The following is a 230,686-nucleotide window of genomic DNA, read 5'->3' as shown; positions in this document are numbered from 1 at the left end:
TAGTCCGTCAATTGTCTGTATAATACTTTCAACATTTCCTGTATAGTGATCTATTCGAATACGTTTATTAAAATAATCTAAAACGCCTTCTACTGTATGGCAATTTGTCTGCTCTCTAAAAGATTCATAGTATTTCATTTTTTCACCTCACACCAATCTAGTAATGTACATGCAATAATTTTTGCGGCAGCTATCATTTTATCAATTTCTATATATTCGTTTGGATAGTGTGCTACTTTCGTCTCTCCCGGACCAAATACTATCGTTGGTACACCTGAGATTTGTGTAAATAAACCTCCATCAGTCCCCCACGGAGATGCTTCAATCATTGGTTCCTTCCCTTCAATTTCAACAAAGTTATGCTGAAGTGTTGTAATTAACTCATGGTTTTCTTCTAGTTCACCAGGAACCCATCTCGCTCCAAACCATTCTACTTCTACTGGATTTTCAACAAACCAATTGTCCACATCATGTAATTCAGCGATCCAACTCTCAAACTCTTCTTTTGCTGCCTCTATAGTCTCATTCGGCGCAATACCATATCTTCCTTCTAAAATTAACGAATCAGGAACAGAACTTGGCCAGCTACCACCTTCAATTTTCCCAATATTAATTGGAATTGGAATCGGAATTCCTTTAAATAACGGATCAGTAATTCGACCATTTCTCTTCTCTTCTAATTTTCTCAAATGATCTATAACAAACATGCTTTTTTCAATTGCACTTACTCCTTCATAACGTGTACCACCGTGTGCAGCTTTCCCTTTTACATGTAGACGGAACCACATTGACCCTTGTTGCTTCGGGAAAAACTTCATATTTGTCGGTTCTGGAATAATGACACCATCTGCCTTATATCCTCGTAATATAGTCGCTAATGTCCCTGCCCCGCCACTTTCTTCTTCTATGACACTTTGAAAATAAATATCTCCTTTTAATTCAACACCAGATTCAATAATCGCTTCCATCGCAAGCATAAGTGCGACATTGCCGCCTTTCATATCCGTCGTTCCGCGGCCATATATACGATTCCCTATTTTCTCACCACTATATGGGTGATGGTCCCATTGATTCACATCGCCTTCTGGTACTACATCAATATGCCCATTTAATATCATAGATTTTCCATCGCCGCTTCCTTTTAAAGTTGCCACAATGTTCGGGCTGTCTGAAAAACTTGTACGTGGTGATACAAAATAAGGATGATCTTTCATTTTAGAAAAAGATGGTTCCCAAATATCAAGATCTAAACCTAGCTCACGTAATTTTTCAATCACAATTGCCTGCGCACCACTTTCATCACCAGATACGCTTTTTTCTTGAATTAACCGTGTTAAAAATTTCACACTTTCCTCTTCATGACTCTCAATATAATCACAAACTTGCTTTTTTAATTGCTTCATATATTATATCTCCCCTCATTCAATAACTAGTAAGTTAGAGCCAATTTGAAACTCAGCTTCCGTATGTCGCTTTATATCTTCTACTGTATACGGGCTCATTAATTCTTGTAAAATGAGTCCACTCGAAGTCACTTCCATAACCGCCATATCTGTAATAATTAAATCTACACATTTCTTTGACGTTAATGGCAATGTACACTCTGAAACAATTTTTGCATTTCCGTATTTATCAACATGATTCATCACAACAACGACACGCTTCGCTTTTTGTGCTAAATCCATCGCTCCCCCAATACCGGGCACACGTTTCCCTGGTACAATCCAGTTTGCTAAATCTCCATTCTCACTCACTTGTAATGACCCAAGAATCGTTATATCTAGTAAACCTTTTCGAATCATCCCAAACGCAGTGCAGCTATCAAAATAACTCGCTCCTGTAATAAGAGAAGTCGGTAAACCTGCTGCATTACATAAATTCTCGTCTTCATTCCCTTTACTTGGCGTTGGCCCCATACCGACGATTCCATTTTCTGCATGAAACATTACATTTATATCGTCAGGCAAATGATTCGGTATAAGCGATGGAATGCCAATACCTAAATTTACAATCATGCCATTTTGTATTTCTTTCGCCGCACGCCTAGCAATCTTATCTCTCACTTCTACGCCCATACCCATTTCCAATTCACTCCTTCCGACGGTACGATATAATTTACGAAAACACCTGGAACGACAATTTCCTCAGGATCTAAACTTCCAAGTGGAACAATTTCTTCTGCTTCTACAATCGTTATGTCCCCAGCCATAGCAACATGAGGATTCATATTCCGCGCACTTTTGTCGAATACAAGATTACCAAACGGATCAGCTTTTTTCGCATAAACAATCGCAACTTCAGCAGTTAATGCAGTTTCAACTAAGTATGTCTTGCCATTCATTTCGACTGTTCGTTTTCCATCTTCAACAATCGTATCAACACCAACATCAACTAAAACACCACCAAGCCCTACGCCTCCAGCGCGAATACGCTCTGCTAATGTTCCTTGCGGGGAAAACTCAATTTGTAATCGTCCTTCATTTAACTGTCTTCCTGCATTTGGATTTGAGCCAATATGGGAAGTAACTAAAGACTTAACCCGTTCATTTGTAACAAGACGACCGATTCCTACATCAGGAAAGCCAGTGTCATTTCCTATTAAATTTAAATTTGTAACTCCCTTTTCTAAAATAGCCTGTATTAAAGTTGGAGGGGATCCAATTCCCCCAAATCCCCCAAACATTAATGTCATATCATCATGGAACAAAGAAATTACTTCCTCTATCCCTTTTAATTTATTGAATGTATTTGTAATTGTTGTCATACGATACTATGCCCTCCTTTTTGCATCATCTCTTCTACACTTTTTGCAAAAATTGAAAGTAATTCATCTAACTCGGAATATGTAGTTGTCATTGGCGGTGCCACAAGCAGTGCGCTATCTTCTTTTCCTGCTTGCCCTGAAACAGCTTGGTATAAAAGGAGACCATTTTTAGCTGCAACCGAAATAAGCTCCGAAGCTTTTGTAAACGGTTGCAATTCTATTCCGATCAGCAACCCTTTTCCACGCACATCCGCAATAATTGTCGATTGTTGCTGAACTTTCTGTAGTCCCTTAATTAAATATTCTCCCTTTTCCGCTGTTTTTTCAGGTAGATTATGTTTCTCCATGTATTCAATAACAGCTAGAGCCGTTGCTGCAGATAATGGATTTGCACTTAGCGTATGACCACTCATAACAGAACGTGACCCACGTAAAATTGGCTCCATAACTCGGTCACTAACAATCGTCGCAGCCATTGGTGTATATCCCGCTCCTAATCCCTTACCAAGCGTCATAATATCCGGTTCTACACCCCAATGCTCCATCGCAAACCATGCACCAGTACGACCAAGCCCAGTCATTACTTCATCCGCAATGAATAAAATATCGTAATGACTACAAATATCTTTAATCACTTTATAATATTCTTTCGGCGGTACAACCGCACCGCCAGCTGCTCCGATAATCGGTTCAGCAATAAAAGCTGCAATATGCTCCGCACCAATTCTTTCAATTGATCTTTCTAGTTCAGTTGCACAAGCAAGCTGACAAGTTGGATATACCTTTTGTACAGGGCACCTGAAACAATATGGGGCTGGAATAGTTGGATAATCTTCCAAAATAGATACGAAACGTTGTCTGCGCAGCGGATGCCCAGACATTGACAAGGCTCCCATCGTAATACCGTGATAGCTCATCCAGCGTGATAAAATTTTATGTTTCCCTTGAATACCGCGCTCCTGAAAATGCTGAATTGCAATTTTCATAGCTGTTTCATTTGCTTCCGTACCACTATTTACGAAAAAGCTCCAGTTCAAATCTCCTACACTTAAATCACTTAACTTCTTTGCTAGTTTTTCAGCTGGTTCACTCGTAAACTGTGATCTATATACGAAAGCAATCTCCTCTGCTTGCTTTTTAATAACATCTGCAATCTCCTTTACGCCATGTCCAATACCTGCCGTAATTGCTCCTGACGAACCATCAAAATATTTATTTCCGTTCTGGTCATACAAATATACACCTTTTCCATGTGAAATCATTGGATACGGCTGACCAACAAGTGGTTTAATTAAGTAATCGCGCATAGCGCTCCCCCATTTCTTCAATTTGTATATGTATATGAAGAAAATTGACGTTTCTTTCATAAAAAAGAATCCTCTGCACAAGCAGTGAATTTATCAAAATACTATTATAAAATATACAAATGAGTGCTAATAAATGTTTCGAAAACAGAAAATTCAGAACTTAAAACGAAGACCAATCCTTATCTATACGCTCAAATAACCCTCCCTTATATAAAAGTAACGTATTACTAAATGTTTTCCTAACATAATGCCAGCTTCCCTCAAATGCCGACATTGTGTAAACTTCGACGGAACTCCCTTTAAACTCCTTCCTATTATCCTACTTTAAATTGCATATTTCCAAAAAAATTTCGACAATTATCTCGCCGCAATGATAACAATCTTTTTATAGAAACTAATTTTCCACATTTAATATTTTCAGTTTATACATAAAAAAAGAACCGATTAACCACATTAATCAGTTCGGCACGACGCTCTTTTATCAATATTACTGGGACTCGCTAAAATAAATCAAAAAACCATACGTTTTACGAATTCAACAGTCATATAACGATTTTTCACACAAATTCCTTCATAACTTCATTCACAATCATAATCGGGATATCCCCATCCCAAGGTGCCACTCCTTCCACCGAAGTTAAACTACCTTTCCTTTATAAATTATGTAGGACAATTATCCCTTTGTATGTGTGTTTGCCTATAAATTAAAAAATCCCTTTACTAAAAATTTTTTATACATGTATTCGATACGTTGATTGAAATGCCCTTATAATTTAGTCTTTTTATATTTTTATTACTCCTAGTAAATATAAGCTTCTATTCAACTTAACTAACTCCATATACATCTCTTTTAGCACCACTTTACTAGCCAATAATACTCAGACATACTTCTCCCAAAATATGTTTTTAATCTTTTACTTTTCCCATTCAGAAATACAAGTTTTTCGCATAACCTCTTTCTCACTTCGCATATAGTTTTAATGATGACAAAGGAGGAATGTGCATGTCTCAATCTGAAATCGAAAAATATGGACAAGAAGCTGTACGTTACGATCAGCTCGCCCGTTACTATCAATATAGCAATCCCAAAAAATATGTAGAACTATATATGAAGTATTACGATGCACTTACAAAACTTGTACAGGCATATGAAAAAAGAGATTCACAAGAAGCTGCTTTACCGTCACATATAAGAATTTTTCATTCTGCACCAAACACACCTGCGGTTGACATTTTAGTAAATGGACAAAAGGTAATCAAAAACATTTCATTTAAGCAATTTAGCCCCTATTTATCATTAGTGCAAGGTAAATATCGCATTGATATCGTCCCTGTCGGGAACGAAACTCCAATTTTTTCAGCTTTAGTACCGATAATGGGAAATCATACGTATACACTTGCCGCAATAAATAGTGATAATCACCTACAATTACAACCTATACTTGATAATACACATATACCATCTGGGCAAGCCAAAATTCGATTTATGCATTTTTCTCCAGATACCCCTGTTGTTAACGTAGATTTAAAAGGTGGAGATCATTTATTTGAAAATGTGCTCTTTAAACAAATAACAGATTTTTTACAAGTTAGCCCTGGTACAGCAGATATTGAAGTTTCACTCGCAGATAATAAAAAAATCCTGTTAACTTTACCTAAATTCGATGTTGAACCGAATATAATTTATACCATTTCAATAGTAGGTTATTCAACTAAAGACCCTAAATTAGAAGCCGTTATACTTACAAATTAAAACAGTCTACACCATTTATTTGGTGTAGACTGTTTACTTTTGAAATGCAATTTGAAATTCTGTCCAATCGCTATCTGAACGACACATAATGGACCCGTTATGTTTTTCTACAATTTGTTTACATACAAATAACCCAATACCAGTTCCTAATTTTTTAGTAGTTACAAATGGTTCAAAAATCGTTTCTACATTTTCAGCTGGAATCATCGGTCCATTATTTTTTATCACAATTCGAATAGCTTGCTCTTCTTCAAAAACATCAATGATAATTTTCCGCTCTTCTTTCATTGCTTCCATAGCGTCAATTGAGTTCATTAAAATATTTAAAAATACTTGCCTCACTTCACTCCGATAACCAACAAGTGGTATTGGATACGGCAAATTCTTTTCAATCGAAACATTTGCATTAACCAAACTCGGATATAAGAACTGTATAATATCTTGGAACAAGTCATTAAGCCAAAAACGTTCCGATTCATTCCACATTTCTTTTTTCGAAACGAGTAAAAATTGCGAGATTCGAAAATTTAATTGATCTAATTCATGCGAAATGATATCTAAATACGATAAACTCGGATGGTCTGCCTTTAATAATTTGACAAATCCCATAATTGAAGTAAGCGGATTACGAAATTCATGTACAAAACTAGCTGACATTTGGCCTAAAATCGTCAGCCTTTCTTTATGTGTTTCATTAATATATTGCTGTTTTTCCTCTAAATTCCTCGATATAATTTCCGAGTATTTTAAAACGGTATAATAAATTAATTTGTCAAAACAAGTATGTATTTTGGCCATAATTGGTTTCAATTCACGAGCGCTAACATCTAATTCACACATCGCTTCAAAAAGTTCATTTCTTCCCACATTTGCATTATAAACAAAGTCTCCAATATTCGCATCTGCTCCTGCTCGTTCAATTGCGATTTTCTCGCATAATGGTTGAAGATAATTTATATCTTTATCTTCCATAGTAAGTTCGATTATTAACTCTAATAAATCCTCTCCATTTTGAACTACTTCTAGTTTAAATGGATCTTTTTCGGAAATTATCATTTTGTTTTTCCAGTTCTCTACGAATTGGTGCCTATTGTTTTTCAAGTGTGAACAAAATACTTCTTTAATATCCTTATCGATTGGAAAAACCTCCATTCACTCCATTTCCATACGACGAATACCCTTTATATTTTGAATATTAACACAAAAAATATGTTTCGTTAATAGATTATTGTCACATTTTGTTAATTTCTGTTGATAAAATTATTTTTTTCTTTCTAATTTAATTATTTATATTCAAATCTCTCTTTTTCCTTCTCATTTTTTTAATTATTTCCGTATTCAAAACGACTTTTTTTGCATCATTTTTAATTCTTGCGTACAATAGGAAGTGAAAGGTGTGAAAAATATGGTAAATAAAAATGTGGAAGACTATCTCCAAGAAGGCATTTATGGCCAAAAGCAAAACAAACCAGAAGAACGTAATATGTATTTAACTACATTACGTGAGCGCGTAGAAATCGCTTTAACTATCGGTCAAGTAATGCAAAGTAATGTATATACTGAAGTAGCAAGTAGCATACGCTCTTCTCAATCATTACAAATCCTCCTAAACGGTGGCATTGCTTACCCACATTTATCAAAATACATTAAATTAGCAAACGAAAAAAATATTCCTTTTACAATTGTTCAAAATAAAGATACAGCAACACCAATCGGTTTAGTATTATCTCATAGCACAGCTGTAGATAAAGAACAAATTTATGTAGAAGATGCTATTTTCAAACAAGAAATGAAGTAAAATAAAAGGTACACTTAATTAAACAAGTGTACCTTTTGCTTTATTTTTTAATACACACTAATTTCATTTCTGTCATTTCTTCAATGGCATATTTAATTCCTTCACGACCCGTGCCACTTTCTTTCACACCACCGTAAGGCATATGATCTACTCTAAACGTTGGAATATCATTAATCATAACCCCACCAACCTCTAACTCATCAATTGCACGCATCGCTTTAAATAAGTTATTTGTAAATACGCCTGCTTGTAAACCGTAACGTGAATGATTTACTTTCTCTATCGCCTCATCAAATTCTTTAAATGTATTTACTGTCATAACTGGACCAAATACTTCTTGGCACTGTACAGATACATGCTCTGGAACATTTGTTAATACAGTTGGTTCGAAAATTCTTTCATCACGCTTCTTACCACCGTATAAAACAGTTGCTCCTTCCTTAATTGCTTCTTGCACCCACATTTCAATTCGCTTTACATCTTTTTTCGAAATTAAAGCTGATACATCCGTTTCCTCATTCATTGGATCACCAACAACAACAGTTTCCATCGCTTTCTTTAGCTTCGAAAGAAATTCATCCATTCTCTTTTCGTGTACAAACACACGTTGTACCGAAATACAAACTTGTCCATTATTAACAAATGCGCCCCATTTCACGCGTTCCATTATCTCATCAGTTAACTCTACATCTTCATCAATAATAACGGCAGCATTGGATCCTAATTCCAACGTAACTCGTTTTAATCCAGCCTTTTCCTTTATTCCGATTCCGACTTTCGGACTTCCGGTAAAAGTAATGGACGCAACATCATCATTTTTAACAATTGCCTCGCCAACAGTTGCACCAGGACCAGAAATGATATTCAAAGCTCCCTTTGGCAACCCTGCTTCTTCAAACAATTCAACTAATGCGTAAGAAGATAATGGCGTTTGATCAGCTGGTTTTAACACAACTGTGTTTCCGGCAGCAATTGCAGGGCCCACTTTATGCGCTACTAAATTTAACGGAAAGTTAAATGGCGTAATAGCTCCTATAACCCCAATTGGTTTGCGAATCGTATAGGCAATCCGCCCATCTGCACCAGGTGCTGCGTCAAGTGGCAATGTTTCACCATATATACGCTTCGCTTCTTCTGCTGCAAATTTATATGTTAGAACAGTACGATCTACTTCTCCCCTTGCAGCACGTATTGGTTTTGCAGCCTCTTTTGCAATAATTTCTGCAAACTCTTCTCTTCTTTCATCCATTATTTGCGCAACCTTCTCTAAAATAGTTGCCCGATCGTATGCTGTTAATGTATTCATTTTTTTCATTGCATTTTTTGCAGAAGTAACAGCCTCTTGAACATCTTCTTCCGTTCCTTGTGCAATTTCCGCTAACGTTTCTTCAGAGTATGGTGCATATAATGGTTTATACGTGTTTACTGACTTCCAATCTCCATTTATATATAAATGCTTTTTCATCTTTCTTCCCCTTCCAAAAATATGTATAAAATAATACTTCACCTAGTGAAAGGTCTGACTTATGTAATTGTATCATAGCCCGTATTCCTCCAAAAACATTATGCTCAAAAAAACTCTGCTATATAGCAGAGTTTACGAGCTAATTTGCTCTTGTAAAGAAATTTGTTTTTCATCTTCTAAAACGACAATCGATTCTACTGTTTTTGTAACTTCTAACCTTTTAATATAGCGCCCGTCTAATTCTTTCACACAAAACTTATAATTTTCAATTTCAATGGAATCCTCTTCAGCAATCTCTATATTCTTCGTTAATATCCAACCACCAATTGTATCAACACCATCATCATCAATCGCTAGACCAAATAACGTATTCACTTCACTAACGAGTACTTTTCCCTCTAGTATCGTCTTTGTTTCACTAACTTGTTGAATTTCTGGCTGTTCATCCGTATCAAACTCATCCTGAATATCTCCTACAATTTCCTCTAAAATATCTTCAACAGTAACAAGTCCAGATGTACCACCATATTCATCTATCAATATAGCAATATGTGTTCTTTCTTTTTGCATTTTTAAAAACAAATCATGAATTGGAATAGAATCAATAACTAAAATAATTGGTCTAACATATTGCTCTACTGTCTTTTTATTAACAGCTTTATGCTGTACAAACTCAGTAAAAATATCTTTAAAATTTACAAAACCTATTACGTGGTCTTTGTCGCCATCAACAACTGGATACCTTGTATATTTTTCACGAGACATTTTTTGCAAAGCTTCTTCAGCGGGCATTTCTTTACTTATAATATTCATTTCAGTTCGAGGTACCATTATTTCTTTTGCAATCCGATCATCAAATTCAAAAATTTTATTTACATATTTATATTCAGATTGATTAATTTCACCATTTTTGTAACTTTCTGAAACTAATAACCGTAATTCTTCTTCCGAATGAACCTCATCATGCCCTTTCGGCGGTTTCAGCCCTAGCAGCTTCGTAATGATTCGAGCTGAACCATTTAATAGCCAAATGAATGGGAATGCAATACGATAAAAGAAAATTAACGGCTTAGAAACAAGCAAACTCACTTGTTCAGATTTTTGAATTGCAACTGTTTTTGGGGCCAATTCCCCTATTACAACATGTAAAAAAGTAATTAACAAAAATACTAAAATTACAGCAAAAATATCTGCGAGCTGAGTAGATATGTTCCAATTTGCAAAAAGCGTGTCAAATATTTGCTTTAGCGCAGGTTTACCAAACCACCCAATTCCAAGAGCTGTAACTGTTATTCCTAACTGGCAAGCCGATAAATATTCGTCTAAGTTTGTAATGACTGTTTTGACAGAAGTTGCACGATTATTTCCCTCTGCAATTAAATTGTCAATTCGTGAACTCCTCACTTTAACAATTGCAAATTCTGCTGCAACGAAAAATGCCGTTAAGGCAATTAAAACAATCACTATACTTATACTATATATGTCCAAATACTTTTCCTTACTTACATTGTAAGCAAGGAAGCCACCTCCTACTTAATTTTATTCAAGTGAAGTAAGCATTCTAATACTCTAACAAAATTCTACATTAGCAACCACCTTTTTATATATTATATGCATACATAAAAAAGATATTTATCATTATGATAATCTAATTCATTTCCCCTCGTCAAATCAAATTATTCTAAATCTTAAGATGAATCATTTTTATATAAACGATATATTCTTCACAACTTAATTTCGTGAAAAAACACTTTCTTTGCCGATTCCACACTTCTTTTGTCATACCGGAAGGGAACTTACTTCATAGATCGAAATCATTCAACAGGATATATATAGGAGGGATTATTTTGGAATATAAAACACCATTTATCGCAAAAAAGTTAGGTGTTAGCCCCAAGGCTGTTGTCCGGATTGCACAACAATTAAATCTTACGATAGAAAAAAATAAATATGGTCACTTTATTTTCAAACAAGATGATGTAGATCAAATGTTAGAATACCATCGTTCTCAAATTGAGCATTCGCAAAACTCTCAACCTACTCAAAAAACATCATCAAATGATGTTGAAGAATTAAAAACTCAAGTAAACACAATTTTTCAAAACACATCATCAAATGACTTTGAACAATTAGCTACTCAATTACACACAATTACAAGAAGGCTAGATCGAATGGAGGAGCAAATGCAAGATAAGGCAAATGATGTCGTTACGTACCAACTTTTGCAACACCGTCGTGAAATGGAGGAAATGTTAGAACGAATCCAAAAGCTAGAAGCTTCCCTCAAAAAAGAAGAGCCCATATATATTACTCCTGATTCAAAACCAACATATGAAAGAGAAAAGAAACCGAAGCGCCGCAAAATGATTTTTAGTATATTTGGATTATGATTTTTAGACCCTTATTAAAACAATAAGGGTCATTTTTTCATGAAGGATACTGCCATATTAATATATCATTCTCTATATTATATATATTCACTTCTAATTATTTTGTTAACATAATATTCTTACTGTATTCCGCGATTAATGCCTGTGCATGAGCATTCCCTTGAATCACATCGCGAAATTCTTTTAAAGAATACAAATGCGTAACTCCTTTTCGAGCATGAATTCGCACTGGTACACCTTGTAAAGTATCATGAAACTGAAATGGATTGTCTATCGGCTCTATAGGAAAACCGAGTGTTAGTAGATACATATACATTCTTTTTGTAACTGCTGCAATATACCATTCCGCTTTCGTTTCTAACGCATGCACAAATAAAATAGCTGTTAGCCTTTTGAAATGCCCTCTCCCACGAGACGTTTTCGCAATACTTAGCTTGCCTATTTCATACACATTTTTCAAATCTTTCACTAAATCATTTTTAGAAAACGGATAGAAAAACTCAGAATTTGATTGTTCGGGTACCGTATACTTAATACACTCTACTGTACCTATATGATGCTCATCTTCTATTAATAAAAATCGTGTTGGATTTAAATTACGTTCTACGAACATTAAGTTTCTTTCTTCACAAAAATCTCCCCATAGTTGCTCGAACCAAAAATGTTCTTCCTTTGTTTGAACACGCTGGAACATATTTCCCCGCCTTTCCCATCGTCGCTCTGTTTTGATAACGCTTTCACTATCTATCATATAAGAACAAATCTTCGTATGCAACTAAAAATATTTATGACTTATTATATTCTGCAAAATGAATTAAATTCCAACTTCGTCGTCTTTTACCTCACATGTACAGTTATTCTAATAACTTATGTGTATCACTTTTCAAATTACATCCTACTTACTTCCATACAGCATATAATTCTTCTTAATCTAAAAGAAATCCTTTATGAAAAAGGATTTCTTTTACTTCTTATTATTTTTTAACCACTTCTCAAAGATTTGTACCATCCCATGTTTTCCTGCTAATTTTTCTTCTCCTTGTTTCGTCTTATATGGATATAATTGCAAAAAGACACCGCACCCAGATTCAATTTTTTTACTATGCATATGACTTCCTGGATATACACAAATAACTTCATAAATTGCCCGTCGATGAAAAACACGTTTTCCATTCTGTTCTTCTACATACTTTATAGACCAGTATTTATACATTTGCTCAGTCGCTTTCGTATTTCCAACGTGCTGAAAAATATTGTACATTGGGCTATACTTCACTTCAATAATAATAGAAGATTTATATACGTATTTCCCTTCTTCCTTTACATAACAGTCTAAGCGAATATCTGGTTTTTTTGTATCCTCGCCATTATAAAAGTTACTCCCTTTACTTAATGCAATAAGGGGGTGTGTTTCAATTAAGTCATTAAATGCAACGTGGACCTTCATATCATCTTGATGTAAAACTACTGTCGTCCCATCTTGTAACCCATCTACATAAAAATGCTCTTGTATTTGTTCACGAATGGGATTTCTAGCTTTAAAACCAATTTGCTCTAGCATGGAAATAACGATAAAAAAAGCGTAATATTCATACACTAAAAACGTTGGTTTATATACAAATAATAAAGATGGAGATTGATCTGTATATTGTGGAAGTAAGTTTAAATGCTGTAGTAATTGTTGATGTGGAATTGGTAAATCGTATGAGTTCATATTACCCGTTTCAGAAACTTCTCTCCAAAAGGGGGAATATATTAAAGTTTTAAAGTATTGTACACTTTCACGTACAATATGAGCTAATATTTTATATTCTTGTATTTTCACAGAGCTTTTACGTAAATCGGCTTCTTTTAGTAAATGTATATTTTTATATTTTTGCTTCTCTCTATCAGTCACAGATCCATTACGCTCAATTGTTTGCATAATCGTTTTTACAGCTTGAAACTCTTCTAATTTTTTCTTTTTTTCTCTTTCTAATATTTCAATTGTTTGACGTAAAAAACTTTCGGCTTCAAGTAAATAATGATAAAATTGCATCGCTTTAAATTTAAGAAATGCATTTTCCCTACTATTTTTTTGTTCAATAAACTTACGATTATAATATTTCGTATAGGACTTTCTTTCCGCCATTATTGTTCCTTTTCTCGTTGCCTTCCGTTCCTTCACTTCCCATTTATATTCATGTATAAATTTTAAACTTGATTCAATCTTTTTAAAAACTTGTTTTATCTTTTTCATTTTTTGCGGCAGCTTTCTAAGTAATACTAAATAAGAAGAATCCTCAATATCACTAAGGGCAGAGAAAGTCTTTTTATAATAACCTCTATCTAAAATCAACTCATTTAAAATTGACTTTACATAGTTTTGAATCATTTCAAATTGGTCATCAAAAAAATTTTTTGGAACGATTTGAAAAGCACCATAATACGTTGTGTCTTCTATGCGAACTTCAAAATGATATAAACCACATCGCCATGGATAAAAGAATTCCGTTTTTCCATGTTCATAAATTAGTACCTTTTGTTTTTTTTCATTTATTTCGTATTGTGACTCTTTTATATTTTTCTGGCCCTCATACACTTTATTCCATATGAAAGTAATATTCATTGGACTTTCATAATGGTAATGCAATCTTATCGGTTTTAATTCTTGTACTTTGTAAATACATTGAACTAATGCTGTAGTAGATGTGCAAAGACGATTTAATAAAATATACTCCCCTTTTGCCTCTGTTCCTATGATTAACTTTAATACAAAAGGGAGCGTTTCATTCGTATCAACGATTTCTGTTTCATACCGCTCTTCATTTCGCATATCCATACAACTCCAGTTCTCTACGTTTTTCTCTTATATATGCTAAAGAGTGTTCAAATGTAGAGACTCTGTTTGCAAGTGGCGATTGCAAAAGAGGTACTAAAGTCGCTCCCCTTTTTACTTCTTCAGAAAGTAATGACCCAACCATCATTTCAGTACCTCTTAATTTCGTCAGTACACGTTGCTTTATTTGTAAATCAAAACCTTCTTCTCTGCTAATCATATAAGAATGATTATTTTGAAACGGTATATTTTGCAAATACATAGCAATTGCATTTGCACATCGAAAAGAAATTCCCTTTGACGCATCATGTGATGACAATACAACATGCAACTTATCTAATAGCTCTAACTCTTCTTCAGAAAACACTTCAATCATAGATTTCTTTCTGATCCAATTTATCCGAAATTCTCCCGCTGTTACTTTCAGAGGTGGTTGTAATACACCTTTCTCTTGTACCATGCACATCTCACAAAACGGAATTTTTTGTAACGTAATTAAATTGGTTCGGTCTAATAATCGATCAGAGAGTTCTTTCGTTGTTTCATCAAAATTCACAGTACCTACAAAGATAATATTTTCTCCAATTTCAATTGTTGATGGAATTTGGTTTTCTAATTTCTGCGCACCCTCATACAAATTCAAAATACGATTTTCCTTTTCAAGTTGAAGAACAGATAGAAATGGAGTAAACCAATGTTCAATATGTGACATGTTCATTTCATCAAAAACGATTATATACAATTGATTTTGATTTTCTTTTGCCTTCATTAACGCTCTAACTAACTTTGTTTCACTTTCAATAAAAGTACCATTTGGGTGAAGATATCCAAGTAAATCATGTGGTTCTTGATACGATGGAGAAATCGGAATCCAAACCAATTCTTCTCCATACTGTAATCCAAGTGCCTCTGCATAAGCTTGCACAAAGCGTGATTTTCCAACTCCCGGTATACCACCAAGAATCGTTAACATATTGGTTTTTACACTTATATGAAAATTATAAATATCTGTTTCGTCCAAATACATCCCTTTATTACGCACCGTACTTTGTACATACTGTAAAAAGGATGATTCACGCTCATCCCATTCCCATACTTCCTTGTGTACTTTTATATCCTCTACTTCAACTAGCTTCCCTTCTTCCGTTATTCGTTTTTTTAATAGCTCATACACTTGATCACTTACGAAATACAATTGCTCTTCTACCGCGATTTCTACATGCTTCATCCAGTCACTTAAGTCTATATATTTACATTCTCGATTTTGTTCAAAATACGCGATTGAACTAATTGATGACTTTAACAATATATTTCCATATAACCTTCCATCATGCCACAGTAATTCAGGAGACTCAAAGTCTTTTGGATATTTCGGCATAAGAAATGATAAATAACCATTACAAAGCTTTCGTTCTAAAGACTCTCTTTTTTTATTATCTGCAACTTTAGGTGCTGGAATCATTTTATAGCCAGTTGCTATTTCTCTAGGTTCTTCTGTACATATTAACTCCACGTACACATTTCCTCTTTCATAATAAAGACGAAACATAACCAATTGCTTTTCTAATTTCTTCTTCTTTAATTCTGAAAAAATCTTTTCATTCTTTTTATTGCTACATAACCCTTCAAATATATAATGTTCATTTGTAAATTGCTCTTGTAAATTAGATGGTATTGGCGATAGACATTGTACAAAAAAATTCTCTCCATTCTTCTCTCTCTCCGCTTTTATAAATTTCCCGATAAACCTCATATAGTACATTCGTTTTATAAAACTTGGCTGAAGAGCTTTATGTAATTTCATCTTAATCACCTTCTTTTTTCATACTATTCTTAGTGTATGAGAGAAAAAAAAAACTAGAAATAAAAAACCTGACGTTATCCGCCAGGTTCAAAATTAAAACGTATATTAATGAGATGGAAATGCTTTTTTCTCTTGTAAAATAGCATTGTGAGCAATTTTCATTTTAGCCAGTACATATCGTAATCGATCCTCAGCGTTTTCATCTTTATTTTGCTGCAACTCCGCTAAATTCTCAACAGAACTCGCTAAATTTTCAATTACTCCCCTTAGTTCAGGATGATGATTAAAAAAAGATTCTTGTACTAATACTTTCCTTAACTCACTAGCTAAATCAATTATTCTAGACAACTGTTCTTTTTCTTCCATTTTCATCCCTCCTGAATATCTTATGTATTAAATATTCTCTACACAAAGAAAAAAGCCCTTTAAATGAAAAGGACTTTTACATTTTTATCGTTCCAGTTATCAACAGATAAAGTGATGTGATAGCTGCGACAACAATTGCCCACATCACATATCTCTCTATACCTACAAAACAACGATTCCCTTTTTCTTTTCGTGCAAACATGTAAACGATAATCCCAATTCCATATACGATTGAAACGAGTAATAAATTCTTTAAACCCGCTGCATAAATAAGCCATACAGAATAAATAGAGGCAATTAAAGCTAACGAGCCATTTTTTACTTTTGCATCTTTTAGTTCATTTGTAATTACTAATTTGAATTGGTATAGCGCTGATAATAAATATGGTAATAATATTGATGTTGACGCAATAAAATACATAATTTGATATGTCGATTCTGAAAACAGAACAATTATAAATATAATTTGAGCAACGATATTTGAAATCCATAATGCCATGTGTGGCGTTTGCTTTTTATTGGTTTTCGTAAAGACCTTCGGAAACACGCCATCTTTTCCTGCTACGTGAGAAATTTCCGAAACAAGTAAAAACCAGCCAATTAATGTACCTACAAGTGACGCAACTAATCCAATATTAATTGCCATTGCACCCCATGGCCCAACAACATGTTCTAATACATGTCCCATTGAAGGAGTTTCTAAAACGGAAAGTTCTCCTCGCGTCATTGCTCCCATTGACAGAACAGAAATTAAAATATAAATAGACATAACTAAAATTAATCCAAGTACTGTCGCTTTTCCAACGTCCCTACTATTTTTTGCTCTTCCTGATAATACAACTGCTCCTTCAACCCCAATGAACACCCATAGCGTTACAAGCATTGTATTTTTCACTTGACCAAGAATAGCGGAAAGTGAGATTGTTCCTTCTCCCCAAAAATCATGTGTAAATGTATCCCAGCGAAACGCTGTTACCATTACGACAATAAATAATAAGATCGGAACTAATTTCCCTACTGTTGCAATAACATTCATAATGGAAGCTTCACGAATTCCAAATAAAATTAGAAAATGCAATGTCCATAGTAAAAGTGATGCACCTACGATTGACGCAACATTATTTCCACCTTTAAAAATTGGGAAGAAGTAACCTAATGTACTAAACAGTAGCATAATTGTTGCAACATTTCCTAAAATCCCTGCCAGCCAGTATCCCCAAGCACTGTTAAAACCAATATATTCACCGAATCCAGCTCGTGCATAACTATAAATTCCGCCCTCAAGCTCCGGTTTTTGTCTTGCTAACGTTTGATATACGAGCGCAAGTGGAATCATTCCCATTGCTGTAATACACCAACCAATTATCGTTGCACCACTATTTGCTCCTACTGCTAAATCATGCGGTAAACTAAAAACACCGCCACCAACCATCGTTCCAACTACTAATGCGATTAACGGAAAAAATCCTAACTTCTTTTCTATTTGTACCACCCCATCTGTCATTCTAGGTGTTATGTTCGTTCAACTATTAAAGTCACCTTTTTCTCTAATAGACGTTTCTCTTATATTTTTTCAGGAAAACATTACTTATTCTAAAAGAAAATGAAGAAAAATGGAATACTTTTTTGAAAAAATGTATAAGTATGCACAAAAAAACCGCTCATTTTGTAATGAGCGGTCATTTTAAACATATAAAATTGTATATTTCTTGTAAAATTAACGAAGTAAATTCTCTTTTTGTAAAAATTGTTTCGCTACTTCTTCACTACTTTTACCATTCACATTTACTTCATAATTCATTTTTCGCATTTCTTCATCTGTAATCTTTCCAGCTAATTTATTTAATACTTTTTCAAGTTCAGGATATTTTTGTAATGTCTCTTTTCTTAATAACGGCGCACCTTGATAAGGTGGGAATAATCCTTTATCATCTTTTAGCACTTTAAGTCCGTATTGCTCCAATTCACTATCCGTTGAATATGCATCGATTACGTTCACATCACCAGATTGAATTGCACTATAACGCAGTTTCGGTTCCATCGTTTTAACATTTAAAAACTTATAGTTATATAACTTTTGCATTCCTTTATAACCATCTTCACGATCTGCAAATTCTAATGTAAATCCTACTTTAGCTTCCTGTGCAATATTTCCTAAATCAGAAATTGTATTTATATTCTTTTGATCTGCTATTTTTTTCGGCATCGCTAGTGCATATGTATTGTTATACTCCATTGGATTTAACATAACCATATTATATTTTTTTTCCATTCCAACGCGAGCTTGTTCATATACTTCCTCACGATTTGTGCTTTTCGGTTCTTCTTTCACGAAAGTAGATAAGGCTGTTCCTGAAAATTCTGGGTATATATCTACTTCACCTGATTTTAACGCTTCAAATACAAATGCTGTTTTCCCAAGACCCGGCTTTAATTCTACTTGTAAATCTGTATCCTGTTCAATAAGTTGTTTGTACATTTGAATTAAAATTTCTGGCTCCGATCCAAGTTTTCCAGCAATAACTATATCTTTCTTTTGTGTATTCCATAGAAATGGAGTAGCAATCATAACTACAACTATACATATCGTCAATATAACGCGCTTAGAAGAGCGTTTGGGACTCTCAAGTATGCGAAGTACTATATCAAAGAATAAAGCGAGTAACGCAGCTGGTACGGCCCCTAAAATGATAAGCGCATGGTCATTTCGATCGATCCCGAGTAGTATGAGCTTACCGAGCCCACCAGCACCTATTAAAGCAGCTAATGTAGCCGTTCCAACAATTAATACCATCGCTGTACGAATACCAGCCATAATAATTGGCAACGCGAGCGGAAGCTCTACCTTCCATAACCTTTTCCAGCTATTCATCCCCATAGCTCTCGCCGCTTCTATAAGTGATTCATCTAATTCCCGTATTCCTGTATATGTATTTCGTAAAATAGGTAATAGTGCATACACAACTAATGCGATTATAGCTGGCAGTTTTCCAATTCCTACTAACGGAATTAATAGTCCAAGTAAAGCAAGTGAGGGCACTGTCTGCATAACAGCAGAAGTCCCTATTATAAATTCAGCCATTCGTTCTTTTCTCGTTAATATAATGCCAAGTGGCACTGCAATAATTACTGCAAAAAATAGTGAAATAAGCGATATTTGTAAATGCTCACTTAATGCACTTAGCAATTCTATTTTTCTTTCTTGGAACGTTTGAATAAAATCAGTCACTGTTTAGCCTCTCTCCTTCATTTGTTCAACAATATAATTGACAATATGACGACTTGTTAACATACCAACATATTGACCATCTTTTTCAACCGGCACTGATTCTTCAGTTTGTAAACGGACTAGTGCTTCTTGTAAAGGAGCATGTAAAGATAAAGCAGCTCCTTCTATTCGTGTATGATCGTCTAGTGGCATTACATCTTCTATAATTATTCCCTCATACCATTGTCGCCCACGATTTCCAATGAACTCCTCAACAAACTCATTTTTCGGATTATGTATAATACCTTCAGGTGTATCTAATTGAACAACTTTTCCTGCTCTCATTACACAAATGCGATCACCAAGTGATAATGCCTCTTGCATATCGTGCGTTACAAACACGATCGTTTTTTGAATCTTTTTTTGCAGTTGTACGATATCCTTCTGAAGTTGCTCCCTGCTTAACGGATCTAACGCACTAAATGGTTCGTCCATAAGAACAATTTTCGGATTTGCGGCTAATGCCCGTACGACACCGACACGTTGTTTTTGCCCTCCTGACAATTCATCAGGCATACGATCACGATATACATCTGGATCGAGCCCAACCATCTGTAGCAAGTCATCGACACGTGCTTTTATTTCTTTTTTGCTCCATTTTCTCATTTCAGGAACAACTGCAATATTTTCAGCGATTGTCATATGTGGAAATAAAGCAATTTGCTGCAACACGTATCCTATATTCCAACGTAATTCATTTATATTATATTGTTGAATATCTTTTCCATCGATTAAAATTGAACCTTCTGTCGTTTCAATCAAACGATTAATCATCTTCATTGTCGTTGTTTTCCCGCAACCACTCGGACCAATGAGAACAAAAAATTCTCCTTTTTTAATTTCTAAATGCAATGAATCCACTGCTTTTGTGCCATCTTCATACGCTTTTGACACATGATTAAATTGAATCACAAATACAACTCCTTTATTATTGTTTCCTTTATTTTGATGGAATATGGAATTCATTTCAAATGATACGCATTATTTCTATATAAAAAAGAGCTCACATTTGAGCTCTAACGGTCGAACAATATTGTTTTCATAATAGCAGCATATTCACGCACATACATTTTTCTCTTAGAACGCATTGGCGTTTCTGCAGCTAATGCCTCCATCTTTATTCCTAAACGCCTTGCAATTATTTTTGTTCGATATAAATGATACGTATTACTGACAACTACCGCATGTTTTACATCAAATAAATCCATACTAAACTTCAAATTTTCATACGTATTTGTCGAACGGTCTTCCATTAAAATACGACTCTCATCTATACCGTGTACCATTAAATAGATTCTCATACTGTGAGCTTCCGGTATATCTTCATCTTCTCCTTGACCACCTGAAACAATTACTTTCGCTTCAGGATGGGAAAATAAATACTCCAACGCTACATCCAAACGATTTTGAAGAGATAAAGACGGTCTATCTCCAAATAACTTTGCACCCAGTATAAGAACGTACGGAGAGTGATAGCTCAACTTTTCACGAGCAACTTTGTTCATTCGAAACGTCATATAAATGATGTATAGTGGCGGTAATAATAAAATTATAAGAAAGATCCATTTGTTCATAAATAAGTATTCACTCCCTTTCTTTTTATTATATAGAAAAAGAAAGGGAGGCAGAAGTGTTTTTTCAAACGATTGATTTATTAGAAACATTCGCCGCTACTTTACGTTGTGATAGTACATAATAAATAGCGATTCCTAATGAGAAGATCAATATGCAGCTTAATACGTAAAACGGCAGCATGACTCCGGCTTTAGATACACCCGCTGTAAACAACATTAATAATACAATGCGTATTCCAGTACCAATTAGGCGAAATAAGCTGTCTACACGTCCCATTACTTCATTTGGAATTTCCTCCATCATCAATACATTTCTCGCCACTCTTGTCCCCGCATTTCCAATTGCATGAAAAATCGCTAGTCCATATAACAACATTACGGAAGGTTCAATACTCATTGCGGTAATTGAAATTACATAAATGAACATCGTCATAACGATTGAAACTTCTGTTTTGACATATTTCATTATGAGTGGAATACAGATTCCTGCAGCAACCGCTCCGACACCATACATCGTGCCCTCTATTGCGTATACAGAGGCATTGGCTTTGAGTATATCCGAAATATACACGGGTATTAAATAATTTGCCATCATGACACCTATAAACGGCATATAAGTAGCCAGTAAGAACCAAAAGAGCTTAGGACGTTTTTTCATAAAGTGAATTCCTTCAAACAATTGCTTCTTAAATGTTATTTTTCTTTTCACTTCTTTTTTCTTTACGTACGGTATACATAAGAAAAGAAAAAATGCTCCAGCAAAAGTTAACATGTCTACTAACAAAATCCACTTCAAAGATACAATTTCAATTAAGAAGCTCGCGGCCGCTCCAGAAATAACTTGTGTTAACTGTCCTTGTATTTCCATCGTTCCACTTAAACTTTTATAATGTTCCGCTTGAAATATCTCTTGGTTGAACGCAAATATTGTAGGATAAAATAATAAATAGTAGAATGATCCGGCTATATAAATAAGAATATAGTGAATAGAATGATAAGGTTGCCCCGCAAATCCCCATATAACCATTATTCCAATTACAGCAATTCCGATTCCTTCGTTACATAGCAATAAAGATTTTCTTGAAAAACGATCAATACTTTGCCCAATGAATGGTGTTAATAAAAACATAATGAGGGTTGCAATGATAGAAACATAACCAAACGTTGTCTCTCCTCCACTCTCTTTAATTAACAGCCACGGAATCGTTATCATAACAATCCCGGAACCAATAGCAGATAGACTATTGGCCCCTAGAATGTAATACAAGCGAGAATCATGATAAAGTGAGGACATATCACTCCACTCCTAGTTGCTTTTTCACCTCTTTATATACGCTCATATATGCTTTTAATTCTTTAACTACATCATGAATTAATGGTTTGGCATCTTCCCCAAGTTCACCATCTTGCACATGTAATCCATCAAGCACAACTTGTTTTGGAATGGCATTTGCATAAACACCTCTAGCGACCGTTCGCATGCTGTTTAATGCATTTATTCCACCTTTACCGCCACCAGCAACCGCTAACAACGCAACTGGTTTATGAATAAATTCACTACTACTTAAGTAATCTAAAGAGTTTTTCAGCGCACCGCTCATCGCATTATGATATTCTGGTGTACATAATACAACCCCATCCGCAGCTTTCACTAACGTTTTCAATTTTTTTACTGCCTCTAAATCACGTTGTGACTCTTCTCCATTGTATAAAGGTAACTCCTCAATTGCTAAATCATATAATTCCCCTTCAAATTGATCCGCAATATATTTTGCCACCACGCGAGTTCTACCAAATTTTCTTGGTGTACCGTTAATAACGACTAGTTTCATGATTATTTCTCCCCTTTGTTTTCAAGTTCTACTTATATATTATCAGAAATTTCTATACAAAACACAATATAAAGAGTTAACTTGTTTCATAAAATAGTATGATAAACAAAAAAGAACTCATACTTTCGTATGAGTTTCGCACAATTACTTCGTTTCATCTCTCAGACTCAATGTACCTAAACTTTCATTTGCTTCAAAATGATTATATGCTTTTCCCGCTAATTTTTTCCGTTCTTCTGGTAATTCTATATATTTCATTACGTTTTCAATTATTTTTTCGTACGGAGTAAATACAATTCCCGGCCACTCTACCTCATCTTCTGGATTACTATTTTCGGAAATAATAAATTTCTTATTTGCGACTGCATAAGACACGCGAGGTGTTTCAAGAATTCCTGATAAGTAAAAATGAATATTTAATATAATTTTAGCTCTAGCAATCAATTCATTTCTAACAATTCCCCACGCATTATTTTTAAAAACTATATTTAAATTTGGGGCAATCGCTTTTAGATGATCAAAAATAGCTTGCCGCCTCGGATTAAGAGCACCTATAAACAGAATATCAATATCTTCAGTAATGTCATCTTCAAATGCATCTTTTTTTATTTCCAAAGTTGGAGCATAGTTCATTTTTACATGTTTTATTTCTTTTCCTACCCCTTTTTGTTTTAGCCATTCTATATTTTGTTTACTATAATCCCAAATCACTCTATCTTTTAATAATATTAAATAAAGGGGGTGCGCATATGGACTTCCTTCGTATAGCTGTTCTAAATTATAAATAATTGCATCTTTCGGAAGAAGATTCGGGTTATATGCGTATGTATGTGCTCCAAAAACAACTGTATTCTTTACATTTTCCAGTATTGTTTCTGATATAATTACCGTATTTCCCTCCTGCTCCAACCGCCACTTTAAAGCTCGCGCAACATCTATGAAACTACCGTATGTCTTTGGGCATATAAAAAGACAATAATCATATTCTTTATTCAAATAAGCTTCCATTAATTTTAAATTATTTTTATATAAATCTACATCCGGATGTTTAAGTACTAACTCATTTGCATGTTTTCTTGCTACTTTATATAATCCAGCATAATAAGCAGCGATGCATCTTCTTAATTCGATTCTTTCACGATGTTCATCTAATACATCCATGTTTAAAAGAAGATTTGCGATACAATACGCTTTTAAATGATCACGATCATAATAATAGTCTAGTAGTGGCATCAATTCTTCATACGTATTTCCATGCACCGATTCTCCTAGTTCAATCGCCCATCGCATTAATTCCATGATTACTCCACTACTCCTTTAACCGAAAATGTATTTAATAAAATTTCGCATTATTCTCTACTACATTTGCTATATGAAATGGAATCTCTTCTTTAATCGATTCCAAATACTTTTGCGACACGGCCCCTAAATGTTTTTTATGAGGTATATAGAAAGCACTAATAGAAATTTCATAGTCAAATAAGTAATCATACACATGATAATCTACAAATAAAAGATCATCCTTTGGAAAAGGAATTTCCTTCCCTTGCAGAGCATACATCAAAGCAATATTGTTTTGAGATCGTAATCGATACAACCTTGCAAGTTGGTATAATGGTTCAGCCCGAGTTGGTCTATATTCCCACGCTTTTTGAAAATAAAAAACAGCTAATGCTAAATATTGCTCTTCTTGCCCTTTAACATTTTCTTTTTCATCAGCATCTGTCACTTCATTTTGTTTATTTGCTGAACGATTTGCTAACTGCTCATAACAAAATCCTATTCGCAATAACGAATAGAATACCTCTTCAACCCAACCCCCTGCTTCCACTCGTTTTTTATACCATTTAATCGAATCTTCAAATTGACTTAAATGAAAATAAGTTTGGGCTAAATAAAATAAATATCTTATATGCAAATCTGGCGTTGTTTCTGGGTCGTTTATTCCTTGTAACAACAACCTCTCATCTCTTTCAAATTTATCAGCTTTACTCCCGCCATCTCCGGGATCATTCACGACAAGAGTCTCTAACCGATCTACCCTCGTATTGTAATTCGCTCCAACTTTTGAACGATCTATATCCCAATACTCATGAGTAACACCGACAGATTTCCATGGTAAAGAAGCTTTTAATAGACGTGTAAGCCAATATTTAATATGAACATCATATTGCAATGTAAGATAATGATCTTCCGTTAAGCTCGTTTTATCGAAATTCGGATCAACCTCTAAAATCATATCCGCATCTAATATTAATAAATAATCCGCTTCTGGATATGTTTTTTGCGCTAATGAAACTGCTAAGCTTCTGTTATAACCAAAGTTTTTAAACGGCTCATGATGAACTGTCCCAGGTATCTCATTTTCCTTACACCAATTTTCTATAATTTCAGGCGTATTATCCGTCGATCCAGTATCACAAATAGAAACATAATCTACAATTGATTTTGTTGCATTTAAACATCTTTCCATAATTCTAGACTCATTTTTGACGATCATACAAAGACATAACTTTTTTTCTTCCCTAGTACTCTTCACTTGCTCATTTCCCATTTAACCACCTCATATTTTATTAACACGCTCTTCTCATATGTAACAACATTTTTTAGCTATACTGATGACATAAGCACCCTTTTACTATTTATGAAAACTTCATTTTATTTATTCTTACTTTTATGTTGGGACATATTTCATGCTTCGCTTTATATTTGATACAATCAATACAAAAAACATAATACGGGAATCCGTACATTTCAAAGTCTAAGAGGAGGTTATATTTTGTTGGATTACATTTGGCTAGATGACAAATCACCAATTTTAGAACAACTACCAAGAAACTTTAAATCTGCAGCTATATTGCTACATCCTTTTATCCAAATGCCTTTAGGATGGGAAAAGTCTGTGAGAAAAAGACCATATGAGCACATCTATCCTAGCGCTGAAGAAATCATTCATAATGGGAAATCCGTTTCTTGGAAGGAAATGATGTCTTCTAGTGGATTACATTCATACGCAGACCTAGCAATGGCCATGTTGACTTCCATTAGTGCCCTTTCAGAAGAATATAAAAGAGAGGATTTAGCTGAAAAGCTACATTCAAATTTTAAAAAAGATCTTTATTATCCAACAGAAGATTATACGTCTATATTTTTATTACACAAATTACTTAAACTCCTCGGTTCTAAAGGTGCAAAAAATCTATATTTCTCTGAACCAATTCTTGATACAAACGGATTATTACAGGTAAATAATACTACTCCATTAGATATTTGGGACATTAGCAATAATGAGTTAATTATTACTGGAGAAGACAATGAGTATGCGTTTATGAGTATATACGATTCCTTTACAACCTTATTATTAGCTAAAGAAGAAAATATAGAATATATTGTTCAATCAATGAATGTTGAAGCTGTCATTTGTGACAAAAAAACGATGATTGATTGGTATTTTTAAATTAGTAATTTCTTAAACTATAAAAAAGAAACTTGCGCTTATGCACAAGTTTCTTTTCAAAAACATCCTTATTTTTTTACAACTTCATGTCCACCGAACTGATTACGTAGTGCTGAAACTACTTTTCCATGGAATGTATCATCTTCCTGAGAACGATAGCGCATAAATAATGACATCGCGATTACTGGTGCCGCTGCTTGTAACTCAAGCGCAGTTTCAACAGTCCATTTCCCTTCTCCTGAAGAGTTCATTACACCTTTAATGCCATCAAGTTTAGGATCATCTGCAAATGCTTTTTCAGTTAAGTCCATTAACCAACCGCGGATTACTGATCCGTTCGCCCATACTTTTGCAACATCTTCATAATTGAAATCAAAGTCACTCTTATCTAGTACTTCAAATCCTTCAGCGATTGCTTGCATCATGCCGTACTCAATACCGTTATGAACCATTTTTAAGAAATGACCACTACCAACGCGGCCAGCATAAGAATAGCCATTTTCTACTGCTAAATCTTTAAATAAAGGTTCTAATTGGTCATAAATTTCTTTTTCTCCACCAACCATTAAACAAGCACCGTATCTAGCTCCTTCTACACCGCCAGATGTACCGATATCTACATAATGTAATCCGAAGCTTTTTGCTTCTTCAGCACGGCGTAACGTATCTTTATAGAATGAATTTCCACCTTCAATAACGATATCACCTTCATCTAATAACGGATACACATCTTTTAATACTGACTCTACAACTTCTCCTGCAGGCACCATTACCCAGATCGTACGAGGAGCTTCTAATTCAGCGATCATTTCTTTTAATGTATGACGTGCAGTAATTCCTAGTTTTCCTGCCTTTTCTACAAGCTCTTTATTTACATCGTATACAACTACTTCATGCTTGTCTTCATGTAAGTGTTCAGCTAATGGGAATCCCATTTTTCCTAATCCAATTAAACCTAGTTTCATATTAATCAATCTCCCATTCTATACAAATATATTTAATATCGAAATTAATCCAAGTGCTACAACTGATAGTATCGTCTCCATTGCGGTCCATGTTAATAATGTTTCTTTCACAGTCATTCCGAAATATTCTTTAATCATCCAAAATCCCGAATCATTCACGTGTGATAAAATTAATGAACCTGCGCCTGTTGCAAGTGCTAGTAGTTCAACATTTACCCCAGGTGTACTTGCTGCAATCGGTGCTACAATTCCAGCTGCTGTCATCATAGAAACAGTAGCTGATCCCGTTGCAACTCGGATAAGTGCTGCAATTCCCCATCCAAGTAATATTGGTGAAATATGTGATTCTTTCGCCATTTCAGCAATTGTAGTACCAATTCCAGAATCTAATAACACCTTATTAAACGCACCACCAGCACCAATTACTAACAGTATATTTGCAATTGGCCCTAAGCAATCATTTGTAAATTGTAATACTTTATCTTTAGAAAATCCTTTTGCATAACCAAGACTAAAGAAAGAATAAATCGTTGCAATTAATAAAGCGACTATTGGATCTCCAATAAAGTGTAACACTTGTGCAAGTTGACTCGTTTTATGTAACGCTACTTCAGCAATGGATGCACCAAGCATAAGAAATACTGGAAGTAAAATAGTAAACAATGTATTTCCGAAGCTAGGAAGTTCTTTCTTCTTATCTCTTTCAATAAATTGCTCCGCTATATCTAACGGCACTTCTTTATGTATACGAGCACCGATCCATTTTCCGTAAAGCGGCCCCGAAATAATTGCAGTTGGAAGTCCGACAATTAATGCATATAAAATTGTCTTCCCTACATCTGCTTTAAAAATACCTACCGCTGCCATCGCTGCTGGATGTGGTGGAACAAGTCCATGTACAACTGAAAGACCTGCTACAAGCGGAATACCGATTGTAATAAGTGATACCCCTGTTTCTATGGCGATTGTAAATACTAATGGAATTAATAGTACAAATCCAACTTGGAAAAACACCGGAATCCCTACTAAAAATGCAACAAACATCATTGCCCAGTGAACACGTTTCTTCCCAAAACGATCAATTAATGTGTTAGCAATTCGTTCAGCACCGCCAGATTCGGCCATCATTTTCCCAAGCATCGTTCCTAATGCTAAAACAATTGCTAAAAACCCTAACGTACTTCCAAGACCCGATTTAATAGAATCAATAATCCCTGGATGTTGTGGTGAAGTTGCAACCAAGGGCATCCCCATTGCTAGCCCAACTCCGATTGCTGTTAAAATTAATGCGACAAATGGATGCCATTTCACTACTGTAATAAGTAGAAGTAGTATGACAACTGCCGCTAGTACGATCCCAACTACCATTTCTCCCAATCCCCCTATTGTTTACGTTGGAAAGCAGCTATACAATCAAATTCTTCTTTCAAGCGATTGTAAAGTCGTTCATACATATAAAACATTTCTAAATAAATAGCCGTATTTTCTTTATTTGGTACATGGTGATGGACAATATCAATCCAATCCTTTACCTCTTCAAGAGAATCAATTTTTCCTACAGCATATAAAGCAACTGCCGCTGCCCCAAGCGCAGATGCTTCATGACTTTCAGGAACAAGCAATTCTTTTCCCATCATATCGGAGAGCATTTGTCTCCAAAATGCAGACTTCGCAAATCCTCCTGAAACACGTATTTCAGTAAGTGGTCCTGTACAATCACGGATTGCAAGTGCAACTGAATATACACTCATACAGACACCTTCCATAACTGCTCGTATAAAATGTTCTCGTTTGTGCTGAAGGTTTATCCCAAAGAATGTACCTCGAGCATTTGCATTCCAGTAGGGTGCACGTTCTCCAGATAGAAACGGTAAAAATAGTAATCCATCTGCTCCAGCTGGTACACTTTCCGCATACTTAATTAATAAATCATAAGGATCAATCCCAAGCTTCCTCGCTACCTCTTGTTCCGGGCTACCAAATTCATCACGTAACCACCTAAGTAATATTCCGCCGTTATTCGTTGGACCACCGATTACCCAGTGCTCATCTGTTAATGCGTAACAAAACGTTCTCCCTTTCTCATCTGTATTTATATTTGATGAGATTGTTCGAACCGCACCACTCGTTCCAATCGTAATTGCAGCCGCACCCGGTGATATCGCACCAACTCCTACATTTGCAAGAACCCCATCACTTGCTCCGATGACAATTGGTGTTTCTGCACTTATCCCCATCTTCTGTGCTAATTCTGGCTTCATACCTGATAAAATATATGTAGTTGGTACAGGGGTTGATAATTGTTCTGGTGACATATGTAACATAGTTAAAACATTTTCATCCCAGTTTAATGTTTCTAAATTAAATAACCCCGTAGCAGAAGCAATCGAATAATCAACTACGTAGCGTGAAAATAATTGGTAAATCACATACTCTTTAATGGAAATGAATTTATAGGCACTTGTATATAACTCTGGTTCCTCTTCTTTCATCCATAACAATTTAGAAAGTGGTGACATCGGATGAATCGGTGTACCTGTACGTCTATAAATTTCATGCCCATTCATTTGTTGTAATAATTTTTCTGATTGCTTCGTACTTCGATTATCTGCCCAAATGATAGAACGCGTTAATGGCGCACCATTTTCATCTACTGCAATTAATGCGTGCATAGCTGTACTAATACCGATTGAAGAAATATCTTCTGGTAATACATTACCTTTTTCAATGGCAACGCTTACACTTTTGTATACAGCGGCACATATTACATCAGGATCTTGCTCAGCCCATCCTACATTCGGTTGAATAATTGGGTAATCAATTGCATGTGATGCAACGACTTTACCATTTTCAGTGAATACAACCGTTTTCGTACTTGTGGTACCGATATCAATCCCGATTACTCTCCCCCTTGTTTCCATGCGAATCTTCCCTTCGTTTCTAGCAAAATACGATTTAGTAAACCGTTTACATGAATTAGTATATAAAATATTTTTTCATTTATCAAGTTTTAAAAAGAAAATTTTTTTCATAACGAAAAATAAATTCCCTCATTCCCTTTCATTTACATACTATATTTAGCTTTTCCGTGCGGTAAAATTGCTTCATATTTATTTCGCAACACACTCTTTTTCTAGTTTTTGGATAACTAGTTCTTTAGCTTGATGAATATGTGGTTCATTGTACAAAACCAACATTTTTAGTAAGATTTCGTAAGGTATTTTTGCATAAAAAGTTTTAAATTCCTTGAGCAAATTGTAATAATAGATCAAATACAAAAACGCCATCCTTTCCTATGATTCTATAGAAAGAATAGCGTATTTTTTCATTTTAGGTAGAATTTTATTTTGTTAACTTGATAATACTGTACTTCTATCCAACATCGTCTCTAATTTGAAAACAGTTATTCCATTTAATAATCCTTTAATGAAAATAACCTAACTGACATTTTTAAACAACTCTATTGACACTTAACACTACCATCAACACAACACTTCATTAAGGCACATTATTCTAAATTTATTGATGTAGTTGAGATGGACTCACTTTTTGAATTTGAACAAGTATATCAAACGCTTTACCTAATGATATATCAACAGTTTTTGGTATATCAGGCCCTTCGGTAGTTATTCCAGCGAAAATTGGATGTTGTTCGTTTAACCAAGTTTTTGTCACGCCGTTTGCCTTGCGTAAATCAATAAAAAATTGATCTTTTTTAACTTGTCCAAAGATGTAGTTATAACTGTTTGGATCATCCGATTTTAATATTCCATATGGGCCAAATTCACCATCGCTATTCTTGACATTGTATTGTCCTTCATAAACTGACGTTCCAATAGATACGTACCGTTTTCCGTAATATTCTGCTAAATGTTGCCCAGCTACTTTAGGGTATATAAAAGGAAGCATATTTGTTTTCGAAACGTGTCCATTATGTCCCCATACAATGGTTTTTCCTAAATGTTCTTCCGTCCACTTCGCATTTTCATACATTGCAATATCATGTTTCAAATAAAAATCCGATGGTTTATCAGGAGGTGACGCTAACATTGTAGTAAACTGTTCAATAATACGAGCATTTTGTTTTATCCATGCGAACTCTTTAGATTTCCCATTTAAATAACTTTTATTTTCTTCTAATAAAGCACTGATTTGTTTAGCATCTGAAATATACTTTTCTTTTTCTTCTTTCGTAAGACTCTCAAAAGTATTCATTTCCTTTGTTACAGGAATAAGCCCTCTTATCTTCTCTTCTACTCTAGGCAGAAGTTTTGAATTGTTTCTTTTAATATATTCTATTATATTATTATAAACATTCTCGTTTACTGATTGAATGTCCATCCCGATGATACGTATTTTAGATTTATGTTTTGGATTAGCATTATATTGCCGGATCCAATCAAGTAAATCTAACATTTCTTTCGTCTTAAATACAGGTGTTAGATGTTGGCTTGGGTTTCCCTTACCAGTAAGAACATATCGATCAAGTTCTAAAGCTCGGTCCCACCCCTCTTCTAAAACTAAGTTGATAAATCCCTTTTCAGACACTAAATACTTAACAATACGTTGTTTCATTGTAAAAACTTCATGAGCCCCATGCGTAGCTTCACCTAAACCTACAATTGAAGCTGAACCTACCATATTCTTAAGTGGTTTTAAATCATTAAAAGATGCATTTGGATTAGTAGTTTTTAAAGGCTTTGCATGCATTTCTAACCATTCCGCTATTTGATTTGTATTGTAGGAAGCTGTAACAGAAACTCCTGTTTTCGAGTCTGCATAAGTACTTCCTACAAAATTAGTCAATATTATAGCAGAAACACCAAGTGCAGTAATCATTTTCTTTTTCATAAAACCCTCCTGAAATACTTACTTAAAAAGATAACGTTTTTTTGTACTTAATTACGAATATTAAAATTTCTTAAGCCGATAGTAATGTGGTGCTCTCAACACTCATCAATTTAAGAAAAAAAGTACAAATGAACTGCCATCTCAAATTAACTACCTGTAGAGAAACAAAATTCTATTTAGGGGATACTCCAAAACCCTAGTTTGATGATGAAGTGTCAGGACCTCATGCCTATCGACTTAAGAACTTGCTTTATTCAAAATTTTTTAGAGTAAGTTGTTTTTTGAACCAAAACGGCATATTTTAAACTATAAAAACTATGACAAAATTTATCCGTTTTTCCTTTTTGCCTACTTGCTAAATTCAGCAAGTAAAATATTTTTAAAAAATTCCGGATTATTAATATTTAAACTGTTCGAATTGATAGCGAATGTATGTTTGCCTCCAAGTGTTCCACCAGCAAAAGTTGAAAACCCTGGAACGGCACCCCTGTGCCCCCATACCGAGACACCGTTCGGAAGCTTAATTTCAAGGATTCCAAGACCATATCCAGTTCCTTCTCTTTCTGTAGGAACTGTAGTTAGCATTTCTTTTAGTTGCTGTTCCTTCAGTAATTTGCCACTGAGTAAGTAAGAGAAGAATTTGTTTAAGTCATCAGCAGTGGAAATCATATCTCCATCCGAGCTACCTGGGTTAATATAAGTAACGTCTTTTAGCTCACTCGCTCCGTCTAGTTGCAAATAGCCACGGGCATGCTTGGTGCCTGGAATCACGCTTGAATTGCCAGGTAGGAATGTATTTGACAAATCAAGCGGTTCAATAATCCGATTTTCAACCTCTTCTGCATAGCTGTTTCCTGTTACTTTTTCAATAAGGATTCCTAGTATTACGTACCCTGTATTTGAATAAGACCACCCCTTCCCTGGAGCAAAGTCTGGGGGAAGAGAAATCCCCATCTTTACAAATTCTTCAGCCGTATACGATTTTTTTATATCCGTAATATCAAAGTCTTTTGAATTTATATAGTCAGCAATACCACTTGTATGATTCAATATTTGCCGGATCGTAATCTGGTTACCATCATATCCGTTTCCTTGAATGACACCAGGCAACCATTTTTCAATGGAGTCATCTAGATTCAAACGGTTCTCTCCAGATAATTGAAGTAGAACTGTTGCAATGAACGTTTTCGTCACACTGCCAATACGAAAGCGAAAATCTGCTTTCATTGGTTTCTTAGTTCTCAGATCCGCTACCCCAGCGGTATAACTCCACGTTTTACCACCCTTAGAAATTTGAGCGAGTATTCCCGGGTATCCAAGTTGCAGTTCATCCCGTATTGCTTTCTTAACGGAAGTACGATCGCGTTGCGTACTTGTTTGTAACGAACTAGATACATTTTGCGTAGATTCTGCTTTTACAATTGATGTTGGTGTTATGTATAACAGGGAACTTCCAGCTATTAAAAGTGCTAGACTTGCACATGTAATTTTACTGCGTGTCTTCATAAAGAATTCCTCTCTTCTATTAAAATTGTATTGATGGTTGATAGCTATGTCATATACTAACCACACAGCTATCAACTCTCCCAATGATAAAAGTCAACACTGAATTTGCAATCATCTATACACCAATTATTTCTACAAACAACTCTCTGACCTAATAAATGATTAATCCCTCTTCTTCAGATGTCTGTTCACTTCTATAATTTCTTCTTTTCTTCCATAGAGTTTCATTAATTAATTTTTTTATATAAATATACAGTAACTATTCCCCCTCTCGTTCTTCTCTATATTTTGATCATACACATTGAAAATCTCTTTTTTCTTACTCCTTCCTTACAAATTCCTTACGTTCAAAATCACTTCTATATTTCGGTGGTTTTTATTTTAAGAAAACTTAGTTCTATTAACTTGATCGCAATGGAATAGCACCAAATTCCCATCAACTGAAGAAAAGTAAATGCCTCGAAAATGGAAATACTGCACATTTTGCTTGATGGACATAGGGACTGGCTCCTTAATATAACATTTTTACCATATAAATGTATATTACGTATTATAATTATTAAACCCAAAAAAATTTCTTATTTTTCAGAAAAATAAAACAATAAATTAGGATTTATTGTATAATGTTGTAAAAAGATGTCGGAGGGATTTAATGTTACATACAATAACTCAATTCACAATTAAGCTTTCATCAATTCTTTTATCACTCTTACTATTATTAAATTTACCTTATTTATTTATCACTCAACAAGGATTTACCTTTCAACCAATATATTTTTTTAATCAGATCGTTACTATGTTAAAAGAGATTTTCTCCCCTGAATCATTAGTGGTTATCGGCTCAGACCCGAAATTTGGTAGTTTCAAAAAAACACCATTATTCCCAACTGTTTTAGAACCTTACCTATATTCATTTACTGTATTATTTTTAGCCTTTTTACTTGCGCTCTTTCTATCTTCTAGCATGGCATTTTTTTATTTTTTAGCAAAAGATTATATAAAAAAATGGATAAACCGAATTGTGTTCATATTAGAAGCTGTCCCTGATATGATGATGATGATTTGTTTGCAAATATTTTTCATATGGGTACTTCAGAAATTCGGGGAATCTCCTGTCACCATTATTTCTTTTAATGAAAATCGAGCTTATTTACTCCCTATTTTATCTTTAGCTGTCTTACCTACATTACAAATGTTTCGGATGATGGTGTTATACATAAAAGAAGAACATGGAAAACATTACGTAGAGGTTGCATATGGAAAAGGCCTTTCATCAAGTTATATACTATGCATTCATTTATTCAAAAATATATCTATCCACTTCTTCCATCATTTAAAAACGATTTTTGTTTTCTTACTGTCTAACTTATTCATTTTAGAATTTGTTTTTAATATGCAAGGTATTATTCAATTTTTATTTAATAAGGCGTTTATTTCACCACCAGCTGCATTTATCATACTTGTTATGATTATTTTACCGTTTTATGCCATTTTTCAAATAATCTCATTCATGATGAATAGATGGCAAAATCAATTGAAAGGAGCAACATTATGAAATCTATTTGGAAATCAAAACGCTTTTTAATCGGCTTTACTTATTTATTCATACTTATTTCAGCTAGTTTTATTTATAGTTGGTTCTTTAAAGATAACATCCCAAAACCTCCTCAGTTACTTTACAATGACAATAACGAATTACTTGGAAAGGCCCCCTTTCCACCATCGTTAATACCGCCTTTTGGATCTGATCGTTTTGGAGAGTCTGTTTTCTTACAAATTGTAGAAGGAGCAAAATTCACTATTTTATTAGCCGTGGCAATTAGCTTCTTTCGAATTTTATGCGGAACATGTATAGGAATCCTCTTAAGTTTATACGCTCCAAAACTCAAGAGATTTTTCCAGGCATGCTCAGAAGTTTTTTATTATATTCCAACTCTATTTATCGCATTCATACTCATCACGCCCGTTAATATTGTAATCACATCAAATGCCGATGGGTTAGATCCAAATATTTCATTTACGTTTTATCAAGTACTCGTACTTATTTTCGTCGCTCTACCTACACTGTCTTTATATATATCCTCAGAGGTGGATGAATTTATGAAACGAGATTACATCTTAAGTTCACAATTACTGGGTGCTAGCCGTTTTCATATTATCAAAAAACACTTACGAGTCTTATTACTTGACCGCTTATTTGTGTTATTCATGGAACATATCGTCCAAACACTCATACTCGTTATCCATTTAGCGTTGCTTAACATTGTAATTGGCGGGATACAAATGCGTGAACTCTATGACGGAGTGCTCAGACCTGTTTCTATATCTAATGATTGGGCAGGCCTTATTGGATTAAATCGTAATGAAATGAATCTTTCATGGTGGATTATTTTTTATACTCTCGCTTCATTCTTTATTACGATTCTATTTATTAAGCTTATGACAATCGGGATTCAAGATGCACTGAAAGCAAGAGATTCGCAAGTTGTAGCAACTCAAAGCGTTCCAGATCATAAAAAGTTTGTTAAAAATAAAGATTCTTTTTCGTTTGCAAATAAAGTGAACTTTTAATCATATCTCATCAATCAAGTATGAATTGGCATTGATATTAATAGAATATAAAGAAGATGATCCCTATTGAATACAGGAATCATCTTTTTTATGCCGTCTAACTTTTTTACATGACCTTTGCTAGACTCATGCTTTTTATATTTAAAATGAATTATTTACAATCACAACTATTCTGTTTAAAATCGATTACCATACGCCCTTGAATTTTACCTTGTTCCATTTCTTCGAATACATTTTGTACTTTATCTAGAGAACACGTTTGAACAACCGGTACTACTTTTCCTTCTGCACCGAACATAAATGCCTCTTCGAGATCCTTACGAGTACCTACTAGAGAGCCAACTACTTCAATTCCGTCTAGTACAAGTCGTGGAATGTTTAAATCCATAGTTTCTACTGGTAACCCTACCGCAACTACTTTACCACAGGCACGTACTGCATCAACCGCTGAGTTGAATGCTACTTTAGAAACGGCTGTTACTACAGCAGCATAAGCACCACCAAACTCATCTTGCACAATCTTATCAGCAGGACCTTGAGAAATTGGATTGATAGTCATATCAGCACCAACCTCTTTTGCTAAGGCTAATTTATCGTCATTAATATCTACTGCAATTACCTTTGCACCAAATACGTTTTTAGCATATTGGATAGCTAAGTTACCTAATCCACCACAACCATAGATGACGATAGGTTGACCAGGTTTAATATCTGATACTTTAATAGCTTTATATGTAGTTACGCCTGCACATGTAATTGATGATGCTTGAGCAGGATCTAATCCTTCTGGTACTTTCACTGCATAATCAGCTGTAACGATACATTGTTCAGCCATACCACCATCTACTGAATAACCAGCATTTTTAACTTCACGACAAAATGTCTCTCTACCAGTTACGCAATATTCACAACGTCCACAAGATTGGAACATCCATGCAATACTTACACGGTCACCAACCTTAAGTGAAGTTACATCATCAGCAAGTTTAGTAACAATACCTACACCTTCATGACCAAGGATGCGACCATCCGTGTTACCAAAATCATGATTCGCAACGTGTAAATCAGTGTGGCAAACCCCACAATACTCTACATCTACTAACGCTTCACCTGAATGTAGCGGACGTAATTCTTTTTCGATAACCTCGATGTTCGCTTTGCTGTTTTTATTAACCACTACTGCTTTCATATGTGATCTCCCCTTTAGTGTTTTAGAGTTTTAATGAGTTCATCTCACAAATACTGTCCTCACTATTTTGGCTAATTATTGCGCCAAATTTAAATGTTCAATCATCATTACACGTTCATCATAACATGACATTTCAAAAGTGAATTGTGAAATTATGAACAATGTTTGAATTATTGCATAAATCTATTTTTTAACTGAATTAAAGATGCGAGTTTATGAATATAAGTAGGTCGCATCTTTCTACAGGAAAATAAATCAACTACATTTAGAAATTATATAATCAAACGATCCACCAATAAAAAAAAGCTCTTCATTTGAAGAGCTTTTTATATTCGCTTCATCGAAATTGTTTCACGTATACTTTGTAAATTTTGTAGTGTTTCTTCTTGTCGTTGCAACGACAATCCTACATACAAAGTATCTAATAAACTTAGCTGCGCTAAGCGTGATGAACTTGCTTCCGTACGAAATTCTGTTTCACGTGTTGAAGTATAAAGTGTTATATCAGCAAGTTGACTTAGTGCTGATTTCTGATAGCTCGTAATTGCAATAATGCAAGCTCCTCTTGCTTTTGCTACTTCTAACGCTTCCAGTAATCCTTTATTACTACCAGAATGAGAAATTGCAATGACTACTGCTTCTTTTGTAAGTAAACCAGCACCCATAATTTGAAAATGAGAATCTGTATGAGCAATACAAGAAATACCCGTTCTCATAAATTTATGATATGCATCCATCGCAATAATTCCAGAGCCACCATTTCCGTAAAACTCAATTCGGTTCGCTTCTTGCAAAGCTCGTACAGCTTTCTCAAGTGCGGTGTCATTTAACAAATGTAATGTATCTTGCAGTCCTGTAATATGCGAATGAAAAACTTTTTTAGCAACTGTTACCATACTATCTTCTGCTGATACTTCTTCATGAATATTTTGCATCGGTGTATGTACAATTTCACGAGCTAATGTAATTTTCAAATCTTGAAACCCTTGCAAACCAAGGTGTTTACATAAGCGGAATATCGTAGCTTCGGAACTATTCGTAACTTCTGCTAATTCAGTTATCGATTTATGTACAACATCTTGTGGATGTTTCAAAATATGTTCGGCAATACTTCGCAATTTCGGTGATAAACCGTTTAACGAAGCCTGAATCTTTCCAATCCCACTTCTTGTTCCAGGCATAGCATATCTTCCCCTTCCATTGTAGCTATATTGTACCTAATTATTGAAAGAAGAAAAACCTTTATTCGGTATCATACTATTATTTATTTGTTCCTATAAATGTTACCTTAACATATGACACACTTATTACTAGTTTCCCCCATACTTCACCGCATATAATGCCGCTTGTGTACGATCATCTACTTCCAATTTAGCTAAAACGTTTGAAACGTGCGTTTTCACAGTTTGTTCTGTAATGTGAAGCTCTGCTGCAATCTCCTTGTTGCTTCTTCCTTTCGCAATTTCGCGAAGTACCTCTTGCTCTCTTTTCGTTAACATTGAAAAAGGATTTTCTATTTCCTTCTTTACTGCGGAACGCCCCATTAATGCAGGTGTTACTTTCGGGTGAAAATTCGCATTTCCTTGATGTACTGCAATAATAGAAGCGACAAGTTGCTCTGGTTGTACTTCTTTTAATTGATAGCCATCTGCCCCAGCTTCGAGTGCTGGTAAAACATAATCTTGTTCTGAAAAACTGCTTAACATAAGTATCTTTATCGTCTCATCGTATTGTTTTATACGTTTCGTTGCTTCAATACCGTCCATTTTCGGCATTGATAAATCCATTAATACTACATCTGGCTTTTCTTTTTGAACGAAAGTTAATGCTTCTTCACCATTTTCAGCTTCCCCAATAATTTCAAACTCTTCTCTCGTTTTCAAAAAAAATACAAGTCCCCTTCGAACGATATGATGATCTTCTACAAGTAGTAATTTAATTTTCATAGACCTTCTCCCTTTCAAACCGGTAATTGAATTTCTATTTTCGTTCCCTTTTCAAGTTCTGTTTTTATTCGAAAATTCCCCTTCATTAATTCGATTCGTTCCTTCATACTTTTCAAACCAAACGCTGACTCTCTTACTTGATCCTGTATAAACCCTTTGCCATTATCTTCTACGTGAAAATGTAATTGGTTATTTTCCATTCTTAAACGAACATTTACCTTTTCACACGAAGCATGTTTTTTACAATTATGTAGTGCTTCTTGACTAATACGCCATAAAACTTCTTCTATTTCATCTCCAATTGAAACCATTCCATCAATACGAACTTCTACTTGGATCCCTAATAACTTCCCGTAGTTTTGAATCGCTTCTGCTAAACCTTTTTCTAATCCTTCAGGTCTTAATTGCCAAATTAATAGCGTCATCTCTTGTAATGCTTCTTGCGATAATTCCCCAATATAACTTAACATCTCTTGCAGACCTCTATCTTGCGTCATATTCAGAGTGCCTTTCGCTGTTAACATAATAGAAAATAACAATTGTTTAACTGAATCATGTAAATCACGAGCCAATCGATTTCTTTCAGCTACAACTACATATTTACTTTCTTTCTCCACTAATTGAATACGTTGTATTGTCGTTCCAATTTGAAATGCAATCGCTTCTAATAACGCTAACTCTTCCTCAGAAAAATGAGTCTTATGAGGTGCGGCCACATTTAATAGACCAAATTTCTCTGATCCGGACCTAAGTGGAATTGTCGCATGATGTGTAACATCTTCTGTTTCACCCCAATTACATTCAATCGCATCTTCTATTCGCTTACATTCAATAATATTTGTCGCTTTTTCTAATCTGCCATTCACAAAACGCTCTACACACCAACAGTCTCCTTCACACATCGGCTTCTTCTCTTGCCACGTAAGAGCTGGTGGTAAGTTTTCGTCTACAAGCATACGGTGCTTTCCACTTTCATCAATAAAAAATATCCACCCTGTTTGTAAATTCATAACTTGTAACAATGTATGTAAAACTTTTTCTAACATATCCTGTAAATTCGTTGCTTCATTTAGCAATTCCGCAATTTCTTTTAATGCTTCTAAACGATGCATCTCTTTTTCTTCAAAGTTCATTCTCATCACCAACTATCATTATAACATTAAGAAATTTCGAAATTCTACAAATAAAAAGAGCTGAATTCCTTCAGTTCTTTTTATTTATCAATCATTTTTTTATTTTCCCTTTAAATTTTGACCGCGTAATTCTTAAACTGAACAACGCCAAGTAATGAAGTTACTTTTAAACCCTCTAAAACTCATCTACATCTATAAATCAGAATTCTAAATGTAAAGCTTTATTTAATTGTCTGACAAAGATTGTTCTCCACGGATATGCTGCAAACTTTCAGTAGTAACGAACATATTTGCTGCTGGCATTTGCACTTGATGTTTATGGAACATAGCCATTAATGCAAACCTTACTTGTCTAGAAGTTTCAAAATAATCTTCTGGTTTAATTAAACCTGTAATACAAAATTCATATCCAACATATTTAAGGTTAGGATTTAAGTCTGTAACACCAACATATTTAAATGGTTCAACAGCCTCATCCTCTACTCTATACAAACTTTGTTCCAAATTTTCATTGCATATCACACATACGTCTTCTAACAATTCCTTAACTCTTTTAGGGTCTTCCTGATAACTTACCGTGATGCGTTCAATTACTCGCATCCATCCTTTATTAAAATTTTGTATCGTTCTAATCTCTCCATGTGGTATGGTAAGTAGTTTTCCTGACCATTCACGTATTTGCATAAAACGAATACTAATTTCCTCAATAGTTCCTGAATTTGTTCCATTAAAAGTAACAAAATCGCCAACGCGAAACTCTTTGTCCGCTAATCTCGCAAAGCCTAATATGACATCTTTTAGCATCTGTTGCGCAGCAAAACCAATGACAACTCCCGCTATCCCTGCACCTGCAATGATACTTTTTATATCTACAAACTGACTAATTAAATAAATGATTAGACTGATGATAATGATATATCTAAAAATAGATCGAATGACACTTTGAATCGTCTGCTCTACCTCTTCATCAAAAAAGCTGGACTTTCTAAAAAACCAATCAATAATGCGGTTAATAACAAACGAAATAATGATAAGAACTAAAGCAAATAGTAAAAACCTTAATAGTAAAAACTCCCTTACATAATTAAAAAACTCCTCCGTATACGCTAATATACTCATCTATCCACTTCCTTATTTTTAAAAATTTCATGTAGAGCTGATCTATTATAATTCCTTATTAATTATCTCAAAATTTTCTTTCGTAACTTTTCCCCTGACCTTTCATTTTACTTTCTTAACTATGTATTTGTATCCCTAGTACATCTTCAACAATATAACCCTTTCATTAATCTTTCAACTTCTGATGCCCTTTTCTATTTACTATAAATATACCCTTTTTAATAATCTAAAGGGAGATTACAATAGAAATTTTTATAAACAACTTTGTAATACTTACCTCATTTAAAGGAATACATTCACATAACACCGAATCATTCATTTGATACTTTTTTCACGGAGGTTACAATTAATGGGGGATATCGAAGAACTAAGAGAAATTGTTGAATCAAGACCACTCAATTTAGTAGGAGTTGCTGTAGCTGTTTTAAATGACCAAGGACAAATATTACTACAACAAAGACGAAATGGCATGTGGGGTGTTCCTGGAGGTTTTGTGGAACTTGGTGAATCCACAGAAGAAGCTGGAAGACGAGAAGTACTTGAAGAAACAGGCATTGAAATTGGTATACTTCAGTTAGTAAGTGTATTTTCAGGTAAAGAGTTTTTTGTGAAATTAGCGAACGGAGATGAATTTTATCCTATAACAATCGCTTACCTTTGCAAAGACATTAAAGGTGGCTTGCTAAAAGCTGACGGAGTTGAATCATTACATGTACAATTTTTTGATTTAAATGGGCTACCAGAAAACATTAGCCCGTTCATAAAAAAACTAATTGAGCAAAATGTCGTCTCAATTTAAACGTAAAAAGAGGCCTTTTCAAAGGCCTCTTTTTCACTTCACTTCTGCATGTAAACAAGATTTAAAATGTCCAAGTGCATATTCATGTCCTTGCGCATTAAAAGATGCAACTGCCTTTTCATATACAACAATTTTAAATCCTTTATTATAAGCATCTACTGCTGTATGAAGAACACAAATATCAGTGCACACCCCTACAAGATGAACTTCTTCTATTCCTCGTTCTCTCAACTTCATCTCTAGATCTGTTCCAGCAAATGCACTGTATCGCGTTTTATCCATATAATATACATTCGCATCATTTTTATATTTTTCGTATACATCTTGTAATTCACCGAATAAGTCTCTTCCATTTGTACCTGCTATATTATGAGGAGGGAACAACTTTGCTTCTGGATGATATTCATCATTTTCTTCATGTTTGTCGATTGCAAACACTACATAATCTCCATTTTCAATATATTGCTTCGTTATATGTACAAGTTCCTTCTCAATTTCTTGACCTGGTTTCCCGCAAGTTAAAGCACCTTTTTCAGCTACAAAATCATATGTATAATCGATATTAATAAGAGCTCGTTTCATAACTACTATCTCTCCTTCTCCTGTTTCACAATAAACAATAGAAAATTTGTTATTACGACATCGTATGTACTATTCGACATTTCAAATGAAATACCTACATTTTTCTTGCAAAACTTAACTTAATCTAAGTTTATCATAAAACAGATATACTATGACAAAACATACTGTTCCTATTAGCATGTCATGGATTTGATAATTGAGCGTAACTTCAACCACCTCGTGTAAAGTAAACCAGATTATCGAAATTATCATACTAAGCAAGATGATACGAACAAATCACTGCACACCTTCAACCTCTTTCTCTTTCTTAGTAGTAAAGAGTAATTTCTTACTATTCATACGTACTAGAAAGTGAAACAAATTATTCTCAACAACCCATTTATATCCAAATTAAAAAGTACACTACTACTTTAAGTAATGTACTTTTTATCCATAATTAAGATGCTGGCTTCGTTTCAAACGTCGCTTGATTAAAGCTAATGACTTTTCCTTTTGGGTCATTATTTTCAAACTGAGCTGCAGTAATCGTATGACTACCTGTCTCAAGTGTCTTTTCTTTTAATTGTACTGTTGTCTGTGTTGTACTAGTTACTTGATGTTTATCAGCAAATATTTGATCTACAAATACGAATGTTTCTTTATCGTTTTGAAAATTAGAAAGTTCTAATTCAACTTGCTGAATTAAAGTATCTTTTTTGATAAATACAGTCGGTGTATTGCCGTTTTCAGAAGTACCATCTGGTGTAATGACTTTTACTATCCCTTCTCCAATTGGTACTGCCCCTTCAGGAAATACAACCATACTCTCCTCACTCGCATTTACAACTTGTTCTTCCTGATTTGACTGTGCATCCTCTTTTTCCTTTGGAGCACCACAGCCTACTAATAACAATACAGACAATCCAGCGATTATGAATTTCTTCAAAATTCATCCCCCCTGTAATTTCATTATAATTTATTATACAAAAATAACTTTGTAATTTTAAAACTATTTTTAACACTTTCATGAACAAATACTAGTAGCTTGCTCACGATTACTGTACCATACTTTCCTTAATAGAACATTAATTTTTTTAATGAAATAAATAGTAATTTTATCTTATTTATCATTTTAGCCCAACAAATTAATAACATACCTATCCAAAATAAAAAGACATTGTTATTTCAATGTCTTTTCTATATGGTGATTAAAAAATAAACGTTGTAATCTCATCTACTTCTTTTCTTGGAAGTTTCTTCGGTTTATCTTTCGGATAACCGAGTGAAATAACCATATTTATTTGTTTTTCGGTCTCAATTTGGAAATATTGTCTTAGTTCTTTTTGAGCTAACAATACAGGCCCTGTCATTGGACACGTACCAAGACCCTTCGCATGTGCAGCCAGCATTAAGTTTTGTGCCGCTAAACAGCTACTCTTAATTCCTTCCTCTTCCCACACTGCATCCGGAACGAAGGCAATTGGATCAAATATCTTTTCACGAAACTTTGATTCATAAGGTGTTGCCAAACATACGATTAATACTGGTGCCTCAGAGAAAGCTGTTGCATATGGCCCGAAAGAACGTGTAAGTAATTTCCCTGCTTTCTCTTCTCCATTTTCTGCTGCTTTTGCCGCAAGTTTATGTAATGCATCCCAAGTCATTTGTTCAATTTCTTTAATTTTCTCTCGATTCATAATGACTAAGAACTCCCACGTTTGCGAGTTCGTATCACTCGGTGCATAACGAGCGCAATCAATAATTTCTTTTATATCACTAGTAGATACTTCTTGTTCTGTAAACTTTCTAACACTTCTTCTTCCGTGGATTACCTCTTTAAAAGCTTCATAATTCATACATTAAATCCCCTTTTACAGCGTTTTCAAAACCTGTCCTATGTTTGAATTATATCACGAAAAAAAGCTGGGGGAATACCAGCTTTTTTCTTCATTATTAATTTGTCACTTTAAACAAACTAATACTTTCTTCATATGCAGATTGTAGTTTTTTCGTAATTGGTCCTCTTTCGCCGCTAGCAAACTGTTCATCGCCAATTTGAACAACCGGGAATATTTCGAGTGGTGTCGCTGTAAAAAAGCACTCATCCGCCTCATATACCTCTTGTAATGAAAATTCTCGTTCTTCTACTTCGATATGTAACTCTTTCGCTAATGTTATAACATAATGGCGAGTAATACCATGCAAAATAAAGTGATCAGCTGGATGTGTAATCAGTTTATCATTTTTTACTATGAAAAAATTAGAATGACATCCCTCTGTTACAACTCCATCTCGCACTAAAATCGCTTCTTGATATCCTTGTTCATTTATTTTATTTTTAATCATGATATTAGGAAGTAGATTTAATGATTTTATATGACAAAATTTCCATCTTATATCCTCCTCTACCGTTACTTTTATACCGACTTCCATCGTAGCGACTGGTCTTGGGAACGAAACAATATTTGCAAAATACGTTGGTTGAAGGTCTTTTTCATATACATGGTTTCTTGCTTGAGCACCTCTTGATATTTGTAAATATACATTACCATCTTCTTGAAATTGATTTTTTTCAATCATTTGATGTAGCTCTTCTACTAACTCTTCCTTTGTAAATGGTGCAATGAGTTTAATTTCTTCCATTGATTTAAAAAAACGCTCCAAATGTAAATCTAATAAATGTGGCTTCCCATCGTATAGTCTGAATACCTCATATATACCATCACCAAATTGGAAACCTCGCTCTTCTAATGCAACCATCGGCTGTTCTTCCTTCGTATTTACAATTCTCCCATTAAACAAAATCCAATCTTTATGAGTAGCTTTCATTCCTTCCCACTCCTTTATTACGTGATTGATTTTATTGTACAACTTAAAACGACTGAAAAAAAGGAATTTTCTGTATTTATATAAATAAAAAATGCATCACCTATTTAAAGTGATGCACTCAGCCATTCATTTATCCCGCTATTGACGGGCAGTAAAAATCCCACCTCAAGGCTAGGTGGGAGATAACGGCCCGTAATTGCCTGATTGGTTCAACTTTATTTCAGAAAATATTTTTCAATATCATCTAGCATTAGGTTTGCTGCTTTAATACCGCCTGCTGTATTCCAAATTACTTCATCTACTTGGAATACTTTATTATTTTTAGAGGCTTGTAGCTGCTTAAAGAGTGGGTCTTCTGTCCATTCTTTTGCTAACGTGTTTCCTTCATTATTCTTATCGCCATCTTTATCAGATGTGAAATAGAATAAGTAGTCCCCATCCATATTTGGAATTTGTTCTTTTGTAATTCCTTTTATCGCAAATTCATCTTTATCTTGTAATGGTGGTCGTTTAAATCCAATATCGTTTAAAACGACACCTGAGAATGAGTTCTTTTGATATATACGAACATCACCTGGAACGAAGCGAATAATAGAAACTTTAGAGTTTAATTTATCTCCTAGCTTCTCTTTCATTCCTTCAATACGCTTTTTATAATCTTCAATTGCCTTTTGACCTTCTTTTTCTTTATTTACAGCCTTTGTATAGAGCGTAAAGTTTTCCTTCCAATCTCCACGCAATGTTTCAGCGTATACAGTTGGCGCGATTTCTTTCAATTGTTCATATATTTTTTCATGACGCATTTTATTCCCGATAATTAAATCCGGCTTAAGCTTCATTACTGCCTCTAAATTAATATCACGCTCAGTTCCTACAACTTTCGTATCTTTTAACTCTTTCGCTAAATGAGGGTACCATTCATCACCCGCACGCGGTTTCGTAGTTCCAACTGGCGTTACTCCCACAGCTAGAAGAGCCTCTGCACCTTCATTTGTTAAAACAACAACTTTTTTAGGTGTACCATTTACTGTTGTTTCCCCCATTGCATGCTTTACAGTATAAGAATCTTTCGCTTTAGCTGATGGATCATTTTCTTTTTTTTCTTCTTTACTACACCCTGCGATTATAACCATAAGTATCATAATGCAGAACATAAACATTTTTTTAGTATGTAACATATATCCTCCCTAGATGAAATCGATTATCATTAACAACTAAAGGTTAATGTATATTACATACATTGTCAATGTATATCAGAGAACTTTTTTAATATATACTATTTAGATTCTATCCGTTATTCAAATGTTTCTTTTTGAAACTATCTGTATAAGTATGTAAATAATGGCCGTTCTTAAAATGCGTATCTATGTTATATATAGATACGCATTCATATTACATTATAAATTTATTTCCTAATATTGATTATATTTAATATATGATGGATCATTATACACCCACTGATTTCCACCAAGGTTCAACCAACTGTTTTGATTAATAAATACTAAATAAGATTCTGGTTTATTTAATTTACGAATTACTGAAGATGATGTTGATGGACCACTTCTTAAATTCACATTCGTTCCTTGTATATATGCGACACCGATTGCGCTACCATCACTATTGCTCGTCTTTACAAAATTAATGTAAGACGGGTCATAATACACCCACTGTCCGTTACCTAAGTCTAACCATCCGTTACTTTCTTGATATACGACATACGATTCTGGAGAGTTTAATTGGCGAATTACTGAAGATGATGTTGATGGGCCACTTCTTAAATTTACATTTTTCCCAAGTATATAAGCAATTCCCTTCGTTTGTGGTGTTGGCTGAGGGTTTGGAGGTTGTGGATTTGGAGGATTCGGATTCGGAGCTACTCCAAAAATAGCTGCTATTCCGTTTGCATATGCTTGACATAGATCTTCAATAAATTGTGGGTTTTTCAATAAATTTGCATCAAACGTTGTATCAATAAAAGCAGTCTCAGTTAAAATTGCATCCATTGCAGTCTCTCTTAGTACTGCATAATTTGCTTTTTTTGCCCCTCGGTCACGAAGGCCGTATTTTGTTAATACAGGATTGACTGCTGCATGAATTTTTTGTTGCTTTGCATATGCGGAGCTACTGTTAGATAACCCATTATAAATATAACTTTCAAATCCAGTTCCACCGCCACTATTTATATGAAATGAGATAAAGTAATCTGCTCCAAAAGAATTAGCGATATTAGCACGTTCTGATAAAGAGATAAATACATCACTATCACGTGTCATTTTAATAGTAATTGGGTAGTTTGCAGATAGAATGTCTCGCACACGTCTCGCTATTTGAAGTGTTAAGTTTTTTTCTACTAAACCATTACCAACAGCACCAGAATCATATCCACCGTGACCTGCGTCTATTACAAGTTTCATATCACTGTCTCGTTCCTTTCTTTCGTGTAATAGGTTTACATTGCTACTCGTCCTATTTTATGTAAAATGTACAAGTTCCGTTACAATTACAAATAAAAAACCACCTTATGTAAGGCGGTTTCTATCATCTTGCTTTAACCAATTTAAAATAAATATATACGATTGATAGTGAATATAACGTATGCAAAATAAAATAAATAAAAGACCCATTCCAACACCGCTGTATAACAAACCGAACTTTAAAAAAATGTTCAAAAGTGGCGGGAAATTAGTAATATTTTGTACTGTAACAAGCATGCAAAACAAAATAAAAAACACAGGTACATATTGTAATTCGTACGGCTTTCTTTTCTTACTAGCTCTTTTCCGAATGAACTTATGGCTTAGTTCTGCCAAAATAAAACATCCTCCAATTAATACAAGACCAGAAGTCATTATCATGTATCCACCTGCCTTATATTTATTTTAGTACATTACTAATCATCGTTATATTTTCTTCACGTATGTTCCATCTTCTTCATTAAAGCCAAAGCTCTCTATGAAAGTTTTTGCTTGTTCTGTTAATTCCTTTTGTAACACTTTTATCTCTTTCACACCTCTTTGTTTCATCATCTCTTCAAATGTAAAATACGTATTTGTTCCATATCCGTAACTTTGATAATCAAAATGAATTATTAATTGAGATAAAACTACACTCTCTTCTTGAACACTGTAATCTATTACACCAATATATGTATCATCAACTTTTACGCAATACTGCACCTGTTTCTCACTTACATTATGCGAGCGGAACATTTCTTTAACAACGCTTTCATTTTCTACTGTTACTTTTTCAAACGCAATCATATGTTGTCCATCCTTTTACTATTATTGTATCAATAATACGTTCTATTTATGAAAAAAAACCTTAAGACCATATGCGGTCTTAAGGTTTTTTTTATTAAACTAAGATATACGCACGTTTTGTTTCTTCGTGGAACTTATTCGTATCGTATTTATGCTCAACATAAATTTGGTGCCAAACCATAAACGCAAGTACAGTCCAAATTTTACGGCTATAATCGCCTTTATCTGCACAATGTGCTTCCAGTAAGTTTAATACATACTGTTTGTCGATTAAATGATCTGTTTTACTTTCGTTTATAATATTTATAGCCCAGTCATGCATTTCATCTTTTAACCAGTGACGAATTGGTACCGGGAATCCAAGTTTTTTACGATCTAACACGTGATCTGGAACGATTCCGCGTGCTGCTTCACGTAAAATAGCTTTCGTAGTTCCGTTAGCAATCTTTAATTCAGTTGGAATTTTTGATGCAACATCGAATACTTCTTTATCTAAGAACGGTACACGAAGTTCTAATGAGTTTGCCATTGTCATTTTATCAGCTTTTAATAAAATGTCACCACGTAACCACGTGAACATGTCAATGTACTGCATTTTACTTACATCATCATAATCTTTAATCTCGTTATACAATGGTTTCGTGATATCCATATAGTTAACACTTTCATTGTAGAACTTCATTAATTCCGCTTTCTCTTCTTCACGGAAGATTTTCGCGTTTCCATAGTAGCGCTCCTCAATTGGCGTACATCCACGCTCTAGGAAGCTCTTCCCTTTAAATCCTTCTTTAAGAGCACCGCTTAATGCTTTTAGAACGCTCTTACCTGGGCTAGGAATGTACGAGAACATTTTTAGTGAGTTTGGCTCACGGTAAATGTTATAACCACCAAATAGCTCGTCTGCGCCTTCCCCTGAAAGAACAACTGTTACATGTTTACGTGCTTCTTTTGCAACGAAGTACAATGGTACAGCTGCTGGATCTGCTAAAGGATCATCCATATGCCAAATAATTTTTGGGAACTCATCCATAAATTCTTTCGCTGAAATAAATACATTATGGTTTTTAACGCCTAATTTCTCAGCAGTTTCTTTCGCAACATCAACTTCACTGAAACCACGTTGTTCAAAACCAACAGAGAACGTTAAAAGGTTCGGATTCATTTCTCTTGCGATAGAAGCGATAATAGATGAATCGATACCACCAGATAAGAATGAACCTACTGGTACATCACTTCGCATATGTACTTTTACTGAATCGTATAATACATCACGAATTGCTTGGATATGCTCTTCTTTCGTTGCGCTTGAAGCATTGAAATAAGGCTTCCAGTAGCGATGGATTTCCATCTCTTTACCGATTTCCTTTACGAAATAATGACCAGGCTCAATTTTATTAACATCAATTGTTAATGTTTCTGGTTCTGGACCATATTGGTACGTAAAGTAATGTTGTAGTGACGTTGGGTTTACCCCTTTGTCTTCCATTACATGCATAATACTTTTCTTCTCAGATGCGAAGAATGTAGTATCACCTTGTTGCGCGATATATAATGGTTTAATACCAAAGTGGTCACGTGCACCGAAAAGTTTCTTTTCTTCACGATCCCAAATCATAAATGCAAACATACCACGAAGATAGTCTACACATTTTTCTTTCATATGTGCATACAATGCAATGATAACTTCTGTATCAGATTGCGTTGCGAAAGTCGCACCTTTTTCAAGTAACATTTCGCGTAATTCTACATAATTGTAAATTTCACCATTAAAAATAATTACATATCGATCATTTTCATAAGTTAGCGGCTGATGTCCTGCCTCTAAGTCAATGATACTTAAACGGCGGAAGCCAAATTGTACATGTTCATCACGAAAATATCCTTCGTCATCTGGACCGCGGTGGAAAATCATCGTGTTCATATTTTCAAATTGATGTTTTTCTGTTTCTGAAAACTCTCTAGGGTTTTCACATAAACATCCTACAAAACCACACATACTTCTTACCCTCTTTCGGTTTTCATTCTGTTTCTATACTACTATATCAACCCTATTTATACTAGCATAATCAACTCAATATGGCGACCAAAAACTATAAAAAAATCACTCCATTTCACATTTTTAACATTTTTTTATGAAAACATGAAAATTAGGCAATCACCTTTCTCCGCTTTTGTCATATGATATTGCAAATTGATTTCTAGGAGGGAATACCATGAGTGAAGAAAAAAAAGATTCTTCTCGTCCACCGGTTCGCAATTATTTAAAGCAAATTGATGATTTTTTTGAGCAAACACCTCTTCGCAATGTAATCGCTGATTTGAATCATTTTTTCCAAAAAGGAAATCGTTTATTAACATTCCCTGTAGATTTATATGAAGTTGATGAAGAACTCGTTGTTACCGCTGAACTACCGGGTATACAAAAAGAGCAAATTCAAATTGAAATACAAACCGAATACTTAAAAGTCTCTGTAAAAGAAGAAATACTTGAAGAGGCAGAAGAACAAACATCTCATAACTATTATCGCCGAGAACGGTCTATTTCAGAAGCCGCAAGAATGATTAAATTGCCTTATTCTATTAATAAAAAAGCAGCGAAAGCTTCCTATCAAAATGGTGTGTTAGAAATTCGTGCACCGAAACTTCCACAACAGCATGACATTTTATCTATAGACTAATGTAAAAAAATAAGGGTGCTACGCACCCTTATTTTTAATCCACTAATCGCTTCATATCACGTATTATATCTTCGTACGGTGTATTACTAATTCCGCTATACTTTTTCATTACTTTTCCATTTTGATCAATTAAATAAAATGATGTACCATGTATTACTTGACCGTTCTCTGGCTTATCTACAAGTGATTGGAAATTATCTTTTGAAAACTTTGTAATATCTTCTAACGAATAACCCGTCAATAAATTCCAATTACTAGTATCTTCTGTAAACTTTTGAATGAAAGCTTTCAGATTTTCTGGTTTATCAAGATCTGGATCTACACTAAACGAGACAAACTGAACGTCTAACTTCTCTTCCTTTGCCATCTTCTGTAATTTTGCCATATTAGCAGTCATTGGCGGACAAACTGTTTGACAGTTTGTGAACATAAAATCTGCAACCCATACTTTCCCTTTTAAATCTTTTGTACCAAATTGTTTTCCATCTTGATTTGTGAATTGGAAAGTTTCTAAATCCCAATTTAATGGTTTACGAAGCTTTGAGCCTGATCCACTACATCCAGCGAGTACAAATAGACAAAATACAACCATAAGACCAATTAGTTTTTGATAACGCTTCATTTATAAACCTCTTTTCTCTATCCTAAATTTAAATAGGTTATGCTCATCATAACAAAAGTTAACACTACGAGAAAATTGTTTACTGCATTTGTTCACGAAATCGTACGAATTTACGTATGATACTTCTTAATTTCAAGCGAATTACTAGACAAAATATGTTTTTTCACTATTATTTCTCTAAATCGTATTCGCAAAACAAAGCTCATTGTTAAAATTGTAAATACCTCTCCCTACTTTTTAACAATTAATTAAACATTAATCCATGTTATACACTGTATTCCTTAACAACATTTCGGTACAATACAACTACAACGATTTTAAATGAGGTGATGTTCATGGCAAAGCGCTATGAAAATATGGATAATGTCAGTACAAAAAAATCAATTCGTTCTTTTTTTAGATGGCGTAAAGAACGAAAGCTGAACAAAAAAGACTTTTCTTTTTTAGTAGAACAATCACCTGTTAAACAAAATGCATTTTTTCAAAGCAATGTTGAAAAAACGACAGTCACATGGGTTGGCCATTCTACTTTTCTTATCCAAACGAATGGACTTAATATATTAACAGATCCAGTATGGGCAAATAAATTAAAGTTAGTTCCGAGGCTTACTGAACCAGGTCTTACTATACAAGAACTACCTAAAATTGATATAGTCCTTATTTCACACGGTCATTATGATCATTTAGATTTTTCAACTCTTCGTCAGTTAAATGATGATGTTCTATATCTTGTACCTATCGGATTAAAAAAATTATTTACTCGTAAGAAATTTACGCATGTAGAAGAATATAAATGGTGGGAAAGTACGACGATTAATGAAGTTTCTTTTCACTTCGTACCTGCTCAGCACTGGACGAGAAGATCCTTATTTGACATGAATACATCTCACTGGGGTGGATGGATTATTGATAATGAAACGACTATGGAAACCATTTATTTTTGTGGCGACAGCGGCTATTTCCAAGGTTTCAAAGAGATTGGAAAGCGCTTTTTAATTGATATTGCTCTTATGCCAATTGGCGCTTATGAACCAGAATGGTTTATGAAAGTATCTCATGTTTCCCCTGAAGAAGCAGTGCAAGCTTATTTAGATTTAAACGCGACACATTTTATTCCAATGCATTACGGAGCTTTTGCACTTGCTGATGAAACACCTCGCGAGGCAATAACAAAACTTCGAAGTAATTGGAATTTACGTATGTTACCGTGGGAACAACTGCATGTACTCTTTTTAGGCCAAACTTTTACTTATAATAGCGACACAAATAAAAAACAAGTACAAGAAGAAATCGAAACTTTACAAGTGTAATGTAACTACTTATTTTCTATATCCATCATATAATATAGAAAATCATAAAGGGTGTTTTCTATGAATGAATATTTACAGACTCGCTACATCATTAGCGGGAGCGCCTGTATAGCCCTTCTCATTTCTTACTTTCTATTCACATAAAGTGAAACTTTAATCAGTGGGGGGGTGTTCATCATCCCCACTGATTATTAGTTGAACCAATCGGGCATATACGGACAGTTGATCTCACACCTAACTTCTTTGCTTTCGCTGAATTTTGAGGTGGGGGTCTTACTGTCCGTTAATGCGGGATAAAAAAGCTACTTGAAATATATTTTCAAGTAGCTTTTTTATTACTCTGCTAAATACATAAATCCAATTGCACCCGGACCTGTATGAGTACTAATAATAGGCGTTGTATAGAAAATTTCTGATTGAGTAAATCCACTCACTTTTTCCACCGCTGCTTTCATACTTTCAGCTAAAGGAATTGCTTTTGCATGCGGAATCGCAACAGCTTTTACAACTTTTCCTGCTGTATCTTGCTCAAATAACTTAGCTAACGTTTTTACAATTTGGCCTTGACTGCGCACTTTCGTTACAGGGTTATAAACACCGTCTTCAAGGCTAGCAATTGGCTTTATATTAAGTAGCGAACCGATAAACGCTTTTCCTTTACCGATACGTCCACCCTTCACTAAGTTTTCTAATGTATCTACCACTACATATAAACGAGTATTCTTTCTCACTTCATCTACACGTTTTAAAATTTCTTCTAGTGAGCGTCCTTCATTTGCCATTTTTGCAGCTTCTATTACTTGATATGCTAAAGCATGTGTAATAAATTGTGAATCAACAACTGTTACTTTTGTATCAGTCATCGATGCAGCACTATTTGCAGTCGCAACAGTACCACTCATTCCACTTGTCATATGGATAGAAAGTACTTCACTTCCATCTTCACCTAGCTTGTCATACATTTCTACAAATGTACCCATAGCTGGTTGTGATGTTTTTGGTAGTTCCTCTGATTTAATCATTTCTTCAATAAACTCATCAGGTTGTAAATCAACGCGATCTAAATATGTTTGTCCATTTACAGAGATTGATAATGGTAGAACATGAATGTCATACTTCTCGATTACATCTTGTGATAAATCTGCCGTTGAATCTGTTACAATTTTAATTTTTTGCATACTATCCTTCTTCCCTTTCCAATACGCTCTCCTTGTTATTATACTAGCATTCCTAATGCTTTCAACAATTTCGAACGAAATTTCATCAAATTAATTATATTTTTATACCTAAAATAAAAAGACAGAGTATTCCTGACTCTGTCCTGCTCTAATTTATGCGTTTTTTTCAAGGGTATTCGTTTTATATACATTTAAATAATCATTCCACTTCAAACATTTTTGTAAATATTCACGGAAAGAATACGAAAATCTTGGGTGCTTTTGTTTTTGAATTTTTGCAATAAATAATTGAAGACGAGACTGAATTAGAAACGATAATGGATGCTGCGCCTGTAGGACAGGGATTTCGAATATTTTAATACAATCCCCTGTTGAATGAGTGAAATAAAAACTTTTCGTAATCACAATATCAATCCTCTTTTTCATTGGATTTTGAACTTCCTCTACTTTACGCTGTAACACGTTGTTTAAAGTGGAGACTCCTTTGAATACAAAAGTATCCTTAGATGATCCCTTTAGTCCTTATGGTTAGTAGATTTATTCTCTATTCATCTCCACCTAATCCATCCCCCGTCCTAATTATCACGTGAGACGGGAATCTCGTTATCCGTAAATTGCTTAATACATTCAGTATAAACTTATAAAGGTGCAAAGTTTGTCTAAATTTTGGAGATTCTATTATTTTTTTCTTCTTTATATTGTATACGTTTATAGCCATAGTATAACAAATAATTAAAAAAGTGCCTTTATAACGAGGCACTTTTCGACTGTATTTCTTCTTCCCTTTTCTTTTTTCGCTTACTAACAATCTTTGATAAGGCAATACTAATTTCATAAATACAAATAAGCGGTACCGCAACTAAACTATGAGATAAAAAATCTGGCGGTGATATACACGAGGCAATGATAATCAATGCTACGTAAGCATACCTTCTTATTTTTATTAGAAACTCCGCCGTAAGTATGCCAATACTCGTTAAAAACATTACCACTACAGGTAATTCAAAAATCACAGCAAATGGAACTGTTAAATTAAGTACAAAATGAAAATACTTTTCTGTCGTAAACATCGTATTAAACATTTCATTACCTATCGTAGTTAAAAAATGAAATAAAAACGGCATTACAATAAAATATCCAAAACTTAAACCTGCAATAAATAATATAGACAATACCGGTATATACATTACAGTCATCTTTTGTTCATTTGGATGTAAACCTGGTTTTACAAATAACCAAATTTGTATAGCAGCAAAAGGAATTGTACAAACGATAGCAAATACTGTAGCAATCGAGAAAAAAATCCACAATATATCACTTGGACCGAGAACAGTTAATTTCATTGGTAAATCTTTTACAAGCCAAAAATAAATATCCTTCGTAAAAGTAAATCCAATAATTAAAAATAATACAAAGGATAACACTGTATAAATTACTCGTTTGCGAAGCTCAACGATATGTTCTACTACACTCATTTCCCGATCTTCCATCTCGTTCACCACACTTTACTTATCCATTACGAGGAAAATCCATTACATTTTTTCTTTCTTTTCCTTCTCTTGAAATGCGTCATCAGTCAATTCTTTCGTTGATTTTTTGAATTCTTTTAACGTTTCCCCTAAAGCCTTTCCGATTTCCGGCAATTTTTTAGGTCCAAATAATATTAGTACAGCTACTAAGATTAAAATTAACCCTGGAAAGCCAATATTTGAAAACATTTCCCCATCCCCTTTATTAGTAGATTTCTTGTCCTACTATTGCATAATTTTATTTTGTCAAAAAAGTTTGAAAACGTCAACAAATCCATCGTCTTTTGTCAAAAAAATTCAAAAATATAATCAATTATACAAATTTCATTTTCTATTGTCTTTGTGTATGATATGGTAAGAGAAACGACATATTATTTTATCCCGCATTAACGGGCAGCCCGATTGGTTCAACTAATAATCAATGGGGATGAACACCCCCCCACTGATTAAAGTTTCACTTTATGATAGTAGAAAGGATTTGCATTATGACTGAAAAAATGACACGAATGACACATTTTGTGAAAGAAGAAATTGCAAATGCAATAACACATGGTATCGGTGCCATTTTAAGCATCCCTGCCTTAATTATATTAATTATTCATGCGTCTAAACATGGTACTGCATCTGCTGTTGTTGCATTTACCGTTTATGGTGTAAGCATGTTCTTGCTGTACTTGTTTTCAACGTTGCTACATAGCATTCACCATCCAAAAGTAGAAAAATTATTTACTATTTTAGATCACTCAGCCATCTATTTATTAATCGCTGGCACATATACTCCTTTTCTACTCATTACACTTCGTGGACCTTTAGGTTGGACGTTACTCGCTATTATATGGACACTTGCAATTGGTGGTATTGTCTTCAAAATTTTCTTTGTACGCCGTTTTATAAAAGCATCAACGTTATGTTACATCATTATGGGCTGGCTCATAATCGTTGCTATTAAACCACTTTACGAAAATCTAACTGGACATGGTTTTTCATTACTTTTAGCAGGTGGCATTTTATATTCAGTCGGGGCAATCTTCTTCCTTTGGGAAAAGCTACCTTTCAACCATGCCATTTGGCACCTCTTCGTTTTAGGCGGTAGTGCAATGATGTTCTTCTGTGTACTCTTTTACGTCTTACCTGCAGCGTAATAAAAAAGGTTTCAGCTTAATGAAAGCTGAAACCTTTTTTATTACTTATGTAATTGTGATGCGATAACATCCTGTGTATGCTTCGTTAATTCTTTAATATCCATATTTGCATACTCTTCAGGTGTAATCGGCTTAGAAATCGTTATTGTTGCATGAGCTCGTTTCATACGATTTCCATTCGCTTCAAACATTTTATATGTACCATCTAACGTTACAGGTAAGATTGCTACACCAGATTTTACTGCTAGGTGAAAACTACCAGCTTTAAACTCTCCAATTTCGCCACCCTTACTTCTCGTTCCTTCAGGGAAAATTACGATAGAATGTCCATTCTTTAATAGTTCAATTCCATCTTTAATCGCTTGAAGAGATTGACGACGATCATTACGAACCATAAATACACAATTCATAAGTTCCATCCAAGTTGGTACAACTGGAAACTTCTTAATCTCTGCCTTTGAAACGAATCCAATTGGTTTATTTAAGTAACCTAGTAAAACAGGAATATCCATATTACTTTGATGATTACTTACAACTAGTACCGGCTTGTCTTTCGGAACATTTTCAAGCCCTTTTACTTCTACTGCCCCACCAGCAACACGTACCATTTTTTTACCAAACCAATTTGTCGTTTTATACACAGCATTATCTTTTTCTTGCGGTGACATCGTATTTACTTGTTTTTTAAGACGCCACATTCTCGGTGTAATCGCAATTACAATTAAAATTAAATAAAAGATTTTAAAAAACGTTTGAATCATACAGAACCCCCACCTATTATCATTCCGACCTTCATTATACTAGACAAACGAAGGAAAAAGAAGAAAAAATGTCCAAACAACAAGTGTTTGGACATTTTTAAGTATTCTATATTAGAAACGTTTTGCTAATTCACGTGCGTTAGCAATTGCTGCTTCTTTAATTTCTTGTGCTTTTTCAGGATTAGCATTCATACCTTCAACTGCAATATATTCAGTTTCATTTACACCAATGAATCCTAATACTGTTTTCAAGTGATTACGACCGAAGTCTACAGCTGCGTATGCTCCTTCAGAATAAACGCCACCTGTTGCTTGAATGTGAAGTGCTTTTTTGCCTTCTAATAAGCCAACTGGACCATTTTCAGTATATTTGAATGTTTTACCTGCGATTGCTAAGTTATCTAAGTATGCTTTTACTACTGGTGGATAGCTAAAGTTCCACATTGGAGTTACGAATACATAACGATCTGCATGCATAAATGTTTCTAAGTTTGTGTTCATTGCTGCAACTTTTTGTTGTTGAACTTCTGTTAGAGTTTCAAAGCCTTCACCTGCTGCAAATTTACCCCAAGCAGCAAATACATCTGCATCAATTGCTGGTACAGTCGTATTGAATAAATCAACTGTTACAACTTCGTCTTGTGGATGCTCGTTTTTATAAGCTTCGATGAAAGCTTCCCCTACTGCCATTCCGAAAGAACCTTCTGCTGAATTTGGATTTGCTGTGATAAATAGTACTTTTGTCATTGTATTCTCTCCCTTTAATTTTATCTTTAATTTGAGATTTATAATTCGAAAGTAAATAACTTACCTTATGTAAGTATAATACAAAATCTCTCGCTTCATGTCAATAAAAAATAGCTACTTTTTTTTCGTAAGTTAATAAGTTGTTTTGTAATCTATAAATTATATATTTCCATTTAAAATGTTAACTAAATAAAAAACTACCTCCATATTTCATGGAGATAGTCCTTCATCAACCTTTATTTTTGAAAAATATGTTTCACTTTTTCAGCTGGAATGTTACTTCCACCTCTACCTTTTACATCTTCAATCATCATTGTAATGACCATATCAGGTGCATTTAAATCAAATGCAGCGAACCAGGCTAGTTCTTTTCCTTCGGCCTCTTTAGATACTTTTAATTCCGCTGTACCTGTTTTTCCAGCAAGGGTCATACCATCAATTTTAGCAATTTTCCCTGTACCATCCGGATCATTAATTACTTTAGTCATAGCAGTTTTTAATATATCCTGATTTCCTTTTGAAATGACATTTTCTTTCCAAGCTTTTGGTTGTTTATCTGTTTTAATGATATATGGTGACGGAATTGTTCCATCATTTACAATTGGCGCATACGTTAAAGCTAGATGAAGAGGAGTCATTAACACTTGCCCTTGTCCATATCCTGTATCTGCCATTTGAATATCATTTTTAATACCATCATTTGCGATTTTAGAAGCTGGGAACCCATATTCAATTGGTAATTTCTCATCGAATCCGAATTTTTTCGCTTCACTCATAAATTTATCTTTTCCGATTTTCATAGCTTCTTGTGCGAAGTAAATATTATCCGAATATTTCATCGCCTTATCCAAATCAATCGGATTCGCATCTTTCACACGCGTTACATAATAATTACCCCAAGAAGAATCTTTTGTCCATTTCAATCCTTCAATTTTCAACTCTTCTTTTGGATCAAGTGTTTTCGTTTCAAGACCGATTGCAGCTGTAATTGGCTTAAATACAGAACCTGGTACCGATAATTGTGTAAATCGGTTCGTCATCGGTTTTTTCGGGTCATTATTCCAAGCTTCACGTTGTGCTTTCGATGTTCCTCGTACAATTAAATTAGGATCATATGCTGGACTACTTACAAGTGCAATTGTTTCTCCACTTTTCGGATTAATTGCCGCACTTGAACCAGCTTCGCCCTTCATTTCATTATACGTTTTTTCTTGAACAGCACTATCAATAGTTAAAGTTACATTTTCTCCATCAACAGCTTCTGTTTTTGCTAAATTTTTAATTTCTTTTCCTTGTGCATCTTCTACGAAGACACGGCCGCCTTTTTTACCACGTAGCTGTTCTTCCAATACTTGCTCTAATCCAGCTTTACCAACTGGCTCATCGGCTTGATAGCCTTTCTTTTGTAGCGTTTTTAAGTCTTCAGCATTTACCTTTCCGATATAACCAGTTAGATGAGCTGCCGCTTCTCCTAACGGATATGTACGAACATTTACAGGTTTTGTTGTAACACCAGGTAAATCAATATACGTATTTTGCGTTGTCCCTTCAGGTAAAATTCCAATTGGTACAAGATACCCTGGTTTTACCCATTTAGCAGTTAGTTTTTGATCAATTTCTTCTACAGACATATTTAACAACTTCGCTACTGCTTCTTTCGTTTGCGGAGCAGTTTCATCTAATTTTTCTGGAACGATTCCGATCTCAGAAGCTTTCCCATTCGTCGCAAGACCTTTTCCATTACGATCGTATATTTCACCACGTTTTGGTTGGGTTGTTTGCATACGCACTTTACTATCTTTTGTCATGCCAGGGAAAATGAAATCAGGTGTCCAATCTATTTTCCAAGATTCTTTATCTCCATCTTTTTCTTTCACCATTTTTGCTTCATGACCAAAAGTGATTTTACCACCAACTGTATCCATGCTTACTTTAAAAGGAACAGGGCCTTCATTTTTTTTATCTTCTTTTACTTCCCCTGTTTCTACCTTTAAGTCTTTCACTTCAATACCAGAATAAATTTTTTCATATTTCTCAGTAAACTCTTTCTTTGAAATATCTTTTTTTGCATTTTCTGATAATTGATCGTACATATCTGCAAATTTTTGTTTATTCCATGATTTTACATATGTATCAAACGCTTCTTGTGGTTTTTCTTCTTTACCACATCCAACTAACATGAATGTTAAGCAAAGAAAAAGAATCCCCCATATTTTTCTCAACTGATTCTCCTCCTCTTTCTATATTAATACTTTTGAAAATTTTAGCATTTTTCACATGCTACCTTTCATTATAGCACTATTGAATACCATCTATAAACTTACATTTATAAATGCAAATAAAAAAATTGATGCGAATACTCACATCAATTTTTATTATTATTGTTGTTTCTCGTATACATGGTAATAATACGTATACGGATTTTTTTCATCCGTTAAACCTTTTTCTACAAAAATCTCTTTCCAATTTGTCATATCCATTTCTGGGAAGAATGTGTCTCCTTCAAATGCGTGGTGGATTTTTGTTATATATAACTTGTCTACATACGGTAAAAAGAGATCATAAATTTGCGCTCCGCCAAAAATAAAAATCTCTTCTTCATTTTTACATAGTTCAAACACTTCTTCTACAGTATGAGCTACTTCGCAGCCTTCTACATGATACCCTTCATTACGAGTTACAATAATATTACGTCTTCCAGGCAATGGTCTACCAATTGCTTCATAGTTCTTTCTCCCCATAATAAGTGGGTGACCCATCGTCGTTTTCTTTACATACTGTAATTCACTCGGTAAACGCCAAGGTAAGTTATTATCTTTACCAATTACTCTATTCTCGTCCATTGCGACCATAAATGAAACAATCATCTTGTCATCTCCTCTACAATTACACTGCAACCGGTGCTTTAATCGCTGGGTGTGGATCATATCCTTCAATCGTTAAATCTTCCATCTCAAAATCAAACACAGATTTCACATCTGGATTTAATGTAAGTTTCGGGAACGGACGTGGTTCACGTGCCAATTGTTTTTCTACTTGTTCAAAATGATTCGTATAAATATGCGCATCTCCAATTGTATGAACAAATTCTCCTACTTCAAGACCACATTCATGTGCGATTAAATGTGTTAGTAGTGAATAACTTGCGATGTTAAATGGAATTCCAAGGAAGATGTCGCCACTTCTTTGATATAGCTGACAAGACAGTTTTCCGTCCGCTACATAAAATTGGAATAATGTATGACAAGGCGGTAATGCCATACTCGGTACGTCTTCAGGATTCCAAGCAGAAACGATTAAGCGACGTGAATCTGGCGTTTTTTTAATCATTTCAATTACATCTTTTAGTTGATCCAGTGTTTCACCAGCCGTCGTTTTCCAAGCACGCCATTGCTTGCCATATACGTCTCCTAAGTAGCCATATTTATTCGAAAAATCATCATCTTCTAAAACATTCTTTTTAAATAGATCCATTTGCTCATCATATCGCACTTTAAATTCCTCATCTTGTTGTGAGCGAAGACCGAAATCTGTCATATCAGGCCCAGTATACTCGTCACTTTCTACCCAGCTCTTAAATGCCCATTCATTCCAAATATTATTATTATGCTGCAATAAATAGCGAATGTTTGTATCACCTTTCATAAACCAAAGTAGTTCACTTGCTACAAGGCGAAATGGTACTCTCTTTGTCGTTAATAAAGGAAATCCTTTACTCAGATCAAAACGCATTTGATATCCAAATACAGATACAGTTCCTGTCCCTGTACGATCTTCTTTCTTCGTACCGTGCTCCATTACATGGCGGCATAAATTTAAGTATTCATATTCAGCATGTTTCATATGTAGAAAAACCTTCTTTCAATCTTATATGAAATTTATCATAACATGAAAAACAACAAATTTAATAATCTTGATAAATAAAAATTATTTTCAGTAATTCTTACAAAATTATTAACTTTCCATATTTAAAAAGGTTTTCATTTTCTATTACCGAAAGTATAGTGCGGTAGGACAAAATTTAAATTTGGAGGTTAGAAGTATGTCTAAAATTGAAACTCCTGTTATGACTTCGTTACAAACTACGGTTGAAAAAATGATGAAGGATTTAAAAGTTCCTGGTGCTGCTGTAGCTGTTATAAAAGACGGTGAAGTTATTCTTTCAGAAGGTTTCGGCTATCGAAATATAGAAACAAAAGAGGCTGTTACACCGAGCACCCGGTTCGCAATCGGTTCCTCAACGAAAGCTTTTGGCACACTTTCATTAAGCTTGTTAGCACAGCAAAAAAAGTTTAATTGGGATACTCCTGTCCAGTCTTATATACCTAACTTCTCTTTATCTGAACTACTTGCTACCTCACAAGTTACGGGACGAGATTTAGCCTCTCACCGCACTGGAGTGAGTCGTCATGATGCTCTTTGGTACAGCTCTTCCTTATCTCGAAAAGATCTCGTTGAAAAAATAAAACATTTACCACTTGATGCACCGTTCCGAACAGCATTTTTATATAACAACTTAATGTATGCGACAATTAGCTGCATTGTTGAAAACATTACAAATCAAACGTGGGAGCAATACGCTACAGAACATATTTTAGAACCTTTAAATATGAGACATACAAACTTCTCTGTTACAGATTCACAAACTACAGATGATTATGCTTTACCTTACGTTGAAAATGACGGTGAAATAAAAGAAGTTCCATTCCATAACATCGATACAGTCGGCGCTGCTGGGTGTATTAACTCTACAATTGAAGATATGGCAAATTGGGTCCTTCTTCACTTAAACAAAGGGAAATTTGGAGATCATGAATTCATCTCCTCTGAATTATTACAACAAATGTATACACCACACAATTCAATTCCAGATCAACCAGTTCTATCACTCCCTGAATCTCCATTAAATAGTTACGGCCTCGGTTGGTTTATTAGCGCTTATCGTGGTAACAAAGTGATTCACCATGGCGGTAATATTGATGGATTTTCGGCACTTGTTTCATTCATGCCAAAAGAAAATGTAGGACTTGTCATTTTAACGAATGCTGGAGGCACATTACTTCCTACTTATCTTGCTAACCAAATTTATGACGAGCTACTTGAATTAGAAGGCATCAATTGGCATAAACGTGCTGTAGAAGATACTGAAAAAATGAAGGAAATGATGAAAGAAGCAACTGAATCCCTTCCTGAGCAAATTAAAGGGACTACACCTTCTCACAAATTAGAGGACTACACTGGTACTTTTGAACATTCTGCTTATGGAGTATTACAAGTATATAAACGGGATGATTCATTACACGTACAATTTATGGAGATGGAGATTCAATTACATCATCATCATTACGACATATTCTCCGCACCAGTTGACTTATTCCAAATGAAAATGAATCTATTGTTTGCATACGAAATGAATGTGAGTGGTGAATTCCCATCCCTTCAGTTACATGTACCAGCTACGTTAAGTACTCAGCCGCTTATATTTAAGAAAATTAAATAAGTATTTTGATGGTAAAAAATAAAGATAGGTGCGAATTACACCTATCTTTTCTATTTCATATCAATCTTATCTGATTGAAACCAAATCGGCTTCGATAACTCAAAGTTATTATGATCCTCTAAAACTATAGTAAGACGCTCTAACATATCATCTAACATATGCGGTGCTGCTCGTAATGTCCAGACAACTGATGAGAAAACTGTCATGCCGACGTACACCGCATATAATTTCCAGAACTCCTCTGGTATTCTCCTATTAAAGTATCCTTCTATTTGTCCGATTGAATACGGAATACTAATGTCTCTTGCAAATAGTGCAATTTTTACGAAATCATGAAGTGGGTCGCCCCAGTCATAACCATTAAAATCAATAACACCTACATATTTCCCATCCCGCACAATTATATTTTCTAAATGAAAATCATCGTGTTGAAATCGATTTGGGCGGTTTTGTACATACATTTCATTTTCATCTATAAACTTAATAATTTTATCATCATTTTTAATTTTAATTCCGCATGTTTTGTACACCTCTAAATATTTTCGATGTTTGTTCATTGCTCTTTCATACCATGGAAGTATACCCTTAGGAGCTTCATATGTATGCATTTTTGCTAAATCTTTTCCTGCCTCTATACCTATATCATATTGTTCTTTTAGTGTATATGTCGGCAACAACTTCTTCGCATCTTCTCCTTCTATATACGAAAAAATACCGTAGCATAAACCTTCTTTTTCCAACAAACCCATTTCAATTGGCTTTTGTGCTTGCACACTACGTTTTTGCATTTCATTTAAAATTTGAAACTCTATTTTCTTTCTTTCAAACTCTTTTATATCGCCTGTCCGTAACAAATACTTTTCATCTTTAATAGTCGTAATGATATATTTTTTATCAGGTGAGAAACCTTTAGAAATTTCTTCAATATTTGCTGCATCCTTTACTATTTGTATATTGTTTTGCCGTGCTGCAATTGTCTTCATGTTTATTCCCCTTACATTTCTACATTTGGTGTATACGCTACTTCTATAATAAATCCATTCGGATCGTAAAAATCAACCGTATAGTATCCGTCCGAATAATGATTCATTTCTATCGGACCACGTATTACCTTCACTTTTGTACTAGCAAGAAAATCTGCTACTTCATCAACTATTTCTCTACGAATAGCTTGATAACAAATATGTCTAGGCCCTAAAGTCCTTACAATTTCCCCGTCCACCTCTTTAAAATATATTTCACTTTCTCCCGTACTATATGCCACTTCATTTAACTTTCTCCATCCAATTATCGAAAACAATTTATCATAAAAAGAAATAGACTCCTCTAAATTCGCGACCCAAAATTCAATATGATGAATACCTGCTCGAAGTGTATTCATATTAAGAATGTGCCCCTTGTACGACTTGTACAATTTCCATAGGCGTATGAACCATATAATCTGGTGCATCTTTTTCTACTGTTTCAATGACATCATATCCCCAAGATACCCAAATTACGTTCACACCAGCCTTTTTACACGCTGCTACATCTCGCTGTTCATCACCGACATATAACATTTCTTGCTCTGTTATTTTTTTTGATTTTAAAAACCTTTTTATCATTTTGTCTTTACCAAACAAATTTTTAGAACAATACACCTCTTGAATATTTTCGATACCATTATTATGTAAAAACGCCCGAATATGCTCTTCTGAGTTAGAGGATATGACGGCAATCCCGTAGCCTTTTTTATGTAATTCATCTAATACATCCTTCATCCCATGGAACAAAACGAGATCTTTTATAGCTGGTTGATATAATTTATAAAACTCTAACGCTAATATCGGGAGTTTATACAGTGGTACATCGAGTTGTTTACATCTCTCGGGCATCGTTAATTTACGTAAATGCTCAATTTCTTCTTCCCTTACTGTTTTATAACCATGCTTTTCAGCTATTTGATTATAGATCGGTACAAATATATTTTGTGAATCTACTAATGTGCCATCAAAGTCAAAAACAATATATTTTTGCATTTCCATACTCCCTTTTCTTCTTTTTTCCTAAACATATGTTATTCAACAACATAGTTGTCTTACCCTTTTATCAACAAAAAAAGAACAAGATTTTCTCTTGTTCTTTTTAAGAAAGCCATTTTGGCGGTACATTCGTATTCCAATAAATATTTCCTAGTTCATGATGTCCAGAGTATCCATCATCAAAACGATGATAATGGAAATTGAAATAATAACCATCTTGCGGTGGATGATCTCTTCTTACATGAAATCGTAGTAAGTCATTTCCAGATTTCGTATCGTAAACGTGAAAAATCTTTTCATTATTTCCACCAGCTGGTTTCTGAGAAATCGATAATGATTGTAACGACTCCTCTGGAACATCATTGGCAAGCTCAGCAATTGCCTCTTCAATTTTCGGTAATATTACATCTTTAAACTCATCTTCAATTACTGGGCCAATTTTAGTTCCAAACTTTTGCATCGACTGCTTCTCTGCTTCTTGCATTGCATAAGTAATAAAAGTATCGGTGGTTAACCTGTCATTCGTTTCTTCATATGTATAGGACGTACTCTCCAAATTTTGTTGCCCAGCTGTGCTCGTAGGCTTGTCCGCAGCTTTGGCATTATCAAGCAATATGGAAGGAGGCGTCACTAAACCAAATGTAAATACGGTAATTAATGCGACTAAGGTTTTTCTAAACCAATTTGGCATTTATGTTCCCTCCCCTTTCACTCATTATATTTTATCCCGCATTAACGGGCAAGTAAGACCCCCACCTCAAAATTCAGCGAAGGCAAAGAGGTTAGGCGGGGGATCAACTGCCCGTAAAAGCCCGATTGGTGAAGGCTAATAATCAGTGGGGATGAAGAAAACCCCCACTGATTAAAGTTTCACTTTATATAACGGTTGTTTCTTCTATTATACAAAATGATTGTAATTTTTGCACTTTACAATTTTGTTAACGTTCACATATTTTTCACTTGAATATGAAATTGTAAGATTTCATACAATAAAATACAACAACAATAAGGAGGCGATCAGATGACTTTAGATGTCATGTATTCCGCCGCAAGCATACTCGTTTTAGTATATTTTATTTATCAATGTGTGACAGATTAGAAAAAGAGCCGTCAATGGCTCTTTTTTAATGGAAAAAATATAATCCATACAATTAATAAAATAAAAACAACGCCACCGATCACAGCTGGCAATAAATAAAACTGAGAAAGTATAACTATGCCGTACAAAAATATTGCCGGAAGTAGTAAATAGCGATCGGCCTTCCATCTTAACAAAAGTAATTTTCCTTCATCACAATATAAATGAAGAAACATCTTTTTCGTAAATTCATTCCAATAATCACGCGCATAGCGAGAAATTGCAACTAAAGCAAATACAAGAATAATAGCTGCAATCCACCTCGGACTCATCATAATACTTACAGTGCTTATACATACAATTTGAATATAAAATATTCGTGCACTACTTGTACGGAAAAATTCTTTCAAAAAAGATTCAACAATACGCGAATCAGCTTTTTTCCCTAAAAGTCTTTTAGAATGTGGAAACATCCACGGTTTTTTATTTGAACTACTCGGCTTAGTAGCATGGCCACCAACTTGCATAATACCGCTCGTCCAACGCATACTTTCTTCTTTTTCTTTCTCAACTTCTTTAAAAAAGTAATTTTTATAATTCATCTTTTCTTTTACTAATACTATAGTTAGGAAAACTGCTAAACCGATAAATAGTATTGAATACAATGGATTTTTATAAGTGAAAAATAGACTCATTCCAAAAAAGGATAAGCTCATAGAAAATATTACATTTTTTATAATCCATAAAACCCATCGTTTCCCGACACGTATATGTATAAATCTCGTTAACAACGACAACATAAATCGAAATACAGTAAAGAATGTCCAAAATAATACGATTTGTATCTTTGTCGCTCCGATACTTTTCATTAACACCGGTAACATAACAACTACTACCATTACATTCGTTATTGCTATTCGAATAAATGTATATATCATGCCATACTGAATTAATTTTCGCATATGAGTTGGATACGAAATTAAAAATAAACTATCTGCTTGTTCAAAAAACGAGCGAACGCCTCTGGAATATGTTACAAGATAAAATACGAGTAAACCTAATCCGAAATAAACAATCTCTTCCATCGATAATGTTTCCATCCATAGTGATCGATAATAGATTCCCATAAATATAAGTGCTGGAATAATAATATATAACGCAACTGTCCAATCTGTTACCGAACGTATGGACTTCCATTTCCGCTCAAGTTCATGGCGTAATCTTTTATAAAATTGGTTTTTAATCATGTTGTTCACGCCTTACGATTACATCAAAACAGTCTAATAATGAACTCCCTGGCATTTCTGCTAACGTTTGAATAGCCCCTAGATGTCCATCTGCAACTAATGTACCTTGTGAAATAAGCAAAAATCTCTCACAAATTCTTTCAGCAGTATCCAGTACGTGCGTACAAAGTAAAATTCCTGCCCCGCGCTCTTTTTCTTTATATAAATAACTTAAAAACTCTTTCGTAGCTACTGGATCTAATCCGATAAAAGGTTCGTCAATTATATAAAAATCTGGCTTAGTTAAAAACGCCAATATAAGCATCGATTTTTGTTTCATACCTTTTGAAAACTTTGATAAATACTCGTGCTTATGCTTATCCATTCGAAACATATGTAATAATTCTTCAGCTTTCCTTTCCCAGCTTCCTACTTCATTCTCACGAGCAGCCATTAATAATTCAATATGTTCCCAGAGCGTCAAATAATCATATTATGTTGGATGTTCCGGCACATATGCATACGGATTTTTCTTTTCACCAAATGATATTTCACCATTCATATTTACAAGTAAGCCTAGCACCGTTTTAATCGTCGTACTTTTCCCGGCACCATTTGCGCCAATAAGAGCAACTAATTCACCTTTTTCAATTGAAAAAGCAATATCATGAATTGTTTTTTCACCTATTTCATATCCAGCTGAGCGGATATTCACCTTCAACATACATTCCCCTTCTTTCCATTTCCAATACAATCAAGGAAAAGAATAACATATAACTATATATATCATTATAAAATATTTATTTTCATAGCAGGAAAAAACATTTTTTAACAGAATATTAAATGTTTGATTACATTTTATTGGAGTGAATAATATGTCTTTTCAAATTCGTGAAGCGACGATGGATGATATAGATGCACTTTGTTCTTTAACGAAAGAATTAAAAGGTTCCTCTATTTCCTATGAAGATATGAACAACCGCTTGCAATTCGTACAAATGAGTCCTTTTGATTTTTTATATGTTTATGTGGAAGAAGAAACTATATTTGGATTACTCGGGTTTCGTATACGCGAAAATTTAGAAGATGTAACTCGTTATGGAGAAATTTCAATTATTAGCGTCGATTCTACAATACGACGGAAAGGCATTGGACAAGTGTTAATGGATTATGCAGAACAATTAGCAAAGAAGCATCATTGCATTGGAACATGGCTAGTTAGTGGAACAAAAAGAGTAGAAGCACATCCTTTTTACAAAAAATTAGGTTATGAAGTAAATGGATATCGATTTGTAAAACATTTTTAAACTACTTTTTACTTGAAGGGACTATAAATATGACAAACATTAAAGCAATTTTCATTGATCGTGACGGTACAATTGGCGGCGACACTACAATACATTACCCTGGTTCTTTTACATTATTCCCCTTTACAAAAGTAGCTCTGCAAAAAATAAAAGCTCAAAATATAAAAATTTTCTCTTTCACAAATCAACCAGGTATCGCGGATGGAATAGCGACTATAGCTGATTTTGTACAAGAATTAAAAGGTTTCGGTTTTGATGATATTTACGTTTGTCCTCATAAACATGGTGATGGTTGTGAATGCCGTAAACCAAGTACAGGCATGCTTCTTAAAGCAGCGGAAAAACATGGGCTTGATTTAACACAATGTGCTGTAGTTGGTGATCGCTGGACTGATATTGTGGCAGGAGCAAAAGTGAATGCGACAACAATATTAGTTCGAACAGGCGCTGGATACGATGCTTTACATACGTACCGAGACAACTGGGCACATATTGAGCCAAACTACATTGCAGAAAACTTTGAAGATGCAACAAACTGGGTTTTAAATCAACTATAATACAATTTAAAAGAGACGTTTTCATTTTGAAAACGTCTCTTTTAATCTTACATTTTTTAAAATGTTAATTCATAATGGAAATAACGATTATCTCTTAAATAACCATTTTCAGCGTATAATCGCTGTGCTGATAAATTATCAATCTCTGTTTGTAATTTTACACCTTTTGCGCCATTTTCTAATGCGAAATTTTTAGCAGCTTCTAATAATTTTTTACCTGTTCCAGATCCGCGCTTCGCGGCTTGTACAAACAGATCATTTAAAATCCATAATTCTTTCATTGAAATGGAAGAAAATGATGGATATAGTTGCGTGAATCCAATATATTCACCGTCTTCAACTGCTACGAAAATAACGGATTCTTTTCTCTCGATACGATTTTGTAAAAATACTTTTGCACCTTCTAAATCGGAATCTTGTCGGTAAAACATACGATAGTTATTAAAAACTGATGCTAGTCCATCTAAATCTGCAATTGTTGCCTCATATATTCTCATTTTACTCCATTCCCCTTCCAATACTGTCTCATTATATCCGTTACCCATTTAGGCTGTAGAATTTCTTCTTTCGGCATAAACTCTTTCATTACCGGCTTTATATCCAATATAGGGGTGCCATCAATAGCATCTAATCCCTCAACAATAATTGATTTACCGTCTCTTTTTATCACTTTTACAATTGTTACACCTAAGCGATTCGGGCGATTTTTCCCGCGCTGTGCAAAAATTCCTACTTTAGGATAATCATTATTATTTCTAGGATGTCTAGCAACATATTGAATTTGTTCATCCGTTACTTTATGAAAATAAAAAACAACTTCAATATGAGAAAATTCTTCAATCCCTTGTATACTTTCCTCTGTATACAATTCAGTTAAAGTAATACAGGATCTTACTTCTCCCCATTCGTCATCTTTTATTTCCTTTCTTTCATTATGTACAAATGCGATTGGTTGAACTGAAAACATACGCATCCCCCTTAAATGTAACCACTTACATTATAAAATATTTTCTGAATGTTTTCCACATACACGAACTAAGTTTACATAATATAATTATAATCTATTTTCTAAAGCCACATTTACTGCTTCCATTGCATGTATAAAAGTTGTATCAAATATCGGAACTAATACGTCTTCCTGCTTTATTAATAATCCTATTTCTGTACAACCTAAAATTATTCCCTGTGCTCCTTTTTGCACTAGCTCTTCTATGACTCTTTTATAATATTCTCTAGATTGCGATGTTATTTTTCCTAAACATAATTCTGTATAAATTATTTCATTTAATTTTTCTCTATTTTTTTCTACTGGCACTATTACTTTTATATTATTCTCTTCTATACGTGACTTATAGAAATCTTGCTCCATTGTATATTTTGTTCCAAGTAGACCAATCGTTTGAATACCTTTTCTTTTAATTTCTTTTGCAGTAGTATCAGCAATATGTAATACAGGGATGTTAATATTCTCTTTTATTTTCTCCACTACTTTATGCATTGTATTTGTGCAAATGATTATAAAATCTGCTCCTCCCTTCTGCAATGAATACGCCGCATTCCCTAATACTTCTCCTGCTCCATCCCAATCCCCGTTAGACTGGAATCGTTCAATCTCTTCAAAATCCACACTATTAATCAGACATTTTGCTGAGTGTAATCCTCCTAATCTACTTTTTATCTCTTCATTTAAAATTCGATAATATTCCGAAGTCGATTCCCAACTCATACCACCTATAAGCCCTATCGTTTTCATATAAACCACCTACCTAAACTTTTTTCTAAACTAATAACAATATTTTATTATGTATATTATACACAATAAAACAAGACTTTAAGTTTATAATATAAAGTCTTGTTTTAACTATTTCCAAGGAAATTTTATGTTAATATTCTGAAATTAATCCCCTAATTTTTTTATAGAATCTTCATATTGATAATTAAAACATTGTCGATACAACTGTTTAATTTCATTATAAGAAGGGACTCGCGGATTATTTCCTGGGCTACCACTTTCAATTGCATCCGAGGCCATTTTTGAAATAGCATTTTCAAACTCAATTTCATCAATTCCATATTCTTTTAAATTTGGAATACGAAGATCGAAACAAAGTTTCTTTATTTCAGCAAGCATGTAATTCGCTACTTCTTCCTCAGAATATGAGTAGAGATCTTTGTTTAAATTGCGTCCAATCTCGGCTAATCTTTTCACTGCACTTGTTTTTGTGAACTCTAAAACTGTAGGTAATAGTATGGCGTTCGATATACCATGCGGTACATGAAATAGTGCACCTACTGGCCTTGACATACCATGAACTAACGTAACTGATGCATTTGAGAATGCAATTCCAGCTTGTAATGAAGCGATCATCATTGCTTCCCTTGCTTCCATATTACCTCCATCTTCATATGCAATACGTAAATATTTCATAATACTTTCAATAGCCGAAAGAGCAAGTACATCTGTAAGTGGTTGAGAAAATTTAGAAATATATGCTTCAATTGCATGGCATAATGCATCTATACCTGTCGCTGCCGTAATATGAGGTGGTACCGAACTTGTTAATATCGGGTCAATAATCGCTACTTGCGGGGTAAAACTCGGATGCTTCATCATCATTTTTACATCTGTTTTTTTATTCGTAATTACTGCTACACTTGTTACTTCTGACCCAGTACCTGAAGTTGTTGGAATTGCAATGAGTGGTAGTGGATCATTTTCTATTTCAACATCTTTTTGGACGTAATATTCAATTGCTCCACCATTAGTATATAACACCGCTACTGCTTTCGCAGCATCAATACAACTTCCACCACCAATACCGATAATAAAATCACACTTTCCTTCTTTACAAATCGTTAACGCTTCTAATACGTGTAAATTTGTAGGCTCAGCATTCACTTTATTATATGTAATAACAGTAATCCCTTTCTTATTTAGCTGTTTTATGCACCTTTCAACATACCCTAATTTCTCCATAATTGTATCAGTAACTATAAAAGCTCTTTTCCCAAACTTCTTTGATTGTTCCCCCAGTTTTTCAATCGAATTTCTTCCATATAGTACAGACTTCGGCATACGAAACTCAGCAACTTCTTGCAAATACTCCACCCCTTCTTACCCTTATTAATGTTTAGTTTATAAAATATCAACTAAATAAACCTTTACAATTCATATAGTATCTATTTTTAATAAATTCCTGTAATAGTATAGAATGCGATAACTAAAAACACAGCAAGCGTTTTCAAAACTGTAATAGCAAATATATCTTTATATGACTGTTTATGTGTTAAACCTGTTACTGTAAGAATAGTAATAATAGCCCCGTTATGTGGTAATGTATCCATTCCTCCTGATGCCATTGATACGATACGGTGCATAACTTCTAATGGGATATCAAATTGATTGGCTGCTGCAATAAATTTATCCCCCATCGCACTTAAAACAATCCCCATTCCTCCTGATGCAGAACCTGTAATACCGGCTAAAATATTCGTCGTTACCGCTCCATTCACTAAAGGATTTGTGAACGTTGCAGAAATGCCATCTCTCATAATTGCAAAACCTGGAAGTGCTGCAATGACACCACCGAAACCAAATTCTGCTCCAGTGTTCATTGTTGCAAGTAGTGCTCCACCTATACTTGTATTCAATCCAGCTTGAAATCCTGTTACTACCCGTTTCCAGTATAATAAAAGAGTTGTTAAAATTCCTATTATAAGTGCCAATTCTACAGACCATATTCCAACTACCGCACTCAATTCTACTTTTCCAAATGCTTTCATACCAATTGCTGAAAAGTCAAAACCGTTCGGATACCACTTTGGTATCATAATAGTAAACACTTTATTCATTACACCTACTAAAATAAGTGGTATAAAAGCAATAAGTTGTTGTACCCTCGTAATTTCTAAACTATTTAACAGCGGTATTTCTTTCTGCTCTAATTCCAAAGATGCTGCCATTTCAGTATTCCCATCGTTAAAACCAAAATACCCTTCACCTGCTGCTTTTGCCTTCTTACGCCTACTCTCTAAATATAATAAACCTAACGTGAGAACAAAAATTGCCCCTACAATACCAAGTATCGGTGCAGCATAAATATCCGTTTTAAAAAATGTTGTAGGTATTACATTTTGAATTTGTGGTGATCCAGGGAGCGCATCCATTGTAAATGTTACTGCTCCAAGGACAATTGTTCCAGGTATTAAGCGCTTTGGAATATTAGCTTGTCGAAAAAGCTTAGCTGCAAACGGAAATATAGCAAATACCACTACATATACACTAACACCACTATATGTTAAAATAGCACCCATTAAAACAATCGCTAAAATTGTACGTTTTTCTCCAACCAACTCTACAATCGTCTTTGCAATAGAATCAGCAATTCCTGACATTTCTACTACTTTCCCAAAAACTGCTCCAAGTAAAAACACCGGGAAATATAGTTTAATAAACCCTACCATTTTCTCCATAAAAATATTAGAAAAGAAAGGTAATACAAAACTAGGTTCTGTCAAAAATACCGCAAATAATGCAAAAATTGGTGCAAATAAAATAACAGAAAACCCTCTATAGGCTACAAACATAAGTAAGCTAAGTGCTAACAATATAATAACTAGCTCCAATTATACCCCTCCTTTAAACTGAAAATTCAATCTTTTATTGATAAACTTCTACTAATCTTTCATTTCTGACATCCCTCCTCTAATTCATACAAATTTTTCATACTAAAATGTCTAATTATACATATTCGATTACATATGAAAAATCCCTTTAAACAGAAACGATTTCATCGTCATACGTTATAAAGGGATTGTTAGTCTCTATTTTTATTTTTTTATTAAACTATTTTCTATACAAAAATGGTGTAGTTCTTCTATATCCTTCGCTATATGAGTCGCACTAACTTCAATCAACTCATTTTTACTACCATAGCCATATAAAACACCAATTGAAGCAATTCCATTATGATTTGCACCTATTATATCGTGCTTTCTATCTCCAATCATAACAACTTCCTCTTTATTAAGTCCTTCATTCTGTTGTAAAATATGAGCAATTATTTCTTCTTTTTTTATTCTTGTTCCATTTAAATTACTTCCAATGATATCTTCAAAATAATTCGTTAGTTGAAAATGCTCTATTACTTGTCTAGCAAAAATAGTAGGCTTTGAAGTAGCTATAAATAAACGATTTCCGTTATCTTTTAATTGTTTTAGGAGATTTAGAATACCCTCGTATACACTATTCTCCAACAACCCACGTTGCTTTAAATATTCCCTGAAATAAAAAACAGCTCGTTCAACTTCTCCTTCATTCATATTATATCTCTCTACGAATGATTGCTGAATAGGAGGACCAATAAATGAATCTAACTCACTTACATGTAATTCTTCAATTCCAACCTTTTCTAACGCGTACAAAACTGAATTTACAATCCCCTTTTTAGGATCCGTTACTGTTCCATCTAAATCAAATAAAAATGTTCTATACATATTTAATCCCCCACTCATCCTACTTTACATGTAATACTAAAGTTTTTTTACTACTCTATCTCTACTATACTACCATTATTTATTTTTTCAAAAAAATCACTTTTTCTATGTTACATAGTTTCGGTTACATTAGACGGATAGATATGATAAAGTAAGAAAGTTACAATTAATTCAATAGAAACTGGTGAAACAAATGTCAATTACGTTAATTTTTATAATGGCTTTCACAATTGTCATCCACGCAGTCGAAACTAGTTCTTATAGTATTCGCTTAGCTGGTGTTCGTTTAAAAAAGATTGTCGTTGCCTTATCTGTCGTAGGAATGGTATTACTTATTTCAAGAACTTCAAATTTACTACAAGCCTTTTTAATTGGCGGGATTGTCGATGAAGCAAAACGAGATGCTTCTATTAATTTAGAGCATACTATACGACTTGTACTATTATCTGCTTCCATAGGTACATTACTTGCGATTATTCTTTATCCAACTTTGACAAAACTATTTGGATATGTCATTCAAAACTTTGAAACAGATGGTTCTTTCATTCGAATGATGAAAACAAATAACATTCAAAAATTAAAGTACACAAAAAAATATGTGCGCTTTCCAAGATTTGAAATGATTCATAGATTGCGTATCGGTGGTATCCCAAAGCGTATTATGCTTATTAACATGTTTGCTACTGCAATTTATACAGCAGGTGTTCTTTCTGCCCTTTATGCTTCTTTTCTAAATCCAGATTACGCAACAAATGCAAGTACAGCTTCTGGCCTTGTGAATGGTTTTGCTACTATTTTATTAACAGTATTGCTCGATCCACGCATTGCTCTATTAACAGAGCGTGCTTTACAATCAGAAAATGGTGCTGAATCTATGAGTAAAATGTATGGTTGGTTAATGATATCTAGACTTCTCGGTACTTTACTCGCACAACTGTTGTTCGTACCAGGTGCTTACTGGATTTTGTGGATTATTGAACTGATGCACTAATTTACTAGGAAGGTGAATTTATCAATGAAGATACAAACAGAGCAAGATGTAATTCGCTTAATAGAAAATGACAAATGGATGATGAACATATTACACATAGCAAAATCACTAGAGCTACCTGATTGGTGGATTTGCGCCGGTTTTGTTCGTTCTAAACTTTGGGATACTTTGCATAACTACGAAGTAAGAACTGCTACACCGGACGTTGATGTCATCTATTTTGATCCATTACATAAAGACGAGACATATGAACAATCCGTAGAGAAAACACTAACAAATATGGATGCTTCTATACCTTGGTCGGTTAAAAATCAAGCTCGTATGCATGTGGTGAACAACATGCCACCATATTCTTCTTCTGTTGATGCTATTTCTAAATTCCCTGAAACAGCAACGGCTTTAGGGGTTACATTAGACGAAAAAAACAATGTTATATTAACAGCTCCGTGCGGTATTGGAGATGTTCTTTCATTACAAGTGAGACCAACAGCTCATTTTCTCGAATCAAAAGGACGTATACATATGTACAAAAACAGAGTTATTAAAAAGAATTGGCAAAGTAAATGGCCTAACATAACAATCACATATCCAGAAATTTAGAAAGGGTGCTTCTCATTTATAGAAGCACCCTTTTCTTCATTTCAAAAAATACATGACTGTTTCTGCGAATCTATCCGCTTCCTCATAATGAGGTGAATGACCGCTCTCTTCAAATGCAATATACTTGCCGTTTCGAGCATCTTTATTAAATATTTCAATTTGTTTTTCACACGTTACTACATCATGTTTTCCTACAAGTAATAACATTGGATTTTGTACATCTTTTATTTTGGATAATAATGATGTATGACATGCGCCTTCTAATTTTAATCTATCAAAATGAATCTTGGAGCGTTTTGAAAATACTTCCCACTCTTGATCACTGTATAAACTCTCATCTGTCCTATCTTCCTTATTATTGTAAATCTCCATTCTTTTTTCTTCTAATTCATCGCTTAATCTTATATAAGCTTCAAGCAACTCTTCGGAACTAGCATTGCTAGATGAATAAGCGATGGACTCTTCTGCTACTTCTTCTTTTCCATACTTTTTTAATAAATCCCCTGTCTTTTGTAACAAAGCTCTACTTGTTAATGCAAAATCGAAAGTTGGTCCTTCAAATATTATTTTCTCTATTGAACTTGGATATATCGATGCATATAACAATGCTACATATCCACCGAAAGAATGTCCAATTACAGACCACTTCTCAATTTGCAATACTTTTTTTAGTTCTTCACAATCTTCAATCAAATCATTTAATCCAAAAGCTTCGTCCTCAAGAATTTCTTCTGAGCGACAAACACCTCTTTGATCTATCATAATTACATATAAAGAATCTTTTAAACGTTCCGCTTGATGAAATGAAAAATCATAACAGCTCTCTCCCGGACCGCCGTGCAAGTATAATACAGGCTTACTTTTAGGGTTTCCATGTGCTTCAACATATAACTTCTTCCCTCTAATGTCCATGTATTTCCCTGCTTCTATCAAATTCGCCTTTATAATCATCACCTTCTTTTTTACTGAATATTATAACATTTTATGTTAAATAATTCCTATTACATTTAAAAAGACGATGATTATGGCAATTGGTGCTACAAACCGAAGTAAAAATGCCCAACAAGTAAATACTTTCTTTCCGTAATTTCCACCTACAAAAAATTCTGCTTCTAGCACCTTCTTTTCCATTTTGAATGATACGAAAATACTAATAAATAGCGCTCCTAGTGGCATTAATATATTACTAGATAAAAAGTCTACCGCATCAAAAATATTCTTTCCAAAAATCGTAATATCACTCCATACTCCAAATGATAACGCAGATGGTATACCTACTAAGAAAATACAGAAACCAATGATCCATGATAGTTTCGTTCTTCTTTCTTGTTCACCATTTGCTAATGCTGAAACAACCGTCTCTAGTAGAGAAAATGCCGATGTTAATGTGGCAAATGTAAATAGCGCAAGAAATACCGTTAAGAACAATCCGCCAAATGGAATTTGACTAAATACAGATGGTAATACGATAAATAGCAATCCAGGCCCTTCCGTCGGCTCCATTCCTAATGAAAATACTGCTGGAAAAATTGCAAGACCTGCAAATAAAGAAACGAATAAATTCAATCCAACAATTGTTATTGCTGATTTTGGTAAACTTTCTTTTTTATTTAAATAGGAACTATACGTAACCATAATTGATATTCCGATACTAATTGCAAAGAACGATTGGCCCATTGCGAACAAAATACTTTCTGAAGTAATCTTTGAGAAATCTGGTTGTAAGAAAAACTTCACACCTTGCATTGCATTATCCAATGTTAATGAACGAATAATAAGGGCGACAAATAAAACGAACAATGCTGGTAACATATATTTACTTGCTTTTTCAATTCCGTTTTGTACACCTTTTGATACAACCCATATCGTAATGAACATAAAAGCGAAATGTCCAGTAATAGCCCAAGCGGGATTTCCAATTGTTTCAGTAAATAATGCACCGTAATTTTGTCCCGGAGTAATAAGTTGTCCAGTTACTCCTCTAAATAAATAAATCAATACCCATCCACCTACAACACTATAAAACGAAAGTAATATAAAACACGTTCCAACGCCAAGGCGTCCAATCCAGTGCCACCCTGTATTTGGTGCAATACTTTTAAATGCGCCAACTGCTTGTTTCTGTGTACTGCGTCCAATCATAAATTCAGCTATTAATAGTGGTAGTCCAATTAACACAGTAAATAATATAAAAATTAAAAAGAATGCTCCTCCCCCGCTCTTCCCAGCGATATAAGGAAACTTCCATATTGCGCCTAATCCAATTGCTGATCCTGCTGCAGCCATTATAAATCCTAATTTCGAAGTCCATTGCTCTGTCTGTTTCATCTTATTTTCCTCCTAATTAAATCTTTTTATATAAATAATTAAATTTTACATACCTATCCGAATAAACCCTCCATTTCTTTTTCTATAAAATAAAAAATGGCTCAGCATCTCTTTATATAAAGAGACGCTAAGCCATTTACTTAACGCGGTACCACCCTTATTGATTCCATTATGAATCCACCTTAGTAGTAATCGTTTGATTACAAACCTAATATCGAAGGTTAACCGTTAAGATTTACTAAGAATGTGATTCCGTTCCACCTTACTGCTCCTAGGCGAGTTCAGGATGTCATTTGACTATGTCGCACCAACCCATAGCTCTCTGCACAAATACATGACCTTACTACTCCTATTCAACACATTTTAATATTTAGAATATATTTTCTTTTGAAATTAATATGAAGTATATCGGTTATATTTATAACTGTCAAGGTATATATTAATTTTTTTGTCGAAAAGGTTTTTTATAAACTTTCAATGTAAAAATAAAAGAACATTAAAAAAGAACCTTCGCGATAATCGCGAAGGTTCTTTTTTATGGTGTAAGACGTGTACAATCTCTCGGAAAAGCACTCGCCTCTCGTACGTTCGTTAATTCTAAAAGTTTATATACAACCCTTTCTAGCCCAATGCCGAAACCGCCATGCGGTGGACAACCGTATCGGAATGTATTTAAATAAGATTGAAATTTCTCTAGGTGTAATCCTTTTTCTTTAAAAGATGCGAGTAATAGATCATAATTATGAATACGCTGTGCACCTGACGTAATCTCTAATCCTTTATACAATAAGTCAAAAGAATCAGTAATAGTTGGATTCTCTTTATTCGGCATCGTATACATCGGTCTCGCTTCTTTCGGATAATGTGTAATAAAAACAAATTCACTATTATATGTTTCTTTCACATATTTCCCTAGTAACTTTTCACCTTCTGTATCTAAATCTCCAATCGGTGATTCTTTTCGATACTTACTTTTCAAAATCTCTTGTGCTTCTGATAATGTAATTTTCGGTATTTCAGTAATGACAGGTACTTCTATTTGTAATTGTTGTAGTTCTTTCTCACATGTTTCTCCTACTTGCTGAAACATATATCGTAAAACATCCGTTTCTAATTGCATCACTTCATGAAAATCATCGATAAATCCAAGCTCTACGTCTAACGATATATATTCATTCAAATGACGGGAAGAGTTGTGATGTTCCGCTCTGTAAACAGGTGCAATTTCAAAAACACGTTCCAATCCTCCCGCTACCATCATTTGTTTATAAAACTGTGGTGATTGAGCTAAATAAGCTTCTTTTTGGAAATATGGAAGCTTAAAAACATTCGCTCCTCCTTCTGCCCCTTGCGAAACAATTTTCGGCGTAAATATACGTATGAAATCGTTCTCTGTTAAATAGTCACTAAAACTTTGAGCGAGTGTAGCTTTCACTTTAAATATCGCCGCGGTTCGCTCATGTCTTAACGATAATACTCGTTCATTCAATAGTTGATCTAAACCAACTTGTAATTTCTTTTTATTTAATTCAAATGGAAGTTGTTCTGCACCATTTAATACTTTCACTTCATGAGCAAGTACTTCAACCCCTAATTCTGTTTTCGAAGTCTCTACAATTTCACCAACTATTTGAACGACACTTTCTACATCAACTTTGTATCCAGCTAACTCGTTTTCTAATACACATTGAATAACTCCCGTTCGGTCCCGTAATAATAAAAAACTCACATTACCTAGATGACGAATCTTTTTTACCCACCCTTGTAAGAGTACCACTTTTCCAACATGCTCCGTACACGCTTGAGCGAGTGAACGCGTCATTATTTGATCCATTATATTTCCCTCCAATAGTTTTCATTTTATTTACGTTATTGTTGTCATCATCGTCATCCACGTTCACTCACCTCCTTTCAAAAAATACAAAAATCCGCCCCTAGAAATAGGGACGGATTTTTTCCGCGGTACCACCCAAATTGTCACAATGACCATCTTAGCCCTGATAACGGTAGGTACCGTTTGCTTTTACTAATAATCACGTTCAAAGCAACACTCACAGGTGTCTTTCCATCATGCGGTATCGCAATCTTCCCAGCAACCGATTGCTCTCTGTAGACCTTTGCATCATGTACTTTTCCTGATCATCACTTTTTATATTTACAGAGTATTCTATCTCTTTATTTTATAAAACGCAAGCCTTTTTATTTAAGATTCTTCATCTACCGTTATATATGCGTATTTCTCATGTTCTATTATTATTTTCCCCTTTAGATTTACACTAGTCTTTTTCATGCTCTATGCATTTTCCATTTTATTACATATTTTCTGTATTTCCCACGCATATTAATAGCAAATTTGTAGCGGAGGTGTACATATGAAAAAAGCGATTAGTTTTTTTCTCTTATTATTATGCATAGTTGTAGTTAATGAAGCGTATGCTTATACCCCAAAATCTTTACCGGTTTCTCAAAATTCAAATCAATGGCAAGTGAATATTGATGAAGTGAAAAAAACGAGTAAAAAATTGTTGCAACCTAAAAAAGGTGTATTTCAAACATATCATTTCTCTGTAAAAAATCTCGGAAAAAGCGAAGTGTATAACGTACAAGTTGAAGTCTTCCACAACGAGCCAAATACAAAAACGAAATATGAACTCTTTTCCCTAAAGGAAAGTCGGTTAGCAAGCGGAAAAACTGGATTTGAACATGCTAATTTCCCTGTTGCTACAAAAGCAGATGTGTTTGACGTGATTATTACGTGGCAAGAACACCCTTTCCGCTCGATGCGAAACGGTCAAAAAGTTGAGTCTAGAAAATTTAAAGAGCATTTTGTTTTTAAAGAATCTAAAAAGTAAATGAGGATGCGGATGTATTCACATTATCATTGATATTACTTTATTTACTAGTACCAGTTCTTATGTAGATTAAAAAGTCGTGGCTTATAAACGCCACGACTTTTTATATTAATTCGTACTAATTCCTCTTGCTGCCCAAATACGATCGATATCAGCAGCATGTTGTCCGCCATATAGAAGAGCATCCGCTTGCTTAATTGCTTTTGCTCCATCACGGAATTTAGCATTTGGCGTTAATGACCAATGTGATTGTAAAATAATTTTTGTTGCTACATCACGGCCAAAAGCTTGTGCCATTTCGTATTGTCCTTGAGCCCAAATTTCCCCATCATCATGTACTTCATTCGTAATATCTTTCGGATACACTTTATTCGTATCTAATCGGCGTAAGCATGTTGGATCCGAACTAGAATAAGCTGTCGCATCCCATTCTCCAACACATGCTTTTCCGTACCCTGTAGTCGACACTGCATCTTCATAAGTAGCACCTAAGAAGTCACCAAATCCTTCTCCCATTGCTCCACCTTCTGGTGAGCTACCGAATCCAGGCACTTGATTGTCTTGAATCGAATGGCCGTATTCATGCGCGATAATACCAGCATCTTCTGCATCATCGACTCCGCCAGTACCGAAAGTTAAAGCTTTCGTTGATGGAGAATAGAATGAGTTATCATCCGTTGTACCATTAACATTTACTTTAATCGAACGATTATTAATATTTTTAAAGCCTAGTCCTTGAATATAGCGCTGCAATGTATCGATATGATAATACGACATAACATCTTCAAAGCTATCATTTGCACGTGTATAATTAAATTGTAAGTTTGTAGATTTCGTCTTCGCTTTTGAAGAAATCGTAACATACTCACCAATTAAAAATCCTGTACCATCTAAACCTTTTAACGTAACAGTTTTCAGTTGATTCGTTAGTGCTGTTGAATCTGCATCGTTACTATCTTTTAATCCTGTTTTACTACCACTAGATACGACAGGATTAGGTAAAAATACTTTTCCTGTTCCTTCTGCTTTTCGGTTTATATCAACCTTTTTAATTAACTTTCCATTTTCCGCATCAATGAATGTTTCCCATGCACCGAATGGATTATTAGAATGGACTACCACTTTATATACTGGAAGAGCGACACCTTCTTCTACAATATATCCGAATTCTTTTTCTGTAGGAGCCCATAAGTTTTGCTCACTCGCTTCTCCAACATACGCCATTGATTTTTGTATTGCATCTTTTTCACTAATTTTTGTCGTTACTTCCTTCACACCTGTAACAGGTTGATAATCAGAAACAGCAAGTACTCCTTTTCCCTCTCCGTTAAGAGTAACCGTAATTTGTTTTGAAAATACAGGCGCACCATTTACTACTTGTTGGAACTTAACATATGAAGCTACTGACGTTTCTGTTGTAGAAATATATTGCAAGTCTGAAAGGTCGGGCTTTAATCCATACTGATTGGCATTCCCTTTTAAATATTCAACTGCTTTTTTCTGTGGTGAATAAGCTTCTACCTTTACTTGCTTCTTTTCCAATGCGGAAACTGTAGAAATCGTCCCCATTACTAATGGTACAGTCATTGCCATTGCCACCATTTTTTTGTTTAACATAAAACCACTCCCCCTAATAAATTGAAACCTTTACCCCATTCCTATAAGGCTACTACTGTCCACAAGTAACGAAATAAAGTGAATCTACGAGTAATTCTATACGAGCAATTCTATTACCTTTACATTTTGGGTAAGTGAAATTTTCTCAATATTTATGTGTAAAACGAGAAAAATACTGTAGAAATATATTTTCCCTTTAAAGTAATGTGTAAAAAAATAGGTTATTTTTTACCTAACGGTAGGTTGAAAGTGTTTTTAATGAATGATACGCTTTATATAATCTCATGTTTTATTAGGAGGATTTATTATGAGTAAAAGTGAAGAAACATTCTCTTCCATTATCGAGGTGAGTTACCGCTTATTCGCTGAATATGGTATTGCTAAAACAACTTATTCGATGATTGCTGAAGAGGTTGGTATCGCAAAACCATCTATATATTACTACTTCAAGTCTAAAGATGCTTTAATTGAAAGTATCTTTACTGAATTATGTAAAGCTATGCAGTTTTCTTCCTTCTTCCATACAGAAGAGTTTACGAAAGAAAATTTTATTGAGAAATGTGTTGAAATTGGATTCACAATAATTGATGAACAGGAGGGTGATCCTTATTTTAATCGTGTGTTGCAAGAATATGTATTACTCTCTTCAAGAAACGATATGTATAAAGATAGATTACTAACTGTGCAAAAAGAATATTTATATGGATTTGAATCACTCCTTACAAAAGCAAATGAACTTCAATTAATCGAAAATAAAAATCTAATTTCAAAAGCTCATATGTTAGCATTAGTGCTTGATAATGTAGGGAATTTTATGATGTTACATGTGGATATAGATTATAAACAAATATGGATTGAAGCTGTAAACAGTATTTTTGAAAGAAGGGATTGAATTGAATACTAAAAAACGAATTATCGGCTTAGATTTTGCTAGAGCTTTGGCGATGTTTGGTATGCTGCTTGTTAATTTTATGGTTATAACAGGTGCAGAACGAAATGGTCCCCCATTTTTAATAACTTTCATGTCACTTTTTGAAGGTAGAGCTTCTGCCTTGTTTGTTATACTTGCTGGAATTGGCATATCTTTCATGACTAGATCATCTGTTGCTAGCAATGAAAAAATAAAAATTTCTAATAGCCGGAAAATCATCTGGAAACGGGCACTATTCTTATTTATTTTTGGATTACTTTTATACGTAATGGAGTGGACTGGGGATATATTACACTACTACGGTGTTTACCTTTTCGTTGCTGCATTACTCATTACAGTACGAAAAAAAGCATTACTATTGCTATCTATTATTATCCTACTCTTCGCACAATCTCTTCAGCTTACTTTCAATGCTTTCGAAGGTTGGGGAGGCCCTACTCCATTTATAAACTATGTAGACTTCTGGACAGTAAACGGTTTTCTTCGCAATCTATTCTTTAATGGTTATCACCCTTTTTTCCCTTGGTTTTCGTTCTTCTTAATCGGTATGATAATTGGCAGATTAGATCTTCATAATAAAAAGATTAGAGATAGGTTGCTCTTGCCCGGTATTACATTCACCATACTGATAGAACTTTTATCAAAGGGACTCACGCACTACTTTATTCCACACATTGGCAAAGAGGCTGCTACATTTTTGTTTAATACAGGGCCCATTTTACCAAATATATTTTATATTTTATCTGCTACAGGATCCGCTATTGCTATATTAATAATTTGCCTCTATATCACTGAAAAATATGAAAATAATTGGTTTGTTACTTCCATTATACAAACAGGTCAATTAACATTAACTCATTATGTAAGTCATGTATTTATCGGGATTGGAACATTAATTCTATTCAATAGAATGGAACATCAAACACTACTTTTCGTTTTATTATTTGCTACTGGATTTTTCATTTTGAGCATTTTATTTAGTGTGCTATGGAGAAAGAAATTTGCTAGAGGCCCTATTGAATGGATTATGCGAAAATTTGCCGGATAAAGTGAAACTTTAATTCGTGGGGGTTTTGTCCCCCCACCGATTATTAACCTACAAATAGCGGGATAATCTCCCCTCATACAAAAAGGAAGTTGGAATGATTCCAACTTCCTTTTTTCATTAATTAGCCTCGCTTAACTTAATTCGGAGTTTTGTCTCCCCTAAAGAAAGCTCGTCGTCTTCATTCGTTAAGTGGCCAAATGTAAATTGCTTGACGAGTAAGTTTTCTTCCAATAGATGTTTATGAGTCGTTAACGTTTGCTGTAGTTCTTCCTCTGCATCAAGAATCACATCAACTCGTAAGTTAACTGGTAAATTCAACAGCTTACGATATTCTTGAACCGCACGAATGAATTCACGAGCTACTCCTTCTTGTAACAATTCTTCCGTTACATTCGTATCTAACATAACCGTATATTGTCCGTTAGTCGTATTAGAGAATCCTGATTTTGCAACTTTCTCAACTAACACATCTTCAGCGGTTACAACCACTTCTTCTCCTGATGTTGCTTCGTAAACTGCTCTTTCTGTTGATACAAATTTTTGTACTTCTTCTTGTGATAATTGTTTTAACCAGCCGTTTACTGCATTCACATTTTTACCGAACTTCGGCCCTGCTGTTTTAAAATTGAGCTTCAATTGATATGATGTATACTTCGTTTCATCCAGTTCAACATGGAATGCTTTCACATTTAGCTCATCCATTACAATATCGCGATAAGATTCCCAATCGATATCATTCTCTTTATGCTCAAGTAATACAAGCTCAGCTAACGGCTGTTTTACTTTTAAAGAATGCTGATTACGGTTACTTCTTCCAAGTTCGACAACTTGTAAAACAGCATCCATTTCCGCTTCTAATTTCGGCTGAAGTAGTGATTCATTTACAACTGGATAATCCGCTAAATGAACGCTACTTCCTTCTAAATTCAGATGAATGTCTTCCGCGACAAACGGTGTAAATGGTGCAATTAATTTACTAATTGTTACAAGCACTTCATGAAGTGTCTCATAGGCAGATGCTTTTTCAGCGTTCATACCAGATTCCCAGAAACGATTACGTGAGCGTCTTACATACCAGTTACTCACTTCATCTACAAGTGCTGCAATTTCACGAGCTGCATTCGTAAATTGATACTCATCAAGTGCTGTTCTCACTTTTTTCGTTGTACTATGCAATCTTGATAATACCCATTCGTCTAATTTCGTAAGCTTTACGTCATACGTTTCTTTCGGATTATACTCATCTAAATTTGCATATAAAACGTAGAAGCTATACACATTGACTAATGTATCTACAAATTTAGATTTCGCTTCCAGTACTGTTCTTTCAGAAAAACGCTTCGCATTCCACGGGGCACTATCAACGAGTAAAGCCCATCTTAGCGCATCTGCACCAAACTTCTCTACTAAATCAACTGGATCTAGTGCATTGCCTTTACTTTTAGACATTTTTTGTCCTTCTTCATCTAAAACATGCCCTAGTGATAACACTCGTTTATACGGCACTTTGCCTGTATATAGTGCTGATACTGCTAATAAACTATAAAACCAGCCGCGTGTTTGATCAATTCCTTCTGCAATAACATCCGCTGGAAACTGCTCTTCAAATAAATCTTTATTTTCAAATGGGTAATGATATTGTGCAAATGGCATAGAACCACTATCAAACCAAACATCGATTACTTCTGGTGTGCGATTCATTGTGCCTCCGCATTTCCCGCAGCAGACTTGCACTTCATCTACATACGGCTTATGCAATTCTAAATCTTCAGGTGTTTCTTTCTTACTATGCTTTCTTAATTCAGCAATGCTTTTCGGTGCGAACTGATGGTCGCAACTTTCGCATTCCCATACGTTTAATGGTGTTCCCCAATATCTATTTCGGCTAATATTCCAGTCAACCATATTTTCTAAAAACTTACCAAAACGTCCATGTTTCATATGATCCGGATACCAAGTAACAGAATCATTATTTTTTAAAAATGTATCTTTAATTGCAGTTGTTCGGATTAACCAACTTTCTCCTGCATAATAAAGAAGTGGTGAATCACAACGCCAGCAATGCGGGTAACTATGTTCATATTTTTCTTTATGATATAGCAAACCTTCCTTCGCCAAATAACGAACGATATCAACGTCACAATCTTTTACAAATTTACCTTTCAAAAATGGTACTGCATCTGTATACTCACCTTTTCCATCTACAACATGTAGGAACGACAATCCTTCACTTTGAACAACTCTATAATCATCTTCCCCATATGCTGGAGCAATATGAACGAGTCCAGTACCACTATCTGCCGTTACAAAATCCGCTGCAATAACACGGTAACCATTTGTCACTTCTTTCATTGGAAATGGTGCTGTGTAAAATGTATTTACTAATTCTTCACCTTTATGAACAGATAATACTTCATAGTTTTCTTTTAATACTTCTTGTACACGTTCTTTCGCAACAATGTATACATGACCTTCTTGTTTCGCTTTAACGTATTCCATATTTGAATGTACAGCAAGTGCAACATTTGCTGGAAGTGTCCATGGTGTTGTCGTCCAACCTAAGAAATACTCATTTTCACTATTTTCCACTTTAAACTTAACTGTTGCACTTAAATCTTTTACTGTTTTATACCCTTGTGCAACTTCATGTGAACTGAGAGAGGTTTGACAGCTTGGGCAGTACGGTGAAACTCTATGCCCTTTATATAACAAGCCTTTTTCATGAATCGTCCCTAAAATATGCCATACACTTTCGATATATGGATTTTCTAAAGTAACGTATGGATCATCCATATCTACCCAATAACCGATACTTTCAGTGAACTCACGCCACTGCTTTTCATATGTGAATACACTCTCTTTACACTTCTTAATAAATGGCTCAATTCCGTACTCTTCGATTTCATGTTTACCAGAAATACCAAGTTGCTTCTCAACACCTAATTCTACAGGTAAACCGTGTGTATCCCATCCTGCTTTTCTTACTACTTTATAACCGGCCATCGTTTTATATCTTGCTACTAAATCTTTAATTGCCCGACCAAGTGCATGGCCGACGTGTGGTAAACCGTTCGCCGTTGGTGGTCCTTCATAAAACACAAACGATTGCGCGCCTTCTCGATTCTGAATTGATTGTTCAAAAATGCTCTGTTCGTTCCACTGCTTACGAATACGTGTTTCTCTCCCTACAGCTGACTCTTTTACATCTACTTTCTTCATCTACAATCACTCCTTTGAATGTTTTAAAAGCACACAAAAAACCCGCCCCTATGAAGTAGGGACGAGTTTACCCGCGTTACCACCCTAATTCTATTAGCTTTTCACTAATAGCGCTTAGCAACGTACTAACATACGCGTTCTTTGTAACGGTAGACATCCGTCCGGGCCTACTTACTTTCAGCCTCGGCTCCTCGGAGATGATTTTCAAATAACGTCTGAACACCGGCTTTCAGCACTTTACCGGCTCTCTGGGGAACAGTTCATTATTTTACTCTTTCTCGTCTTCAGATTTGTATACTTTATTAAAAGCTATTTTATGCCATTTAACAATAAATTGTCAACTAATTCAAAATATATTTTTATTTATATCCTTTTTTCACTACTTATATACATATACAATTACTTTTCAAACTCTCTCAATCTTGCTAAATCTTCATCTTCTTCGATAAGTTCAACAAAAAATCCAGATTCATCCTCACGAAGTACATGTTCAAGCTCTTCTTTCGCCTCTGCATTTCTATTTAATAACGCTAAATAACAAGCATGATCATATCTTGCTAACAGATCACTCGTATCCATTGTTACTACTTCACTTGTTATTTTTTCTGCCTTTATCGTTTGTCCGGCACTATGATATGAAGATGCTAATGAAAGAAGAATTGCCGTATCATTTGGATGATGTATAGAAGCATCTTCTAATAACTGAATTGCCTCTTCATATCTCTCTTGACTTTGGTACATTTCTCCTAAAGCAAGAAACCCTCTACTTACAAACGGTGTTTTCTCCGTTAATTGTAAGCATATTTTTTCTGCTTTTCCTTCTTCCCCAACTTTCAAGAATACTTGCGCTTGTATAAGAAGCGTATCATAATCATCCGGTAGCTCTCGAACTAATTGCTTCATTAACTCTAGAGCATCTTGTAACAAATCCTCGTCCTCACACTCAATGAATAGATTTACAAGTTGCTTCGCTACCTCATAATCCCATTTATTTTCTAACGATGTTTGCAGAACATCTATCGCTTCTTTATTCATCGATACATTTTCGTAAAATGATCCAAATCGTTGCGCTGCCATACTATTTTTTGGATTTAACTTTAATGAGATTTCATATAAATCAATGATTGTTGTAACCATTGAAATTTCTTTTGCCCGGTTTTTCATACGATAAAAAGCTCTCGTAAATATAGATTTTTTCGGTTGTTCATTTTGTTGACGTTCAATCCATCTTTCCGTAACCGCAGCTGCTGCATACATGAATGCTGTACTTCTTTCTGCTTTTTTCACTTTTAATGTATGAAGAAAATCTCGGATGTTAGACAATTTCTTATGTTGTTCTACCGCTTTTACATAAACATCAAATATACGTTCATTATTTACATCTTTTTGTATTACTTTCATTGCAACTTCAATCGCTTTTGCATCTCTTTTTTTCACTAATACTTTTGCATAATGATATAGAACTTCTATATGTCCCTCATCTACTTGTAGTGCTTCTTCAATTCGTATCTTTTCTGTATCTATTTCATTCATCGCTCCATACACATACGCAATCGCATCTAAGCGCCATATTTCGGGTACTTCGCCTGCTAGATGTTCTAATTCCTTTAGCAACTCTTCTTGAAGATTTATTTCTACTGAAAGCTGTGCCAAATATTCCATATTTATATGCAAAGGCTCTTCTTTCATCGCCTGAACCATATGACTTTGTTCTTTGAAACGGTCTTCTTCTTTTTCGTATATTTCTGCTAGTTGTAAATGTACACCTAAGAAGTTTTCATCAAGCTCTAAACATGTTTCATACGCTTGTTTTGCTTCTGTCAATTGTCCTAATGCCATAAGTGTTTCACCAATTCGGTAATATGGCAATGCCGTTTTCTTTTGTTCTATTGCTTTATTATATCTTTTCATCGCTTGGCCATACTGTCCAATAGATTCATGTAAAATACCTGCATAACAACTGTATTCACTTACTTCATTTCTTTCTTTTTGTAACGTTCTTAAGAATGCTATACCTCGTTGTACAAATACAGTTCCTTTAATTCGATTCACATATTCATCTAACGCACTTGCTACATTATATTCACTCTGCTTTATACCACTCTCTAACTTAGACAATGCTACTTTAAGCCCATCTTCATTTCCACCAAGTTCAACCTCTGCATCCCATAAAACCATTCCTGCATTCATAAGGAAATCTTGGCTCTTTTCAATTTGTGTTTCGAGACCAAGAATATATTCTTTCGCTTCATCGTATCGCTCTTTTGCCATATAAACTTGCGTAAGTCCGAAATGAGAATAAACATCTTCATTATCTTCTTCTAAAGCACGCTTATATAATGTTTCTGCTTCTTCCAGACTATCATTTTGAAAATGATAATCACCTAATCTTACATATAGAGACGCCTTATCATCACAATTCTCAATACCTTTTAATAAAATTTCTTTTGTGCTTTTCTCATCCTTCAAATCAGATTCATAGATCTCTGAAAGTTTCGTATAAATGTAAGGCGCATTACTATCTAACTGAATCGCCACTTTAAGTCCTTTTATCGCTAAATGTAATTTCCCTAATTGATGCGCACATCTCGCTCGTTCATACCATACATGCGCCTCATTTTTATATTCTCTTAACAAATTATTAAAGATTTCATATGCTTCTTCATATCTTTCTAAATCTATTAATATTAAACCGTGATTCGTTAAAGTGAACCTTTCTGGACTACGTTCTACAGCTACTTGAGAAAACTGCAACGCATTTTCAGATTGATCGATATACATATAAGATAACGCAAGGAAACTCCAGGCGATTGGCTGATCTGCGTCCAATTGTAATGAGGAACGAAAACTTGAAATCGCTTCTATATAACTTTCCTGTTCAAATGCATATCTTCCATTTATCAAATGATATAAAGCACGATTATTTTTCTTCTCAACACTTGCCAGCATTTGCTCAGCTTTCTCCATTTCTTGAAGACGAATAAAGCACTGTGCACCATGCAATTTAACAAAATCCGAGTTCGGAAACTTTTCCATTAACTTTTCTATACAATATAAAATAAATTCTTTATCTACTTCAACATCTAAATGTTTCATCGTATATAACCACGTATTCGGATTATCACTCGTCTCTTTTAAAAATCGTACTAAGTTATTAATTCCCTCTTTATCTTGTTCATCTAAATGATCTGTAAGAGAGAAAATGGATTTAAAATAATGATTCTCTTCTTCACTTAAAAATGCTAGTTGTTCCTTCTTTTCTTTCGGAACAAACGTGATCGCCAAACAACCTGTATAACGATATTTCTCTTGCAATTTACTATATTCCACAAGAACTGGTTCTATAAAGTTTGGATCTTGAACATAAAAAGCTTGTAACGTATCATCATATCCTGATAGCACTTGCACATGTGAAGCATGTTCGATGTCTATACTTAATAAAACGGGGATCTTTCGGTCGAGTAATATCTTATAAATTTCCTCATTCCCTTTAAAATAACGATATTCATAGCCTAATTCTTCAATATAAGAGACCGTATCGGAAAACTTTGAGCCTGTCATATCAAAAATAAACTCTGCTATTTCATCTTGTGTACGTTTTTCTCCCCATAGCTGCAACATCATTTCTAAACTTGTCGGAACACAATAATTATCCTTTTGTACAATTGGAACTATCGGCAGGTGAACCTTTTTTCCATCTGGATTTTTTTCTAAATTATGATATAAAGAGCCTTTTAAACTTTTTTCTTCTTTTAATAACTGTTGTAAATCTACAAGTTTATTCATTTTGTACAACGCTTCTGCACGTAAATGTACAAAGTAAGTTTCATAAGCATGATAAGGAAGCGTACTATTAATTTTATCTATTACCGCTAACATCTCTTCATATTTCGCTAAATCTAATAAATACTTTACCTTTTCAAAATGAAAATATGGTACTTGTGGAAACTTTACAATCGCATCATCGATTAACTGTAATGCACGTTTTTGTTCCCCTTTATTCGCATATAACTGTGATAATAAGTAGGTAGATAGTTCTTCACAATCTTTATGCTGCTTTCCAGCTAAAAATTGTTCTTCTGCTTTCTCCCATTCACCTGTATGCATATAGACGTAGCCCCATTTATCAAAGACCGCACGTGTACTGTACTCCTCTGCTTTTTGCATATAAATGAGCGCTTCTTCATTTCGTTTCATTTCTAATAAACATCGTACTAAAGTAAAATATGTTTTCGCTAAAAAATCGTCATCTATTTCTTCTTTATCTGCCTCTTCTAAAGATTCTTTTAACAACTGTTCTGCTTCAAGGATTTTTCGCTCATCAATTAACTCATCACAATATAAAGAGAGCGTTCTCATATTTGGGAATTTTTTATAAGCGTAGCGAATGAGGAATGAACTGTATTGGTGCATAAGCCCTTCATCAGTAAGGCGAATTAATATATCAAACTCCTTATGTGAAGGAATATTAGCAAGCCAAGTCTTCACATAGGATAAAGTATTTGTTTCTTTTATATATGAAATTTCATTATTTATTTCCTGTAATCCATCTACAAATCTCTTGTCTTTCAAACAAGCTTCTAACTGCTTAAAATCTAGCATGCATTCACCTCGAATATTTATTTAAACTGCTACTTGCTTAGATTTTACACATCATATTGTAGGTATTCAACTAAAATCTCCTATAATGGATAGTATTATTTAATATTATTCGAATTTATAACAAAATATAGTAAAGATGATTGTTTTTCTTCGTATTTTGTTTAATTATATGGAATAACGTGGATTGAGGATCTTATCTTTTCAAGGCCAAAATCAGTACATGAAATTATATCGGCGATAATTCAAATATATCAGCGCTTCTTTCGTTTTATCGGTGATTTTCAAAATATATCGACCGATTCTTAAAATATATCAGCGATTATACGGTGAATATCGACTTATCGATAAAAAATGTCAATCCTCAATAAATCGCTACCTTTTAACATTCTATGTCACCAAATGTAATTTTCATATTCGGAGCATATACTAAAGATGAATGTATATGGAGCGCTTTAAAAAATCGTAGTTCTGCTTCATATTGAGCTAATGCTTCATCATATGTTAATCCTCTTATCATTAAACGTTCTATAAATTGCTGTTTATCACCCGGGTTGTCCGCAATCCCCTCTTCTCTTAATGAATGATACAAACTGTGTTTATCATTGTGATGCATACTAGAGTCTAAAAAGTTCACTTTATCGCTCACTCTACACTCAATATTTTTCACACCTAATTTACTTAAATACATCGGTATTTTCATGCCAATATTTCCATCTTTACCGTTTCTCTGCGCGTCTTTTTCAAATAACTTCTGCAAAGCACCTAGTTTAATAATTTCCGATTGATTCTCTCCATCTAAGACATATGAAGACATATTTGAAATCCAATGTGGTTCAAAACAGATTATTTTACCACCTTTTTTAATTGCATGTATCATTTTTTCTAACATCATTTTTGGAGTATTCATATGTAATAAGAAAGCATGACAGATTGCTATATCGTATTTATCGTTCAATTCAATTTCTGTAGCATCCCCCTCAATAAATTCTGATTCATATGGAAGTAGATGAAACAACTCTCTCGCTTCAGCAAGTAATGTTTCTCCACTGTCAATGCCTGTATACTTTGAACCTTCTGGAAGTAACGGCATTAATACTAAGCCTAAATAACCATATCCACAACCGAAATCAACGATTTGTACGGGCTTATTAATCTTCCAAACTGAATTTACTAAAAAACTTACATAATCGTCGTTGTAATATAAATCTCTTGTATTTTTTAAATATGTTAGTTTACTGTTCCAGTCGTATGTTTCCAAGCCTAACGCCTCCTTATATAACATTACAATTCTCCATTTAATAAAGACATTCCTATACTTTAAAGAAAAGTTAAGTTTAGTTTTAAAAAAATGAAACTTTTGCTTATACCTTTCCTATAAATATAAAAAAGATATACATATCTACTATGATACGTACACCTTTTTATGTTACATCTCCTCAGGTGCCTCCACCCCAAGCAAACGTAATCCCTCTTTTAATACAACCGTCACAGCATAAACTAATACCAGTCTGCTGTCTTTCTCTTTACTCTCTTCCAATATACGCACATTTCCATAATATTTATTGAACGATTGTGCTACATCTAATACGTATTTCGAAATGATTGATGGCTCATTTTTGTTGAAGGCTGCTTCAATTACTTGTGGGAACTTATTCAGTAATTTTACGACGCTCCAGCTATGATCATCTTTTAATGCAAACGTACACGTTTCAAATTCTACACTTTCTTTTCTTAAAATAGAGCAAGCACGCGCATGTGTGTACTGTACATATGGTCCTGTTTCTCCTTCGAATTTCAGCATATTTTCTAATGAGAATTCGATATTATGCATACGCTCATTTTTCAAATCGTGGAAGATGACTGCTCCTACACCGACTTGCTTTGCTACTTCTTCTTTCTGTTTTAAGTTTGGGTTTTTCTCTTCAATATTTTGTTTTGCAAGGTCTATTGCTTCTTCAAGTACTTCTTCAAGTAAAATAACTCTTCCTTTACGTGTCGACATTTTCTTACCGTCTTTTAAAATGAACCCAAACGGTACATGTTCCATGCCGTCAACCCAATTGTAGCCAAGCTTTTTTAATACAGTGAAAAATTGATTGAAGTGTAAACTTTGTTCCGGGCCAACTACATATAGGGCTTTATCAAATGCATATGTGTTTTGACGATATAACGCTGCCGTTAAGTCACGTGTTGCGTAGATCGTCGCACCATCGGATTTTCTAATTAAGCAAGGCGGCATTCCCTCTTCTTCTAAATTAACGACTAATGCGCCTTCTGACTCTTCAAGCAAATCATGCTCCTCTAAAATCCCAATGAAATCTTCCATTAAGTTATTATAAAAAGCTTCTCCTTGAAAATTAGTAAATTCTACACCGAGAAGTTCATAAATTCGAGAAAATTCTTTTAAGGATTCGTGACGGAACCAATTCCAAAGCTCAACAGCTTCTTCATCACCTTCTTCTAATTTCTTAAACCAAGCACGCCCTTCTTCTTCTAGTTCTTCGTCGTCTTTTACCTCTTCATGGAATTGAACGTATAACTTAAATAATTCACGGATTGGATCCTCTTTAACTACTGCTTCATTTCCCCATTTTTTATAAGCAGTAATTAACTTTCCAAACTGTGTTCCCCAATCCCCAATATAATTAATTCCTACAACTTCATAGCCACATTTTTCAGCGATATGTTTCAGTGAATTTCCAATCATTGTAGAACGTAAATGCCCCATCGAAAAAGGTTTTGCAATATTTGGAGATGAGTAATCAATAACTACTGTTTTTTCACATCCAAAGTAGTTTTGACCGTATTCTTCTTTCTTAGCTAAAATCGTTTTTAATACAGCATCACTTACAGTTTCACGATTGAAAAATACATTTACATAAGGACCAACAGCCTCTACTTTCGTAAAGAACGGATCATTTACTTTCTCTGCAATTTCCTTTGCGATAATAGCTGGTGCTTTTTTATATTGCTTCGCTAGTGAAAAACATGGGAACGCTGCATCTCCGAATTCATCTTGTTTCGGTGTTTCGATTAAATCTAAAATTTGATTTTGCGTTAATTCATTTACAAAAATATTTGATAAACTTTTCGCAAACTGTGTTTTATATTCCATACTACAACCTCCTTATTTTTTTAAAACACAAAAAACTCGTCTCTATATAAGAGACGAGTTTTAACCCGTGGTACCACCCTTGTTGTTCATTACGAACCACTTTCCCGTTTATAACGAGGACAGGGGACCTCGGCTTACTTTACTATTCGTTCAAGAAGCGTCTCCGAAGTGCGCTTCATCTTTTTCTTCCGCACTAGGCTCACACCATCCCTAGCTCGCTTTCCTTCTGAAAAAGACTACTCTCTTCATCACAGACAGTATATTTAATTAATTATTGCTTATTATACATCTTTTCAAACAATTAGCAAGGGTCAATTACGCCAAAATGAAACTTTGCACTTTTTCTTTTGTATACGTAAAAATTGTGTTTTTCAAATCTAGTACTACGGAAATGGTCTTTCAGAACGATACGCTTTCTCGCCACACGCTTCGCTTCCGCAATTGTTTCATCAGTAATATCATGATACAAAGCGAAGTGTTTTAATCCTTTAATTCCATCTGATTCTATGACAGTTTCTTCAAACATCGGATCAAGGTAAACAATGTCATAACTATTATCCTCACATTGCGTTAAAAAAGCGAAATGCTCTGTTTGCTTTACATGGATTCTTTGCATTGCTTTATCGATTTCAGCAACTGATGAAGACCATGTTTGCAAACCTTTTTCCATTATGTAAGCCATATATTCGTTACCTTCAAGTCCTGTTACCTTTCCACTTTCACCAACAATATAGCTAGCTACAATACTATCTGATGCCATGCCGAGCGTACAATCTAGCACTGTCATCCCTCTCTCTAATTGGGCAGCTTGTACAAACGGATCGTGTTCTCCGCGCATTAACCTTTTCACACGAAACATTGCTGAGTTTGGATGAAAGAAAAACGACTCTTCCGTACCTTCAGGGTAAATAGCTAATCGGTTCTTCCCCACAACAAGCACATCTTGTTCATATTTCTCATGCAGTTTGTGCACAGGTATATCATTACGTATAACGAAAGAACTATTTAATTCTGTCGCTACTTTTTTTGCATAAGATGTCATTTCTTTATTTGTTCGTCCTGCTGTTGTTACTATCATTATTTCACCTCTATATAAAGAAAAGAGGGAGATTTACTCTCCCCCTTCTTTAGCAATTCTTTTCGAAAGCTTGTTCTAAGTTCGTAATAATTTCGTCCATTGTTGCACCTTCAATTTCATGACGGTGAATGAAGTGAACAACTTCTTTTCCTTTTAATAATGCCATAGATGGTGAAGATGGAGGGATTTCTCCGAAGTATTCACGCATTTTTGCAGTAGCATCTTTATCTTGACCTGCAAATACAGTTACAAGATGGTCAGGTTGTTTTTCAGCACGAACAACTGCTTGGCCTGCTGATGGACGCGCTAAACCAGCTGCACAACCACAAACTGAGTTTACAACTACTAAAGTTGTACCTGATGCATTCTCCATAAATTCTGTAACAGATTCTTCTGTAGTTAATTCTTCAAATCCAGAACGCACTAATTCTTGACGCATTGGAATTACCATTTGGCGCATGTATTCTTCATAAGCATTTGACATCTTGTATCTCTCCTTCAACTTTCATTCCAAATTCATCATATCACGCTCTATTAATAGGTGCAAAAGAAAGATAGTGACGTTTTCATTTTTTTGAAGGGATTTCACAAACCCCTTCACGGCAATGTCCGACTGGGACAAGTTTTCTATTGTTAGCGATATAATCATATACTTTGCTTCCAAACCCAAGTACGATAGATAATTTTATAAAAGGCACTGCAAACCAATAAGATGGAACGGCCTTCGCTAATACGTTTATGCTATGAATTCCGTCATACCATTTATTATTTTTAAAAATATACATCCTTTGCTCCATCTTACTTTGTAGTTCTTGAGAAAGATCATACTTCTTAACTACATCATCATCTCGAAATGAAACAAATGTCATTTTACCCTTTTTATCTAATTTCTTCGTACGCTCTGCCACTGCAGTACACATCGGACACCAACTATCATAGAAAACAATCATATATTATTCCCCTTTACGAGATTCCGTCATTTGTTTCCATACAGAACCTTTCGCTTCTTCGCCGCCTTCAATACGCTCTAATGCAAGACGAGCTTGCATCGCTACTTCAAACTCTGGATCATCTTGCGCTGCTTTTAATGCCGGAATAGCACTTTCATCTCCAAGTTCAAATAAAAACATAGCTGCACGCCAGCGTACTAATTTACTTGGGTCTTTCAGCGATTTAATCATAACGAACATCGCTGCTGGGTCACCCACGTCTGATAAGCAATCCCCTGCAGTACGACGAACACTTACTGAACGATCTAATAACGCTTTATATAATAACGGTAATACTTCATCACCTTTTACCATACCTAAATAAGCTGTTGCTATGCGGCGGATAGATACTTTTTCATCGTCTAACGCCATTTTCAACACTAGAATATCCTCTTCAGTAGGATCCATTTGCTCTAAAGCTGCAAAACGGTTTTTCCAGTCAGAATCTTTCATCATCTCTTCTGTTACTTTATATGGCTCACGCTTTTGAATCGTTACTTCAACTGCCCCAGCCTGATCTAATAATTCTTTAACTGTTTCATTTACACGTTCTTCTGAATAAGCAGCAATAATTTCTTCTACTACTTCTTTCCCGATTTCTTCAAAATTACCGTAACGTGTACTTTGCTCTACCCATTTACGCTCTTTCACAACGTTAGGTGCAGACATTTGCACTTTCATGATTGATTCTTTAAAACGATCAGGTAAACCAACACGCTCTTCCGTCGTTCCATCTGTTAACTTTACTTGCATCGGAATAGTAAAGAACATTTGAATAAACACTTTCACTTCTCCAAAGTGAGAAAGTTGCTGTTCTTCGCTTTCTTCTACTACTTCTTCACCGAAAACGGCACGAACTTGTTGTAATAAAACTTTCCAATCATACTTCGCATTACGCTCGACTGCTAAAAAGTCTGCTACATGATACACACCTTTAATGCCTTCAATTTTCAAAATTTCTTGCACTTGTACTGGTGCTTGTTCTTTATTTTCATTTGTATAATTATTACGCGCTCCTGATGATAATACTTCATTCAAAATAACTTTCATTGTATTTGGACTTGGCGTCGGTTCAATTGCTTTAATCTTCACGTAAAAAACTCTCCTTTATTGCGTGTTCTTAGCTGTATTGTAACATGTTATCACTCTATACTCCTACTCGGATGCTTTATTTTACTACTTTCTTCCTGCTACCATACTATTTCATCCTTTTTTACATTTCAAATTAGGAACGAAATTTGAAAACCATTCGCTTCCGATAAGTTTTATTTTAAGGAGGAAATTTGTTTTCTTTGCCCTACATAAAAAGAGGTATCTATATCCTAGTTAGATCATTCATTTTAAAGTGAAGTGCAGTTAATAAATACAGCTCTGGAGGATACTACTAAAAAAGAAGAACGATTTATATATAAAAACGTTCATACGAATGCGCTCTGAGGGACTTGTTGGTGGAGAATTGATTTCTGAAGACATTTTGATTGTGAATGTTCCGAAAGATGAATTAATGGAATTGTTTAGAGTGATAGAAAGAAAAAAGGCGAACCCTTTATGAGATTAAGGGGTTCGCCTTTTTTTGTTACCGATAATTTCACATTATGTCAAATATATTTGTATATGATATACATCATCATGGTGTTAGCAAGCAAAAGTATATTCTTCATTCCTGAAAACAGTAGATGGAAGATTGTGACCTTCTGAGTCTGCTAAGAAAGAATACACAAGAACATCCTCAACATCATCTTTATTTCCTCTAATGATGACATCAAGAAAATCTTCTATATGGAATTCTGGAGTAAACAACACAATCTTAGATGTTCTGTTTGGTCCTAAAGAAACAATAGTACGAGAGATTTCAACTAATTCATTTTGCGTTGGGAAAAAAGTGTTTGGACTTCTCTTAACAATTACCGTCACATTACTAGTATGGCAGCGTGAATCATTGTTTAACATAATATTGAGAGCAGTTGGAATAATACCATTCTCAGAAACCGGAACTCGAAAAACCCCAGTAGATTTATGAGCCATATAATCACATCCTTTCAAAATAAAATATTTTTAACAATATAGTAGATGCAAGAAAAGTTCATTTTGATAGGGACAAATTATGTGATTAATATGCACATAATTATCTTCAATATTAATAAATCAATGATTCAAAAGATTAACAAGTACCGTGAAAAATGTGGAATAATACAAATCTAATAATCCCAATTCAATGAGTAACCATTTCCAGAGGAATCTTTCAATATTCAGTATAAAAGATTTTAAATTTATAATTTTCGTTAGCTTGTTTTTCTTCAAAATTGCTGACGGTACCCCTTCTTTAACTTTATTAAAATACTTTCCACAAAATTTTTCCGAAGCTATTACTTAAAATCCCCTTTTATTACGATGCCCCCTCCCTCCTTCTCTCCAAAAAGGTAATACTCTCAATCACAACTTCAGTTCTATATATTTTCTTTCCTTTCTCATCATCGTAATTATTCGTATGAATACGCCCTGTAATTCCAACAAGTGATCCCTTCGTACAGTATTTTGTTACATTTTCAGCTGCTCTTCGCCAAACGACACAATTTATAAAATCTGCTTGTTGTTCACCTAAACTATTTCGAAATCCTCTATTCACTGCAACACATATTCGTGCATAAGCGACGCCTTGTTTTGTGTAGTATAATTCTGGATCCTTTGTCAATCTACCGATTAATACAACTCGATTCATCATAAGTTATACCACCTCGCATGTTTTTCTTTATTGTAAAGAAAAATGTGTGAAGGGTAAAAAGGATAAAATTATATATTTCTAAAGTAAAAAGTATTACTTTACATATAAAAAAGCAAAAAAGAAACCCTACATATTTTGAACATGTAAGGTTTCAAGATATATTATACTTCACTGTAAGAGATGTAATACCCTCCTCGAGCCATCTTTATTTCAGCGCTAAACAATGCATCGTCTAAGTAGAATGTAATCGGTTTAACTTTACTCTCAAATTTTAGTAGTTCATTACATTCAGTTGCATACCCTTCAATGGCTGAAATAATGCATTCTGCTGCCGGATATGTTAAAGCATCATCTAGTTCTATGAAAAAACTTTTAGAAAATAGTTTTTTCATAATCCCTTTCTTCTCTTTCATCATATTCCATCCCCTTCCATTCAAACTTCTAACATCCACATTATACCATTCATTCAATTTATCTTTGAAAATAAAAAAATCCTGCACATTTCATGCAGGATTTTTTCATTAGTCATTTTTCGTAAAGTAAGAAACGAAACGAAGAATTTCTAAGTATAACCATACTAGAGTCATCATTAGACCCATTGCACTGTACCATTCCATATATTTTGGAGCTTGGCTACGTGCACCGCTTTCGATTAAATCGAAATCTAGTAATAAATTTAATGCAGCAACTACAATAACAACCGCACTAATGATAATACCGATTGTACCGCCCTGGTGAATATATGGAACAGTTACACCGAACATATTTAATAAGAATACGATTAAATACATAACCATAATTCCCATTGTCGCTGCAATTACACCCGTACGGAATTTATCAGTTACCTTTACAACGCGTGTTGCATATAAAACTAACATTGCAAATAGAATTGAAATTGTAAGTAATACAGCGTTTAAAACGATAGAATCGCCAAATTTCATTGTATAAACTGCTGAAATACTTCCTAATACAACTCCTTCTACCGCCGCATAAATTGGCGCCCCAATTGGTGCCATTCGCGGGAAGAAGATAGATGCAAATGCGATGATTGCCGCAATTACTAATGCACCAATTAACACTGGCATTTTCATCGTACCCTGCATCATCTGTATGTATGAATAGACAGACGTTGCAAGTAGCAAGATAAGCATGATAAACGTTTTGCCTACTGTTCCGCCAATAGTCATCGCAGAAGCGCTTGCTCCCTCTTTACGAAATGCCTCTTTTTTCAACATTGGATTAGATGTTCTCATTTTTTCCCTCCTAAAATAGGTTCTACCAATAGTGTAAAGTTTTTCTCTTTACTTTTCAATATATGCAGCTTGTTTTTATTTTAATCCTTCAACGATATCTGATAGTTCACTCCATCTTTCCATCGTTTTTTCTAGCTCTTCTTCTGTTTTCTGCTGTGCTTCAGATAATTCTTGTGCCTTTGTGAAGTCAGATCCAACTTTCGCAAGTTCTTCTCCAATTGACTCAATTTTCTCTTCTAGTTCGGCAATTGTATCTTCAATTGTTTCCCATTCACGCTGCTCATTGTATGAAAGTTTACGTTTACGTTGTTGTTTTGGAGCTGCTTCTACTACTTTTTTCTCTTTTTGAACTTCCGCTTTTTCAATAAGTTCTTTCGTTTTTTCCATTTCTAAATAATCTGTATAACTACCTAGGAACTCACGCACTTCTCCTCCGCCAGTAAAGATGAACAGTTCATCTACTACTTTATCTAAGAAGTAACGGTCATGCGATACAGTTAAAACGACACCTGGGAAATCTTCTAAATAATCTTCTAGTACTGTTAATGTTTGTGTATCTAGATCATTCGTAGGTTCATCAAGTAATAGTACGTTTGGTTCCCCCATTAAAATACGTAATAAATATAAACGTCTTCTTTCACCACCAGATAGTTTACCAAGCGGTGTACCATGTGAATGTGTCGGGAATAAGAAACGTTCTAACATTTGAGATGCACCAATTACTTTTCCATCTGTTGTATGAATAACTTCTGCAATCTCTTTAATGTATTCAATCATACGCTGATTTAAATTCATCTCTTCATTTTCTTGCGTATAATAAGCAACTTTTACAGTTTGTCCTACTTCAACTTCACCACTATCAGGAGATAACTTGCCTGCAAGCATATTTAATAGAGAAGATTTCCCGCTTCCATTCGCCCCAATAATTCCGATACGATCGCCTGGTTTCACAATATGATTAAAATTATGTAATACCGTCTTATCGCCAAATTTTTTCGTTACATCTTTTAACTCAAGTACTTTCTTTCCTAAACGACTTCCACTTAGTGCAATATCAACTGACTGTTTTGCAGCTGGCCCTTCTTGTTCCTTTAACTCATCAAAACGCTGAATACGCGCCTTTTGTTTCGTAGAACGGGCTTTTGCACCACGGCGAATCCAAGCAAGTTCACGACGATATAAATTTTGGCGTTTGGATTCTTGTGCCAATTCTTGCTCTTCACGAAGTGCTTTCGCTTCTAAAAATGTACTATAGTTTCCTTCGTAGCTATATAGTTTACCATTATCTAATTCAAAAATACGATTCGTCACACGATCTAAGAAATAACGATCATGGGTTACAAGTAATACCGCCCCTGTATATCTTGCTAAATATTCTTCTAACCATTCAACTGTCTCATGGTCAAGATGGTTCGTAGGCTCGTCTAAAATTAATAAATCAGGTGTTTCAATAAAACATTGTGCCATTGCGATACGTTTTTTCTGTCCACCAGATAAATTCCCAACAGTTGCAGTGAAATCTGTAATTCCTAATTTCGTTAGAAGAGATTTCGCATTTGCATTTGCTTCCCATGCACTCATTGCATCCATACGTTGCTGCACTGCAAATAATTGTTCCTGTACTTTTTCATTACTTGGATCTTTTTCAATATTTAATAGTGCTTTTTCATAATCACGAAGAAGACGAATTAAAGGTGTATCACCATGGAACACTTGCTCTAATACTGTTAGTTTTTCATCAAACTCTGGTTGCTGTGATAAATAACTAATGGTATATCCACGTGAATGCGTCATTTCACCTGTATCAGGAGTTTCTAACCCTGAAATAATTTTTAATAATGTTGATTTACCAGTACCGTTTACACCAATAATTCCAACACGTTGTCCTTCTGTAATACTACATGATAATCCATCAAATAACGGTTTTTCTCCGTATGATTTCGATAAGTTCTCCACAGTTAACATTTTCATATTTGTGCATTCCACTCTTTCATAAATTGTTCTATAAACTGTTCCATATAACGATGACGAACTTCAGCTTCTTGTTTTGCTGCGTTCGTATTCATTAAGTCTTTTAATTTTAAAAGTTTTTCATAAAAATGATTTAAAGATGGATCGTTATTTTTTCTATACTCTTCTTTCGTCATTACTTCACGCGGCGGAATTGTTGGATCATACATTAATCTCCCTTTCGCTCCGCCATATGCAAAAGTACGTGCAATCCCAATTGCTCCAAGGGCATCTAAACGGTCTGCATCTTGAACAATTTTCCCTTCAACTGACTCAACTGCGCCGCCATGCCCACCCTTATAAGACATATTGGCGATGATATGAAGAATATGTTTACTTTCTTCCTCATCTACATGTAACTCTTCTAACCAATCAGAAACTTTTTTCATTCCTGCTTCTTCACTTTCATTTAACTTTTCATCTGCCACATCGTGAAGTAATGCTGCCATTTCAATTATAAAACGATTTCCTCCTTCTTGCTCGGATAAAGAAATCGCCAGTTTATGTACGCGCTCAATATGATACCAATCATGCCCACTCGCATCTTTTTCTAAAATATTTTTTACAAAAGTAATTGTTTTTTTAATCTTTTCTTGTTTTGTCATTTTATCTTCACCCAGTTTCTTATTGTAACACGCCCGCCTTTTTTCATCACATATTTTCTTGTCCGCCCATACACTAGGTGGTAGGCATCATCATGAAGGAGGAATAAACATGTTCTATAATAATCAACCACCTTATCCACAACAACCATTTTACCCTCAGCAACCGGAACAAAGATATACAGAACAATATGAGGAACAAGAATTACAACAGCCAGAACAACAATACGAACAAAATCCATACGCTACACCGCAAGCTCAAGAACAACAAAATCCATACGACACACGTCCAAATTATGAATATCCTCAAAATCCATATGCAGCACCGCAAACTCAAGAACAACAAAATCCATATGACACACGTCCAAATTATGAATATCCTCAAAATCCATATGCAGCACCGCAAACTCAAGAACAACAAAATCCGTATGTAACTCAGCCACAACAACCACAATACCAACAACAAATGTATCAACCCAACTACGACGCACGTGTCTCACCACCTAAACCACCAACAATTGATCCAACGCAACCACAAATTTTACCACCAGGTCCGACTTTAGATATTACACAACCACAAATTTTACCACCTGGGCCTATTACAGAACCGACTCAACAACAAATTCAACAAGTTGTCGGTACACAATTTTTACCTTTAAAGAAACCTGTATTAGATTTCGTAAAACCTTGGGTAGATTATGGTTTAAATGAAGCGAAACAGACTTCACATAAACACGCTTTAACAGAAGTCGCTGCGATTATGTTTTTAGTTGGAAAAGGATATAACCCAACAATTGCTCATTATATCGTTGAATCTTGGGAGAAGAATGAGCAGTTTTAGAATTGTTCATTTTATATTATATAAAACTACAAAAGTGTCACAAGTGCCTGTCATACAAGCATTTGCGACACTTTTTATTAACTACACTAATGCTTATTACTAAAAATTCAACTTTAAAATATAAATAAAAAAAGAAAAGGACGATTTCTATCGCACTTTTCAAATCACATCCTATAAAGGCACTCTATTAGGATCTTCTCTTTCTAGGACCTACAATTAATTTAATTGCTGTTCTTTCTTGATTATTGATAGAAATCTCTTGAAATGCTGGAACAAAAGCCAAATCAACACCACTTGGAGCAACAAATCCTCTTGCAATCGCAATTGCTTTAATTGCTTGATTTAAAGAACCTGCCCCAATTACTTGGATTTCCACATTGCCATTTGCTCTTAGTACACCTGCTATTGCACCTGCAACTGAATTTGGACTTGATTTTGAAGATACCTTTAATATATTTTCCATGTAAGTTGCTCCCTCTATTATTTAATAGCTCTTTCATTACAGTTTTAAATATTTCAACGTATCTTTAACTATTATTCACACCAAAAGCAAACAATGCTTCCTATGTAAATGAATTCGATACCTTTCGTCTTCTTCCTGCCCAACTGCACAAATAAAAAGTAACGAATAAAGACTCTAATATACAAACGTTTAAATAGGAGCAATTCGCTAAACGACAACATTATCGCACCAAAAAATAACAATGCTACTTTTTCAGGTGCAATTCGTATAATAAGCGTTTCATCAATACTTCAATTTATTTAGAACTTCAGTTCATTTACATATACTACTATGTATCTTACATTTATTAATCATCAGGTAATATATTGGGTTCATACTATCGTTCTTCAAACTCGTATAAAAGATGTTCCTGCCACGATTCACATAAACCATCAAAGCCAGCTTACGGTACTTTCTGGCAAACTGAGTTTATAACCGTTCCTTTTGGTGGTTCTTTCCCATTCAATCACGCTGGGCCAAAAGCAGGAGGAGTTTCTTTACTAAATCCGACCACTATACATTTTAGTCAAGCTGGTGACTATAGAGTTTCTTTCATTTCAAGTATTAACACTACTTTAAATCCAGTATTTCCACATATTCCAGTCATAACTATATTTTTAAATAACAATCCACTTGCTAATAGTCAAGGTGATTTCGCTCTTCAAATGAATACTTCATTAAATAACGAATATCTTCAACTTAAAAATAATAGTGGTTTTAATAATCAAAGCATTGTAACTTGTGATAATGGAATAAACTCAGTTGAATTAACAGTTACAAAACTAAGTTAATAATACTCCATCAGATTTAGATGCTATTTCAGCATCTTTTTTTATAAAGTTTTGTTTTTTCCGCTTCCTATCATCTCTTTTATAGAACGTAAACCCCTATTTCATTATTCTGTTAACCTAATAAACATAAAAAATTGCCGTCCCCTTCTAACACAAGGTTTCGGCAATTTTCATATCAAAATCTATTCACTCTTACTTCTCCACATAAACCGACTTAACAATCGTACGATTATAAGGTTTTCCTTCTTTATTTATCCCTTTTATATCCATCGTAACGTTATATACCCCTGGTTGCTTTATGTCCTTCAAAGCACCTGTAAATGTATTTGTATTAACATTTTGTAATTCATTAAATTCAGAGACTAGCTTCCCTTCTTTATTAACAACTCTTACTGTTATGGAAAGATCTCCTTTCATTTCAGGTGCCGCAGGTGATTTTTTCAGTTTATACTCTGATTTGTTTATTTTGACTTTTGTTGGCATTTGAAGAACGAATGGCGCGCCACTTTTGTGATCGCTTACAATTAAGTATGCATCTTTCGACTGCTTCGCCATCATTTTAACTCTCCATTCTCCTACGTCCATTTTGTCAAATTTAAATGTACTAATTGTTGCCCCATTAAAGAAAGATTCACCTTCACCAGTAGTTATCGTACTATCTTTATTTGTATACACTTTTCCTTTTGGAGATATTAGTTGTATTTCTACATCAGAAGCGGCTGTTAATACAGAAACTATTCCTTCTGCCTTTTTATCAACCGCCACAGTTTGCTCTATCCACTGATTTTGTGGCAATTCTCCCCCTAAAATATTTTGATTAGAAGTTGTATTTAATTGCTCTATATTTTCTTCTGAACTATTACTTGGTGCTACTAACGCTGGCACGCCTACACTTGCAGTACGTAAATATGGTTCAATTCGTGCGAAAACAGCTGATCCTTTTCGTATATTGTCATGATCAAATTTGGAATCTGTAAATAAATGTGTGCCATATGGTAGCTTAGCACTCCATTCATTTACTAATCCATCATTCGAGCCGTACGATGACAAATATAATCCGCCCATAGATAACGCAGAAAATACTGGTCCCCAGCTAGTCCCAGTAGCCGTATAGTAACGGTTTAATTTAACTGCTGGATTATTATCTATCATTGAACGAAATTTTGCCATTTCCCCTATTTGTAACGCGTACGTACCATCATCTTTTTGACCTAATATAGAAGCAAGCCAACCTGCCCACCAACTATATGATAAATCCGCTAAATTTGAGCCGTGATGTGGTGTCGCAAGTGTAATAACATTCCCAACAAATCGATTCGCACCATATCCAACTAATGCCGCTTGTGTATCTATACCACCTTTACTATGCGCTACAATAGTAACCTTTTTACCGAAATGATTATATATTTCTTCCAGTTTTTGTGCTAACAATTTTCCGTTGTCCCACTGACTAGCCGATCCTTTCCCTGCCGCATCATATAGTTGAATAAATACCGTTTGATATCCCGCTTTCAAAGCATAGTCATACATATCATTTATATCGTGATATACAGTCTTTCCATACCAACTATCCGCATTACCATTTCTGCCTTGTACAAAGAGAATTGGAGGCTTATTCTCATCATAATTAGTTGGTTTTTGTCCTAAAAACCAATCGCCAGGTGTAAATACTTCTGTATCAGGAAACCCCTTTCCAAGCTCTTTTACAACTTCTGCCCTTACATTTGTGCTAATCGATGGAGCCATGATAAATAATATAATTAGTAAGGCAACACATCTTCTCATTAATCGCATGTTACTCCCCCCACTTTTTTTGAAAGAAGGTGCTCTTTGTAATAATTTATATTTTCTCCCTTAATAATAGCTAATCTTTTTATTTGAAAAAGATGTTAGCCCTATATTCAGGTGATTACTCGTACACCCTCTTCCTTAACTCACGTTATTCTCTTCGTTTCCATCTCTTCCTTTTGAGTAAACACGACAAAAAAATTTCTCAATAATTGTTAACTTCGCTACATCCAGATGTTTTTCAAATCATGATTGTTTATATAAAGCATACAAATCTTGAAAAAATTTTAGTAAAAAAACATTTTATTACTAATTAGTTATTTAAAAACATAATGAAGATATGTATTTTCTTTTCATTACATACAAACGAATTTAAAAGGAGATTGTATTGTAAGACTTTCCTATGACTAAATATTTAACTGAAATTTCAAAATATACAATCATATTTCCAGAAACATATATTATGATAATTTCCGCAGACTTGAATTAAGTTTTTAGAAGTACTAACCTATCAGTGAGCAGAAGAAAATTCTGTAAAAAGAAAGGAGAATGCTTTATGATGACCAATTTACAAAAGGAGTTTTTTAAACGATTAAAAATTCCCGCAAAAGAACTAACATTTGATGATTTAGATGAAGTCCTCTTAAAAATGGGAATGATTTTCCCCTATGAAAATCTTGATATTATGGCTGGTACTATTAAAAACATTTCAAAAAATAACTTAGTAGAAAAGTTACTTATTCAAAAACGAGGCGGTCTTTGTTATGAATTAAATTCCTTATTGTATTACTTTTTAATTGATTGTGGGTTTCAAGTATACAAAGTAGCTGGTACTGTATACGATCTTTACGATAATAAATGGAAACCTGATGATGGTCATGTCATTATCATTTTAAGTCATGATCATACAGATTATATTGTGGATGCAGGTTTTGCATCTCACCTCCCTTTACATCCAGTCCCTTTTAATGGCGAAGTCATATCTTCTCAAACGGGAGAATATCGAATTTACAAACGAAATACCCGAAAAGGTACACATATTTTAGAAATGCGAAAAGGGGCAAACGGCGAATCTACAAGTTTCTTACAATCTGAACCTTCAAATGAATGGAAAATAGGCTATGCTTTCACTATAGATCCAATAGATGAGAAAAAAGTGAATAACATTCAAAAAGTAATTGTAGAGCATAACGAATCGCCTTTTAATAAAGGGGCTATCACTTGTAAATTAACTGATTACGGTCACATATCATTAACGAAAAAAAATTATACAGAAACCTTTAAAGGCACAAAAAATAAACGACCAATAGGTTCTAAAGAATATGCTCGCATTCTTCGTGAATCTTTTGGAATAACTCAAGAGAAATATGTAGGAAAAATATTAGAAAGAGGCTAGTTAATTAAAAATATTTCATAATAAAGCAGATTCTATATATAGAATCTGCTTTATTTTATAATTTTTTATAACGTAATTCCTTATCAGTGTTACTCTTTTAAAAGACTAGTATTATTAAGCATTTCTTTTTGTGCCATGTATTACTTACATTTCAATTATATACTCATCATCATATTTATCGTATTGTAGCCCTGCTCCTATTTTTGATTCCGTAACTTGATCCCTTAAAAATGGTGCGGCTTCCATTTTGCTAGTTGCAATTTCAATTCCATATTTTTTCGTTAAATGAGCTAACTCTATTAAAAACCACTCTCTTCGCAATGTAACTGGAATATCTAATGTTCTTCTTTTCATATATAATAGCACCTCTTTTATTTTCATAACTTAAAAGAATATCACTTATCAAAACTATCGTTCATCACATACGCCAATGAAACATTATAGTATATGCATGTCCATTTTAAACGTGCTAATATAAAACACCATTATAGTTTACATAAAATAATTATGTAATAGTAGAAAGAGGAGGCTTGTCCTCCTCTTTCTACTATAGAGATTTAAATTAAGAACATCTTGGTACACCAAAAGCTAAAAATAGTGCTGCTACTCCTGCTGTAATCGGTACTTTTAACGTAATTACATCGTCTACCTTCGTTACTAAAAAGTACGCATTACCTTCTTGTAATATACAATTCACTAACAATTGAAATTCCATTCAAATCTCCTCCTTTCAATCGATATACTATAATTTATGAAATCTCTTTAAAAAAGTAATAGGAAATATATCTATTTTTCTTTATATACACATTAATCGTTTATATATATCTATTAAAAATATTAATTTTCGAAATGAATATAAAACGTGTATTATCCAATAAGTTCCTATATAATCAATAGAGAAAATCTTGCAAATGGAAGTATGAAAATGGCTATTTTGAGTAATATTGGTGGCGTATTATTTCTAGTTGCTTTTAATCTTTTAATCTTATGTATCCTTTTCATTCTTTAAGAAAAATGGAAAAGCAAAACAATATGGTCGTCCTACCGTTATCTTTTTTATTATTTCTATTGTATTAATAATGACCGGTACAACAAAATCTGAACACCCAGTTATCGAATTTTTTACTTTGGCGTTGTATATCTTCCAACTCATTAAAGATTGGAATAACACTTTCTAATTTCTTTTTATCGATACGTTCATTTACAAGATCCCGTCCTAACATTGAAATGAATGTACCAATTATAACCGCTTGTGCTGGTTTAGTTAATTTGGCTTTATCCATCCTTCATCCCTCCAAAATAAAAAGCACCCGAATGGATGCTTTTTCATTAAGTATTACATTTGCATTTCAATTATGGTAAATGAAGTTTTATTCTTCTTCCAATCACCTAATCTTATTTACATTTATCTGTTTCAGCAATATTAAGTAACTAAAAGAAGAGCAAAACCCCTTCTCCGTTTATACAACGTAAATTGCAATTGAATGTGAAATGAAGAACAACCATTCATCCAGTCTGCAACCATCGCCACCAGTTATGAAGATCCATTTTCAGAGGAATTTTATGGGCAATGTTTTCGGCCACTTCTCACAATACAAATATATCACGTTAACTCCAAAACGACCGGCACATTTACTGCAAAAAAGCGGTCACGACTCTGCCACCTTTCTTTAATTTATTGTAGCTCTTATTCTATTAAATAATGAATCTTTTAATTCCCTCTCATCTTTCCAAACAATATGGCTATATTGTCTAGTATCAAAATGCAGATTTGCTAAGTCATTTTCCCTGCAAGTCCATATTACAGGTTTACCAAGTCCCATTGCATAGCCGGCTTCAAAATAGACGTCACCTCTATGTTCAGTAAAATCTGCAATTACAAATTTACTTTGTCTTATTTTAACTATAATCTCATCATCAATTTTGTTATTGTGTTCCACTTTATCAATTCGAATAGGCTCATAACCTGCTTCTTTTACAGCCGTTGCAATTGCATTCTTATATAGACTATCCGTTTTTGGACTAAACGACATAGCGACAAACACCTGCTTAGTATCCGCTTCTCTTCCCTTTTCTAATTCTGCAATACGATTCCACCCTTTTGCTGTAACTGTAATATGTGCAGGAAAATCTGCTGCAGATAGCTTAGATATCTCAATTAATTCGTCCTGAAATAATTGGTTCGCTATATATTTCATTTCCAACAAATGAACACTCTGTACAAAAAATAGAGATTTATCTGATTCACGAATATATAATGGGTCACCTGGAAATTTTGACAATTTAGCTAAGTTTATTAATGACTCATCCAATCTATCAGAAGCACTATCTGGATATTCACTTAATAGATCCGCTAAAAGATAAATAGGATACGGAAATTCTGAAAGATTTTCATCTGGTCGATTAAGAAAAATCATTATTTTTCCCATCCCTCTAATGTTTCTCTTTCTTAAAATTGCAGAAAGTTTTCTCTTCTGCTCTACATTTAATTCGATTCTCGCTTCTTCAATCATGGAAAATGTGCCACAATTCTCACATTTATATTGCTCTGCACGTCCCCCTCCCACTCCTACTAATTGGGGTTCCTCAATAGAGTTTTGACAAACCGGACATCTTTCCCTCATCACAACCACCACTTTCTTGTTTATAGCATAATATTAACATATAAATAATTGACTTACCCTTATCTTATATTGTGTGTAACTGATCCTATCACTGAATCCCTTGCTATAATTAATTTTATTTAACTTTCTCTTTTGAGTTACACAGTACAAAAATTATGAGTAGCTGTATAGGGAGGGATACCACCAGCATTTTTCAAAATAACCTACGCTATGCGGAAACATAAAATAAAGCTGCCCATATGGACAGCTTATTTACATAATTCTCGTTATTGGGAGTTGCTTTTTGTTTTATTTTTTCTCACTAATTTTAAGCCGTTTTGCATTTATGAAGAATGCGCTCCCAATTGTGAATATAACGGAAGAGATGTACATTGTTATTCCTGAATATTTATTATCAAATATTGTAGTATTAAGTAAATTAATAAATATCATCAATATAAGTGATATGTACAATCCATAAATATATTTCACTTATGCCCCTCCCTTACTTTTTTCTTTTCTCTTTCATCTTTTTTTTGGCAACCCCTATGTAATAAATAGAGTTTTCTAAAGGTATTATTTAGAACTTCCTTTTTCCCTATTTTACCATTTTAAAGAAGTGATATGTTGTTTGATTTTGGTTGTATATTATATACACGTAAGGTTAACATAACGTCTCATTATTGGGAGTGAAATGTGCTTATACATCCAGGCTGTTGATGATAGCTAATATTTGATGATCTGTCCATTTGCCATTAATCTTTACATTTTCTTTAGCTATACCTTCTTTTTTAAATCCTACTTTTTCTAATACACGAATAGATGCTATATTGCTAGGCATAGCTCCTGCTTCAATTCTATGTAGTTTTAATTCTCTAAATGCAAAGTCTACAACAAGTTGTAGAGCCTCTGTTGTATAGCCCCTTGAATTATGCTCCCTATCTAAGGTAAATCCCGTATAACAGCTTTGGGCGGGATCCCTAGCAATTTGAGTTAATGAAATGTCTCCGATAAGTTTATCAGTTGCTTTTAAAAAGATTCCAAAAGCGTAAACTTGATCTTCAGCTTTCTTTTTTAATGCTCGTTCAATGCGTATTTTTTGATGTTCTTCTGTATAAAAGACTTCTGGGAGTAATGGACAAACTCGTTGAAAAAATTCGCGATTTCTAGTGTGTAAGTTAGCTAACTCGCTCGCGTCAGAAATTTTGTAAAGTCGAAGATATATTTGCTGTCCTACTAGTTTCATAAAAAACCTCCGATATCCTTTTAGTACAATTTTATTCTCGTCAAATCTTATAAATTCCTTTTTTATATTATATTCATGTTAAGCTAACATGACGTCTCATTATCGATAGCAAGGAAATGTGGGCCCATCCCCTGACAAAGGAACTTCCTTTTTTTGTTCTAAAGATTCATGCATTATTTTATACATTCCTATCCTGACTCAGGTTTTCGGGTTCTCTTTTGTTACTGAATTAGCCAAAATCTGTATAAATTTTTGTATGCTCTTAGCACGGGGGTTTTCAAAAATGGTGGCGATACCCCTAGATTTATTTCGTCTATACGTACGCTCACTCATACCAACATTTGCTAAAGTAATATCTTCAGATGGCTTCCCTACCATATTTGTTGGACCATGATATCTTACCTCGCTAGATGCTGTAACCTTCATTTCATGTCTAATCATCCCAAATTGTCTATAAATACGAACATTTTCAAGAACCTCTTCTAAACGAGCCTGCGTTGCTTTGCGATCAATTTTAGGTAAGAAAGTTAATTGCGCCATATATAAAAACACCCCTTATACATTTTGTTAATAAAAAAGCGGAAACCAAACTATAGAGCAATATTACTAATGCTCTTATAGTTCGATGTCCGCTGATTCTTACAGTAGGACTATATTTATAGATATTGTTATATTATTTTTCCACATTTTAGTAACTTTCTTATTTGAAAAAGATTATTTTGTAACAATTTTATAAAATCCATCTTCATTGAGCAATTTATATCTAAAAGGAGTAATTATGAAAATTTTGAAATACATATTACTTAGATTGTTTGGATTGCATTATTCGGAATATGGTGGGCTATATTCTTTCATTGAGTGTTTTTTAATCTCAACATCCATTATAAATTTTAAAGAAAACTTTTTAGATCAAGTAGCATATCATACTAGACAAGGATATATTCCACAAAATTTTGAAAGGAGGACTCTTTATGAATACAACTTTAATTTCTCATTTTTATAACGAAGAGTATCTGCTTCCGTGGTGGTTAATGCACCATACAAAATTATTTGATCATGGTATTCTTATTAATCGTGGGTCTACTGATCGTTCGGTTGAAATATGCAAATTATTTGCACCTCATTGGGAAATCCGTGATTCAAAAGTATTAGAGTTTGATGCCGTATTAGTTGATCAAGAAGTAATGAACATAGAAAAAGAAATTACGGGCTGGAAAATGGTGTTAAATACCACTGAATTTCTTTGCTGTTCTAATAAAGAAGAGTTTTTTTCATCACTTACTAAATTAAAAAGAAAGATGTATTCCATTAGAACTATTTTAATGGTAGATGACCCTATGCATGCCTACACTAAACCGAGATATGGAATTCCACTTGTCAAACAACGTTTTCATGGAATAGTAATTCAGCCTAGTCCTCTTACCATTTATAACGGCGGTAGATTAATTCATAATTATTCGCATGGTAACTATTCAGTAGGAAGACATAACTCGTTCTATTCGTTTACTATTTACAAGTATCCTGCTTTCATTTTAAAGTTCTTTTACAGTCCATGGAACAACGCTATGAAGGACCGGAAACTACAGATTGGTCCTACTCTTTCTAAACATAGCGCCCAGAATGGTTTGGGTACTCATCATCTTGTAACACTAGCTAAATTAGAAGAAAATTATCTACACTATGCAAACTTAACTAGCGATCTCCGATTAATGCCAGAATATCAATTGTTATTTCCAGGTTTATGTTTTCCAAATTATTAACATGATTAATTTTAATTTTCTATCAAATTAATTGTTGTATCTATAAATCAACACAATCCATAATTATTCAAATAACCCTTTTATGAAAAGTTATTTCTCTTAAATTATTCAGACATTTTCATTGCTTATTTTCATATGTTTAGTATTCCCTCCATACAATAAGAAAAGTATACAAAGTGAATGGAGGTTAAATATGCTTATCACAAATATTTATGATTTTATAGCCAAGTATGGGCGTCCCCCTCACTTTCACAAAGATTTCCCTTTAATCTTATTTTGGAGCCAAAAAAGCGGCTGCACTTCACTCGCATATTGGTTCTTTTATCACATTAATTTGTTTAAAGAAGTTGTAAAATATAGCCCATTTGTTCATAACTATGAATTTGAAATTTATAAAAATTCTATACCATATTTCACTGATTTAGCCAACGCATTACAAGCAAAAGAAAAAGACACGTATAAATTGGTAAGAAACCCTTTCAAAAGAGCTGTAAGTTCCTTTATTTCTCTTATACCAGCGCCATATTACGAATCCACTGAGTGGAAGCCAATCCGTCGTTATCTTTATGGTGATGAATCTTGCAATAAAAAGATTTCTTTTAAACTCTATTTATATTATTTAAAAGCTCATGCACCAAATTTTGAAGGTGTAAACCCACACTTCACACCTCAATATATACAAGGAGAAGAAGAGTTCGTTACAAATCACATTTACCTTGAAAATCTCTCTGCCCATCTGTCCGCCCTAGAAGATAAACATTGTTTTAAAAAATCTCCATTAAATGGATTAATTAACTCGTGGCACCACCAAAGTAATCTTGCAAATTACAAAGGTAACTATGCAGATGGTGATATTACAGATCCCTTATTCCCAAGGCATCCGACCTATGATAGTTTTTATGATGAAGAAACGATTCAATTAGTTAAAGATATCTTCAAAGAAGATTTCACTACTTACAAATATCCCTCAACATTACTTTAAAATATAAACATTTTCCTTATCACAAATTCATAATTATTACAGAGAAACTTAAGCCACCTACTTAAGTTTCCTCATAATACTCCTGCAAATTGAAGTTGGGCACTATTCTAATAGTGCTCTTTTTAATGAATTTCAATTTTCAAAAGTTTTCTTCTATTGTAAATTTTAGTGAGAACTATTCAATTAGAGATACATCTGAAGATTTATTTTAAGTCAAAGAGTATTTAACTTATGTTAGATGCTCTTTTAGCTAAAATAACGCTTTTGTTAAGATCCACGCATACATTTCTTAGGTGAAAAACTTTTATAAAGGCATTTTTTTAGACAAATTTACCAGGTGAATTAACAGAAATTTCTTGTTATTCTTAATTTATTGAATAACCCAATACATTCAACAATGCTCTTGACTGCATACTTAGTATGCAACCATCCATCCAGATACCTTAGCTAATACGTCCCCAAAATCGTTATTATTGCTAAGGTATCTTTTTAGATGCCCTGTGTGCAGGGCTTTTTTATTTCAGTGATAACGCTCTTTTTCCCATATAATTATTGATGCTTGTAGTCCCATTTCTTAACAAAATTCAAATTTGATTATATTAACCGTATTTTTCGCTCTTCCATACGAATTACTTTTCCATTTTGAATATACAAATGATTGTTCACCAAATCCACCTTGAGGTGGTTCTATTAGTTGGACCTGACCATTTTTAACAACATATATTCCGTTTATTTTCAAAACTGACACATAATAAGTGATTTATATCACCACATTGATTTTAATATATTGCTATTCTTGGTTTAGTTATCACATTAAACTTTATGGAGGCATTCATATGGAACATACATTTACTGAAACTTCTATTGTCGGTGAGATTGTTACACAATTTCCGAAAGCTAGTGATCTTTTTAAATCATATAGAATAGATTTTTGTTGTGGTGGTAATAAACCACTTATTGATGCAATTAATGAAAGAAATTTATCAGCAACAGAAGTACTTACAGAGTTAAATACGCTTTATGATAAAACAAAACTATTAAACGAGTCTGAAATTGATTGGAAAAATGCATCTTATCGCGAATTGATTGATTATGTTATAAATAAGCACCATCGCTATTTAAATGAAGAGTTGCCACAATTAAGTCCGTATGTAACGAAAGTATTACGCGTCCATGGAGCAAGTCAGCCTCATTTAGCTCAAATTCATAAGCTATTTCATGAACTTAAGATGGAATTAGAACAGCATTTAATTAAAGAAGAAACAGAAGATTTCCCATTAATTTTAGAATTCGAACAACATCCAACTGATGAAAACTATGCAAAATTACGTAAAGTAGTGGATGAGTTGGAGAATGAACATAACCACGCTGGCAATATTATTAAAGAACTTCGTAAAGTGACAAATGACTTTACTCCTCCAGAAGGAGCTTGTGGCACTTATCGACTTGTTTACCAACGTCTTGAAGCTCTAGAATCTGATTTATTTGAGCATATACATTTAGAAAATAACATTTTATTTCCACGTGCAATTACGAAAGCATAGATAAAGCACAGGACATGAGTATACATGCTCATGTCCTGCTTTTTCATTGTGTAAGAAATAGTCACACTTCCCCTATCATTTCATTGGGCAGCTTACTATTATTTAATTTATCAAGCATTAACGGGCAGTAAGACTCCCACCTCAAAATCCAGCGAAAGCAAAGAAGTTAGGTGGGGGTCGGGCTGCCCGTAAAAGCCCGATTGGTGAAGACTAATAATCAGTGGGGGATGAACAAACCCCCTCTGATTAAAGTTTCATTTTATTGAAGAAGTATATTACATAGCATGAAGGAGTTGTATTTATGAAAGAACAAATGATTAAAAAACATTTAAGAGAGGTCTTCCTATTTAAAGAACTTTCAGAAGAAGAACTACAGCCTATTGTAGATATTTCAAGTTTACGAACTTATAAATGTAAGTCATTTGTATTTTTGCAAGATGAGCCACTTGATCGTGTTTTCTTTATCCACTCAGGGAAAGTAAAAATTCAAAAAACTGATGCAACTGGAAAAGAACAAATTGTTGCTGTCCTTCAAGCTGGAGAAATGTTTCCACACGCTGGTTTCTTTAGACGAGGCGTCTTTCCAGCTCACGCGGAAATAATTGAAACCGCTCACTTAATTGTTACGCCTATCTCAGATTTTGAAAAGATTTTGATTCAGTACCCTGAATTATGCATTAAATTGTTTACAGTTCTAGGTGAAAAAATTGTGGATCTTCAAAACAGATTAGAAGAACAAATTCTTCATGATACGTATGAACAAATTATTATGTTATTACTTCGCCTATGTAAATCAAATGGTATACAAGTAAACGATACATACACGTTAAAAACACAATTTACTAATCGTGAGCTCGCCAATATGATTGGATCCTCAAGAGAAACGGTTAGTCGTACAATGAGTCAGTTAAAACGCAGAGAATTAATTGATCTCGATGAAAACGGTTGTTACATTATTGATCCAAATGCTTTAAAAGCAGAAATTCTTTAAAAATGAAAGTTTTTTTATTGGAGGATTCTTCATACCTAACTGATTATTCCTCCTTCCTCTCTTCTTTCATTCCATTAAATCCCTTTATAAAAGCATTATTTCCTGTATATTATTCTTTTGACTGCCCTCCCCTACTAGTACAATTTCACTTGAATTCATCCACATCACACGTGTGATTTTACTCACACCTTATTCATTTTCCTTATGTTACATTATTATTGAGAATCAATATCACTCTAATTTGAGGTGAGCATGATAATGAAAGTAATCGATATGAATCAAACAGTTCATGATTTGGCTAGCCAACATCCTGAACTCATCCCTATCTTAAAGCAACTAGGCTTTGAACATATAACGAAACCTGGCATGCTGCAAACAGCGGGCCGAGTAATGACTATTCCCAATGGATGCCGAATGAAAGGAATTTCATTTGATTTCGTGAAACATACGTTTGAAACGAATGGGTTTAAAATTAAAGAATAGAGGAGAATCCTTATGAGTGAAATCATTAACAATCGTGAACAAAAGAATATGGATACAATGGAACGTCAATCCATGTTAAAAGAAATTATTAAAAGTCTTCATAGCGGCAAAGGTGTTGAAGAAGTGAAAGCTCAATTTGAAGAAGCTGTCGGTAATATTACTGTTGCAGAAATTTCAAAGCTTGAGCAAGCACTAATGGAAGAAGAAGGGATTCCTGTGGAAGAAGTTCAACGTTTATGCTCCGTTCATACCGCTATATTTAAAGGTTCCATTGAAGAAATTCATAGATTGAATCAACCTGAAGAACAACCTGGTCATCCAATTCATACATTTAAACTTGAAAACAAAGAAATTGATCTACTTGTTAACTTTAAAGTTAATCTTCACTATGAACAGTTTGGAAAAGAAGATAGTGAAAAAAACATTTATAAGCTAATAGAAGATTTAAATTTATTACTTGATGTCGATAAGCATTACAGCCGCAAAGAAAATTTACTTTTCCCTTATTTAGAAAAGTACGGAATTTATGGTCCGACACAAGTAATGTGGGGTATCGATGACGTTATTCGTGACGCTATTAAAGAGACGAAACAAAAACTAATAAACTATAACAGCAATAAACAATCCGTTTTAGATAGTATTGACTTCGTCATTCGTGAAACGACTGAAATGATTTTTAAAGAGGAAAATATTTTATTTCCGATGGCACTCCAAACTCTTACTGAAGATGAATGGATTAAAATTGCTCATGAAAGCGATGGAATTGGCTATTGCTTAACTAGTCCTGCAGGTGTATGGAAGCCTGATAGAATCCTAATGCAAGAGAAAGAAGCTATGTCTGAAGGATTTATTCGATTAGAAACTGGGGTACTATCTTTAAAACAATTAGAATTGATGTTGAATCACTTACCCGTGGATATTACGTACATTGACAAGGATGATGTTGTCCGTTATTTCTCTCATGGAAAAGAACGAATCTTTGCTCGTACAAAGGCGATAATTGGTAGAACAGTCCAAAACTGTCATCCTCCAAAAAGCGTTCATGTTGTTGAAAAACTTTTGGAAGACTTTAAATCTGGCGATAAAAATTGTGAAGATTTCTGGATTAAATTTAAAGATAAATATGTATACATCCGCTATTTTGCTATACGAAGTGAAGATGGAGAATATATAGGTACTCTTGAATTCACACAAAATATCAATCCAATTCAAGAAATTCAAGGAGAAAAACGTATTCTCTCATAAAGTGAAACTTTAGTCAGTGGGGATGTTCATGCCCCACTGATTATTAGCCTTCACCAATCGAGCATTTACGGGCAGCCCGACTCCCACCTACCCATATAAAAAATTCCCTTTCACTTATCTCTCCACATAAATCCGAATTTTAACAATTTGTGAATCATTATTAAGATGTGATAAATATCACATCTCCCTCTTTTTTTATTTTCTATAATAGAAACATAATATACTTTGTTCAACATTTCACATAAAAAGGGGAAATGAATATGAAAAAACGTTTAGTTATGATCGGAAATGGTATGGCTGGCATACGCTGTATGGAAGAAATATTAAAACATGATAGTGATTCATATGAGATTACTATTTTTGGAGATGAACCACATCCAAACTATAATCGCATTATGCTCTCTCATGTTTTACAAGGCAAAACAAATATGCAAGATATCATTATGAATGACTACAGTTGGTACGAAGAAAATGAAATAACCTTGTATACAAACGAAAGAGTTCAAAGTATTAACCGAGAAGAAAAAATCATTATCACAGAAAAGAATCGTACTCTTACATATGACAAGCTCATTATCGCAACAGGTTCTAGTGCTTTTATTTTACCTGTTGAAGGCTCTACCCTTCCTGGTGTGACAGGATTTCGAACAATTGAAGATACACAATTTATGATTGATACTGCTAAAGATAAGAAAAAAGCCGTTGTCATCGGCGGTGGGTTACTTGGCTTAGAAGCCGCAAGAGGTCTTATTGATTTAGGAATGAACGCACATGTTGTTCATTTAATGCCGAGCTTAATGGAGCAACAACTAGATACAAAAGCAGCTTCTCTCCTTCGTGAAGATTTAGAAGCACAAGGCATGAAATTTCTCATGGAAAAGAAAACGGTAAAAATTCTTGGTACAGACCATGTTGAGGGCATTCAATTTGAAGATGGTGAAGTTGTAGATTGTGATTTAATTGTAATGGCAGTCGGGATACGCCCGAATACGCAAATAGCAAAAGATGCTAGTTTAATTGTAAATCGCGGTATTGTAGTCAACGACTATATGCTAACAAATGATGAATCCATTTATGCCGTTGGTGAATGTGCAGAGCATGACGGTATCGCCTATGGCCTTGTTGCTCCTCTATATGAACAAGGTGCAATATTAGCAAAACATATAACGAATTTACAAACTGATGGATATACAGGCAGCATCGTCGGTACGCAATTAAAAGTTGCAGGTTGTGATTTATTCTCTGCTGGCCAAATCTATGAAGATGATCAAACGAAAGCAATATCCATCTTTGATGAATGTAAACGTTCCTATAAAAAAGTATTAATTCGTGACAATAAAGTCGTCGGTATCGTTTTATATGGTGACACAGCTGATGGTACACGCCTCTTTAGTATGTTAAGGAAAGAAGAAGATATACAAGAATATACACCAGCTTCCCTTCTTCACAAAGCTGGTGTAGAAAGTGAACTTGACGTTGCTACAATGAGTGCGGATGACACGATTTGTGGATGTAATGGTGTTACGAAAGGCACAATCGTACATGCCATTTTAGAACAAGAATTAACTACTTTCGAAGAAGTAAAAGGCTGCACGAAAGCCGCAGGTTCTTGTGGTAAATGTCGTCCACTTGTGGAACAAATTTTATCTCATACACTTGGAGATGCTTTTGATGCCTCAGCACAATCTGCCGGTATGTGTGGATGTACAACTTTATCACGTGATGAAGTCGTAGCAGCGATTCATGAGAAAGGTTTAAAATCGCCAAAAGAAGTACGAAATGTACTCGGTTTTGCACATGAAGACGGATGTTCGAAATGTCGTCCTGCTTTAAATTACTATTTACGTATGGCAATTCCAGAAGAATATGAAGATGATAAATCATCCCGTTACGTTAATGAAAGAATGAATGGTAACATTCAGCATGATGGTACATTCTCTGTTATTCCACGTATGTACGGAGGCGTTACAACTGCAGATGATTTAATGAAAATTGCTGAAGTTGCGAAAAAGTATGATGTTCCTCTTGTGAAAATTACAGGCGCAAGTCGCATCGGTTTATATGGTGTTAAGAAACAAGATTTACCTAACGTATGGGCTGACTTACATATGACTTCTGGATATGCGTATTCAAAATCACTTCGTAATGTAAAATCGTGTGTTGGTTCTCGTTTCTGTCGTTTCGGTACGAAAGATTCATTAGGGCTTGGTATGCTACTCGAACAATCATTAGAAATGGTAGATACACCTCATAAAATGAAAATGGGTGTAACGGGCTGCCCACGTAACTGTGCGGAAGTACTTACGAAAGATTTTGGCGTTGTTTGTGTCGAAAATGGATATCAACTATATATCGGCGGAAATGGTGGTACGGAAGTGCGTGAAGCTGATTTTGTAATGATTGTCCCTACTGAAGATGATGTTCTTCGCATCGCTACAGCTTACATGCAATATTATCGTGAAACTGGTATTTACGGAGAACGCACTGCCTACTGGACAGAACGATTAGGCTTCGATCATATAAAAGAAATACTGCAAGATACAAATATGGTCACTAAGTTAAATGAGCGTTTCCAAACAGCTCGTAGCACATATACGGAAGCATGGGGACAAGCACTAGAAACGAATTCATTAAAAGCGATGTATGACGTAGAAACTGTAAAATAAGGAGCGTGCACTATATGTTACAAACGAAAGAAAAAATAAAAATTATGCGTGCGGAAGACCTTCCTATTCAAATTGGTAAAGAGGTGCAAATGAAAGGTACGTCTATCGCCCTATTCCGCCTTTCAAATGGCGATATTCGCGCTGTAGAAAATCGTTGTCCTCATAAAAACGGTCCATTAGCTGAAGGAATTGTATCTGGAGAATTCGTATTTTGTCCACTACATGATTGGAAAATTTCATTAATAACGGGTGAAGTTCAAAAACCTGATGACGGTTGTATTCAAACGTACGAAGTAGAAGTTATTGATGGTGACATTTATATAAACATGTAATTTACAAAAGGAAGCCTCCCCTGGCTTCCTTTTAAATAAAAATAGATGAGGTGTGAATATGAACGGATATGTATATTTAGTTGGTGCAGGACCAGGTGATGAAGGGCTTATTACAAAAAAAGCGATAGACTGCTTAAAGCGTGCAGATATCGTCTTATATGACCGCTTATTAAATCCTAGATTTCTTCATTATACAAAAGAAACATGCGAACTTATTTATTGCGGAAAAATGCCGAAAAATCATACTATGCGACAAGAAATGATTAACGCCCACCTCCTTCAATTTGCGAAAGAAGGAAAAACCGTTGTACGCTTAAAAGGTGGAGATCCCTCTATTTTTGGTCGTGTTGGTGAAGAAGCAGAAACTTTAGCATCTGCGAACATTCCGTATGAAATTGTACCAGGTATTACATCTAGCATCGCCGCTAGTAGCTATGCAGGTATCCCCCTCACCCACCGTAACTACAGTAATAGCGTCACTTTACTAACTGGACATGCAAAAGGTCCTTTGGCCGATTATGGAAAATATAATTCATCCCACAATAGCGACACAATCGCCTACTACATGGGTATAAAAAACTTACCTACCATTTGTGAAAACTTACTACAAGCAGGAAAAAAAGAAGATACACCCGTAGCAGTCATTGAATGGGGTACAACTGGGAAACAGCGCGTTGTCACAGGGACTCTAGCAACCATTGTTCATAACGTCAAAACCGAAAATATTTCTAACCCTTCCATGACGATTGTTGGTGATGTCGTTTCCTTACGTAATCAAATCGCTTGGAAAGAACGTAAACCATTACATGGTAAAAAAGTTTTATTTGCATCTGCAACAAATAAAACAAGTGTAATGAAGCAAAGGTTACAAGAAACCGGTGCAGAAATATATCAAATTCCAACTTTCAAAAAGGAAGAATATACATTAACACTTGAACAAATCAATGAAATTTTTAACGTTGATCGCCTTGTTTTTTGTTCAGCTGAAAGTGTAGAAATCTTGATGCAAGCATGTAGTAAATACCAGAAAGATATTCGTTCCTTACAGGCAGAGCTGCAGCACATGAATGTTGCCACTCAAGAAAAACTTATGCAATATGGGCTACTAAGTAAACAAGCAAAGTTCTCTTCCCATACAACTGTTTATTTAGGCAGAAATATTAACCGAATTGCTTTTATTCAAGAGAAAATTGGTGCTGGCTCCTATATGATGACTCATGAGTATACAATTGATCATCGTTTCGATGAAGTTCATTCTCGTATACTTTCTGAATTCTCATGGGATAGCATTGTGTTTGAAGGGCGTGCCTCAATTGATACTTTTTTATCAGAAATAAAACGACTTGGTTTTATTGATATTCTTACTCTTCCCTTCTCGTATACCGACGTTCCAACTTTACACTATGCGAATAAAGTCGGATTACATAATGTAGATGAGCAATTACAAGACATTATTATGAAGAAAGATTTGGTGCTACGATGAAAGGAATTGTATATGTTGGACACGGTAGTCGCCTGCAAGAAGGCAATGAACAATTTATTCGCTTTATTCAATCTGTCATGAAAGAACGTAACGAAAGAATTCAAAAAATAGCTTTTCTAGAACTAACAACACCTACCATTTCGGATGCAGTTACAGAAACAATACTAGAGGGAGCAACTGAAATAATGATTGTACCTGTTTTATTATTTGCAGCAGCTCACTATAAACGTGATATTCCTCTTGAAATAGAACAAATACAAAAGAAATACCCACATATAACATTTTCAGTTGTACCACCTTTTAGTACGCATCCACATATGGTTGAACTTGTAGCGAAAAGAATACGTGAAACTATTCCAATGCAAGGTAGTAGTATTTTACTCGTAGGAAGAGGCAGTAGTGACCCCCAGCCGATACATGAGTTACAACAAATCGGAGCAGCTGTCGAACGAAAACTCAGTATGCCAGTATCGTGCTCCTTTTTAACGAAAGGAACTCCCTCTTTTACTGCTGAGCTCAAGACTATAACATCGGCCGCATCCCATGTATATGTCATGCCGTACCTTCTCTTTACCGGATTATTGCTTCAAAAAATCAAATTGCATACAAAAAAATACGATCACGTTACGACTTGTAACTGCCTGAAGTTTGATACATATATGAAGTTGGCATTATTAGAGCGAATGGAGGAATGTGTGTATGTATAGCATGTACCCTCTTATGTTTAATCTACATAATAAAGTGGTCGTTATCATTGGTGGAGGTAAAATTGCATATCGAAAAGCGTCTGGATTAAAAAATACAGGCGCTTTCGTCACCGTTATTAGCCCCGAGATTTGCGAGGAAATGAAAGAACTTCCCTATATTACTTGGAAGCAAAAAACTTTTAGTAATGATGACATTAAAGATGCTCATCTTATTTATGCAGCTACAAATCAACATGCTGTTAATATGATGGTCAAACAGGCCGCCCACGATTTCCAGTGGGTTAACGTTGTAAGCGATGGTACAGAATCATCGTTTCACACACCTGGCGTTATAAGAAATAATGAATATATTGTCACTATTTCAACTTCTGGTAAAGATCCATCGTCTACAAAGCGTATGAAGCAAGAATTAACATCTATACTTCCTAAACTTATAAAAAAGCTTTCTCGTACTCACAAATAATAATCTATTTCTTAGCCAAAATAGTAATTACCTTTGGACAAACGTTTTTTAGAAGCGTTTGTTCTTTTTGTTTTGGTTTCTTTTTTGAAACTGCACAAGCAATCTGCGAAGAAAATGAATGGTGTCGGCAACTTGTAAACAAGTAAATGTTATGATAACTGCAACATTACGAGCAACTCTTTCAATTCATTTTTTACATTGGATATTCATTCAACCAAATTAGCGCTTGTTCATAATCATCGAAAAATTCCACAGATTCTTTCGTATTGGATTGTTGTAAATAATTCAGTATCTCCCCTTCTTCAAGAAGAAATGCAATTGCCTTACTATGATTCAAAATGGTTTCATTGAAGAACTTATCTTTCCATACTTTTTGAACAGAAAAATGATTTGGCGTGTATCCTTTTCTATCTACCAATAATTTGTATTTCCGCCCTTCAGAAATAAATTGCTGACAAACCTGCTCAAAATCATTAAACCATTCATACACATCCTCTGTTTTAATCTGACCAATTAGATGGGTAACAATCAAATCTCCTGAAACTGTTGTGCTGATATTCTGTTTACTCAACTTGGAATCATCTCCCTTTGTTATAATTATGCGGAAAAATCGCATAAAATCAATAAAGATAAAATTCTTACTTGACACTCCCACCCCATCGCTATCAACCTAAGCTCATGTAACTTCTATTATAAGCGAGATTGTGTCTTTTTTCGCAAGTCTATATGTAGATGCTTTAAAGATTTGCATACGAAATAAACCCTAATGAGTTTCCTTTTTTGAATTAAGCCGCTTGATTATCAGACATGGTACAATTGTAAACGACACTCAATATATTAAAGACTGTTTTCTTCTCATATCGATGGGATTCCCATCCATCATTTACTACCTCAAATCTATTCGTTTTTGCACGTATATTCAAAACAAAATATATGACAAATAAATAACGACAGTTACTGTAATAATGCTGAAAAGTGTTGAGAACAAAACGATTTGTGCATGTAATTCAGGCTCTATTTGATACTCCATAGCAATGGTTGATGTATTTCTTGAAGTAGGAAAAGAACTTGCAATAAATAATGATTGTGCAACAATACCATCAATGTTTAGTAGGTATATCACGGCAAGTGCTAATAATGGTCCCATCAGTAACCTTCCAATTAAAGCCCATGTTATGACTCGATTGAAAAAATTAAGCTTAATGTTGGATAATTGTGCTCCTAGCAATATGAGTGCTATTGCAACAAAACCATTCGCAAGCTGATTAAGAGGTAGCAAGATAGAATTAGGTATTTGAATTTTAAAAGATTGAAAGAGAACCCCTAATACGAGCGCATGAAATACAGGCAGTTTTAGAAATGATTGAATAATACCTCCGATTGTTTTTGTTGCTGATAGTAAGTTATATATCCCATATGAATAAGTTAAAAGATTCTGGAAAATCACAATAAAAATCTGAATGGAAACCCCCACTGGATTATGACTGAAAATCAATTGACTTACTGGTAACCCATAATTACCGGAATTCATTAACGAAATACTATTTTTTAGAGCTGCACTTTCTCCTTTTTCTAACTTTAATATTTTTGAAATGAAATGACTTACTACGATCAGACTCAGACTATAAAGCATTAAATAGTATATTATCTGGAGCAACAAATCTGTTTCTATACGAATATCATATATATTCACAAATACAGCCGCTGGCATCAAGCAATAAGTAATAAGTGTAGATAGCTGCTTTAAGTTAAATTGGAACTTTCTTTGTAAGATCGCACCAATTAGCATCAATATTAATATTGGTAATATCACGTCTAATATAATAAAAACAAACATTTAATACCCCATTCTAAATACATTATAGTTGGATTAAACTCTTTACTAAATATGGATACAGTTAATTCAAATGTAGCCCCTGACGCTATCCAAAATACCATTTGAAAGCATTCGTATACAGGATTTTATCGGTAGCTTGTTCATCAAATAGCTGTTGAATCAATTTGATATCTCCATACTCAAAAGGTCTTTTTGCTCTGGTAGATGGTAAATCTGTTCCAAACATAAGTGAATCTGGGTTAACTTCATAAATCGACTTTAAGGCATTCTCAACATCTAATTCGACACGACCAAAACAAGTAGCTTTCACATGTACCCTTTTATCAACTAGTTTTAATAAATGTGGTAAACCTTCTTCTCATAACCCTAAATGGTCAATTGATATAGCTGGTAACTTTTCTATAGTTGATGCGATTTCGGGCAACTCTATTGCATCCATATAAAGCTCACTATGCCCTCCTACTAAATCATGAACTCTTCTAGCAAAGTAATCTAGCTTCGATAAACCTTCTGAACCACCTCTTTTAATATTAAAGCGTAATGCTTTTATCCCATTTTCATTTAAATTTAGTATTTCTTCATCCGTCACTGTAAAAAGTAATTGTGTTACGCCACAAAATGTTGAACCCAACTGTTTTAGTGCCTTTAATAAATATTCTTGATCAAACCCTTGGAAAGAACCAGATACGATCGCTCCACCAATTACATTCAAATTAGGAGTTTCATTCTGATAATCTCCCACAACAAAGTTGGGTGGAAAACATCCTTAGTTCTAAATAATCAGAAAACAACAATCAATAAAGTGAAACTTTAATCAGTGGGGTTTTGTTCCTCCCCCATTGATTATTAGCCCTCACCAATCGGGCTTTTACGGGCAGCCCGACCCCCACCTAACTTCTTTGCTTTCGCTGAATTTTGAGGTGAGGGTCTTACAGCCCGGCAAATAGCGGGATAATATGAAAATATGCATCAAAAATTCTCATTTCATTTCCCTCCCCTCTCTTTTCTTTAACATATCAAATATGACTCATAAAGAAAATTATGGATTATTTATACAAATTCATAATTTTATCTTATCGACCTAAACTGTGTTCTTTATTTTAAGTGTATTTTTCACAATATCCATTAGCCTTAACAAACAATCTGGCCCTAAAAAAATATGAAGTTTTTTCTTGTTATAGATACCGCCATCTGTTTTTTGAGTTTCAGAACATTTCGATATATTTTTATATAGATTAATATATATTTCTTTTAGAAAGGAGCGACTATTTATCGATTCGTTAGCGATCAATAGTCATAGTTTAATTCAAAAGTTATTATTTTCGTTCTCGATATATTCCGTATGTTTTATGAGGATTTTTCTTTTGTTCATTTCAGTCTTATAACAATCTTACTGTTGCTTTTACTTTGGAAACTTTTAATAGACAAAAAACTGAGCTCTCGACTAGAGAAACAATCATCAAATGCTGTCGGTAGTGCAGAACAATTGCAGCTATTATATAAATTAACACTGTTAATCCACTAGTAAAAAAGGCTGATAATGCAGTTACTATGCGAAGAATACTTACATCAATTCCATACTTGACGCTTAAGCCACCTAACACACCTGATACTTGTTTATCTTGAGTGGACTTATATAATTTTTTCATCTAAACACCCCAATCCAATTAAATATTTGCATTCTAAAAGTTAGTTCGATCTTTAGAATAGATTTAAGATTCCCTTAACTAATCTACCCTTTAATTGAATAATTTCTGTTATCTATATTTTAACATAAAATCCCATAAACCTTCTGTTTCTCATTTTAAAACCACATTATTTTAAAAAACATGTTGGAGCCTATTACTAAAAGAACCATCCCAAAACACTTTGGGACGGCTCTTTTTCTCTATTAATTATTCTTTAACATCACTAACAGCTTCTCTTGGCTATACATCCACACTGTAATAATTAAACAAGCAAGTGCTACTTCTGATAACGCCATAAATCCAATTGCATAATGACCTGTCAGTTGGAATAGTAATGTTAAAATTAATGGCGGGAAAAACCCTCCTAGTCCACCTAAAGCTGAGACAACACCATTTACAATCCCTGCTTGCTCAGAGAAGTACATTGGCACAAGCTTGAAGATTGTACCATTGCCAATACCTGCACAAAATGCGACTAGTAAGCAACCAAATGTGTATACGTTCATGCTTGGCATAAATGATAGGATAATACCTGAAAGTGTTAAACCGATAAATACGAAGATTAATATTTTAAATGGATTAAATTTATCACCGAGCCAACCACCAATCGGGCGCATAATTGTTGCTAATACGATGAAGCCAGCTGTCCGCATACCTGCATCTACTTTCTCTAATCCGAAGTGAGATACTAAAAAGTTTGGTAAGTATACTGTAAATGCGACGAATGATCCGAATGTTAAAAAGTAAAAGATACATAAAAACCAAAGTTTTTCATTTTTATATACACCTTTTATTTGTTCCATTAATGGTGTATTCACCTTTTTTTCTTTACGATCGCCTAATAAAAAGTTCATAAGTGCAAATGCTGCAAGTAAAATTAAATAACACTGTACTGTCGTTCTCCAGCCAACTGAAGTTGCAATAACAGGTGCTAAAAATGAAGTAATTGCTGTTCCAGCGTTACCCACTCCGTAAATACCATTTACAAAACCGTGGCTCTCTTTTGGAAAGTACTTTGGTAAAGAAGTTACTCCTACAGAGAATACAGCACCACCAATCCCTACAAATAAGCCACCAATAATTAAATCCATCATAGAATTGGCAACACTAATGTAAAAGACAGGGAATAATAAAAGAATAAAACTAATAAAGAATAATTTTCTTGCTCCGTAACGATTCGTCCAATAACCAATTGGAATGCGAAGAATAGAACCTAAAATAACCGGTACTGCTGTTACCATAGAAATTTGTCCCGCAGTTAATGGAATATCTGCTTTAATATAAGGCATTAATGATGATAAAATGACCCATACCATAAAACCGATAACTAGATTAGAAGTTTGTAAACTTAATTGAAAATTAGGACTTTTCATCCTGTTCCCTCCTATGTATGCATAGTTATATTCATTCTCTCCAGCCTAATCACGTCCTAACATGATTAGGCTGAAAAGAATCAACCACCACTTACTGGCGGAATCATTGCTACGACGTCGCCAGTTTGAATGATGTCATCCTCATTTGCGTATTCTTCATTTACGGCGACCATTATCTCGTTTGAAATTGCTACATTGTATTTCTTAATCAGAACTTCCTTTAGTTCAGAAACTGAAATATTTTCACAATCTATTTGCAAGACCGACTTACTTGCTTCTTCTTGCAAATGTGCAAATAATAGTACTTCAATCATGTTCTCATCTCCTTTTCAGGTTCGCCATTACCATATGCTATTTTCTCTAACTGATCCCCTATCCATGACTCACCATCTTCCCAAAACTCTTTCTTCCAAATCGGAACAATTTGTTTTATACGCTCCATAATATATTCATTCGCCTCATAGGCCGCTTTCCGGTGTGGTGTAGAAACAGCAACAACAACAGCAAGATCAGAAATTTGTAATGTACCAATGCGATGTGTAATTGCCACATATGTCCCAGGCCACTTCGCTTCTACTTCAGCACCAATTTTCTCAAGCTGTTTTTCCGCCATTGTCTTATAAGCTACATACTCTAAATAAAGCGTGCGACGTCCTTTCGTAAATTCTCTGACAGTACCAATAAAAGTAGTAACTGCACCGCACTCACGGCGAATTACTTTACTTGTAACATCTTCAATTAAAATAGGAGTATCAATTACTTCATAATACGTATGTGTCATCTTGCACCTCTTATCTTTGTATAAATTAGCAATCTATTTTTCTGTTACTTGTATGATCGAAGCGGCTCTTCCCACGGCCACTCACTTCCGGCGCTTGATTCTAATAACAGTACCGAAACGGTTATTCCTGCTTCAAATCCTCTCGTTCCTCCCGGCAGAACGATACATGCATTCGCTTCTGCAAGTGAAGAAATTGCGCTAGATTTATCTAAACCGACTGGTGTAACTTGTAATTGGCCATCTACAAGTTCTACATTCCCTCTTACAAAACGAGTAAACGGATTTGCTTTCGGAAAGTCTTTCTGTAAAATTGCTTCTGCTCGAAATAAGTGCGGATCTTTCCTGTGCAAGTATGTTCCAATGACTGGTCGAACATATAATTCACATCCGACATAACAAGCAGAAGGATTACCAGATAGACCAAATAATAGTTTTCCTTCTAGCTCAGCGACAGTTGTCACGCTTCCTGGTCGCATCGCTATTTTATTGAAAAGTACATTTGCTTGTAATCTCTCATAAATAGCAGGTAAATAGTCATAGTCTCCTACTGAAACGCCACCAGTTGTAATTAATATATCAACTTCTTTTATCGCTTTTTTTACAGTGTTATAACACGTCTCAAAATCGTCAGCGAATTGTCCATAATACTGTACAACTCCGCCCGCTCGTTCAATTTGAGCAGCGATCATATAGGAGTTACTATTTCGAATCTTCCCTTCTTTCAGTTGTTCATGTACTTCGAGTAGTTCACTCCCTGTCGTTACAATTCCAATAACCGGCTGTCTTACAACATGCACGGAACTATAACCAAACGTAGCAAGCAGTGCCGCTACTCCAGGGTTAATAGAAGTCCCTTTTTTCACAAGTATGGCATTTTGTTTTACATCTTCTCCTTGAAAAGAAATGTTATCACCAGAAGTGAAAGAGCGTTTTAATTTCATATAAGTCTTTTTGTTTTCTTCAAACCCTTCCGTTAGTTCTAACATAACAACAGCATTACATCCCGCTGGAATTGCGGCTCCTGTCATAATACGTACAGCTTGAAATGCTTTTACTTCCTCTTTAAAAACAAAACCTGCTCCAATTTCACCTATCACTTCAAACTGAATTGGGTTACTGCTACTTGCTTCTTTTGTATCTTCTGTTCGAATCGCAAATCCGTCGTACGGAGAGCGATCAAAATGCGGAACATCATGATCTGCAACAACATCTTCTCCGAGGACTCTTCCGTAACTTTCGGTAAGAGAAACCTTTTCCATTTCACCTTGATAGGCATATTCCATTACACGTGCAACTGCTTCTGCCACTGAGATTGGTGTACGTTTTTCTAACATTCTTTTTCACCTCGTTTTGATAAGAAGAAACTCTCTTTCTGTTCATCCTATATATTTTGCGTATAACCGTTTTGCCATTTTCATATCATTAGTCCCATGAATAAACGCTCTGCCGTCTGTAAATAACACAAAACGATATTCATCTACTAGAAAGGATAGTAAATATGGAGTTTTTTTGACATTCACACTTTTTTGTAAGCGCTTTTGAATTTCTTCTAAATTAAGAATTTTTTTTATTCCTGGACGGATTTGAACTGTATTCCGCCCGCATAGCACTTCCGTTTTCATCTGTGCTTCAAATGTTAAACTTGGATACGTGCGTACATTCCCACAAGATGGACATGTACTTTTTTTCTGCCTATTTACTTTTAATGAGAGATATTGATTGTTCCAAATATCAAATGATAACATTGTTCCTCTTAACGCCTCAAAATCATCCACCAATATTTTCATCGCTTCTGTTACTTGGTGAGCAACAACCATTTGTACCGCTGGCTGAATGATTCCGGCTGTATCGCATGTTGCACCGCCCATAGGATGATCCATTAAGCAGCGAAAACATGGTGTTTCTCCAGGAAGAATCGTATACGTTACACCGTAACTTCCAATGCATCCACCGTATATCCAAGGTATATTTTCTTTTTGTGAAATATCATTTATAAGTAGGCGCGTATCGAAATTATCAGTCGCATCTACTATAAGATCTGCTTCTTTTGTTAACTCTTCCATTTCTTGCATTGTAACATCCGTTACAACAGGTACAATTTCTACTTCAGAATTAATTTTTCTTAAATGCTCTGCCGCTGCAATTGCTTTCGGTTTACACTGCTGTGCATCTTCTTCTGTATATAACTGTTGTCTTTGTAAATTACTCCATTCAACGTAGTCACGGTCAGCAATTGTCAATTTCCCAATTCCCATCCTAACGAGCGCTTCTGCATTCGCAGCTCCTAGTGCACCCGCTCCTATTAGGAGCACATGCTTTTCTTTTATTTTTCTTTGTCCCATTTCACCAATTCCAGAAAACAATACTTGCCTTGAATAACGCTCTTGCATAGGGAACCCTCCTTTCGTTATCCACCAATGTAAGACATTTCTACTTTTGGACGTTTATTTGCACTTTCAGCTGTTCTTTCATCTGAATACCGATCTTTTCTAAACTCCCATGTATGTTGTAGAATTTTTAATAGTGATGCATTAGAAATATTTTCTCGAAGAAGCGTTCGCAAATCCGTTCCTTTCGTTCCAAATAGGCATGTAAAAAACTTTCCGTCTGCCGAAATACGAGCTCTCGTACAAGAAGAACAAAATGACTCAGAAACAGAAGTAATAAAGCCAACTTCTGCATCGCTCCCTACATATCGATACACTTTAGCTACTTCTCCAAAGTAACGAGGCTGGGCGGGCTCAATCGGATATACACGATTAATTTTTTCTATTAATTGTTCCTTCGTAATGACTTGTTCAAAGTTCCAGCCGTTCGTACTGCCCACATCCATAAACTCGATAAAACGTAGCTGAATTTCTTGTTCTTTAAAATACTGAGCCATAGGAAGAATTTGACTATCATTCATCCCTTTTTTTACGACCATATTTACTTTCACTTCTAATCCAGCTGCCTTCGCTGCTTCAATCCCTTTCAATACAGGTTTTGTGCTTACATTTCGGCCATTTATTTTTTTGAAAACGTGATCCTCTATCGCATCTAAACTAATATTTACACGTTTTAATCCCGCAACTTTTAGCGCCTTAGCTTGTTTTGCTAAATGAATACCGTTTGTTGTGAGTCCAATATCTGTTAAGCCTTCTAGCTTTGCAAGCCTTGCAATTAACTTTGGTAAATCTTTACGCAATAAAGGTTCACCGCCAGTAAGTCTAATTTTATTGACTCCCATACTTATAAATAATCTAGCTAATCTTTCTATTTCATCGAATGTTAATAAAAACTCTTCCTGTAAAAAAGCATAATCAGATCCGAACACTTCGGCTGGCATACAGTATGTACACCTAAAATTACAACGATCAATAACTGAAATACGTAAATCTTGAAGTGGCCGCTCTAACGAATCCCTCATCTTCTCGTGCATCTATATCCCTTCTTTTCTACTGCAATCCTTAGTAGGTTTCATATTTTTTATTTGCCTTTATTATAAAAAAGAAGCTACATATTCAATGTGACTTTTCTCACATTACTTTCCCCATTCAAAAATTCTTCACAAATCCGTTCGAATTTTGTTCACATCTTTAGTCTCATCTACTTTACATATTGAATTTTTTTTGGTTATCTTTTCAACTAAAAACTTATACTCATTTACCCCTTTACTTCCATTAACTCTTAAAACATATTAATTTATTTTCCCGTACGGTCATTGAAATTTCACTTTTTTTTAAATAGCTCTTGCATTTTCATCATACTTACACTCAAAATAGGAAATGTATTGCTTATAAGAAGAAAGGTGATCGCTGTGGCAAACAGTATGACATTATCTCAAGATTTAAAGGAATTACTTGCATCTGTTGAATATAAAATGCAGATAAAAAAAGGAAGTTTTATTTTTCAAGAAGGTATGGAAGCAACAGAACTCTATATCATCCACTCAGGAAAAGTACAAATTAGTAAACTAAGTGCTGACGGACAAGAATTAACACTCCGTATTTGTTCGGCATACGACATTATTGGCGAATTAACATTATTCACGGACAATGCGAAGTATTTATTAAATTCAAAATGCCTTGAAGATGTTGAAGTAGGAGTAATAAAGCGTGAAACCTTAGAAAAAGCATTACTCCAAAAACCCGCACTTGTATTTGAATTTATGAAATGGATTAGTGAACATTTAAGAAGAATGCAAACGAAGTTCCGCGATTTAGTATTACACGGCAAAAAAGGTGCCCTGTATTCTACTCTCATACGAATGACAAATAGTTATGGTGTGTTAAAGGAAAATGGTATTCTCATCGATTTACCATTAACGAATCAAGAACTTGCGAACTTCTGTGCAACTTCCCGTGAAAGCGTAAATCGAATGTTAAATGATTTGAAAAAAAAGGGTACGATTTCTATTACTAAAGGAAAGATTACAATTCATGATTTACAATTTTTAAAATGTGAAATTGCTTGTGAAGATTGTTCTACCTCTGTTTGTAGCATTGATTAGCATCTTATTTAGATGCTAATCTTTTTTCATATTACGTTACTTTTTCATTATAACGTACACGGTTATTCCCCTATATTAATAAAAACGAGGCCTTCCATATTAGACCTCGTTTCGTTTTAGCTGCTATTTGTTCAAAGCGTTATTATTTTTTCAATTCATTAGGAATACGTCTTCTGTAAATTACATAACTACGGCTTAAGTATTTAATTGGAGCACTAAATACATGTACAAGTCTAGTGAACGGCCATACTGCGAATAGACCCATCGCTGCAATAATATGAATTTTAAACCATACAGGCACTTCCATCATATATTCAACTTTCGGTTGGAAAATAAAGAGACTTCGGAACCAAGGACCGATCGTTGTACGATAATCAAACCCTTTTGAGTCGATATTTAAAAATGTTGAGGAAAGTCCTGCCAGCATAACGATAAGTAATAAAATAAGCGCAATATAATCTCCCGTTGTACTCGTTGCAATGATGCGTTTTACGGTTACACGGCGATACGTTAATATAATTAAACCGATGATAGAAGCAACTCCTGCCGGAAGTCCGAAACTAATTGCTACTACATGATACATATGTTCAGAAATACCTATTGAACGGTATACGGACTCTGGAATTAAAATCCCCATAACATGACCGCCAATTACGAACATGATCCCAAAGTGGAATAATAGACTTCCGGCTCGGAGCATTTTCTTCTCTAATAGTTCACTAGATTTTGATGTCCATCCAAATTGATCATAGTTGTATCTGAAAATATGTCCACCGATAAAGATTGCAAAAATGATATAGGGAAACAACACCCATAGAAATTGATCCATCATTTTGACAACTCTCCTTTCTAATTTGTCTGTACACCCCATGTATCGATAGCGAGGAGAATAGCTGCAAGAATTGGTTCATACATACTATCAGCTTCTTTTAATTGAACGTGCAATGCTTGTATATTTTCCTTGTATTTACTCATAATTGGCTCACTATCTTGCTCATTTGCATTTGCAAAAAACTCAAGCAAAAGCGGTAAATAATCCGGTAGTTCTTTATCTGTTACTTCAAAACCAGATTTTTTATAATGCTGTTTTAACTCTAATAATTCAATACCTCTTTCTCTTTGTTCACCTGTGTTCATATAAGTTAAATACATATTTGTCTTTTTACCAAAATCAAATGTATATACGTAACGATCAATTAATTGATCGTTCGTTTTATCTAGTGCTTGTTTTATAAACGCTGTAAGTGCTGCTTTAACGTCTTCTTGTTCAATTGCTTCAATCTCTTCTTGTACTTCAGTTAAAGCTTCTCCCCACCCAAGTTCCGGATAGGAGAGAAGAAAAGAAGAACAAGAAAAAGCAGTTTGTAAACTTTGTTTCATCATTTTCCGCCCCCTTTATTTAAGAAATTGTCATGCAAGACCCTGGCCCACCTGCGAAGGATAAACCACAGCTTCCTTGTTCACTATATAAATCAGCAACTTGTTCACGGTGAGTGCCCGGAATGACGAAGCGATCTTTATATTTCGCGATAGCAAGAAGACGATACATATCTTCTACATCCTGTTTCGTTAAACCAATTTCTTTTAATACTGCTTCATTTGGTTCTTTATTAATTTGCAATGCTCTCATATGCGTCCGCATGACAGCCATTTTTTTCAACGTAAGACGAATGTGGGATTCATCTCCTGCAGTGAGTAGGTTCGCTAAATATTGAATTGGGATACGCATATTATCGATAGCAGGGAAAATCTCTTCTGCTTGCCAGTTACTTCCTTTCCCTTCCACCATATTCATAATCGGGCTAAGCGGTGGGATATACCAAACCATTGGCATTGTACGGTACTCTGGATGAAGAGGCAGAGCAATTTTCCAATCGATAATCATTTTATAGATCGGTGACTCTTGTGCTGCTTTAATCCATTCTTCAGGAATGCCTTGTTTTTTCGCTTCAGCTGCTACTTCTGGATCATTTGGATCTAGGAAAACAGTAAGCTGAGATTCATATAAATCTTTTTCATCTTCAACAGAAGCTGCTTCTTTCACTTTGTCAGCGTCATATAGCATTACCCCAATATACCTGATACGCCCTACACATGTTTCCGAACAAATCGTTGGCATACCAGCTTCAATACGCGGGAAACACATTGTACATTTTTCTGCTTTATTCGTTTGCCAGTTAAAATACACTTTTTTATATGGACAAGAAGATACGCAGAACCTCCAAGCACGACATGCATTTTGATCCACAAGAACAATCCCATCTTCTTCACGTTTATACATCGCACCAGATGGACAAGAAGATACGCAAGATGGATTCATACAATGTTCGCATATGCGTGGTAAATACATCATAAAGACATTTTCAAAATCTGTTTTAATTTCTTCTTCCATTTTCTTTACGTTCGGATCTTGCAATCCTGTTATATGTCCACCAGCTAAATCATCTTCCCAGTTTGGACCCCATTCAATTTTGTCGATAAATTCGCCTGTAATTGCTGATTTCGGACGAGCAACTGGTTGATGCTTACGCTGCGGGCTATTTGTTAATGTTTCATAATCATAGTTCCAAGGTTCAAAGTAATCGTCGATGGTTGGTTGATCTGGATTGTGGAAAATATTCATAAGGCGTTTCATTTTCGAACCTGATTTCAGCTGAATTTCACCATTTCTCAATTCCCAGCCGCCTTTATATTTCTCTTGATCTTCCCATTGTTTCGGATAACCAATTCCAGGTTTCGTTTCTACGTTATTGAAGTACATATATTCAGCACCTGGACGATTTGTCCAGGTGTTTTTGCATGTTACGCTACAAGTATGGCAGCCGATGCATTTATCTAGGTTCATTACCATTCCGACTTGTGCTTTAATCTTCAAGCCAATCTACCTCCTTCAGTTTACGAATTACAACATTTAAGTCACGCTGATTCCCAGTCGGACCATAGTAGTTAAATCCATAGCTTAATTGGCCATATCCACCAATCATATGTGTTGGTTTAACATGAATACGGGTTGGACTATTATGTGTTCCCCCGCGGGTGCTTGTTAATTTCGTACCAGGCACGTTAATGTGGCGATCTTGTGCATGGTGCATAAATGCCATCCCTCTCGGTATACGGTGCGTTACGACAGCACGTGCTACAACAACACCGTTACGGTTAAAGCACTCGATCCAATCATTATCTGCGACGCCAGCTTCATTCGCATCATCTTTATTCATCCAAACAGTTGGACCACCTCTAAATAGCGTTAACATCGGTAATGAATCGAAGTACATACTATGAATCGACCACTTATTATGCGGTGTTAAATAGTTTAGTGTAATTTCTTTTCCTTCTACTTCGGGACGTGATTTTCGGAACGGTTTATGTTGCAGAATTGGTTTAAATGTTGCCATCGTTTCACCGAATTCTTTCATCATGTCATGATCTAAGTAGAAAGATTGTCGACCCGTTATCGTTCTCCAAGGAATAAGACGTTCCACATTTGTTGTAAATGGTGAGTAACGGCGTCCACCTTTTTCAGAACCTGTAAAGGCTGGAGAAGTAATTACTGTTTTCGGCTGTGCTGTAATTTGTTCGAATGTGAAGCATTCTTCTTCACGTTCTTCTGCTAAATCACGCAGTTTTAAATCCGTTTGTTTTTCAAGTGCTTCCCATGCTTTTACAGCCATATGACCGTTTGTTGTCGAAGAAAGCGTTAATACCGCCTCAGCAGCATTGATTGCTTCTTTTATGTCTGGGCAACCTTTCGCAATAGAATCCGTTCGAACAACTCCTAATTTGCTCTTTAATTGCTCATACTCTTTTTCTGCTGACCAAGAAATACCTTTCGTACCAATTGGTTGTTTTCCAGCATTTGGTCCTAGTGCAGTCATCTTGTCATAAATCGTTTTATAATCCCTTTCGACAACATGAATTTGTGGCATCGTTTTACCCGGTATTGGTTCACACTCACCTTTACTCCAGTCTTTAATCTTGCCAAGTGGTTGCGCTAATTCTTGCGGTGTATCGTGAAGAAGTGGTGTTGCAACGACTTCTTTCATTGGTTCAAGGTCGATTTTCTTCGCTAAATCTGACACAGCTTTAGAAAGAGCGGTGAAAATATCCCAATCAGAGCGTGCTTCCCACGGTGAACCGATTGCTGGATTAAATGGATGTACAAATGGATGCATATCCGTACTGCTTAAATCATGCTTTTCATACCAAGTTGAAGCAGGTAAGACGATGTCAGAATAGAGCGCTGTTCCAGCCATACGGAAATCTAAATTAATGAGTAGATCAAGCTTCCCTTCTGGCGCTTCTTCATGCCACTTAATTTCTTCTGGTCGCAACGAATCACTATCGTCATTCATTAATCCATTTGTTGTGCCTAATAAATGTTTTAAGAAATATTCGTGGCCTTTACCAGAACTTGAAATTAAGTTGGCACGCCATACGAATAAGTTGCGCGGGAAGTTGTTTTTATTATCTGGATCTTCAATCGCAAATTTTAGTTCTTTTTCTTTTAGTTTTTGTGCAACGTATTTTCCGATTTCTTCTTGCGTTGTTGCACCAGCAGCAACAGCTTCTTTATATAATTCAATTCCATTTTTCTCGAATGTTGGATAAGAAGGTAACCAGCCAAGTCGTGCCGCTAATACGTTGTAATCACCGTGATGTTGATAACGAGAGTTGCCCTCAATTGGTGATGCTAAATGTCCAACCGGTGTATCTTCATAACGCCATTGATCTGTTACGAAATAGAAGAAAGATGTACCATTTTGTAATTTCGGTGGCCCTTGCCAATCTTTTGCCATCGCGATTGTTTGCCATCCTTCTGCTGGTCGTAATTTTTCTTGACCGACATAATGCGCCCAACCGCCACCGTTTACGCCTTGTGCTCCAACGAGAAGAACAAGGTTTAAAACTGCGCGATAAATCGTATCAGAATTAAACCAATGGTTAATACCGGCCCCTACAATAATCATCGAGCGCCCATCCGTATCAACTGCGTTTTGTGCAAACTCACGAGCAATTTGAATAATAAGCTCTCGTTTCACTCCTGTCATTTTCTCTTGCCATGCAGGTGTAAATGGTACATCATCATTGAAGTCTTTCGGCTCTTGTCCGCCGAGCCCTCGGTTCACACCGTAATTTGCCAACGTTAAGTCGTATACAGTTGTAACGAACACTTCGCCTTCTTCTGTCATAACTTTTTTCACTGGAATTGTACGTTCCAATACTTTATTTCCCTCATCTGAGAAGTACGGAATTTGTACCGTTCCCACAGCGTCTTCCATTCCAAGTAAAGAAAGACGTGGATCAATCTTTTCACCTGTTTGTTCATCTTCTAAACGTAAATTCCATTTCTTTTCATTATCCCAACGTGACCCCATTGTGCCGTGAGGTGTTGCAAAATCTTTCGTGTTCTCGTTCCAAAGAACAGGCTTCCATTCTCCTAACTTTGTTTCTCGTCCAATATCAGTAGCATTTAAGAAACGATCAGCGACGAATTGATCTCCTTTTTGTTTCAATGTGACAAAGAAAGGAAAATCAGTATATTGCTTCGCATACTTTGTGAAGTATTCCACTTGATTATCTACGTAAAATTCTTGTAAGATCACATGCCCCATTGCCATCGCAAGTGCACCATCTGTACCTTGTTTCACACTAATCCAATCATCCGCAAATTTTGTAGACTCAGCGAAGTCAGGACTTACAGAAACAACTTTCGTTCCTTTATATCGAACTTCGGCTAAAAAGTGTGCATCTGGCGTTCTCGTCATCGGTACATTTGAACCCCATGTCATAATGTAACCAGAGTTATACCAGTCACTACTTTCTGGTACATCTGTTTGATCACCCCAAATTTGCGGAGAAGCTGGTGGTAAATCCGCGTACCAATCATAGAAGCTAAGCATCGGTCCACCCATAAGTTGCATAAAGCGGCTACCCGCTGCATGACTTAACATCGACATAGCTGGAATTGGTGAAAAACCAACATTTCGGTCTGGGCCGTATTTAATGATTGTGTAAAGTAACGAAGCAGAAACGAGTTGTAATACTTCATCCCAATTCGCACGAATAAATCCACCTTTACCACGCGCCTGCTTATACTTACGTGCTTTTTCAGGGTTTTCCACAATACTTTTCCAAGCATCTAGTGGTGAATCATTATTTTGTAATTCTTCTTGCCACATACTCCAAAGAACACCACGTACATACGGATATTTCACACGAAGTGGACTATAAATGTACCAAGAAAAACTTGCTCCACGCGGACATCCTCGTGGTTCAAAATCCGGCATATCAGGACCTGTCGTTGGATAGTTAAGCTCCTGCCCTTCCCAAGTTACAATTCCATCTTTTACATAAATGTTCCAACTACATGAACCAGTGCAGTTCACGCCGTGTGTAGAACGAATTACTTTATCATGCTGCCAGCGTTTTCTGTACACATTTTCCCATTCACGATCTTCATATGTTTCTTGTGTATGATTATCGTTATAACGATCTATTGGTGAAAAATATTTTAAACGTCTCATTAGTGCTGAAGGTTTTTTCTTCATCATGTTCACTCCTTTAATACGTCTCTCTTACATACCCTTACTATAAAAGAGGTTGTAAAATACAGATGTGACATTTCGCACAGTTCAAGAGATTGTCATAAATTCATTTGGAAACCGGTTTACGGGGAAACATTTATAAATAAAGATTACTTTGTTTTGTTGTGAAGATTTCGGTCGGCCGTGAGCTTATTAGGAAAATAGCATTTTGAGGATTCACCTTTTTTTGCATAAGAAAAAACGCAGGAGAGATTCCTACGTTTTTATATAAAGTGAAACTTTAATCAGTGAAGGTTTTGTTCGTCCCCCACTGATTATCAGCCCACAAATAGCGAGATATAACTATAAATCATTATTTACGGTATTGCTCTTATTTACGGAAACAATTATACTAAATGTTATCCGCACATATAATCTGAATATTCATAAAATTACGAGTAGGATTTCCTTTTTGGACATAGAAATTATAAAGTATCTCACCATGATTTTTTTACATTTACGTTTTTTCCTATTTATATAAGTTCTCACTATGAACTTATATACACCATTCCTACTTGCCTCTTAGATTACTATTATACTGCATTAAAATGAAGGGACTCCTTTTCTTTAACATAAAAATGAATTAGAAAAGATAATAAAATTAGGAGGATTACGATGGCCCGTCTTGATTCATTACATCCCATTGTAGAAAAAATAATCAACAATATTGAAAAATTAATGGTCGGAAAACGAAAAGAAACGATTTTAACCATGACAGCTCTTTTAGCTGAAGGTCATGTACTATTAGAAGATGTTCCTGGCGTTGGGAAAACAATGCTAGTACGCACTCTTTCTAAATCCATTGACGCCGATTACAAGCGGATTCAATTCACACCTGATTTACTGCCGTCAGATGTAACAGGTGTTTCTATTTATAATCCGAAAGAGCTCCAATTTGAGTTCAAGCCTGGACCAATCATGGGGAATTTTGTACTTGCTGATGAAATTAATCGTACATCCCCAAAGACACAATCTGCCTTACTTGAAAGTATGGAAGAAGGCACTATCACAATAGATGGCATTACAAGATCGTTACCAAAACCTTTCTTTGTCATGGCTACACAAAACCCGGTCGAATATGAAGGAACATATCCTTTACCAGAAGCTCAACTCGATCGTTTCTTGTTGAAGCTAACAATGGGATATCCTACACCAGAAGAAGAATTTGAAATTTTAAACCGGATGGAAAAAACAAACCCACTCTCCCATTTACAAGCTATTACAACAATAAAAGAATTACTTTATTTACAACAAAGCGTAAGGGAAGTAAGTATGGACAAAGCAATCAAGCATTACATTGTAAAGCTTGTTAATCAGACTCGTTCTTATAGTTCTATACAGCTAGGTGCAAGTCCACGTGGCTCAATTGCTTTAATGAAAGCTTCACAAGCTTATGCATTCATCCATGGCAGAAATTATGTTATTCCAGACGATGTTAAATTTTTAGCTCCTTACGTTTTAGCTCACAGACTCATTCTAAAAATGGAAGCAAGATTTGAAGGAATAACAGGAGAACAAGTTATCTCCAAAATCGTTGCACGAACTACCGTGCCGACTCAAAGGACGAAGAACCTTTGATGAAGCGACTACTACGAGCACTATATCACGTTACAAAGTTATCACTAATCCCTTTATGCGTAGTCTTAACATTTGTGTATGCTATGCTTCAAGGAGGATTTGTAAGTTGGTTTTTGTTTTACAGTACGATTCCTATTGGCCTTTATTCACTACTACTCCCCTTCTACGCTTTACGGGACGCTGAAGTAAAACGAATAACAAACCAAAACAAATATGCAGCAGGAGAACAGTTTGTAAGCACGATTACAATAAAAAGAAAACTTCCTTTTCCCTTACTTTATTTAGTTATAGAAGATGAACTGCCACCACCATTTACAAGTTGTAAACAAGCAAAGATGAATAAGGTCATACTCTTTCCAGGATTGAAACGAAATATTTCGTTTCAATATGTTATTGATACAATCCCTAGAGGAGAGCACATTTTTTCAAGCGTACGTGTCAAAACTGGCGATCTATTCGGTATGATAGAGAAAGAAGTAACTTTTTCAGTTCCAGATACATTTTTAGTCTATCCCCAGTATGTAGATATAGCGTATCGACAATTGGAAAATCATTTCGAACAAGGGGCGCTTTCAGCAAATATACATTCAGCAAAAGACTCTACAGTATCTGTCGGCGTCAGAGACTATAAACCTGGTGACCGCTTTTCATGGATTGATTGGAAAGCAACTGCACGAACAAACAATATTATGACGAAAGAGTTTGAACAACAGCGTAGCCATAATATCATGATATTCATGGACAGAACTGAGTCCCCTCTATTCGAATCAGTCGTAACGTTTACTGCCTCTATTGTAAGGGCTGTCTTGAAGCAAAATTCACCAGCGTCATTCGTGTCTGTCGGAAAAGAACGAACTATTTTCCCTTTAGACAATGGAGATACCCAGTTGCAACAAATCTTTTGTCATTTAGCGAAAGTACATGCAGACAGTGTATCCCCCCTCTCTCAGAGTGTAGAAATGGAATTAAGAAAAATGTATCAGCCCGTAACGATTATACTCGTGACAAGCGATCTTTCTCCCGATATTCAAAAGGCGGCTGACTGTGCTGCTATAAAAAATAGAAAATTAATAGTGTTTGTCGTGAAAGAAAAAGCAAATCAACTCTCACATCGAGAGCTAAGTATACTAGAAACCCTACAAAAAAGAAAAATATTTGTAAACGCGGTTTATGAAAACCGGTATGCAAACGTGTTTTTTGAGGTGAGCAAATGATAACATTACATACAAAAAAACAATTGGATATGAACCGTTTTTTCATGCATGCATGCGCATTTCTACTTTTACTAGAATGGCTAAGACCCCTTATAGGTATTACAAACGTAGGTAGATTAGATATTTTTGTAATATTTATAGGAATTTGCTACACTCTCTCTTTTTTTCAAACAAGGTGGCAAATTCCTATAAAGATCATCACGATTTTATTCATCATTCATTTCCTATATTATAAAAATGCTTTTATAAATCCATCTTGGCTAACGAAATTTTTTACTGATATTGCTCAAAATTCCTCCCTGTTGTTCCAGAGGAATTTGCTAGATATTTCTCCAGTTTTTCCAACAGTTTTATTTTTTCTATCATTTTGGTTTTTGAGTTCTTTCATCTCTTTTTGGATGATTCATAAAAAACGTGGATTGTTATTTCTTGTATTGACTATTATTTATATCACAACTTTTCATAACTTACATTTATACAATGCAAACTACGCTATTATTCGTACTGTTGTCATCGGCTTTTTTATGCTTAGTCTTCTTCGAATAGAACGAATAAAAGAGATGGAACACTTACAAAATTATGCTAGAGAAATCTCAAAATTACTTAGACCTCTTACAATATTTATTGTATTGTCAGCAACCATCGCATACTTTGCTCCAAAATTCGGCCCTCAATGGCCAAACCCAATGAATTTTTTAAAATTCAACACATCCGAAGCGAGTAAAAAACAAGAAGTTTCTACAATTGGGTATGGTTTAGATGACTCGCAATTAGGCGGTCCTTTTCAGGCGGATCCTACAATTGTTTTCACAGCACAAACGCAAAACAAACAATATTGGAGAGTAGAAACAAAAGATTTTTATACAGGAAAAGGCTGGGAGGCTTCTGAAAAGCTGAAAAAGGTTTCTTTTAAAACTAAAAACGACGTCTTGAGTTGGTACGAACAAAATACAAAAACGGAAACAACCGAAGCAACCATCACCATGCAAAAAAGTGATTTTCACCTTACCTACCCAGCAGGATTAGTATCAGTTGAGACTTCTTCTGATGTATCATACAGTGTTGACCCAATTTCAGAAAAAATCTATACGATGCACGGAGGCTCTTCTACTACTTTAAATTCGTATAAAGTAACATATGAGATCACGGAGTTTCCCATAGAAAGCTTGAAAACTGTAAAAACGAATGAAGGCCATGAAGCGAGTTCTTATTTCATGACAAAGTACACACAACTTCCCGAATCATTACCACAGCGAGTAAAAGACTTGGCTGTCAATCTTACAAATGATAAAGACAACCGGTATGATAAAGTATTAGCTATCGAAAATTACTTCACAGACAACTCTTTTGTATACGAAACAACGAATGTTTCATTCCCTGCCAAAAGCCAAGATTATGTAGATCAATTCCTTTTCGATACAAAAAGCGGCTACTGTAATAATTTTTCGACGTCTATGATCGTGTTACTTCGTTCTGCTGGGATTCCTGCTCGCTGGGTAAAAGGTTATACAGAAGGAACTCTTGACAATACACTTGCCTCTGCAGAAGGTCAGGATATTTATAAAATCACGAACGATAACGCACACTCTTGGGTCGAAGTATATTTCCCAGGATACGGATGGATTCCATTCGAACCAACAAAAGGATTTACCAATCCCTATAATTTTATAAATAATACGCCTGCTCCTATTTCACAAAATAGCGAAGCAAATAATTCTAATAACCAGCAAATACATCAACGAAATAATGAAGCAAAACTTAAAAGTTTAATAGAAAATACAGAAGAAACTTCTACTAAAAAGGTCACAAATTCTAAAACTAGTTTTTCTTGGTGGTACGTATTCCTCTCTACGATACCAATTAGTATCATCGGATACATTCTCTTCACTACTAGAATGAAATGGATTACATTTTTTATTATTCTTTTCTATAAATACCGAAAAGATGATGTTGTTTATCAAAAAGCTTACGGCGCACTTTTAAAACAATTTGCGAGAATTGGCATACCACGGGGGGAAAGTCAAACATTCCGAGAATACGCTCTCCGCATCGATACACTTTACAACTCGGCCGATATGCAACAACTTACTTTCAGTTATGAGAACGCTATGTATCAAAACGGACAGACCGCAGCCGAATGGAAGAAATCCGTACACTTATGGGAAGTGCTTATGAAAAAAGCAGCTTCTCTACCTAAATCAAATGAATTCGATACAGTGATTTAATCTTGATCATGTGAGTTTAAAGAAAATACCTCAAAGAGCAACTTTGTTCTTTGAGGTATTTTTTAATAACTATAATAAAAGATAACAAACTCCTAATTATTCCCCAAGTACCTTCTCAACCTCAACCTCTAAATCAACTGGCTTCGTTTGCGGCGCAAAACGCCCTACTACTTTCCCATCTTTTCCAATTAAAAACTTCGTAAAATTCCATTTCACTGCTTTCATACCGAGTAAACCTGGCGCTTGTTCTGTCATGTATGTATACAGAGGATGAGCCTTATCACCTTTCACATCAACCTTTGCAAACATCGGGAAGTTTACACCGTAGTTTAATTCACAAAAACTAGTAATGTCCGCTTCTGTACCTGGTTCTTGTCCTCCAAATTGGTTACAAGGGAAACCGAGTATTTCTAGTCCTTGATCTTTATATTTATCATATACTTCTTGTAATCCTTTATACTGTGGTGTAAATCCACATTTACTAGCTACATTTACAATAAGAAGTGCTTTTCCTTCGTAATCTTTTAACGATTTATCTTCTCCTGTTATTGTTTTAGCTGAAAAATCATAAACTGTCATTGTTCCTACCCCTCTCTATACTATTATTCTATGTTTATACTATACTACATTCGTGAATATACAGCTTCTATTACATACTTACACACCGAAATGATAGCGCTTTATTTATGTTCGAAAATTCGACACAAACTACTAGACTTTTAGAATGGAAAGTTTTACAATTGAATTGTGAACAAAATGTGACAGTTTATATTCTATTATAATAGAAAAGGATGGTGTTCATTATGAAAACTGCACAACCTAAAACGATTTCAAATCGCGAGTTTTATTTCGTACTATATATGATGTTATTGTATGTTACTGGTTGGGTAATCGATGTAAATGGTTTATTCTTAAGCTCCTACTTTAATTTAGCAGGAGAGATTACGCTTCCGATCGTTGGTGGCATTGTTGGACTGTTCGTTATGTCTATCAATAAAGAACAAACGAAATAAAAACACTTTAAAAAGGCAGAAGACGAGCTTTCGTTTTCTGTCTTTTTTCTTTTTAGCGTATAATAGATACATACCGTATATAAGGAGTGATAAGTATGAAAAAAGTAGAACAATTATCTTCTCACCTATATCTTATTGATGATTACGACTTACAACATAATGAACGAACAGGTACGTATGTTTTATTAGGTGACGATATTACTTTAATTGAAACTTGCGCGGCCCCTTCTCTTCCCTATATTTTAGATGGCTTACAACAATTACATATTGATTTAAACGATGTAAAAAACATTATCGTTACACATGTCCATTTAGATCACGCTGGGGCAGCTGGTTTAATGATGGAAAAGTGCCCAAATGCTACTTTATATGTGCATTCTCGCGGTGCTCGTCATATGATTGATCCAACAAAACTAATTTTAGGCGCAAAAGCTGTATACAAGGATGATTTCGATAAACTTTTCGATCCAATTCTTCCTATAGAAGAAGAACGCGTTCATATTGTACAACATGATGATACGTTAAAAATTGCAGAAGACCGCATCCTTACATTTTATGATACACCTGGACATGCAAAGCACCATATTAGCATTCATGATTCATTAACAAACGGCATTTTTACTGGTGATACAATTGGCATTTATTATAGAGAGCTTGCAGACCTTGGTGTAGAGTTATATTTACCATCAACGTCCCCTTCGCAATTTCAGCCCGATGCGATGATTGCTTCTAAAAATCATATTCAAAGTATGAATGTAGATACTATTTATTTCGGTCATTACGGCGCTTCATCCAATGTTACAGAAGTATATAACCAACTAGAACATTGGTTACCTATTTTCGTTCATACTGGTAAAGAGGTCTTTGAAAAGTATAATGATTTCGATGAGGCTACTAAAGCATTACAAACTTTATTAATGGATAAAATCTCTTCTCACCTTACAAAATTAAACGTCCCATCCGATCATTCCGTTTATAACATTTTACATCTAGATATAGAAATTAGTGCGATGGGTATTATTGATTATTTCACGAAGCAAGAAAAAACAAATTCCACTATTTAATAACAGTAAAAGAAGAGATATACAACAGTAGTTATTGTATATCTCTTCTTTGAATATATTTTTAGTAAAGGATGGTGGAATGGAATGCAAAAAGTAATGCTATACCTCTGCTTTACATTATTTATCGTCTTATTATTATTTATTGGAGTAAAAATTCAATTTTATTTAGATACAGACGCGCAGGTGAACTTTAACGTTTATCCAAGATTATTCTACTTTACACTCTTCCCTCTTATAGTTGGTATTTTATTACGGTTCCTTCAATCTATTAATTACGCAACGAGTAAACAAAACTGGAGCTTTCAGCCGGATAAATTTATTGCTATTACAGTGCCTACACTATTCATTTCCTTTTCCCCTGCATTACTCTTTTCACCACTTGGCGAATACTTACCTTATTTAGCTAATATTATTCTTATAAATACAACTTTTGTTACGATTATTAGTTTAATAGCTGGTTATTCACTATTAGATTGTTTTATACAAAAAGATACTGCAAATATGAAAAAATATAATTGATGACCAATTTTTAAGTGTTGCTGATTAGGACATTTTCTTTATAAGTGCGCTATTTTTTGTGAAAATCGCCATAAATGAAAAGGGGAATTCTGTTAAAATAAAGTTGTTCGTATATTATGTCAAAATGCATTTTAACCAAGGAGATTTATTATGTATAAATTAGGGGCTTTCTCTTTTCTAACGGTTATCGCAAGTATATTTTCTTTCTTTATCCTTAGAGGACCTAATGCGAATTTAACGTTAATTATTGTGACTCTAAGTATACTTTCATTACTCGGTATTATTTTTGCAATTGCATCAAAAAATTGGTTATTCGGAATAGTTGGTACTGCATTAAATGGCGTAATATTATTAGTTGTATACTTCCTATTGCTAGCAAAAGGAATAAGTGGTTAATAAATTTACGTTTCAATAAAAAAGCTCGGAGCTTAGGCTATGAGCTTTTTTACTTATCTCACCTTTTCATCTACATACTCCATAAACTGCTCGGCTTTAATAAATCTTTCTTTGTACGCCTCAGGAACTTCTTCTACTGTTATCCCGCCACTCGATTTCGTTTTTACTAACACAGTTTGATGTGACATTAATGCCTCCATATATTGTTCATATTCTTCAGGAGTTAGTACTTCTTTACTAGATTTATGGCCATTTAATTTATCAAAATACGGATGAAGCTCCATTACTACCTTTTTCAATTCCTCTTTTTTAGCTGGTGATAATTGATCATAATCAATATTACCGTTCGAATCTCCGTACGCAAGCTTTGCATTTGTTAATTTCTTTAGTTCTTTTGTAAACTCTTCATATTCTTTCGCACCCATTTCATCTTTCGCTTCTGATAATTTTGCATTAAAACGTATATACGCTTCTAATGTCATTGCTCCGGCATGTTTTTTTTAATTCTCAAAAGATCCGTATATACCATCCGCCATAATAGATTGATACGCAAAACCAGTCGTCGGGATTAAAAGAGCTGCTGCAAGCACTCCTGCAATAAGGTGCTTCTTCCTTTTACTCCCCCCGCGATTCATTGTTATTTGCACGATTACTTTTTCTTTTTACTCCGGCGGGGCAACAATACCCTTTGCTTCTTCTTGTATAGTTTCCCTAACTCTACAGTCTATACTCATTTCACATTCCCTACCTCTCCTAAAAATATTTCTTCTACTTGCTCTTTTTGACGTAGTTTTTTTAATGCCGCGTGAATTATAGATTTCACAGTACCAATTGGAATATGTAATATTTGTGCTACTTCTTCTTGTGAATAATCGTGTAAGTATCTTACAATAATAACTTGTTTCAATTTATACGGTAATTTATGAATAAGTTCGATTAGTTTTTGGTTTGATATTTTACTTACCAGATTGTTAGAAAAATCAATTTGTACTGGTTTTCTTTGCTCTTCTGCTTGTTTACAATTCGTAGTCGCATCCACCTCTTTCTTCTATAAGAGTGAATTTGTTTAATCGCGAGTCCAATTAGCCAGGGACGAAATGGCTTCTCGCTATCATACTTACGAATCGATTCATATAGTTGTATGTATATTTCTTGAACGACATCATCTACATCTGTTTTATCTTCTATTAAAAAATGTGCTGTTTTATATACTTCTTGAATCGTTACATCATACAATTCGCTATACGTTTCTTTATTGCCTGATAAAGTTAATTGAATTAAATCTGTACACACTGTTTCACCTTTCATATACCATCCCCCTTTGTCTTACACTTTATATTGGCAAGTAATTCATATTTCGTTCGATTTTTTTAAAGTTTTTTATATAAATTAATATAATGATTCACTGAGTTCATAAGCTTCACTTATAACCTTGCATAACTATTATATAATTTTCCAATTTCTAATGACGCTTTAAAATGATTTATATAGTCAAATTTAGGAGGATTTATGATGAAAGCTATCGTTGTAACGTCGTTCGGTGGTCCGGAAGTGATGAAATATACTGATGTGGATATGCCGACTATTTCAAACAATCAGGTGTTAATTCGTGTTGTTGCTACTAGTGTTAATTTTGCCGATATTAAATCACGTTATGGCAAAAAAGGAAATAAAACATTTCCTTTTATTCCAGGGATAGATGCCACTGGTATTGTAGAACGAGTCGGTTCTCAAGTTAAAAATATTCATCCTGGACAGCGTGTCATTGCTTTTCCTCAAAATGGATCTTACGCAGAATATATTGTTGCAAATGAAAATCTTACTTTCGTTTTACCTGATGAAGTTAATTTCCAAACTGCAGCCGCTTGCCCTATCGTATCTTTTACAAGCTATAATTTACTCGCAAATGTTGCAAGGCTTCAACAAGGTGAATCTGTACTCATTCATGCAGCTGCTGGCGGAATTGGCACTACTGCTATTCAATTTGCAAAACTATTAGGGGCTGAAAAAGTTATCGGTACTGTCGGAAGTGAAGCAAAAAAAGAAATTGCTTTAGACGCTGGAGCTGATTATGTTATATGTCATCAAGATGAAGATTTTGTAGAAAAGGTCAATGAGCTAACAAATGGCGAAGGGGTTGATGTAATTTTAGATTCTATTTCTGGAACGGTTTCGGAAAGAAGTTTAAAATGTCTTGCTTATTACGGACGCCTCGTTCATTTCGGCAATGCGAGCGGTGAAATTGGCAATTTCAAAACGAAAGACTTACACGCAAGTTGCCGTTCTATACTCGGATTCAGCTTCGGCACTACACGGAAAAAACGTCCTGAATTACTCCAAGAAACTGCAAATGAAGTTTTCCGTTATTTACGTGATGGAAGTTTGCAAATTAAGGCTACAAAATCTTTTCCCTTTATAGATGCAGGGAAAGCACATGAATGGGTCGAAAGTAGAAAAAGTACAGGGAAAGTAATACTAAACGTTCAGTCCCCTTCCTGAAATGAATACTTGAAACAGAGGTGGCATTCATGGGATCAAGAATTATGCATGTGATTATCGCTAACGGTATTGCTGAGAAATTATGTATTCAAGATAAAACTTCTTTCTTACTTGGAGCTGTAGCCCCTGATGCTGTTCATTCAAAAAAAGAAAAAGGCACCTCACATTTTTATGCCGGTACAACGAAGAACTATACGAGAAGAATAGATTATGATTCATTTATTCATAAATATGAAGCACATATAGATTCCCCATTTATTTTAGGCTATTACACCCACCTCATTGCCGACGATAATTGGCTACAAGGCTTTTTTCTACCTTGGCTAAAAAATAGAATAGAAAATGACGAAACTATCGCACCTATGTACTATAACGATTTTAAATTGTTAAATGCAAAGTTGCTTCATCATTACGACAAAGAACAACAGCTATTCTCTCTTCTTAATCAAGAGGCTCACATTGTGGATATCGCAGAAGTTTCTAAAGGAAATGTTTTAGCTTTTCGAACATACCTTTTTGAAGATATGTTGTATCCAGAGCAACATTTGCATGAAGAATTACAGGTGTTCACGTTTAATCAAATTGTCGGTTATATTGAAACCGCTATTGAAAAAGGCGCTTTTTATATCGAACAACTGTCGAATAAAAAGTCCACTTCAAATATTTAATCCCCCTCATTTTATACGAGGGGGATTTTTCCATAACATCATTATTTGTTCTTTTCCATAACCGCAAAATAATTCCCTTCACTATCAGCAAAGTTAAACACTTTACCAGAAGGCATAGTTACCATTTCGCCAACTGTAACATTTTTATTTGTTAAATCTGTATATAATTGATCAAGATTTTCTGAGAAGAACATTAAGGATGGTGTACCAAGATTCAATTCTGGGCTCATTTTCGAAATAACTTCTTTATTATGTAGTATGATACTCGTTTCTGCATCTTGAGTTGGAGCGATTTCAATCCATCTCATCCCTTGCTTGTTATCTTCCTCTGCTACTACATGAAACCCTACCTTTTCCGTCCAAAAATTTACTGCCTCATCTTGATTATTTACATATAACATAATTTGTCCGACTTTATGAATCATTTGTATTCCTCCTAATGGTTTTTATATTCTATGTAGGTTTCTACAAGTGCTATTGTTATTCCTTTTGAGTTGATATGTACTTCTTTACAAAATTTATCGACTTACTCGTTCACTACTTTACCAATGAACAAAATAAGACGTAACTACAAATAGTTACGTCTTTCCCATTATTTATCTAGGCTTTTTCTTCCCAGTAAATGCTGGTTTCTTTTTCTTCGGTGCTTTCGGTTTCGTTTCTACAAATGATCCGTTGAACATTTCTTGCTTCGTAAACACAATACCTAATTTTTTCGCAAATTGAAGTAATTTACGCTCTTCTTGTTCTGTTACAAGAGACACGACCGTTCCTTCTTTGCCCATACGTCCAGTACGTCCTGAGCGGTGAATGTATTGGTCTACAGTGTCAGGTAACTCTAAATGAATTACATGTGTTAAATCATCAATATCTATTCCACGTGCTGCAATATCAGTAGCAAGTAGAATTTCTAATTTTCCGCCGCGGAAAGCACGCATCGTCGCTTCACGTTCTTGCTTACTTGCCTCTGCATGAAGAGCTGCTGCTTTCATTTTACGGAATTTCAATTTCTGAGTAATTTCATCTAAACGGAATGGGTCATTTAAGAAAGCAACTGCTTTTACATCGCCCATATGCATAATTCTTCTTACGTAATCATTTTTTTCGCGTCGCTCACAAATGATATACGTATGCTCAACTAAGCTTTTTGACTCTGCACGTGTTACACGTACTAATTGTGGTTCAACTGCTAAATCACGTGCTGCATCTTCTGCTGCTTTTGTCATTGTCGCTGAGAAGAATACTAATTGACGATCGCGCATCGTTGATTTAATTACATCCTGTGCAGCACCCATCATCTTTTGTTTCACTATTTGATCGAACTCATCAAATACAATCGTTTTCACTTCATGCATCTTTAGCTTTTTCATACGAATTAATTCTAAAATACGTCCTGGTGAACCAACAATTACTTTCGGGTGTTTCTTCAATTTTTCCACTTGGCGCTTAATATCTGCACCACCAATTAAAGATGCACCTGAAATATCAGTTCCTGCTGTAAATTTTTGAACCTCTTCATGAATTTGCATGACAAGTTCACGCGTTGGAGCTAAAATAACAACTTGTGGCTGTTTTACTTCAGGATTAATTTTATGTAAAAGTGGTAATAAGTACGCTAATGTTTTTCCTGTTCCAGTTGGAGATTCAGCTATAACGTCTTGTCCTTCTAAAATAGTTGGAATCGCTTGTTTTTGAATTTCAGTTAATTCTTTAAAACCAGCCTTCTCCCAAGCTTGTTGTAAAAATGGTTGCATATCTTTTATCATTTGTTTTTCTCCTTTATCTCTATTTTTGAAGAAAATGCTGTATTGTTCGCACCGTTTCTATCATGTGTGAAATAACAGCTATTAAATCATCAACATGGTCTTCTGTAATCGCTTTTTGAAATAGAACCTCTACCTTATTATGATATGAAATCGCTTGCTTATTATATTCGTATGAAACTTTTTGCATAATCATTCTTTCTTTTCCCCATATAGAACGCATGAAAGTTTCAATTTCTTCGCATACTCCTTCTGGCTGTTCTATCGGGAATGAAAATGCTAACTTCATTTCACATCCTGGTGTAAACTGAGGCACTTCTAGTATTTCACCAGACAAGTTCTTTGCATCCACAGATAATGAAAATGTCGCTTCTACTAATGGTTCGAACGGTTCTGTTAACTGAAACGAGATATGATATATACGACTTAATGAAGCAAGGTCCATCATATCTTTTCGATCTGTTACAAGAATATCACCATGTAAGTCAAAATCATAAACAGCACCTTCTACGATTACTTTTAAATTGTCAAAAGCAGTTGGATCAAACATAATTTCCTCCAAAAAACAGGCGCCTTTCGATGGAAAGGCGCCACTTGATGTATATATAGTTTACAGATAAACGAGATGAATTACAACCTTTTAGAATAAACCTACTGCTTTTCCATCTTCATTTACATCCATTTGCAGTGCTGCTGGTTGTTTTGGAAGACCTGGCATAGTTAACATTGTTCCTGTTAATGCAACGATAAACCCTGCACCGATAGATGGTTTTAATTCACGAATTGTTACGATAAAGTCAGATGGACGACCTAACTTTGTTGCATCGTCAGAAAGAGAGTATTGTGTTTTCGCCATACAAATTGGTAGGTTACTCCAACCTTCTCCTTCGTATTGAGCTAATTGCTTACGTGCTTTCGGAGCAAAATCAATATCTTTTGCGCCATATACTTTTTGAGCAATTGTACGAATTTTTTCTTCTAATGGTAATTCTAATTCATAAAGTGGCGCGTAGTTATTTTCACCTTTTTCGATCTCTTTTAGTACTTTTTCAGCAAGGTCAACTCCACCTTGGCCACCCTTCTCCCAAACTTCTGTTAAGGATACTGCATAGCCACGCTCATTGCACCATTCTTGTAAGTATGTAACTTCTGCATCTGTATCTGTAATGAATTTATTAATTGCAATTACGAAAGGTACACCGAAGCTTTGAATTGTTTCAACATGCTTCTGTAAGTTCTCCATACCTTTTGCTAATGCATCTACATTTTCTTCTTTTAATCGATCTTTTGCTATGCCGCCATGCATTTTAAGCGCACGAATAGTCGCAACAATAACAACTGCTTCTGGTTTAATGCCAGCTGCACGAGCTTTAATATCTAAAAACTTCTCTGCGCCTAAATCTGCACCGAATCCAGCTTCTGTAATAACATAATCACCTAATTTTGCTGCCATTGTTGTAGCGATAACACTGTTACAACCGTGAGCGATATTCGCAAATGGTCCGCCATGAATGATAGCTGGTGTATTTTCTAACGTTTGTACTAAGTTTGGTTTTAATGCGTCTTTTAGTAGTAATGTTAACGCACCTTCTACACCTAAATCTTTAACCGTTACAGGTTGATTTGCAAAGTTATAAGCAACTACGATGCGAGATAAACGTGCTTTTAAATCTTGAATATCCGTTGCAAGACAGAATACGGCCATAATTTCAGATGCTACTGTAATATCAAAACCGTCTTCACGTGGTACACCTTGAACTGGTCCACCAAGACCAATTACGACGTTACGAAGGGCACGATCATTTAAGTCAACACAGCGTTTCCAAACGATTTTACGCGTATCAATTCCAAGTGTGTTTCCTTGTTGGATATGATTATCAATAAACGCCGCTAACGCGTTATTCGCAGTTGTAATTGCGTGAATATCTCCAGTAAAGTGAAGGTTAATGTCTTCCATTGGTACAACCTGTGAAAAACCACCACCTGCTGCTCCGCCTTTTAGTCCCATCGTTGGTCCAAGAGATGGTTCGCGAAGTGCAATTACTGTTTTCTTACCAATTTTATTAAAAGCTTGACCTAAACCAACTGTTACTGTTGATTTACCTTCTCCAGCTGGAGTTGGGTTAATCGCTGTTACTAAAACAACTTTACCGTCTTTCTCATCCTGTAAGCGCTTAAAAATATCAAGAGATAACTTACCTTTATAATGCCCGTATGGCTCTAATTCATCTTCTAAAATATTTAAATCGGCTGCAATTTCTTGAATCTTCTTCATACTCGCTTCTTGTGCGATTTCAATATCGGATTTAACTGTTGTAGTAGTTGTCATATACCCTAGTCCCCCTTTAATTGGTTCTGATGATATTGTATCAGTTTTTTGTATTTTCTGCACTTATTTACCTCCTAAAAATTCTTTCATTTCTTTATACGTTTTTTAACATAAATACCCATAAGAATGTTAAGGATTGTTGTAACTCTGTAGGTAGTTGACCTAGCATCTTCTCATTTACTCCGCGCTTATATACACCAATGCCATCTACAGCTTCAAAACCTTGTTCTTTCGCTAACTGTTCAAATTCCCAAGGCATCATCGTATTACAAACAACGTCTTTGCCGTATAAACGAGGATAACTGTTCTCTCGAGGTTTTGCTGTCGGTCCTAAAATTGCAATACATGCGTATCCATCTTTCTTTAAAACACGTTTTATTTCATTTAATGCTTGTAATGGATTCTCAGTCCATTCTAAAGAGTTAATGGCCATAATCGCTTTAAATTGTTCATTTTCAAATGGTAAAGCGGAAAGATCTCCTTTCACAAAAGATAAATTTGAATCTTCCCCACGTTCTTTACCTTTTTGAATCATAATTTCCGATAAATCTACTCCAACTGCTTTATAGCCAACGCGACTTAATTTATATGTACCGTATCCATCACCACAGCCAACATCTAACACTTGAGCTTCTTTCTCCACGTACTGTTCAAAAAATGGAATAATTGTACTCCTGCTCCCGCTATCCCACATTTCCTGACTATTTTTATTCCAATATTCCGCACTACTATCCCACTTCTTCTCTGCTGATTCATGCCAATTGAATTTCTTCATACATTCCCCTACCTTCACGTATTATCATTCAATTCATTCTACATCATTTTCCAAAATCCCTGTTTATCTTCATAAGGAGATAGAGTGAAACTTTAATTAGTGGCGGTTTTATTCGTTCCCACTGATTATTAGCCCACACCAATCGAGCTTTTACAGGCAACCCGGCTCCTACATAACTTCTTTACTCTAGCCGAATTTTGAAATAGAAGTTTTACTGCCCGCAAATAGCGGGATAAGTAAGATAACAACGAAATCTATTTTCTCCATTTTTTGCTTTACTTGGGTTTAACTCATACTCATGCTCTTCTCATTTTGAAAGATACTATAGATACACCCAATTGAAAGAGAGGGATGTACATGCGAAGAAAGAGAAATCATCATTTTAAAAGTGGTGAAAAACACGAAGAGTATGCAGCTGAAATATCTCCAGCCGGCATTCCAATTAGACATGAGCGCAAAGAAATTGCAAATGAAATAGAAGGTACAAATACCGGAGCAATGATAGGCTATGTCGCATTATTTCTTTCGTTATTCTCAATTGCTTTTTATCCAGTTACACTTGGTTCTCTTGCGATTTTAGTTGGTTTATTAGCTGTTAATTTCGGAGCAAGAACACTTGGATATACAGCAATTGGTTTTGGTAGTTTTTCTGTTTTATTTACTTTACTTTATCCGCTTGCTTTGTCAGCGTTTTAAAAAAACACACCAAGTTATACTTGGTGTGTTCATTCATGATACAACATAATATGACCGCATCCACAACAGTGCTTTGCTGTAATTTCTTGAAAGACCGGATAATTCTCTTCATCCCTATGTTCAATAAATACTTTTTCAAATCGATACATGTTTGGCGCATATGCCCAATCTTGTTTCGTACGAGCGTACAACGTTGAGGAAAAAAACTCCTCACCACCGCAAACGATGCATGTATTCTTCATCACTACCCCTCCTATGCTTGTCTTACTTCATCTATATGAACACAAGCATAAAAAAAAGACCTTCTATTACTAGAAAGTCTTTTCTGAAACAAAAAGAAATGTACCAAACATCCCTACTCCGCTATATTCTTTCGTAACACCAGCTTCTGTTTTAAACGTTTGCTTTACAGTCATAAAGAATACACCATTTCGTGCATCTGTACTTTCAAATTGTAGCTTTTCTTTTTTACCATCTACATTTTGTGTGCATTCAAAACTACTCTCATCACATTTCAACGCATACTTATCCTCTACATACGAATTAAAATCTGATTCTTTCGGACACGTAATAAGCAATATCGCCACGAGAATAATACTTACAATACCCACAATTGTATAATATTTCTTCATTTGTTCTCCTTTCAAATGACAAGAAAACTTGACTTCATGCGCCAAGTTTTCTTAGTCAACAACCCATTGCCACTCTTGTTCTTTCTTATCAAAAATGAGCCAACCTGTTTCTGTTGCTTCCTCTTTCAATTCATCGATATTATCTAGCACCTCATCCGTACTTTCATACGAACCAACTACATATACCGGAATTTCAAGACCTCTTCTTGACTCAATTTTCCCTGCTAAATCAATATAAAGACCATCTTCCATTAATGGAATAAGCCCCATAATCACTTCTTTTGAAATTGCTGGGAAAATTTTTGATTTTTGGAAGAAAGAAAAACGTTTCTTACCGAAAGCACCGAGTTTATAAGGAATGACTTTACTTAACATTCCAACAAAATCAGCAATTCTACGGTAATATACTTTGTTGTACCAACCGTCATCATGTGAAAAATAAACAAATCTATTTTTCAACAACGGAAAGAATGTTCTTGCAAGTGGTTCTTTTTTGTGAGCCAAATATAACAGTTCTGCAATTTCTTTTGGCTCTAATTCATCTAAATCGCTTGCATCATCAAAATCTACCCAACAAAATTCATCAAATTCATCAATCTCTGCTTGAATTAGCTTATGTATATTTTCTTCCTCAACATATTCAAATAAAGTATGATAATGAAAATCCGTCCATTCAAAGTTATGCTTCAAAAGCAAAACTTGATGAAGCGGTGAAGGGATGTTACTTGCAAACTCTTTAAACGTAATTCCTGATGTAATAAAACAATGACCTCGACGATTACCATTAATATATATCATATTCTTTACTTGGTCAGATCCTCCAGACAAAGCACCTAGCCACCTTCGTTTTATATGTTTCAATTCTATAGCATATTTTAACATGAAAAATTTTAGAAACATAGAAAAAACTTCAAAAACTATTTACAATTTCATGTGTTTTATTACATAGTGATTACAAGAAAAAACGCCTGCTCATAAGCAGGCGTTTTTAAAGGATTTCATCCGGGTTTTGAGGATGATGATTTCCCTCTTTCTTTTCATCTTTTTGGAACATCGATTGAATTTTATCAATTGTTTGTGGAGCTAATTCAATCATTTTTTCTGCTAAATGTGTCGCATTTTGTAAATGAAGAATATTTACTCCATCTTTATTCACCACAAGAAATGCTACTGGTGTAATAGAAACACCACCCGCGCTACCGCCACCAAATGCAGGGTTACCGTTCGCTCTTTGTCCATCATTCGTTTGGAAATCAGAACCTCCTGCTCCAAAACCGAACGCTACTTTAGAAACCGTTAACACTACACCACCGTCAGCCGTTTGAACAGGCTCCCCAACAATCGTATTCACATCGACCATTTCTTTTAAATTTTCCATTGCCGCTTTCATTAATCCTTGAATTGGATGATCCACCGTTCATAACCTCCTTTGTCATATCTTTCCTAGTTTTTCCGAAAGTTTGTGAACTAAACATAAAATTTTATATTGATTTCAAAAAACTTAAGTTGTAATTTTCAGAAAAATAAAAAAAGAGGTTGATTCGTTATGATGCGAAAATTAACAAAGAAAGATCATGAACAAGTATTCGCTTACCTAAAAGAAGAAGCATCCATTAACTTATTTATTATTGGAGATATTGAAGCTTTCGGTTATGATACAGATTTTCAAGAATTATGGGGAGTATTTGAAGAGAACGGAACATTAAAATCGATTTTACTTCGCTTTCACGATACAGTTATACCGTATAGTAAAGAAGAGTTTGTGGTTACTGACTATGAGGCACTTCTTTCCGCATATAAGCCGCTTAAACTCTCTGGCAAGTCAACTATTGTAGAAAGATTTGAAACTGCTCCAACTGTACAACTAGGCGCCAAAAATGAAATGTATTTTTGCGAATGCCAAGATGACAACAACTTACCTAACACACCAATTCATGAAACAATTAAACTTGCCTCACTCGATGATATAGAACGAATTATGAAATTACGAAGTGACATCGCTGAATTCCCGACTGCAAATGAATCTGAAAAAATGTTAAGGCAAGCTATCGAAACAAATACAGGACGTACATATTATATTGAAAAAGACGGTGCAATCATCGCATCCGCCTCAACTTCCGCTGAAAATTCATTATCTGCCATGGTTGTCGGCGTATGTACGCATCCGAACTACCGCGGAAATGGATATGCTTCGCTTATATTGCAAAAAATGATTCAAGACTTTACGAAAGAAGGCCGAACACTTTGTTTATTTTATAACAATCCAGTTGCTGGACGAATTTATAAACGACTAGGGTTTAAAGACATCGGGATGTGGACGATGTATCGATAATAAGAAGTACTCTATAAGAGGAAATAGTTGTAACTTAGCAATAAAAGCCGATTACACAAAAACTTCACACCGTTATTATGAAGAAACTACTTGAGGAGCGAGGACTCTAACTAAAAAATGTTATGCATTCAAACTAAATTTAGACAGATAAACGCCCCAATTGTTGCATCTACTCCAGCAATTGGGGCGTTTATCCTCAAATTCTTTCCACTATATTTATGAAACATTTATCACACTTATGTCGCTATTATCTTTACGTACAAATGCCCTTCTAAATATTACTGCGCCTTATTATACTTTGCTTTAAAATCAATATATTCCTGTTTCGCATCTTGGTTATTACCTTGGTGACTATTAAAAGATGTATGTATTTGTGATATGTATTTTACTAACTTGCCTTCATCATTTCTTTTCTTATAATTTATTACAATACTTACTTCCAATATCTGCTTTGAACCATTTTTAGAATCAATATGCAATGCGATTGATCCACCATCATATTCATCATATTGTATTTTCAACTTATCATTAATGATACTCTGAAACTCTAATTCAGTTAGTTTGTATCCAACAGTACTAGGCTGATCAAACTTTTTTATATCATCCCCGGGCTTCATCTTTAGTTTCCCTATCCCTTTTAAACGATCTACAATTAAGTTCACATATGAAACATCCAGATTCAATTCCGGACTTTGTACCTGTCCATTTTTATACATAATATTGGTACGATAAACAACTTCTTCTTTATTATCTTTGCTGTCTACTGCTGAAGTAACCTCTTGTGTTGTATTTCCATATAAACTTTTATCTTTCGTATTATATATCCCTTCCGAAGTTTGATAGATTGTTTTTCTATGCTCTCCATCTTCCTTTTGTTCAAATGTACTATATATACCTCTTTGTTCCACAAAGGCATACCCATCATCACTCGCAGACATAACCTTTTTCATGTCACCTTCATCCAATGCTTTGACAAATGGCTCATACTCTATCTTTTTTTCAAAAAAACTACATGCTTGTAGTAGGCTGATTGCTATTATGATAGGAATTATTTTAGAAACCCTTTTTTTATTCATTTTATCATCACACTACTCTCTCTACATTTCCAACTAGATACTCTTTTATTCACATTACATAATTAAAATTTCTTTTAGCAGTTCAAATACTCTTCTTTAAATCATTACTTTTTTTACCATCAAAACTTACAATACACACTTTCTTTATGCCCTACGTTTTGATTTACCTTTTTTATTTTTCTTTCGATATCTTGGAGTCTCTCTTTTATGTTGCTCCCATGAAATGTTAAATGACGGAAATTTAAACCTGCAATATACTAATAGCTGAAATTCAGCTGCACCGATGGCTATCGTATACATTAAAACAGTTCCTATTACATATCCAATAAAAGTATCAAATGCATAATCATTATGAAAATAAATCAAAATAAGAAGGATTAATGCGTATATTGAAGCAAATTTCATCATAGTTCCTTTTGTTTTACTAAAAAAGGACACGGATCTTTCATCCATACTAAACGCACCTTTACTTGCCAATTTAAATGTATCTATTGTTGTTACAATATGGAAAATTACCGCTCCTAAATATAGCAAACATACATAATTCAACGTAATACGATCCATTGAATTATTAGCTATTTCAGAAACAACTAAAACTGTAAGTAATATAGTAGCCATTTGAAATGCATATAATAATACGACAAATGTTTGTAACTTTTGAAATTTAAATTGTGCTTTTGGAAATAAATATAGCACGAAAAAAATTACTTGCAGAGCATATGCCAACACCTCTAGCTTAACAATTCCTATGTTAAGGAGAACCATACAGTACTCCCAACCACCTGATACAATAATAGAAAAAACGGCTATTGAACTATAAAGTATTCCTCCAAATATAAAGCCCGCAGCACCTTCAGGACTTAAACGATCTTTACATGTCATCCTAAATCCATCTAAATCTTCTTCTCTTATATTCCACATTCAGCCTTTTCACCTCTATACAGTTTAAATAATTTTCATTCAATAAAATCCCATTACATTCCTAACTTTTTAAGTACATTCATCTTTGTGTAACTATATTCAGATAATATTATCTCTATATTAATTACCGTACATAATCAGAATGCTTTTGATAGTTCAAATAGCCTTCTTTCTCCTCAAAAGCTCTAAATATTCTTCTCTCTTTTACTTAAGCATATCCCTCATACTCTATTTTTGTTTCCCCCGAAACTGCACTCACTTAGTAAAAACGTTACTGTCATCACAATTGTATCGAGATAATATAGCTCTTTAATTTTATCTTCAGAAAGGTGATAACCTCTCATCAACAATATGCTAGGAGGTTATTACAGTTCTTTAAAATTTGTTTTTTATTTTAATGGATTCGATTTTTGCAAATAATAATGTTATTTAATTTGAGAGAAGCGAATACTAAAAACATACTGCTTAATAACTCGTAATTAAGTCTTTCCCCTCATATCTAGGGTCTTTCTCAACTTTACCATCTTTTGTTTTGATGACTTTTAGTCTACCTAACCACTCTGCTCCGTTATATGTCTCTTCACTTACCCATACATTATGCTTTTTACCATCTACCTCAACTACTAATGTGGGGTGTGTAAACATGAATTCCTTCTCTACATGCCTACCTACAATTTCTGCATTTAATGATGTACCTTCTTCAACTAATTTACTATTTTGATACCCTTCGATAATAGGTAATCCAATAAATACAAAAAATATCAGTCCAAATACGATTACTTTCTTCTTTGTACTCCATTTATTCTTTTCTTTCAATTCTCTCTGTCTCGCTTCTCTTTCCTCGCGTTCATCCAAACTCTCATTTAAAGCATCTTCCCATGCCTTAATTTCCGCTTCGATTTCTGCTTCAGCTCTTGCTAGTTTTTCTAATTGTTCATCGGTTGCTACCATCTCATATGAGTTATCTCCAACCAAACGAATTTCAGTACCATTTTCTTTTACTTTTCGCAAGTCTTTTTCTGTACAATTAAACTCTCGAATGATTTCCCCTTGTGTGTTTACCAATCTAACGTAAATGTTTTTTTCTCCTTCTTCTTAAACATCTGCACTCCCCCTTATTTGTTTCCTATCATAGATAACCCTATTGCAATTAAGAGAAAGAAAACGATAATAAGGAAAGTCTTCCCTTTGCTTAATTGTGTTGTACAACCTTCCAAGACAGCCCATATAAGAATTGGAAAAAGAAGAATACCTAGGAGAATATCAACTAACTTGTTGCTACTCTTCTTTAGTGGTTTTTCTTCTACTATCGGTTTTATCTGAACAGCTTCTTTTCTTATTTGTTTCGGTTTCTTTTTCTTGCGTCTATGATTCACCCAACTTACTCCTTTTAGAATAACTTTTTCCTAACTATAAAAATACCGAAATATCCCCATTTTCATCGTACAGGATAAAAAGTATAAATTCTCATTAATACCATTTTTCAAAACATCTATTTTATTTTTTAACAAACTCATTCCGCCACATTTTAAACTTAGCTGCAAATTGACCTTCAATTCTTCAAAACAAATCAGATCCCTTAGAATGATTTATTATTTTGAAAAGACTTTTCATAATTCATATAATCTTGCTTAGCTTCCCGATCATTATCCTTTTTACTACTAAAATTCACAGATATTTGCTGAGTATGTGTGAATAATTTCCCCTCACTATTTTTCTTTTCATATACAATTGAAATTATTAATTGTATTATTTGCATTGGATGCTGTTTCGTATCTTTAAAATCGTTAAAATTAAATACAATTGATGCTGTTTCAAAACTATCATATTGCAAATTCAATTTATCGTTAATTATTTCTTGAAATTGTGATTCCGTTAACGTAAAACCAACTGTATTTGGTTCATTAAATTTCTTTTTATTTCCATCTACTTTCAGTTGTAAACTCCCAACACCTTGCAATCTATTAAAAATTAGTTTTACATGTGAAACATCCAAGCTCGAATCAGTACTGTAACCCTTTCTATCTTTATACATGAACCTAGTGCTATATTTTTCTTCTTCTTTATATTTATTATCCTTATGTCTATCTTTTATGTTCTTAATATCACTTGTTATTTTTTGAGTGGTCTCTCCATACAATAAATTTTCTTTCAAATTATATATACCTTCAGTAGTTTGATATAGTGTATTATGAATTCTGTCATCACCATTTTTTTCTGTCGTAAAATCAATAACCCGTTCCTTCACATACGCATACCCATCATCACTCGCAGACATAACCTTTCTCATGTCACCTTCATCCAAAGCTTTGACAAATGACTTATAATCTATTTGATTTCCCCAAAAATCACATCCACTTAATAAACTTGCTACTATTGACAGTACTATCATCATCTTAACTTTCTTCTTTAACTTCATACTGACACCCTTAATCAATCAAAATAAGCTTCCCTCTTTCCATTTTGGAAGAGGAAAGCTTATTTCCTTTTTAATTTATTTTTTTCCCTTTATTTCTAACTCTTATTCTTGTTGTTTCTTTTTATTTTTTTCAATTACTTTTTCAACAAACTCATTCCGCCACATTTTAAATTTAGCTGCAAATTGACCTTCAATTTTATTTCGATACCCTTCAAATTTAACCTCTGCAATATCCGCGTGGTTAAATAATTTATATGTCTCTTCGGTTAAACCCACTGGATGCAACACTCCGCCATAATCATAGAATGTGTTTTCATCAAGTAATAAACCTCTCGTAGTGATTACATACTCTACATTTTCCTCTTCTTTAAGAGCCAATCTCACAACACTGCCTAAAGGTAATACTTTATCCATATAATCTTTCATATTAATTCACTGTCCCTTTTAGTACGCTAATTTTCTCTTCTATTTTTTGTCTTTTTTTCTCTAATTGACGGATACGATCAATAAATGCCTCACGTGTTTTCCCTTGTAATGTACTATCAATACTACTCTCTAACCTTCTAATATCCCCAGTTAAAGATGCAGCTGCTTTTTCCAATTGCACTACAACGTTTATAATTTGTTCTCGTCCACCACTAGCTGGAAATGTACTATGAACTCTTGACATTATCGTATGTAAATCCACCTTCATACCCCTCTCTTTTAAATTTATAAACTTGGAGTTTTAATAATATGAAACTGCCCCTAATTCTTCATCTTTTGCAAACATAGAAAATACTGCTTCTGAAACATCGTCGTTTAATTGCTTTAAATCTTTCGATAACTCCTTCACATCTTTAGCAATTTCACCTAATAAAGAACGGTTTATCCCCCTACTGTTATCATTCATAAAGAGATTTAACAATGAGTGACGATGACTTAATATATGTTCAGATACAATTGCAGCTACATTTGTATCAACTACAAAATCTCCTTTAAACAAATCTAGTAAATCTTGCACGTAAGAAGCTGCAACTTCTTTTGCAATTTCTAAAATTTCACTTGTAGCTAAATATACTACAACACTTCCAGCTAAAAAATTTATAGCAGTATTAAATACAGACTCTAATACTTCTAAAACTTTTTCCTTACATTTCGCTAAAGTTGTTTCAATCCATTCTACAGCGATATCTACCGCTCCTTTTATTTCAACTGTAACCATTATACTAAATTGGATTGCTTCTGCTGTAATTTGAGATTTTAGTCTTTCATACTTTGTATTTAATCTTGAAAAACCTTCTTGAACTTTTTCTCTTAGCTTTTCAAGCTCCTTGCTGCCTTGTACAATGTCCGAGTAACCTAATATTCCACCTATAATACTAGAAATTGGCGTTGCATTTAGTATCAAATTAATTGCAGTTCCAGCTACCTTTTCTTCTTCTATAGAAACTTTTCTATGAAATACATCATGTATAGTTCCTGTGTATATAGCCCCAGCAGATTGAGAAAACTCCATAAACCCTGGGATAATATCCCACCCCGTATCGTTATCACTTGCTAGTTTATCAATCCATATTAGATGTCCATTCTCATCATAATCCTTTACTGTAAAAGCATATGAGTGTCCTGCTTGATTCGGAATTTTATACATTCTTCCCGGAAGTGTGAAGTCTGCTGCCTTTATCCCAATATGTAGTGGATCATTCTGATTAATGATATTCCGAACATTTTTCATATCAAACCCATTACCAAATTTATCAACATCTCGGTTTAATACAGGCGCTGGATTTAATGTTAATGTTTCAATATTATCTTCTTGGTGTCTTAACGATACAGTATTAGCTATACCACCACCTAATGAATGCCCTGTTACACTAATTTTGGCAGAAGGGTTATCATGTTTAACCTTCAAATAAAATTCTTCTCCTTGATCATACTGTCTAACTGTAAAATCGTGTTCCAAATTACCTAACATTATTTTATTTGCACCTGTTATATTATGTCCCCCAATTTCACCATCTGTTATTGCATCCGTTGCATCTTCCGTTCCTACATATGTTATTACAATTTCTCCTGTAGACCTATCTTTAAAAGCGTATGCAGCAAATCCTGTATTTTCATCAACTTTATCATCTATAAAATCTGCGTTAAATTTATCCTGTAATGTCTTTTTATTTTTTTGACTTAGTTGGTTATACGGTTCTTTACCAGCTTTAAAGTCATAAATATCCTTTCCAGCTAGCTCCAATTTCCCCCAATCAGAATTTATCTCTCTTACCTCTATATCCTCTATTATTTCTTTATCTTGCTTCACATCCTTACTCATATTACTCACTCCTAATTACTTATTATTTTTATCCTGTGCTCTGTAATCTATATATTTTTTTTTTGCATCTTGATTATTACCTTTTTGACTATCAAAATATGTGTGTATTTGTGATATATATTCTACTAACTTACCTTCATCATTTCGCTTCTTATAATTTATTACAATACTTACCTCCAATATCTGCTCTGAACCATCTTTAGAATCTATATGCAGTACAATCGATCCACCATCATATTCATCATATTGTATTTTCAACTTATCATTAACAATACTCTGAAACTCTGATTCATTTAGTTTATATCCAACTGTACTAGGTTGATCAAACTTTTTTATATCATCTCCGGGCTTCATCTTTAGTTTCCCTATTCCTTTTAAACGATCAACAATTAAGTTTACGTATGAAACATCCAGATTTGAATCCGGACTTTTCACCTGTCCATTTTTATACATAATATTGGTACGATAAACACCTTCTTTTTTATTATCTTTGCTGTCTACTGCTGAAGTAACCGCTTGTGTTGTACTTCCATATAAACTTTTATCTTTCGTATTATATATCCCTTCCGAAGTTTGATAGATTGTTTTTCTATGCTCTCCATCTTCCTTTTGTTCATATGTACTATATATACCTCTTTGTTTCACATACGCATACCCATCATCACTCGCAGACATAACAGTCTTCATGTCCCCTTCATCCAACGCCTTTACTAATCTCTCATACTCTATCTTTGTCTCTCCAAAACCACATCCACTTAATAAACTTGCCACTATTGACACGACTATCATCACCTTAGCTTTCTTCTTTAATTTCATACTGTCACCTCGTTAGTTACTCTAGGCATTTTTAGTTTCATTATGTTCCCTTTTTGATAGTAATACACTTCATCTTTACCTAATGGCGCTTCGTTGCTTATATATTTTATATTGAAGATACTTTGATCATTTAATGGCATTGCGATAATTGCTGCTGTTAGTTTACTTCTCATTTTCATAGGTAGAGCTTCACGATTTCGGTCCATGTAGTCGTGGTGACCTGCTAATACAAAGTAAATACCTACTGTACGAGATAAATCAATTAAAGTCGCTGCATCCTCCATTTCTAAATAAACAAATTTACTAAACTCTTCAACATTTGTCATGATAATGAGTTGTTTTGTGAATGCAGGAATTTCTCTACCTTCTTGTCTTGCTTGTGCTAATTCAAAAGCTCGTTCGCGAATTACTTCCATCCAATACTTCGCATGCATATTTATTTCATTTTCGTCTACAATGTAGTGCGTCACATTGTCTTTATATTGAACGAAACTATACTCTGCTGTATCCACTAATGTCACACTTTCAAAATAATCTTTATTCAATTGAGATAGGATACTAGATACAATTTGTTTTCCCATACTATCATCTACACTATAAATCATTAAATGATCATTCACCGCAATATCATGAGCTACAACTTCTACATTTGCAAAATCAAGCCCCATTGGAATTCTTCCTGCTTGTAGAGCTTTTGTAACGTCTTTATTTTTACGATACGTAGCAATATCAATCACTTCTGGCATCATTGGAATTGCCTTCGGACGTTCTCCATCCCATTCTCGATCCATATCATTTGCTTCTTGTTGTAATAATTGAATTTGTTGTAGTTCATCTTCTGCTTTCGTAGGTAATGCAGCCTGGAATAATGTAGGAGATTCTAGTTTTATTAACGCTCTTCCTGCTGTTTCTTCCACTTTTATATCAGATCTCCCTACAATACTAGCTACTTCACTCTGATCAATCATATATAGACAAGTTTGGATTTTAATATTATTGTACAATTGAATTCTAAGTGCATTTTGTCGTCCTGCACTTATTAAAGTATGAATTCCTAAACTAGCACCATCTCGGACAATTTGCATAATTATCATTTCAAAGCTCTCATAGAATTTTGCTTCTTTTACTGCATCATAATTATCGATTGCAATAATAATATGTGGTATTTCTTTCCCACTTGCCTTTTCATACATTTCAATACTCGCAACGTCATATTCACTTAATAATCGTTTACGATTTTTCATTTCTTGAGTTAATCTTTCAACAAACTTTAAACATTTTTCTGATTCGTCAATTGTAATCGTATCCGCTACATGAGGTAATCCTTTTAAAGGTAGAAGACCATTTGTTCCAAGGTCCACTAAATACACATGCAAATGCTCCGGACTATGCTGACGAGCTACATCCATAATGACTGATTGTAAGAATGTTGATTTTCCGTAGCCTGGGCTTGAGAAGACCGCTACGTGTCCGTCTTTACTAATATCTAATGTTAATGGTGTTTGTGATTGCAATTCAGGCTGGTCTAATAAACCAACGGTTGCTTTTAATGGTTTCTTTTCTTTCGTCCATGCTTCTTTGAACTGAATAGCGTGTAAGTCTTGTAAATATACGCTTTCTGGAAGTGGTGGTAACCACGGTCTAGCTAACGCTTCAATTTCATTTATTTCTGCGTAATCGTGAATATAGTCAATAACAGCATCCAGTTCAGATGGTACGCTTATTACTTCTTTACTGCTACCAAGTCCACTTAAATCTTCACTTAATATTTCATATTGTCCTAGATCATTTATTGCATAGATTGTTGCGTCTAAATGTTCTTTATCCTCTTTGTTTTCTACATAGTCTGCTCCGCTCCAAGCCGATTGGAATAGTTCATAAATTTCATTATTCCCAACTTGTAAGTAAGCACGTCCAGGTAATGTAATTTCAGCAGCATCTGGTGTTTTTAAAATTTCATTACTATCCGACGTATTTTGAACTTTTAGTGCTAGTTTGAATTTCGAGTTACTCCAAATTTGATCATCTACAACACCACTCGGTTTTTGAGTAGCTAAAATTAAATGAATTCCGAGTGAACGCCCAATACGAGCTGTTGAAACTAACTCTTTCATAAATTCTGGTTGTTCTGACTTCAATTCCGCGAATTCATCACTAATTAAAAATAGATGTGGCATTGGTTCACTTACTAAGCCTTCTTTATACAGTTTTTGATACTGATTAATATGGTTGACATCATTTTCTCCAAATAATCGTTGTCTTTTTTGTAATTCGGCTTTAATTGATGCGAGCGCTCTCATACTTTGTGCTCCATCTAAGTTTGTAATTGTTCCTAATAAATGCGGTAAGTTTTTAAATAAATTCGCCATACCGCCACCTTTATAGTCAATTAGTAAAAAGGCAACTTCGTAAGGATGGAAATTGACTGCTAGAGATAAAATATACGATTGTATAATTTCCGACTTACCTGAACCGGTTGTACCTGCTATTAAGCCGTGTGGCCCGTGAGCTTTTTCATGTAAGTTTAAGTTTACGATATCTTCTTTACCACGTAATCCAAGTGGTACAGCTAAAGATTTATGTGCTGCATTTTTCTCCCAGCGCTTTGTGATATTCAGTTCTTTTATTTTTTCAACACCGTACATTTCTAAAAATGTTACGCTTTCTGGAATACTATTTTTTAAGTTTTGCAAATGATTTAACGGTGCTAATGCTCGTGAAACATCTTCTAAATTGAAACCTTTCGGTACGTGATTTAGTTTAAATTGACGGTTAACAAGCTCTCCTTGTTCTAATATGATGTTTCCTTGCTTTGCATCTCTTATATCTATTACCGTTTTCACGTGTTCCGGTAAACTTTGCATAACATCTTGTACGAAAACAAGTGATACACCTAATTGACTCGGATCATCATTAAAGAATTCCATAACAACATGGTCTAGTATTAGTTTTTCATCTGTAATGAGAACGACATAGTGCGGTGCAAAATACATTTTTTCATTAGTTGAACTCTTTTCGTCTAGTTTTAATTTTCGTTCTTTCAATATTTGATATAAACTATTTAACACTTGATCACGACTACGATCATGATATACAAATCCACGTACATTTATATCGCGAACACTTCCATGAGGTAACCAGCGCATCCAATCCCATTTTTCTTTTTCTTCTTCAGGAAAAATAGTAATAAACTGCAAGTCATAATAACTATGGAATAGCGCCGTTTGTGCAACTAATAATTGTAATTGCTCTAACACTAAAGAGCGTTGGCCAATATAACCCACTGGTCCATTCATTAAATCTGTTACAACTGGTACATCTTCCAATGAAAGATAACGTTGTCTTAGTTCACGTGCTATATCAATTAATTCATCTTTCGTTTGACTAAATTCTTCTTCATTAAACTGAATTTCAAAACTCGTATTAGCTTGCCCTGTACCAACGCTAAATGTTAAGAAATCATGATGTTGCATTGTTTTTTCATAAATACGTGGATTTACTTGAACAGCCATATTACGTATAACCTCAACATTTGGATTATGATAATGTAATGCATGACGCTGTTTTTCACTTTCTGCATGTAAATCTTTCGTTTTTTGTTTTATATACTCTCTATAGCTTTTATCACGTTCAACGATGTCGATTTTATATTGCTTTAAATTTTTTATATAAGATGTGACAGAAACAATGATCGTTACTAATGTCATTGCAATGGATGCGATAATAAACATTCCATATTTCATAAAGATAGCAAGTAATACTGTTACGACAATCATGACAAGAGCAGGTGCAATAATTCTCGCCAAATGCTCAGTCGGTTTTGACGGCATGCTTGAAGGTTTTGCAATTGTCATTTTCTCTTCTGGTTCACGGTAAATAATACGTGGTGAACGATGATAGTCTGGATAACCACTTTGATAATTCGTTTCTGATTCTACTAAAATAGGTAACGTAGATTTCACTTTATCTTCTGAAGACAATACTTGAATATCTTCACTGCCTATCTCCACTAAAACGCCATCAAAATATAATTGGTCTCCTGCTTCTAACATAGCGCTATCTTTTAGCCTTGTATAATTATGAAATACTTCCCCGTCGTATACGTTCACTTTAAATGAATCGTACAGCGTTTCACGAGATAGCATTATATCTACACTACTACCGGTAATAGAAATATCATCATAACTGTTTTGACTGAATGTAAGAGAATGCTTTGTTCCGATATCAAACACTTTAGTTGTGCCAATAATAGATATAAAGATTTTCAAGCTCACATCTTTCGTTTTTCCAATCTCAAATTCCTTATTGAATTCTATTAATTGATCCTGTATCATCCAAGCGTTTACTTCATTATTCCACTTTAACTCTACTTCTTGTTCTAAACTTGGATTCGTAATATCATTTGTCCACTCTTTTCCAATCGACACTATTGATTGCTCAGTTGGATGTAATGTGCACTTATATATTTTGTCTCCATAAGTCAATACTAATAGTTGCTCCATGCGTGTTCACTGCTCCTTTTTAACTGTCTCATCAAGTGCTTTCTTACTCTTTTTTCTCTGTGTCCGACAAATTTTTATCGCTAGATGTATTGCCATATTTCTTTTTATATTCATCTAATTGTTGTTCATATGTTTTTTTCTTTTGATCACGCTCTTCTCCTGACAAGTCCGGATTATTTTTCAACGCATCCATTTGTTGAAGAAGGCCGTACATAATAAGCTGCGGATCATCAAGGGTTTTAGCTAAATCTAATGATTTATCAAAATCACCTTTTCCGTTATACATCCAATAAAGCAAATACTTTTCATCACTTTTCAAACTAATGTTTTTCATAACCGCCTTCTTTTGATTTTCAGGCATTTTTTCAGCTGTAATGTATGCAAATGCTAACTCATATTTAGATGCAATTGGTAATGATTCAAATTCTTCTTCATTTAATTGCGTAATTACTTTGTCATAATCAGTTGCTATGAAATTCGCATTTGCTTCTAATAATTTATTTTGATAAGGAAATTTTATAAAAGTGAAATATATTAAAGGAGCAGCTAAAACAACTGTCGCCGCTATGAAGGAAAAAGCTAAATATTTAAATGATTTGTAGCTCTTTTTATGTACTAACTGCATATTGTTTTCTGTTTTTGTTTGTTCCTTCTCAAAGCTGTCATCAAGAAATTGCAGTAATGCATCTATGCTTTCCATTTGAGAAACTGTCTGTTCAAATGTTGTTTCTTTTGCATCTTTTAGTAACCCAGCATACAAATCATCAAAATTGTGCTTTTGGGAGAATAAAGCGATAATTAGACACTTATATTGTGTTAAAAATTGCTCTTCTAACAACGGGGTTGGTGGAACAATATCGCGAATTCCTCTATGTATAATACTTGGCATTAAATTAGCATTAAAAACTATATTGTCCGGATGTAAAAAGAACGTGATTCTTTTATTTAAATATTTACGAAACTGCGCAACATTTCGAAGCAGTCTTAATTTCTCATTTCTTCCCAAACGGCTAAGATCGTCCCACTTATATAATTTTTTATCTACTTGATATAGAAACGTAAACATATCATCCGTTTCTTCTATTGTTAATGGTACAAATTCAGATGATACGCCCGTAATTATATCGAATTGACGGAAGTCTTTTATACGTGTTTGAGATTTGGTCATCTCCAATTTCCAATTTTCTTTTTCTATTTGAAATTGATAGTTCATTGCATCAATTTGAATTATTTTTTCCGTCATGTTTATCCTCTTCTCCTTTTCTTTATAACCCGTAATAACTTATTTTCAAATAAATATAAGAAAAAAAATTTTTTATAAAACTTGTAAAATATCTCCATTTGTTATTTGGTGATCGATTAAACGATCATTATCTGTTAAAACAATTGACTTATTCTTTACTTTAATTACAAAATGTGAACCTTCATGATTCTCCACATTTAGCGTATCTAATAAATTTTTCAATAAATATTTAATAGATTGATGATTCGGAATACGTAAATCATATGTATTTCCATTCCATTTACTAAAATCTACCGTTACATTAATATGCGTTTGTATCGCCATTACTTTACCTCCAACTTTTGCGAAGAACCGTATAAATACCGATGCAAATAAGTACAATGCCACCACCAAATAATAATATGATTGTTGTACCAATTGGCTTTTCGTTCATTGTTTCATTACTCGCTACTTCATCTGCACTTTTTCTCACAACGTATTCACTGCTAAACAAACTATTTTTCATATCTTTCACACTATTATTTTCTTTTTGTTTTATAAAAAGAGAATCTCGTAAAGCTTCCATATCTTTTTGTTCTTTCTTTTTCTTTTTCTGAATTTCTTCTTCTATGTCTTTGCTAAATAACTCAATTGATGCTTTATCTAATTCTGTTTCCTTATGTTCTTCTTTATTTTTTTCTTGGTCGCTTTCTTCAATTCGATCCACTTTAAACTTAATCTTCCCATCATCACCAAGATAACTGTCCGCCGCGCTCCTTATCGGTAGCGCGACAAACAGTAAAAGGATAGAGAGAAATGATAACTTAGCCACTATGCTCCATTGTTTGATCATTTGCTTCTTTTTCCTCCCATTTCTTATGCCATACAAATAGATTACTAACTAACCCTATAATGGCAATTACAAACAATACGATAAAAATAACTTTCCCCGTATCTTTACCGCTAATAAAATCATTTAGAAAACTTTCTATATACTGAAGTGGTGAAAATTGACGTACCTTTCCAACTGATGACATTTGATCTACTTTACTTCCAACTGCTTCAGTTAAAAATAGGTACATACTTAAAAATACTAATAGGATAAACATCCCTACCATTTTTATTTGTCGCAATAAGTATGTTGAAACCAATACAAACGCCATCATAATGATTGTGATAAACGCAATCCATAGTAAACTTTGATCCTGACCAAACTGTAAAAGACGTCCAGAAATGATACCTATACTAATTCCTTCCACAATTGATATACCGAATGCTACTACTGTAGTTGGTACATTCATATCAATTAATGAGAATTTCTCTTCAAAATGATCTGATTGCGTTCGTTTCTTTTCTTGATTCGCAATTGCGTATGCTGTAAATAACGCAACAATAAAACAAGTTAATACGATTAAATATGGTGTAAAAGCATTACCAGCTACAATGACTCCATCATTTTGTTTTTGAACTGGGCTAGATAAAAATTGATATAACATTTCATTTTGGCGATCACCAATTCGGCTATTAGCCAAAATTTTAGTAAAGTTTTTGGAGAATGTTTTATCATCTTCCATTTTCTTTGTAAAGTCATTTAATAATGAATCAGCTTTTGAAACAATTGTCGTTCCGCTGTCTTGAATTTCTTTTGCTTGTCCATTAATTTGATCAAATGTTTTATAAACATCGTCTGAAGTTGCTAAACTATGCTTCGAACTCTCGACCAATGATTGACTTTGTGACATTAATGATTTAATACCAGAATCTAACGATAAAACAGCTGTTTGCTCACCAGTATTATTTGTTGTTAGCACTTGCTGTTCTTCAACTAGCTTTAAGCTACTCTCACGCCATTTCGCTAAACCTTTTAAATATTCCCCTAAATTTTCATTCATACTAGTTGCTTGTTGCGTCGTTACATTTAATTTCTCTGCTAGTAACATTGAATTTTGATCCGCACTCGTAATGAATTGTTGATAAGAGTCAATTTTTTGCTTTAAACCTGTCATATCTTGCTTAACTTCTGCCGTAATACCTGATGAAACAAGGTTTGAAATTAAATCAATTAAGCTTTGTTTATTTAATACATAGTACAAAGATTGTTCAGTTGCAATTGCCTCTAAACTTCCCTCTTCTAGCTTAGAACCTACATCTTGCGTTCTTAAATCAATCCCATAATACATTTCGTAAAGGCTCATTAAACCTTGATAACTTTCGACTGTATCTACTGCTTCTTTTATTAATACACTAGATGTATTTTTTGTTAATACTTCTGTTTTTTGATGTACAACTTGATTCGTCATTCGTTCAATAACTTTTGATTTTCCACCGTTATCTGTTCCAGTGTCTGGTTTCTCTCCTGTGTCTGGATTTCCTCCTGTGTCAGGTTTTCCTCCTGTGTCAGGTTTTCCTCCTGTGTCTGGATTTCCTCCTGTGTCAGGTTTTCCTCCTGTGTCTGGATTTCCTCCTGTGTCTGGATTTCCTCCTGTATCAGGTTTTCCTCCTGTATCAGGTTTTCCTCCTGTATCAGGTTTTCCTCCTGTATCAGGTTTTCCTCCTGTATCAGGCTTTCCTTCTGTGTCAGGTTTTCCTCCTGCATCAGGCTTTCCTTCTGCATCAGGCTTTCCTTCTGCATCAGGCTTTCCTCCTGCATCAGGCTTTACACTGTCACCATTATTACTCTGTTCTGTTTTTTGAATAATAGGCTTTTGAGCATTGTGTACTAACGGCATTATGCCATATTGCGATTTATCAACTACGTTTTCCACCTTGCTGTTTTCCGTTTGTGTTCCTTTATCCTCTTTATTAGGTTCTTCTTTTCCAGAACTAGTTTCTTTTTCATCTTTTCCATCCAGTTTCCAGTCCCACGTTACAGGAGAGAAAACATCTATATTGATGTTTGGATCTTTTAACTTTACATGCAAGCTAATCTTTATATCCCCTTCATTACGAGGAGCTATTGTAATTTCTCCTGCTTCGCTTTGAAGAAAGTCACTTGTACGATCCACATCATCAATATGTAAAGCTTCTGTACTTCCATCTAGTTTAAATTCTTCTGGAATATTTATCTTCAAAGTTTGCGGAGATTCCATTTTAATTACTTTCGCCGTATCACTAAATGTAATTCCCTCTGTATAAAGTTTATCCTTTACTTCTTTAATAGCGTTTCCTAAAGAGATTTTATTTACAGGATCATAATTAAAGTTATTTTCTTTATTATATTTATTTGTAAATTGGATTACATTTTGCAATTGTAATTTCGTTGTATCTGGCAAATCACTTTGAACGATTTCTTCCATGTTTAAACTAGGTAATTTCGCAATTAAATTTTCGATTTGGTTCTTTATTCGAACGTCTGGTTGTTTCATTAATGTATTTATAAAGATCTCTTGCTTTCCATCGTTCGACATAGATTGCTTTAACTTTTTAATTATCGTCTCTTGAATATCACTTTCTAACTTTCCTGCAAGTTCTGTATCATATTCTGACACTTGTTTTTTTACATCTGTTAAATGTTTTTGAATTGCTGAAGCATCAGCTAAAATATTAGGTTCTTTCTCTGAAAGCGTAAATTGATTTGTAATCACTTTATTGGCAGATTCCAAAGCACTTAACTGCTTTAAAACATCGCCTGTATTCATTTCACTCATGTATTGATTAAATTGACTCGTAAAATTATTCGCTAACAGATTATTATCAGATTGCATTTTTTGGAAGTTATTAAACCCTTCTAAGTAAGTATTGTTAGATTTATTCCCTTCATCTAACACTTGACCGAAACCTTTTAATACATCCTGAAATCCTTTAAAACTATTAACAGAAACCCCAGTATAATCTTGCACTGTTTTAAATTGATTTGTGTAATTTGCTAAAGGACTATGTACATCTTTTTTGTACATAGTTGTTTGAACGTTTCCTTTTTCAATTACTTTACCTATATTATCTTGTGCATCTTGCAACTTACCGATAATACTTGCAAAATAAACGTCGATGATTTGCTTATTGAAATCTTCTAAAATTGTTGACGCCGTATTCTCAGCCTCAGCTTTCAAATCATTATTCCCAGTTGCATTTACTTTGTAGTTTAACGTCAATTTCTCTGGTAGTTCCGAATCAATCGCAACTGCTTTCCTAGAAAAATCGTTTGGTATAACAATCATCATATTGTAATTATTATTTTTCAAACCATTTTCTGCTACTCCACGACTAACTACGTACCATTCTTGTTTCGTATTTTTATTTACATTTTTAACAAATTGATCTCCAAACGCTATTTTATTTCCTTCAAATACAGTACCTTGATCTTCATTTACTAATGCAACTGTCATTTTTTGCGTGGTATTCTCATTAGCTTTCTTAACATTTTGATTTAGCGCTAAATAGGAGACTCCTGTTGATAGCACTAGAGCTAAAACAATAAACAACAAGATGCTCCATCTGAACTTTTTCACTACTTATCACTCCTGCGACCGCGAGTCTATTAAATGAAAGACTTCGTATCTTACTCTAGTTTTAAAGTAATTTAGCCATACAACGTATGGTTGCATGGCTAAATTATATATTTCTTTTTATCTGTCTTATTGTAGACCGAAATTACGAGAAAGATCTTCGTCATGTCTAGCAACAGCTTCTGCAGTTTTATTAAGCTGCATATTAATTTCTTGTAATAGCTGTGCGAAGTTTTGTACTTTTGGTTTTAATTGATTGAACTGTTGGTCAAAACCTTCAAAAGCACGACCTTCCCATTCCCCTCTTAATTCATTTTGTAAGTTTTGTAGCTGACGTAAGATGTCCTCAATTTGATTTGCACCTTGTCCATATCGAGTCGCTTTTGATTTAAGCTCCTCTGGTGACATACGAATTTGTCCTGCCATTATTAAATCCCCCTTAAAATTTAAAAATAGTAAAATTAACCAATAATCAATTCTACAAATTGATTATATCAATAATTTAAAAATTTCTAAACAAAAAAATGATATTTTTCCAAAATTTATCTTTTACTATAATAACGATATATCGTATAATATAAATTTTGTTATTTTTTAAGAAACTACTATTACTTGAAAATAAAAATCAATTAAACGAATTCTACAAATGTTATTCTTAACAATAGAAAAAAGATTACCTAACATGAATGCGTATATTTTTCATTAAAAAATTTGATTAAAATTCTATTAGAATTCTTTAATTAAAAGAAATACAGCATCGCAATTTTTCTCACTTCAAAGTCATAATTACCTGTCTTTCAACAAACCCAAGTTCTTCGTACATCTCTTTCGCAAAATTCCCAGCAAATACATTTAAGCGAATTTCTGAATACTTCTCCTTCAATTCCTTAATACCGGCCTCCATCAGTTCTCGTGATAATCCTCTCCCACGATACTCTGGAAAAACGTATAGCTCATATATAAATCCAAGTTTTTCATGAGAAAAATAGTCAGTATTTTCCCCTATTAATATCCACCCTAATACTTTATTTTCTTCTTTAATGACTACATAATATGCTCCCTTTTCTACTATTGGTTTTGTAATTTCAATCGCCTTCTCTGTACTTAATTGGCAATTCCCTCTCGTCCCTTCAAAAAGTGATTGGGCTGCATATTTTAATATTTCATTTGTATCTTCTTGATTCGCCTTTATTATCATTTTTCACAACTCCCATCCTTGATAGGCATTACTATCGATTGTTCAAGATTCTCCGCTTCCATTTATCTGCCCCACACACATATCCTTCTCCGTCCATAATAAGAAGCAGTTGTGATACAACTGCTTCATGATATCCAATTATTCCATTCTCTTGTAAATGCATAGCACCGATATGTACATTCCCTTGGTGGTTTACTATTTTCGACATTATGAAATACTGATATGCGCTTTCCCGCTTTTTCACTAAAATCAAAAATCTTCACTTCTAGTCCTCCTTATATGTATAAAACCATCCTTACTGTCTGCATCAAATGTCCTTCAAAGTCTTCTTCAAATTGCTCTAATTCAGCAAAACCTTTTGCTTCATAAAAACGTTTACCTTTTTCATTTGCTGCTTCTACATGTATGTACAGTTTCCGGATCCCTTTTAACGCCTTAATCCCTCTTTGTAATAAAGCACTTCCTATTCCTTTCCCTTGCTGATCTGGTAACAAATAAATCGCACCTAATTCTGCTTCGTTTTGCAATCTAACCGGTGAAAAATTAGCAAATCCTATTACTTCTCCCTCTTCCTCTGCAACGAATAAATGTGTATTTTTAAGACGATATTTCATTTTTTCATCAGAATATGCTTCGTCTAAAAAACGATCTTGAATCTCTCTTGGAATAATACCTTCATATGTATTATGCCAAGCTACTTTCGCTACTGTTTGTACAGCATGAATATCTTCTTGCTTCATTTCTCTAATTACATATGTCATCTCGATGTCTCCATTCTCTTTAAATTATATTCTGCTACTATGCTAGAAGAAACGGCAGAACCATTTTCATAATTTACCTTAATTAATTTTAACTTTTCAATCGAAGCTGTTTTAACATCAAAATTCCCATATATATACTCCATTGCGCTTAAAAACTGAGTCGAGTTCAAATGATTCGCCATCGTACAATGCGGAACCCATTTGCCCGGTACATAATATGAATTTGGATTATCATGAAAAGTTTTGAAATGATCATGATAAGAATGATGAAGTGTTAACAATTCATCGGTAATAATCGGCGCTAAAAAAATCGTTCCGTTTTTAGGAAAAGTTCCAACAGAAGGAAAAGTTACTACAGCCATTTTCTCTTGAATAGCTACAAACTCCTCTAATTTCTTAGTATATAAATTAACATCTAACTCCTAATAATCCGCAAGCGTGATATGCGGTTCTACTCCAGCTAATTGATTTGACTCTATTATATTCGTTAGTTCATTTTGCAATTCTATAATCTTATTAGTAAACACACTATCAAATGTTGCAATAATAGCGTATATGCTTCCTCACCCCTTCGTTACATATATTGCTTCCCATTCTTCACGAATCATTCCCATTCGAATAGAATCATAGTATGTTCCGTTATAATATCGGCATTTGCGCATTCTACCTTCTAAAGTCATTCCTATTTTCTCAGCTACTTTCATCATTCGTTCATTACCAGACCACGTCGTGAGCCCTACTCTACCAATCTCCATCTTTTCAAATAATAAATCTCGATATAATGTTAGTGTTTCTGTACCGTAGCCACCATTCCAGTATGTTGGATCATAAATAACAATTCCCATCTCCAACCAACGCGTCGGTTTATGTTCCCAATAAAATCCGACTGTACCTATAATTTGACCGTTATTTTCTATAATTAAATTTGATAGAGGTTCTTCTTGTAAACGAGTTAACATCTTTTCTTTATAAGGTGCGTATTCTTGCATTGAGAAAGAGAAATATGGCGCGTCCCACTTCTTCCATTCTGGATTTTCTTCTTTAAATACGAGGCTCCATAATGTTTTTATATCTGATTCTTCAATTGTACGAATTGTAACTTTGTTCCCCTTTTTTATAACGTTTTGCATAATTTCCTCCTACATTCCTCTTTATTTCATATATAATTATAATATTTTTTCAGAAAAATCAAAACAAAACTCTATAATATATTGTTTCATTTTGTTATTTGGCACTTGATATTTATGAAGAAAGTAGTCTTCTAACCTTTAATCTCACCATATTTCAGGAGGAATTTATTTTGGGAAAAGTTCAAGATATGTATCAACGATTCCAAAAAGATATGAAACGGAATCATACCGCTAAACGAAATGACTTTCAGCATTTTAAAGAATTCCTTCTGTTCACTCATATGTTATTAACTACGGAAGTATCCGAAATAACTGAAAAGTTTCTTGCGCACATTTATAAAACGGAATACCAGAAGATAAAGCCTACATAATAGCTAAAGATGATATATGTGACCGTAACGCAGTTAATAAAAAATAGGAGGTTACATCCCTCCTATTTCAGCTCAATATTTTACTTTCCTTCTTATTTATCTCAAGTAGAATCCCTTTCTCTATCCAGCCTTCTACTCCATTTTTTTTAATTAAATCATACCCTGCGCAGCTACCATCAATGAGAGAAACAATATCCCCTTTTCTAACACCTATTTGCGCACAAGAAATATCGGTTTTCACTGTGTATTCACCTGACTCACGTTGCCTAATATATTCATTTTTCACATTGAGTAATTTATTCGTTTCTTTTTGCTTGCATATTGTGTAATCTCGCCTCTTCTCCACCGGCTCTATGTAATAATACGGATATGTAACCCCTCCCTGCATTGTTGCATCGGCATTAAATTCTGCTGTTGCTTCATAAATTGGAAAATAGTCTACATATGTATAAGAAAACGTATCACCTGTTAGTTTCCTCTGAATGATAAATGCATTTAATTGCCCTGCTTCTTTAATCGCATTCCCGCCGTCAATTGCAATAATTTTTTTCTCCTTATCAATAACTGGATTGTTAGACGGGGCTTCTTCAGAATAGTTCACAACAGGCCAATGCCCAACAACTACATACTTATTAGCTCTATGCGATTTATTAAAAAACTCTGGCATTGCTATCGCATTTTTGCGCGCTGTTTCTTTCCAATCTACTCTATCTTCCAGTCCAGCATGTACAAAAATATAATCTTCTGTTTCAATCGCTGTTGGCAGCTCATTTAGCCAATTTATTTCTTTTGAAAAGTGACTTAACAGTACTTCCTTCACTTCCTGAATTGAAGTATCTTCCTGAATTGAAGTATCTTCCTGAATAGAAAAATGTAATTGTTCTAACCATTCATTAAAAATCGAATGCTTTCTCGTACATAAATAATTAATGAGACCTGGATTTTCATTTAGAAGAGCATCAACTAAAACTTCACAATTCCCTTCAACAACGTGAACATTTAAATTACTCTCTACAAGATCCATTACATAGTCTACTACGCCGATGCTATCGCTTCCTTTCTCACAAAGGTCTCCATTAATAATTAAATAATCTTCATTCTTAAAGTTAACTTTATGTAGTAATTCTTTTAAAAGGTTCAATTCTCCATGAATATCAGATATTATGATAACTCTAGCATTATTAGGGATAGATAGTTTCTTTATTTTCTCCAAGTATAAACGCTCCAATCATTTTCTTTATTTATACAAAATAAATTATAAACCTTTCTAAATATAATAGGTTCTATATTATGTCATATAGAACCTATCTTTCTTTATAATTTTTTATAAAAAGAATAACTTACCTTATCATACCCTTCCCTTTCATAAAAACGGTGAGCATCAATTCTAGGAAACGCTGATGTTAAGTCGATAGACTCACATCCATTTTCCTTTCCCCAGTTCTCTATATAAGAAAGTAATACATTCCCATATCCTTTTGAACGATGTGCTTCTGCTGTTACAAGGTCATATACGAAAACGTGCTTCTTATTATAAAAGTTCGTACAAATTGCTACACCGGCAAGGCCAACAACTTCATCATCTTCATTACGTAACGAAAATAGTTTATAATTTTCTTCTTTCATTTTTCGAAATAAAAAGCCTGCTTCCTCTTCAGAAAGCTGTGTTCGTAATTGCTGTAAAACAGGTAATACTTCATGTAATTGTGCTTCTGTTACTACTTCTTTAACATTCATTTGAACTCTCCCCTAACAATTTGTATAATTTTCTAAATGTTATATCATTATTATAGGGAGTGTCTGCCCTTCACTTAAGTGACAGTTTAATTATTTTTTATAAGGCCAGTTTTAAAGGAGAGTTCTTACTATGGATTTTACTATCCCATTGCAATTAGAAAGCAATACACCTATTTACTTACAAATTTACGAATTTATAAAATATGAAATTATACAGGGAACTATTTCTGTTGGTACACGTCTTCCCTCACATAGAAACTTAGCGTCACAACTTAATATTAGCCGCATTACTGTTGAATCAGCTTATCAACAATTATTAGCTGAAGGTTATGCAGAAAGTAAACCGAAGCGTGGTATTTTTGTTGCAAATGTCGATATTGACGTTATCCCGAATAAAAAATTAAATATGGCAAAGGAAAAGAGCAATTTAATAGAAGATCCGTTTGAATATGATTGTAGCCAAGGTCTTATTGATCAAACTGCTTTTCCGATTACAAACTGGAAAAGAGCGTTACAAGAAGCAATACTAAAGTACGAAAATGCGTTATTTGCTAAAGAAGACCCACAAGGTGAGTTCGTTCTTCGAGAACATATTTCAACATATTTATATCATGCGCGCGGTGTATATTCTTCACCTGATCAAATTGTGATTGGTGCCGGAACACAGCCACTTCTTTGGCTACTAATTCAACTGCTTGGTCCTACAAAAGAGTACGGCATTGAAAACCCTGGATTTCACCGTATACATGCAATTGTTAAAAGCTGCAATCAACAAATTCATCCCATTCCATTAGACGAAAAAGGGATTCGTATTTCTAACTTATACAATACAAATTCCAATGTCGCATACGTTACGCCATCACATCAATTTCCGCTTGGAATGATTATGCCTTTATCTAGAAGATTGGAATTGTTAAAATGGGCCAATGATCGCGATGGATATATTATTGAAGATGACTATGATGGGGAGTTCCGTTACGCAGGTAAACCAATTCCGTCTTTACAAAGTCTTGACTCAAATGAACGTGTTATTTATATGGGGACTTTCTCAAAATCTTTTTTACCTTCTTTACGAATGGGATATGTTGTTTTACCACCGCATCTTTTAAAAACGTATGAAGCGTTGCAAGGTATTTTTAAACAAACAGTCTCTACTACACAACAACTTGCTTTCGCTAATTTTATACAAAGTGGAAATTGGGAACGTCATATTAACCGCAGTCGTACGTTGTATAAAAGAAAACATCATACATTAGTAAAATTCATTGTGAAAGAAATGGGTACTAATGTTCAAATTCTTGGTGAACAATCAGGTCTTCATATTGTTCTACGTATCCATAACAATATGAATGAACAAGAACTTATTGAATCAGCTAAGAAACAAAGTATTAAGTTATATCCACTTTCTCCCTATGATTTTGTAAATGATTTACGCAAAGAATCTTACGTATTACTCGGTTTCGGTAGTATTCCCGAAAATAAAATTGAAACGGTAGTAAACTTATTGAATGAAGCTTGGTTTCCTAGTTAAAAGAGAATTTGCTAACGCTGAGTTTAACTCGTAATACAATAACAATTCAACAAAACAAAAAAGAAGATTGTCCAAAATAGCTTTTTGGACAATCTTCTTTTAGTTAATCACCTGATCGAGCGGTCCTTCCCGGACGCTTAACACCAGTTGTTTCTGTTGAATAAGAAGCTTCAATTATAGCAGTTGGATCTACAGAGAGAACGAGATCTTTCATTTTCGGATAAATGAAACGGTTTGTAATACAATAAATGATTCTCTTATGCTCTCCTAAAAAACCGCCTTCTCCATGTAGATACGTAACGGATAATTGCAATTCTTTCATAAGTAGATCGCCTATTTCTTTATTCTTACCAGAAATAATCATGACGCTCTTTCCTTGATTAATGCCATCTAATATGAAATCAATCATCTTCGTAACAATATAGAAAATTGCTAATGAGAACATCGCTTGTTCGATTGAAAATAAAATGGCCACAAAAATGAAAATAACTGCATTTACAGCAAGTAAAAATGTGCTAATTGGTACCTTAAAGTGTTTGTTCATCCAAACTGCTAACATTTCTGAGCCATCTATTGCTCCGCCCATTTTCACTACAATCCCTACACCAATTCCAAACAGTACGCCACCATAAAGTACAATTAATAGTTCAGAAGTTGTAATCGCTGGAAATGGTTTTAAATAAATCAATCCGAGTGTTGTAACGACATTCGCATACGATGTACGTATAAAAAATTTCTTCCCCATTACTTTTGCAGTAAATAGTAAAATAGGAATATTAAGTCCTAAAAACACACCATACAGCGGTAATCCTGCAACTTTATTTGCCATAATAGCAATAGCCGTTACCCCGCCATCTACTAGTCCATTAGGCGCTAAAATAAGCTCTAGTGAACCCGCTACAATAATGGAGCCAATTGTCAATAATACGTATTCAAATACTCTCTTCATTCATTACCCCCAAAACTTATATATTTTCTTAGTATTATTTTAACGTAATCTTACTACTAATACAAAGATATCAGTTTATATACACAGAAGTTTCACCTTTACAGTGATTTTTATGTAATTGATTTAAAGCCTAATAGAAGAAACACACTTACATATTACAATAAGTGTGTTTTAAGCGTTTATTCTGCTATTTGCGAGCAGTAGACTCCCGTTTCAAATTTCAGCTGAAACAAAGAGTCGGCTACCCAAAAACGCCCGATTCGTGTGAGCTAACAATCAGTTGTAGATGAACAAAGTCCACACTGATTAAAGTTTCACTTTATTTAAGCTTTAAATATGAATTCATTTTCATTTTAAATATTTCATCAACTGCTCTCTCATACCCACCACTATTTCGAAGTGACTTTCCAACTTTACGACTATTTTCCTTAAACGTTACATCATCCATTACTTCCTTTACAGTCTCACGTAACAATTCAGAGGTTAATTCTTTACGATTAAGCCTTATTCCAGCCCCTACTTCAGTCACTCGTTTCGCAACTAAAGGCTGATCTCCTGTTACCGGAATTACAACTAACGGGACACCGTAATATAACGCTTCACTCGAGCTGTTCATACCACCATGTGTCACGAATACATCAGCATGCTGTAATACTTCTAATTGCGGCACATAATTATACAACTTAAAGTTATTCGGAATATTTTCAAATTGACTTATATTTATTTTCTTACCAACAACTAATATGACTTTCGCTTCTACATCTTTAAACGCTTCAAAACATTTTTCATACAGGGCAGGTTGTTCATTAAAAACTGTTCCCATAGAAATAAAAATCACTTTTTCATCTTTTAAATCTTTAATAGGAAAACTGTTCACTTCTTTTCGAGTAGCAATTGATGGACCGACAAATTTATACGATTCATCAAATACATCCGAATGTGGCTGATATTCTTTTGAAGTGTATACAATCGTAATATCGCCAGGATGATTCATAATATCATACAAACTTTTACATTTCATTCCATACTGCTCTTTCCATCTTTCCATTCCCACTACACAAGATTGGTATAATGGATTGGTCTCATCTATTGGGCTCGATTCTTGCTCATCATTAAAAGTAATGTACTGATTAAAAGCAAAGGTTGTACAAGAAGAAACGCTTCGCAACTGTAGAATATTCGCTATAATACGTCCAACCGGAAAATGATTATCGTATATTAAGTAATCGTACTTTTCTCCTTTTGTTTCTTCTACAATTTTAGTAACAATACGTTCTGATGCTTCAATCATATGGGACAGCATCGTCAAAGGACTACCACCCTCATTAACTCGTTCCATAATATTAATTTGCGAAAGAAAATTCTCAAATGATCGAAATTCAGCGCCTGTTGCTTCAACCTTGTTTTTGTAATCTTCAGTACAATATGATACAACTGTTTCCCCACGTCGAATTAACTCATTAACAACTGCTATCGTCGGATTAATATGACCTTCTCCAGGGAAATTTATTACGAGTACGTTCGCCATACCATTCTCTCCTTTCGATTCAACACACATTAATTAATACTTAATCATGTTAATTAATTTAAATCTATTATATAGGAATCTATTCTCCTTCTTCCTATCTTTCTCTTCATTTTATTATTGAGAAATATTGTCTAAAGCCCGCACTATTACGAGTACAGAACCTTATAAATAGGCACTTCATTCCCCTTTTACTTTTCATATCTCGTATCATACGAACTTTAAATTCGAGCATTTTTCACGTTTATCATTCGAAAACATTATTTTGATAATTCATACAAAACTAGAAAAATATAATTTCCATGCTGATTTCTCACTATAAATTTATGTATGCTCTATATTGTCCCCTATCATGATCCACGGGGTACATATTCTGTTATATAATGAATTTATAGAATTTACAGAAAAATGAGGGAATTTCATGTTACAACAACTATTCACTTCACCTATTCTATCCATCCGAGCTTTACATCCAGGCTATGAAGATCATGCAAGTGACGTTTTTCTCATTCAAACAGCAGATGCAGAAGTTATCGTTCGTTCTTCTAAAATGAATGAAGAGCCAAATAATGATTTTTGGTGGGGATGCAAAAATCTCTTTGGAATTGATCCAAGGAACGTACATCATTTAGAAACGGTACATGCATTGCTGCAAAAACATACAAATCTTCCTATCCCAACAATTTTAGAAAAACATATTTTAGATGGCCGAGAATTCATTGTGGCTGAAAAATTAGTAGGTAATACAGTTCAATCTTTTATTGGGCAACCAGATTCTATTTTATTCAGCCTAGGAAAAGGACTAGCACAAATACATAAGTATTCAGCCCATTTCGTAGGAAATCCGTCACGTACACTCCAAGTTCCACTAGTGGAATTCCAGCCACACATTTTAAAAGTGAGTAAAGAACTTGTGAATAGGTTTTATTCCGATAACGAGAGCATATATAACGCATTTCATACTTTTGAGTCACAACTTTCTACCTTACCAACACCAAAGGAATCTACACTCGTCTTAATTGATATGGATCCTACTCAGTTTTTATCAGATGGTATAACTATTACTGGTTTAGTAGATACAGAAGCTTATGCAGTTGCCCCGCGAGAGTTTGATTTTATCGGATTAGAATATGTACTTTCAGAAAAAGAGGCTCATGCCTTTAAAAGTGGTTACGAAACAATTATGTCTATTCCTCATCTTGAGGAATGTAGACAGCCTTATCGTTATTTGTACCGACTGTTATCTGTTCAAGGTAGTGTGGAATTAAAGAAATGGTTAAGTTACCCATCCTATTTTTAAAAACGATTGCGAGGGATTATGAAATGAACATTGAAAAAAAGAAATCTTTAACAGCAAACGAAATTCAGCAAATGAAAGATTTAGCCCATATTTGCGGACAATACGATCAAATTGATTACTCATCAGATTTACATGTTAACTTTTTAACTGCTCGTAATAAAAAAGAAATCAATGATTTTCTATTTTTTGATGATACCCAATTAATTGGTGCATTAAGTATGTACGACTTTGAAAGACCGACTAAACTGGAGTTAATAGGATTCGTGCACCCAAACTATAGAAAACAACATATAGGCACTGCCCTTTTACAAACTGCCATGAACGAAATACAAAAAAGAGACATAGACGAAGCTCTTCTCATCATTAACGGAGATTCCTCATCTGGGAAAGCATTTGCAAATCAAATGAAATTACCTTATCTATACAGCGAGTATAATATGACGTGTAAATCAAATAAAAAACGAGAAACAATGAAGAATACTATTAAACTTTCCATCGCATCTTCAGAATTACTTCCTAATCTCATAGAAATCTCTAGTAAAGCTTTCGGGGATTCTGTAGCAAATACATCCACATGGTTACAAAAAATGATGAAGTCACCTTCTCATCAAGTTTACGTTGCTCTTATGAATGAAAAATCAATTGGAACGATTACAGTTACTCACCAAGAGCGATCTACTACACTTTCAGGCTTCGCAGTCCATCCTTCTTATCAAGGTAAAGGATATGGTAAAGATATTCTAAGTTATATGGTACATACACTCATTACAGAAGGAGTTTCAACGATTGAATTAGACGTCGAAACGAAAAATAACAATGCTTTACAGTTATATACACATTGTGGCTTTGAAATTATAATGAAGCATAATTATTATGACTTGTTCAAAAAACATCAATAGCCCAATTTTCATTTACGAAAAGTAAAGAAAAAACTGAATCATATCGATTCAGTTTTTTCTTAATATATTTACAACCGCAGTCGTTTCATTATTTTCTTTATAAACACGAGGAATTCTTCTGTCTAACATACATGTAACTTCATAATTAATTGTGCCTAACATATCCGCTACTTCTTCTACAGCAATTTCTTCTTCACCTTGTTTGCCGTAAAATACCACGTCGTCCCCTACTTGTACTGGCATCGCTTTTGTAACGTCCAGCATAAGCTGATCCATACAAACACGACCAATAACCGGCACTCGAACTCCATTAATTAATGCATACCCTTTATTAGATAACTGGCGATTATAGCCATCAGCATAACCAATCGGCACAGTCGCAATCCATTCTTCACCCGTTGTTACATACGTATTTCCATAACTAACACCACGATTTTTCGTCGCATGTTTAACATGAGCTACTTTTGATTTTAATGACAATGCAGGCTGTAAGGAAACGACTGTATGATCCACTTCTTTCGAAGGATACATGCCGTAAACTCCAATACCAACGCGAACCATATTTTGAAATGTATTGCTTAGTTCCATTGACCCTGCACTATTTGAACTATGAATGTATGGTATTTGCACCCCTAATTCATTTGCTGTATTTACAGCTTTCTCAAATAAACTTGTTTGCATATTCGTATACGATTTATCAATTTCATCTGCCGTAGAGTAATGTGTAAACATCCCTACTACCTCTACATACTCCATACGGTTTAATTCTTCTAAAAATGGTTTAACTTCTTCTTCTTGCAAACCGATACGGCTCATTCCTGTATCGATTTTCACTTGAATACGTGCTTTATTTTGAAGACGTTGTGCAATTTCATTTATGCCTTGTAAATCTTCTATTCTATAGACTGTCATCATAACGTCATATTGAATTGCGGATTCCGCAGCTGCAACTGATGTATAACCCAATATTAAGATTGGTACAGTGATTCCAGCTTCTCTTAATTCGATCGCTTCATCGACAAATGCAACTGCAAGCTGGTTCACCCCTGCTTCAATCGCAGCTTTCGCAACTTCAACTGCCCCATGGCCATACCCATTCGCTTTTACAGCAGCCATCATTGCAATATTTTCATCGTTTACATGTTTTTTAAATTCTTTTACATTATGTTTTACAGCATTTAAGTCAACTTCAACAATTGTATCTCTTCCATATTTCAAACTCATTGGTCTAACTCCTAACTCAATAATTGCATTCCATTCTATTTCACGTTTCATATGACCTTTTACAATATAATACGTTTCACTATGCTAGTCAAACTACTAGAATTTTCGGAATTTTAAGTATGATATAATACCCTTAAGAATTAATTATATATGGAGATGAGGAGAATTACAATGTTTGTACAATCTGCGTTGCATCAACTAAAAGTTGCTGTTGATACTTCTATCCAAATACTGAATCAATATAATGAAAGTAATTTGAAAATAACACCGATTGAATCAAAGCGGTCATTATTTGAAATGTGTACACATCTTTCCCTTATTTGCCATGCTGATTTACTCATCTTAAATGGTATTTCGGAAAAAGAGTTACATACCTTTTATATAGAACAAACACCCGAAACAATTGCTCAAATGCAACAAATGATGATACAAGGGTACGATTTACTTTCTAAAACTTTTTTATCCTATTCCAATGAAGAATTAGCAGAAATTATGACTACTTATTGGGATATTGCTTATTCTCGATTCGAATGGTTACTTGAAATCGTCGCTCACTTTTATCATCATCGCAGTCAAATTCACATTTTACTAGTTGAGCATGTTAAAGATCCTTGCATTCCTTTATTTGAATGAAAAGAGTGGAAACAAAGCCAATAAAGAGTATGACTCCTAATAAAATAAACGTCTGAGCATAGTTCCCTATTTTCATAAGATAAATAGAAATAATAGGTCCTATACTAGTTCCTAAAAATAAAACGAAAGTATAAATAGAAACCGCTATTCCCCTTGCTCTCCCTCCTAATTGGCCGACAAGAGAAACTAAAGATGGAACCGATATAGCAATACCTATTACGAAGCAGACGCTCATCATTACAAGTAACGGCAGTGTCGAAATAAATCCCATTGAACTTAGACTAAAAATAGCAACTAACAATCCTCCTTGAAGAACTTTCTTTACTTCGAACCTCTTTGTTAAACGACCTGCAAGTGGTGATAGTAACATACCAAATAACCCCGCTAGGCGAAAATATAGAATTTGTTCTGCTGTTAAATTGTAAGTAGAAGAGCTCAAATAATTCCCTAAAACAGTATACATATTAACAAAAGCCATTAATAAAACAAACGCAACCATATAGCTCCATACTAAGCTTTTATGTGTAAAAACTTTCCCCATCTGTTTCATTGGCCCCAAAATATCCGTATAAGCTTGAGACGTTTCCCCTTTCGGAAGAGAATAATGAACCCATACAGCAGTAATGATATAGACAAAGCTAAGAAGAAAGAACACCATATGCCATCCAAAATGCTGACTAACAGCAGTACTTATTACTTGCCCTGCAATTCCAGCTACTAAAAAACCGGTACTAACAAACCCTATGGTTGTAACTTTTTTCTCTACTGGAAACATTTCTACAACGTAAGCTAACGCCACTGGAGAAAATGTAGCTGCTGCTATTCCCTGTAACCCTCGAAGAATAATAAGCCAAAATAAGCTATCCACAAACCCTAAGAAAAAAGAAACAATCGACAGTGCAAGCAATCCAATAAAAATCACTTTTTTTCGCCCATATTTATCAGAGATTGCCCCAAATAACAAACAACCTATAGCAAAACCTACCGAAAATATACTGCCTGTAGCCGCAGATTGCGCTAATGAAACCTTAAAAATGTCTGAAAATAGAGCGATTAAAGGAATCGTCACATATAGGCTGGACATAACTACCATACCTGCCCAACATAACACCGCTGTCATTACTGTATAATTCCTCCCACTATTTACTTCTTTTGATATTTCCATCATAAAATCTCCCCCTTACATTGATTTTCCTCATCGATTGAAAACTTATAAAGTAAATGACTCAAAATAAAATCCCTTCAACACTCACTTAATTCGTTTACGTTAAAAAATACATTATCGCCCTTTTAAATTAGCTAAACATATAATAAGGTAAACTAATTATATATTTAAATAAAAAAGTTGACTCTCACAATCAACTTATTTACCTACCTTCCCCTAATTTCATCTGCATAATTACTTGCATTTTATTTAATAGCTTCTCTAACACTTGACGCTCTTCTTGATTAAAGTCATTAACTAACGAAGCGCAAGATGACCAAAAAGTCGGTAAAGAATGTGTAACTAGTTCTTTTCCTTTCGGAGTAATTTTCACCTTTAATCTTCTTCGATCTTCAGAATGATGGAACCTTACGATTAACTCTCGTTTCTCCATCCAATCTAATAAGCCAGTGACAGAAGCACGTGTAATCCCTAATCGACTCGCTATATCCGACGGACTCATGTTCACTTCTTCTCCATTCGATTCCATTTCACGCAAAATAAATAACAATAAAAAATCTAATTTGCTTTCCGTTATACCAAGCGGGGCTAAATCTACGTCAACAGCATCAAGAACATTATCAGACGTCCATAACATTAACAAACCAAGTTTTGCTGCGATTGGATCTGTATCCGTTGATGCTGTCTTTTTTATTAACTCTGCATATGGATCAATCCCTAAAGGAAGATCACATTTTTTTGAATCCATTCATTTTCACTCTCCTTCCTCCCATTTAATTAGTTTACCTAACTACTTTTATATTATACTCATTTCTTTCCTTTTATTGCAAGAGTATTGTTAGCAAAAAATTCTATTATGAAAACAGGATTTTTTTCACTGACTAATTATTTTTTCAAATGATCCTAAACTCTTTTAAAGCAAACGAAATGCCACCTTCACTTGATTTCTTTGTAACGAAATCAGCTTTTGTTTTTAACTCTTCTCCACCATTCCCCATTGCAATTCCTAAACCTACATACTGTAACATTTCAATATCATTTCTACCATCTCCGAATGCCATTGCTTCTGACTTACAAATATTTAAATGTTCCAATACCTTTTGGATTGCAGTTAGCTTCGATACTTTATTATCTTCCAACACATTCATAACATAACCATGAAAACGTTCAAACGTAAGCATTGGATATCTTTCAAAAAATTTTTGAGCTTCCATTTCATCAGCATACAGACATATACAATACATCTCTTCTGATAAGTTTCTAACTTTATCAGGATACCGCTCTAAATTTAAAGTTTCGTTTAATGCTCGTATTACACGTTCATCTTTTGGGGCTATACCATTCATAGAAAATTCTTCTGTAAAGTAAGAAACACTATGACCATGTAATTCAGCGAAATTTGAAATATCATGAACAATTTCACTTGAAAGTATCGATTTATGAATAACTTCTTCCTTACACTTTATATGTCCACCATTTGCAGAAATAAATGTGTCTATGCCTAGTTCTTTAAATTGTGAGCATAAACTATATGGTCTCCCTGTTGTAACAACTAAGTGAATTCCTTTATCTATTAACCTTTGTATTGCTTCTTTTGTACTTTCGTGCATACTTCTATCAATTTCACTTAAAAGCGTACCGTCAACATCAAAAAATACGACTTTGTACATAAATTTTTACATCCCGTCCAAATGATTCGTATCATTAATGAAATGTATCGTTTTTTGTTCATCCTCAATTTCAATTAAACTTATTCCCGTATCTCCCATTTTAAAATAATAGTCCATTGAAATTGGCATTTTGAAAAACGCTCGTAACATACTATTTATTACACCGCCGTGTGCAACAATTGCAATTCGATCATATGTATTCTCTGTCACGATTTTAGAAAAGATTCCTTCTATTCTCATTCTAAATTCAATAAATGATTCTCCATTTTCAAAACGGTCATGAAGAAACTTTGGCTCAGGATATTTTTTCGCTTCTTCAAAAGATAAGCCGGCTTGCACCCCATTATTAAACTCCATTAATTCCTCTTCTAGTTGAATTGGACAACCAATTGCTTCCGCTAATGTTTCACCAGTTTCACGGGCACGTTTTAATGTACTTGCCCAAATGAAATCTGGTGGAAAATCAGCCTTCACTTTCTGTACAAGTTTTTGTACTTGCTGCCTTCCCTTTTCTGTTAATTCAAAATCAGCTCGGCCTTCATGTACATGTAATATGTCTGCTTCAGATTCTCCGTGGCGTACTAGTAGTATTTGCATATTTCTCCCGCTCCTTTATTCAACATTCACAAAATTTAATTATATCATATTTTAAGGTTTCCAAAATGAAAAAAGAACGGTCTCCCGTCCCTCATCCATTCACTTTCTCTGCATCATTCCAGTAATACTTACTAAATGCTTCCGTTAATACATCAATTGTGTTATATAATTCATCTAACGTATTATCAACACCACCAACTTCAATTAACATCGCATTTTTAGATAAATCTTGGTTATAAACGCCATTCCCATCTTTTTTATACTTCGGAAAAATCCCTCTACTTAATCCGTAATAGTTTTCATCTAAATAACTATTGATTGCTCTTGCAATTTTTTCATTTTCGGCACGCCCTTCATTTTCCATCCCGATTATAAAATATAATCTCGCATAAGATTTCCCGTTTATTACCTTTGTTGTTACATTCTTGCGCTGGTCATCACGATGTATATCAATTGGAAAAGCAATTTTATTATTTTGTGCTAATGCTTCCTTTACATATCCATGAGATGCTGTATACGATTGATACCATTTCCATTTTTTACTTGCCAGTAAATCACCCATATTCGTTTTATCATGAACTACTGGAATTCCTTGCTCTTCAAGTTGCTCCTTCATACGTTTTCCTAATAAGGACACATTTACATCTGGACTCGATGGATCGGTAGCTCCTGGTAATAAAGGAAAGAAGGATTCCCAACTATGTGTATGGTAAATGTATACTGCATTTTCACCTTTTTTCGTTCCGTTCTTTTTCTGCACCGGATTATTCTTTTCCGCTTCTGTAACTTTATCTTTTGCTACCTCTCGCTCTTTCGTTACTTCTTCAATCGGTACACTAGATTCATTCGGGATATTCGTAAAGTTTGTCCCTTCCCCAGCTACGATAATGTTAGAGTAATACTTTGACATACCAGGTACTTCTTTACCGACAAATGTTCTTAAATCTTTAATTTTCAAATCTGTCGCAATAGAGAACATTAAATTCCCAACAGACTCCCGTTTATTCTGCTTAAAATAATCAAATCCATAATAGTGATTCTCACTTTCTATCATTTGAACAAAACCTTGCATAGACACTTTTCCAAACCATTGATTCGCATAACTTGATTTCATTGTATGTAAAAGCGACGTCAAAATTGACGCGATAATTATTACTATTAGCGCATATAAAAAAAGTAACGAGATTAGTTTTTTCCCATGTATACGAGTTGCATACTTTTTCACTGTATCACCTTCTTTATACATGGATATGTACAAGCCTTTCGTAATATACGCACAAAAAAGAGAAATGGCATCCCATTCCTCTTCCTCACTCTTATTGTTCTTTACCTGTATCATTTAAAGGCAATTTCTTCGCTTGTTTTTCTTTAAAGATTTCTCCGATTGCCCCAAGAGTACCAAGTGTTTCAATTGCATTAGATGGAATAAAGACTTTATTTGCTGGTCCTTTTGCAACCTCAATCAATGATTCAAATGATTTATAAGCAAGTACACGTTCATCTAAATCTGCTGCACGAAGTAATTCAATTCGATTTTGTTCTGCTTTTGCGATTTCTTCAATTGCTCTTGCTTCCCCTTGCGCTTCTAATTCTTTCGCTTCTTTTAAACCTTCAGCTTCTCGAATACGTGCTTCTTTATCCCCTTCAGCCATCAAGATTTTACTTTGTTTTTCCCCTTCCGCACGAAGAACTTTATCTTGTTTTGCTGCTTCAGCTTCTAAAATAATTGCACGTTTATTACGTTCTGCTTTCATTTGTTTTTCCATCGATGCTTGCACATCTTTTGGCGGGTTAATGTCTACTACTTCAACACGCTCAATACGAACGCCCCATTTTTCTGTTGCTTCATCAAGCGCTAAGCGAATTTCTGTTGAAATTTTTTCACGACCAGATAACGTTTCATCAAGTTCCATTTTACCGATAATTTGACGCATTGTTGCAGAAGTAATGTTACGAACACCATATTCATAGTTTGAGATACCATATGTCGCAAGTTCAGGTTCGACAATTTGATAGAAAATAATTGTATCAATTTCTACTTGTACGTTATCTTTCGTAATTACCTTTTGTGGTGGTACATTCGTTTGTTGAATACGTAAGTCGTGATATACACGAACGCGATCTACAATTGGGATTAATATATTTAACCCTGGGTGCATAATACGCTGAAACTTACCAAATCTTTCAACAACCCCAACTTTTTGCTGAGGAATAATTTTAATTGTTAATGCGATAAATGTAACTACAATTAGCGCGAATATAATCGTTAACGTTAATGCTATCATATTTATTCACTCTCCTTTTTTACTTGTAATATAGTACTATGCCTCTTTATAACAACGACTTTTTCTCCAGTGTCAATCGGAACATCTGCAATAGCTGTCCAAGTATCTCCATCCACCTTCACAATACCGTTCGTTTCATTTGTAATCGCTTGCACAACAATTCCTTTTTTACCGACAAGCATATCTACTGTATCCGTAAAACCTTTTGCTTCTCGAAAGTTTTTTGAAATTCTTTTCGTAAAGAATGTCAATGTTAAACTTACAATCGCACCAACAGTAACTTGTAACAATAGTGCATCAGGAGCAAATAAAGCAATAAGACCTCCGACAACAGCTCCAATTCCAAGCCAAAGCATATAAAACGTTATCGACAACATTTCCGCGATAAATAAAATACCCGCTATAATAAACCAAATCACCCAACCAGCCATATGCAACCCTCACTTTCTTTCTCATTTTCTATATGTATATGAAGAAAAGAATGGTTTATCCGCCCTTTCTCATACTTGGGCGTTTACTGCAAGCTATCGTACATATTCGCTGTTACAATAAGTATTAATAAAATACTATATCAATATATTCTTCATTATACATGAAAATTCCTTTCAAAAAATGACAAAAAATTTAATTCTTTTAAAATTATTTTTTTCAGTTTATAATAATTCTAACTCGAATTTGTATTTTTTTGGAAGGTGATATCCTTAATGTGGAATCATTCAATATCATACTATTTAGGATCAAAAATCTGTATTACTCTTGCTGACATCGTTTACATAATGATTATTACAACTCATATCTATATATCAACTAAATCAGCTACTATTACTGCCCTTTTTCCATTATTACAAGTTATCACAAATTTGATCGCAAACATATCTGCACCACTTATAATGAATCATTTTTCATCTTATTCAGTACTTTTTATATTACAATGGACAAAAACTGCCCTATTCATTTTATTAACGCTATTATTTCCGGTCCTTTCCACAAACATTGTAACTCTATTAACTTTCATTTTTTTCATTTCTTTATGTAGTGGGTGGAGTGCTCCATTACTATACAGTATTGTTCCACGCCTAACACCAAAAGAAAGATTAGTAAAAGTAAATAGTATCTTTTCCTTTTCATCACAAATTGTACAAGCGGCAGCTTATTCATTTACAAGTATTATCGTTCTGCTCATTGGCGCTACTTCTACATTCATGATTAATATTATTTTAATGATTTTCGGATGTATTGCATTGCATATTTCATTACATTCCATCCATACCGAACGAGTAACAGAGCCTTCTTCTTCAAAAAACACAGCTTTATTTGAAGGCTGGAAACTATTATTTCATCATCCTTCTTTGCGCACAGTTACATTAATGGACTTAATTGAAACTTTCGCAGGGACGATATGGATTGGCGCTATTACGATGGCATATGTAACGACTGTTCTGCATAAAGGAGAAGAATGGTGGGGATATATTAACACAAGTTATTATGTGGGCACGTTAATTGGTGGTCTATTAGCGTGGAAAATAAGTACATATATTCAAAAAAATTTAATACGCTCCATGGCGATAGGATCACTTATATTTAGTATTCTTACATTTTTATATGGCATAACAAGCAGTGGATTTATTGCGCTTTTCCTATGTGTTCTAATGGGACCATGTTATCAAATTAGAGATATTTCTCAAACGACGGTTTTACAATCTAGCGTCGCCCCTTCTCTATTATCGAAAATGTATACAGCACACGGCGCCCTTCTTTCAACAGCTTCTGGTCTTTCTATGCTTAGCGTTGGCATTATTACTGATATGTTCGGTGTTCGTATGATTTATATGATTGCTTCTTTTCTTATTTTATGTTCTGCCTGTTTATCTTTTAGCCTATTAAAATATCATAAGACAGAGCAGAAAGATATTTCACTTTAATCAATAAATCAAAAAGGACAGGAAATTCCTGTCCTTTTGTACATTCTATTCATGACAAGTTGGGAATTTCTCTATGCTTTGTCGCTTGTTCAAAAGCGTACGCTAGTTTAATTAATATTCCTTCACGAAAAGCAGTACTTGCAATCGTAATTCCAAAAGGTCTCCCGTTTTCCATATACCCTGCTGGTATTGCTATAGACGGATAACCTGCTTTCGCACATATAGTAGAGCCTATATAAGACGGAAATAGTATCGCATCAAGATTATATTTTTCCAATGCAAAATCAATACCTTGTTTTTGCGAAAAATATATATCTTCTAATCTTGCATGTAAATATTCTGGATTTCTTAACGTATTAGGATAATCTTTTCTTCCCTCCAACTTAGTTTGTCCATATTTTAAAGCTCTTTCTGCTATGTTTTTATTAAACGCCATTAATTCTGAAATAGAATGTACGGGAATAGTAGAAGGTAATTTTGAAAGATAGTTATCTAAACTATGCTTCAGCTCATAAAGCGGAACTCCCCAGCTCCATTCTCTATGAAAGGAAGGAATATCAATATTTTCTACTACTGTCGCTCCCTCACTACGTAATACTTGGATCGTGTCCTCAAACAAATTTTCATCATACTCACCATTTTCGTAATAATCTTTTGGAGCATTACTATAAACACCAATCTTCGCTCCCTTTAAACCATTAACATCAAGATAAGATGTATAATCTTCATATGCCATACCTTCACTTTTATGAGTAGCTACATCTTTCTCATCCACTCCAGTTAAACTCCCTAGTAAAATAGCAGCATCTGTTACTGTTCTAGCAAATGGTCCCGCTGTATCTTGTGAATAAGTGAACGGAATAATTCCTCTACGACTAATTAGACCGACAGTCGGTTTAATGCCTACTACAGAGCTTTGAACAGCTGGACTCAAAATAGAGGCATCCGTTTCTGTCCCAACAGATAATACTGTAAAATTAGCGGCAACTGCTATTGCGGCCCCTGTACTAGAGCCACCAACAAACATATCATCCGTGCCCGTTCCATATGGATTGATTGTTTGACCACCTCTTGCACTATATCCAGCCCACATTTCAAAAGACATTGCATTTGCTAACTCTGTCATATTCGTTTTACCTATTATCACCGCTCCTGCCTCTCGCAGTTTTGTAACGAGAAATGCATCTTCGCTACTTATATTTTGTTCTAGGGCAATCGTACCTGCACTTGTATGCATGGAATCATTCGTTTCAATATTGTCCTTTAGCAAAACAGGTATACCATGCAATGGTCCCCTTACACCTTTTATCTTCCTTTCATAATCTAACGCTTCTGCAATAAAAATAGCATCTGGGTTTATTTCTAAAATAGAATTAATTTTCGGTCCATCTTGATCATATTGTGCAATTCTATGAAGATAATACATAACTAATTCTTTGGAAGATAACGTCCCTTCTTCCATTGCGGTCTGTATATCATGAATTGTTAATTCTTTTTTTAATACTGGATTAAACTGAATTTCCATTTATATTCTCCTTTATATCCCTTTTAGTTTTTACGAATACTTCTTACTTTTTCATTTTTTCACCTCATCCTATTCCAAATTAATATCCCTTTAAAAAGTTTCAACTTACTTTTTAATACACCTTTAATTTCCCGAAAAATAAAAAGAGTCTGAAACGAATCATCCTTCGCTTCAAACTCTTTTTATTACTGTGCATATACCTCATCTAACAAATGTAAAAACTCTCCCTGTTTTCCTGCTAATTCAGGGCATTTTGCAATATCAATCCATTCGTAGCAAAATACTAAACCTTCATTTTCCTCACCGGCACTTACTATATGTTCCCAAGTATCTTTTACATTCGTTAGTAACGTTACGTGGAAAAAGTGGCGTTTTTGATATTCCTGTTTTTCCTTCACGTGTATGATGTAATCTGCTAGGAAACGCTCTATACATAAAAGACGTAATCCAGATTCTTCTTGTACTTCACGTAAAACTGCTGCTTCTAACGTTTCTCCTTCATCAACTGTTCCCCCTGGCACTTGGATACCAGCTTCAGGTATATCACGATGTTTAAAAACAAGTAATTGCTTCATCCCTTCTTTTTCTCTTGTAATATATGCATGTACTTTTTTCTTATATAACATCGTCATTGTATTTCTCTCCCCTCAATTGTTCACTCTGTTACTTCTTCCAGCGTCAGTTGATTTTCATATAAATATGTAGCTTGTGGATTTCCCACATACCTTACGTGCCATGGTTCAAACCGATAGCCCGTAATTGATTCTTTTTCTTTTGTATATCGAATCACAAAACCAAATTTATGGGCATTTTCAGAAAGCCACTGCCCTTCTTTCGTCTCTCCAAAAACTGTCTCTAACTGAAATTTAGCAGATTGCGATGTAATATCCATAGCTAGTCCAGTTTGATGTTCACTCGTACCAGGAATCGCGCTAGACATCGCAGTTTTCGCTTCTCCATCTTGTTTTTTATACATCGTATTTAATGCCTTTTGTCGATCAAAAGATCTAAATCCAGAGACTGCAAAAAGGAAAATACGCTCTTTATCAGCTTGTTGAAACATGTCCTCAAGCGCACTAGCTGCCTCTTTCCTCATTTTTTTCTTTTCTTGATCACCCTCACTAGAGTAACGTACTTTCGGAATAACTAAATCTGGCGGTCTATACCCATCTGGTAAACGCCTACTTTTATTCACAAGTACAAGCATCGAATTTGGATTACTAATTACCGCAATATCCCCATCCATATTCGCAATCGTTTCTTTCGCTTTCGGAAATATGTTATTTACATTCACTTCCTGTGCCTGCTTATCCTTATACATTTTATAATTGATTCCTGCTACTCCAACAATGAGTATCGCCGCTACGATACCAAGTAGTGTCCATCTTTTTTTCATATAACGACCTCTTATTTTAATAATTTGGCCATTTCATACTCATCAATGTTTTTTCCATCGATAATAAGAGCAGCTTTTTTGACACCCTCTTTCTCAAAGCCAACTTTTCTATATAGTGCCTGAGCTCTTGTATTATGGGCCATTACCGTTAATTCTAAACGCCATACATCATGTAATCTTGCCCACTTCTCAACCTCTTTAAACAAGCTCGTTCCAATACCACGCCCACTACACTCTTGCAATATACCAATTACAATGGCTGCAACATGTCTCTTTCTTTGTATGTTAGTTCCATTCACTAAAATAAATCCTACTATTTTCTCTTCCTCAATCGCTACAAATATTGTTGCTTTTTCATTCTGTATAAATCGATGAATCATTTGCTCTTGTTGCTCGGCTGTAGTTTTTCTTTCCCCTGGCTCGTATAACATAAATTTCGTTTCTTCATCTAATTGCTTACTTAATTGTAAAAATGAGGCTGCATCTTCTACTTTGATCTCCCTAATCACCTAAATCACCCTACCTATTTCATTGTAAAAAATTTTCCTTGTAAAAAGATTTTCTCTATTATTGCGAAAATCCCTTTCTAATTCCCCTATTATAAATAGACAAATTTCGATATTACTATAGCAATTATAAATTATGTCTATAATGTGACATCTTATCATCCTCGTTTCATGACAAACAAAAAACGTAAGCTTTACACTTACGTTTTCCCCTAATTGATGTAGGCTGATAACCATTGACAATGCCTACCACTCATTCAAATTTCACTTTATCCATTCACTTTTTCCGCTTGCCAAAAATATTCACCAAATGCCTTAGCAAGTGCATCAATTGATCGATTTAATTCTTCCTCTGTATTATCTACCCCGCCAACTTCAATTAATATCGCTTGTCCTGATAGGTCTTGATTGTAAACTCCATTCCCTGTTTGGAATCCTTTTTGAATTACACCACGGCTCATTCCCGGATATTTCTTACTAATCGTCTCGTGTAACGCAGTTGCTAATTGTAAGTTTTTTTCATAGTTTTTGTTACCTTTCCCAATTACAAAAGCAAGCTTAGCATATGATTTATCTCCAATTGTTTTTGTTGTTACATTTTTCCGTGCACTATCACGGTGTAAATCGAAGAAGTATTGTAATTCTTTATTACCAGCCATCGCTTCTTGTACAATTTCCCGTGACATTTTGTAAGAACTATTACTATTTAACCCTTTACTAATTAACCTTTGACCAACGTCAGTCTTATCGTTAGTAGATCCGATTCCTTCGCTTTCTAATTGTTCACGAAATCGGTCGCCGACTATGGAAATATTCGTTACAGAACTTGTCGCTTTATTCGGGTTTGGATCATTCGTTAAGTTCAGTAACGGCAAATAAGATTCCCAGCTATGCGAATGATATATAAATGCAACTTGTCTTTTTCCAGTTGTTTGAGCTGGTTGTTTTTTCTCTTTATTCGTATCAGGCTTTGGCGCTTGTCCACCTTCTCCAGTCCGTTCTTTCACTACTTCTTCAAGAGGAACACTCGACTCTATCGGTAAGTTAGAATAATTTGTTCCCTCACCTGCGATAACGATTTCTGTATCGTACTTACCAAAGCCAGGAAGCTCTTTTCCGACAAAACTACGTACATCGTTAAAACGAATATTCGTAGCCATAGAAAAGAGAAACGAAGAGATTGAAAAATCTTGATTCAAATTTCGATACTCTTGTGTAAAATAATGATTTTCTTTTCCAAGAACATACATGTAGCCATTCATCGATAACTCATTTAACCAATTATATAAATACGTTGACTTCGTCTCTTTCATAGAGGTTACCATCATACTAATAAGAAAAAAAGTCGCTAGTACCGTAGTAATAATAAATAAAACTAACTTACGTACACTTGTAAACTTCACATAAAAAAAGCCTCGATTCATACTATCACCCTCTCTATTTCAAGTTATGTACAAGCTCTAGAGAATAGACCGTTTAAATTCCGGCTATATTGTTAATGAGGTGAAATGAATTGAAGCTATTAATAGGAATATTACCAATCGCTCTATCATTCATTTTTTATTTGTCCGCTAAACATCCAAAAGTCTCTATTGTGTTACATATTTCCGCGTACTTGGCACTGTATGTACTCGGTACAATTATTTCCATTAATATATACGATGTTTTAATACAAGATTTAGTTTTCATGACGAGCATTCATGGAATTTTACTGAATCCATTTTTCCTTATTGCAGGAGCGTATATAGGAACATACACTTTGTACCTACTTTTGTCTCACATTATTATGAAAATAAAAAATGGAGCGTAACGAAATGCAGCCACCGTTCATTTGTCATACATGTAGAAAAAGAATTACACGAAAGAAAGACCTTATTACCACTACACGGTACTTCCATTTTCATTTATTTCACAACAGTTGTTTTAAGCAGCAACAACTCTTCATCCCACGTTTTATCCCTATGAATACACTTTTTTGTTTCTTTCTTATTATATACGGCCTTATTATTGGTAGCATTCTTATGCTTACGGAGCCGTCTATCATTTGGCTTATTTTTTTGCTTCCTATTTTATATCGATTTCTTTCATATTATTATGTTGAACGTTTTTTCTCTACATAACGAGTGGACTGTCCTTTAGGAATGCTTAAACATTCCCACTCATTTTCTTTTAACATTTTACCGATGTAAATAATCTGTCCAATATGCAAAGCATAATGAGAAATTTGCCTTTCAATTGCTTGCAGGACCGTATGTGCTTCACCACGAATGTATACCGTCTTCAATAGATGTTCCGGCATTATAGTATTCATCGTATTAAAAACGTATTCCCATCCTTCTTGCCACGCTGCAAGGGCTTCTTCCTTTGAAGAATAGCCTCCTTCAAATTCACCATCTCGGTCACGATCAACTTTTTCACCATCAGATGTTAAAAAATCCGTCCATCTGGAACGCATATTACCGTGCAAATGTTTCATTATAATCGCTATGCTATTTGTTTCTTCATGAGAAGACCATTGTATTTGTTCGTATGATAATTGAGAAAGTGCCCGTTCTCCTTGCTGCTTTGTTGTTTTGAAATTAGAAATGGCACATTGTAAATATTCTCGTCCGATATCCATATTGCCTCCCCACCTTCACACTAACTAATTTTCGTTCCATTTGGCAGTTCCATATTAGGCTGAAGCAACACAACATCTCCCGCTTCAGGAACTCCCCCTAATACAAGCACTTCTGATTTAAATCCAGCTACACGCTTTGGCGGAAAATTTACAACAGCAACAATTTGCTGACCGATTAAGTCTTCTGGATTATATCTCTTCGTAATTTGAGCACTGGACCGCTTGATCCCAAGCTCCCCAAAATCAATTTCTAGTTTAATCGCTGGCACTCTCGCTTCTTTAAATTCCTCTGCCTGTGTTACAGTTCCAATTCTTACATCAAAAGTTAAAAAGTCTTCAAAATTAGCCATTTTATCATTCCTCCCAATTATTACTTAGACAAAATACAAAAATCCCCTTTAAAAAAAGAAAGGCGCCTAAGCACCTTTCTTTTGTAATTCGCTTGATTCATTTGATTTATAGAAGAAGAAACCGAGAATGCCGCCAATACATGACGGGATTAACCATCCTATTCCTTCTTTATATAATGGTAACATTTGTAGTACATTAGAAATCGCATCAATTTTAATGTTCGCACTTTCTAAACCGTTAAAGAAGCTAATTAACAACGCACCTAAAATAGCCCCAATGTAAATTGTATTACGCTTCCCTATCCATTTATGGAAATATGAAAGAACGATTAATACAATTGCAACTGGATAAATGATCATTAACACTGGTAATGTTACTGTGATTAATTGTGTTAACCCTAGGTTAGATACAATTAAACTAAATACACATACCATAGTTACAATCGTTTTATGCGAAAGTCTTGGGAATAAGTTTGTAAAGAAGCCAGCACACGCAGATGTTAATCCAACAGAAGTTGTTAAACAAGCGAGTATAATTACAAGTCCTAATAAAATTTTGCCACTTGTTCCATATAACTCATTTACAACATTCGTTAAAATAAGACCACCGTTCTCCGACACACCTAGTGATGTACTTGTAGATCCGAGATATGCAAGTGATAAATATATTAACGTTAAGCCTATTACAGCAATAATCCCTGATACAACTGTTATTTTTGCGATTTGTCCGCTCTCTTTTATCCCTTTTGAGCGAATAACTTGTACAACAACAATCCCAAACACAAGTGCACTAATTGCATCCATCGTTAAATATCCTTGAATAAATCCACCAAAGAAAGCATTCTCTTTATAAGCAGCTAAAGGTGCAGCCGGTTCTCCAATTGGATCAATAATTGCTTTTCCGACAATAACAGCAACAATTAATACTAATAATGGTGTAAGAAATTTTCCAAACCAATCGACTAATTTAGATGGATTTAATGATAAATACCACGTTATTCCAAAGAAAACTATAGTGAAAAGAAATAGCATGTACCACTCTGAAACCATTGCATCTGATAAAAACGGCTTCATACCCATTTCAAACGAAACGGCTCCCGTACGCGGGATTGCGAAAAATGGTCCGATTGCTAAATAACTAACCAATGGGAAAATAAACGCAAATATAGGGTGGACTCTAGAAGATAGCGCTTTCAAGTCCCCCTCTACAAACGCGACAGCTGTTACAGCTAATAGGGGTAATCCGACTCCCGTTACAAGGAATCCTATCGTAGCAATCCAAACATTCTCTCCTGCTTGTTGACCTAAAACTGGCGGGAAAATTAAATTTCCTGCTCCTAAAAATAATGCAAATAGCATTAAACCAATTGCTACCGTATCACTTGGCCTCAATCGTCCCTTCATACTTTTCATTTGCATAGCACTTTTTCATTGTTTATCTTTATTTTCACAATATGCTATGCATCCTCCTCTCTGCTCAAGATGGTAAAATATGCCCCTTACAAAGCAGTGTCTTTCTCCATAATTTCTCCATTCCCCTTATTATTACTCTAATTATTACTCTCGTCATTAATTTTTGATTTTTGATTTTTTCGAATATTTAAACCATTAGAGTGTTATTACGTGGAGTGTAGTTGTCAGACCTCTTTGTTTTTATCACACATATAGTAACATATTTAATTGAAAAATAAAAACATATTTTCAAATTGATTTTTTTGAAAATCAAAATTATCTACATTTTATATTCTTTCACACAAATGTTATTCGAGCACTAGACTCATTCTATACTATTATTTTCAAATAACTTTAAAAGCCATCTAACATATTTTAGATGGCTTTTGCATGTTACTCTATCGTTTCTACTTCACGTGGATTATTCATCTCTTCTACATACACAACTCTAAATCCATGATCTTCTAAATCTTTTTGAAGTGTTTCTAATTCACCATCTTCAAACTCTTCTCCTAATGTAAACATAATTCTACGAACTAATAGAGCATCATTATCAAAAGTCATTAAACTTTGAATACCAGTGTATTTCTTTAAAACTGTCGATAACTTTTGGATTGCTCCATTATAGTCTTGCGTTCCAATCATGACAGAGTATTTACTAGAATGAACGCCCCATGCATCCTCTAATAACTCAAAAACTTTTTTATGCGTTAAAATTCCAAGGAAAATTCCTTTTTCGTCAACTACTGATAAATAAGGCAATTTTTTTATTGTAAAAAATACTTTAAAGAAAGATGAATCTTCTCTCACAAATCCTTCTTTATCGTTCAATAATTGTATTACACTCTCGTCAAGTGATCCTTTATATTCTAAAATATCTACTTTATATATATTCCCTAAAAATTTCTCTTTTTTTTCATCTAAAACTGGTACACAACGATACCCCGTTTTATTTAAATGTTCCAATGCTTCCCCTATCGTAATCGAACTTGAGCACAGTAAAACTTCCCTTTTCGGCACGTAATTCCCTTTAATCCTCATAAAAAGCCTCCTTATGTTAAAATACTTTCTGTGCCATAACTATATTATAATTTCAGAAAAAAATAAATAATTTATTTTATTTTTCTGAAAATTATTCATTTTCTTGTCATAATTTATTCATGAATCCTTCACTTGCATATCTTCACTAGGAAAGCCTCTCTCTGAATGACTTAATGAAAAAGATATTGTAACTTTATTAGAAAAACGCTAAAATAAGAATAAGAATTTTCTGAATATTCAAAGAGTAGGTGGTTATATGTCTTTGTTACGCTCGCATGTATGCAAATTTATAATTGGTGTCATTGTTATTTTTGTCATAAGTCCTATTCCAGCTCTTTTTATTACACATAATTATTCTTATCAAAATGGCTTAATAAGTATTTTCCAAAACTTCGATCAACTTTCTTCTATATCAATTCCAAAAATTGATTGGATGCATGAATCTATTTTTTTCTCGGCAAATCAGATGATACATACTTCTACTCATTCAACACCACTATTCCCTTACATATGGGAAATATATTTTTTATCAATTGTTCGTTTCACTTTCACTCTTGCAATTGGCTTCTTTATAAGTTTAGGAATCGGTCATCTATTTTTAAAAGCACCAAATTCAATTAAAAAGATCACTACTTTCCTACACTGGATACCGTACTCTTTTTGCACTGTATTTTTACAATGTTCTATCTTACTACTTCTTCTCTATATTGCAAACTTTATAAAGTTTTCTTATTTCTCATCTTTGATCATCGTATGTAGTACCTCTATGATTATCGTTATGCAAGCAATAAAAAAATGGCTCCCTTTCCTGTATAACACAAGTGAATATGAAATGAAAAATTCTGCTTTCCTTGTTGATACATTATTTTTAGCACTTACTTCGAATCATAAATCTATTTTAAGTTCTATTATTTTTTCCTTTTTAATTATGGAATGTACTTTTCACGCGAGCGGATTATTACAATTTATCGTTCAATTTGGTGGTACTGCACCTGTAATTGTCACAATCGGTTTACTACTATTGTATATCCCATACAGCGTCTTATCTTTTCTCCAAGCACTTTGGACAACAAACTACTCTAAACAAGAAACATACACTATAACACGAAGTATCCCAAAACCGTAAAGTTACATAGCCCTCTATATTCTGAAAGTAGAGGGTTATTCCTTTTGTATCGAGGACAAAATAACAACAAACTCTAAAACTACACTATAAACATGCCAATATTTACCCTTTTCCTTTGACTATTCTTTTCATTTGGATTTATTATAAAAGTATAACATAATTGCAGGAGGTGACATCTTTATTTCAAACTTTGGAATAGAGAACACACTTGGACATATTAAATATTTTTCTCATCTTTGTACTTATTCTTATTTCGGGCTTTTTCGTTGCATCAGAATTCGCTGTTGTAAAAGTACGAAAAAGCCGAATTGACCAACTTGCAAATGAAGGTAATAAACAAGCTTTAGCTGCAAGAAGTGTCCTATCTAATTTAGATGTTTATTTATCTGCTTGTCAGCTCGGGATTACGATTACTTCTTTAGGGCTTGGTTGGCTTGGTGAACCGACTGTGGAACATATACTACGACCGCTTTTTGAAAAAATCAACATGACTGGAACAATGGCTAACACGTTATCTTTTATTATTGCTTTTAGCGTTATTACATTTTTCCACGTTGTATTAGGTGAATTAGTTCCAAAGTCTTTCGCAATTCAAAAAGCAGAAGCAATCACACTCAAATTTGCCAAACCACTTATTTTATTTGATAAAATTATGTATCCGTTCATTTGGCTACTCAATAGTGCAGCTATATTTTTCACAAAACTACTCGGTTTAGAGCCAGCGAAAGAAAATGAACTTGCTCATTCAGAAGAGGAATTACGACTCCTTTTAGGTGAGAGTTTTAAAAGCGGAGAAATAAACCAAACCGAATATAAATATGTAAATAATATTTTTGAATTTGATGACCGGGTTGCAAAAGAAATCATGGTCCCTCGTACTGAAATGGTTTGCTTATCTACCGAAAATACTTTAGAAGAAAATATGGATATCGTCGCAACTGAAAAATATACACGCTATCCTATAATTGAAAAAGATAAAGATGACATCATCGGGATGATAAATACGAAAGAAATATTTCATGATCAAACGAAAGGTATTTATAAACCACTTGAATCTTATATACATCCCGTACTAACTGTATTTGAAACTGTTCCAATCCGTAAAACATTAGTACATCTTCAAAAGAATCGCGTTCAGATGGCAATCATTATGGATGAATATGGTGGTACTGCTGGGCTTTTAACAATGGAAGATATTCTTGAAGAAATTATTGGAGAAATTCAAGATGAATTTGACGCGGATGAATCACCTATGATTGAAAAGCGTACCCCGAAGCTTACTGTTTTAGATGGAAAAGTACTCATTTCTGAAGTAAATGATATGTTTGGCCTACATATTGATGATAGCGATTTAGATACAATTGGAGGCTGGCTCCTCTCTCAAGCGGTTGACTTAAATATTGAAGCTGGTTATTCTATTGAATATGCTGGGTTTCAATTTAAAGCATTAGAACTTGATGGACATCAAATCAAAAAAATTGCTGTACATAAATTAGATATTAAAAAGGAGTTATAAAGTGACTGTTTTCTTAACAATCTGTATCATTGCCTGTTTCATCATTTCATTTCTCGCCTTTATTTACCCTATTATCCCAGGTATCTTAGCTGTATGGGCTGGATATTTGCTTTACCATTTTGGTATAAATGGCGGGGAACTAACAATTACTTTTTGGGTCATTCAAGCCATTTTCACACTATTCATTTTCGTCGCTGATTTTATTGCTAATGGATATTTCCTAAAAAAATATGGAAGTTCAAAATGGGGCGAACGTGTCGGTATGATTTCTATCATTGTTGGATCGTTCTTCTTCCCACCTTTTGGTTTAATAATTATACCGTTCTTATCGGTATTTTTCACAGAGCTCATGCATAAAAAGACGCCAAAAGACGCCTTTCTAGTAGGAGTTGCTACTGTAGTTGGTTTTTTAAGCAGTACTGTAGCGAAAGCTATTCTCCAAATCATTATGATTATCATTTTCGTATGTTATATCATCTTTTAACCATCCCGCTTTTGGGATGGTTTTTTAATATGAAATACCAACTCGACTATTTTCATATATATTTTCATTGCATAAATCCCATGTAAAATGTGCTGTATCACCAACTGTAATTTTCGCTCCATCTTCTGGCAATATATGTTGTTCAGTGCGATATACCCCTGTTATCTCACCGTCTATTAAATGCGTCGGACAAACAATGGTCCAACATAAATCACTATTATGAAGCGCCTTATATGCAGCTAAATGATCCTCTGCTGCTGTTGTCGTTTTCCTTTTTGATTCCGATGATTGGAAACGATATACATTTGGATTTGTTCTCGCTTGTAAAATACCAGCTGTTCCTATCGTAATAATTTTCTTAACGCCTTCTTTTTCCATATACTTTATAATATTTGGCATACTCTTTGCTAATGTCCCATTTCCATCCGTTCCAAGAGCGCTAATTACGATATCACATCCTTCTATCGCTTTCTTTATATCGTTTTCGTTTAATATATTTCCTTCTATAACATGTAACCTGTCATGTTCTATTTCCATTCTATTTAAATCACGAACGAATGCCGTCACTTCGGATGAATCCTTTAATGCTAATTTTATTATTTCCGAACCTACTCTACCTGTCGCTCCCAATACACATACTTTCATTTGTTTACTCCTCTCTCATTCTTTCTCTATTTTTTCAATACTCTCAATCAATATACAACAAAAAAGCTTCCTCATATATAAGAGGAAGCTTTTTTATTACTTTATTTCTTTTCTTTAGAATCAGTAGACTTCTCTGTTCCACTTGTTTCTTTATCCTTTTTCTCATCCTGTTGTGTTGTTGTGTCTTCTTCTTTCTTCTTGTCCTCACCTTTACTACAACCTACCATTAATAAAGAACTTGCAAGTGCCATAGCAGTTAATGATTTAACCCATTTGTTCATTTGCGTTTCCTCCCTTTGATAGAATATGTACAATCCCATATTACTCTCTATTTTTAAAGGAAAGATTGAAAAATAGTAAATATACGGTAAATATTTGTAAATTTTCTAATAATAATTACATCTAGCCCTTTTCTCTGCATGAAAGTAAAAAACTAAGGCGACAACTATTCCGCCTTAGTTTCTTATGCAAATTTCTCGTTTTCATATACATGTGTAATTTTATATTCCTTCTTCACAACATATTGCCACACACTATAAGCGTAACGATTCATTTTCAGGAAACAGTTTTCCAAAAACGAACGAAATTCTGGATTTGCAACTTCCACTGCAACTTGAGCAAACTTTAATGCTAATCGTTTCAAATGTGAAATGTAACAGATTGCGATTTGGATATCTCCTGTATATGTATTATCTATTTCCTTTTCCATTTCAGACAAATGAAACGAAATTGGTTCACATGTTATATGCTGTACATTCTCTCCTTCTTGAAAATTCACTTGTTCATTATATGCTTGTAACATATACGGTAAATGGTGCTGTATTATATCCTTTAATTCTTCATCCCGGATTTTTTCAGTATACTCTCCTACTTTATAAATTAACATGTAACTATACTTCATTAATTCTTTCATACAGTCCATTAAAGTTCCTCCCTTCCTTTTTTGTCTATATGCTATAAATATGACGCTAAAACATTCGCTATTCTTGCTAAAAACCAATCCCATTTACTAATTTCCTCAAAACCCTCTTCAGAAAATTGTTTTGATTTATGAAAATCCTCCTTTAATCGACTCCATACGTCAGCAACAACTGTTTTGTCATATATGAGACAGTTAGATTCGCAATTTAAATAAAAACTTCTATTATCAAAATTTGCTGTACCGATATCAACAATTTCTCCATCAATGATCGTTACTTTCCCATGAAAAAATCCATTGCGATATTGATAAATTTCCGCTCCAGCATGTAACATGTCTTTCAAATACGGATAAGCAGCTTGTTTTAACAATACGGCATCACTTTTAAATGGCACGAGAATTTTCACATTGACACCACGATGCAATGCATCTTTTAACTCTTTCATCATTTCTTTACTTGGTACAAAATAAGGTGTAGCAATTATTAAAGACTTTTTAGCCTGCTTTATAAGCGCCCCATATTTCTGCCATAAACCTTTTCCATTTGAAAACAAATATTGATATTTTACATTTCCTTGTGCAGGTAAACTTTCATGTGCAGGCATTTTTTCCCCGGTATCCTCTTTCCAATCTTCAGCAAATTTTCTTTCCATATCAGTTGCACCATTCCCATTGATACGTACATGATAATCACGCCATGGACCAAATTTCTGATTTTGTCCAAGATATTCCTGTCCGATATTAAAACCACCGACGTATGTTACTTTTCCATCTATCGTAACAATGCGTCTATGATTTCGTTGATGCAAAGAATAGAATATATTTTTTAGTTTAGGTTTTTTACTAAATGTAAACTGGACACCTTTTCTTTTTAATTGATTCAGTATCTTTTTCTTCAGCTTATATCCACCTATACGGTCGACTGACAACTTCACTTCTATCCCGCTAGATGCTTTTTTCTCTAATAACTGTAAAAACTCTCGGCTTATTTCATCTTTACCTACAATATAAAAATGAATATATATATACTTTTCCGCATTGTTTATATCCTCAAATAATCTCCTATATAACTCTTCTCCGTTCGTATATAGTTGAAATTCACCTAATCGAACTTGTCCTAATTCATATTCACTAGCCATTTTTTTCCCCATTTCCACATCGATGTTCATCCATATGAATACACCTATTAAAAAAAGGATTAGAGCGAAAAAGTGCTTCATGGATAATTTCCTTTCTCCACTTACTGTTATTCCTATATCTTCCCTTTTTTTATACATAATCATTCAAGAAAAAATGTCCTTACATGATATATGTCCATATCAAACAACAGCTCATTTGCATATTGTATGTTGTATCTTAAAATAAAAGGAGGAAATAACAATGGGCTTCGCACATGGTAATGGATTTGCGCTTTTAGTCGTATTATTTATCCTCTTAATCATCGTCGGTGCTGCTTGCTTCTGCTAAGTAGTTATTGTCATATGATATGTGGATGAAAAAACTATAAAAGCGGACACCTATTTTTAGGTGTCCGCTTTTTATTTTAAAACCACTATCGTTTGTTATGGTAACCTTAACGGCTATATATTCAATTCAAAAAGTTAACAATGTGGCTACTTTCTTACTCTCTGCCTTACGAATATGACGTTGTTCCGCACGTAATACAGCAATACGATGTAATTCTTTCTCTTCTTCTGTTTCAGGAATAACTCGTGGTACAGGAACTGGATTATTTTCCTTACTAAGTGCAACAAATGTAACAAATGACGTTGCAGCTATACGCTTCTCACCTGAAATTAAGTCTTCAGCCACTACCTTCACAAAAACTTCCATTGAAGTTCTTCCCGTCCAAATTACAAAGGATTCATAACTAACGCAATCAGATGAACGAACAGGATGTAAGAAATCAACCCAATCCATAGACGCTGTGACACATTCTTTTCTTGCATGTCTCGTTGCTGAAATAGAAGCAACCATATCCATCTCCGCTAATATTTTTCCACCAAATAGTGTATTATGATCATTTAAATCCGTTGGAAATACTCGGCTCGTTTTAAACACTCTAGACTCATTAGCTGTTTTTCCCTTTACTTCAGTCATTGTTATCGCCCCTTTGATTAATTATCCTGCTATTTGCGGGTAGTAAGACTCCCAAATCAATATTCGGCTGAAAAAAGAAATTAGGTGGAATTTGGGCTGTCCGTATACGTTCAATGAGTTCAACTAATCATGTACTGTTCACTACACTAAGTGAACTACACATTTAATATTTACAACATTCAGAACTTTTAGTCCATAAAAAAGAACCGATGTTATCAATCGGCTCCTCTAAATACATATTGTTCTTTTGGCTGCTCAACTTTATTCCATTTCGTTACTTCTAAAACAGGAATATTTGCATGGAACGGCTGATAAAACTCAGTTGTTATGTCTCCTTCTACTTGAATCCAGTCATCATTATTCCACTCTACCCCTTCTGGTTTTTTCACTAACATACCATATACACCAGAATCCGCTACACAGTGTATAATACCGAAACGGAATAAGAAGTATTGTTCTTTTTTAGAAGAATCATCTCTGAACACAAACCCTTTAAAAGATAATTTTTTCCCAGTAAACTCGCCAGGATAGTTATAAATCGTCTCCATACCCTTTAAGAAATCTTCATCTTTTAAAGTAATACTGTCTTTCGTAACAAACTCTTTCTTCCCTTTTTCCATTACACCACGGTATCCTTCTTTCCCGTAATAAATGCTCGTATCAGGTCTTAGAAATTGTCTTGTCATAAATGGATCTTTACTTTCTGCTTGCGCTACTGGAAAATGGAATCCCTTCGCCTTAACAATATCGGAATCTAATGTTGCAATTGGAAAAAACAATCCTGTAATGATTGGAAAACAGAATAATGTGTAAGAAAACACTTTTTTCCACCATGTATTCTCATCTTTCGAATGATCATGCCCGCAGTGACTATGATCGCAACCACAATTGTGCTGTTCTTTTTCTTTTTGATGTTCTTTTTGGAAAACGATAATAATTTGAACAATCGTTAAAAACCCTAAAATAATGGCTGCTGTTGTTGATAAATAAGCATACTTCATATTGATATATTTCGTAATATTACCTGAAATATGAAGCTGTGCAATTAATATTGTGAAACCTAATAATATATATGCTCGAAACATAACCTACCACCCCATCGCATAAATGAGTAGTGAGCTTGCATAAACAACAAGAGTAACTGTAACTGTAACGACAATTACAAATTTTGTTTTAAATGTCGCAAGCATCATAAACATATTTTTAATATCCACCATCGGTCCATATACGAGAAACGCGACGAGTGATGCTGTTGAAAATGTACTTTGGAATGACGAAGCAATAAATGCATCTGCTTCTGAACAAAGTGATAATATAAAGGCAAGTCCCATCATTACAGCAGATGAAGAAAACGGCCCTTGTCCGATAGCAAGAAGTGTTGAAGTTTGTACAAACGTTTGAACCGCTGCTGCAATTAACGCACCTAGTACTAAGTATTTTCCCATTGAGAAGAATTCCTCAACAGCGTGCGTACATACTTCCCACATTTTTTTACGTAACGGACGCTTATGATTCACTTCTGGGAAGTGATCATCTCTTAATTGATGTTCTTTAAACATAAATGATAATATAATCCCAACGATAATTGCTACGATAATCGCTACAATAGAACGATACCATACCATGTGCATACTACTTCCAAAAGCGACATATGTAGCAAATAGTACAACCGGATTAATAATCGGTCCAGTTAACATAAATGCAATCCCTGCGTATGGCGGAACGCCTTTTCCGATTAATCGTCTTACAATCGGAACAATTCCACATTCACATCCTGGAAACATCATGCCTAAAAAAGTAGCTAATAAAACTGACAGAAATCGGTTCTTCGGCATCCATTTTGCCACCATATCTTCTGTCACAAACATTTGAATGAATCCTGAAATAAATACACCAATTAGCACAAACGGAAGTGCCTCGATTAATATTGAGATAAAAATTGTATTCATTTGCAGGAATGCTTTCGGTAATTGAAACAATTCCATGATGTATTTCCTCCAACTTTTCTTTAACAATATGTAATTTTAACCCCATTTTATTAATTGGACAAGGCTTATACGGAATTCATAACCTTCATACACATTACATTTCACATGTTATATTCTATTCCAAAATTGAGATTTCATAGCAAAAAAGCTGCTCTAGCGTAGTTTTACAACTATGCTAGAGCAGCTTTTTTATTGTTAAAAGTAACGTTTCTTCCAAAAAACAAATGCCAATGTGAACGATAAAGTTACACATATGATGAGTACAATTACAAAACCATACGCTTCACCTTCAAATGGAACCTTTACGTTCATTCCAAAGAAACTAGAAACCATTGTTGGTAAAGATAAAATAATTGTAATAGACGTTAACAATTTCATAACACTATTTAAATTATTTGATATAACGGAACTAAATGTATTCATCATTCCACTTAAAATGTGACTATATATTTCCGCCATTTCAATAGCCTGTTTATTTTCAATTAATACATCTTCTAATAGATCTTGATCGTCTTCATACATTTTTAAAAATGTACTGTTTCGCATTAATTTTTGAATTACAATTTTATTAGCCTTTAATGATGTTGTAAAGTAAACTAAACTTTTTTCAAGGCCTAACAATGTAAAAATTTCTTTGTTTTTCATTGATTTATTTAATTGGTGCTCTAAATCGATTGTTTTTCGATTTATTTGCTTTAAGTATCTTAAATAATAAGTAGAAATCGTATATAAGAGCTGCAGTGCAAAGCGTGTCTTTTTAAACGTATAAAATTCTTTAATACGTTGATTAATAAAACGTTCAAAAATTGGATTCTCTTCTAAGCAAATTGTAACGAAACAATCTGGCATTACAATCATACCTATTGGAATCGTGTCATAAATCGAATTCCCCTCTTCATCATGCCTAACTGTCGGAATATCGACGATGATTAAGGTATTATTGTCTTCCTTTTCAATACGAGAGCGTTCTTCATCATCCAAAGGGTCTTTAATGAAATCTAAGTCTACATTTAAAGTTTGTACTAAATACTGAATTTCTTCTTCAGTTGGATGAAGTACATTAATCCAGCAACCCTTTTGCATTTCCTCAATCTCTTGTAGTTTTCCGTTTCGGTCTGTTAAATACATATTTAACATACTATCACCCCGATTCTTTTTACATGTAGGAATCTACCTCTCTTACATAACAGTTTTTGAACCGCCATTCTCAGCATATGAAACATACGTTTAAATTTCAATAGAAAAATTATTTTGAAAACGCTTTTACGTGAAAAATATTATAAACGTAGAAAAAGACAGAGGATTCTCTGCCTTAAAAAGCTTATGTTGCTTTTATAACATATTTAGAAAGCATCCACAAGTTAAAACCAACTGAAATCGTATAGCCAGCGTAAGTTGAAATGATAAAACTTACATAATCGAAATACGGAAGCAATACAATATTTAATATTATCTTTACAATAATTCCGATTACTAAACCTAATACTGTTTTCTGTTGTTGATTGATTCCTTGCAGCATGGCAGCCGTTACAGTAAAGAGTGAAAATAGTATACACGCAGGAGCATAATATTGTAGAATAACACTCCCTATCTCCGGATCATTCCCAGTGCTAAACAAAAGCGTATATATTGGTTTTGCTAATACCATCATTCCAATCGCCGCTGGTACCGTAATCCCTACTACTAATAGATTCGTCTTTGTAAAATGTTTATATAGTAACTTCGTATTCCCTGCTGTATAAGCTTTCGTCATCTCTGGAACGAGAGACATACTAAAAGCAGTCGCAACTGAAACTGGGATAAGTACAACCATTTGAACAAGACCAATAATCGCATTGATTTTTTCCGCTTCTCCTTGCATATATCCAATTTGTATAAGTAGTTTATTAATTGTAAATGTATCTATAGTCTGATACAAAGGAATAGCTAAACCAACCACGACGAAAGGAATAGAATATGTAAAGAGCTCCTTATACAACGAGAAGAAAGATTTCGTCGTTTGCGGTATACTTGCCATCTCTTTTTTCTTTAAATGCCTTCTCCTTCTTACATAATACGCAGTTAAAACAGTTAATCCACCTATTGCTCCCATGAAAGCACCAAACGTTGAAATACCAACTGCTAGCGATACAGAAGCTTTTAAAACATATAATACGACAAAACTTCCTATCAATATAGTTAAGACCCGAAAGAATTGCTCTACAACTACACTTAATGCAGAAGGGCCCATCGACTGAAATCCTTGAAAGAAGCCTCTTAATAAACTCATTACTGGTACAAGTATTAACGCAAAACTTACAATTTGAATGTTAGTAGCGACAGCAGTTACACTATTCCCCGTTTGATCACTTCCATCAACTACAAGTTCAGCTAAATGCGGGGCTAATACATACAGTGTGACACACGATACAACTCCCATTATTAACATAAAAACGATACCACTCTTTAGTACTCTTTTAACTGTATGATAATCATTTAGTTGATCATATTTTGATACCATCTTTGAAACAGCGAGCGGTAACCCCATCGTCGCTATACTCAGCATAATCGTATAAGGACGATATGCATACGTGTATAGAACGTACCCACTCGTACCAACCATTGCTGTAAATGGTATAATATATATAAACCCTAACATTTTAGATATCATCGTTGCCATCGTTAAAAATATCGTTCCACGTATAAACGGTGACCCTTTCATCACATTCCTCCGCTACGCTTTATTATTACACATTATGGACAACTCCTTTTGTTTAGAACCGAAACAAATAAAAAAGCCAATGAATCATCATTGACTTTAACGTGTTGTTTTTTTCTTTTTCAAATACTTTAAACCGAAGTATAGTGCAATAAAGAGCACAGCTCCTATAATTATGTAATGTGTGTAATCAGATGCATACTCTTTAATATGACGCCAATTCCCACCAAGTTTTTCACCTAAGTATATAAATAGAATTGACCACGGAATAATCGCTACAACCGTATAAAGTGTAAATAGTTTTAATGGCATCTTAGCTAGTCCTGCTGGAATAGAGATCGCATGACGTACTACTGGAATAAAGCGTGCAGAAAATATTACGCCTGCTCCGTAACGTTTAAACCAACCTTCCGCTATGTCTAAATGGTGTTTATTAATAAGTAGATATTTCCCATATTTCTCTACAACCGGACGCCCTCCGTAGTATCCAAGCCAGTATAAAAAGATTTGCGCTAAAGTACCACCAATCGTTCCGGCGATAACTGCCCCCACAAAACTAATTTTACCATCCGCTACTAAAAAGCCAGCATACGAAAGTACAATTTCACTTGGGATTACTTCAATCATTAAAGCAAGAGCTACTCCAAAGTACCCTAAGCTTGCAAAAAATTGCAATAACTGATCTATTATATTTGCTAACATGTTCTTTTCTATCTCCTTTTTTCTTCACATACCATCCCATTATCACATAAAGATTGCAATCTGCCAATATCTTCATTTTAACAATATGTACAATTCAAGCAGCATTAATCTATTATTTTTTCTTTCTGTGGGTCTTTCATATAAGCAAACATTTCTTTAATTTGCTCTTCTGTATTTCTAGCAATTGATAAATCCGGCAATTCATCTTCACCAAAAAACTCTATTTCTTCTGTTTCAATACTAACCTTCTTTTCCCCACCAACAATATTACAGCCAATAAAAATTTTATATACATGCGTTGCTGAAGGCGATGGTTGATGCTTTTCTTTATCAAATATAGCTAGTAACTTAAAATGATCTACTTCATATCCTGTCTCTTCGAAAACCTCTTTTGCTGCTACTTCTGTTGGCGTATAACCAACATCAGCCCATCCACCTGGCAACGCCCATTTCCCATCACTTTTTTCCTTCACAAATAATAGTTTTTCATTTTGACAAACAACTGCTCGTATATCAACTTTTGGTGTTTGATAGCCTGTCTCACTTGCAAATAGTTTCGCTACTACTTCCCAATCTGTTTTTGTGTAATGTGACATCATCGAAATCGAAATGTCTCGTAATTGTTGGAAACGTTCTATATCGTACACATCTTTAGAATACGTTAAACCCGCTTGGGCTATAGATTGTATTTGTTTTACCCAATCAATCCATTTAATCGTCATCTCTACACAACCCCATTCTCTATCAAATACATATCATTTCACTTTTTTGGTACACCTTTATTATACAAAAAAAGAGATTGATAATGTTCCAATCTCTTTCAAAATTAATCCAATTCATGTAAGTGGTCTTGTATATACTTCCTTCTTTTATTTATATATTCATAAATCATATCAGCCTCTTGATCAAACATTTCTAATTTTTCTTTCATATATGGATCTTGTAGTAAATATGGACGAATCAATTCACACAACCCTTCTACTTTCGGCCTCATAAACGAAACTGTAAATTGGTCTTCTAATATTTCTTCTAAAATACTTCGATACTGCTTTCTAAATACAGGTATGTCTAACAATCTTGCACTTAACGTGTTATACCCTTGAATGCGAATATATTCATGATTAAGCGGTCTCCCTTGTACATCTCGCCCCCAAGTTGCATCATAATCCCACGGTATAACTTCAAATAAATTTGTCTCATCGTTATGATATAGTGCATAGTTATGAACGAAACCGTCAAAGTTTTGCGTGAAAATTACTCCAGCTAACCATCGTAAATATTTATCTACATGTAGAAACTTCCCAATTTCTTTTTCATAATCTTCCCTCGACAAAGTATTCGCTTGAAATACAAATTCACTTAGTTGTTCTTCACTATTTTTATTTGAATATTTAAATTCATAACCCGCAAAGAGCTCTGTCTTAACATCTTTATCTCGCTCACTCATTAATGAAAAATTCGCATCATCATCTATCGCATAATAAATAGAACCACTCGGTAATCCTCTATTTTTCAAAAAGTTTTCATCAACTGACTCTAACTGTAAATATACACCTTGAATTTGACCATTGATTTTTATAAATACATGTTGTGATTTTGGCGAAAGTACACCAATATCATGAAAAAAATCTAAAGATAATTTATTTCGTATGAGTGACGGATCCATAAACTCAGAATTCAAATGAAACTCTTTCGCGCCTTGAAATTTTTTCGGTTTATAAAACACAACATGATAAGACTTTTTCTCAAATTCGCGAATATGAGCACCCCGGTATACGATATCAATGTCATACTTCTTTTTTCCATAAGTTAATTTTGCTGGTACTGGACTATCTGACCAAATATCTTTTTTTAATTCCACTAAGTACATTGGATGAACAAAAAAATCATATGAAGGCAGCATGTTTTCTCATCCCTTCTCAGTTCTCTTCCTTCAATGTATGCGCCTTGTCTTGTCCATACATCCGCTATCATCTATTTATATAAAATTACACTCTTGTCCTGTTCAGAACGTCGTCATATCTCATATCATGTTAAGGAAAAAGAATACCTTTTCACTTTAATACATGATAAGGAGGATTTCTATGAAACGTGATATTAGAAAAGCTGTTGAAGAAATCAAAAGTGCTGGGATGGAGGATTTCTTACATCAAGATCCAAGTACTTTTGAGTGCGATGATGATAAATTCTCTCATCATAAATGTACTACAGGATGTAAATGCACTACAGGAGGTAGATGTACTACAGGAGGTAGATGTCCAAGAACAAGATGTACTCGCGTGAAACATTGTACTTTCGTTACAAAATGTACGCACGTAAAAAAATGGACATTTGTTACGAAATGTACTCGTGTTCGTGTTCAAAAATGGACATTCGTTACGAAAGTAACGCGTAGAAAAGAATGCGTTTTAGTTACAAAACGTACTCGTAGAAAACATTGTACTTTCGTTACAAAATGCATACGCTTTGAAAAGAAATTTTTCTGGACAAAACGAAGTTTCTGTAAAAAATGCGAATTCTTCCCTCACGGCCACGGTCACTCTTGCGATGATTCATGTGATCATGGTAGAGACTGTCACGATGATGGACACAAATGGAATGATTGCAAAGGCGGACATAAATTCCCATCTTGCAAAAATAAGAAATTCGACCACTTCTGGTATAAAAAACGTAATTGTTAGTTTTTTATGCCTACAAAAAAAGGCCGTTTTGCGGCCTTTTTTACGTTTATTGAAAATGACTTATATCTGCAAATTGTTTTACTTCACCACAATCTTCATCAAACTCAATCACACTAAGACTAGCGCTGTGCATAAACGGATCATCCCATACATTTGCAATTTCAATACCCGCAAAATGTCCTACGAGTAATTTTGCTGCTGCCGCATGAGAAACAATCAATATATTCTCTCCTTTATGTTTTTCTAAAAGAAGCTGCATCCCCTCAATTACTCTTTTATGAACAGCCTCAAAATTTTCTCCTGATGTTGACTGAAAAAGATGTGGCTCATACCAAAACAATTGTATTTCTTCTGGGTATTGCTTTTCTATCTCATCGATTGTTTGTCCTTCCCATATACCCATGTTAATTTCATAAAAATGCTCATCCGCTATTATCGGTATATCACGTTCGCCCTTTATTAACTTTGCAGTATGAAGTGTTCTTTCACTCGGACTACTATAGATTGCATTGATAGCTAAATCTTTCATTCGGTCACCTAATTGTTTCGCTTGTAACATACCATTTTCAGTTAAAGCTGAATTTTTACGTCCTTGCATTCGCTTCGCTACATTCCATTCTGTTTCACCGTGCCTTGTTACATATACAGTTGTTTTCATTTCTCATTCCCCTTTATCAATTTGGTCTTAATTCCCATGGTTCTATTTGCCCTACAATCCATTCATTGCAATTACTTTCAATCCCATTAATTACTCCATCTGATATTTCTTGATGAGTAAGCCATCTTCCGTATGTATCTTCTAAAATAAAACCTAATATAATTCTATGATACAGGCAAAGCGTACCACCTATTTTCTCTGCAGTCATACGCGATGCTTTACTGCCTAAAATATGAAATAGACTGTATGTTTCAGACGAAAATTCTATCTCCTTACAAATGAGTGATAACGCATACTTTGCACTTGAATGTATCCATGCGACAACTAATGTTATGGGACCATTTTTCTCAATTGTACCTTTAATAGCTATCTTTACATCGTCATTATTATAATAATCTAACGGAAGGCATGTGATATTTTCTGGTGCAGAACTTGCTCGCTTCACATGTTCTAATTTCACTTCATCTCGTCCGATAATAGAAACATGGAATCCTTGCTCACAAAGCCACATAGAAACTTTCTTTAACATCCCTGTTCCCCCGATTACAAGTGCATGCAAATACTCTTCCTCCCTAGTAAAATGTCATATGTGGTTTTTCTTCCCTATAATAATTTAGACGGTCTTGCAGTGTCCCTGAATGAAACTCGAACTTGTGACCGTCAGGATCAACAAAATATATAGACTCACAATCTCTCACATTACGTTCTCTTCCTTGTAAAATATGAACATTATTTTCTTCTAACCGATGTAACAAGCGTTCAAAATCTTTTTGTTCAACAGAAAATGCGAGGTGCGTATAAGATTGATGAATCTCCTTTCTTGGAATATGTGCCTCTTCGTTCAGTGCTATCCATACTCCACATATATTGAAATATGCAAGCTTTCTCCCTTTAACTAATAGTTCTCCTTCTAGCACTCTTTCATAAAACAGAATAGCGTTTTCTAAATTTGATACTGAAAAACAAAGATGATTGATTCCTTTCAACACTCCACGTTCCTCCTTAAACAAATAAAAGATGAGCGAAAATTCACTCATCTTTTATTATACTATTTCTTTGTAATATATGCCCATTTATAACTGAAGTCGCCACCGAACGTATGGTTAGCAATACCATTTACATACGTCTTCTCTAAGTAAGCTGTACTTTGTTGGTACGTAGGAGAGATTGCAACATCTTGACCAATTAAGATTTTTTCAGCTTCTGCAAGTGCTTTCCAGCGTGCTGCGTCATCTTTTAGTAGTTCTCCTTTTGATTTCGCTACTAAATCATCATACTTCGGATTTGAATAATCCATTTCATTAAATGAGCTTCCAGTAACGAACATATCAATATATGTCATTGGGTCTGGATAATCTGGACTCCATGCAGATAATGAGAATTCATATTGAAATTTCTTTTCTAAATCTAACTTCTGCTTATATGGTTGTTGCTTCAAATTCACTTTAATACCAGGTAAGTTTTTCTCTAATTCTTCTTTAATAAAGTCGCCCACTTTTTTACGACTACCGTTATCATCATTTAGTAATTCTACTGTAATTGTATCTTGACCAAGTTCTTTCTTCGCTTCTTCCCACAGTTTTTTTGCTTTCGCAGCATTATCTTTACTGTCACGGAAATTTTTATTTACAGTACGGAAGTCTTTTCCATCTGGTCCTGTCGTAAACTTTTCAGGTACTAAGAAATACGCTGGCAATGATCCATCATTCAAAATTACATCCGCAATTCCTTTTTTATCGTACGCTAAATCAATCGCCTCACGAACCTTTTGATTTTTAAACGTTGCATTTTTTTGATTAAAACGTAGGAAATACATACGTGGGTCTAGCTTCGTTTTAAATTCATCTGGTTTATTCTTTTTATATTTGTCTACAAACTCAGAACTTAAAATGACACGGTCTGCTTGATCACTATCATATAAATTTACCCCAGTACTTGTCTCTTTTACTATACCCACATTAATTTCTTGTAATTTTACAGCATCTTTATCCCAATAATTTGGGTTTTTCTTTAACTGGTAACTTTGTTCATGTTTCCATTCACTCATTGTAAATGGTCCATTGTACAATAATTTATCTGCTTCTAATCCGTATTTATCCCCTTGTTCTTTTACATACTTTTCATTTAATGGGAAGAATGTAGGGAACGAAGTAAGCTCAAGGAAATAAGGTGCTGGTTGCTCTAATTCTACTACCAACGTTTTATCATCCTTCGCTTTAACACCTAATTGATCCGACGGTACTTCTCCTTTATTTACTTTCTGTGCATTTTTCACATCAAATAAAATAAATGCATATTCTGCTGCTATTGCTTTATCTAATGTACGTTGCCATGCATATACAAAATCTTGCGCTCGAACTGGATCACCATTTGACCATTTTGCATCACGTAATTCAAATGTATATGTCTTTTTATCTTCACTAATCTTCACGTCTTTGGCCATACCTGGAGTTGGTTTATTATCTTTATCTAGACGATATAATCCTTCCATTGCATTTACAAATACACGGAAAGATACAGAATCTGTTGATTTAGATGTATCCATTGAAGGAATTTCAGCTGTTTCTAGCAAATTTAAAACTTGTTTATCTGCCATTCCCTTACTTGATTCTTTCTTCGTTGTCGAAGCCTTCTCCCCATTCCCACATCCCGCAACCAGTACACTAGTCGATAACACAAGTGCAGCAATTGTTGTTGTCTTTCTCTTCATTCTTCCTTCCCCCAATCTATATGTATAAGTTAAAACTTGTATAATATATTTTATTATACAAAAGATTCTGATTATTTTAAATATTTATTTTCATAAAAAGAAAAAAAGCGGTCAGAAATTGCTTTCCCTCCGCTTTGTTGAATAGCATTTACTTGTAAGCCATCCTCTATATCAAATGGATTTTGAACTTTAAATATTTCCTCCATTATCTTCAAAAATTCTTCTTCATTTTTAGATTCACCGTTAAT

Annotated in this window: 221 protein-coding genes, 12 pseudogenes and 4 other annotated features (2 of these 237 only partly in view); of the genes and pseudogenes, 58 read left to right on the top strand and 175 right to left on the bottom strand. The window is 34.4% G+C overall.

Annotated features, from left to right (window positions below; genetic code table 11):
- The 5 genes in view from ablB to JDS95_RS09290 are tightly spaced (at most 15 nt apart) and all read right to left on the bottom strand, a layout consistent with a single transcriptional unit that may run on beyond the window.
- Window positions 1-138 carry the start of a putative beta-lysine N-acetyltransferase gene (gene ablB, locus JDS95_RS09310; RefSeq protein ID WP_000878583.1) on the bottom strand. 720 nt of this gene lie to the left of the window's left edge, so only the first 138 of its 858 coding nucleotides appear in the window; its start codon is at window positions 136-138; the stop codon falls past the left edge of the window.
- Window positions 135-1,403 (bottom strand): peptidase, encoded by a 1,269-nt coding sequence (locus tag JDS95_RS09305; protein ID WP_000811521.1) that lies wholly within the window; start codon window positions 1,401-1,403, stop codon window positions 135-137. The genes ablB and JDS95_RS09305 overlap by 4 nt, the downstream gene beginning before the upstream one ends.
- A 15-nt stretch (window positions 1,404-1,418) precedes the next feature.
- A complete protein-coding gene (locus JDS95_RS09300) occupies window positions 1,419-2,081 on the bottom strand; it encodes a CoA transferase subunit B (protein ID WP_000525263.1) in 663 nt (220 codons plus the stop codon).
- Window positions 2,066-2,764 (bottom strand): acetate CoA-transferase subunit alpha, encoded by a 699-nt coding sequence (atoD, locus tag JDS95_RS09295; protein ID WP_000208115.1) that lies wholly within the window; start codon window positions 2,762-2,764, stop codon window positions 2,066-2,068. The genes JDS95_RS09300 and atoD overlap by 16 nt, the downstream gene beginning before the upstream one ends.
- On the bottom strand, window positions 2,761-4,071 hold the full coding sequence (locus tag JDS95_RS09290) for an aspartate aminotransferase family protein (protein ID WP_001205888.1): 1,311 nt from the start codon (window positions 4,069-4,071) through the stop codon (window positions 2,761-2,763). Before JDS95_RS09290 ends, atoD begins: the two co-directional genes overlap by 4 nt.
- 1,003 nt (window positions 4,072-5,074) lie before the next feature.
- Here JDS95_RS09290 and JDS95_RS09285 point away from each other — a divergent pair.
- Window positions 5,075-5,824: a DUF4397 domain-containing protein gene (locus JDS95_RS09285; RefSeq protein ID WP_000083271.1), complete on the top strand. Its 750-nt coding sequence runs from the start codon at window positions 5,075-5,077 to the stop codon at window positions 5,822-5,824.
- 33 nt (window positions 5,825-5,857) lie between these two features.
- On the opposite strand, the gene JDS95_RS09280 is transcribed toward JDS95_RS09285, so the two are convergent.
- A complete protein-coding gene (locus JDS95_RS09280) occupies window positions 5,858-6,976 on the bottom strand; it encodes a BA2291 family sporulation histidine kinase (protein WP_000451750.1) in 1,119 nt (372 codons plus the stop codon).
- Between the two features lie 253 nt (window positions 6,977-7,229).
- On the opposite strand from JDS95_RS09280, the gene JDS95_RS09275 reads away from it, so the two are divergent.
- On the top strand, window positions 7,230-7,622 hold the full coding sequence (locus JDS95_RS09275) for a YueI family protein (RefSeq protein ID WP_000247575.1): 393 nt from the start codon (window positions 7,230-7,232) through the stop codon (window positions 7,620-7,622).
- Between the two features lie 40 nt (window positions 7,623-7,662).
- Here the strand turns inward: JDS95_RS09275 and JDS95_RS09270 are convergent, their stop codons facing one another.
- Together JDS95_RS09270 and JDS95_RS09265 are read right to left on the bottom strand one after the other, a co-directional pair.
- Window positions 7,663-9,087, bottom strand: coding sequence for an aldehyde dehydrogenase family protein (locus JDS95_RS09270; RefSeq protein WP_000716471.1), 1,425 nt, complete (start codon window positions 9,085-9,087; stop codon window positions 7,663-7,665).
- Window positions 9,088-9,219: 132 nt separating this feature from the next.
- Window positions 9,220-10,575 (bottom strand): hemolysin family protein, encoded by a 1,356-nt coding sequence (locus JDS95_RS09265; protein ID WP_000356239.1) that lies wholly within the window; start codon window positions 10,573-10,575, stop codon window positions 9,220-9,222.
- A 359-nt stretch (window positions 10,576-10,934) separates the two neighbouring features.
- Here JDS95_RS09265 and racA point away from each other — a divergent pair, with 359 nt between their 5' ends.
- Window positions 10,935-11,477, top strand: coding sequence for a chromosome-anchoring protein RacA (gene racA, locus JDS95_RS09260; protein WP_000456000.1), 543 nt, complete (start codon window positions 10,935-10,937; stop codon window positions 11,475-11,477).
- Between the two features lie 97 nt (window positions 11,478-11,574).
- Here the strand turns inward: racA and JDS95_RS09255 are convergent, their stop codons facing one another.
- The 12 genes from JDS95_RS09255 to JDS95_RS09200 all read right to left on the bottom strand — a co-directional run bounded on the left by JDS95_RS09255 (window position 11,575) and on the right by JDS95_RS09200 (window position 25,693).
- Window positions 11,575-12,171, bottom strand: coding sequence for a hypothetical protein (locus tag JDS95_RS09255; RefSeq protein ID WP_000487809.1), 597 nt, complete (start codon window positions 12,169-12,171; stop codon window positions 11,575-11,577).
- A gap of 270 nt (window positions 12,172-12,441) precedes the next feature.
- Window positions 12,442-14,292, bottom strand: coding sequence for a hypothetical protein (locus tag JDS95_RS09250; RefSeq protein WP_001243343.1), 1,851 nt, complete (start codon window positions 14,290-14,292; stop codon window positions 12,442-12,444).
- Entirely contained in the window at window positions 14,282-16,099 is a 1,818-nt protein-coding gene (locus JDS95_RS09245; protein WP_000766162.1) for an AAA family ATPase, read from the bottom strand. The genes JDS95_RS09250 and JDS95_RS09245 overlap by 11 nt, the downstream gene beginning before the upstream one ends.
- A 105-nt stretch (window positions 16,100-16,204) precedes the next feature.
- The gene (locus JDS95_RS09240) at window positions 16,205-16,465 is read right to left on the bottom strand and encodes a hypothetical protein (RefSeq protein WP_000391448.1); all 261 of its coding nucleotides are present in this window, start codon (window positions 16,463-16,465) and stop codon (window positions 16,205-16,207) included.
- A gap of 76 nt (window positions 16,466-16,541) precedes the next feature.
- The gene (locus tag JDS95_RS09235) at window positions 16,542-17,969 is read right to left on the bottom strand and encodes a basic amino acid/polyamine antiporter (protein WP_000129458.1); all 1,428 of its coding nucleotides are present in this window, start codon (window positions 17,967-17,969) and stop codon (window positions 16,542-16,544) included.
- Window positions 17,970-18,182: 213 nt separating this feature from the next.
- Window positions 18,183-19,694: an ABC transporter permease/substrate-binding protein gene (locus JDS95_RS09230; RefSeq protein ID WP_000129124.1), complete on the bottom strand. Its 1,512-nt coding sequence runs from the start codon at window positions 19,692-19,694 to the stop codon at window positions 18,183-18,185.
- A 3-nt stretch (window positions 19,695-19,697) separates the two neighbouring features.
- Window positions 19,698-20,645 carry an ABC transporter ATP-binding protein gene (locus JDS95_RS09225; RefSeq protein WP_000614062.1) on the bottom strand — a complete coding sequence of 316 codons (948 nt, stop codon included), beginning with the start codon at window positions 20,643-20,645 and terminating at the stop codon, window positions 19,698-19,700.
- Between the two features lie 104 nt (window positions 20,646-20,749).
- Complete coding sequence (locus tag JDS95_RS09220; RefSeq protein WP_001045712.1) at window positions 20,750-21,307, bottom strand: YdcF family protein; 558 nt, start codon at window positions 21,305-21,307, stop codon at window positions 20,750-20,752.
- A 64-nt stretch (window positions 21,308-21,371) separates the two neighbouring features.
- The gene (locus tag JDS95_RS09215; RefSeq protein WP_199690424.1) at window positions 21,372-22,601 is read right to left on the bottom strand and encodes an MFS transporter; all 1,230 of its coding nucleotides are present in this window, start codon (window positions 22,599-22,601) and stop codon (window positions 21,372-21,374) included.
- A 1-nt stretch (window position 22,602) separates the two neighbouring features.
- Window positions 22,603-23,139 (bottom strand): NADPH-dependent FMN reductase, encoded by a 537-nt coding sequence (locus tag JDS95_RS09210; RefSeq protein WP_000780355.1) that lies wholly within the window; start codon window positions 23,137-23,139, stop codon window positions 22,603-22,605.
- Between the two features lie 144 nt (window positions 23,140-23,283).
- A complete protein-coding gene (locus JDS95_RS09205) occupies window positions 23,284-24,438 on the bottom strand; it encodes a CgeB family protein (RefSeq protein WP_000422334.1) in 1,155 nt (384 codons plus the stop codon).
- 34 nt (window positions 24,439-24,472) lie between these two features.
- Window positions 24,473-25,693: a glycosyltransferase gene (locus JDS95_RS09200; protein WP_000526216.1), complete on the bottom strand. Its 1,221-nt coding sequence runs from the start codon at window positions 25,691-25,693 to the stop codon at window positions 24,473-24,475.
- Window positions 25,694-25,918: 225 nt separating this feature from the next.
- Between JDS95_RS09200 and JDS95_RS09195 the strand changes: the two genes are divergently transcribed.
- A complete protein-coding gene (locus JDS95_RS09195; RefSeq protein ID WP_199690422.1) occupies window positions 25,919-26,596 on the top strand; it encodes a DUF2711 family protein in 678 nt (225 codons plus the stop codon).
- Between the two features lie 68 nt (window positions 26,597-26,664).
- Here the strand turns inward: JDS95_RS09195 and gnd are convergent, their stop codons facing one another.
- From gnd to JDS95_RS09170, 5 genes are all read right to left on the bottom strand, one after another.
- Window positions 26,665-27,561 carry a phosphogluconate dehydrogenase (NAD(+)-dependent, decarboxylating) gene (gene gnd, locus JDS95_RS09190; protein ID WP_000765981.1) on the bottom strand — a complete coding sequence of 299 codons (897 nt, stop codon included), beginning with the start codon at window positions 27,559-27,561 and terminating at the stop codon, window positions 26,665-26,667.
- Window positions 27,562-27,579: 18 nt separating this feature from the next.
- Window positions 27,580-28,929, bottom strand: a complete 1,350-nt coding sequence (locus JDS95_RS09185) for a GntP family permease (protein WP_016108313.1) — start codon at window positions 28,927-28,929, stop codon at window positions 27,580-27,582.
- Window positions 28,930-28,943: 14 nt separating this feature from the next.
- A complete protein-coding gene (gene gntK / locus JDS95_RS09180) occupies window positions 28,944-30,482 on the bottom strand; it encodes a gluconokinase (RefSeq protein WP_000450021.1) in 1,539 nt (512 codons plus the stop codon).
- A 598-nt stretch (window positions 30,483-31,080) separates the two neighbouring features.
- Window positions 31,081-32,412, bottom strand: a complete 1,332-nt coding sequence (locus JDS95_RS09175; RefSeq protein WP_000728412.1) for an erythromycin esterase family protein — start codon at window positions 32,410-32,412, stop codon at window positions 31,081-31,083.
- Between the two features lie 348 nt (window positions 32,413-32,760).
- Window positions 32,761-33,918 carry a serine hydrolase domain-containing protein gene (locus JDS95_RS09170; protein ID WP_000857789.1) on the bottom strand — a complete coding sequence of 386 codons (1,158 nt, stop codon included), beginning with the start codon at window positions 33,916-33,918 and terminating at the stop codon, window positions 32,761-32,763.
- 652 nt (window positions 33,919-34,570) lie between these two features.
- Between JDS95_RS09170 and JDS95_RS09165 the strand changes: the two genes are divergently transcribed.
- Window positions 34,571-35,473, top strand: coding sequence for an ABC transporter permease subunit (locus JDS95_RS09165; RefSeq protein ID WP_199690420.1), 903 nt, complete (start codon window positions 34,571-34,573; stop codon window positions 35,471-35,473).
- Entirely contained in the window at window positions 35,470-36,489 is a 1,020-nt protein-coding gene (locus JDS95_RS09160; RefSeq protein ID WP_131229190.1) for an ABC transporter permease, read from the top strand. The genes JDS95_RS09165 and JDS95_RS09160 overlap by 4 nt, the downstream gene beginning before the upstream one ends.
- 151 nt (window positions 36,490-36,640) lie before the next feature.
- On the opposite strand, the gene adhP is transcribed toward JDS95_RS09160, so the two are convergent.
- The 5 genes from adhP to JDS95_RS09135 all read right to left on the bottom strand — a co-directional run bounded on the left by adhP (window position 36,641) and on the right by JDS95_RS09135 (window position 41,876).
- Complete coding sequence (adhP, locus tag JDS95_RS09155) at window positions 36,641-37,678, bottom strand: alcohol dehydrogenase AdhP (protein WP_000649126.1); 1,038 nt, start codon at window positions 37,676-37,678, stop codon at window positions 36,641-36,643.
- A 326-nt stretch (window positions 37,679-38,004) separates the two neighbouring features.
- Window positions 38,005-38,859 (bottom strand): MurR/RpiR family transcriptional regulator, encoded by an 855-nt coding sequence (locus tag JDS95_RS09150; RefSeq protein ID WP_001119637.1) that lies wholly within the window; start codon window positions 38,857-38,859, stop codon window positions 38,005-38,007.
- Between the two features lie 129 nt (window positions 38,860-38,988).
- Window positions 38,989-39,624 (bottom strand): two-component system response regulator CasR, encoded by a 636-nt coding sequence (gene casR / locus JDS95_RS09145; protein ID WP_000694633.1) that lies wholly within the window; start codon window positions 39,622-39,624, stop codon window positions 38,989-38,991.
- 14 nt (window positions 39,625-39,638) lie between these two features.
- Entirely contained in the window at window positions 39,639-40,757 is a 1,119-nt protein-coding gene (locus tag JDS95_RS09140; protein WP_001008454.1) for a GAF domain-containing sensor histidine kinase, read from the bottom strand.
- A 225-nt stretch (window positions 40,758-40,982) separates the two neighbouring features.
- Window positions 40,983-41,876, bottom strand: coding sequence for a mechanosensitive ion channel family protein (locus tag JDS95_RS09135; protein ID WP_000025243.1), 894 nt, complete (start codon window positions 41,874-41,876; stop codon window positions 40,983-40,985).
- A 349-nt stretch (window positions 41,877-42,225) separates the two neighbouring features.
- Between JDS95_RS09135 and JDS95_RS09130 the strand changes: the two genes are divergently transcribed.
- Window positions 42,226-42,675 carry an NUDIX hydrolase gene (locus JDS95_RS09130; protein ID WP_000502290.1) on the top strand — a complete coding sequence of 150 codons (450 nt, stop codon included), beginning with the start codon at window positions 42,226-42,228 and terminating at the stop codon, window positions 42,673-42,675.
- A gap of 33 nt (window positions 42,676-42,708) precedes the next feature.
- On the opposite strand, the gene JDS95_RS09125 is transcribed toward JDS95_RS09130, so the two are convergent.
- From JDS95_RS09125 to asnB, 10 genes and pseudogenes are all read right to left on the bottom strand, one after another.
- Entirely contained in the window at window positions 42,709-43,257 is a 549-nt protein-coding gene (locus JDS95_RS09125; RefSeq protein ID WP_000816778.1) for a cysteine hydrolase family protein, read from the bottom strand.
- 114 nt (window positions 43,258-43,371) lie between these two features.
- Window positions 43,372-43,617 (bottom strand): annotated as a pseudogene (locus tag JDS95_RS31815) (hypothetical protein).
- Between the two features lie 76 nt (window positions 43,618-43,693).
- Complete coding sequence (locus tag JDS95_RS09120; RefSeq protein ID WP_000713449.1) at window positions 43,694-44,182, bottom strand: putative periplasmic lipoprotein; 489 nt, start codon at window positions 44,180-44,182, stop codon at window positions 43,694-43,696.
- Window positions 44,183-44,444: 262 nt separating this feature from the next.
- Window positions 44,445-45,092, bottom strand: a complete 648-nt coding sequence (locus JDS95_RS09115; RefSeq protein WP_001105130.1) for a nitroreductase family protein — start codon at window positions 45,090-45,092, stop codon at window positions 44,445-44,447.
- Between the two features lie 97 nt (window positions 45,093-45,189).
- Window positions 45,190-46,065, bottom strand: a complete 876-nt coding sequence (gene dat, locus JDS95_RS09110) for a D-amino-acid transaminase (protein ID WP_000648376.1) — start codon at window positions 46,063-46,065, stop codon at window positions 45,190-45,192.
- Between the two features lie 215 nt (window positions 46,066-46,280).
- On the bottom strand, window positions 46,281-47,243 hold the full coding sequence (locus tag JDS95_RS09105; protein ID WP_000903333.1) for an ABC transporter substrate-binding protein: 963 nt from the start codon (window positions 47,241-47,243) through the stop codon (window positions 46,281-46,283).
- 234 nt (window positions 47,244-47,477) lie between these two features.
- A complete protein-coding gene (locus tag JDS95_RS09100) occupies window positions 47,478-48,479 on the bottom strand; it encodes an N-acetylmuramoyl-L-alanine amidase (RefSeq protein ID WP_085449863.1) in 1,002 nt (333 codons plus the stop codon).
- Window positions 48,480-48,584: 105 nt separating this feature from the next.
- A complete protein-coding gene (locus JDS95_RS09095) occupies window positions 48,585-48,914 on the bottom strand; it encodes a hypothetical protein (RefSeq protein WP_000200454.1) in 330 nt (109 codons plus the stop codon).
- A gap of 51 nt (window positions 48,915-48,965) precedes the next feature.
- A complete protein-coding gene (locus tag JDS95_RS09090) occupies window positions 48,966-49,325 on the bottom strand; it encodes a GNAT family N-acetyltransferase (protein WP_000559960.1) in 360 nt (119 codons plus the stop codon).
- Between the two features lie 94 nt (window positions 49,326-49,419).
- Window positions 49,420-51,321, bottom strand: coding sequence for an asparagine synthase (glutamine-hydrolyzing) (asnB, locus tag JDS95_RS09085; RefSeq protein WP_199690418.1), 1,902 nt, complete (start codon window positions 51,319-51,321; stop codon window positions 49,420-49,422).
- A 217-nt stretch (window positions 51,322-51,538) separates the two neighbouring features.
- Here asnB and JDS95_RS09080 point away from each other — a divergent pair, with 217 nt between their 5' ends.
- Entirely contained in the window at window positions 51,539-52,003 is a 465-nt protein-coding gene (locus JDS95_RS09080) for an Hsp20/alpha crystallin family protein (protein ID WP_001288081.1), read from the top strand.
- A 34-nt stretch (window positions 52,004-52,037) separates the two neighbouring features.
- Here the strand turns inward: JDS95_RS09080 and JDS95_RS09075 are convergent, their stop codons facing one another.
- Window positions 52,038-52,625: an SCO family protein gene (locus JDS95_RS09075; protein WP_000833349.1), complete on the bottom strand. Its 588-nt coding sequence runs from the start codon at window positions 52,623-52,625 to the stop codon at window positions 52,038-52,040.
- Window positions 52,626-52,960: 335 nt separating this feature from the next.
- On the opposite strand from JDS95_RS09075, the gene JDS95_RS09070 reads away from it, so the two are divergent.
- Window positions 52,961-53,935, top strand: a complete 975-nt coding sequence (locus JDS95_RS09070; protein ID WP_199690416.1) for an MBL fold metallo-hydrolase — start codon at window positions 52,961-52,963, stop codon at window positions 53,933-53,935.
- Between the two features lie 335 nt (window positions 53,936-54,270).
- Here JDS95_RS09070 and JDS95_RS09065 read toward each other — a convergent pair whose 3' ends face one another.
- From JDS95_RS09065 to JDS95_RS09050, 4 genes are all read right to left on the bottom strand, one after another.
- Window positions 54,271-55,113 carry a DegV family protein gene (locus JDS95_RS09065; protein ID WP_001169475.1) on the bottom strand — a complete coding sequence of 281 codons (843 nt, stop codon included), beginning with the start codon at window positions 55,111-55,113 and terminating at the stop codon, window positions 54,271-54,273.
- A gap of 153 nt (window positions 55,114-55,266) precedes the next feature.
- Window positions 55,267-55,518, bottom strand: coding sequence for a DUF2535 family protein (locus JDS95_RS09060; protein WP_000629011.1), 252 nt, complete (start codon window positions 55,516-55,518; stop codon window positions 55,267-55,269).
- Between the two features lie 341 nt (window positions 55,519-55,859).
- Window positions 55,860-56,603, bottom strand: coding sequence for a twin-arginine translocase subunit TatC (gene tatC / locus JDS95_RS09055; protein WP_000390117.1), 744 nt, complete (start codon window positions 56,601-56,603; stop codon window positions 55,860-55,862).
- A gap of 42 nt (window positions 56,604-56,645) precedes the next feature.
- Window positions 56,646-56,831, bottom strand: a complete 186-nt coding sequence (locus JDS95_RS09050; RefSeq protein ID WP_000492443.1) for a twin-arginine translocase TatA/TatE family subunit — start codon at window positions 56,829-56,831, stop codon at window positions 56,646-56,648.
- Window positions 56,832-57,127: 296 nt separating this feature from the next.
- On the opposite strand from JDS95_RS09050, the gene trhA reads away from it, so the two are divergent.
- Entirely contained in the window at window positions 57,128-57,784 is a 657-nt protein-coding gene (trhA, locus tag JDS95_RS09045) for a PAQR family membrane homeostasis protein TrhA (protein WP_000136879.1), read from the top strand.
- Window positions 57,785-57,825: 41 nt separating this feature from the next.
- Here the strand turns inward: trhA and JDS95_RS09040 are convergent, their stop codons facing one another.
- From JDS95_RS09040 to JDS95_RS09020, 5 genes are all read right to left on the bottom strand, one after another.
- On the bottom strand, window positions 57,826-58,545 hold the full coding sequence (locus JDS95_RS09040; RefSeq protein WP_000616565.1) for a lysophospholipid acyltransferase family protein: 720 nt from the start codon (window positions 58,543-58,545) through the stop codon (window positions 57,826-57,828).
- 111 nt (window positions 58,546-58,656) lie between these two features.
- Window positions 58,657-59,292 carry an FMN-dependent NADH-azoreductase gene (locus JDS95_RS09035; protein WP_000170037.1) on the bottom strand — a complete coding sequence of 212 codons (636 nt, stop codon included), beginning with the start codon at window positions 59,290-59,292 and terminating at the stop codon, window positions 58,657-58,659.
- Between the two features lie 236 nt (window positions 59,293-59,528).
- Entirely contained in the window at window positions 59,529-61,514 is a 1,986-nt protein-coding gene (gene pbpC / locus JDS95_RS09030) for a penicillin-binding protein 3 (RefSeq protein ID WP_199690414.1), read from the bottom strand.
- A 156-nt stretch (window positions 61,515-61,670) separates the two neighbouring features.
- Window positions 61,671-62,159, bottom strand: a complete 489-nt coding sequence (locus JDS95_RS09025) for a dihydrofolate reductase (protein WP_000637202.1) — start codon at window positions 62,157-62,159, stop codon at window positions 61,671-61,673.
- Window positions 62,160-62,178: 19 nt separating this feature from the next.
- Entirely contained in the window at window positions 62,179-63,135 is a 957-nt protein-coding gene (locus JDS95_RS09020; RefSeq protein ID WP_000679626.1) for a thymidylate synthase, read from the bottom strand.
- A gap of 199 nt (window positions 63,136-63,334) precedes the next feature.
- Here JDS95_RS09020 and JDS95_RS09015 point away from each other — a divergent pair, with 199 nt between their 5' ends.
- Window positions 63,335-64,792 (top strand): serine hydrolase, encoded by a 1,458-nt coding sequence (locus JDS95_RS09015; protein ID WP_000034330.1) that lies wholly within the window; start codon window positions 63,335-63,337, stop codon window positions 64,790-64,792.
- Between the two features lie 50 nt (window positions 64,793-64,842).
- Here JDS95_RS09015 and JDS95_RS09010 read toward each other — a convergent pair whose 3' ends face one another.
- The 6 genes and pseudogenes from JDS95_RS09010 to JDS95_RS08985 form a co-directional block, all read right to left on the bottom strand.
- Window positions 64,843-65,775 carry an aminoglycoside phosphotransferase family protein gene (locus tag JDS95_RS09010; RefSeq protein ID WP_199690412.1) on the bottom strand — a complete coding sequence of 311 codons (933 nt, stop codon included), beginning with the start codon at window positions 65,773-65,775 and terminating at the stop codon, window positions 64,843-64,845.
- Between the two features lie 11 nt (window positions 65,776-65,786).
- Window positions 65,787-66,173, bottom strand: coding sequence for a VOC family protein (locus JDS95_RS09005; protein ID WP_001094651.1), 387 nt, complete (start codon window positions 66,171-66,173; stop codon window positions 65,787-65,789).
- A gap of 1 nt (window position 66,174) precedes the next feature.
- Window positions 66,175-66,810, bottom strand: coding sequence for an HAD family hydrolase (locus tag JDS95_RS09000; protein ID WP_033660514.1), 636 nt, complete (start codon window positions 66,808-66,810; stop codon window positions 66,175-66,177).
- Window positions 66,811-66,916: 106 nt separating this feature from the next.
- On the bottom strand, window positions 66,917-67,504 hold the full coding sequence (locus JDS95_RS08995) for a YpjP family protein (protein WP_001134417.1): 588 nt from the start codon (window positions 67,502-67,504) through the stop codon (window positions 66,917-66,919).
- A gap of 419 nt (window positions 67,505-67,923) precedes the next feature.
- The gene (locus tag JDS95_RS08990) at window positions 67,924-69,138 is read right to left on the bottom strand and encodes an ABC transporter permease (RefSeq protein ID WP_000594723.1); all 1,215 of its coding nucleotides are present in this window, start codon (window positions 69,136-69,138) and stop codon (window positions 67,924-67,926) included.
- Window positions 69,131-69,841: pseudogene (locus tag JDS95_RS08985) on the bottom strand (ABC transporter ATP-binding protein). Before JDS95_RS08985 ends, JDS95_RS08990 begins: the two are co-directional and overlap by 8 nt.
- Before the next feature lie 151 nt (window positions 69,842-69,992).
- On the opposite strand from JDS95_RS08985, the gene JDS95_RS08980 reads away from it, so the two are divergent.
- Window positions 69,993-70,424 carry a GNAT family N-acetyltransferase gene (locus JDS95_RS08980; RefSeq protein ID WP_000009793.1) on the top strand — a complete coding sequence of 144 codons (432 nt, stop codon included), beginning with the start codon at window positions 69,993-69,995 and terminating at the stop codon, window positions 70,422-70,424.
- Between the two features lie 29 nt (window positions 70,425-70,453).
- Window positions 70,454-70,981, top strand: coding sequence for an HAD-IIIA family hydrolase (locus JDS95_RS08975; RefSeq protein WP_000181789.1), 528 nt, complete (start codon window positions 70,454-70,456; stop codon window positions 70,979-70,981).
- 56 nt (window positions 70,982-71,037) lie between these two features.
- On the opposite strand, the gene JDS95_RS08970 is transcribed toward JDS95_RS08975, so the two are convergent.
- The 6 genes from JDS95_RS08970 to JDS95_RS08945 form a co-directional block, all read right to left on the bottom strand.
- Window positions 71,038-71,478: a GNAT family N-acetyltransferase gene (locus JDS95_RS08970; protein ID WP_001223862.1), complete on the bottom strand. Its 441-nt coding sequence runs from the start codon at window positions 71,476-71,478 to the stop codon at window positions 71,038-71,040.
- Window positions 71,475-71,948 carry an SAM-dependent methyltransferase gene (locus tag JDS95_RS08965; RefSeq protein ID WP_000493241.1) on the bottom strand — a complete coding sequence of 158 codons (474 nt, stop codon included), beginning with the start codon at window positions 71,946-71,948 and terminating at the stop codon, window positions 71,475-71,477. Before JDS95_RS08965 ends, JDS95_RS08970 begins: the two co-directional genes overlap by 4 nt.
- An 87-nt stretch (window positions 71,949-72,035) precedes the next feature.
- A complete protein-coding gene (locus JDS95_RS08960; RefSeq protein ID WP_000848586.1) occupies window positions 72,036-72,734 on the bottom strand; it encodes an aspartate/glutamate racemase family protein in 699 nt (232 codons plus the stop codon).
- Window positions 72,735-72,878: 144 nt separating this feature from the next.
- Window positions 72,879-74,081: an iron-containing alcohol dehydrogenase gene (locus JDS95_RS08955; RefSeq protein WP_001158486.1), complete on the bottom strand. Its 1,203-nt coding sequence runs from the start codon at window positions 74,079-74,081 to the stop codon at window positions 72,879-72,881.
- Between the two features lie 86 nt (window positions 74,082-74,167).
- Complete coding sequence (locus JDS95_RS08950) at window positions 74,168-75,607, bottom strand: GntP family permease (RefSeq protein WP_000424324.1); 1,440 nt, start codon at window positions 75,605-75,607, stop codon at window positions 74,168-74,170.
- Window positions 75,608-75,811: 204 nt separating this feature from the next.
- On the bottom strand, window positions 75,812-76,477 hold the full coding sequence (locus JDS95_RS08945; RefSeq protein ID WP_000286288.1) for an HAD family hydrolase: 666 nt from the start codon (window positions 76,475-76,477) through the stop codon (window positions 75,812-75,814).
- A gap of 193 nt (window positions 76,478-76,670) precedes the next feature.
- Here JDS95_RS08945 and JDS95_RS08940 point away from each other — a divergent pair, with 193 nt between their 5' ends.
- Window positions 76,671-77,468, top strand: coding sequence for a lipid II flippase family protein (locus JDS95_RS08940; protein ID WP_000028917.1), 798 nt, complete (start codon window positions 76,671-76,673; stop codon window positions 77,466-77,468).
- A gap of 24 nt (window positions 77,469-77,492) precedes the next feature.
- Window positions 77,493-78,068 carry a nucleotidyltransferase family protein gene (locus tag JDS95_RS08935; RefSeq protein ID WP_000701722.1) on the top strand — a complete coding sequence of 192 codons (576 nt, stop codon included), beginning with the start codon at window positions 77,493-77,495 and terminating at the stop codon, window positions 78,066-78,068.
- Between the two features lie 36 nt (window positions 78,069-78,104).
- Here JDS95_RS08935 and JDS95_RS08930 read toward each other — a convergent pair whose 3' ends face one another.
- From JDS95_RS08930 to aspS, 3 genes are all read right to left on the bottom strand, one after another.
- Window positions 78,105-79,019 (bottom strand): alpha/beta fold hydrolase, encoded by a 915-nt coding sequence (locus JDS95_RS08930; protein WP_085449867.1) that lies wholly within the window; start codon window positions 79,017-79,019, stop codon window positions 78,105-78,107.
- A 36-nt stretch (window positions 79,020-79,055) separates the two neighbouring features.
- Window positions 79,056-80,396, bottom strand: a complete 1,341-nt coding sequence (locus JDS95_RS08925) for a sodium-dependent transporter (RefSeq protein ID WP_000814551.1) — start codon at window positions 80,394-80,396, stop codon at window positions 79,056-79,058.
- Window positions 80,397-80,513: 117 nt separating this feature from the next.
- Window positions 80,514-80,762 (bottom strand) — a binding site (T-box leader).
- Between the two features lie 169 nt (window positions 80,763-80,931).
- Window positions 80,932-82,230, bottom strand: a complete 1,299-nt coding sequence (gene aspS / locus JDS95_RS08920) for an aspartate--tRNA(Asn) ligase (RefSeq protein WP_000372100.1) — start codon at window positions 82,228-82,230, stop codon at window positions 80,932-80,934.
- Between the two features lie 105 nt (window positions 82,231-82,335).
- Window positions 82,336-82,548 (bottom strand) — a binding site (T-box leader).
- A gap of 220 nt (window positions 82,549-82,768) precedes the next feature.
- On the opposite strand from aspS, the gene JDS95_RS08915 reads away from it, so the two are divergent.
- Complete coding sequence (locus JDS95_RS08915) at window positions 82,769-83,248, top strand: hypothetical protein (protein ID WP_144467171.1); 480 nt, start codon at window positions 82,769-82,771, stop codon at window positions 83,246-83,248.
- A gap of 108 nt (window positions 83,249-83,356) precedes the next feature.
- Here JDS95_RS08915 and JDS95_RS08910 read toward each other — a convergent pair whose 3' ends face one another.
- The gene (locus JDS95_RS08910; RefSeq protein ID WP_000932725.1) at window positions 83,357-84,865 is read right to left on the bottom strand and encodes a M36 family metallopeptidase; all 1,509 of its coding nucleotides are present in this window, start codon (window positions 84,863-84,865) and stop codon (window positions 83,357-83,359) included.
- Window positions 84,866-85,172: 307 nt separating this feature from the next.
- Between JDS95_RS08910 and JDS95_RS08905 the strand changes: the two genes are divergently transcribed.
- Together JDS95_RS08905 and JDS95_RS08900 are read left to right on the top strand one after the other, a co-directional pair.
- A complete protein-coding gene (locus JDS95_RS08905) occupies window positions 85,173-85,757 on the top strand; it encodes a TetR/AcrR family transcriptional regulator (RefSeq protein WP_000045216.1) in 585 nt (194 codons plus the stop codon).
- Between the two features lies 1 nt (window position 85,758).
- Window positions 85,759-86,844 (top strand): DUF418 domain-containing protein, encoded by a 1,086-nt coding sequence (locus tag JDS95_RS08900; RefSeq protein ID WP_001093119.1) that lies wholly within the window; start codon window positions 85,759-85,761, stop codon window positions 86,842-86,844.
- 117 nt (window positions 86,845-86,961) lie between these two features.
- On the opposite strand, the gene ileS is transcribed toward JDS95_RS08900, so the two are convergent.
- The 14 genes from ileS to JDS95_RS08830 form a co-directional block, all read right to left on the bottom strand.
- The gene (ileS, locus tag JDS95_RS08895) at window positions 86,962-90,063 is read right to left on the bottom strand and encodes an isoleucine--tRNA ligase (protein ID WP_199690410.1); all 3,102 of its coding nucleotides are present in this window, start codon (window positions 90,061-90,063) and stop codon (window positions 86,962-86,964) included.
- 54 nt (window positions 90,064-90,117) lie between these two features.
- Window positions 90,118-90,357: a binding site (T-box leader), on the bottom strand.
- 105 nt (window positions 90,358-90,462) lie between these two features.
- Window positions 90,463-94,665, bottom strand: coding sequence for a bacteriocin-processing peptidase family protein (locus tag JDS95_RS08890; RefSeq protein ID WP_199690409.1), 4,203 nt, complete (start codon window positions 94,663-94,665; stop codon window positions 90,463-90,465).
- 379 nt (window positions 94,666-95,044) lie between these two features.
- The gene (locus tag JDS95_RS08885; protein WP_002043219.1) at window positions 95,045-95,947 is read right to left on the bottom strand and encodes a class I SAM-dependent methyltransferase; all 903 of its coding nucleotides are present in this window, start codon (window positions 95,945-95,947) and stop codon (window positions 95,045-95,047) included.
- 144 nt (window positions 95,948-96,091) lie between these two features.
- Complete coding sequence (argS, locus tag JDS95_RS08880; RefSeq protein WP_000456031.1) at window positions 96,092-97,780, bottom strand: arginine--tRNA ligase; 1,689 nt, start codon at window positions 97,778-97,780, stop codon at window positions 96,092-96,094.
- Between the two features lie 46 nt (window positions 97,781-97,826).
- Window positions 97,827-98,041: a binding site (T-box leader), on the bottom strand.
- 40 nt (window positions 98,042-98,081) lie between these two features.
- Window positions 98,082-98,858: a class I SAM-dependent methyltransferase gene (locus JDS95_RS08875; protein ID WP_000637474.1), complete on the bottom strand. Its 777-nt coding sequence runs from the start codon at window positions 98,856-98,858 to the stop codon at window positions 98,082-98,084.
- 49 nt (window positions 98,859-98,907) lie between these two features.
- Window positions 98,908-99,342 carry a BrxA/BrxB family bacilliredoxin gene (locus JDS95_RS08870; RefSeq protein ID WP_000063715.1) on the bottom strand — a complete coding sequence of 145 codons (435 nt, stop codon included), beginning with the start codon at window positions 99,340-99,342 and terminating at the stop codon, window positions 98,908-98,910.
- 82 nt (window positions 99,343-99,424) lie between these two features.
- Complete coding sequence (locus JDS95_RS08865; RefSeq protein ID WP_000634893.1) at window positions 99,425-99,808, bottom strand: thiol-disulfide oxidoreductase DCC family protein; 384 nt, start codon at window positions 99,806-99,808, stop codon at window positions 99,425-99,427.
- Window positions 99,809-99,811: 3 nt separating this feature from the next.
- Window positions 99,812-100,939, bottom strand: coding sequence for a conserved virulence factor C family protein (locus JDS95_RS08860; RefSeq protein ID WP_199690407.1), 1,128 nt, complete (start codon window positions 100,937-100,939; stop codon window positions 99,812-99,814).
- Window positions 100,940-101,482: 543 nt separating this feature from the next.
- Entirely contained in the window at window positions 101,483-101,872 is a 390-nt protein-coding gene (locus tag JDS95_RS08855) for a hypothetical protein (protein ID WP_000940649.1), read from the bottom strand.
- Between the two features lie 361 nt (window positions 101,873-102,233).
- On the bottom strand, window positions 102,234-102,569 hold the full coding sequence (locus tag JDS95_RS08850; RefSeq protein ID WP_000982003.1) for a single-stranded DNA-binding protein: 336 nt from the start codon (window positions 102,567-102,569) through the stop codon (window positions 102,234-102,236).
- Window positions 102,570-102,730: 161 nt separating this feature from the next.
- Complete coding sequence (locus JDS95_RS08845; protein ID WP_000975117.1) at window positions 102,731-102,985, bottom strand: DUF4318 domain-containing protein; 255 nt, start codon at window positions 102,983-102,985, stop codon at window positions 102,731-102,733.
- Between the two features lie 105 nt (window positions 102,986-103,090).
- Window positions 103,091-103,822: a Bax inhibitor-1/YccA family protein gene (locus JDS95_RS08840; protein WP_001260657.1), complete on the bottom strand. Its 732-nt coding sequence runs from the start codon at window positions 103,820-103,822 to the stop codon at window positions 103,091-103,093.
- Between the two features lie 75 nt (window positions 103,823-103,897).
- Entirely contained in the window at window positions 103,898-105,793 is a 1,896-nt protein-coding gene (locus JDS95_RS08835; protein WP_000783190.1) for an ABC-F family ATP-binding cassette domain-containing protein, read from the bottom strand.
- Window positions 105,790-106,437 (bottom strand): HD domain-containing protein, encoded by a 648-nt coding sequence (locus tag JDS95_RS08830; protein ID WP_000165952.1) that lies wholly within the window; start codon window positions 106,435-106,437, stop codon window positions 105,790-105,792. Before JDS95_RS08830 ends, JDS95_RS08835 begins: the two co-directional genes overlap by 4 nt.
- Window positions 106,438-106,546: 109 nt before the next feature.
- On the opposite strand from JDS95_RS08830, the gene JDS95_RS08825 reads away from it, so the two are divergent.
- Complete coding sequence (locus JDS95_RS08825) at window positions 106,547-107,275, top strand: hypothetical protein (RefSeq protein ID WP_085449871.1); 729 nt, start codon at window positions 106,547-106,549, stop codon at window positions 107,273-107,275.
- Window positions 107,276-107,462: 187 nt separating this feature from the next.
- On the opposite strand, the gene JDS95_RS08820 is transcribed toward JDS95_RS08825, so the two are convergent.
- Window positions 107,463-107,738 carry a stage V sporulation protein S gene (locus tag JDS95_RS08820; protein ID WP_000427795.1) on the bottom strand — a complete coding sequence of 92 codons (276 nt, stop codon included), beginning with the start codon at window positions 107,736-107,738 and terminating at the stop codon, window positions 107,463-107,465.
- Window positions 107,739-108,103: 365 nt separating this feature from the next.
- Here JDS95_RS08820 and JDS95_RS08815 point away from each other — a divergent pair, with 365 nt between their 5' ends.
- On the top strand, window positions 108,104-108,568 hold the full coding sequence (locus JDS95_RS08815) for a preprotein translocase (protein WP_199690405.1): 465 nt from the start codon (window positions 108,104-108,106) through the stop codon (window positions 108,566-108,568).
- A gap of 192 nt (window positions 108,569-108,760) precedes the next feature.
- On the opposite strand, the gene JDS95_RS08810 is transcribed toward JDS95_RS08815, so the two are convergent.
- Window positions 108,761-110,362 carry an esterase/lipase family protein gene (locus tag JDS95_RS08810; RefSeq protein ID WP_001238679.1) on the bottom strand — a complete coding sequence of 534 codons (1,602 nt, stop codon included), beginning with the start codon at window positions 110,360-110,362 and terminating at the stop codon, window positions 108,761-108,763.
- Between the two features lie 550 nt (window positions 110,363-110,912).
- Here JDS95_RS08810 and JDS95_RS08805 point away from each other — a divergent pair.
- On the top strand, window positions 110,913-111,752 hold the full coding sequence (locus tag JDS95_RS08805) for an arylamine N-acetyltransferase family protein (RefSeq protein WP_000988914.1): 840 nt from the start codon (window positions 110,913-110,915) through the stop codon (window positions 111,750-111,752).
- A 144-nt stretch (window positions 111,753-111,896) separates the two neighbouring features.
- On the opposite strand, the gene JDS95_RS08800 is transcribed toward JDS95_RS08805, so the two are convergent.
- Entirely contained in the window at window positions 111,897-112,106 is a 210-nt protein-coding gene (locus JDS95_RS08800) for a hypothetical protein (RefSeq protein WP_000830259.1), read from the bottom strand.
- 208 nt (window positions 112,107-112,314) lie between these two features.
- Entirely contained in the window at window positions 112,315-112,467 is a 153-nt protein-coding gene (gene exsG, locus JDS95_RS08795) for an exosporium protein ExsG (protein WP_000395673.1), read from the bottom strand.
- Window positions 112,468-112,677: 210 nt separating this feature from the next.
- On the opposite strand from exsG, the pseudogene JDS95_RS31070 reads away from it, so the two are divergent.
- Window positions 112,678-112,906 (top strand): annotated as a pseudogene (locus tag JDS95_RS31070) (excalibur calcium-binding domain-containing protein); the annotation flags it as partial.
- On the opposite strand, the gene JDS95_RS08790 reads toward JDS95_RS31070, so the two are convergent.
- The 5 genes from JDS95_RS08790 to JDS95_RS31065 all read right to left on the bottom strand — a co-directional run bounded on the left by JDS95_RS08790 (window position 112,826) and on the right by JDS95_RS31065 (window position 116,141).
- Window positions 112,826-113,035: a hypothetical protein gene (locus JDS95_RS08790; RefSeq protein ID WP_000356390.1), complete on the bottom strand. Its 210-nt coding sequence runs from the start codon at window positions 113,033-113,035 to the stop codon at window positions 112,826-112,828. The pseudogene JDS95_RS31070 and the gene JDS95_RS08790 sit on opposite strands and share 81 nt — an antisense overlap.
- Window positions 113,036-113,422: 387 nt before the next feature.
- Window positions 113,423-114,376, bottom strand: a complete 954-nt coding sequence (locus JDS95_RS08785) for a nucleoside 2-deoxyribosyltransferase (RefSeq protein ID WP_001209144.1) — start codon at window positions 114,374-114,376, stop codon at window positions 113,423-113,425.
- A gap of 288 nt (window positions 114,377-114,664) precedes the next feature.
- Window positions 114,665-114,847: a hypothetical protein gene (locus tag JDS95_RS31810; RefSeq protein ID WP_085449873.1), complete on the bottom strand. Its 183-nt coding sequence runs from the start codon at window positions 114,845-114,847 to the stop codon at window positions 114,665-114,667.
- 208 nt (window positions 114,848-115,055) lie between these two features.
- On the bottom strand, window positions 115,056-115,601 hold the full coding sequence (locus tag JDS95_RS08775; protein WP_000779776.1) for a GNAT family N-acetyltransferase: 546 nt from the start codon (window positions 115,599-115,601) through the stop codon (window positions 115,056-115,058).
- 198 nt (window positions 115,602-115,799) lie between these two features.
- Window positions 115,800-116,141 carry a hypothetical protein gene (locus tag JDS95_RS31065; protein WP_000068014.1) on the bottom strand — a complete coding sequence of 114 codons (342 nt, stop codon included), beginning with the start codon at window positions 116,139-116,141 and terminating at the stop codon, window positions 115,800-115,802.
- 431 nt (window positions 116,142-116,572) lie between these two features.
- Here JDS95_RS31065 and JDS95_RS08765 point away from each other — a divergent pair, with 431 nt between their 5' ends.
- Complete coding sequence (locus JDS95_RS08765) at window positions 116,573-117,361, top strand: glycosyltransferase family 2 protein (RefSeq protein WP_001098390.1); 789 nt, start codon at window positions 116,573-116,575, stop codon at window positions 117,359-117,361.
- A 193-nt stretch (window positions 117,362-117,554) separates the two neighbouring features.
- The gene (locus JDS95_RS08760; RefSeq protein ID WP_000909241.1) at window positions 117,555-118,343 is read left to right on the top strand and encodes a sulfotransferase family 2 domain-containing protein; all 789 of its coding nucleotides are present in this window, start codon (window positions 117,555-117,557) and stop codon (window positions 118,341-118,343) included.
- Between the two features lie 594 nt (window positions 118,344-118,937).
- On the opposite strand, the pseudogene JDS95_RS08755 reads toward JDS95_RS08760, so the two are convergent.
- Window positions 118,938-119,103, bottom strand: a pseudogene (locus tag JDS95_RS08755) (DUF3954 domain-containing protein).
- A gap of 76 nt (window positions 119,104-119,179) precedes the next feature.
- Here JDS95_RS08755 and ric point away from each other — a divergent pair.
- The 9 genes from ric to JDS95_RS08710 all read left to right on the top strand — a co-directional run bounded on the left by ric (window position 119,180) and on the right by JDS95_RS08710 (window position 128,257).
- The gene (gene ric, locus JDS95_RS08750; protein WP_000401367.1) at window positions 119,180-119,887 is read left to right on the top strand and encodes an iron-sulfur cluster repair di-iron protein; all 708 of its coding nucleotides are present in this window, start codon (window positions 119,180-119,182) and stop codon (window positions 119,885-119,887) included.
- 301 nt (window positions 119,888-120,188) lie between these two features.
- Window positions 120,189-120,878 (top strand): Crp/Fnr family transcriptional regulator, encoded by a 690-nt coding sequence (locus tag JDS95_RS08745; RefSeq protein ID WP_000663106.1) that lies wholly within the window; start codon window positions 120,189-120,191, stop codon window positions 120,876-120,878.
- Between the two features lie 255 nt (window positions 120,879-121,133).
- A complete protein-coding gene (locus tag JDS95_RS08740) occupies window positions 121,134-121,361 on the top strand; it encodes a DUF1858 domain-containing protein (protein ID WP_085450168.1) in 228 nt (75 codons plus the stop codon).
- Window positions 121,362-121,373: 12 nt separating this feature from the next.
- Entirely contained in the window at window positions 121,374-122,606 is a 1,233-nt protein-coding gene (locus JDS95_RS08735) for a DUF438 domain-containing protein (RefSeq protein WP_085449875.1), read from the top strand.
- 260 nt (window positions 122,607-122,866) lie between these two features.
- Entirely contained in the window at window positions 122,867-125,272 is a 2,406-nt protein-coding gene (nirB, locus tag JDS95_RS08730; protein ID WP_085449876.1) for an NADPH-nitrite reductase large subunit, read from the top strand.
- 14 nt (window positions 125,273-125,286) lie between these two features.
- Complete coding sequence (gene nirD / locus JDS95_RS08725; protein WP_000942185.1) at window positions 125,287-125,604, top strand: nitrite reductase small subunit NirD; 318 nt, start codon at window positions 125,287-125,289, stop codon at window positions 125,602-125,604.
- Between the two features lie 58 nt (window positions 125,605-125,662).
- Window positions 125,663-127,087, top strand: a complete 1,425-nt coding sequence (locus JDS95_RS08720; RefSeq protein ID WP_001014931.1) for a uroporphyrin-III C-methyltransferase — start codon at window positions 125,663-125,665, stop codon at window positions 127,085-127,087.
- The gene (locus JDS95_RS08715) at window positions 127,084-127,794 is read left to right on the top strand and encodes a sirohydrochlorin chelatase (RefSeq protein ID WP_000676483.1); all 711 of its coding nucleotides are present in this window, start codon (window positions 127,084-127,086) and stop codon (window positions 127,792-127,794) included. The genes JDS95_RS08720 and JDS95_RS08715 overlap by 4 nt, the downstream gene beginning before the upstream one ends.
- Window positions 127,787-128,257, top strand: coding sequence for a precorrin-2 dehydrogenase (locus JDS95_RS08710; protein ID WP_000287168.1), 471 nt, complete (start codon window positions 127,787-127,789; stop codon window positions 128,255-128,257). Before JDS95_RS08715 ends, JDS95_RS08710 begins: the two co-directional genes overlap by 8 nt.
- Window positions 128,258-128,450: 193 nt before the next feature.
- On the opposite strand, the gene JDS95_RS08705 is transcribed toward JDS95_RS08710, so the two are convergent.
- From JDS95_RS08705 to moaA, 10 genes and pseudogenes are all read right to left on the bottom strand, one after another.
- A complete protein-coding gene (locus tag JDS95_RS08705) occupies window positions 128,451-128,873 on the bottom strand; it encodes an STAS/SEC14 domain-containing protein (RefSeq protein WP_085450169.1) in 423 nt (140 codons plus the stop codon).
- Between the two features lie 303 nt (window positions 128,874-129,176).
- Complete coding sequence (locus tag JDS95_RS08700; RefSeq protein WP_000497492.1) at window positions 129,177-130,094, bottom strand: AEC family transporter; 918 nt, start codon at window positions 130,092-130,094, stop codon at window positions 129,177-129,179.
- An 85-nt stretch (window positions 130,095-130,179) separates the two neighbouring features.
- Window positions 130,180-130,860 (bottom strand): annotated as a pseudogene (locus tag JDS95_RS08695) (amidohydrolase family protein); the annotation flags it as partial.
- 712 nt (window positions 130,861-131,572) lie between these two features.
- Window positions 131,573-131,743 (bottom strand): annotated as a pseudogene (locus JDS95_RS08690) (PspC domain-containing protein); the annotation flags it as partial.
- Window positions 131,744-131,985: 242 nt separating this feature from the next.
- A complete protein-coding gene (gene narK, locus JDS95_RS08685) occupies window positions 131,986-133,155 on the bottom strand; it encodes a nitrate transporter NarK (protein ID WP_000841861.1) in 1,170 nt (389 codons plus the stop codon).
- Between the two features lie 80 nt (window positions 133,156-133,235).
- Window positions 133,236-133,469 carry a molybdopterin converting factor subunit 1 gene (moaD, locus tag JDS95_RS08680; protein ID WP_000573668.1) on the bottom strand — a complete coding sequence of 78 codons (234 nt, stop codon included), beginning with the start codon at window positions 133,467-133,469 and terminating at the stop codon, window positions 133,236-133,238.
- Window positions 133,466-133,936: a molybdenum cofactor biosynthesis protein MoaE gene (locus JDS95_RS08675; RefSeq protein WP_000149949.1), complete on the bottom strand. Its 471-nt coding sequence runs from the start codon at window positions 133,934-133,936 to the stop codon at window positions 133,466-133,468. Before JDS95_RS08675 ends, moaD begins: the two co-directional genes overlap by 4 nt.
- A 44-nt stretch (window positions 133,937-133,980) precedes the next feature.
- Window positions 133,981-135,270 carry a molybdopterin molybdotransferase MoeA gene (locus JDS95_RS08670; RefSeq protein ID WP_000890811.1) on the bottom strand — a complete coding sequence of 430 codons (1,290 nt, stop codon included), beginning with the start codon at window positions 135,268-135,270 and terminating at the stop codon, window positions 133,981-133,983.
- A 42-nt stretch (window positions 135,271-135,312) separates the two neighbouring features.
- Window positions 135,313-136,326 (bottom strand): molybdopterin-synthase adenylyltransferase MoeB, encoded by a 1,014-nt coding sequence (locus tag JDS95_RS08665; RefSeq protein ID WP_001158119.1) that lies wholly within the window; start codon window positions 136,324-136,326, stop codon window positions 135,313-135,315.
- 17 nt (window positions 136,327-136,343) lie between these two features.
- Window positions 136,344-137,357, bottom strand: coding sequence for a GTP 3',8-cyclase MoaA (gene moaA, locus JDS95_RS08660; protein WP_000544629.1), 1,014 nt, complete (start codon window positions 137,355-137,357; stop codon window positions 136,344-136,346).
- Between the two features lie 378 nt (window positions 137,358-137,735).
- Between moaA and JDS95_RS08655 the strand changes: the two genes are divergently transcribed.
- Entirely contained in the window at window positions 137,736-138,428 is a 693-nt protein-coding gene (locus JDS95_RS08655; RefSeq protein ID WP_000013862.1) for a Crp/Fnr family transcriptional regulator, read from the top strand.
- A gap of 142 nt (window positions 138,429-138,570) precedes the next feature.
- Here JDS95_RS08655 and narI read toward each other — a convergent pair whose 3' ends face one another.
- From narI to JDS95_RS08635, 4 genes are read right to left on the bottom strand one after another with little or no spacing between them, the layout of a single operon-like run.
- Complete coding sequence (gene narI, locus JDS95_RS08650) at window positions 138,571-139,260, bottom strand: respiratory nitrate reductase subunit gamma (protein WP_000969188.1); 690 nt, start codon at window positions 139,258-139,260, stop codon at window positions 138,571-138,573.
- A gap of 17 nt (window positions 139,261-139,277) precedes the next feature.
- On the bottom strand, window positions 139,278-139,808 hold the full coding sequence (gene narJ, locus JDS95_RS08645; protein WP_033661276.1) for a nitrate reductase molybdenum cofactor assembly chaperone: 531 nt from the start codon (window positions 139,806-139,808) through the stop codon (window positions 139,278-139,280).
- A gap of 19 nt (window positions 139,809-139,827) precedes the next feature.
- Entirely contained in the window at window positions 139,828-141,303 is a 1,476-nt protein-coding gene (narH, locus tag JDS95_RS08640; protein ID WP_000692707.1) for a nitrate reductase subunit beta, read from the bottom strand.
- Complete coding sequence (locus JDS95_RS08635) at window positions 141,293-144,979, bottom strand: nitrate reductase subunit alpha (RefSeq protein ID WP_002043139.1); 3,687 nt, start codon at window positions 144,977-144,979, stop codon at window positions 141,293-141,295. Before JDS95_RS08635 ends, narH begins: the two co-directional genes overlap by 11 nt.
- Window positions 144,980-145,627: 648 nt before the next feature.
- Here JDS95_RS08635 and JDS95_RS08630 point away from each other — a divergent pair.
- The 3 genes from JDS95_RS08630 to JDS95_RS08620 are packed head-to-tail and all read left to right on the top strand — an operon-like array spanning window position 145,628 to window position 150,029.
- On the top strand, window positions 145,628-146,590 hold the full coding sequence (locus JDS95_RS08630) for an AAA family ATPase (RefSeq protein WP_000113094.1): 963 nt from the start codon (window positions 145,628-145,630) through the stop codon (window positions 146,588-146,590).
- Window positions 146,590-147,804 carry a DUF58 domain-containing protein gene (locus tag JDS95_RS08625; protein ID WP_000826186.1) on the top strand — a complete coding sequence of 405 codons (1,215 nt, stop codon included), beginning with the start codon at window positions 146,590-146,592 and terminating at the stop codon, window positions 147,802-147,804. The genes JDS95_RS08630 and JDS95_RS08625 overlap by 1 nt, the downstream gene beginning before the upstream one ends.
- Window positions 147,801-150,029 (top strand): transglutaminase TgpA family protein, encoded by a 2,229-nt coding sequence (locus JDS95_RS08620; RefSeq protein WP_199690403.1) that lies wholly within the window; start codon window positions 147,801-147,803, stop codon window positions 150,027-150,029. Before JDS95_RS08625 ends, JDS95_RS08620 begins: the two co-directional genes overlap by 4 nt.
- A 96-nt stretch (window positions 150,030-150,125) precedes the next feature.
- On the opposite strand, the gene bsaA is transcribed toward JDS95_RS08620, so the two are convergent.
- Entirely contained in the window at window positions 150,126-150,608 is a 483-nt protein-coding gene (bsaA, locus tag JDS95_RS08615) for a glutathione peroxidase (RefSeq protein WP_000219427.1), read from the bottom strand.
- 224 nt (window positions 150,609-150,832) lie between these two features.
- Between bsaA and JDS95_RS08610 the strand changes: the two genes are divergently transcribed.
- The 4 genes from JDS95_RS08610 (at window position 150,833) to JDS95_RS08595 (ending at window position 153,021) form a co-directional block, all read left to right on the top strand.
- Window positions 150,833-151,042 carry a DUF3925 family protein gene (locus tag JDS95_RS08610; RefSeq protein WP_000844991.1) on the top strand — a complete coding sequence of 70 codons (210 nt, stop codon included), beginning with the start codon at window positions 150,833-150,835 and terminating at the stop codon, window positions 151,040-151,042.
- Window positions 151,043-151,137: 95 nt separating this feature from the next.
- Window positions 151,138-152,106: an MBL fold metallo-hydrolase gene (locus JDS95_RS08605; protein WP_000755011.1), complete on the top strand. Its 969-nt coding sequence runs from the start codon at window positions 151,138-151,140 to the stop codon at window positions 152,104-152,106.
- An 84-nt stretch (window positions 152,107-152,190) separates the two neighbouring features.
- Window positions 152,191-152,625 carry a hypothetical protein gene (locus tag JDS95_RS08600; RefSeq protein WP_001174520.1) on the top strand — a complete coding sequence of 145 codons (435 nt, stop codon included), beginning with the start codon at window positions 152,191-152,193 and terminating at the stop codon, window positions 152,623-152,625.
- A gap of 150 nt (window positions 152,626-152,775) precedes the next feature.
- Window positions 152,776-153,021 (top strand): hypothetical protein, encoded by a 246-nt coding sequence (locus tag JDS95_RS08595; protein ID WP_000277251.1) that lies wholly within the window; start codon window positions 152,776-152,778, stop codon window positions 153,019-153,021.
- A gap of 53 nt (window positions 153,022-153,074) precedes the next feature.
- Here the strand turns inward: JDS95_RS08595 and JDS95_RS08590 are convergent.
- A pseudogene (locus JDS95_RS08590) lies at window positions 153,075-153,611 on the bottom strand (DUF3600 domain-containing protein).
- A 140-nt stretch (window positions 153,612-153,751) separates the two neighbouring features.
- A pseudogene (locus tag JDS95_RS08585) lies at window positions 153,752-154,329 on the bottom strand (sigma-70 family RNA polymerase sigma factor).
- 204 nt (window positions 154,330-154,533) lie between these two features.
- On the opposite strand from JDS95_RS08585, the gene JDS95_RS08580 reads away from it, so the two are divergent.
- Complete coding sequence (locus JDS95_RS08580) at window positions 154,534-155,520, top strand: quinone oxidoreductase family protein (RefSeq protein WP_000644653.1); 987 nt, start codon at window positions 154,534-154,536, stop codon at window positions 155,518-155,520.
- 29 nt (window positions 155,521-155,549) lie between these two features.
- Entirely contained in the window at window positions 155,550-156,188 is a 639-nt protein-coding gene (locus JDS95_RS08575; RefSeq protein ID WP_000535612.1) for a zinc dependent phospholipase C family protein, read from the top strand.
- 41 nt (window positions 156,189-156,229) lie between these two features.
- Here JDS95_RS08575 and JDS95_RS08570 read toward each other — a convergent pair whose 3' ends face one another.
- The 5 genes from JDS95_RS08570 to JDS95_RS08550 form a co-directional block, all read right to left on the bottom strand.
- Window positions 156,230-156,613, bottom strand: coding sequence for a VOC family protein (locus JDS95_RS08570; protein ID WP_000581484.1), 384 nt, complete (start codon window positions 156,611-156,613; stop codon window positions 156,230-156,232).
- A gap of 171 nt (window positions 156,614-156,784) precedes the next feature.
- Window positions 156,785-157,954, bottom strand: coding sequence for a DEAD/DEAH box helicase (locus JDS95_RS08565; protein ID WP_000588603.1), 1,170 nt, complete (start codon window positions 157,952-157,954; stop codon window positions 156,785-156,787).
- 19 nt (window positions 157,955-157,973) lie between these two features.
- Complete coding sequence (locus JDS95_RS08560) at window positions 157,974-158,501, bottom strand: hypothetical protein (RefSeq protein WP_000460213.1); 528 nt, start codon at window positions 158,499-158,501, stop codon at window positions 157,974-157,976.
- A gap of 90 nt (window positions 158,502-158,591) precedes the next feature.
- Window positions 158,592-160,280 (bottom strand): formate--tetrahydrofolate ligase, encoded by a 1,689-nt coding sequence (locus tag JDS95_RS08555; RefSeq protein ID WP_033661278.1) that lies wholly within the window; start codon window positions 160,278-160,280, stop codon window positions 158,592-158,594.
- A 94-nt stretch (window positions 160,281-160,374) separates the two neighbouring features.
- Window positions 160,375-161,055: a class I SAM-dependent methyltransferase gene (locus JDS95_RS08550; protein WP_000714420.1), complete on the bottom strand. Its 681-nt coding sequence runs from the start codon at window positions 161,053-161,055 to the stop codon at window positions 160,375-160,377.
- 357 nt (window positions 161,056-161,412) lie between these two features.
- Between JDS95_RS08550 and JDS95_RS08545 the strand changes: the two genes are divergently transcribed.
- Window positions 161,413-161,751 carry a hypothetical protein gene (locus JDS95_RS08545; protein WP_001253192.1) on the top strand — a complete coding sequence of 113 codons (339 nt, stop codon included), beginning with the start codon at window positions 161,413-161,415 and terminating at the stop codon, window positions 161,749-161,751.
- 29 nt (window positions 161,752-161,780) lie between these two features.
- Here the strand turns inward: JDS95_RS08545 and JDS95_RS08540 are convergent, their stop codons facing one another.
- The 4 genes from JDS95_RS08540 to ytfJ all read right to left on the bottom strand — a co-directional run bounded on the left by JDS95_RS08540 (window position 161,781) and on the right by ytfJ (window position 163,797).
- Complete coding sequence (locus tag JDS95_RS08540; RefSeq protein WP_000798747.1) at window positions 161,781-161,993, bottom strand: hypothetical protein; 213 nt, start codon at window positions 161,991-161,993, stop codon at window positions 161,781-161,783.
- A gap of 69 nt (window positions 161,994-162,062) precedes the next feature.
- A complete protein-coding gene (locus JDS95_RS08535; RefSeq protein ID WP_000761187.1) occupies window positions 162,063-162,383 on the bottom strand; it encodes a hypothetical protein in 321 nt (106 codons plus the stop codon).
- Window positions 162,384-162,434: 51 nt separating this feature from the next.
- Entirely contained in the window at window positions 162,435-163,211 is a 777-nt protein-coding gene (locus tag JDS95_RS08530) for an oxalate:formate antiporter (protein ID WP_000014090.1), read from the bottom strand.
- A gap of 160 nt (window positions 163,212-163,371) precedes the next feature.
- Window positions 163,372-163,797, bottom strand: coding sequence for a GerW family sporulation protein (gene ytfJ, locus JDS95_RS08525; RefSeq protein ID WP_000349987.1), 426 nt, complete (start codon window positions 163,795-163,797; stop codon window positions 163,372-163,374).
- 132 nt (window positions 163,798-163,929) lie between these two features.
- Here ytfJ and JDS95_RS08520 point away from each other — a divergent pair, with 132 nt between their 5' ends.
- Window positions 163,930-164,715 carry a GNAT family N-acetyltransferase gene (locus tag JDS95_RS08520; RefSeq protein ID WP_199690401.1) on the top strand — a complete coding sequence of 262 codons (786 nt, stop codon included), beginning with the start codon at window positions 163,930-163,932 and terminating at the stop codon, window positions 164,713-164,715.
- Between the two features lie 278 nt (window positions 164,716-164,993).
- On the opposite strand, the gene JDS95_RS08515 is transcribed toward JDS95_RS08520, so the two are convergent.
- From JDS95_RS08515 to JDS95_RS08420, 21 genes and pseudogenes are all read right to left on the bottom strand, one after another.
- The gene (locus tag JDS95_RS08515) at window positions 164,994-165,791 is read right to left on the bottom strand and encodes a DUF3952 domain-containing protein (RefSeq protein WP_001036297.1); all 798 of its coding nucleotides are present in this window, start codon (window positions 165,789-165,791) and stop codon (window positions 164,994-164,996) included.
- Between the two features lie 144 nt (window positions 165,792-165,935).
- On the bottom strand, window positions 165,936-166,712 hold the full coding sequence (locus tag JDS95_RS08510; protein ID WP_000267190.1) for a hypothetical protein: 777 nt from the start codon (window positions 166,710-166,712) through the stop codon (window positions 165,936-165,938).
- Between the two features lie 465 nt (window positions 166,713-167,177).
- Entirely contained in the window at window positions 167,178-167,723 is a 546-nt protein-coding gene (locus JDS95_RS08505; protein ID WP_050426868.1) for a hypothetical protein, read from the bottom strand.
- 104 nt (window positions 167,724-167,827) lie between these two features.
- Window positions 167,828-168,088 carry a hypothetical protein gene (locus tag JDS95_RS08500; protein WP_001016546.1) on the bottom strand — a complete coding sequence of 87 codons (261 nt, stop codon included), beginning with the start codon at window positions 168,086-168,088 and terminating at the stop codon, window positions 167,828-167,830.
- Between the two features lie 203 nt (window positions 168,089-168,291).
- On the bottom strand, window positions 168,292-169,131 hold the full coding sequence (locus JDS95_RS08495) for a DUF3952 domain-containing protein (protein WP_000768494.1): 840 nt from the start codon (window positions 169,129-169,131) through the stop codon (window positions 168,292-168,294).
- A 102-nt stretch (window positions 169,132-169,233) separates the two neighbouring features.
- Window positions 169,234-169,557, bottom strand: a complete 324-nt coding sequence (locus tag JDS95_RS08490) for a DUF4176 domain-containing protein (RefSeq protein ID WP_000656376.1) — start codon at window positions 169,555-169,557, stop codon at window positions 169,234-169,236.
- A gap of 1 nt (window position 169,558) precedes the next feature.
- Window positions 169,559-169,819 (bottom strand): hypothetical protein, encoded by a 261-nt coding sequence (locus JDS95_RS08485; RefSeq protein WP_000363098.1) that lies wholly within the window; start codon window positions 169,817-169,819, stop codon window positions 169,559-169,561.
- Between the two features lie 39 nt (window positions 169,820-169,858).
- Window positions 169,859-171,439, bottom strand: a complete 1,581-nt coding sequence (locus JDS95_RS08480; RefSeq protein ID WP_000031241.1) for a lipase family protein — start codon at window positions 171,437-171,439, stop codon at window positions 169,859-169,861.
- Window positions 171,440-171,454: 15 nt separating this feature from the next.
- The gene (locus tag JDS95_RS08475; RefSeq protein WP_000768479.1) at window positions 171,455-172,255 is read right to left on the bottom strand and encodes a DUF3952 domain-containing protein; all 801 of its coding nucleotides are present in this window, start codon (window positions 172,253-172,255) and stop codon (window positions 171,455-171,457) included.
- A pseudogene (gene essC, locus JDS95_RS08470) lies at window positions 172,252-176,481 on the bottom strand (type VII secretion protein EssC); the annotation flags it as partial. The gene JDS95_RS08475 and the pseudogene essC, both read right to left, overlap by 4 nt.
- Window positions 176,479-176,757: pseudogene (locus tag JDS95_RS32105) on the bottom strand (FtsK/SpoIIIE N-terminal domain-containing protein); the annotation flags it as partial. The pseudogenes essC and JDS95_RS32105, both read right to left, overlap by 3 nt.
- Before the next feature lie 43 nt (window positions 176,758-176,800).
- A complete protein-coding gene (gene essB, locus JDS95_RS08465) occupies window positions 176,801-178,000 on the bottom strand; it encodes a type VII secretion protein EssB (RefSeq protein ID WP_000136619.1) in 1,200 nt (399 codons plus the stop codon).
- Window positions 178,001-178,072: 72 nt separating this feature from the next.
- Window positions 178,073-178,324 carry an EsaB/YukD family protein gene (locus tag JDS95_RS08460; RefSeq protein WP_097956891.1) on the bottom strand — a complete coding sequence of 84 codons (252 nt, stop codon included), beginning with the start codon at window positions 178,322-178,324 and terminating at the stop codon, window positions 178,073-178,075.
- Window positions 178,325-178,328: 4 nt separating this feature from the next.
- Window positions 178,329-178,832: a type VII secretion protein EssA gene (gene essA, locus JDS95_RS08455; RefSeq protein WP_000595649.1), complete on the bottom strand. Its 504-nt coding sequence runs from the start codon at window positions 178,830-178,832 to the stop codon at window positions 178,329-178,331.
- Complete coding sequence (gene esaA, locus JDS95_RS08450; RefSeq protein WP_199690399.1) at window positions 178,804-182,427, bottom strand: type VII secretion protein EsaA; 3,624 nt, start codon at window positions 182,425-182,427, stop codon at window positions 178,804-178,806. The genes essA and esaA overlap by 29 nt, the downstream gene beginning before the upstream one ends.
- Before the next feature lie 126 nt (window positions 182,428-182,553).
- Window positions 182,554-182,850, bottom strand: coding sequence for a WXG100 family type VII secretion target (locus JDS95_RS08445; protein ID WP_000918601.1), 297 nt, complete (start codon window positions 182,848-182,850; stop codon window positions 182,554-182,556).
- A 343-nt stretch (window positions 182,851-183,193) separates the two neighbouring features.
- Window positions 183,194-183,622 (bottom strand): GNAT family N-acetyltransferase, encoded by a 429-nt coding sequence (locus tag JDS95_RS08440; protein WP_000584242.1) that lies wholly within the window; start codon window positions 183,620-183,622, stop codon window positions 183,194-183,196.
- A 46-nt stretch (window positions 183,623-183,668) separates the two neighbouring features.
- Window positions 183,669-183,885: pseudogene (locus tag JDS95_RS08435) on the bottom strand (cupin); the annotation flags it as partial.
- A gap of 12 nt (window positions 183,886-183,897) precedes the next feature.
- Window positions 183,898-184,383, bottom strand: a complete 486-nt coding sequence (locus JDS95_RS08430) for a GNAT family N-acetyltransferase (protein ID WP_199690397.1) — start codon at window positions 184,381-184,383, stop codon at window positions 183,898-183,900.
- Window positions 184,380-184,940: pseudogene (locus JDS95_RS08425) on the bottom strand (2'-5' RNA ligase family protein). The gene JDS95_RS08430 and the pseudogene JDS95_RS08425 overlap by 4 nt, the downstream one beginning before the upstream one ends.
- Before the next feature lie 6 nt (window positions 184,941-184,946).
- On the bottom strand, window positions 184,947-185,513 hold the full coding sequence (locus JDS95_RS08420; protein ID WP_199690395.1) for a GNAT family N-acetyltransferase: 567 nt from the start codon (window positions 185,511-185,513) through the stop codon (window positions 184,947-184,949).
- Between the two features lie 170 nt (window positions 185,514-185,683).
- Between JDS95_RS08420 and JDS95_RS08415 the strand changes: the two genes are divergently transcribed.
- Window positions 185,684-185,884, top strand: a complete 201-nt coding sequence (locus JDS95_RS08415; RefSeq protein ID WP_199690393.1) for a hypothetical protein — start codon at window positions 185,684-185,686, stop codon at window positions 185,882-185,884.
- Window positions 185,885-185,951: 67 nt separating this feature from the next.
- Here JDS95_RS08415 and JDS95_RS08410 read toward each other — a convergent pair whose 3' ends face one another.
- Entirely contained in the window at window positions 185,952-187,097 is a 1,146-nt protein-coding gene (locus JDS95_RS08410; RefSeq protein ID WP_199690391.1) for a metallophosphoesterase, read from the bottom strand.
- Between the two features lie 101 nt (window positions 187,098-187,198).
- Complete coding sequence (locus JDS95_RS08405; RefSeq protein ID WP_001101106.1) at window positions 187,199-187,621, bottom strand: GNAT family N-acetyltransferase; 423 nt, start codon at window positions 187,619-187,621, stop codon at window positions 187,199-187,201.
- Window positions 187,622-187,751: 130 nt separating this feature from the next.
- Here JDS95_RS08405 and pdxR point away from each other — a divergent pair, with 130 nt between their 5' ends.
- On the top strand, window positions 187,752-189,152 hold the full coding sequence (pdxR, locus tag JDS95_RS08400; protein WP_199690389.1) for a MocR-like pyridoxine biosynthesis transcription factor PdxR: 1,401 nt from the start codon (window positions 187,752-187,754) through the stop codon (window positions 189,150-189,152).
- 103 nt (window positions 189,153-189,255) lie between these two features.
- Here the strand turns inward: pdxR and JDS95_RS08395 are convergent, their stop codons facing one another.
- Window positions 189,256-190,101, bottom strand: coding sequence for a YitT family protein (locus tag JDS95_RS08395; RefSeq protein ID WP_000831972.1), 846 nt, complete (start codon window positions 190,099-190,101; stop codon window positions 189,256-189,258).
- A 319-nt stretch (window positions 190,102-190,420) separates the two neighbouring features.
- Entirely contained in the window at window positions 190,421-191,629 is a 1,209-nt protein-coding gene (locus tag JDS95_RS08390) for a macrolide family glycosyltransferase (RefSeq protein WP_199690387.1), read from the bottom strand.
- Window positions 191,630-192,047: 418 nt separating this feature from the next.
- Between JDS95_RS08390 and JDS95_RS08385 the strand changes: the two genes are divergently transcribed.
- Both JDS95_RS08385 and JDS95_RS08380 read left to right on the top strand, forming a co-directional pair.
- The gene (locus JDS95_RS08385) at window positions 192,048-192,926 is read left to right on the top strand and encodes a protein kinase family protein (protein WP_085449887.1); all 879 of its coding nucleotides are present in this window, start codon (window positions 192,048-192,050) and stop codon (window positions 192,924-192,926) included.
- Window positions 192,927-192,949: 23 nt separating this feature from the next.
- Window positions 192,950-193,825: a GNAT family N-acetyltransferase gene (locus tag JDS95_RS08380; RefSeq protein ID WP_001019357.1), complete on the top strand. Its 876-nt coding sequence runs from the start codon at window positions 192,950-192,952 to the stop codon at window positions 193,823-193,825.
- A 48-nt stretch (window positions 193,826-193,873) separates the two neighbouring features.
- Here the strand turns inward: JDS95_RS08380 and alr are convergent, their stop codons facing one another.
- Window positions 193,874-195,049: an alanine racemase gene (alr, locus tag JDS95_RS08375; RefSeq protein ID WP_144467163.1), complete on the bottom strand. Its 1,176-nt coding sequence runs from the start codon at window positions 195,047-195,049 to the stop codon at window positions 193,874-193,876.
- A 171-nt stretch (window positions 195,050-195,220) separates the two neighbouring features.
- Between alr and JDS95_RS08370 the strand changes: the two genes are divergently transcribed.
- A complete protein-coding gene (locus JDS95_RS08370) occupies window positions 195,221-195,682 on the top strand; it encodes a DinB family protein (protein WP_199690385.1) in 462 nt (153 codons plus the stop codon).
- Here the strand turns inward: JDS95_RS08370 and JDS95_RS08365 are convergent.
- From JDS95_RS08365 to JDS95_RS08335, 7 genes are all read right to left on the bottom strand, one after another.
- The gene (locus JDS95_RS08365; protein ID WP_139823477.1) at window positions 195,651-196,847 is read right to left on the bottom strand and encodes an MFS transporter; all 1,197 of its coding nucleotides are present in this window, start codon (window positions 196,845-196,847) and stop codon (window positions 195,651-195,653) included. The two genes, JDS95_RS08370 and JDS95_RS08365, sit on opposite strands and share 32 nt — an antisense overlap.
- A 202-nt stretch (window positions 196,848-197,049) precedes the next feature.
- On the bottom strand, window positions 197,050-197,595 hold the full coding sequence (locus tag JDS95_RS08360) for a MarR family winged helix-turn-helix transcriptional regulator (protein WP_000377475.1): 546 nt from the start codon (window positions 197,593-197,595) through the stop codon (window positions 197,050-197,052).
- Window positions 197,596-197,740: 145 nt separating this feature from the next.
- Window positions 197,741-198,517: a Cof-type HAD-IIB family hydrolase gene (locus JDS95_RS08355; RefSeq protein WP_016108244.1), complete on the bottom strand. Its 777-nt coding sequence runs from the start codon at window positions 198,515-198,517 to the stop codon at window positions 197,741-197,743.
- A gap of 6 nt (window positions 198,518-198,523) precedes the next feature.
- A complete protein-coding gene (locus JDS95_RS08350) occupies window positions 198,524-199,114 on the bottom strand; it encodes a histidine phosphatase family protein (RefSeq protein ID WP_001166509.1) in 591 nt (196 codons plus the stop codon).
- Window positions 199,115-199,205: 91 nt separating this feature from the next.
- Window positions 199,206-200,453, bottom strand: a complete 1,248-nt coding sequence (gene spoIIP, locus JDS95_RS08345) for a stage II sporulation protein P (protein ID WP_307837973.1) — start codon at window positions 200,451-200,453, stop codon at window positions 199,206-199,208.
- Window positions 200,431-201,399: an SPFH domain-containing protein gene (locus JDS95_RS08340; protein ID WP_000561127.1), complete on the bottom strand. Its 969-nt coding sequence runs from the start codon at window positions 201,397-201,399 to the stop codon at window positions 200,431-200,433. Before JDS95_RS08340 ends, spoIIP (JDS95_RS08345) begins: the two co-directional genes overlap by 23 nt.
- Window positions 201,400-201,401: 2 nt before the next feature.
- Window positions 201,402-201,830 carry an NfeD family protein gene (locus tag JDS95_RS08335; protein ID WP_000929499.1) on the bottom strand — a complete coding sequence of 143 codons (429 nt, stop codon included), beginning with the start codon at window positions 201,828-201,830 and terminating at the stop codon, window positions 201,402-201,404.
- Window positions 201,831-202,103: 273 nt separating this feature from the next.
- Here JDS95_RS08335 and JDS95_RS08330 point away from each other — a divergent pair, with 273 nt between their 5' ends.
- The gene (locus JDS95_RS08330) at window positions 202,104-203,321 is read left to right on the top strand and encodes an MFS transporter (RefSeq protein WP_199690383.1); all 1,218 of its coding nucleotides are present in this window, start codon (window positions 202,104-202,106) and stop codon (window positions 203,319-203,321) included.
- 49 nt (window positions 203,322-203,370) lie between these two features.
- On the opposite strand, the gene JDS95_RS08325 is transcribed toward JDS95_RS08330, so the two are convergent.
- The 5 genes from JDS95_RS08325 to spoIIP (JDS95_RS08305) all read right to left on the bottom strand — a co-directional run bounded on the left by JDS95_RS08325 (window position 203,371) and on the right by spoIIP (JDS95_RS08305) (window position 208,172).
- Window positions 203,371-204,846: an amidase family protein gene (locus JDS95_RS08325; protein WP_199690381.1), complete on the bottom strand. Its 1,476-nt coding sequence runs from the start codon at window positions 204,844-204,846 to the stop codon at window positions 203,371-203,373.
- 185 nt (window positions 204,847-205,031) lie between these two features.
- On the bottom strand, window positions 205,032-205,478 hold the full coding sequence (locus JDS95_RS08320; RefSeq protein WP_199690379.1) for an NUDIX hydrolase: 447 nt from the start codon (window positions 205,476-205,478) through the stop codon (window positions 205,032-205,034).
- 23 nt (window positions 205,479-205,501) lie between these two features.
- Window positions 205,502-206,242: a M15 family metallopeptidase gene (locus tag JDS95_RS08315; protein ID WP_000747715.1), complete on the bottom strand. Its 741-nt coding sequence runs from the start codon at window positions 206,240-206,242 to the stop codon at window positions 205,502-205,504.
- Between the two features lie 11 nt (window positions 206,243-206,253).
- Window positions 206,254-206,751, bottom strand: a complete 498-nt coding sequence (locus tag JDS95_RS08310) for a GNAT family N-acetyltransferase (protein WP_097837309.1) — start codon at window positions 206,749-206,751, stop codon at window positions 206,254-206,256.
- A 266-nt stretch (window positions 206,752-207,017) separates the two neighbouring features.
- The gene (gene spoIIP, locus JDS95_RS08305; RefSeq protein WP_001079305.1) at window positions 207,018-208,172 is read right to left on the bottom strand and encodes a stage II sporulation protein SpoIIP; all 1,155 of its coding nucleotides are present in this window, start codon (window positions 208,170-208,172) and stop codon (window positions 207,018-207,020) included.
- A gap of 89 nt (window positions 208,173-208,261) precedes the next feature.
- Between spoIIP (JDS95_RS08305) and JDS95_RS08300 the strand changes: the two genes are divergently transcribed.
- Window positions 208,262-208,558, top strand: coding sequence for a hypothetical protein (locus JDS95_RS08300; protein ID WP_000770731.1), 297 nt, complete (start codon window positions 208,262-208,264; stop codon window positions 208,556-208,558).
- Between the two features lie 4 nt (window positions 208,559-208,562).
- Window positions 208,563-208,868: a permease gene (locus tag JDS95_RS08295; RefSeq protein WP_199690434.1), complete on the top strand. Its 306-nt coding sequence runs from the start codon at window positions 208,563-208,565 to the stop codon at window positions 208,866-208,868.
- On the opposite strand, the gene JDS95_RS08290 is transcribed toward JDS95_RS08295, so the two are convergent.
- The 4 genes from JDS95_RS08290 to cbpA form a co-directional block, all read right to left on the bottom strand.
- Window positions 208,841-209,368: a DUF1572 domain-containing protein gene (locus JDS95_RS08290; protein ID WP_000351102.1), complete on the bottom strand. Its 528-nt coding sequence runs from the start codon at window positions 209,366-209,368 to the stop codon at window positions 208,841-208,843. The genes JDS95_RS08295 and JDS95_RS08290 overlap by 28 nt on opposite strands.
- A 20-nt stretch (window positions 209,369-209,388) precedes the next feature.
- Window positions 209,389-209,718, bottom strand: coding sequence for a chaperone CsaA (gene csaA / locus JDS95_RS08285; RefSeq protein ID WP_001263026.1), 330 nt, complete (start codon window positions 209,716-209,718; stop codon window positions 209,389-209,391).
- Window positions 209,719-209,784: 66 nt separating this feature from the next.
- Window positions 209,785-211,122, bottom strand: coding sequence for a branched-chain amino acid transport system II carrier protein BrnQ4 (brnQ4, locus tag JDS95_RS08280; RefSeq protein WP_472926261.1), 1,338 nt, complete (start codon window positions 211,120-211,122; stop codon window positions 209,785-209,787).
- Window positions 211,123-211,563: 441 nt separating this feature from the next.
- Window positions 211,564-212,211, bottom strand: a complete 648-nt coding sequence (gene cbpA / locus JDS95_RS08275) for a cyclic di-AMP binding protein CbpA (protein WP_001220521.1) — start codon at window positions 212,209-212,211, stop codon at window positions 211,564-211,566.
- A 256-nt stretch (window positions 212,212-212,467) separates the two neighbouring features.
- Here cbpA and JDS95_RS08270 point away from each other — a divergent pair, with 256 nt between their 5' ends.
- From JDS95_RS08270 to JDS95_RS08260, 3 genes are all read left to right on the top strand, one after another.
- Complete coding sequence (locus JDS95_RS08270; RefSeq protein WP_000055309.1) at window positions 212,468-213,337, top strand: hypothetical protein; 870 nt, start codon at window positions 212,468-212,470, stop codon at window positions 213,335-213,337.
- 208 nt (window positions 213,338-213,545) lie between these two features.
- The gene (locus JDS95_RS08265; RefSeq protein ID WP_199690375.1) at window positions 213,546-214,853 is read left to right on the top strand and encodes a hemolysin family protein; all 1,308 of its coding nucleotides are present in this window, start codon (window positions 213,546-213,548) and stop codon (window positions 214,851-214,853) included.
- 1 nt (window position 214,854) lies between these two features.
- Entirely contained in the window at window positions 214,855-215,337 is a 483-nt protein-coding gene (locus tag JDS95_RS08260; RefSeq protein WP_000215664.1) for a DUF456 domain-containing protein, read from the top strand.
- A 24-nt stretch (window positions 215,338-215,361) separates the two neighbouring features.
- Here JDS95_RS08260 and JDS95_RS08255 read toward each other — a convergent pair whose 3' ends face one another.
- The 4 genes from JDS95_RS08255 to cls all read right to left on the bottom strand — a co-directional run bounded on the left by JDS95_RS08255 (window position 215,362) and on the right by cls (window position 218,121).
- Window positions 215,362-215,982, bottom strand: a complete 621-nt coding sequence (locus JDS95_RS08255) for an NAD(P)-dependent oxidoreductase (protein ID WP_000861677.1) — start codon at window positions 215,980-215,982, stop codon at window positions 215,362-215,364.
- Between the two features lie 101 nt (window positions 215,983-216,083).
- Window positions 216,084-216,263, bottom strand: a complete 180-nt coding sequence (locus JDS95_RS08250) for a hypothetical protein (protein ID WP_001045965.1) — start codon at window positions 216,261-216,263, stop codon at window positions 216,084-216,086.
- A gap of 182 nt (window positions 216,264-216,445) precedes the next feature.
- Window positions 216,446-216,904: a spore coat protein gene (locus JDS95_RS08245; protein WP_000340529.1), complete on the bottom strand. Its 459-nt coding sequence runs from the start codon at window positions 216,902-216,904 to the stop codon at window positions 216,446-216,448.
- A gap of 32 nt (window positions 216,905-216,936) precedes the next feature.
- Window positions 216,937-218,121: a cardiolipin synthase gene (cls, locus tag JDS95_RS08240; RefSeq protein WP_199690374.1), complete on the bottom strand. Its 1,185-nt coding sequence runs from the start codon at window positions 218,119-218,121 to the stop codon at window positions 216,937-216,939.
- 160 nt (window positions 218,122-218,281) lie between these two features.
- Here cls and JDS95_RS08235 point away from each other — a divergent pair, with 160 nt between their 5' ends.
- Window positions 218,282-218,368 carry a YjcZ family sporulation protein gene (locus JDS95_RS08235; protein WP_000505094.1) on the top strand — a complete coding sequence of 29 codons (87 nt, stop codon included), beginning with the start codon at window positions 218,282-218,284 and terminating at the stop codon, window positions 218,366-218,368.
- Window positions 218,369-218,494: 126 nt separating this feature from the next.
- Here the strand turns inward: JDS95_RS08235 and JDS95_RS08230 are convergent, their stop codons facing one another.
- From JDS95_RS08230 to cotH, 8 genes are all read right to left on the bottom strand, one after another.
- Window positions 218,495-219,001: an acyl-CoA thioesterase gene (locus JDS95_RS08230; protein ID WP_000141167.1), complete on the bottom strand. Its 507-nt coding sequence runs from the start codon at window positions 218,999-219,001 to the stop codon at window positions 218,495-218,497.
- 215 nt (window positions 219,002-219,216) lie between these two features.
- The gene (locus JDS95_RS08225; RefSeq protein ID WP_000488053.1) at window positions 219,217-220,086 is read right to left on the bottom strand and encodes a TIGR03943 family putative permease subunit; all 870 of its coding nucleotides are present in this window, start codon (window positions 220,084-220,086) and stop codon (window positions 219,217-219,219) included.
- A 3-nt stretch (window positions 220,087-220,089) separates the two neighbouring features.
- Window positions 220,090-220,986 carry a permease gene (locus JDS95_RS08220; RefSeq protein WP_000418718.1) on the bottom strand — a complete coding sequence of 299 codons (897 nt, stop codon included), beginning with the start codon at window positions 220,984-220,986 and terminating at the stop codon, window positions 220,090-220,092.
- A gap of 198 nt (window positions 220,987-221,184) precedes the next feature.
- A complete protein-coding gene (locus tag JDS95_RS08215; RefSeq protein ID WP_000933700.1) occupies window positions 221,185-222,126 on the bottom strand; it encodes a magnesium transporter CorA family protein in 942 nt (313 codons plus the stop codon).
- A 184-nt stretch (window positions 222,127-222,310) separates the two neighbouring features.
- Window positions 222,311-223,690: a putative polysaccharide biosynthesis protein gene (locus JDS95_RS08210; protein ID WP_002043092.1), complete on the bottom strand. Its 1,380-nt coding sequence runs from the start codon at window positions 223,688-223,690 to the stop codon at window positions 222,311-222,313.
- A 96-nt stretch (window positions 223,691-223,786) separates the two neighbouring features.
- Window positions 223,787-224,389, bottom strand: a complete 603-nt coding sequence (uptA, locus tag JDS95_RS08205) for an undecaprenyl phosphate transporter UptA (RefSeq protein ID WP_000880689.1) — start codon at window positions 224,387-224,389, stop codon at window positions 223,787-223,789.
- Window positions 224,390-224,493: 104 nt separating this feature from the next.
- The gene (locus tag JDS95_RS08200) at window positions 224,494-225,111 is read right to left on the bottom strand and encodes an NUDIX hydrolase N-terminal domain-containing protein (RefSeq protein ID WP_000153579.1); all 618 of its coding nucleotides are present in this window, start codon (window positions 225,109-225,111) and stop codon (window positions 224,494-224,496) included.
- A gap of 104 nt (window positions 225,112-225,215) precedes the next feature.
- Window positions 225,216-226,292, bottom strand: coding sequence for a spore coat protein CotH (gene cotH / locus JDS95_RS08195; protein WP_000938008.1), 1,077 nt, complete (start codon window positions 226,290-226,292; stop codon window positions 225,216-225,218).
- A gap of 181 nt (window positions 226,293-226,473) precedes the next feature.
- Between cotH and exsB the strand changes: the two genes are divergently transcribed.
- Complete coding sequence (gene exsB, locus JDS95_RS08190) at window positions 226,474-227,070, top strand: exosporium protein ExsB (protein WP_000817492.1); 597 nt, start codon at window positions 226,474-226,476, stop codon at window positions 227,068-227,070.
- 46 nt (window positions 227,071-227,116) lie between these two features.
- Here the strand turns inward: exsB and JDS95_RS08185 are convergent, their stop codons facing one another.
- From JDS95_RS08185 to JDS95_RS08165, 5 genes are all read right to left on the bottom strand, one after another.
- Window positions 227,117-227,728: a phosphoserine phosphatase 1 gene (locus tag JDS95_RS08185; RefSeq protein ID WP_144467160.1), complete on the bottom strand. Its 612-nt coding sequence runs from the start codon at window positions 227,726-227,728 to the stop codon at window positions 227,117-227,119.
- A 16-nt stretch (window positions 227,729-227,744) separates the two neighbouring features.
- The gene (locus JDS95_RS08180) at window positions 227,745-228,287 is read right to left on the bottom strand and encodes a short-chain dehydrogenase (protein ID WP_000543130.1); all 543 of its coding nucleotides are present in this window, start codon (window positions 228,285-228,287) and stop codon (window positions 227,745-227,747) included.
- Between the two features lie 13 nt (window positions 228,288-228,300).
- Window positions 228,301-228,717: a FosBx1 family fosfomycin resistance bacillithiol transferase gene (gene fosB, locus JDS95_RS08175; protein ID WP_000911698.1), complete on the bottom strand. Its 417-nt coding sequence runs from the start codon at window positions 228,715-228,717 to the stop codon at window positions 228,301-228,303.
- 59 nt (window positions 228,718-228,776) lie between these two features.
- Window positions 228,777-230,438, bottom strand: a complete 1,662-nt coding sequence (locus JDS95_RS08170; RefSeq protein ID WP_000824282.1) for a peptide ABC transporter substrate-binding protein — start codon at window positions 230,436-230,438, stop codon at window positions 228,777-228,779.
- 71 nt (window positions 230,439-230,509) lie between these two features.
- A protein-coding gene (locus JDS95_RS08165; protein WP_000388940.1) for a DUF2628 domain-containing protein crosses the window boundary here: on the bottom strand, window positions 230,510-230,686 show its 3' portion. 822 nt of this gene lie beyond the right edge of the window; the window shows 177 of its 999 coding nt (coding positions 823-999); the start codon falls outside the window, past its right edge; it ends in the stop codon at window positions 230,510-230,512.

It is taken from the genome of Bacillus cereus group sp. N24 (assembly GCF_016483345.1).
In the GTDB taxonomy this organism is placed as follows: Bacteria; Bacillota; Bacilli; order Bacillales; family Bacillaceae_G; genus Bacillus_A; species Bacillus_A toyonensis.
The sequence above is the reverse complement of the archived record's forward strand: the minus strand, read 5'-3'. Positions and strand labels throughout refer to the sequence as shown.

Bases quoted from the DNA above. Each gene is read 5' to 3' on its own strand.
- JDS95_RS09015 (WP_000034330.1), top strand. From the start codon at position 63,335: ATGTCTAAAATTGAAACTCCTGTTATGACTTCGTTACAAACTACGGTT.
- JDS95_RS08765 (WP_001098390.1), top strand. From the start codon at position 116,573: ATGAATACAACTTTAATTTCTCATTTTTATAACGAAGAGTATCTGCTT.
- JDS95_RS09205 (WP_000422334.1), bottom strand. From the start codon at position 24,438: ATGGAATTAATGCGATGGGCGATTGAACTAGGAGAATCGGTGCATGGA.
- JDS95_RS08870 (WP_000063715.1), bottom strand. From the start codon at position 99,342: ATGTCAAATGCTTATGAAGAATACATGCGCCAAATGGTAATTCCAATG.
- atoD (WP_000208115.1), bottom strand. From the start codon at position 2,764: ATGACAACAATTACAAATACATTCAATAAATTAAAAGGGATAGAGGAA.
- JDS95_RS08295 (WP_199690434.1), top strand. From the start codon at position 208,563: ATGCAGCCACCGTTCATTTGTCATACATGTAGAAAAAGAATTACACGA.
- JDS95_RS08340 (WP_000561127.1), bottom strand. From the start codon at position 201,399: ATGATAGCATTAACGTTAACGATTATATTCGCGCTAATTGTAGTTACA.
- JDS95_RS08600 (WP_001174520.1), top strand. From the start codon at position 152,191: ATGCAAAAAGTAATGCTATACCTCTGCTTTACATTATTTATCGTCTTA.
- JDS95_RS08710 (WP_000287168.1), top strand. From the start codon at position 127,787: ATGTATAGCATGTACCCTCTTATGTTTAATCTACATAATAAAGTGGTC.
- JDS95_RS08365 (WP_139823477.1), bottom strand. From the start codon at position 196,847: ATGGAAATATCAAAAGAAGTAAATAGTGGGAGGAATTATACAGTAATG.
- aspS (WP_000372100.1), bottom strand. From the start codon at position 82,230: ATGGATCAAATAATGACGCGTTCACTCGCTCAAGCGTGTACGGAGCAT.
- JDS95_RS08270 (WP_000055309.1), top strand. From the start codon at position 212,468: ATGTCTTTGTTACGCTCGCATGTATGCAAATTTATAATTGGTGTCATT.
- JDS95_RS08460 (WP_097956891.1), bottom strand. From the start codon at position 178,324: ATGGCGATACAAACGCATATTAATGTAACGGTAGATTTTAGTAAATGG.
- JDS95_RS08705 (WP_085450169.1), bottom strand. From the start codon at position 128,873: ATGCGATTTTTCCGCATAATTATAACAAAGGGAGATGATTCCAAGTTG.
- JDS95_RS08840 (WP_001260657.1), bottom strand. From the start codon at position 103,822: ATGAGAACATCTAATCCAATGTTGAAAAAAGAGGCATTTCGTAAAGAG.
- JDS95_RS09255 (WP_000487809.1), bottom strand. From the start codon at position 12,171: ATGTTCCAGCGTGTTCAAACAAAGGAAGAACATTTTTGGTTCGAGCAA.
- JDS95_RS08560 (WP_000460213.1), bottom strand. From the start codon at position 158,501: ATGTTTGATCCAACTGCTTTTGACAATTTAAAAGTAATCGTAGAAGGT.
- moaA (WP_000544629.1), bottom strand. From the start codon at position 137,357: ATGCACGAGAAGATGAGGGATTCGTTAGAGCGGCCACTTCAAGATTTA.
- JDS95_RS09010 (WP_199690412.1), bottom strand. From the start codon at position 65,775: ATGAAGACAATTGCAGCACGGCAAAACAATATACAAATAGTAAAGGAT.
- JDS95_RS08700 (WP_000497492.1), bottom strand. From the start codon at position 130,094: ATGTTTGTTTTTATTATATTAGACGTGATATTACCAATATTAATATTG.
- nirD (WP_000942185.1), top strand. From the start codon at position 125,287: ATGTTACAAACGAAAGAAAAAATAAAAATTATGCGTGCGGAAGACCTT.
- JDS95_RS09105 (WP_000903333.1), bottom strand. From the start codon at position 47,243: ATGTTACATACTAAAAAAATGTTTATGTTCTGCATTATGATACTTATG.
- JDS95_RS08720 (WP_001014931.1), top strand. From the start codon at position 125,663: ATGAACGGATATGTATATTTAGTTGGTGCAGGACCAGGTGATGAAGGG.
- JDS95_RS08910 (WP_000932725.1), bottom strand. From the start codon at position 84,865: ATGTTAAACAAAAAAATGGTGGCAATGGCAATGACTGTACCATTAGTA.
- cls (WP_199690374.1), bottom strand. From the start codon at position 218,121: ATGAAGCACTTTTTCGCTCTAATCCTTTTTTTAATAGGTGTATTCATA.
- JDS95_RS08610 (WP_000844991.1), top strand. From the start codon at position 150,833: ATGAAAACTGCACAACCTAAAACGATTTCAAATCGCGAGTTTTATTTC.
- JDS95_RS08620 (WP_199690403.1), top strand. From the start codon at position 147,801: ATGATAACATTACATACAAAAAAACAATTGGATATGAACCGTTTTTTC.
- JDS95_RS08790 (WP_000356390.1), bottom strand. From the start codon at position 113,035: ATGGATAAAGCCAAATTAACTAAACCAGCACAAGCGGTTATAATTGGT.
- JDS95_RS08210 (WP_002043092.1), bottom strand. From the start codon at position 223,690: ATGAAAGGGTCACCGTTTATACGTGGAACGATATTTTTAACGATGGCA.
- JDS95_RS08670 (WP_000890811.1), bottom strand. From the start codon at position 135,270: ATGTTAGAAAAACGTACACCAATCTCAGTGGCAGAAGCAGTTGCACGT.
- narJ (WP_033661276.1), bottom strand. From the start codon at position 139,808: ATGAAACAAAGTTTACAAACTGCTTTTTCTTGTTCTTCTTTTCTTCTC.
- JDS95_RS08940 (WP_000028917.1), top strand. From the start codon at position 76,671: ATGTCAATTACGTTAATTTTTATAATGGCTTTCACAATTGTCATCCAC.
- JDS95_RS09035 (WP_000170037.1), bottom strand. From the start codon at position 59,292: ATGACAAAAGTACTATTTATCACAGCAAATCCAAATTCAGCAGAAGGT.
- JDS95_RS08220 (WP_000418718.1), bottom strand. From the start codon at position 220,986: ATGGAATTGTTTCAATTACCGAAAGCATTCCTGCAAATGAATACAATT.
- csaA (WP_001263026.1), bottom strand. From the start codon at position 209,718: ATGGCTAATTTTGAAGACTTTTTAACTTTTGATGTAAGAATTGGAACT.
- essA (WP_000595649.1), bottom strand. From the start codon at position 178,832: ATGATCAAACAATGGAGCATAGTGGCTAAGTTATCATTTCTCTCTATC.
- JDS95_RS09200 (WP_000526216.1), bottom strand. From the start codon at position 25,693: ATGGGAAATGAGCAAGTGAAGAGTACTAGGGAAGAAAAAAAGTTATGT.
- JDS95_RS08580 (WP_000644653.1), top strand. From the start codon at position 154,534: ATGAAAGCTATCGTTGTAACGTCGTTCGGTGGTCCGGAAGTGATGAAA.
- JDS95_RS08565 (WP_000588603.1), bottom strand. From the start codon at position 157,954: ATGATAAAAGATATGCAACCATTTTTACAACAAGCTTGGGAGAAGGCT.
- JDS95_RS08975 (WP_000181789.1), top strand. From the start codon at position 70,454: ATGACAAACATTAAAGCAATTTTCATTGATCGTGACGGTACAATTGGC.
- JDS95_RS08395 (WP_000831972.1), bottom strand. From the start codon at position 190,101: ATGAAGAGAGTATTTGAATACGTATTATTGACAATTGGCTCCATTATT.
- JDS95_RS09090 (WP_000559960.1), bottom strand. From the start codon at position 49,325: ATGATTGCGTTTGAAAAAGTAACAGTAGAAAATGAAAGCGTTGTTAAA.
- JDS95_RS08925 (WP_000814551.1), bottom strand. From the start codon at position 80,396: ATGAAACAGACAGAGCAATGGACTTCGAAATTAGGATTTATAATGGCT.
- JDS95_RS08370 (WP_199690385.1), top strand. From the start codon at position 195,221: ATGTTTGTACAATCTGCGTTGCATCAACTAAAAGTTGCTGTTGATACT.
- JDS95_RS08390 (WP_199690387.1), bottom strand. From the start codon at position 191,629: ATGGCGAACGTACTCGTAATAAATTTCCCTGGAGAAGGTCATATTAAT.
- ric (WP_000401367.1), top strand. From the start codon at position 119,180: ATGGAACATACATTTACTGAAACTTCTATTGTCGGTGAGATTGTTACA.
- JDS95_RS08200 (WP_000153579.1), bottom strand. From the start codon at position 225,111: ATGACGATTAAATGGATTGATTGGGTAAAACAAATACAATCTATAGCC.
- JDS95_RS08890 (WP_199690409.1), bottom strand. From the start codon at position 94,665: ATGCTAGATTTTAAGCAGTTAGAAGCTTGTTTGAAAGACAAGAGATTT.
- JDS95_RS08360 (WP_000377475.1), bottom strand. From the start codon at position 197,595: ATGGATTCAAAAAAATGTGATCTTCCTTTAGGGATTGATCCATATGCA.
- JDS95_RS09130 (WP_000502290.1), top strand. From the start codon at position 42,226: ATGGGGGATATCGAAGAACTAAGAGAAATTGTTGAATCAAGACCACTC.
- JDS95_RS08230 (WP_000141167.1), bottom strand. From the start codon at position 219,001: ATGACTGAAGTAAAGGGAAAAACAGCTAATGAGTCTAGAGTGTTTAAA.
- JDS95_RS08495 (WP_000768494.1), bottom strand. From the start codon at position 169,131: ATGAAGTTAAAGAAGAAAGTTAAGATGATGATAGTACTGTCAATAGTA.
- JDS95_RS08745 (WP_000663106.1), top strand. From the start codon at position 120,189: ATGAAAGAACAAATGATTAAAAAACATTTAAGAGAGGTCTTCCTATTT.
- JDS95_RS08850 (WP_000982003.1), bottom strand. From the start codon at position 102,569: ATGATGAATCGAGTTGTATTAATCGGTAGATTGACAAAGGATCCAGAA.
- JDS95_RS08930 (WP_085449867.1), bottom strand. From the start codon at position 79,019: ATGATTATAAAGGCGAATTTGATAGAAGCAGGGAAATACATGGACATT.
- JDS95_RS08775 (WP_000779776.1), bottom strand. From the start codon at position 115,601: ATGAAACTAGTAGGACAGCAAATATATCTTCGACTTTACAAAATTTCT.
- pdxR (WP_199690389.1), top strand. From the start codon at position 187,752: ATGGATTTTACTATCCCATTGCAATTAGAAAGCAATACACCTATTTAC.
- JDS95_RS08170 (WP_000824282.1), bottom strand. From the start codon at position 230,438: ATGAAGAGAAAGACAACAACAATTGCTGCACTTGTGTTATCGACTAGT.
- JDS95_RS08420 (WP_199690395.1), bottom strand. From the start codon at position 185,513: ATGCAAAACGTTATAAAAAAGGGGAACAAAGTTACAATTCGTACAATT.
- JDS95_RS08315 (WP_000747715.1), bottom strand. From the start codon at position 206,242: ATGAAAAAAAGATGGACACTACTTGGTATCGTAGCGGCGATACTCATT.
- JDS95_RS09235 (WP_000129458.1), bottom strand. From the start codon at position 17,969: ATGACAGATGGGGTGGTACAAATAGAAAAGAAGTTAGGATTTTTTCCG.
- trhA (WP_000136879.1), top strand. From the start codon at position 57,128: ATGACTGAAAAAATGACACGAATGACACATTTTGTGAAAGAAGAAATT.
- JDS95_RS09025 (WP_000637202.1), bottom strand. From the start codon at position 62,159: ATGATTGTTTCATTTATGGTCGCAATGGACGAGAATAGAGTAATTGGT.
- JDS95_RS08575 (WP_000535612.1), top strand. From the start codon at position 155,550: ATGGGATCAAGAATTATGCATGTGATTATCGCTAACGGTATTGCTGAG.
- gntK (WP_000450021.1), bottom strand. From the start codon at position 30,482: ATGGAAACAAGGGGGAGAGTAATCGGGATTGATATCGGTACCACAAGT.
- JDS95_RS08865 (WP_000634893.1), bottom strand. From the start codon at position 99,808: ATGATTGTTTTCTATGATAGTTGGTGTCCGATGTGTACTGCAGTGGCA.
- JDS95_RS09000 (WP_033660514.1), bottom strand. From the start codon at position 66,810: ATGCAAAAATATATTGTTTTTGACTTTGATGGCACATTAGTAGATTCA.
- JDS95_RS09075 (WP_000833349.1), bottom strand. From the start codon at position 52,625: ATGAAGCGTTATCAAAAACTAATTGGTCTTATGGTTGTATTTTGTCTA.
- JDS95_RS08445 (WP_000918601.1), bottom strand. From the start codon at position 182,850: ATGGCAGGACAAATTCGTATGTCACCAGAGGAGCTTAAATCAAAAGCG.
- JDS95_RS09100 (WP_085449863.1), bottom strand. From the start codon at position 48,479: ATGAAACTTGTAATAGACGCAGGTCACGGTGGATATGATTCTGGTGCT.
- JDS95_RS09290 (WP_001205888.1), bottom strand. From the start codon at position 4,071: ATGCGCGATTACTTAATTAAACCACTTGTTGGTCAGCCGTATCCAATG.
- JDS95_RS08785 (WP_001209144.1), bottom strand. From the start codon at position 114,376: ATGAGGGAAAGATGTCCGGTTTGTCAAAACTCTATTGAGGAACCCCAA.
- JDS95_RS09050 (WP_000492443.1), bottom strand. From the start codon at position 56,831: ATGTTTTCAAATATTGGCTTTCCAGGGTTAATTTTAATCTTAGTAGCT.
- JDS95_RS08990 (WP_000594723.1), bottom strand. From the start codon at position 69,138: ATGATTAAAAACCAATTTTATAAAAGATTACGCCATGAACTTGAGCGG.
- JDS95_RS09275 (WP_000247575.1), top strand. From the start codon at position 7,230: ATGGTAAATAAAAATGTGGAAGACTATCTCCAAGAAGGCATTTATGGC.
- JDS95_RS09080 (WP_001288081.1), top strand. From the start codon at position 51,539: ATGAGTGAAGAAAAAAAAGATTCTTCTCGTCCACCGGTTCGCAATTAT.
- JDS95_RS09240 (WP_000391448.1), bottom strand. From the start codon at position 16,465: ATGGAAGAAAAAGAACAGTTGTCTAGAATAATTGATTTAGCTAGTGAG.
- tatC (WP_000390117.1), bottom strand. From the start codon at position 56,603: ATGGAAGATCGGGAAATGAGTGTAGTAGAACATATCGTTGAGCTTCGC.
- gnd (WP_000765981.1), bottom strand. From the start codon at position 27,561: ATGAAACTAGGTTTAATTGGATTAGGAAAAATGGGATTCCCATTAGCT.
- JDS95_RS09280 (WP_000451750.1), bottom strand. From the start codon at position 6,976: ATGGAGGTTTTTCCAATCGATAAGGATATTAAAGAAGTATTTTGTTCA.
- JDS95_RS08830 (WP_000165952.1), bottom strand. From the start codon at position 106,437: ATGACAAAACAAGAAAAGATTAAAAAAACAATTACTTTTGTAAAAAAT.
- JDS95_RS09160 (WP_131229190.1), top strand. From the start codon at position 35,470: ATGAAATCTATTTGGAAATCAAAACGCTTTTTAATCGGCTTTACTTAT.
- JDS95_RS08335 (WP_000929499.1), bottom strand. From the start codon at position 201,830: ATGGCTGGTTGGGTGATTTGGTTTATTATAGCGGGTATTTTATTTATC.
- JDS95_RS08225 (WP_000488053.1), bottom strand. From the start codon at position 220,086: ATGTTTCGAGCATATATATTATTAGGTTTCACAATATTAATTGCACAG.
- JDS95_RS09115 (WP_001105130.1), bottom strand. From the start codon at position 45,092: ATGAATTATGAAGCTTTTAAAGAGGTAATCCACGGAAGAAGAAGTGTT.
- JDS95_RS08555 (WP_033661278.1), bottom strand. From the start codon at position 160,280: ATGACAACTACTACAACAGTTAAATCCGATATTGAAATCGCACAAGAA.
- JDS95_RS08735 (WP_085449875.1), top strand. From the start codon at position 121,374: ATGAGTGAAATCATTAACAATCGTGAACAAAAGAATATGGATACAATG.
- JDS95_RS08635 (WP_002043139.1), bottom strand. From the start codon at position 144,979: ATGATGAAGAAAAAACCTTCAGCACTAATGAGACGTTTAAAATATTTT.
- cbpA (WP_001220521.1), bottom strand. From the start codon at position 212,211: ATGAGGATTAAAGGGAATTACGTGCCGAAAAGGGAAGTTTTACTGTGC.
- JDS95_RS09270 (WP_000716471.1), bottom strand. From the start codon at position 9,087: ATGAAAAAGCATTTATATATAAATGGAGATTGGAAGTCAGTAAACACG.
- JDS95_RS08540 (WP_000798747.1), bottom strand. From the start codon at position 161,993: ATGAAGAATACATGCATCGTTTGCGGTGGTGAGGAGTTTTTTTCCTCA.
- narI (WP_000969188.1), bottom strand. From the start codon at position 139,260: ATGATGGATCAATTTCTATGGGTGTTGTTTCCCTATATCATTTTTGCA.
- JDS95_RS09125 (WP_000816778.1), bottom strand. From the start codon at position 43,257: ATGAAACGAGCTCTTATTAATATCGATTATACATATGATTTTGTAGCT.
- JDS95_RS08855 (WP_000940649.1), bottom strand. From the start codon at position 101,872: ATGGCTCATAAATCTACTGGGGTTTTTCGAGTTCCGGTTTCTGAGAAT.
- JDS95_RS08185 (WP_144467160.1), bottom strand. From the start codon at position 227,728: ATGAAAACAACTGTATATGTAACAAGGCACGGTGAAACAGAATGGAAT.
- JDS95_RS08380 (WP_001019357.1), top strand. From the start codon at position 192,950: ATGAACATTGAAAAAAAGAAATCTTTAACAGCAAACGAAATTCAGCAA.
- JDS95_RS08945 (WP_000286288.1), bottom strand. From the start codon at position 76,477: ATGTATAGAACATTTTTATTTGATTTAGATGGAACAGTAACGGATCCT.
- dat (WP_000648376.1), bottom strand. From the start codon at position 46,065: ATGAAAGCTACTCATAAAGATTGGATTTTGTTTAATGGGAGAATTGTA.
- JDS95_RS08835 (WP_000783190.1), bottom strand. From the start codon at position 105,793: ATGAAAATGTTAACTGTGGAGAACTTATCGAAATCATACGGAGAAAAA.
- JDS95_RS08625 (WP_000826186.1), top strand. From the start codon at position 146,590: ATGAAGCGACTACTACGAGCACTATATCACGTTACAAAGTTATCACTA.
- bsaA (WP_000219427.1), bottom strand. From the start codon at position 150,608: ATGACAGTTTATGATTTTTCAGCTAAAACAATAACAGGAGAAGATAAA.
- JDS95_RS08605 (WP_000755011.1), top strand. From the start codon at position 151,138: ATGAAAAAAGTAGAACAATTATCTTCTCACCTATATCTTATTGATGAT.
- cotH (WP_000938008.1), bottom strand. From the start codon at position 226,292: ATGCTGCCTTCATATGATTTTTTTGTTCATCCAATGTACTTAGTGGAA.
- JDS95_RS08510 (WP_000267190.1), bottom strand. From the start codon at position 166,712: ATGTGGAATATAAGAGAAGAAGATTTAGATGGATTTAGGATGACATGT.
- JDS95_RS09065 (WP_001169475.1), bottom strand. From the start codon at position 55,113: ATGCAAAAAATTAAAATTGTAACAGATTCAACGGCAGATTTATCACAA.
- JDS95_RS09005 (WP_001094651.1), bottom strand. From the start codon at position 66,173: ATGAATACACTTCGAGCAGGTATTCATCATATTGAATTTTGGGTCGCG.
- JDS95_RS08235 (WP_000505094.1), top strand. From the start codon at position 218,282: ATGGGCTTCGCACATGGTAATGGATTTGCGCTTTTAGTCGTATTATTT.
- JDS95_RS08475 (WP_000768479.1), bottom strand. From the start codon at position 172,255: ATGAAATTAAAGAAGAAAGCTAAGGTGATGATAGTCGTGTCAATAGTG.
- JDS95_RS08570 (WP_000581484.1), bottom strand. From the start codon at position 156,613: ATGATTCATAAAGTCGGACAAATTATGTTATATGTAAATAATCAAGAT.
- JDS95_RS08290 (WP_000351102.1), bottom strand. From the start codon at position 209,368: ATGGATATCGGACGAGAATATTTACAATGTGCCATTTCTAATTTCAAA.
- asnB (WP_199690418.1), bottom strand. From the start codon at position 51,321: ATGTGTGGTTTTGTAGGATGTTTATGTGAAAACCCTAGAGAGTTTTCA.
- JDS95_RS08715 (WP_000676483.1), top strand. From the start codon at position 127,084: ATGAAAGGAATTGTATATGTTGGACACGGTAGTCGCCTGCAAGAAGGC.
- JDS95_RS08440 (WP_000584242.1), bottom strand. From the start codon at position 183,622: ATGATAATAAAGGCGAATCAAGAAGATACAAATGAAATATTAAAATAT.
- uptA (WP_000880689.1), bottom strand. From the start codon at position 224,389: ATGTTAGCAAATATAATAGATCAGTTATTGCAATTTTTTGCAAGCTTA.
- JDS95_RS09165 (WP_199690420.1), top strand. From the start codon at position 34,571: ATGTTACATACAATAACTCAATTCACAATTAAGCTTTCATCAATTCTT.
- casR (WP_000694633.1), bottom strand. From the start codon at position 39,624: ATGAAAATTAAATTACTACTTGTAGAAGATCATCATATCGTTCGAAGG.
- JDS95_RS08520 (WP_199690401.1), top strand. From the start codon at position 163,930: ATGATGCGAAAATTAACAAAGAAAGATCATGAACAAGTATTCGCTTAC.
- JDS95_RS08965 (WP_000493241.1), bottom strand. From the start codon at position 71,948: ATGTTTTCAGTTCAACCAATCGCATTTGTACATAATGAAAGAAAGGAA.
- JDS95_RS08665 (WP_001158119.1), bottom strand. From the start codon at position 136,326: ATGCAAGAGCGTTATTCAAGGCAAGTATTGTTTTCTGGAATTGGTGAA.
- JDS95_RS08845 (WP_000975117.1), bottom strand. From the start codon at position 102,985: ATGATGAAAGAGAAGAAAGGGATTATGAAAAAACTATTTTCTAAAAGT.
- JDS95_RS08905 (WP_000045216.1), top strand. From the start codon at position 85,173: ATGAGTAAAAGTGAAGAAACATTCTCTTCCATTATCGAGGTGAGTTAC.
- ileS (WP_199690410.1), bottom strand. From the start codon at position 90,063: ATGAAGAAAGTAGATGTAAAAGAGTCAGCTGTAGGGAGAGAAACACGT.
- JDS95_RS08490 (WP_000656376.1), bottom strand. From the start codon at position 169,557: ATGAAAGATTATATGGATAAAGTATTACCTTTAGGCAGTGTTGTGAGA.
- JDS95_RS08875 (WP_000637474.1), bottom strand. From the start codon at position 98,858: ATGATAGTAACAACAGCAGGACGAACAAATAAAGAAATGACATCTTAT.
- JDS95_RS09070 (WP_199690416.1), top strand. From the start codon at position 52,961: ATGGCAAAGCGCTATGAAAATATGGATAATGTCAGTACAAAAAAATCA.
- brnQ4 (WP_472926261.1), bottom strand. From the start codon at position 211,122: ATGAAGGGACGATTGAGGCCAAGTGATACGGTAGCAATTGGTTTAATG.
- JDS95_RS08995 (WP_001134417.1), bottom strand. From the start codon at position 67,504: ATGCCAAATTGGTTTAGAAAAACCTTAGTCGCATTAATTACCGTATTT.
- exsG (WP_000395673.1), bottom strand. From the start codon at position 112,467: ATGGAATTTCAATTGTTAGTGAATTGTATATTACAAGAAGGTAATGCG.
- JDS95_RS09095 (WP_000200454.1), bottom strand. From the start codon at position 48,914: ATGACTTCTGGTCTTGTATTAATTGGAGGATGTTTTATTTTGGCAGAA.
- JDS95_RS08825 (WP_085449871.1), top strand. From the start codon at position 106,547: ATGTTCTATAATAATCAACCACCTTATCCACAACAACCATTTTACCCT.
- JDS95_RS09020 (WP_000679626.1), bottom strand. From the start codon at position 63,135: ATGAAACATGCTGAATATGAATACTTAAATTTATGCCGCCATGTAATG.
- exsB (WP_000817492.1), top strand. From the start codon at position 226,474: ATGAAACGTGATATTAGAAAAGCTGTTGAAGAAATCAAAAGTGCTGGG.
- JDS95_RS31065 (WP_000068014.1), bottom strand. From the start codon at position 116,141: ATGGCGCAATTAACTTTCTTACCTAAAATTGATCGCAAAGCAACGCAG.
- alr (WP_144467163.1), bottom strand. From the start codon at position 195,049: ATGAGTTTGAAATATGGAAGAGATACAATTGTTGAAGTTGACTTAAAT.
- JDS95_RS08385 (WP_085449887.1), top strand. From the start codon at position 192,048: ATGTTACAACAACTATTCACTTCACCTATTCTATCCATCCGAGCTTTA.
- argS (WP_000456031.1), bottom strand. From the start codon at position 97,780: ATGGAATATAAAACACAGTTTGCGAAAAGTTTATCAAATATTTTTGTA.
- JDS95_RS08480 (WP_000031241.1), bottom strand. From the start codon at position 171,439: ATGAGTAAGGATGTGAAGCAAGATAAAGAAATAATAGAGGATATAGAG.
- JDS95_RS08325 (WP_199690381.1), bottom strand. From the start codon at position 204,846: ATGGAAATTCAGTTTAATCCAGTATTAAAAAAAGAATTAACAATTCAT.
- JDS95_RS09170 (WP_000857789.1), bottom strand. From the start codon at position 33,918: ATGAAGACACGCAGTAAAATTACATGTGCAAGTCTAGCACTTTTAATA.
- JDS95_RS08885 (WP_002043219.1), bottom strand. From the start codon at position 95,947: ATGTTATATAAGGAGGCGTTAGGCTTGGAAACATACGACTGGAACAGT.
- JDS95_RS09285 (WP_000083271.1), top strand. From the start codon at position 5,075: ATGTCTCAATCTGAAATCGAAAAATATGGACAAGAAGCTGTACGTTAC.
- JDS95_RS08545 (WP_001253192.1), top strand. From the start codon at position 161,413: ATGCGAAGAAAGAGAAATCATCATTTTAAAAGTGGTGAAAAACACGAA.
- JDS95_RS08215 (WP_000933700.1), bottom strand. From the start codon at position 222,126: ATGTTAAATATGTATTTAACAGACCGAAACGGAAAACTACAAGAGATT.
- JDS95_RS08935 (WP_000701722.1), top strand. From the start codon at position 77,493: ATGAAGATACAAACAGAGCAAGATGTAATTCGCTTAATAGAAAATGAC.
- JDS95_RS09220 (WP_001045712.1), bottom strand. From the start codon at position 21,307: ATGAACAAATGGATCTTTCTTATAATTTTATTATTACCGCCACTATAC.
- JDS95_RS09215 (WP_199690424.1), bottom strand. From the start codon at position 22,601: ATGTCCTCACTTTATCATGATTCTCGCTTGTATTACATTCTAGGGGCC.
- JDS95_RS08970 (WP_001223862.1), bottom strand. From the start codon at position 71,478: ATGAGAATATATGAGGCAACAATTGCAGATTTAGATGGACTAGCATCA.
- essB (WP_000136619.1), bottom strand. From the start codon at position 178,000: ATGACGGAAAAAATAATTCAAATTGATGCAATGAACTATCAATTTCAA.
- narK (WP_000841861.1), bottom strand. From the start codon at position 133,155: ATGAAAAGTCCTAATTTTCAATTAAGTTTACAAACTTCTAATCTAGTT.
- JDS95_RS08255 (WP_000861677.1), bottom strand. From the start codon at position 215,982: ATGAAAGTATGTGTATTGGGAGCGACAGGTAGAGTAGGTTCGGAAATA.
- JDS95_RS08810 (WP_001238679.1), bottom strand. From the start codon at position 110,362: ATGCGATTAATGAGAAGATGTGTTGCCTTACTAATTATATTATTTATC.
- JDS95_RS08350 (WP_001166509.1), bottom strand. From the start codon at position 199,114: ATGCAAATACTACTAGTACGCCACGGAGAATCTGAAGCAGACATATTA.
- JDS95_RS09040 (WP_000616565.1), bottom strand. From the start codon at position 58,545: ATGATTCAAACGTTTTTTAAAATCTTTTATTTAATTTTAATTGTAATT.
- JDS95_RS09135 (WP_000025243.1), bottom strand. From the start codon at position 41,876: ATGAGTATATTAGCGTATACGGAGGAGTTTTTTAATTATGTAAGGGAG.
- JDS95_RS09245 (WP_000766162.1), bottom strand. From the start codon at position 16,099: ATGAAATTACATAAAGCTCTTCAGCCAAGTTTTATAAAACGAATGTAC.
- JDS95_RS08550 (WP_000714420.1), bottom strand. From the start codon at position 161,055: ATGAAGAAATTCAATTGGCATGAATCAGCAGAGAAGAAGTGGGATAGT.
- moaD (WP_000573668.1), bottom strand. From the start codon at position 133,469: ATGATTGAAGTACTATTATTTGCACATTTGCAAGAAGAAGCAAGTAAG.
- spoIIP (WP_001079305.1), bottom strand. From the start codon at position 208,172: ATGAATCGAGGCTTTTTTTATGTGAAGTTTACAAGTGTACGTAAGTTA.
- JDS95_RS08515 (WP_001036297.1), bottom strand. From the start codon at position 165,791: ATGAATAAAAAAAGGGTTTCTAAAATAATTCCTATCATAATAGCAATC.
- JDS95_RS08820 (WP_000427795.1), bottom strand. From the start codon at position 107,738: ATGGAAAATATATTAAAGGTATCTTCAAAATCAAGTCCAAATTCAGTT.
- nirB (WP_085449876.1), top strand. From the start codon at position 122,867: ATGAAAAAACGTTTAGTTATGATCGGAAATGGTATGGCTGGCATACGC.
- JDS95_RS08405 (WP_001101106.1), bottom strand. From the start codon at position 187,621: ATGAATGTTAAAGAAGTAGTAACAGAAGCACAATTACATGAAGTATTA.
- JDS95_RS09175 (WP_000728412.1), bottom strand. From the start codon at position 32,412: ATGAAAAAGAAAATGATTACTGCACTTGGTGTTTCTGCTATAATATTG.
- JDS95_RS08595 (WP_000277251.1), top strand. From the start codon at position 152,776: ATGTATAAATTAGGGGCTTTCTCTTTTCTAACGGTTATCGCAAGTATA.
- JDS95_RS08430 (WP_199690397.1), bottom strand. From the start codon at position 184,383: ATGACATATGTAATTAGAGAAATGAAGCAAGAAGATATTCATGCTGTA.
- JDS95_RS09140 (WP_001008454.1), bottom strand. From the start codon at position 40,757: ATGAACTTTGAAGAAAAAGAGATGCATCGTTTAGAAGCATTAAAAGAA.
- JDS95_RS08245 (WP_000340529.1), bottom strand. From the start codon at position 216,904: ATGGACTGTATGAAAGAATTAATGAAGTATAGTTACATGTTAATTTAT.
- JDS95_RS08330 (WP_199690383.1), top strand. From the start codon at position 202,104: ATGTGGAATCATTCAATATCATACTATTTAGGATCAAAAATCTGTATT.
- JDS95_RS08760 (WP_000909241.1), top strand. From the start codon at position 117,555: ATGCTTATCACAAATATTTATGATTTTATAGCCAAGTATGGGCGTCCC.
- JDS95_RS08250 (WP_001045965.1), bottom strand. From the start codon at position 216,263: ATGAACAAATGGGTTAAATCATTAACTGCTATGGCACTTGCAAGTTCT.
- JDS95_RS08320 (WP_199690379.1), bottom strand. From the start codon at position 205,478: ATGACGATGTTATATAAGAAAAAAGTACATGCATATATTACAAGAGAA.
- JDS95_RS09185 (WP_016108313.1), bottom strand. From the start codon at position 28,929: ATGGTAGTTGGGATCGTACTAGCGGCAGTTGTCATACTACTTCTACTT.
- JDS95_RS08355 (WP_016108244.1), bottom strand. From the start codon at position 198,517: ATGTACAAAGTCGTATTTTTTGATGTTGACGGTACGCTTTTAAGTGAA.
- JDS95_RS09210 (WP_000780355.1), bottom strand. From the start codon at position 23,139: ATGAAACTAGTCGTTATTAACGGTACACCAAGAAAATTTGGTAGAACT.
- JDS95_RS08630 (WP_000113094.1), top strand. From the start codon at position 145,628: ATGGCCCGTCTTGATTCATTACATCCCATTGTAGAAAAAATAATCAAC.
- JDS95_RS08960 (WP_000848586.1), bottom strand. From the start codon at position 72,734: ATGAAAACGATAGGGCTTATAGGTGGTATGAGTTGGGAATCGACTTCG.
- JDS95_RS09305 (WP_000811521.1), bottom strand. From the start codon at position 1,403: ATGAAGCAATTAAAAAAGCAAGTTTGTGATTATATTGAGAGTCATGAA.
- adhP (WP_000649126.1), bottom strand. From the start codon at position 37,678: ATGAAAGCAGTAGTGGTTAATAAAAACAGCAAAGCGAACATCGAGGTT.
- JDS95_RS08800 (WP_000830259.1), bottom strand. From the start codon at position 112,106: ATGAAAAGAAGAACATTAGATATTCCAGTTACATTGCGAAGAGAGTGG.
- spoIIP (WP_307837973.1), bottom strand. From the start codon at position 200,453: ATGATACAGGTAAAGAACAATAAGAGTGAGGAAGAGGAATGGGATGCC.
- JDS95_RS08805 (WP_000988914.1), top strand. From the start codon at position 110,913: ATGATGACCAATTTACAAAAGGAGTTTTTTAAACGATTAAAAATTCCC.
- JDS95_RS08535 (WP_000761187.1), bottom strand. From the start codon at position 162,383: ATGAAGAAATATTATACAATTGTGGGTATTGTAAGTATTATTCTCGTG.
- JDS95_RS08915 (WP_144467171.1), top strand. From the start codon at position 82,769: ATGAAAAAAGCGATTAGTTTTTTTCTCTTATTATTATGCATAGTTGTA.
- JDS95_RS08675 (WP_000149949.1), bottom strand. From the start codon at position 133,936: ATGACACATACGTATTATGAAGTAATTGATACTCCTATTTTAATTGAA.
- JDS95_RS09300 (WP_000525263.1), bottom strand. From the start codon at position 2,081: ATGGGTATGGGCGTAGAAGTGAGAGATAAGATTGCTAGGCGTGCGGCG.
- JDS95_RS09150 (WP_001119637.1), bottom strand. From the start codon at position 38,859: ATGCCTGGAACAAGAAGTGGGATTGGAAAGATTCAGGCTTCGTTAAAC.
- JDS95_RS09250 (WP_001243343.1), bottom strand. From the start codon at position 14,292: ATGCGAAATGAAGAGCGGTATGAAACAGAAATCGTTGATACGAATGAA.
- JDS95_RS08980 (WP_000009793.1), top strand. From the start codon at position 69,993: ATGTCTTTTCAAATTCGTGAAGCGACGATGGATGATATAGATGCACTT.